Here is a 230,686-nt window from a genome sequence, read left to right on the forward strand (position 1 = left end):
TCCTGGTCGATATCAACCCCATGAATAGTGACCTTACCGGACGTTTTATTGACCAGCGAGCAGACGATACCCAGCGTAGTGGATTTGCCGGCCCCGTTAGGTCCCAATAAAGCAAAAAAATCCCCTTGAGGGACTTCGAGATCGATACCTTTCAAGGCATGAAAATTATTGCCATAGACCTTGCTGAGGTTCTGGATAGATAAGGCTGGTTCCACCATCAAGCGCTCCGTGCACGACGAGGGCGCTAATATGAGGAAGAGCGCGCCCCGAATTCAATCCGTTGGCCATGATCAAGCAAGCCGATGGATTATGAAAACGCGAAAATGACGCCTAGTATAGGCTACGTCATTAAACGGCGACAGAATACAGATTGGAGCGGGAAACGAGGCTCGAACTCGCGACCTCCACCTTGGCAAGGTGGCGCTCTACCAACTGAGCTATTCCCGCGCGAACATCGAAGATATAAAAGAAGTGGCGTCCCATAGGGGGTTCGAACCCCTGTTACCGCCGTGAAAGGGCGGTGTCCTAGGCCACTAGACGAATGGGACGCATGGAGCGGGAAACGAGGCTCGAACTCGCGACCTCCACCTTGGCAAGGTGGCGCTCTACCAACTGAGCTATTCCCGCTCAACAAACGAAACCGAAAAAGTGGCGTCCCATAGGGGGTTCGAACCCCTGTTACCGCCGTGAAAGGGCGGTGTCCTAGACCACTAGACGAATGGGACGCATTGGAGCGGGAAACGAGGCTCGAACTCGCGACCTCCACCTTGGCAAGGTGGCGCTCTACCAACTGAGCTATTCCCGCCCGATTCGGACTTGATAAAACGAGGTGGCGTCCCATAGGGGGTTCGAACCCCTGTTACCGCCGTGAAAGGGCGGTGTCCTAGGCCACTAGACGAATGGGACACATCGGACTCGTCTTAACGAAGTGGCGCGAATCTTACCGATGCTTAGAAAACGTGTCAAGTGTTCAAAAACACTACGCTATCTTTATGCTCATCACGCCATTATCAAAGGATCGCCCCTTCCCCCTTCAATAATCATTATGATGCCCTCATATTATAATGACAGGCCAAAGCCAAACGACGATGGAGCAAGCCATGACCAAGGTCACCAAAACCGATGCACAATGGCGCGAGCAGCTGACTGACGAAGAGTATTACGTCACGCGTCAGAAAGGCACCGAGCGCCCTTTTACCGGCGACTATCAAGTGGAACCCGTGCAAGGCATCTACCATTGTGTCTGCTGTGGCGCCCCGCTATTTGAAAATGAGCATAAGTTCGAGGCCCATTGCGGCTGGCCAAGCTTTGACCGCCCGTTAGCTGATGCTGCCGTCGAGGAACATCTTGATACTACCCATGGCATGCGGCGTATCGAGGTAACCTGCCGGCGCTGTGACGCCCATCTTGGGCATGTCTTTCCCGATGGTCCCAAGGAAACAACGGGCCAGCGCTATTGCATCAATTCTGTCGCTATCACGTTTCACCAGGGCGAGTAACAGCTTAAACCGTGAGTAATCGCTATGGGCGGCCATCCTTCTGCTAGAATGGCCGCCTTTTATTTCATCTCAGCTTTATCACGGCCTGGAGAAAACAATGCTCGGCTGGTATCCCGGACACATGAACAAGGCACGCCGCCAGATCAAGGAGGCGCTGCCGGAAATTGATGTGGTAATTGAAGTACTCGACGCTCGCCTGCCCTACTCCAGCGCCAATCCCATGCTCAGTGAACTGATCCAGCACAAGCCGGTGCTCAAGATCCTGTCTAGAGCCGATCTGGCCGATCCGGCCATGACCCAGGTCTGGAGCGATTATTTTGACGCACAGGACAACACGCGCGCCCTGCCGGTAGTCACCACGGAGACGCGCCAACTCAAGCGCATCCCGGCGATCTGCCGCGAGATGGCCGGTCACGTCCGCGCTGATCGCGACGTCCGCGTCATGGTGATGGGCATTCCCAACGTGGGCAAATCGACGCTGATCAACGGCCTCGCTGGCAGGAAGATCGCCAAGGTCGGTAACGAGCCCGCCGTGACCAAACGTCAGCAGAAAATCCGCATCAACGGCCAAGTGGCATTGACCGACACGCCCGGCGTGCTGTGGCCCAAGATTGAAGATCAGGCCAGCGCCTATCGGCTTGCTGCCAGCGGTGCCATTCGTGACACAGCACTGGATTATCTCGATGTTGCGGTCGTTACCGCAGCAGAGCTGGCCCGGCGTTATCCTGACCTACTGATGGCACGTTACAAGCTCAAAAAAGTCGACCCTGAAGACGCCACGGCGATTGTTGCTGAGATTGCCTCAAAGCGCGGCGGCCTGCGCGCGGGAGGCGAAATTGATCTGCATCGCGGCGCCGAGGTGTTATTGCATGAACTACGCAGCGGTACGCTAGGCTCTGTCACGCTCGAAACGCCTGATGACATCATCCCACTCGAGGTGCTGCGCGCCGAGCGAGAGCGCGAACGCATGGAGCAGAACGGAGAACAGCCGTTACATAACGATAACGACACCTCACCTTCACACGAATGATGCTTGCTTGCACGCCGCAGCGCGGTATGCTGAGCAAGCGCTTACGCGCTCGGCTCAGCCATTTACGCCTGCGGATCAGGAAAGCATGAATACGCCTATCAAGAAGTCCCATAAGCTCGATCAAGTCTGTTACGACATTCGTGGCCCCGTCCTTGAGCATGCCAAGCGCCTGGAAGATGAAGGGCATCGTATTCTTAAATTGAATATCGGCAACCCCGCCCCATTCGGTTTTGAAGCACCGGAAGAAATTCTGCAGGACGTGATGCGCAATCTGCCCACCGCTCAGGGCTATTGCGATTCGAAGGGGCTTTACTCGGCGCGCAAGGCGATCATGCAGGAATGCCAACGCAAAGACATCAAGGGTGTCGGCGTCGAAGATATCTATATTGGCAACGGCGTTTCCGAGCTGATCGTCATGGCAATGCAGGCCTTGCTCAACGACGGCGATGAAATGCTTATCCCCGCGCCCGACTATCCACTCTGGACCGCCGCGGCAAATCTCGCTGGCGGTCATCCAGTGCATTATCTCTGTGATGAAGAAGCCGATTGGGCACCCAACATTGATGACATCCGTGCCAAGATTACGGCCCGCACCAAAGGCATCGTGTTGATCAATCCCAATAACCCGACCGGCGCCGTCTACCCTCCCGAGGTGGTCAAGCAGATTCTACAGGTCGCCCGCGAGCACGGCCTGATCGTGTTTTCCGATGAGATTTACGACAAGATTCTGTACGACGGCACTGAGCACGTCTCAACCGGCGCACTCGCTGATGACGTGTTTGTCATCACCATGAATGGCCTATCAAAAAGCTATCGCTGCGCGGGCTTTCGCAGCGGCTGGATGATTCTGTCCGGCGAGCGTCGCCACGCCAGTGACTTCATTCAGGGTCTGGACATGCTCGCCTCGATGCGCCTGTGCGCCAATGTTCCTGCTCAACATGCGATCCAGACTGCTCTTGGAGGGTATCAGTCAATTAATGACCTGATCCTGCCCGGCGGCCGTCTATTGGCACAGCGTGACATCGCTTGGGAAAAGCTCAACGCCATTCCCGGCGTCTCATGCGTCAAGCCCAAGGGCGCACTCTACATGTTTCCGCGCCTCGATCCTGACGTCTATGCGATCGAGGATGACCAGAAGCTGGTGCTCGATCTGCTGCTTGAAGAAAAGATCTTGCTGGTACAAGGCACCGCTTTCAATTGGCATGAGCCCAACCATCTGCGCATCGTCATTCTGCCCTGGGCGGATCAGCTCGACGATGCCATCTCGCGTCTCGCACGCTTTCTGGCCCGGCGCCGCTAGCCGCTCGATACGGCGCCAAGCCTAAACCAGCCTTAATAACATGTTGAAACTTGGCGCCAACAGACATATCTAACGAAACAGCATTTCTTTCTAGGGAGAACCCTCACCATGATGAGGATTTTACTGTTTCTCGCCACTAACCTGGCTGTCGTTCTGGTAGCAAGCGTCACGCTACGCTTATTGGGCGTAGAGGGCTATCTGACGGCAAATGGGCTGAATATGACCAGCCTTCTGATCTTCTGTTTCGTCTTCGGTATGGCCGGCTCACTGGTATCGCTGTTTCTATCGAAGCCGATGGCTAAAATGAGCACGCGTGCGCAAATCATCAAGCAGCCTGGCAACTCAACTGAACAGTGGCTGCTCGATACTGTACGCGACCTGTCTCGTGATGCTGGCATCAAGATGCCTGAAGTAGGTATCTTTCCTGCACAGCAATCCAACGCTTTCGCAACAGGCTGGAACAAGAATGATGCATTGGTGTGCGTGTCAGCAGGGCTAATGAACAATATGCGCCCCGAAGAAGTACGTGCCGTTCTCGCCCATGAAGTCGGCCACGTCGCTAATGGCGATATGGTCACGCTGTCTTTGATTCAAGGCGTACTGAACACCTTTGTGATGTTCTTCGCCCGCATTGCCGCTCAAGTCATCGACAGCTTTCTACGGCGTGACGATGAAGGTGGCGGTCTCGGCTTCTTTGGTTATTTCGCCGTTGTCATCGTACTTGAAATCGTCTTTGGGCTGGCCGCCTCGGTCATCGTCGCCTGGTTCTCACGCTGGCGTGAATATCGCGCCGATGCGGCAGGGGCACATCTGGCCGGCAGCGGCTCGATGATCAACGCACTTTCGCGCCTCAAAGCCGAGCACAGCATGCCTGATCAGATGCCCGAGTCATTGACAGCGTTTGCGATCACCACAGGTCAGACGCGCAAGCTGATGGAGAGATTGTTTGCCAGCCATCCGCCGCTGGACGATCGTATTCGTGCGCTAAAGGAAGCCGCTTATCGCCAGTAAAGCGATGACTCACTTTTCAGATTGGCTTATCTGCGCCCGCATATGCGGGCGTTTTTTCATCTTACGCGAAGGCGCTGCGACAATAAGATATGTGCGCTACAACCTGTCCTGTCGGTCAGCCATTACTTATTGGCAAGTTTGATGTTAAAGCCAAAACTCTCCAACGTCTCCCGCAATTCCCCGGCATTACGCTTGAGCTCCAGACGTAACGTCGAAAACTCACGGCGTGTCGGATACTCGGCACGATAGGCATCGAATCCCTGTGCCATCCCCAGCCGACGCTGATAGCGATCAAAGCCCAAAACATCGCGGCGCACGTCATAACAGGCCCGTACGCAGGTAGACAACGCCTCAAGCGGCGGCGCCCAACCGCTCAGCACGAGACGCCGAAGCCAAGGCTCCGGCTTGAGCTGGCCCAGCTTGCAGCGTATCGGCAAACCAAAATGGCGGCAGACCGCTTGATAGACCATCTCCGTGCCACGCATCTTACCATCGAGACTGTAACCAGCGATGTGTGGCGTGGCGATATCCACCAACGCGTACAGCGCTTGGTCAATCGCTGGCTCGTTTTCCCATACATCCAGCACTACACGCAGGTCATGCTTGCGCTCCAGCCGTTCACGCAACGCCGTATTATCAACGCATGCGCCACGCCCAGCACTGATGAGAATCTGCCCAGCACGCAGGGTCTGGATACGCTCACGGTCGAGTAAATGGTAGGTCGCATGCTCACCCTGCCGAATCAGCGGCGTATGCATGCAGATCACATCGGCACGCTCAATCAGGGCATCAAGCGACAGAAAATCCTTTCGCCCTTCAGCCTCGGCACGCGGTGGATCGCAGATCAAGCAGTTGATATCGAGATCAATTAATCGCTCATGCAAACGCTTGCCGACATTGCCGGCGCCAACGATACCGACTGTCTTGTCACGCAGACGACAGCCTTCTTCCTCGGTCAGTAGCAGTAGGCTAGACAGGACGTAGTCGACAACGGAATCGGCATTGCAGCCAGGCGCATTAGCAAAGCCGATGTTATTGGCACGTAGCCAATCGACATCAACATGATCAGTACCGATGGTCGCCGTACCGACAAAACGGACCTTGGAACCCTCCAGCAGCGCCTGATCCACTCGCGTAATCGAACGTGCCAGCACAATATCGACATCGCGCACGTGCGCTGCATTTATCTCCCGGCCGGGGACACGTACTATCTCGCCATAGTTACCAAAGAATTCCTCAGCGAGCGGAATGTTCTTATCCGCTAAAATGCGCATCGTTTACCTCATTTCGCTCGTTTCTATGCATACGGAGTGTACGCTCATGATGACGCTCAACTTCGTATCGTTATGCTAGACAATACAGGTGTTTGTAAGCACCGGCGGGGAGGTTACAATCCGGCCTCGCCGCAGCGTGTAATCAAGTTATCTTAGGTTCACGCCTTGGACGCGACAAGCATTGACCTGCCATTAGTTTCGGAGAAGGCCGTGATCATCCGTTGGGAAAGCGACCACGACTACGTGCTGGTGCACGTACATCAGGACATGTTCGGCGATTGGATCGTCAGCCGAGCCTGGGGCCAGATAGGCACCCAATTCGGCGGCCTTAAGCACATGCTTGCCGAAGATTTTTCTCAGGCCATGACCTGGGTCGAGGATATCGATCATATCCAGATTTCGCGCGGCTTTACGAAAGTGCTATCGACCTCAATCGACACTCCGGAGGCCAAGGAAGCGATGCGCCAGCTCTCATTACTGGAACAGAGCTGACGCATGGCCTTAACGGCTCGCCTTCAGGAATGGCGGATCAGGAACACATGGTGAATGTCAGGACGGCGCTGAAAATCCGGATCAAGCATACGTTTGGATATATCTTCCACCATAAACCGTTCACGCAGCGATTCATCCAGCACGAAACGGCGCTGATTGTTTGAGAAAACCAGCGTACCGCCCGGTGCCAGGCGCGCCATCGCCAACTGAACAAGACGGATGTGATCGCGTTGAATATCGAGCGTATCTTCCATCTTTTTTGAGTTCGAAAAGGTAGGTGGGTCCAGGAAGATTAGATCGAAGTACCCATCAGCCTCTTCCAGCCAACGCATGCAGTCGGCGCGTACCAGGCGATGTTGGCGCTCATCAAGTCCGTTGAGGCGAAAATTGTCGCGTCCCCAGTCAAGGTAGGTGTTCGACATATCGACACTGATACTCTCCTTCGCGCCGCCGATAGCCGCATGTAGCGTTGCGGTTGCGGTATAGCAGAACAGGTTGAGAAACCGCGTACCGCTCGCCATTTGCCCTAGCTTCTGGCGCACTGGACGATGATCGAGAAACAATCCCGTATCAAGGTAATCGCGCAGATTGACCCATAGCCGCACATTGCCTTCACGCACCTCGAAGCGCTCATTTGAAGTCGACTGCCGGGTATATTGCGCCTTGCCGCTCTGGCGCTCGCGCCGCTTCAGATAGACATTACCGGGCTCAATGTTCAGCACCTCGGGAATTACCGCCAGGGCATCCAGCAAACGGCGCTCGGCACTCTTGGCATCGACTGAACGTGGCGCGACGTACTCCTGCACATGAACGCATGAGTCGTAGACATCAACCGCCAGCGCATATTCCGGCATATCAGCGTCATAAAGGCGGTAGCACTGAATCTGCTCCCGCTTGAGCCACTTGGCGAGCTTCTTACGGTTTTTTTCAAGACGATTGGCAAACATCTGCGCACCTTGCGAGCGCGCACGGGAGGGTGCCGGTTGTCTGGCCTCCCCCTCTCCTTTTCCTTCGACCCTCTTGTCCTCTTCGCCCCGGCCAGCACGTGAAAAGATATCGATCAAGAACAGCTTGCAATCCAGAGCACCGTTCTTGAAGGCATACTGTTTTTCGGCCTTCAGTCCAGTACGGTGACCCAACTCAGGATTGGCCGTAAACAGGGCCAGACGCCAGCCGGCGAATGCCTGACGTAGCCGCTCGCCCAGCGCCGCATAGAGAGGCACCAGCGTGGGCATATCGCCGAGACGCTCACCATAGGGAGGGTTGGTAATCACTAGTCCCTGCTCAGCACCCGGTGGCTTCTCTAACGTTGCCACATCGGCCTGAGTAAAACGTACCAGCGACTCGACCCCCGCACGGCGGGCGTTATACCGCGCCGCCTCCAATGCGCCAGGATCCAGATCCTGTCCAATCAGCACTAACTGACAACGTCTCTTACCCAGGCTCGCACGTGCCTCGGCTTCCCTATGCAGCTCCTGCCAGAGTACGTCGTCATGGCGTGCCCAGGCGTGGAAACCAAAGCGGGAGCGTGCCACATTGGGAGCGATGTCAGCGGCCATCAACGCTGCCTCAATCACCAATGTCCCCGAGCCGCATAGCGGATCGATCAAGGCATTTCCTTCCTTGGCTCGCCCAGGCCAGTCGGCACGCACCAGCAGTGCCGCCGCCAGATTCTCCTTCAGCGGTGCCTTGGCTCCATCAAGGCGGTAACCCCGCATATGCAGGCTGTCGCCGGACAGATCGAGCCCCAACGTCAATTTTTCACGGTAAAGATGCGCATAAAGCCGTAAGTCGGCATTTTTGGGATCAACGTTCGGGCGCCCTTTGCCCTGCGCGATCATTCGCTCAACGACGCCATCCTTGATCAGTTGCGCGCCAAAGCGGGTATGCCGGACGCTATCGCTCTGCCCGTGGAAATCAACTTTGAAACTTGCGCCCGGGGCTATTTCATTTTCCCAGGCGACCTGAGCCGTGGCGTGGCGTACATCATCGGTCGAGACAATCTGCTCAACGCTTGCAAGGCGCAAAATGACGCGGTTGGCGAGCCGCGACCACAGGCAGCATCGATAAAGCGTATCAAGTGCCCCCTGTGCATATACGCCGGCTACGGTCGTGCCTTCAACAGCCGCGCCGAGGACAGTAAGTTCCTCGGCGAGCAGCTGCTCCAGGCCTTTGGGACAAGTGACGAAAACGGACAGTTGGGATGATGCGTCGGAAACGGTCATAACGATCCAAACGGCGTGCAAGACGTAGTGAAATGTCTACAGCCTGTCATATTCCTGAAAAGATTAAGTAGTAGCGAGCTTATGCCAAATGAGTTTTCGACAGACGGCTTCATGTAGGTAAAGATAAAAGTGTAGCTACGAATCATTGGTGTACTCCACCATCCGCGGAGTTCTCGAACTCGTCTTCATGGCGATCATGAATGAACGAGCGGCATAACGATTATGCGAGAGGTCATCCATCCGATGAAGCGACAAAAACGAGACCGTTTTCAAAGGGCTTATGTTAATGGATATAAAGCTGGCGTTAGCGGACGATCCCGAGATATGTGTCCCAGCCAGGAAGTTAACCTTCGTGAGTACTGGATGAGCGGGTGGCGCGAAGGGCGTGGTGATCAATGGTCCGGCATGACCGGCATCTCCGGGATCCACAAGAACCCTTTGTTAATCTGAACGCGTCCTTGTTTACTGTATTTAATGTCAAGGCCTGCCACTGCGCAGGCCTTGCTTTTATCCATCCCTTGAACTCAGCACCCGCGCACAATCTGCAATCAGCTGGGGACCATGATAGATAAGCCCTGAATAGAGCTGGACGAGATCGGCGCCAGCCTTACGTTTCTCCTCAGCATGCTCTGCCTTCATTACCCCCCCCACGCCAATGATCGGCATCGCTGGCAGGCATTCGCGCAGCGTCATAATGACCTGACTGGCCGAATCCCGTACGGGCGCGCCTGATAGCCCTCCAGCCTCATCACAGTGATTCAAGCCCTTGACGGCGTCCCGGTTGATTGTCGTATTGGTGGCAATCACCGCATCGATGGCGTTCTTTTGCAGACTACCCGCAACAGATTCGATTTCTTGTGGCGTCATGTCCGGCGCAATCTTGACGGCCAGCGGTACGTGTCTGCCATGGCGAGCATCCAAGCGTAGCGTTTCTTCTTTTAAAGCGCCGAGCAGTGCATCGAGATGTTCACCAAACTGAAGGTTACGCAGCCCTGGCGTATTGGGCGAGGAGATGTTGACTGTGACGTAATGCGCCACTTCATGTACCGCTTTAAGACATACCAGATAATCATCTACCGCGCGTTCGACCGATGTCGTCAGGTTCTTGCCAATATTGACGCCAATGATACCTTTAAATTGACTCTTGCGGACATTGGCAACCAAGTGTTCGACACCGGCATTGTTAAACCCCATCCGGTTGATCAGCGCCTCACGCTCCGGCAGACGAAATAACCGCGGACCGGGATTACCGGGCTGCGCCTTGGGCGTCACCGTACCTACTTCGACGAAGCCGAACCCCAGCGCACCTAGCGCATCGAGATGATCGGCATTCTTATCAAGCCCGGCAGCCAAGCCAATACGATTGGGAAACCGTAGTCCCATCAGATCGACAGGCGCCTCGACGCGCTCACTGACCAGCATCCGGCTCATTTTCAGCTGATGCATCAGATCAAGCGCAGCAAGTGTTACCCCATGAGCGGTTTCCGGGTCGAGACGAAAGAGCAGCGGGCGGATAGACGCGTACATGGGCATTCCGAAAAGAAAATGACGGGGCCGCGAGTATAGCGATACTCGACGTACCCCGTCATCCCATGTACTGCTTTGACCGTAAGGGTCAGCGGTTATTGCCGTGCGTGCGCCTTAGTTCAGCTGTTCGACGCGTAGCGTAAAGCTATTGACGCCCGACTGAGCAGAGCCGTATTTCTGGCCCCGGACATAAACCGTATAGCGGCCTGGGGCAAGCTGCTGCTCGATAGCAAAATCGCCTTTCAAGCCTTGCCCCGCATCACGGGCAATCACACCGCCTTTCGCATCGCGAATTTCCGCAGCCAGACGATAGGATCCGGCATCGGCACCAAAGGTTGAACTCTTGACGCTGACCTTACCGGCCTGAACCACATCAAAGGTCAGCACTTCACCGTTTTCACGAATGGGAATTTCCTTGACGATACTCGATTGCGCCGGCGTCTCGACTTCAGGGCGTGCTTCATCGGTTACGCGCTGATGATCAGGGTTTACTGCGCTGCCGGCAGCGGCCTGTTCCAACGCTTGCCCGCTCGGGCCGGGCTTGGGCGGCGCACTGGCAGGAGACGTTGTGACGCTGGCGCTGCGCTGGGAGCTGCCGATGCCCGGAGTAGTCGCTGAAACACTAGTGTCTTTATTGCTGGTTAAAGCAGCGCTACCTTCCGGCGCCAAGCGCTGAACGCGATTGGCATCGGCCAGACCGCTATTGCCGGGATGATCAGCGTTATCCACGCTCACCGTGATCGTGCGGTTGCCTTCCCGTACAGGACTATGGTTCTGCCCAGTGATCACGACACTGTATTTGCCCGGTGCCAACTCATGTTCAATTTGAGCGCCACCACTCTGCTGATCACCTGATGCACGGGCCAACGTATGGCCCTGTGCATCCTTGAGCACCGCATCGAGCGTATAGGCACCGGACTCGCCGCGAAAGCCACGAGCGGAAATCAAGTAATCACCGGGCTTATCGACCTCGAAGTCATGGCTCACCGGCTCACGACCTAAATACATGCTGCGGCTCAGGCCATCGGATTCACGATCAATGTAATCGGAAACATCGACCTGATCGGCGGCCTGCTCCGCGCGCTTGAGCGCCGCGCTCTTGTCAGCCATGGCGTCCTGACTCAGAACCAGAATGCCCAGACCCAGGCCTAGTGCCAACTGAAACGTTTTACTTTTCATGATGCTTCTCTATCAACGATCCTAAAAAAAGCGCGTGACATCTCGATGCGTCATTGCATCAGTGAGGCCGAGTGGCGCCAACTCTCTGATTCTGCTTATCGTTCACCTTCAAAAATAACGTCATCACCGATGCGGATATACTGCCCGACGCCCGTTTCAACGATCGCGTTTTCACCAAAAAAGGCGCCAGCATCAGCAATATGCGTCATTTGGGCCAGGGTTCTCAATGGCTCCTTGGGCTCAGGCATGACTCCGGTGTATTGGTCGACGGTTGTGATCTTGCAGCGTTTGCACGGCTTGCATAATCGCAGCGCATAGTTGCTCTTTTGATGACGCAGCAGCCCATGACGATGTTCAGCAAACGCAGGCGCCCCCTCGATTACCACATTAGGCCGAAAACGATTGATCGGCACGTTCGTGACCTGCGTGTCTGACTCATCATGCAAGCGCTCATTAAGCGCCTCAAGTGAAGACGCTGAGCCTATCAGGAAGGGGTAACCATCGGCGAACCCTGTATAGGCGATCGTATCGCCCAGTACTTCGGGCTCGACCCGACGGGTGTTGTTCTCAGGCACGCACTTCAGCCGCAATGACTCACCCTTGTGTTTACCCAGCACAGCAGTTAACCAGGCAGCCGCCTCGTCACCCATATCGACACCTGAACAAGTCTTGCCAAAAATAATGACCGGATCGGGATTACCTTGCGGATATCCAAGCGAGAGCCGTAACGTTTGCCCATCAGCACTGGTCAGCACAAGGCTATCCTCTGTCAGCGCGGTAGCAATCGTTGCCATCGCCGGGCACTGACGCTGAGTGAGAAACTGGCCACTTGCGGTGGTCACCATCCAGCGGCGGTCGAAAGCAAGCCCCTCGGCGGTAATAAGCGCTTCGCTGGCGGCGATACCGCGCAGCGATTTGACCGGATAAATAGTGATTTCGCTCACTTTTCCCATTAAACCGGTCACCTCTTGATTATTGTCGTTCATGTACGTTCCAACAGGTCAATAAGCACGGACCTTACCATAGAAAAGGCACCGCTTAAGCAGCGGTGCCGAATTCCTGTATCAGTGATACCAGTAACGCTCATCATGCCGATGACATCTGTCGAGCTAATTGCTTATCCTTCCGAACTGGCCATAGCCAGTTCATCAAGCACACGTACTGCCACGGTAAATAGCGCAAAGCTTACCTGCGTATTGTGCTGTACTTCGTTAAGCAGCTGACACCAGCGCGCTACGCCATTGCGGTTCAGTTCAAACCAGTGGGCAACACGTTCATCACTATCCAGCGGCGCGCTTTCAATCTTGAGGATACTGGCAGTTAACGCCAGCTGCTGACGTTCGAAATCATCACGTAGCGCTTCACGTGCGAGCGACTGCCAGCTGTCGTGAGCCTCCAGTTGATTGAACTGCTTGGCCAGCCACGGCAGTTGCAAGCGTTCCCCAACGCTATAGTAGGTATCCGCCACACGCTCCATCTTTTCGCTCGAAGCCCGCGCCGTCTCGATGATGCCCAATCCGGCATACAGACTATCAGCCGCGGCAATCTGGCTGGCCAACGCTTCCGGCACACCCGCGTCACGATAGGCATCGCATTTTTCCTGCCAGCGTTCGTACTCTGCACCGCGCAAACGCTCGGCTATATTCTCGCTCAGCTGACTGATACGCGGAGCAAAATATTCGATAGTGCTCCCCACATCTTCCTGATGGCGCTGACGTAGGAAATAGCGTGTCGCACGGCGTACCAGCCGGACCAGTCCAAGCATCATGTCATACTGCATACCGCTGGCAACCTGATAGTCGAGCGCCTCGATCTGCTGCCAGAGCGCAGGTAAATTAAAACTGTCGCGTGCGATGACATAGGCACGCACAACCTCTCCTCCCGTGGCACCGGAAATGTCCATCAGCCGGCGCAAAAAGGGAATGCCCATGTGATCGATCAGATCGCTGGCGATCTGAGTAGAGACGATCTGATGCTTTAAGCGATGCTGATACAGCTCGTCGGGAAAACGCTCGACCAGTTGGCGCGGAAATGCGCGTTCAAGATGGCGTTGAATATACGCTTCATCAGGAATATCTGAATCAGCCAGCAGGTTCTTCAGGTCGATCTTGGCGTAGGAGATCAGCACCGACAGCTCCGGATGCGTCAGTCCCTTTTTGCTTTCGGCCCGCTCAGCCAGCACCTCATCACTGGGCAGCGCTTCAAGCTCACGGTCCAACGTTCCTACTGCTTCGAGATCAAGAATAAAGCGACGATAAGGGCCGATATTATCCTGCGAAAGCATCCGTGATAGTGATAACGCCTGGGTCTGACGATAGTTGTCATCGACCACCAGCTCGGCGACCTCATCGGTCATTTCAGCCAGAAACTGATTACGCTGCTTTCCGGTCATGTCGCCTCGCGCCACGATATCGTCAAGCAGGATCTTGAGGTTGACCTCATGATCCGAGCAATTCACACCGCCTGCGTTATCAATGAAGTCGGTGTTGAGGCGAACGCCAGTGTTTGCCGCCTCGCGGCGCCCAAGTTGAGTGACACCGAGATTGCCACCCTCCCCGATCACCTTGCAGCGCAGCTCCTTTCCATCGACACGCAAGACGTCATTTGCCTTGTCACCGACCTCACCATGCGACTCGCTACTCGCCTTGACGTAAGTACCAATGCCGCCGTTCCAGATCAGGTCGACATCGCTTTTCAAAAGCGCATTGATCAATTCGACAGGTGCCATACGCTCCTGGGCAAATCCAAAGCGTTCTTTCATTTCCGACGTGATCACAATCGACTTGGCATCACGCGAGAAGACGCCACCGCCTTGGGATATCTTGCTGGCATCATAATCTTCCCAGCTTGAGCGCGGCATATCGAAAAGGCGCTGGCGCTCGGCAAACGATACCGCTGCATCGGGATTGGGATCGATAAAAATGTTGCGATGATTGAATGCTGCAACCAGCTGGATTTTTTCAGACAACAGCATGCCGTTACCGAATACATCACCCGCCATGTCGCCGATGCCCAATACGGTAAATTCCTGCTGCTGAGTATCAACGTCCAGTTCACGGAAATGACGTTTGACCGCCTCCCAGGCGCCACGAGCGGTTATTGCCATGGCTTTGTGGTCGTAGCCGTGCTGCCCGCCGGACGCAAAAGCATCCCCCAGCCAGAATCCATATTCCTGCGATAGTGCATTGGCAATGTCGGAAAAGGTCGCCGTCCCCTTGTCGGCAGCGACGACCAAATAGGGGTCGTCATCATCGTGACGTACCACGCGCTCAGGTGTGACGACCTGCTTTTCAACCAGATTATCGCTGATGTCCAGCATGCCGCGGATCAACGTCTGGTAACAGGCAATACCTTCGCGCTGAATGGCATCGCGATCACCGTCGGGTAACCGCTTACAGATGAAGCCGCCCTTGGCACCGCTAGGTACGATGACGGCGTTCTTGACCTGCTGCGCCTTGACCAGCCCCAGTATTTCAGTACGGAAATCCTCGAAGCGGTCCGACCAGCGCATTCCGCCCCGTGCTGTCTTGCTGCTGCGTAAATGAACACCTTCCATACGCGGCGAGTAAACAAAAATCTCATAAAGTGGACGCGGCTTGGGCATATCCGCAATTTTACGCGGCTCCAACTTCAAAGAGATGTAGTCCTTCGGTTCACCGCGTGCATCGGGTTGGAAGAAGTTGGTCCGCAGCGTGGCCTCGATCAGCTCCACATAACGACGCATGAGACGATCGTCGTTCAGGCTCGACACCTCATCAAGCATCGCGTTGATGTTCTCACGGCAGTCCGTGTACGCCTGTTCATCATGAGTGACGTCCGGGTCGAAACGCATCTTGAACAATGCCACCAACTCACGCGTGATGGCGGGATAAGCCGTCAAGGTCGTGGCGATGTACAATTGGGAAAGACCAAAACGGATTTGTTTCAAATACCGTGCGTAGGCACGCAACATCGCCACTTCACGCCAATCAAGCCCCGCAGTAATGATCAGACGATTGAACGGGTCGCTCTCCGCCTCGCCGCTCCATATCCGCGTAAAGGCATCGATGAAGGTCTCACGCATGCTATGTAGATCAATGCCGTTACCGGAGGGCCTTTCCAGATCGAAATCATGAATCCAGTAGTTCCCGTCATTACGTTCAATGTCGTAGGGACGCTCACTCAGCACGCGCAGCCCAAGGTTCTCAAGCAGCGGCAGCACGTCCGAGAGCGGTACGGGCCGGTCATGATGGTAAAGCTTGAGACGAATATCTTGCGCCTCGCTATCTGCCGTCCGATAGAGACTCAACGCAATCGGTGCACCCTGATCAAGTTCATGCAAGTAACCGATATCGTAGACGGCAGCACGCGGTGAAAAATCGTCACGATAACCGGCAGGAAACGCATCGCGATACAGTGTCATCAAGCGATTGGCCGATTCCTCGCCTACGCCCTCTACCAGGGCCGAATGCAATTCATCTTTCCAACTACGGGCAATCTCGATGACCCGCTGTTCGATCTTGCGCTCGTCCCTGTCTACGGGAGTATCGCCATTGAAGCGCAAGATCAGCTGAATGCGTGCCAGGACGGACTCAGACAGGTAGGTATTGAAATCACCGAACGAGGCATCGAGCACATCACAAAGATAATTCTGAATGCGTACACGAAGATCGGTAGAGAATACGTCTCGCGGCACGAAGATCAGACAGGAATAGAACTTGCCAAAGCGATCCTCACGAATGAATACCCGGACACGGCGACGTTCACGAATACTGAGAATACCGAGTGCCGTACGGCAGAGCTCATCAGCGGACATCTGAAACAGATCATCGCGAGGAAAGACCTCAAGTATCTGCAGAAGTTGCTTACCGTTATGTCCCCTCGGGTCGACACCGGAGCTCTCCATGACCGCTTGCACCTTGCGACGCAGCACAGGAATCGAACGCGGCGGATCATTGTAGACAGACAACGTATACAGACCGAGGAAACGCCGTTCACCAATCACCCGGCCCTGATCATCAAAGCGCTCGACAGTAATGTAGTCAGGATAGGCAGGCCTGTGGATACGGGCGTGATACGCACTTTTAGCAAACGAAATCAGCTCCGGTATCAAGACATATTCACCGGCATCTTCACTATCTGAATCCCGGTTGGGTTCTTGGTGATAACGCGGCTTATCGAGTTTAAGTACTCCCAACTCGCTGCCTTCACGCTTACTCAAACGCGTCTGGCTTCCCTGCTCGGACACAATGGACTCTTCGTAGCCCAGGAAGGTGAAGCGATCATCTAGCATCCACTCCAGAAAAGCGCATGCCTCATCGGCATCACGCGCATCGATGTCAGCCGGCCGCCGGCTACGCATCTCCTCGATTGCAGCATGCACTTGCTGTTGCATCGCGTCGAAGTCGCTCACCGCAACACGTACTTCTTCAAGAATCTCCGTCAGACTCGTGGCGAGATCATCAAGCATGGCACGATCAGTGTGCCGATCGATCTCGATGAAGATGATCGATTCCTGATCAGACGGTGCGTCACTATCCTTGACACCAGAGACCCGTGTCATGCGCTGCTGCTCACGCTCAACAGCAAGAACGGCATTATGAATGGCATGGACAGTAATGCCTCGCCGATTCAGCTCGATGCGCACCGAGTCGACCAGAAACGCCATATTGTCGTTGAGTACTTCAATGATGGTATGGGTTGATTGCCAGCCATGTTCTTCAAAGTCGGGATTAAATACCCGCACCTTGGCAGCATTCGGCTCACGCTCCTGAAGAAATGCCCATGTTGTCAGGGTGGCACCAAATACATCATCGAATCGTCGCTCGGCGAGGTCCTCGAAGGAGGCGCCAGCATAATAATGATGAGCAAACGTGGCGACGGCTCTCGCCTTGTCGTCACTAAAGCGTGCGGTTAGCTGTTCTTCAAGCTGAGCCAGAAATTCCGTCTTGGATTCTGTCGCGATTCGCTGCATCGATTACCTCTGCTGGGCTCGTTCGGCGTCTCATTCAAAAGAATATGTGCATTCAAAAGAACACGGCCGAACATGAATGAGCGCAGCCTTGGGCTGCGCCGCTTTGTCACCCAGCGTAACGCCAAAATCTCCATGCCTCCTATTGTCTTAACGTATCGACATGAGGCATAAGCATTCGGCATCACCCTGGGCGCGCAAGCGATAAAGCCAGTCTAGGTATATTAGCTACGGGAGAGCAAATCAGTTATTTCGAGCCTGCAGGAAAACGCCACATTCGCAGTGGTCGGTATAAGGAAACTGATCGAACAACGCAAAGCGAACTATGCGGTGGGTACGGGATAACAGATCGAGATTCGCCGCCAAGGTATCGGGATTGCACGAGATATAAACGATATTGGCGTATTTGGCGATTTCCTCGCAGCTTTTAGCATCAAGCCCAGCGCGTGGAGGATCAACCAGCACCGTCGAGAAATCGTAACCATCCAATTCAAGCGCACTCACCCGGCGCCCTGCACTTTCTCCCGCCAGCGCAGCAGAAAACTCCTCGCTCGACATGCGCGCAATCACGGCGTTATCGATGTTGTTCTCTGCCAGGTTGACTTGAGCTGACGCAACAGAGGTACGTGAAATCTCGGTAGCCAGCACACGAGGGAAATGTTCGGCCAGGGCGATAGTGAAATTACCGTTGCCGCAGTAAAGTTCAACCATATCCCCACCCTCGGCCTTGATGACGCCTCGTGACTCAGGACGTACAACATCCCGTGCCCAGCGCAACATATGCTGCGCCACCTCGGCATTGGGCTGTGTAAAGCTATTTTCCACCTGCTGATAGATGAAACTATGACCGTCAACGTCAAGGCGCTCAAAAACATGATCGCGCTCAAGCACGATGCGCTGTTTACGGGCGCGTCCGATAATTGATGCCCCCAACCGTGCCTGCAGCTCTAGTGCTTGCTGCTGCCAGGCCTCGTCCAGCTGACGGTGATAAATAAGCGAAATCAGCGCCTCTCCGCTCAGGGTAGTCAAAAACTCGACCTGAAAGAGCTTGCGCCGTAGCACGGTGTTGTCACGTATCTCATCAATCAATCGTTGCATTAGTTCATTAATACGGCGACTTGCCACCGGATACTGATCAACGCGAACATTCCGCTTCTGTTTAGGATCATTGGCATCGGCTTCAAACATGACGTAATACACATCATCTCCGTCATGCCAGAGCCTAAACTCAGCACGCATGCGGTAATGACTGACAGGCGATGCGAACACTTCTAACCGGGGCGGTTCAAAGCGAGCGAATTGAGCACTGATGCGCTCACGCTTGGCATCAAGCTGAGCTTGATACTGATCGGGATCAACAACGGGTAAACTCACGAAAGACCTCTATAAAATACGATGGCCACCTTCGGCCTATGCCGATCAGGACAGATTGAGCAATAGCCATCCAAAGGCAAGCTAGTGTAAGGATTCCGGCATGACACTCAAGTCTTCAAGCATCAGCGGCTCAGGGGCGGCGAAGCCGAAGTGCGCCAGGGCATGCGCGAGCCCATCCTGGCCTGGAGCTGTTGCCATGCTCATACCCACACCGCGGGTCTTGGCCGGGCAAGAAATGACCGAAGCTACTCGCCGGGCAATAGCGGCTCCGGAGTCTATCCATACCAGCTCACGTGGCGCGAGAGCCGCTAAAGGCTCTCGCAGCAGCGGGAAATGAGTGCAGCCCAGCACCACCGTATCGAGAGCCTCGATATCAAATAGCGGCTGCACGGCATGGCGCAGCTTATCGGTTGATAAGGTGCGACCAGCAAGGTAACGCTCGGCCTCCGCGACCAAGCCATCGGCAGCGACACGTATGACTCGACACTCACTTGCGTACTCTTCGATGAGGCGATCCGTGTAGGGCCTTCTGACAGTAGCCGATGTTGCAAGTAGCCCTATCACTTTGCTTGCGCTCATTTGAGCGGCAGGTTTGATGGCTGGCACCGTGCCGACGACAGGAATGGTAAGACGCGAACGCAGAGCCTCAAGCGCCAGCGTACTCGCCGTATTGCACGCTACCACCAGAACGCTTGCCCGTGAACGTTCGACAGCACAACAACATACCGCCACGATACGCTCAATCAACCACTCATCGGGCTTGGTACCATAGGGCAATGCGGCGTTATCACACACATATACAAGTGCAGCATCACCCAGACAGGCGCGTATCTCTCCGACCACCGATAGCCCACCCACCCCCGAGTCGAAAATCAGTATGGCACCTTCATGCATGGCATTGCCTATTTCATATTTCAGCTATGTTGACCTAGCATGAATTCTATCAGCGGCGCATGGCCTGCGCCCACTGAAGCAGGCATTCAGATGTCACATGACAGACTGGAGCAGATTAAAGGTGGACTGGGCACGCTAGCATAAGCATTGAGACAACTAGCTTTCTAAGCTAGAAGCGGCTGGGCCAAGTACCGTAAAATTGGTCTGTTTTATCCAACATTGTGTTATTCGCCAGGCCATCTGGCTTGAACGTATTTTTCTTTTACGTCTAGAAAGGGAACTTCAATGAAACGACGTACGATATACGCATTGGGTGTGTTCATTTTGGCCGCCCTGCTGATGATTCTTCTTGCCTTCAGCTTAGGCAATGCGCCAAAGAAGAATGCCATCGCTTTTCAATATCCTGCCATTGAGCATTACGGAGGCATTGCCGAGCGTCACGATACTCAGGAAGTCCCGGTAGCGAGCCAGGATTACAGGGTTATTTTCGATGTCGTCAGCGGCACCAACGATCCACGCGCCATCAATGGAGGACTGGATAAGGTTGCCCGCGCTATCAATGTCTTTGCTGCGTCAGGCGTACCGCTCCAGAGACTGCATCTGGTTGCCATCATTCATGCCAAGGCTACACCGAGCCTGCTCAATGATGATACTTATCAAGCCTGGTATGATGTCAAAAACCCCAACACCGCCCTGATAAAAGCGTTAACTGATGCTGGTGTGAAGGTTGTTGTCTGCGGACAGTCCTTGAACCACTTGCAGATAAAGGATGAAGAAGTGAATCCACAGGTGATTCTGGCACCATCTGCACTCACCACATTAGCTATTTATGGCAATCGCGGTTACGCCTACGAGCAGCTCTGATACAAAGGTCAGGGAAATAAAAAACGGTGCCTGCATGACAGGCACCGTTTTTGTTTGACTCTTTTCTCTAACTTTCTTTAACCGGCACTTCCGTTATTTGGTTCATGAACTGACAGCGCTATACAGCTCGCTTAATGAACCTCATCATCCCCACTCATGCAGCCGATGCCGGCACGGCTTTGAATTCCTGATACAGCTGAGGATATTCTTCTTTCAGCCTCGCCAACTGCTGCTCTGCATTGGGCGGCAACGCCTTGCGAAGAGTCACATAGTCATGTTCATCAAACTCGGACTCGATTAAAGGAAATAGCTCTTCCCGCTCGCTGCGTAGATAGCTTCGATGTGCATCCAGATATTCTTTCATATCATCAGCAAAAAGATCCATCGGGATAATCGCATCCATAAGGACCATATCAAGATTATCACTGAGCCGATCGAGCCGTGCTTTAACGTTCTTGTAGTCATCAGCCAGCCGACACACTAATGAACTGGACATATCATCTCGAGCAGACAAGCGATCTCCACAAAGCGTTTCAAGAGGAATGATGTAATCCTCCATATAGCCGAGGATGTAGTCGACCACTTCTCGAATCAGCCGAAAATCAGGACGCTCTCCATTGACCAGCGTTTTCTGCTTGAGCATAAGCACATGCAGAAGACGAGCCATATTGGCATGTTCTTGACGGAGCTGGGTCAGCGTTAGCATGGCGGCTCTCCTAGTGCGAAGCGTGACACGACTGTGAGTCAACGCAGTCAGTTTAAGGCAGAGTATGCTATTTGCACGGGCCGCGAACTATATCTTTAGTCGTGGTGCAACATGATGCCACACGCTTTGAACAACTACATCGTGTCATTCATCCAACGACGAATTTCCCGTCGATCACGATGAGAACTGAGCTGAACCGTATTTACGGTTTTTGGAACGAGAACATATTCATCATTGTCGCTCTTCTCAATATTGAAACAACGACGTGCACCGATCGGTTGGTCTTCAGGCCCGAAGAGGCCAATCAGGCGCAGCTCAAATGATTTGAATGTCATCTCGCCTTGCGGCAAGGATTGAGAGCCGACATCAATGCCGTGGTGGAGGGCCACGCCTTTCATCAACTGACGATAAGAACCGATCTGAATGTACTGGCCTTGGCTTAGCGGTCCCTGACGAGTGACCTGCCGCAGCTCCGGCGCGTCCTGCTTATCTTCCTTACTTTTCTGATTCTCATCGGTATAATCGGTCACATCATAGACATACGTGCCATCGGACGTTTCTATAACACCGACGATTGCCTCAAGAAAAATGGGCTCCTGGCTCATATTGCTGACAATGCACAATGAATCCATGCCTCTGCCACGGCCACGGTTAATGATCAACTTGGCATGACGCTGGCGACGGAAGTTATTGAGCAGCAGTTGCAGATATATCCCCCATATCAGCAACATACCCAGATTAAGAAATGTATTAAGCAACTGCGCATTCTGACTAAGCCAGTTCCACACATCATCCTCCTTGATATCGACTTTCAGAGCTGTTCAGTTCCCGCCTCAGCCCTAGAGGCGCTTGTTTTTACTGGCCGCATCCAGGCTGGCCAGCCAATCGAGCTTCTCTGCAATGCGCTTCTCCAAACCACGCTCGACAGGTTTATAGTAGCGGGTGCCAGCGAGCTCTGCCGGAAAGTATTCTTCCCCGGCGGCATAGGCATTGGCCTCGTCATGGGCATAGCGATATTCCGCCCCGTGCCCCATCGATTTCATCAATGATGTCGGCGCATTGCGCAAGTGGACCGGCACATCCAGCCCGGGTGTTGATTTAACATGCGCCACCGCAGCATTGTAAGCCTTGTAGGCCGCATTGCTTTTCGGCGCGCTGGCAATGTAAAGAATGGCTTGAGCGACCGCCAGCTCGCCTTCCGGTGAGCCGAGACGCTCCTGAACGTTCCAGGCGTCCAGGGACAAGCTTAACGCTCGCGGGTCAGCATTGCCGATCTCCTCACTGGCCATGCGCACTACGCGTCGCGCAATGTAGAGGGGATCGGCCCCACCTTCCAACATACGACAGAACCAGTACAGCGCGGCATCCGGCGCACTACCGCGCACTGATTTATGCAAGGCGGAAATCTGATCGTAGAACAGGTCGCCACCGCGATCGAGGCGGCGCGTACTTTCTCCCAGTACATCTTCCAGTACTGCCTCACTGATCCGCACCGTACCGGTTGAAGCATCCGCCTCGCCCATATCTGCAGCGATTTCAAGCAAGTTAAGTGCTCGTCGCGCATCGCCATCCGCAGCAAGGGCGAGCAAATCGCGTATCTCATCAGGCACATCAAGCGCCATATCGCCCAGCCCTTCGGGAACAGACAGCGCGCGATCGATAACGGTACGCAGCTCTTCAGATGTCAGTGCCTTGAGCACGTGCACTCGTGCGCGTGAAAGCAGGGCATTGTTCAACTCAAACGAAGGATTTTCCGTGGTCGCCCCGACAAAGGTGAAAACGCCCTCTTCAACCCACGGCAGAAAAGCATCCTGCTGCGCCTTGTTGAAACGGTGCACTTCGTCGACGAACAACAGGGTGCGTTTACCATGCTGGCGTCGCTGTTGAGCCTGCTCGGCAGCGATACGAATATCCTTCACACCTGAAGAGACGGCGGACAAGGTCGCAAAATGCGCCTGGGTGTGTTCAGCGATAAGCCGAGCCAGCGTTGTCTTTCCAACGCCGGGCGGCCCCCACAGGATCATCGAGTAGAGCTGATCTCGCTCAAGCGCTTGACGAAGCGGCTTTCCCGCTGCCAATAGATGCGACTGCCCAATATAATCATCTAAACGCTTGGGACGTAGCCGTGCCGCGAGCGGCTGCCCGGGCGGCACGGCATCAGCAAACAGATCGCTCACTGGCCCTCACGAATGACATCTGCGCCCGTAGGAATATGAAAGTTGAAACGGTCGTTGTTGATGGAGGGATTATTTTTGACGTTACGGAAATTGATAGCGGTACGCTGCCCGGTGCTATCTGACAGTTCAAGCCCGGCCAGTTGCTCGCTATTGAAGGTCATTTCGAGCTCTTCGAACAGCGTGTCAGGTGACTTGGGCGACAGTGTAAAAATTTCCGTTGTCCCTTGCTGACGGCGACTAACGCCATAATTGGCGGTAAGTTCACTGGCCTGCCCCGACAGCAACAACGCCGGTGTATGTGTAACGCGCTGGTCCAGCGGGCGGATGCTGACCTGCTCAAGATCAGGGTCATACAGGAAAACCTGCTGCCCATCGGAGACGACTGTTTGACGGTAAGGCGCACTCACTTCCCAGCGGAATTTACCTGGGCGTGACAGCCACATGTGGCCCTTGGCATTTTGCAGGCTACCCGAATTGACACTATCAACGACCCGCTGGTCGAAATCCGCCGAATAGGTTTTAAGCGGTTCCAGCAGTTGTGTCAGCCGTTCCGCCGCCCCCGTTTCTGTCTCCGCCCGCGCCACGCTGGATATGAGCAACGCCGTCAATAGTACAAAAACCGCCTTTATCATTCGCATCAACACCACTCCTTGTCTTGAATCTTTGCCTTGAACCTTTACAAGAACGGCGCCCGAACCTGACATCCGGGCGCCGCTTTCGATCGACTTCAGGCCTCAATACTCGTCCGTTTTCGACACCCAAACGCTACATTAGTGCCCTGCTGGTGGCCCCGCCAGCACCTCTCGGCTGCCGTTGGTCCCCATCGATGAGACTACACCGGCGGATTCCATCGCTTCCACGAGTCGGGCGGCGCGGTTATAGCCGATCTTGAAACGGCGCTGTACTGCCGAAATCGAGGCACGGCGCGATTCAGTCACATAGGCAACCGCCTCATCATAGAGCGCATCCTGTTCGGCATCATCGCCTTCAGCACCCTCAGCCTCAAGGCCAGTCAGAGCATCAGCAGACACACCGCCGGATAAGATTTCATCGATGTACTCAGGCTCCCCGCGTCGCTTCCAATCATCGACAACGCGATGTACTTCATCATCATCAACGAACGCACCATGCACGCGCATCGGTAAGCCCGCACCCGCCGGCAGGTACAACATGTCACCATGCCCAAGCAGATTCTCAGCACCGCCCTGGTCGAGGATAGTGCGGGAATCAACCTTGGACGATACCTGGAATGCCATACGCGTTGGGATATTGGCCTTGATCAAGCCAGTCACTACATCGACGGAGGGCCGCTGTGTCGCCAGAATTAAATGGATCCCTGCCGCACGTGCTTTTTGCGCCAGACGAGCAATAAGCTCTTCGACTTTCTTGCCGACGATCATGAACATATCGGCAAATTCATCAATGACCACGACAATGTAAGGCAACTTCTCGAGTACCGGTGGGGGTTGATGCATCTCCCAGGGCTGCGGCTCCCATAATGGGTCAGCAACCTGCGCGCCTGCACTCTCGGCCTCATCGAGTCTGGCATTGAAGCCTGCAATGTTGCGCACGCCCATCGCCGCCATCAATTTATAGCGCCGCTCCATTTCTGCCACACACCAGCGCAGCGCATTGGCTGCTTCCTTCATATCGGTGACTACCGGCGCCAGCAGATGGGGAATACCGTCATAAACGGACAGTTCCAGCATTTTCGGGTCGACCATGATCATGCGTACTTCATCCGGCGTGGCCTTCAGAAGCATTGAAATCAGCATGGCATTGACGCCCACCGACTTACCCGAACCGGTAGTACCAGCGACTAGCAGATGTGGCATCTTGTTGAGATTAGCCACCACCGGATTACCGCCGATGTCCTGCCCCAAGGCTACCGTTACTGGAGACTCGGCATCACGAAACACATCAGAATCGAAGACTTCTCTGATACGGATCATCGCCCGATTGGGGTTGGGAATTTCGATACCTACTGTTGGCCGCCCAGGGATGATCTCAACCACGCGCACACTCTTGACCAGCAATGAACGTGCCAGATCCTTGGACAGATTACTGATTTTTGACACCTTCACCCCAGGAGCCGGGCGAATCTCGAAGCGCGTGATCACAGGCCCGGGCCAAGTGTCGACGACCTCCGCCTTGACGCCATACTCGCGTAGCCGTACTTCAAGCAATTCGGCCATCTGCTCAAGCTGTTCCGGCGTATACGTTGGCTCGTACTTGTCAGCCGGCGTCAACAGCTGGATGGAAGGCAGCCTACCAATCGGCTCAGGCAGCGTATCGGGATTTGGACGTTGATTCTGCAAATGCTCAACGGTCCATAACGTCGGCCCGGTATATTCCTCTTCCCTCGGTTCTTCCGGCTCATCAACATAAGCCTGTGTGTCTGGGATACGAGGAGAAGAGGGTTCGCTTTCTTCGCTATAGTCTCCTGACTGAGGGGCAGCGGGTATTGCCTGGGGCGCTCGAACGCCAACCTCCTCATAACGAGTACCATTTTCTTCCTGCTGATACGCTGTCGGCTCGATAGCGGGCGCATCCGTGGCGATATCGGCCTCCTCCACTGCATAGCTAAAAGAAGGCTCAACGCTTACAGCATCAGCATGGGACTCTTCAGAGCGCCGTGCAGTAATAGCCATGGTGCTCATGGTGCTCTCTGCATCTTCCGCATCATGCTGATAATGCATGGCAGGGGCAGGCACACGGTCATGTGGCTCATCATCACGAGCACTGAACCGACTTGCAACTAAATGCTCAGGCTCAGTGCTGGAGCGCTGCTCATAAAAACGATGCTGCTCATGTAAATCTTCATCGCGCGCTGTGCTTAACCGCTGAGATGCAGGAAGCTCAGTAGCAGATGCTGCTGGTGCTCCATGGGTAGCAACTGCGACCGAACCAGGCTTTTGTGCAAAAGACTCCTCATCGCGAGCACTTAAAGGGACCGATGTCTGAGCAGGCGCATCATCGTCAGGTAACACAGGCTCCGGAATTATCTCGGGAATACGGCGGCGCGTCACATCGGCGAGTGGTTCACGACGCGGACGAATAATAGCGTCACTAGACTCGTCATGCGTATCAGAATGCGGCCCCGTATTTGGCGATGAAGACGCAGGCGGAACAACAGAAGATGCAGGAGTATCAGGCTCTCTCGGCACCGATGGTTCATGACGTACCTCCTCCTCACTCCTTGCCTCATCCGACAAGAAAGGTGAGGTAGTCGATACTGCCGGCTGAGACAGCGTATCTTCCCGGCTTGCCGCCGGACTAGCCTTAATGTCATGCGTGGATGGCGTTTGTAACGGTGCTTCCCAGGGAATCGCCGTGCTGTGAGGATCAGCGGTAGCCGCTGGGCTGTAATTCTCCTGCCGTACGCTCGCGGGTTCCTTGACCTGCGCTGCATTCTGCTGCCAATCGATAGAAGGCTCACGGCGAGGTTCAACGGTTTCTACATCATTTAGGGCATGTTGAGGTGAAGGTGCTACGTTGGTTTCTTTCGGCTCACCTTCATTCAGGTCGGGTTTACGCCAACGTACGGGCACCAGACGCTGCCAAAATGGCGCTTTACCATGAGTTGCCTGAGCTTGATCGACCTCCTCCTCGTCCTCCCATGCCTCATCAGTAAACGACTCATCGGCGAACTCATTATAACGTTCCTCTTGCTCGGCCAGCTCGGCGAGTCGCTCTTTATGAGCTTCACGACGAGCCGCTGCCCGTTCGCGGGCATTGCCCAGCCGGTCCATGCACCAGCGCCAGGCTTTCACTGCCGCCTTGCCAACTTCATCATTGATAGCCAGCCATGACATACCCGTAAATAATGGCAAGCCGCAAAGGAAACAGGCCAGTGCGATCAGCGTAGTGCCTCGAGTCCCCACCAGCGCACCTAGTGCGCTGGAGACCCCTTCTCCAATGATGCCTCCAGCACCATATGGCAGGTCACTATCAGGACGATAGAAATGAATGGAGCCCAATGTACACGTTGCGAGTAGCACCAGCAGCAACCCGCCGCCTCTAACGGCGAGTGCTGTCGGGTCCCATACTACATGCGCCTCACGGGCGCGCATCAACCACCAGGCACCAAAGCCCAACATGCCGGGCCACCACAGTGCACTGGCACCGAACAGCGAATAAAGCACATCGGAAAGCCACGCCCCGAACGGTCCCATCCAGTTGGATATCTGCTGTTCAGGCCCACTATGCGACCAGCTGGGATCGCCCGGCGTATAGCTGAAGAAAGCCAACAGCAGAAATACACATACGGCGAGCATGACAATTGCCACGCCTTCTTTCGTAGCCCCTTGCAAGTGTGCACTCATACGACGTGCCTGGCTCTTGGCACGTGTCGCGGCACGATTGCGTGCATGTTGCTTCTTGCTGGCGCTCGCTTGCTGCCTTTTTTTGGTGCTCAAAGGCCGTCCCCCTTGCCGACAACCGGCGATTCATGTTCCGCGATTAGGCGAATATCATACCTAGCCTATCGAGCGCGGCACAGGCCTTGGCAAGTTAAAGAACATAGAATCCAGTAATTACATGCACTCTGCCGCCTCCCTCAGCAAGTATTACCGTCCAACTCAAGTCATTGCCTGCCCTTGACTCAGTCGGAACACCTCAACAGTCTCTCGCAACGTCTGTGCCTGCTCGTTCAGACTGGCAGTTGTAGCTGCCGATTCCTCAACGAGTGCGGCATTGTGCTGAGTGGTTTCATCAAGTTGAGAAACAGCAATATTAATCTGCTCAATTCCCAGTAACTGCTCATGAGAAGCCGCGCTGATCTCGGCAACCACTGTGACGATGCTACTGATGCGGGTAACGATGTCGCGCATTTGCTGTCCAGCCTCGTCGGCACGGCTGTTACCCACACCGATTTCCTCGACCGCATGAGTAATTAACGCCTGGATTTCTCGGGCTGCTTTGGCACTGCGCTCGGCAAGCATCCGCACTTCACTGGCAACCACGGCGAAGCCGCTGCCATGTTCACCAGCACGCGCCGCTTCGACTGAGGCATTGAGTGCCAGGATGTTGGTCTGGAATGCGATCGAATCGATAATGCCAACAATGTCGGAAATTCGTTTTGCCGTATTTTTCATTCCGCTCATTGCCTCAACAGTGAGCTCCACTGATTGCCCAGCGCTACCGACATCGTTTGATACTGCGCGCACCAGATTATCGCTTTCCTGGGTCCGCTCATTGTTCTGGCGCACAGTCGCACTAAGCTGCTCTATGCTGGCAGCCGTTTGCTCAAGACTGGCCGCCTGAGACTCGGTGCGCCGCGACAAATCTGCGTTCCCAACGGCGATTTCATGGGAACCATGGGATACGGCATCGATCGACTGCCTGACCTGCGTGACAATTTCCGTCAATCCATCACTGATACCGTTCATGGCATTGGTCAGCTGACCAATTTCATCCTGGCTGGTATGCGTTATCCGGTTTGCAAGGTCACCCTTGGCCAGGCCCTGTGCGTACGTCACCACTTTGTGTAGAGGCTTCGTCACCATTTTGTGGACGAAAAAGAACAAAATGGCAGCCGTGAGAAGCGCCAATCCCAGCGCCAGCAGCATGAAAGTATTGCGTGCATTTGAGATTTTCTGATTAATCTCGTCATCCATCGCTGTGCCTGCGATGATCCATTCCCAATCGGGGTAGGCCTCGAAATATGTCGTGCGCGCCGCATCGTCACTCACATCCGCTAACGAGTAGCTTACTCGGCCCGAAGGCTGATCAAACATTGGTTTGAGAACATGTTCATTAGCATCGTTTGTCAGTTCGAGAATCGAGCTGCCTTCATTCGGGCTTCCTGCAAGCACCTTCCCATAGCCATCACCCGGCTTTGCATCAACGATCATGTAATAACCACGCTCGCCCACCTTGAGCGCGCGGATGCGCTCCTTGAGTTCGGCGATCTCTTCTGTAATATCCACACCGATGAATACCGCGCCGATGATACGGCCGGCATTGTCCTTAACAGGTTCATAGCGCGTGATATAAGGAACACCAAACAGCGTGGCGAGCCCCGAGTAGACCTGTCCATTGATCAAGCGATCATAGCTTTTTGATTTCCGGTCAAGCAGCGTCCCGACTGCGCGTTGCCCTTGATCATTTTTCAGTGACGTCGTGACGCGAATAAAATCTTCTCCGCTGCGGGCAAAAATTGTTACTGGTTCCCGGGCCTGCGCAGTAAAACGATCAACTATGTCGAAATTAAGGTTCAGTGGTTCCCCACCGGTACTCAGCATGGGGACTTGTCGCCCACTAATGTCGACAAATTCATCTTCAGATAGGCTGAACGTGCCCGGCAGCGTCGTCTTGAAAATCGACAAAAAACGCTCCGTCTGCTGCTGCAGGTTCTTGTCAAACAGTTGGATCATATCGATGACCGAATGTTCTTGCGCCTCGATGTCAACTGCAGCCTGCTGCTTGAGCATCTTTGCACTGGAATGAGACAACCCCCAACTGAGGGCAGCAAAACCAATGAGTTCAAATAGCACAATTAAAGCGACAAGCTTTGCTCCAATACCTGCTGAGCGGCACCTATCTAGAAAACTTTGCATGGTAGTTTCCTGCTGAAACCGTAATTTGATGACTTAAGCTATGGAAGGTGTAACTTTTGTAATAATAGGTTACGGCTGATACAAAAGGAACTTTAAATTCATCAACCACTACATCTTATGGCTATATGGATGTGCCTAGCTCGCTTATGATGATGTTGATGTCCAGTTGAAGATGAATACTTGCATGCTCACATGGTTGCCTGCCTCTCCAGTCAATTTTCCGCCTATTGAACAGGCGCTAGAAGAGCCTGACGGTTTACTGGCAGCTGGCGGAGCGTTGACTCCCGAATGGCTACTGGCTGCTTATGCTCGCGGCATCTTTCCTTGGTATGGTGAAGAGCAGCCCATCCTCTGGTGGAGCCCCGACCCTCGTCTGGTGTTATTCCCTCACGAGTTGAAACGCAGTCGCAGCCTTGCCAAGCGACTGCGCAACGGCGGCTTCACGGTGTCTTTTGATCAGCTGTTTTCCGAAGTGATGCAGCAATGCGGAGATATTCGAGCGGACAAGGAAGGAACGTGGATATCAGAGGAAATGAAGGAAGCCTATACCCGCCTACATACATTGGGATATGCCCACTCCGTAGAAGTGTGGCAAAACAATCAGTTGGTGGGCGGTCTCTATGGTATTGCTTTAGGACGCATCTTCTTCGGCGAGTCCATGTTTTCTCATGTCAATGATGCATCAAAGGTGGCGCTCGTCTATCTTGTTGAGCATTTAATCTCCCACAACTTTGTTTTAATCGATTGCCAAGTCCGTACCCCTCATTTGACAAGACTCGGTGCACGTGAAATCGAAAGACAAGAGTTCATGCGCTACCTTGATCAGTATGCTGTCATCGATTTAAGTCCGACCCATTGGGCCAATGACCAATAGCGCACGGTGCAGCATAATCTTATTTCATCACTGGTCAACTCTGAAAAGGCAAGCCCGTGAGCGATCATCCATTGACACCGTCGGCACGGGATCTCCGTTTTTTCCTTACTGTGCCGCATGTATGTAGTTATCTGAAAGATCGAGAAGCCACTACGCTGTTTCTCGATCCTCATGAATTGCCAAGCGATGAGGTTTATAGCGCTCTGACGCTGCTAGGATTTCGGCGCAGTGGAGGCCACTTGTACCGACCACATTGCGGTGACTGCCGAGCCTGTATTTCGGTGCGTATACCGGTTGAGGATTTCAAGCCTAACCGCACACAACGCCGCATCCTGAGGCGTAACAGTGATCTTGAGGTCATCGAAAAACCAGCTGTTTTCGATGAGGAGCACTATGCGCTCTACTCACGTTATATCAACCAGCGCCATCGTAACGGTGATATGTACCCTCCTTCTCAGGAACAGTACCAGGCATTCTTGACCTCCAATGAAGGATACACGCGCCTGATCGAGTTTCGTCTTGAAGGTGAGCTTATTATTGTGGCGGCCGTTGACACGCTTTCACACGGGTTATCCGCTATTTATACTTTTTTCGACCCTGACGAGCGCTGGCAAACACGTTCGCTAGGGAGCTATGCCATACTTTGGCAAATTGAGCATGCGCGTATTCATGATCTACCTTATGTTTACCTCGGATACTGGATACGCACCTGCCAGAAAATGCGCTATAAGCAAAATTTTCAACCCCTAGAGTATCTAGATGGTCGATTATGGCGGCGCGCTATGCCTGAGCACGCTTGAAAGGCAGCTGAATTTTGCCTTGATGTGTTACATCGGGCACAATACAGGGCTAATTTAACGATCAATGCCATTTTATTGCCTAATGGATGGCGATTGATCGTATAATGTTTGTCGCTTTTTATTAACCGAGTAAGGGCTTGCTTATATGGCACGAGAAGATCATATCGAGATGGAAGGTGTCATTATCGACACACTTCCCAATACTATGTTCCGCGTTGAGCTGGAAAATGGCCATGTTGTCACCGCTCATATCTCCGGCAAGATGCGCAAGAACTACATTCGTATTCTGACGGGTGACAAGGTTAAGGTAGAACTTACGCCTTACGACCTTTCGAAAGGCCGCATTGTTTACCGCTCACGCTAATAGATCAGCCTTGATAGTACAGCTATTCCCTCCTCCCATCGCAATTTCGCGATGCGCTGGCAGTTCATGCCGATCAGTTATTGACGTGTTTACCTGACGAAAAAACGCCCCGTCCGAAGACAGGGCGCGTTAATGTACACATTGGCAGGAGACAGGCTTAAGCCAGCTCTGTCTCCGTTGCCAAGTGCAGTTCATTTCCTTCAACTGTCACATGAACCAGTCCACCATGGTCAGCCAAGTCACCGAACAGAATCATCTCAGCAAGTGGCTTTTTAAGCTTTTCCTGTATTAAGCGAGCCATGGGCCGCGCACCCATGTCAGGATCATAACCATGATCTGCCAACCATTGGCGCGCATCATCATCGACGTCCAACTGGACACGTTTTTCATCAAGCTGCGCCTGCAGCTCGACAAGAAACTTGTCGACCACGTTACGCACTACTGACATGTCCAAACTACGGAACTGAATAATGCTATCGAGACGATTACGGAACTCAGGCGAGAATGTCCGGCGAATAACTTCCATCGCATCGCTGGAATGATCCTGCGTCTGGAACCCGATCGAGCGACGCGATGCCTGTTCAGCTCCCGCATTTGACGTCATGATAATAATCACGTTACGGAAGTCAGCCTCACGACCGTTGTTATCCGTTAACTTGCCATGGTCCATAACTTGCAGCAGCAGGTTAAACACTTCCGGATGCGCCTTTTCGATCTCATCAAGCAACAGCACACAATGTGGCTGCTTGGTAATCGCTTCTGTCAACAAGCCGCCTTGATCGTATCCGACGTAACCGGGAGGCGCACCGATCAAACGCGACACCGTATGCCGCTCCATATACTCGGACATATCAAAGCGTACCAGTTCTATGCCCATTAGCTGGGATAACTGACGCGCCACCTCGGTTTTACCTACCCCAGTCGGCCCGGCAAACAGGAAACTACCCACTGGCTTATCGGGCGAGTTGAGTCCAGCACGTGATAGCTTGATCGCTGCTGACAGGCTTTCAATCGCCTCACCCTGACCGAATACCAGCATTTTCAGATCGCGCTCAAGGTTGGCCAGAAGCTTACGATCTGAACTGGAAACACTCTTTGGCGGGATGCGTGCAATAGACGCCACAATCGCTTCGATCTGACCTACGTCAATAGTACCGACTCGTGCCTCAACCGGCAGAAGACGCTGATGCGCACCAGCTTCATCAATTACATCAATAGCCTTGTCAGGCAGATGACGATCGTTGATATAGCGATCAGCCAACCTTACTGCAGATTCCATCGCTGCATCGGTATATTTAAGCTGATGGTGTTCTTCGAAACGACCGCGCAGACCTTTAAGGATGCGAATCGTATCGTCTACGGAAGGTTCCATGACATCAACTTTCTGGAAACGACGCGCCAAGGCACGATCCTTCTCGAAAATGCCACGGAATTCCTGGAATGTAGTCGAACCGATACAGCGCAATTCACCCGATGACAGCAGCGGCTTAAGCAAGTTAGATGCATCCATCACACCACCGGATGCAGCTCCAGCACCAATAACGGTATGAATTTCATCAATAAACAAGACCGAATTAGGCTCTTTCTTGAGCTCAGCAAGCAGTGACTTCAACCGCTTCTCAAAATCACCCCGATATTTGGTGCCTGCCAACAAAGCCCCCATATCGAGCGAGTACACCACAGCATCAGCAATGACGTCGGGCACGTCCTCTTCGACGATCCGCTTGGCCAAACCTTCAGCAATCGCCGTCTTGCCTACACCGGCCTCACCGACCAGCAGCGGATTGTTCTTGCGTCGACGCGCCAGAATCTGCACGACCCGCTCAAGCTCGTGATCACGGCCGATAAGCGGATCGATCTTGCCCATCCTCGCCTGTTCATTGAGGTTGGTCGCATAGCCTGTCAACGGATGAGAACCACCCTCACTGATGCTTTCTTCCGTTTCTTCAGATTCCTGATTACCGCTCGGTGCTTGGCCATGGCCAGCCACCTTGGATATACCATGAGCGATATAATTGACAGCATCTACCCGAGCAACGTTTTGTTGCTTGAGGAAATAGACCGCCTGGCTTTCCTGCTCGGAAAAGATCGCGACCAGCACATTAGCGCCGGTAACTTCACTCTTTCCAGAAGATTGCACATGAAATACTGCGCGTTGCAGCACGCGCTGGAAACCGAGCGTAGGCTGAGTTTCACGATCATCCTGCTCTTCAGGAATCAAAGGCGTGGTTGAATTGATAAAATCCTGCAAGTCCGTGCGCAGCTTATCCAGATTAGCACCACAAGCGCGCAGCACATCGGCGGCGGAAGCGTTATCCAACAAAGCCAACAGGAGATGTTCCACGGTCATGAATTCGTGGCGCTTTGAACGCGCCACGGTGAATGCCGTGTTCAGGGTCAGTTCAAGTTCTTTACTCAACATGGCAGTCCCCTCGTAGCCGCCTCGGGCAGATCAGTCCGCCCGATCGATATCGCACAGCAGCGGATGCTGGCATTCACGAGCATATTGATTAACCTGATGACATTTAGTTTCCGCAATATCGCGAGTGAAAATGCCACAGGTCGCCTTCCCCTGCGTATGGACGGCCAGCATTATCTGAACCGCCTTTTCCTGATCCATGACGAAGAAGGTTTGCAGCACTTCAACAACAAACTCCATTGGAGTGTAATCATCGTTATGCAGCACCACTTTATATAATGGCGGTTGGGCCAGCTCAGGGTCGCTGGTCTGCTCCATTACATCGCCATGACCTTCCTTTTCCGGTTCTGAAGGACGTGTCATTCCTGTCCGGATCAGCCCTCCATTAACATGAAAAGCTTCGCTATCTACTTTGAACATAAGTTGCTGGGCCAATGAACACAAGCAAGAAGTGACTTGGACGCTCGTTTCAAACACATCATCATACTGCGAAGCATCATTACCTATGACCTTAAAATGGTGCCTGAGACCATCACTTGCAACCTCTTTCAAGCGAAAAACTCCGAATAATCACCATACGCGTCTACTTCAAGCATAAGATTGAATATCCACCAATTACCATGTCATACATTATATTAGTTTAACGCTACCAAAGAATGGCGCTGACGAGGCAAGCCAGAGTAGGCTTAATCCACATGCCCCGTGCAAGAGAACCAATGAGCACTCTCTATCTCCTGAACAAACCTTTTCACATGCTGTCCCAATTTACCGACACCCAGGGACGAGCGACGCTAGCCGATATCATCGACATCCCCGATATCTACCCTGCAGGTCGGCTTGATTATGATAGTGAAGGGCTTTTACTTCTGACTGATGACGGCGCGCTTGCGCATCACATTTCTAGTCCCGATCATAAACAGCCCAAGACATATTGGGTTCAGGTAGAAGGCGAGCCTAATGAGGAAGCGCTCAAGGCACTGCGCGGTGGTATTACTTTAAACGATGGGCCAACCAAGCAAGCCAAAGTACGCCGGATTTCTCCTCCGCACCTACCTGAACGGCAGCCGCCTGTTCGATATCGCGCCACCGTTCCTACCAGCTGGCTGGAACTGACCATTACTGAAGGGCGTAACCGCCAGGTCAGGCGGATGACGGCGCATATTGGGCACCCTACCTTGCGCCTGATACGTGCTGCCATTGGATCATGGCAGCTTGCAGGCCTCGCTCCGGGAGAATGGCGCAAGGAGACGCTGCACATGCCGCAGCGCCCAGCATCTCCCACTTCTCTTCACTCACGCAAGCGAACAACCAAATGAACCGTTGGACACCCCATGCTACCGTAGCCTCGGTAGTAGCACGAGACGGCCATTATCTGATGGTTGAAGAAGACAAAGGCGGAGCACATACCGTTTTCAATCAGCCGGCGGGCCATCTGGAGGCAGGTGAAACACTGGAGCATGCTGCGCTTCGTGAAACGCTTGAAGAAAGCGCTTGGCAGGTTCACTTGACCGGCTACCTAGGGCTTTATATCAATACGGCATCTACAGGCATTACCTATCACAGCCACACGTTTCTTGCAGAGCCTGTGCGGGAAATCAACACACCACTCGATGAAGGCATCGTTGCTGCCCACTGGCTAACGCTTGATGACATCAAGATGCTGGAAACTCAACAGCGCTTGCGTAGCCCTCTCGTCATGGCACGTCTGCTTGATGCCAATGCAGGGCAATGCTTTCCGCTTAGCATTATTCGTGAACAAACCCATCCTCTGCAGACTTAAGAGACGTTGACGCTTCGGGTATAATCACTACCCATTCGTAAAATGCCAATGAGATCATTGATGACTTCCCATACCGGTACGCATGCCGACACCGCTGCCGACAATATCCGGGGCAAGGTTATTGTCGGCATGTCCGGAGGTGTCGACTCTTCAGTTTCCGCCCTGCTATTGCGTGAGCAGGGTTATCATGTCGAAGGCCTGTTCATGAAGAACTGGGACGAGGACGACGGCACAGAATATTGCACGGCCAAGGAAGACCTGGCGGATGCTCAAGCCGTGTGCGATAAACTCGGCATCACGCTGCATACCGCCAATTTCGCGGCAGAATACTGGGACAATGTGTTCGAGCACTTTCTGGCCGAATACAAGGCCGGACGTACACCCAATCCAGACATCCTGTGTAACAAGGAGATCAAGTTCAAGGTCTTCCTGGAATATGCCGAGATGCTTGGCGCCGAGCTTATCGCGACCGGACATTATGTGCGTCGTGGTGAGCGGGACGGCCATGCACGTCTGCTCAAGGGTCTCGATCCCAACAAGGATCAGAGCTACTTCCTGCACGCTGTCGGCGAACAGGCTATCGCCAAGACATTATTTCCGATCGGTGAACTGGAAAAGCCCGAAGTGCGCGCCATCGCCGAGCGACACGGCCTTATCACTGCCAAGAAAAAAGACTCCACCGGCATCTGTTTTATCGGCGAGCGGCGCTTTAGTGATTTCCTTAAGCAATACCTGCCCGCGCAGCCCGGCAAGATCGAGACGCCTGAAGGCGATGTGATCGGCGAGCACATGGGGCTGATGTATTATACCCTCGGCCAGCGTCAGGGGCTGGGCATCGGCGGGATCAATGGTTATCCCGAAGAGCCTTGGTATGTCGCAGGGAAAGATCTTGAACGCAATGTGTTGATCGCCGTTCAGGGCAAGCATCATCCGCTGCTCTATACCGACACACTCACTACCGAGGTGGTCGACTGGGTTGCTGGTGAAGCACCCGCGCGTGAATTTAGAGCCGCTGCCAAGGTACGCTATCGTCAGAATGAGCAGCCCTGTCAGGTACGTATCAATGCCGATGGCGGCGTCAGCGTCACGTTCGACACGCCACAACGTGCCGTCACGCCAGGGCAATCCCTGGTGCTCTATGACAAAGACATCTGTCTAGGCGGTGGCGTCATCACGCACGCTTGGCAACATGCGGAGCATGCGGCATGAATCAGCAACAGCGACAGGCCCTGGCTCTGGCAGGCGTCTTTCAGGCCGCAGCCGTTGTTGACGAGCTGGCACGCACCGGCCATCACGACGAACGTGCCTGGCGCACCCTGATCCTCGCTACCATCGATACTAACCCGGCCACGTTCGAATCGATTTACGGTGATAATCACAACAACTTGCGCTTGGGTATCGATACGTTACAGGGCGTATTAACCCGCACGCCAAATTCGCCCAACGTCATGCGCTATGGTTTTTCACTGATTTTATTGATGCAGAAACTGCAAAAGCAGCCGCAGATGATGGATACATTGGGTGAGCGGCTTAATCGTATCAATGCCCAGGCCGAGCATTTTGGTCATACCCATGAGAACGTCATCGCCAGCCTCGGCGAACTCTATCAGGATACGTTATCGACATTTAGTTACCGTATCGTCGTCCAGGGTGATCCCAGCCTGCTGCAGAGTCGCATGATGCCTGAGCGCGTGCGCGCCATTCTGATGGCAGGGGTGCGCTTTGCATTACTCTGGCATCAGCAAGGTGGACGCCGCTGGAAGCTGATCATGGGTCGCGGCGCACTTAGACAGGCCCTCAAAGACATCGACCGCTACTGACCCGTTACCTTTTCATTGCCACCGCGCCCCGACGCCTAACCTCTGGACACGAGCATGCAACTTTCTTCTTTGACCGCCCTCTCCCCTGTTGATGGCCGCTATGGCGATAAAACCGCCGTGCTGCGTGAACACTTCAGTGAATACGGTTTGATTCGCGCCCGCGCTACCGTCGAGATCCGTTGGCTCGAGTGCCTCGCCGCGCATCCCGAGCTCAAGGAAGTTCCTGAGTTCTCTGACGGCGCCAAGCATTTTCTTGATGCACTGATTGCCAACTTCTCACTGGCGGATGCCGAGCGGGTCAAGGAGATCGAGCGCACCACCAATCACGACGTCAAGGCGATCGAGTATTTCCTCAAGGAGCGTCTGGCCGAACACGACGAACTCAATGCAAGCAGCGAATTCGTCCACTTTGCCTGCACCAGCGAGGATATTAATAACCTCTCGCATGCCTTGATGCTACGCAGTGGCCTCGACAGCGTACTGCTACCGATAATGCGCGACATCGTAAGCGCAGTAGAAAAGCTTGCTCACCTGCATGCCGACCAGCCAATGCTGTCGCGCACTCATGGCCAAACCGCCAGTCCGACCACGCTGGGCAAGGAGATGGCCAACGTCGCCTATCGTCTGCGTCGCCAACTCAAGCAGATCGAGTCAGTCGAAATATTCGGCAAGATCAACGGCGCTGTAGGCAACTACAATGCCCACTTGGCAGCCTATCCTGAGATCGACTGGGCCGCGAACGCGCACACTTTTGTCGAGTCGCTGGGGCTAAGCTTCAATCCCTATACCACCCAGATCGAGCCACACGACTACATCGCCGAATTCTTCGATGCGGTGTGCCGCTTCAATACTATTCTGATCGACTTCGACCGCGATGTGTGGGGCTATATCTCGCTGGGCTATTTCAAGCAGCGCACGGTGGAGGGCGAAATCGGTTCATCGACCATGCCGCACAAGGTCAACCCGATCGACTTCGAGAACTCCGAAGGCAATCTTGGACTGGCCAATGCCGTGCTCGGTCATCTCGCCCAGAAGTTGCCGATCTCGCGCTGGCAGCGAGACCTGACGGACTCCACTGTCCTACGTAATCTCGGCGTTGGCCTGGCCCATGGCCTGATCGCTTATCAGGCGACACTCAAGGGAATCGGCAAGCTTGAAGCCAACCCGATGCGCCTCAATGACGATCTAGATCACAGCTGGGAAGTGCTCGCCGAGCCGATTCAAACGGTGATGCGCCGCTATGGCATCGAGAAGCCTTACGAAAAGCTCAAGGAATTGACCCGTGGCAAGCAGATCGATCAGGCGGGTTTTGCCACTTTTATCGACACCCTTGAGCTACCGGAAACGGTCAAGCAGGAGCTCAAGATGCTGACGCCTGCAACCTATACCGGCAACGCTGCGGAACAAGCCAAGGCGCTCTAGGCAGACATCGCATTACTCACTATTTCTCCGGCGCCTGATGTTAAATACATTGGGCGCCGGCATTTGTTTAGAAGCCTATTTTGGAGATATCGCATGTCAACACCATTGACCCTCTTGGGTGGCCTGAGTGCCGAGCAGTTTCTTGCCGACTATTGGCAAAAACGCCCTCTGCTGATTCGTGGTGCTTTTCCTGATTTCGAATCACCGCTATCACCTGATGAACTGGCTGGCCTGGCCTGCGAGGAAAACGTCGAGGCGCGCTTAGTCGAAGAGCATGGTTCCAAGGGCCCCTGGCAGCTCAGTCACGGTCCTTTCGATGATGATACCTTCTCAAGGCTAGGCGATCGCGACTGGACGTTACTGGTCCAAGCAGTCGACCACTATGTTCCCGACGTCGCTGAGTTACTTGAACACTTCGACTTTATCCCTAGCTGGCGTCTCGACGATATCATGGTGAGCTACGCACCTCCGGGTGGCAATGTCGGCCCTCATGTCGATAATTACGATGTATTTCTGCTCCAGGCCAGTGGTCAGCGTCGCTGGCAAGTCGGTGGACTGATTGATGAAGATGCCCCGATCATTTCGGGAATAGATCTGCGTATTCTGGAAAGCTTTGAAGTCGACGCCGAGCAGGACTGGGTACTTGAGCCCGGCGACATGCTTTATTTACCTCCGCGCATCGCCCACCACGGTGTCAGTCAGAGCGATGATTGCATGACCTTCTCGGTCGGCTTTCGCGCCCCTTCCGCCGATGAGATCGTGACGTCATTTGCTGACTACATGGGTGAGCAACTGTCGGAGACGCTTCGCTACAACGATGCTGATCTCAAGTCAGGTGATCATGCCGGCAAACTCGAAGCTGCCGCCATCGAGCGGGTCCGTGCGCTGCTGCTCAAGACACTAGACGACCGTGCGCAGCTCGCCCAGTGGTTCGGACGTTACATGACTCAAGCTAAGTATCCTGACCAGTTAGTTGAAGCAGAAGAACCGGTCCATGCCGATGAAGTCGAAGCCGCGCTCAAGGACGGCATCGTACTCGAACGCACCCTCGGCTCACGCTTTGCTTTCCATGAAGATGAGCATGGCGTCACGCTGTTCGTCGATGGTGATGGCGTAAGCTGCGAAGCACGTCTTGCCCGCCATCTGGCGTCCACCGCACCAATCGACGAATCCGTGCTGCGCTTTCTCGATGCCAGCGTACTGCTCGCCGCGCTGCTTACCCGTGGCAGTCTGTCATGGCCCGGAGACGATGAAGAGTGAGCGTCGCTATTGAAAGCGGTGATTGGGCAACGCTCGGAGAGGACTGCACTGCGATTCGCTATAGCGTCTTCATCGAGGAGCAGCAGGTGCCGGTGGAAGAAGAGTTGGACGCGCGCGATGGCGATTGTCTGCACTTCCTCTTACGTGTCGACGGCGAGCCCGTTGGCACTGCACGCCTTCTACCTGATGGGCATATCGGCCGCGTTGCCATTCTTGCCGCCTATCGTGGTAAAGGCTTGGGGCGCGAACTGATGCAGACCATTATTGAAAAGGCGCGAGATCGCGGCCATGACTCGGTCGCACTTGCCGCCCAGACCCACGCGCTCGACTTCTATGCACGGCTTGGATTCATTGCGCATGGCCCCGAGTTTCTTGATGCAGGCATTCCCCACCGGGACATGACGCTCAACTTCAAGGGGTAAACTATATTCTGGCGTTTACGCCCAGTAGCGGCAAAACGATGTTGTTTAATTCGTCTAAACTGAAGTTCATATTGGATTGTCTAATTAGGAAACATTGTTCGCGAGCGCTATTTTAAAGCATACGCCAACGTTTGGTTCCACTTAAGCGTGTGCAACGATGGAGACAGTACTTATGAAACGTTATTTAGCAGTAGCAGCGTTAGGCCTTCTCACGCTCGGTGGTTGTGCCAACAGTGATATCTATTCTGGCAATACCTACACAGGCGATCAGGCCAAGACAGCACGCAGCGTAAGCTATGGCACTGTCACAGGCGTACGCCCAGTCACTATCCAGGCGGGTAACGCCAACGATACTGGGCTTGGCTCCATCGGTGGCGCCGTAATTGGTGGCCTGTTAGGCAATCAGTTCGGCGGCGGTTCAGGCCGTGTACTGACGACAGCGGCTGGTGCTTTGGGCGGCACGGTCGCAGGTACCAAGATTGAGCAGAACGCCAACCAGGTCGACGCCTATGAAATCCAGGTTCAGCGTGACGACGGTCAAAACGTAGTGGTTGTGCAGAAAGCGGACACACCTTACCAAGTCGGTCAGCGCGTACGTTTGATCGGCTCCGGTAACGACTTGAGTGTCGCGCCCCAGTAACCGCATCAGCGCAACATGGATAAAAAAACCGTGCGTCGTGAGACGTACGGTTTTTTAATTATTTATAATTAATATAACGCAATTTAATTAGCGCCCTATCAAATGAACGGGACGATACGCTACATTAAGGCGTATTACACATAAAAATCTTTACCTCGATAAGGATGTCACCATGGTACGTCGTGCACTGCTCTTTGCTGCTTGCGCCATCGGCTCTTCCCCTGTTCTGGCCGATGGTATCTTGTCCCTCAAGGTGGAAAATGATCTTTTGGCCGTCGGCGATCAAGATGGCCACTATACCAACGGCATCGAAGGCGCCTGGACCTTCGAACCTGGCGCCGATCACTGGACACGTCGCCTGTCCAACAGCATTCCCCTGTGGTCGCACGGCGAAGTCGATGCCGTGACCTACCGTGTCGGCCATCAAATGTATACGCCGACCAATATCAAGCGTAGTGACCTGATCGAGGATGACCGTCCTTATGCCGGTTATCTTTACGGCGGTATATCTCTGTTTCAGGACAATGCAAGCCGTTGGTTAAGAACTACAGATGCGCTCCATCTCGATATAGGGATCGTAGGCCCTGCAGCGGGAGCCAAACACTTGCAGAAAGTGGCACACAACATCTCCGGTAGTGACGACCCCGAGGGTTGGCATAATCAGCTACATAACGAGCCAACGGTCTCTCTCGGCTGGAGCCGCGCTTGGTGGCTACGCAACTCACTCGGTGGCCTTGAGCTGGAATACGGACCCAATGTCGGTTTCAATCTCGGCAATCTTTACGACTACGCATCGAGCGGCATAGGCCTGCGCTTCGGCCACGATCTCGAACATCACTACGGCATCCCCGGGGTAGCGCCGTCACAGAGCGGCCGAAGCTACTTTACTCCAAATGCTGCTGACTTCGGCTGGTTCGGCTTCGTTAATCTCGAAGGCCGCTACATGGCACATAATCTTTTTCTCGACGGTAACACTTTCGAGGATAGCCATGATGTTGACCGCCGCGAGTGGGTTGGCGATGCCCAGGCCGGGGTTGCCTTCAACTGGAACCGCTGGAGCCTGGCCTTCACCCATGTGTGGCGCACCCACGAGTTCGAGGAACAGGATAGATCTGACCGTTTCGGCTCGCTGGTACTATCGACGTGGCTATAACTCTGAGCCAAGCATTATAAGAAAACCCTGCCGCTTGGCAGGTTTTTTTTACATCATAGCGTGAGGAATATCTCACTCTCCGCCCGGAGAGGTGTTACTCATCGTCGAAATGCTTTTCCATACGCACCGTTACATAGGCAGCAAGCCCGCAGGAAAAAGCGACCGCTGCTATCCAGAAGAGATACCACATGACATTCTCCTCGCGCTTACGATTTCAATAAAGGACATGATTGTTGCTGGAAATGTGCTCAAGGGTGATGCGCCGCCACATCTTGATATAGCACCACAGGGTGTAACTCAGGATCACAGGCACCATGACTAGCGCGACCCAGAACATGATTGTCAGTGTCATCGCACTCGACGTTGCGTCCCACAGCGTCAGGCTCGCCGCCGGCTGCAGGCTGGAAGGCATGATGAAGGGGAACATCGCCAACCCAGCGGTTGCAATCACTCCTGCCATCGACAGTGAGCTGGCAACGAAGGCTAAACCGCCCCGCTTCATACCGGCCAGTGCGAAGGCCACCAAAGCGCCTGCGATGCCCAGCAAGGGCGCGATCCACTCAAGCGGATTGTCGTATTTCGCCAGCCAGCTCGCATGGGTCACACTCTTGTTAAGTAAGTTCATTGCCCCACTGGTATCTCCGATTTCGGTCACGACATAGCCCATTCCGGACTGACCGACCCAGGCGCCAGCGATCATGAACAGCACCACCAGCGCTATCGCCCCGCCCTGCAGGGCAACGCGTGAACGCTCGGCGACGACACGGTCGGCGCGCGCCATCAACCAGGCACCGCCATGCATCACGATCATCGCCACCGAGATCAGCCCGCACAGAATCGCGAAAGGATTGAGCAGTTCGAAGAAGGTGCCGGCGTAGCTCGCCCGCATCATCGAATCGACCTCAAACGGCACGCCCTGAAGCAGATTGCCGAAGGCGACGCCAAACACCAGCGTCGGAACGAAGCTGCCGAACCAGATCAGGCGGTCCCACCACGTACGCCACTGCGGCGACTCGATCTTGGAGCGGTAGTCGAAGCCGACCGGGCGGAAGAACAGCGCCAGCAGCACGAGCAGCATGGCAAAATAGAAGCCCGAGAAAGCAGTAGCATACACTGGAGGCCAAGCAGCGAAAATAGCGCCGCCTGCGGTGACTAACCAAACCTGATTGCCGTCCCAATGCGGCGCAATGGTATTGATAACTACACGCCGCTCAGCATCATTGCGGCCGACGAAAGGCATCAGGATCGCAGCCCCCATGTCCATACCATCGGCGATCGCGAAGCCAATCAGTAATACCCCAACCAGAAGCCACCAGATCAGCTTCAACATTTCGTAATCAATCATGATTCTGCCCTCTTATGCGAGCTTCGTGGTGGTAGTCACAGGCGCGGGAGAAGCATCATCTGCCTCGAGTCGCTGGTTCTCCAGGTGATAGCGGCCGGTATGCAAGCTTGACGGACCAAGCCGTGCAAAGCGGAACATCAGCCACATCTCGACGACCAGCAGCGCTGAATAGACGGTGATGAAGCCCACCAGGCTGATCCACAGATCACGCGCCGTCAGCGATGAGGTGGCCATGAAGGTCGGCAGGATTTCACCAATCGCCCAGGGCTGACGACCGAATTCGGCGACAAACCAGCCGGACTCTATGGCGAGCCAAGGCAATGGAATCGCGCACAGGCACGCCCGCAGCAGCCAGGTGTACTGGGTGTAGCGGCGCGTGTAGCAGATCCACAGTGCAGCAATCAGCAGCACGAACATGGCAATACCGCACGCCACCATCAGGCGGAAGGCAAAGAACAGAGGCATGACCGAAGGAATGCTGTCGATCGCCGCCTGATGGATCTGCTCGGGCGTGGACCGGGCAGGGTCGGCGACATAACGGTGCATCAACATGCCGTAACCCAGATCCTGCTTATGCTGCTCGAACACGGCGCGCGCCTCGGGCGTGTCGTTGCCGCTGCGGATCGCCGTGAGCGCGGTTACCGCCTGGATACCATTGACGATGCGCTGCTCGTGCTGAGCGACAATGTCCTTGAGGCCAGTGACCTGCTCGGTGGTTGAACGAGTGGCAATCAGCCCCAGCACATAGGGAATCTTGATTGCAAAGTCGGTCTGCTGCGTTTCCTGATTGGGAATACCAAACAGCGTGAAGGACGCTGGAGCCTCTTGTGTCTCCCATTCGGCTTCGATCGCAGCAAGTTTGTACTTCTGCACATCGCCCATCTCGTAGCCGGACTCGTCGCCAAGCAGCATCACACCGAGCACAGCACACATGCCGAACACAGACGCGACGGTAAATGAGCGCTTGGCAAAGGCCACGTCGCGCTTCTTGAGCAGATAGAAAGCGCTGATGCCGAGTACAAACAGCGCGCCAGCCACATAGCCGCCCATCACCGTATGGACGAACTTGACCTGCGCCACCGGATTGAACAATACCAGAGCGAAATCCTGCATCTCCATGCGCATGGTATCGATGTTGAACTCGGCACCGAGCGGGTTCTGCATCCATCCGTTGGCGATCAGTATCCACAGCGCGGAGAAGTTCGAGCCGAACGCGACCAGCCAGGTCACGGTCAGATGCTGATACTTGCTCAGACGATCCCAGCCAAAGAAGAACAGGCCGACAAAGGTGGATTCAAGGAAAAAGGCAACCAGCCCCTCAATGGCCAACGGCGCACCGAAGATGTCACCTACATAGTGGGAGTAATAGGCCCAGTTAGTGCCGAACTGAAATTCCATCGTCAGGCCGGTGGTGACCCCGAGAGCGAAATTGATGCCAAACAGCTTGCCCCAGAATTTCACCATGTCCTGATAGATCTGTTTTCCGGTCACGACATAGACGGTTTCCATTATCGCCAGCAGGAATGCCAATCCCAATGTGAGCGGAACGAAGAGAAAGTGATACAGCGCGGTCAACGCGAACTGCCAGCGCGACAGTTCTACCAAACTTTCCGAGATCATGTGCTTGCCCTGTTCTTTGAAAAGGACGCTTACGATGTTCCCTATGTCGCTTTTTTGTTGGTGACCTGCTGCGACGAAAGAGACCCCCATAAAAACCCCATGGCTTTTATGGTTTTTGATTGTATGCCTCGCGCCGCTCAACGAAAGTGGACATGTTGTCGCATGTATCTGAAAGATTCATACTGTAACCATCCGCATACCAGCCGATAGTATTAAATCACCTCTATTTATTAAGCATTGAACACTGCCATGAAAGACACGATTGCACCCGAAACAAGAACACTGTTCGAAAATGCCGGACTGACGAGTTTTGACGTCATTTGGAATAAGGAAATTCCTGCGGTCGATGCTCCTAATCTGGAGCGAGGCGGACATTCTGAAGTCGGCCTTCTTGAGCTGGATACATTGGAAGGTACAAAGCGCTTTTACGTTAAACGTCAAATCAACCATCTAGGCAGGAGTTTCGCCCGGCCTCTTGGCGAACCGACGTTTGCGCGCGAGTTGCGTAATATCAAACGCTTCGCCCACAAAGGCATCCCCGCGCTGAGTGCCGCCTGGTATGGCGAGCGGCGCAGCAGCGATGGCTGGCGCGCCATCCTGGTTACGCCCGAGCTGGCCGGCTACGAGGATCTCGTCGGGCTACATGCACGCTGGGAAAATCTTGATGAGGATTCACGTCTGGCTATCGTGGCAAGCAGCGCGCAGCTGGTGGGTAAACTTCACCATGCAGGCTGGATGCATGGCAGTCTCTATGCCAAGCATGTCTTTCTGAAGCAGGACGGAGAGCAGCACTGGCAGGCACAGTTCATCGACTTGGAGAAGTGCCGCCCGCTCCTCACCCGTCGTGACCGGCTGCGCGACCTAGAAATCCTGATGCGCCGCTTACCCAAGTGGGATAGCACCACCCTACGTCATTTCTTTGTCCACTATCTCGGCGGCGACACTAGCGATGCGAGAATCAATAGCTGGCAGCAGGCGCTGGAAAAACGTCAGGCCAAGAAAAAAACTCAAAACATTAAAATCTACTAAAGTTAGTGAATAACTCTAAGCATTGTAATTTCATCAATGGATTCGATTACAAAAACCAATAAAAAACCATGTGACAAATCAAACAGTGTTTCCTATAGTTGTTTCAAGCGTTAGGAAACAGCGTTCCCTAATCGAAAAAAAAGTGATGACAAAGGGCGCTTCGCCCATTGCAAGGAGATATTCATGAAACTGACAAAAGTACTTTCCGCTACTCTGCTCGCTGGTACTGCTGCATTCGCCGCTCAGTCTGCTCTGGCATATGGTCAAGGCGATGTCTTTGTTCGCGGTGATGTTACAAAAAACACCGCTACTGGCACTGGCAATATCGACGATACTCATAGCTGGAGCGGCGCTGTGGGCTATATGCCAATGGATCAGGTGGGCGTTGAACTGAGCACTGGTGGCCGTGAGCGTTATGATATCGACGATAACGGTTCGTTCAAGGCGCGTCCTTACAACTTGGTAGCGCAGTACTACCCACTGGGCGGCACTGATGCCAAGGTTCAGCCTTATGTTGGTGGTGGTGTGAATTACACCAAGTTCTCAAGCCAGCGCCTCAACGATGGTGCCAAACTTGACAGCGATACCTGGAGCTGGGTGGGTCAGGTCGGTGTCGATCTGAATGTTACTCAGAACTGGGCGATCAACGGCTTCGCGCAGTACACCGATCTCGACAGTGACGTGAACAACAGCGGTCGCAACAACATCAATATCAACCCATTGACCATCGGCGGTGGTGTGAGCTTCCGTTTCTAAATAGCATTTTGCTAGAAGCAGTAAGCAGAAGCCGGCCCTAGGGCCGGCTTCTTTCATTTGCGTCGGAAAAAAGTCACATAAGCACTGTGCGACAACACGCCACACCCCAACAATGCCCGCACTAAGCGTGTGGTTATAACTGCGACGAATTACCACATTTCAGCGTAGCGAAACGCTCGTTAGCTTGATCGCCAGGACATCGGACACGGTCCATTTAGCATGTCCGTTTCGATTATTTAAAAAAATGAAACGGACGGGTCATCAAGGAGAACGAAATGAGCATGTCGAAATACGCAATCGCTGCGTTACTGGCCACGTGCAGTCTGTCTACCACCCATGCTTGGGCTTACGGTCAGGGCGATCTCTATACCCGTGTGGGCGTGGCCAAGGTCGAGCCTACCGGCGGTGGCGGCCAGCTGGCAGGTGGCGAGGTCGATGTTGATAGCGAAACCGGCACAGCGTTCACGCTGGGCTATCGTTTTCTCGACCAATGGGGGGTCGAATTGCTCGCCGCGCCGCAGCGTTTCAAGCATGACATCCATCTCAGCAATGGCGTAGACGCCTCCACCAAGCATCTGCCGCCAACGTTCACCCTGCAGTACTACCCATTGGGAGGTAGCGCAGCCCAGGTTCAGCCCTATATTGGTGCCGGTGTCAATTACACACGATTCTCCGGTGAGGAGGTCGATGCCGCCGGCCTGAGTCTGGATATGGACGATTCCTGGGGCTGGGCCGCCCAGGCCGGCGTTGACCTGCTGATCAATGACCACTGGGCCGCCAATCTCGGCGTGTGGTATCTCGATATCAACTCGAAAGCGACCGTTAAAAGCGGTAGCGCGGCCGTGGATAGCGAGCATGTCGATATCAACCCTATCATCGTCATGGGTGGGATCAGCTACCGCTTCTGATACGTTGTCGTGACGTCATAACACGCGCGCGGCTCGCTTATGGACCGCGCGCTTTGCATTTCTCGCTCGTACACTCTGCATTTCCTTTCAGCCTATCGCCGTCATAGGCGATTGCCTTTTGTCAGCCCGGACATGATTGGCGATAATCTCGCCTGTCCCACTTCGACGTTAACGCCGCTCGACGGTCGTCATTCATTTCCGCTGAACACGAGATAGTTCCTTGTCCAGATTGTCCTTCACAGATGTACTGGCGCTGGGTTTCATGACCTTCGCGCTGTTTCTAGGCGCCGGCAATATTATTTTCCCACCTCAAGTCGGTCAAAGTGCCGGCGTGGCCTACTGGCCTGCAGCACTAGGATTTTTAGCCACCGGTGTAGGCTTACCAGTACTGGGTATTGTTGCAGTTGCAGTAATAGGTGGTGGGCTGGATAAAATGGTGTCGCCACTGCCTAAAATCGCCGCGGCGCTGTTCGGCTTGGCGATCTACCTGAGCATTGGTCCGATGTTTGCCCTGCCAAGAACCGCTACCGTCGCCTTCGAAATTGGCGTGGTGCCGTTCATCTCGCTGTCCCATAACGTGGGGCTGATGCTTTTCACCGCGTTATTCTTCACCGTGGCAGTGATTCTTGCGCTCATTCCCGGCCGCCTGGTCGACGTGATCGGCAAATGGATCACGCCCGCTCTGATTGCTCTGTTGATGATCATTGCCGTCGCCACCGTGATCGATCCCCAAGGACCACTGGGGCCGACCAAGTCGGACTGGCAGAATGCTCCGTTCAGCCGCGGCTTCCAGCAAGGCTACCTGACCATGGATACTCTCGCCTCGATGGTATTCGGCATCCTGATTGTCACCGCCGTCAAGGCCCGAGGAATCAGTGACAAGGCGGCGCTAACCCGCTATACCCTCTATGCCGGGCTGATCGCTGGCCTCTGCCTGGCATGCGTCTATCTGCCGTTGACCTACATGGGGGCCACCAGTCACAGCGTGGCGCCAGAGGCAGGCGAAGGCCAGTTGATCCGCCAGTATGTCCATGCGCTGTTTGGTACGACCGGACCGCTGCTGCTCGGGGTGATCATCGTGCTGGCGTGCCTGACCACCGCCGTGGGTCTATTGACCTCGTGCGGAGAGTATTTCCATCGCCTGATTCCGAAGCTGCCCTATCGCGGCACGGTAATAGCCCTCGGCGTCATCAGCGCGGTGATCGCCAATCAGGGGCTCACTGCGCTGATTCAGGTCTCGGTACCGGTTCTGGTTGCGCTCTACCCGCTCGCCATCGTGCTAATTGCGCTGTCGTTTCTGCGCCGCTTCATGCGCGCACCTCGCCCGGTATTCTGCTGGGCCATGGGATTAACGCTGCTGGTCAGCCTGCTCGATGGTCTATCAGCGACCGGAATCGCCGCGCTCTCCGTTCCGGCGACAGCAATCAAGATCCGGCTGCCGCTGGGCATGCAGGATGCCGGCTGGATAGTGCCGGCACTCATCGGCCTGATCATCGGCTGGCTGACCCAGCCGCGTGATACAGCCGGCGACAGGAGCCGGTCATAGACGCTGCTATCGCTAAGCCAAACGCGTCAGCCCCAGCATCGACAGAGTCTCGTCACTGAGCGCCTCGACGCTGGGCTGAGCCTGCAACTTTGCGTGATAGGATTCACTGAGAAACGCTCGGCCGGCAAGCAGATGGTGCATGTATTCCTGCGCTGGCCTGAGCCTCTCTCCGGTCCGGGCCGCCGAGGCGATATACACCCAGGCTTCGATCGGCCCTTCCCTGCTCTCAATCACCATCAACTGGCGATCGTACTCGACTGGGTAACCCTCAAAAGGGTCCATCAATGAAATCTGCGCATCTTCGACCAGTTCGTAAAGCACACCCTCAACATGATGCCCCGCAGCAGGGCGTACATTGGCATGCGATAATCCAGCCACGCGTGAAGCCTTATCGAAGGTCAGTTCCCAATGTTCAAGCCGTCCTGCAAGCGCTCGTCGTGTGCCACCGACACGTGCCTGCATACGTGCCTCGTTCATGTTGCTACCGTAGGCGAAGTAATACCCCATCTTCATTCAGCTCCTTCCGCCCTCGTTCATCACACGGTCAAGCTTCTGGAGCGCCCCGACCACGCTCTGGCGTGCTCCTAAGCTATAATCTTGCATATAAACTTCCGCAGCTGGGGCGATCTGAGAGTTTGTAGGTAACGTTGCCTTGGCATCGATCAATGACCAGAGCCGCGGCACCAGCAGAAAGCGCAACCATTGCGGCAATGTCATGGTATCGATGCAGAAGGGTTGGGTACTTTCAAACGCCTTGGCTTCGGGCTGGACTATTGTCCATAAATCGGCAGCTTGCAGCGCCGCTTCCAAATTAGAAAGTGCCTCACGAAGCTCCTGATGCTGGGTCATATGCTCTCCATTGAAATGTAATTTTATCGTGCGCGATTCATACACAGATTGGTTGCATGAAGGTGTGAATAACTCTGGGACAACATCGTCGAGCCCTTTATTGATGGGCCGCGAGAAAGATTGCACAAATTTTCACCAGTGCACGTTTGAGACTGGCAAGCCGTGGCTCGACACGTTACATTGCCCGCCCGCCGTTCGAACAACGTCACTCAAGATTCTAGCGACGAGTCATGCAAGCGATTAATACACTGTACGAATTTTTTCAACGCGCTGCGATCACGCCCCGCCTCTATCATATGGGCCGACGCGTTGTACCTTGCTCACTCGAACATCTGCATGAGTTCGAACAAGGCCATATTGCCTGGGAATCTCCCTGGCGGCTCGAGGCCCGTCTCGCGATAATTTTTTCACCTCGCGCTGACAGTGATGATCCTGCCGTCTGGTTCCTTGCCCTTCCACTTGACGAGCAAGGTTTTCTTTCACCGGCGCTGCGAGATGCGTTTCTTCAACGTTTGCTGGAAACCTTGGGGCGTAGTGCGCTAGCCCCTACTATTGCCGACACCGCGCAGGTCGACAATCTCATGCAAGACAATCCGCTTGCCTTTACACCGGAGCCGACCTTTCGCGCCATGTTCACCGCCCGAGCCAGCCATGATATGAACAGGCCGGCCAGCACGCACTGGGAACTTGCCGATAGTTACTTCACCGGCCAGCAGCAACTCGACCATTGGCCAGCATTGAGTTGGCAAGGGATAGCCGATTTCGTGGTCCGTCGCCAGGCACAACACGACGTCGATATTGCTTTACGGTTGCCTGAGTTACCTGCAGAAGCCCTCGTGGCACTCTGCTACTGCCTTGAACACGTCCCGCCCATGATCGATGGCTTAATTGACGCGCTGCGCCAACGCGGCGAGCAGGCCAGGGCTGAGCATGACACAAAAGTATTCTATGCTTGTCTACGAGCGGCGATAAGCAGTGCCAACGCACGCGCCAGTGACTGGATGGATGACTTGCTTATGCAAGCGACACATGCCGATAGCGAACTGCTGGCAGCATGTGCAGCACGTGGCTGGCACCACCTTGAGCATGGCGAGCGTCTTCCCCGCTTTCTTGATCTTGCAGCCCAGGGGTCGGATACACAATTTTCCGCCCTGGCACGAGACCTCGCGATGGTGCCACGCCTGCGTATTCCCGTATTGATGACGCTGCGCCAAGCAGCACCCGATTCCACTATTGGCCGACGCCTCAAAGCATTAACCAGAAGCTGAATATATGACTGCATTGCCTTATGAACCACGCGCCATTATCGGACGGCGTGAGATGGTCACCTTACCCGAACTCGACCTGACGCTGGTCTGCAAGATAGATACTGGCGCCCATACTTCGGCTCTGCACGCCGAAGATATCGAGATCGTCGAATCAGACGATCAGTGCTGGGTTTCATTCACCACTTGGACAGGCGATGAAAAGGAAGAAAATGCAAGGCGTTTTACTCTACCCATACATGACCGACGTAAAGTTCGCAGCTCCAACGGGGTCAGTGAATGGCGTTATGTCATTCAAACACCGATGCAGCTTGGCCCACTCAGTTACAATATTGAGCTAACTCTCGTCGACCGCAACGAGATGCGCCACCCCATGTTGTTGGGACGGCGTGCAATGCGGCGCTTGCTTGTTGCACCAGGTACCTCTTTTCTCCACGGCGCGCCCTGATTCCGTAAGGATTGGCTATGCATATCGCTTTACTCTCGCGTAACAGCACCCTGTATTCCACGCGCCGGCTTGTCGAGGCGGCGGAACAGCGCGGTCATACTATACGTATCATCGATACGCTGCGCTGCTATATGAACATTACTTCTCATCGGCCCTCCATTCATTATAAGGGCGAAGAGTTAGAGACATTCGACGCCGTAATCCCGCGTATCGGTGCATCAGTCACGTTTTATGGCTGTGCCGTGCTACGTCAGTTCGAGATGATGGGCACTTACGTTTTAAATGATTCGGTCGGCATTACACGTTCACGTGACAAGCTTCGTTCCCTGCAGCTACTGTCACGCAAGGGACTGGGCCTGCCCGTCACAGGTTTTGCCCACTCGCCGGATGATATTCCCGATCTGATCAAAATGGTCAAGGGCGCCCCACTGGTCATCAAACTGCTTGAAGGGACTCAAGGCATTGGCGTCGTATTGGCCGAGACCAATCAGGCGGCTGAAAGCGTGATTCAGGCGTTCATGGGCATGAAAGCCAACATCATGGTGCAGGAATATATCAAGGAAGCTAAAGGCGCTGATCTTCGCTGCTTCGTTGTCGGCGACAAAATTGTCGCCTCGATGAAACGCCAAGCGGCAGAAGGCGAGTTTCGCTCCAATCTTCATCGCGGCGGCAGCGCCACGAGTATCCGTATTACTCCGGAAGAACGTTCAACGGCCATTCGTGCGGCCAAGGCCATGGGGCTGCGTGTCGCCGGGGTTGATCTGCTGCGCTCCAATCATGGTCCAGTCATTATGGAAGTTAACTCATCACCTGGTCTTCAAGGCATTGAAACTTCTACGGGAAAAGACGTTGCCGGACTGATCATCGAGCATCTGGAAAAGCATGCTGCGCCTGTAAACAAGGTACCGCCACGTCCCAAAGGGTGATATTTCCAGGTACGCTAAATTTATTCTGAACTGGCAAAATGGCGCTTGCGCCTTCACAATCAGCGTCACCGGAGGTGACCGCTCATGTTTCTCGACAATCGCCAAGCGGCGATAGACAGCCTGCTCGAGGCGCTAGCCGACAGCCTCGACTATTTCCAGGATAATCTGACTCGTTTAAACGAGCCGGTGCTTGATGTGCTGCGCAAGCATTTCGATGAACGCCGTGAGTACCTCAGCGAATTACAAAAATTGACGCGCAAACATTTGAACCTGTTACCGCGTGACGCGGATGTCGAGCGTGATGATTATCTTTGGTTGTGGAGCCGTCTAAAGAGCTTTGTTGGGAATGACAGTCAAGTACTGATTAATGAGCTCCTCGAACAGGAACGTGTGCTGATGCAGGCGCTTTCGACTGCCTTCACCCACCCCCTGCCCGAAGAGATGGAGCCTGTCATGGAAAGTCTGTGGCGCAATTGCCGCACGCTTATTCGCGAACTCTATCGATTGCAAGGACAGAAGCGCCCTCGTATTCGTCATCGCCGCGGATAACATGGAAAGACACTGATAATGAGTGGATTGCCGCGAAAAAAGCCGCTTGGTCAGGCGGCTTTTTTATTCAGGCAATATAACTTTGGGACCGAGAAAGTGAGGTTGACGCCCCCAGATATAAAGATCACCTACCATCCCCACGGTCGCCAACCACTCCCGCACATGCAGATTGAAATCAAGACGTGCCCGGCTGGGCTGTGCAGCACATCCGCTGGCGTTTAGCCCCACCTCATCGGCGATGAACAAGGCGCGTGGTAAATGCCATTGCTGAGTGATCAATACGACTCGATGAAGCCCGAAGACCTTCTTGGCGCGTACTAGCGTATCGAACGTACTGAACCCGGCATAGTCGAGCGTCATGCGCTCTGTAGCGACATTGCGTTTTTTCAGATCACGCCACATGTAGACAGGTTCGTTGTAGTAACGAGTATGATTATCGCCGGAGAGAAGCAGGTGCTGGATACGATGGAGCCGCAGTAAATGCGCAGCAGTATCCAATCTCGCATTGTAATACGGGTTGGCCCCACCTCCGCGTAATCCATAGGAGGTGCCAAACACGATACCAATGGAGGCTGGCTCGCATAGCATTACATCGCTCTGGATACGATCACGTGTGGCTCCCCACACCCATGTATTGATCACAACCACAGCAATAAAAATACTGCAAACAAGACCCAACACGCTGTAAGCAAGCGTCTTGAGAAAGCGGAACATGCCGTCTCCTACCCAGAGAAAATACTCACCGGCATCATGATCACGTTATCGTGACCTTACCTAGCGCTACACAGATGAAAAGCTTATATGAAAGGCTTCCATGAGTTCGCGCTAGCTTAACGAGAGGGCTAGCGAACAACAAGCCATCCTTAGAACATGCCCAGTTCAAGACGCGCTTCTTCGCTCATCATTTCGCGCGACCATGGAGGACTGAAAACGATCTCGATATGCACTTTCTTGACCTGGGGAGCGCCGAGAATCTTGTGGCGAGCATCTTCTGCAATAACATCGCCCATGCCACATCCCGGTGCGGTCAATGTCATACGGATGTTGACCATCTTCTCGCCGGATAGCAGCGTATCGATGCGACATCCGTACACCAGCCCCAACTCCACGATATTGACCGGGATCTCCGGATCAAAACAGGTGCGAAGCTGCTCCCAGACAAAAGCCTCCAACTCTTCATCAGAGGCATGTTCATCAAGTGTCGGTCGTGCAGCAGCCTCAAGACCAAACGCATCGAGATTATGCCCTTCAATCAGATATAGCCGTCCTTCAACCGCTATACTGACCGAGCTTCCCATCGCCTGCATAACTTGGGCAACAGTATCCTCGTTTAAGGTCACCGTTTTGCCGAAGGGAATTGAAATCGCTTCGACGTCACGCTGCAAGGGAAGCTGCTGTCCCTTGTAAAGGGATTCGAGCTGACTCATCGTCTCTCCATCAAGCTACACATTGCATCGTCCATCACGTATCAACGTAGTCTTTAATCTCAGCGCACCATAACCAGCACACGGTTTAAGGCATCGACAAATTGATCGACTTCTTCAAGTGTATTGTAAACGCCAAACGATGCACGGCAGGTCGCATCAACGCCGAAGCTATGCAGCAGCGGTTGGGCACAATGATTACCGGTACGGATCGCCACCCCAAATTGATCGATCAGCAGGCCAATATCCTGTGCATGGGCACCATCGACCAAAAATGAAATGACACCCGATTTCTCAGGAGCTTGACCAATGATCCTCATTCCATCAATCGCCAGCATGCGCTCAGTGGCATGCTCAAGCAGGCGATGCTCCCAGTCATTGACCAGCTCGAAATGAAGCCCTGTCAGCCAACGAATCGCTCGTTCCAGTGCGATCACTTCAGCGATAGCAGGTGTACCAGCTTCGAACTTGTGCGGCAGCTCGGCATAAGTCGTGCCTTGATCAAAACTTACCGTCTTGATCATCTCTCCCCCGCCCTGCCACGGCGGCATCGCCTCAAGCAGCTCCGCCTTGCCGTATAAGACACCAACACCCGTCGGACCGTACATCTTATGGCCGGAGAACGCATAAAAATCGGCATCGAGATCGGCAACATCGACACGCTGGTGCGGCACCGCCTGGGCACCATCCACAAGGATCAAGGCACCTTTGTCATGCGCAATCCTCGCCAATTGCTTGATGGGATTAATCGTACCCAAGGCATTTGACACATGCGCCACCGCAACCAGTCGTGTGCGCTCGGTAAACATGTGCTCATAAGCATCGAGATCAAGCACGCCACGCTCATCGACCGGAATGACTTTAAGCGTGACACCTAATTCATTGGCCAACATTTGCCAGGGCACAATGTTAGAATGATGCTCCATATAAGAGATCATCACTTCATCGCCCGCCTTGAGCTGACTCCGGCCCCAGCTATGCACCACCAGGTTAATGGCCTCCGTCGTCCCCCGCGTAAAGATCACTTCACGGATGCTCTCGGCATTAATGAACTCGCGCACGGTATCGCGCGCGTGTTCATAAGCCCCAGTGGCCTCCTCGGATAGCGTATGCAAACCACGGTGGATGTTGGCGTTGTAACGATGATAATAATCGTCGAGCGTATCGATCACAGCCTGCGGTGTCTGGCTTGTCGCGGCGCTGTCGAGATAGATCAACGGCTTACCGTCGTGCACCTGACGGGCAAGAATAGGAAACTCCTTGCGCACCTGTTCGACATCGAGGATGAGATCGTTCGCGACGGTCATTACTCGGACACCTCCACCAGACCTTCAAGGTTGAAACGTTCAGGCAGCTTGCCAGCCACAGCACGCTCGACACGCTCAGCGACTTCCGGCAACCGCGTTGCCTCCATCACCTCATTGGCAAAGGCCAGTGTCAGCAGGCCACGGGCTGTCTGCTCGTCAATACCGCGGGCACGCAGGGCGAATACCGCGTTCTCGTCGAGTTGGCCGGTAGTGGCGCCATGCGAGCACTGCACGTCATCGGCATAAATCTCAAGCTCTGGCTTGGTGTCGATCTCGGCACGATCCGATAACAACAGGTTGGCGTTGCTCTGATAACCGCGCACTTGCTGTGCATCACGCTTGATATAAACCCGGCCGTTGAAAACGCCTCGTGCGCGTCCTCCCAGAATGCCCTTGTAGTTCTCGTTAGAGAACGTCCGAGGCGAGTTGTGATTGACCTGGGTATGGTTATCGACGTGCTGGCGCTCCTGCCCGAAGAACAATCCCCATAGTGCAGTCTCAGCATTTTCACCATTGAGATCGCAAACAAGATCATTACGTACCAGAGCGCCGCCCAGATTCAGATTGTGTGAAGCGAAATTGCTTTCACGGCTCTGATCAACATGCAGACTAGAGACATGGAACTCGCTCTGTGCTGCTTCCTGCAACTTGTAATGCGTCAGGTTTGCGCCGCGATCGAGGAACACTTCGCTGATCACGTTGGTAAAATTAGCCGCATCCTGCTCGCCGACATAATGCTCGACGACCATCGCTTCGCTATTGGCGCCAGCCGATATCAATACCCGTGGATGACTCATTACTGGCGATCCACTGCGAGAGAAGAACAGCAGATAAATCGGCTTTTCAATCACCTTGCCTGCATCTAGACGAATCACCGCGCCTTCATGAGCGAACGCTGTGTTGAGTGCCGCAAAGGGGGAAAAATCCACGTTGGCAAGCCGACCCAACTGACCACCCACCGCCTCATGATTATCGATCAGCGCCTTTGAAAGCGGCTCGACACTGATGCCGTCGGGCAAAGCGCCTATGTCAGAAAGCGTCTCGGACAATAGGCCATCGACAAATACCAGACGATGAGCATCAAAGTTCAGACGCAACGCATCAAAACGCTCAGCGCTGAGCTCCGCGTCCTTTGGCAGCGCAAATTCGCCGTTGGCAATGCGGCTGACATCGGTGTATTTCCACGCTTCGTGACGACGGGTCGGAAAACCCAGCGCTTCAAAACGTGCAGCACCTGCCTGCCGGCGAGCGGCAATCCAGCTAGGCTCGTCGACAGCGGAAGAGACATACTCAGTCAACCGATTGAGAAAGGTATCGGGTGCACTCATGCAGCAGATTCCTCCAGAATCCATTCATAACCACGAGCCTCAAGCTCATGGGCTAAAGACTTGTCACCGGACTTGACGATACGGCCATCGACCAGTACATGAACATGATCGGGCGTAATGTAGTCCAGCAGGCGCTGGTAGTGCGTTACCAGCAGAATCGAACGCTGGCTATTACGCAGCGAGTTGATACCTTCGGCCACCACTTTCATCGCATCGATATCGAGACCCGAGTCGATCTCATCGAGCAGCGCCAGCTTGGGCTGCAGAATCAACATCTGCAGGATCTCGTTACGCTTCTTCTCGCCGCCGGAGAACCCTTCGTTGACAGCACGCTGCAGGAAACTGGGGTCCATCTTCATGAACGCAATCTGTTCCTTGACCAGCTTCATGAACTCCGGCGCAGGTATATCACCCTCACCACGCGCTTCGCGCTGAGCATTGAGTGCGGCCTTGAGTAGATAGATGTTCTTGACGCCGGGAATCTCGACCGGATACTGAAAGCCCATCAGAAGGCCCGCCTGAGCGCGTTCTTCAACTTCCAGCTCAAGTAGATCCTTGCCATCGAAAGTGATGGTTCCTTCACTTACTTCGTAACCGTCACGCCCGGCCAATACCGCAGACAAGGTAGACTTGCCGGCGCCATTGGGCCCCATGATGGCATGCACTTCGCCCGGATTGATGGTCAGGTTCACGCCTTTAAGGATTTCGTTACCTTCTACCGTAGCGTGCAGATTCTTGATCTCGAGCATGATTCTTCGACCTTAAATGCTTGGCGAAGCCGAACGTAGGCTCCGCAGAATTCATCTTGAACTTGCTCGCGTAAAGGCGAGCAAGGTTATATCCATTGTCATGAACAGTGGCTTATAGCCGTACCAATCAGCCCACCGAGCCTTCGAGCGTCACGCTCAGCAACGCCTCGGCCTCGACGGCAAACTCCATCGGCAGCTCCTGGAAGACATCCTTGCAGAAACCATTGACGATCATATTGACTGCGTCTTCTTCGTCTATACCGCGCTGACGGCAATAGAACAGCTGATCATCACCGATCTTGGATGTCGTCGCTTCGTGCTCAACCATCGCACTCGAGTTGCTGATTTCCTGGTATGGGAACGTGTGCGCTCCGCAACGATCGCCGATCAACAAGGAATCACACTGCGTGAAATTACGCGCATTCTTGGCACGCGGCATAATCTTGACCAGTCCACGGTAGGCCTGATCACTTTTGCCTGCCGCAATCCCTTTGGCGACGATTGTCGACTTGGTATCCTTGCCGATGTGAATCATCTTGGTGCCGGTATCGGCTTGCTGACGACCATTGGTTACAGCAACGGAGTAGAACTCGCCGACACTGCCATCACCACGTAACAAGCAGGAAGGATACTTCCAGGTAATCGCCGACCCGGTTTCCACCTGAGTCCAGGTGATTTTAGAACGGTCGCCACGGCAGTCACCGCGCTTGGTCACGAAGTTATAGATACCGCCCTTGCCATCTTCATCCCCCGGATACCAGTTCTGCACCGTGGAATACTTGATATAGGCATCCTCAAGCGCCACCAACTCGACTACAGCGGCGTGCAGCTGGTTCTCATCACGCATGGGCGCGGTGCAGCCTTCGAGATACGATACCTGTGCCTGTTTTTCACAGATAATTAACGTACGCTCGAACTGACCGGTATTGGCAGCGTTGATACGGAAATAGGTCGATAGCTCCATTGGGCATTCGACACCTTCCGGCACATAGACGAATGACCCATCGGTGAACACCGCTGAATTCAGCGCAGCGAAGTAGTTATCGCCCTTGGGTACGACTGTACCCAGATATTTTTTGACCAGCTCCGGATGCTCACGGATCGCTTCAGAAATAGAGCAGAAAATCACGCCCGCTTCGTGCAGCTTATCCTTGAAGGTTGTGGTAACCGAAACTGAATCGAATACCGCATCAACGGCAACGCCTGCCAGTGCAGCACGCTCGTGCAAGGGAATGCCTAGTTTCTCGTAAGTTTCGAGCAACTTGGGATCGACTTCATCCAAGCTTTTCGGTGCATCATCTTTTGATTTGGGTGCACTGAAATAGGAAATAGCCTGATAATCTATCGGCGGATAATTCAGATGCGCCCAATCAGGCGAGGTCATTTTCAGCCATTGATGATAGGCATCCAGACGCCACTCCAGCATCCACTGCGGCTCACCTTTCTTCTGCGAAATAAACGCAATAACATCTTCATCCAAACCGGGCGGTACAGTTTCACTTTCAATGTCAGTCACGAAGCCTTGCTTATATTCGCGACGGACGAGCTGTTCCATTTCTTCAGTTGCCATGGTGCTCTCCCCCTCATCGGGTACAATTCAAATCGGTCAGCCTTCAGCTACGTTCACAAGCGATACGCTCTGAATAGGCAGTTGCATAGGCAATTTAATCGGTGTTGTCTGCGCCAAGTGCGCCAGCGTCACGCTATCCAGCAGTTGGCGTATGGCGATCGATACTCTCTGCCAATTATCCGCAACACCACAGGTTGCGGCGAGATCACAGTCGCCTGTCGCGTGACTGCACTCTGTCATAGCTACTGGGCCATCAATCGCTGCGATAATATCGCTGACGGTAATTTGCGAAGCTGGGCGGGACAATTGGTACCCGCCCTGCACGCCACGGCGCGACTGCAACAAACCAGCGCGCAGCAGCATTTTTAGCGTCTTGCTCACTGTTGGCCGAGGCAACCCCACGTCATCGGCAAGCTCAGCGGCCGCATGCGATTCATTGGGATGACGGGCGATTTGGGCCATAACCACAGCGGCGTAATCACTTAATTTCGATAGTTTCAACATGCCTGGTTCACCCCCTGCATGATTAAGGACTATTTTAGTCCTAATTGCACGAAGAGTGAAGCTAGCCGGCGTTTATCAGCTTGATAGTTAATTTTTTTGACACGTTCGGCGAAGATCGATTTATTAATATAAATTATTGTCATTTGCATTTCGCACGTTGCGAACATACGTGCGTTCGGCAATAGCTGCCAAGAAAGGCCAGCAAACCAACAAAGATACCAAACAGAGGGACAAGATACGAAAAAGCCGGCACAAGGCCGGCTTTTATTATGCTTGAGCATCAACCCTCTATTATGCTTGAGCATCAACCCTCGAAAGGATTGCGCAGCACGATAGTTTCGTTGCGGTCGGGACCAGTAGAGATGATATCGATTGAGACACCAATCTCTGCCTCCAGGAAAGAAATATAGGAACGCGCATTGGCAGGGAGGTCTTCAACGTGCCTGATGCCGAGCGTCGATTCAGTCCATCCAGGTAGGTCGTGATAAACCGGTTCGATTGCCTCATAACCTTCTGAATCGACCGGGTTATCGATCAGGTCGCCATCCTTGGTGCGATAACCGACGCAGACGCGAATATTCTCAAGCCCATCAAGCACGTCCAACTTAGTCAGGCACAACCCAGAGACAGAATTTATCTGCACCGCATGGCGCAACGCTACAGCATCGAACCAGCCACAGCGGCGGGCACGCCCGGTAGTTGCACCAAATTCATGGCCACGCTCAGCCAAATGTTGTCCGAACCGGTCAAATAGCTCTGTGGGGAAAGGTCCAGAGCCTACTCGTGTCGTGTAAGCCTTGGTGATACCCAACACATAATCCAGATAGAGTGGACCAACACCAGAGCCGGTCGCAGTGCCGCCTGCCGTAGTATTGGAGCTTGTCACGAATGGGTAGGTCCCGTGGTCAATATCAAGCAATGACCCTTGGGCGCCTTCAAACATGATGTGATGACCAGCCTTGCGGATATCATGCACCAGCGTGACGGTATCACACACCATAGGACGCAGCTCTTCGGCTATCGCCATGGTCTGATCCAGTACCCGCTGAAAATCAACCGGCGCTTCACCATGGTAGTGCTGCAAAACGAAGTTATGATAATCCAGCACTTCGCCAAGCTTGCTGGCAAAACGCTCGCGATAAAGCATATCCCCAAGACGCAGGCCGCGACGTGCTGCTTTATCTTCATAGGCAGGCCCGATACCGCGCCCGGTAGTACCAATTTTGGCGACGCCCCGCGCCTTTTCCCGTGCAACATCAAGCTGAACATGGTACGGCAGGATAAGCGGGCAGGCCGGCGAAAGACGCAAGCGTTCCCGTACCGGCACGCCTTGTGCCTCAAGCTCGCGGATCTCGTTAATCAGTGCCTCAGGAGAGAGCACGACACCGTTACCAATGATGCACGTCACGTCATTGCGCAAGATGCCCGAAGGGATGAGATGGAGGACCGTCTTCTTGCCATCGATAACCAACGTATGGCCGGCGTTATGCCCCCCCTGGAAACGCACCACCGCCGCGGCGGACTCCGTTAACAGATCGACGACCTTGCCCTTGCCTTCATCGCCCCACTGCGTGCCAAGTACTACGACATTTTTGCCCATTGCATTCGTCTCAAGCTGTAGCTCTGTAAACATTGAAGAGGTGGCAACTCAACGGCAGCTATTGCACACCCAGCGCGACTACCTGCCACTGCCCTGCTACCTCAACCAGTTCCCTATCGCAGCGGTGAGCTGCGGCATTGGTAGATTGTCCAGGCAACGCCTGGACAACACGTTCTCCAGCCGCCCTGAGTTCGCCGACTCTCATGCGAAGCGCAACATCCTCACGAGCCGGAGCCCAGATACCATCACATGGGGGCTCCTGTTCAGCAAGCGAAGCCAGCATCTTTAAATCCATCGAGCAGCCAGTCGCAGGCCGTGGACGACCGAACGCCCGGCCGGTGTCATCGTAACGACCGCCCTTGGCCAAGGCCTGACCATAACCTGGTACATAAGCAGCAAAAACCATCCCCGTGTGGTATTGATAGCCTCGCAGTTCAGCAAGATCAAAATACAACGAAACGTGGGGAAATATCTCACTGATACTGCCCTGAATAGCAAGCAGCTGACTCAGCGCATCGGCTACTGAAGCTGGTGCGGCAGCAAATACCTCTCGGGCACGTGCCAATACATCATGCCCTCCATGCAAGCGGGGAAGATGACAAAGCATGGCAGCCAATGCAGAATCGCTGACGAATTGCGCTACCAGTGCATCTACATCGCTCAGGTTTTTTCGCTCTACTGCTTCGAACAGCGCAAGCTCGTCATTCTCATCAAGCCCCGCTTCCTCAGCCAGCGCACGGTAGATGCCGATATGCCCAAGCGCCAGATGGATGTCTTCAGCCCCGGCAACGGTCAGGCTCGACAAGGCAAGACGCAGAATTTCAATATCCGCTTCAAGTCCTGCGTGACCAAACAGTTCAAGCCCAACCTGTACCGGGCTGCGCCCCCCTTGATACTCATCTGCCTGAGCGCGCAGCACATGGGCGCAATAGCAGAGCCTTACCGGCCCATCTCGGCGCAGAGAGTGGGCATCCATACGTGCCACCTGCGGCGTGACATCGGCACTGGCGCCCATCATGCGGCCGGTCAACTGATCAGTAAGCTTGAAAGTCTGAAGTTCTAAATCGGTACCGGTGCCTGTTAACAGCGAGTCAAGAAACTCTACCGGCGGCGGTACTACCAGGTCATACCCCCAGCAATCATAGAGATCAAGCAGCGCCCGGCGCAGCGATTCCATACGCAGCGCCTGCGGGGGCAGCACTTCATCCATGCCATCGGGGAGCAGCCAGCGGTCAGCAATCGTCATTAGGCCTGTCCTGCCAGAGAATAAAGACGTGCAACGTCAAAAACGATACGGATAGCAATCTACGCTTCACGATGAACGTATCAGCCAGATCGCGCCCGTACCGATAAGCATGAGCACAAGGCCCAGCATACGTAACTGTCGATTGGGCAATGTTGATATCCCAAGAACTGTGCGCTTATAGGCGGCTGGGCTTGCGAAAGGTAACAGCCCTTCGATTATCACCACCAGACACAGCGCAATCCATAGTTCCTGAAGCACAGGCACATCGCCTTATCTCAACGTGAAACTTATCGTAAGCCATGTGAAAAGCGTCTGGTACCAGCCTTGTGCATAGTGCAAAAGGGAAATCACAGCCACAAAAAAACCGGGCCACGCCCGGTTTCAAGAGTCTATCATGTTTTGCCAATTCATGTACCCCGCGAGGCACAATCACCTTTCACGGGGTATCAGCCTTATTGTGCCGTATCTAGGCTCGGTTGATGGAAGTAACGGAAAAACTCGCTGTCCGGACTCAACACCATCAAATCGCTCTTATCGTTGAAACTGTCGCGATAAGCCTCAAGGCTACGATAGAAACGGAAGAACTCTTCATCCTGCTGATATGCCTGCGCATAGATAGCTGTAGCAGCGGCATCCCCTTCACCACGTAGCGTCTGGGACTGCTGATGGGCACGAGCCAGAATAACTTGACGTTGGCGGTCAGCATTAGCACGAATTCTCTCAGCTTGTTCCTGCCCCTGAGCACGATACTCACGCGCTTCACGATGGCGCTCGGTGCGCATGCGTTCATAAACCGCCTGCGAAACTTCACTGGGCAGCTCGATGCGCTTGATGCGGATATCGAGGATGGTGACACCTAATTCTTCACGCATCGCTTCATCAAGACGCTTTCTTGGATCATTGATCATTTCATCACGCTGTTCGCTGATGATCTGAGTCAGTTCAAGACGTCCAAAAGCATTACGCAACGCTTCATCCACGCGAGGAGCAATCAAGCGCTCGGCCATTTGACGATCACCCGTGGTCGCCTCATAAAAGCGCCGCGGGTCGACAATTTTCCACTTAACGAAAGAATCAACGATAACCGCCTTCTTTTCTCGCGTCAGATAACGGCTGGCATTGGCATCAACGGTAAGAACCCGTGCATCAAAGGTACGCACCGTGTTGTAGACCGGTACTTTGAAGTGCAGGCCCGGCTGAATGTTATCTTCCACTACGGCACCGAAGCGCAGCTTGATGGCCTTTTCCGTCTCATCGACAATATAAAGGCTGCTGCTGGCAATCCAGGCCACTATGGCAAGAAGCGCAATAATGACCAAGGCACGATTATTGATCATTGACGGCCCTCCCGTTGAATGGCACCGCTACCGTTCTGACGAATATGTTCCACTACTCGTTGAGACAGTGCCTCAAGCTGGTCGGTGTCCACATTCTGACTGTCATCATTATTGAGTGCAGGACGCGTCTGTCGACCCTGGCCCAGCTTGTCTAACGGTAAGTACATTACGGAGTTGCCTTGATCCACATCGATCAATGCCTTGCTGGTCTTACTGAAGACGTCACTCATCGTTTCCAGATAGAGACGTTCACGTGTCACAGCAGGTGCCTTTTCGTACTCACGCATCAGATCGGTAAAGCGGCTAGCATCACCTTGAGCTTCAGCCACAATTGATTCCTTGTACCCCTTGGCTTCCTCAATGACACGCTGTGCCTCACCTTGAGCTCGGGGCAAAATGGAATTCTCGTAGGCCAGCGCCTCGTTGATGGAACGCTGACGATCCTCACGCGCCTTGATGACATCATCAAAGGCTTCCTGCACCTGATCAGGCGCAGAAGTACCCTCAACGTTAACTGCCTGCAGTTGAATGCCGATACCGTATGCATCGAGATAAGACTGTAGCCGCTGGTTAACGTTGGTTGACAACAGCTCGCGTCCCGACGTCAGAATTTCATTCATATCGGTGCCGCCCACTTCGTGACGAAGAGCTGAGTCGAGGGCATTCTCGAGGCTCATTTCCGGTGACTGAACGTGCAGCACGAAATCACGCGGATTGGACACCAGATACTGCACCGACATCCTGACCTGAACGATATTTTCGTCTTGGGTCAACATTGACGCCGACTGAGTCAAGGAACGCACCTGTGTCACGTTAACCGTACGGATGTCATCCACAATCGGCGCATTCCAATGCAAGCCAGGATTTACCGTATTCAGATATTTGCCGAAACGCAGTACGACACCACGCTCCGATTGGTCAACGAGATAAAAGCCTGATGCGAACCAGACCGCGATGGCAACAATGACAAGCACCCCGGGCAGCATGAACGTACTGCGTCCACCCCCATTCCCGTTGTTGTTGCCATCGTCATTGCCACCACTGCGACGCTTGCTGAATAAGCCGTTTAGTTTGTTCTGCAGCTTTTTCAACGTTTCATCCAGATCAGGAGGGCCATTGGGTTTATTACCCCCTCCACCATTGTTACCCCCGTTGCCGCGACCACCGCCGCCCCAAGGATCCTTCTGGTTGTTGCCACCTGGCTCATTCCAAGCCATACGTTGTCTCCACTAGACAGTAATTGCGAGCGTTACGCCCCAGCCGCTCAGAATTCTTCCTTGAAGTCTTCGGGAGGCAGATAATCTCGGGGATTTTCACCAGCTCTGGCAAGCAATTGCAAGAAATCTCGACGCGGTAGCCGAATAGAGATAACCGTCTTGCCCTGTTCGTCGTAACTCTCCTCACGAACGGCATCGAGCTCGTGCAATTGGGCGCGCAACCATCCTTGTGAAGGCGCAAGCGTCAAAGAGAGATCGAGGACGTCTACGGCCAAACGCTCGGAAAGCGCTTGTTCAAGCAGGTCAAACCCACTCTCATCGCGGGCCGAGAGCCAGACCGTGTCCGGATGGCCATGATCGTCACGCTCAAGCCGTGGAGACATGCCCAGCAGGTCAATCTTGTTCATGACCAGCAGTCTAGGCACCTCACTGGCCCCAATCTCGGTTAGTACCGCATTGACCTGAGCGATGTGGCTGTCCCTCTCGGGATCACCCGCATCAATAACATGGATAAGCAGGCTCGCCTCGGCAGCCTCTTCCAGCGTGGCACGAAAAGCTTCGACAAGTTTATGCGGCAAATGTCGTATGAACCCTACGGTGTCAGCCATGACAATCGGGCCAACATCTGGAATGTCCAAGCGCCTGAGCGTCGGGTCCAATGTCGCGAATAACTGATTGGCTGCGTACACATCGGACGAGGTCAACGCATTAAAAAGCGTCGACTTGCCCGCGTTGGTATAACCTACCAAAGACACGGCAGGAATTTCGGCCCTGCTACGGGCGCGACGGCTCTGATTGCGCTGACTACGCACCTTGTCAAGACGCTTGTGAATAGCCTTGACCCGCGCACGCAATAAGCGGCGGTCAGTTTCAAGCTGGGTTTCACCCGGACCACGCAACCCGACCCCACCTTTCTGGCGCTCAAGGTGCGTCCAGCCGCGAACCAGGCGTGTCGACATATACTCGAGCTGCGCCAGTTCAACCTGCAATTTCCCCTCATGCGTGCGGGCACGCTGAGCAAAGATATCGAGAATCAGACCGGTACGATCAAGCACACGACACTGCAGCTCTCGCTCCAGATTTCGCTCTTGAGAAGGCGTTAGGGTGTGATTGAAAATGACAAGTTCGGCGTGGTGAGCTTGAAGCGCATCGCGCAGCTCCTCAACCTTACCCTCGCCGATGAACGTTCGTGAGTGTGGCGTACGCCGACTCCCCTGAATCAGGGTAGCCGGCGCGGCCCCAGCAGAACGGACTAGCTCCAGGAACTCGGAAGAATCTTCAGGTTCCTTGGCGTCCTGGACATCAATATGCACCAGGACGGCAACTTCTCCACTATCGGGACGTTCGAAGAACAATCAGCGCCTCACAATCAAGCGTCCGGACCGGCAGGAGCATTGGGATCCTGAGCCGGCAAACGGACATTACGGGAAGGCACAACCGTGGAAATGGCGTGCTTATAGACCATCTGGCTAACGGTATTACGCAGCAGTATCACGAACTGATCGAAAGACTCGATCTGTCCCTGCAATTTGATGCCGTTGACCAGAAAGATAGAAACCGGAATCCGCTCTTTGCGCAGGATATTCAAGTACGGATCTTGAAGGGACTGTCCTTTGGACATGTTGCTCTCCCAAATATATTTCGTTTATTTGATGTGGTTATCGATTTTTTTCGCAACAATGTGCGCGAGAACGGCCCACGTTTTGACGCTTTGACGTCGCGGTTCGTGACCGAGCATCTTACGCTAAGTGCTGCCTGCACGCACGATTTTCAATACCTTGTCGAGCATATCTTCCTGCGTCGAATCGACCCAATGAACCCCCTGCCAGCTGCGCAGCCACGTAAGCTGCCGCTTGGCAAGCTGACGAGTGGCAATGATGCCGCGCATCTGCATCTGGTCAAGGTCATAATGACCCTCAAGATGCTCCCATACTTGACGATAGCCTACGCTTTTCATCGAAGGGAGTGCTAAATGTAGATCATTCCGTGCGCGCAATGCTTTGACTTCGCTTAAAAAGCCTAGTTCAAGCATTTGAATAAAACGATGTTCAATGCGTTTGTGCAGTACGGCACGATCACTGGGCGCAAGAGCAATCGACACAACGTTCCAAGGAAAGATGCTACGCGATTGCCTTTGCCAATGTTCAGACAGCGGCTGCCCAGTGAGGCGATAGACTTCCAATGCCCGCATCAAGCGCTGCGGGTCATTGACATGAATACGCGCCGCCGAAGTCGGATCAACCGCTGACAACTCGGCGTGAAGCGCCTGCAGCCCCTCACGTTCACGCTGCGCTTCAAGTTCCGCACGCACTCCTGCGTCAGCCTCCGGCAGTTCTGCTGCGCCTTCAAACAGCAACTTGAAATAGAGCATCGTGCCACCGACCAATACCGGTACTTTACCTGCCGCGCTGATGCGAGACATCTCGGCCAGCGCATCGCGGCGAAAGTCGGCGGCCGAATAAGGCTCAGCAGGATCGCGGATATCGATCAGACGATGCGGTGCGCGCGCGAGCTCAGCGGGCGAAGGCTTGGCCGTACCGATATCCATGCCACGATAGACCATTGCCGAATCGACGCTGATCAACTCAGCATTCATCTGTTCATGCAGTGCTATCGCACAGTCGGTCTTGCCCGATGCAGTGGGTCCCATCAGAAACACGGCGGTAGGCAAACGGCCCTTCGTTTGGATGTGCTGCATTTCTTCTGCTTGCGGCACTGGCTACTGCCCTCGTAGAAAAAGTTTATCGAGATCATTCATGGAGAGCTCGATCCACGTCGGGCGACCATGGTTACATTGCCCGCTACGCTCGGTGCGTTCCATATCACGCAGCAATGCATTCATTTCCATTATCGTCAGCTTACGGTTAGCGCGCACGCTACCGTGACAAGCCATGGTCGAGAGTATTTCATTGATATGGGCGGTGACTCGGTCCGACTGCCCGTAGCGCTCAAGATCAGCCAGCATGTCACGAATTAGCGGTTCGACGTCAGCCCGAGCCAGCAGAGCCGGCAATTGTCGTACCAATAGCGTCTCGGGCCCGGCCACATCCAGCTCGACGCCCAACTGTGCAAAGGCGTCACGTTCACGCTCAGCACGCTCAACTTCAGCTTCACTTACAGCAAGTGAGACCGGCACAAGCAGCGGCTGAGCATCCAACCGGCCCTGATGCACCTGCTGCTTCATGCGCTCATAGGTAATCCGCTCGTGGGCAGCATGCATATCGACGATGACCATACCGCGCGTGGTCTGTGAGAGGATATAAACGCCATGCAATTGAGCAATGGCATATCCCAGTGGCGGCGCCTCACCTGGCACCTGATCAGGTAGCGGCACTCCTCCGGACGTCATCACAGGTGCCTCTTGATCAGGTGTACTTACCCGCTGATCATGTGCCTCCTGTGGATTGAGTAGCGCAGATTCATGATCCGGGTGAAGCGCCCGGTAACCGGCCATGAACTCATGCACGCGATCGGCTGCGGGACGTTCGCCGCCACTGTCACGACGCCCATACCCGAAAGCAGAAGAACCGCTATCTGAGCTGCTCCCTTCACGTAATGCCATTGGCTGCTGCTGCCAGCTAGGCTGGCTTGACGTCTGCGAAGAGGCTTCCTGCGTTGAGATATCGCGTTCCCCCTCGCTGTCCCGCGCGTTGTTAGGGCGCACTTCTGCAAGTGCCTTGTGCAGGCTCGAAAACAGGAAATCATGCACCAGACGCGCATCACGAAAGCGGACTTCATGCTTGGTAGGATGAACATTGACGTCAACGACTAGCGGGTCGAGCTCCAGATAAAGCACAAACACCGGATGTCTACCGTGGAACAGCACATCTCGATAAGCCTGACGTACCGCATGCGCGACAAGCTTGTCCCTGATCACGCGGCCATTAACAAAGAAATATTGCTGATCGGCTTGCGCCCGAGTATGTGTCGGTAGCCCCACCCAGCCCCACAGCCGTAACCCCGTAGCAGACATATCGATATGCAGCGCATTGCTGAGAAAGCTTTGCCCCAGCAACTTCGCCAGACGCTGCTCCCTCGCCACGCGCTCTTCACCGGCACGTAACTGATGCACGACTTTCTGGTTATGCCGTAGCACCCAGCTGATATCGAAGCGGGACAAGGCCAACCGGCGAAAGCCTTCTTCGATGTGGTTAAGCTCGGTCTTTTCGGTACGCAGAAACTTGCGCCGCGCTGGCGTGTTAAAAAAGAGATCGCGTACCGTGACCGTTGTGCCACGGGGATGCGGCGCAGGCGAAATACGTGACGCCATCTCGCGCCCTTCGGCTACCACGCGCCACCCGGCACTAGGTTCATCTTCAGTATTGGAAAACAATTCAAGCCGTGAGACTGAGCTTACGGCGGCCAAGGCTTCACCACGAAAGCCCAGACTCGCCACGCCTTCAAGATCATCAAGCGTCCCGATCTTGCTGGTAGCATGACGCGCCAGTGCCAGCGGCAGGTCATCACCGGCAATCCCGCTACCATCATCGCGTACGCGGATCAACTTTGCGCCACCGGCTTCCAGCTCGATCTCGATGCGCCGACTGCCCGCATCGATGGCATTCTCAACCAACTCCTTAATGACCGATGCCGGCCGCTCAACGACTTCACCTGCGGCAATCTGGTTGGCCAATCGCGGTGAGAGAACCTGGATGCGTCGCATCTCGTCCATATCACCTCCTTCAAGAGTTCGTTTACGGCTACGTATTCAGGAATGCTAGGGCCATCAAGGAATAACCAGCACCTGACCCACACGGACTACATCGCTGTCGAGATTGTTGGCTTTGCGCAGCGCCGACAACGACACGCCGTTATTAAGTGCAATGACAGACAACGTATCACCAGAGCGGACACGATACTCATCGGCGCCGCCTCCACGCGCCTGATCACGTTGCCAGGCCAGCAGACTGGTCGGCGGTGGGCTCTGCAGGAAGTGCTGGCGAATCCCCTGGTAGACAGCGTTAGCCAGCTTTTCCTGATGGGAGGCCGTTTTTAACAGGCGCTCCTCAGTTGGATTCGAAATGAACCCCGTCTCGACCAGCAGCGATGGAATATCCGGTGATTTGAGCACCACAAACCCTGCCTGCTCGACCTTGGAACGGTGGAGCGTATTGAAGCGTGAGACATATCCCAGCACATCGCTGCCAGCCGACAGTGAATCATTGACGGTGGCCGTCATGCTCAGGTCAAGCAATACGCCGCGCAGCATTTCATCCTTGTCATCGAGGCTAAGATCACCATCCACGCCCCCAATCAAGTCCGCATTGTTTTCGCTTTGCGCCAGCCAACGTGCCGTCTCTGACGTCGCACCGTGCTGTGACAGGGCATAAACGGATGTTCCACGTGGGCTGCCAGAGCGCACGGCATCCGCATGAATGGAGACGAAGAAATCGGCGTGGTGACGACGAGCGATTCGGGTCCGCTCACGCAGCGGGATGAATCGGTCATCGCTACGCGTCAGATATGCCTTGAAGCCCGGCGCAGCATCAAACTTGGCTTTCAGACGCTTGCCTATTTGCAATACGACATCTTTCTCGCGTGTCCGGCCAGGTCCCGTTGCCCCAGGATCTTTACCCCCATGACCCGGATCGATCACGACGATGATATCGCGCTTGGGATGCGCCTTGGCCAGTTGTCGTGATGCCGGCGTCGTCTCCTGCTCAATAGCCTCGCGTACTTTGGGATCGTCCTTGGGATTGCTACCGGCCAGCTTGGCCCGGGCCTCTTTCTCCTGAGCCTGGATCATCGCCTCGATAGGGTCGCCACCGCCATCTTTTGCCGCTGTGCTGCTCTTATCTTTAGCTGCACCCGATGACCTACCGCCGCCAGTATGCTTGAGATCGATTACAAGACGATGCCCGCTATCGCCACTGGGTGGTAACGTGAAATCAGAAGGCGTCACAGGTCGTGCCAGATCAAGCACAATACGAAGATCGTTTCCTTGCCTGATCCCGGAGCGCACTGCCTTTACCGTACTGTCACCATCTGCCGCATGGGACAGATTGGTTTTCAAGTGCGTATCGTCAAGATCGACTACGAGCCGAGATGGATTATCAAGTGTAAAGACATTGGAGTGAACGCTGGCATCGAGATCGAATACCAGGCGCGTGTTGTCTTCAGCACTCCATATCCGCAGACCACTGAGTTCGGCACTTTGCGCAGGCATGGCTACGCTCAGCAACGCCACCAAACCGAATAACCATAAAAGAACAGGGAACTTCATCAGGAATCTGCTTCCTCGTTACACCAAAGACGACTCAATCTGATCAGCGTGGCTTCACCGTGTTTACTGAAAGCTTCAAGCTCTGCCTGACGCCCTTCCTCTATCACGGACAGCGTAACGATGACATCGGCCACCGGTAGCCACCCTTCACCACGGCTGGGCCACTCAATCAGATTAAGCGCAGTGCCGTCGAGGAGTTCACGGGCACCGATGAATTCAAGCTCTTCGGGATCGGCCAATCGATAAAGGTCGAAATGATGGACTTGATACGCGCCGAAATCATAGGGCTCGACCAACGTATAGGTAGGGCTTTTAACAGCACCGGTATAGCCGAACGCCTTGAGCACGCCACGTGAGAGCGTAGTCTTTCCGGCCCCCAGATCACCTTCTAGAAATACGCAGCCATGCCACTCAAGCGCACGCCCTAATACTTCACCGAAAGCGACCTGAGCCGCTTCATCTTTTAGAACCATCTTCATCGTGGGCATCGATATTAACGTTAGGGATTGGCCAATCTTCGCGCGTAGCATGCCAGATCAGTGGCAAGCAGGCCACGTTCTCCACCTTCCGCTGCCGCCATGTCAGCCGCCATACCATGCAGCAGCACGCCGCTGGCGCTCGCTTCAAGCAGATCGAGCCCCTGAACAATCAATGACGCAATGATCCCGCCGAGCACATCGCCCATCCCGCCTGACGCCATACCTGGATTGCCATAGGGATTCACAAATACCTGCGCAGCCGCTTGCCCTCCGACTACCAACGTGCCGGCGCCTTTGAGCACAACCACGCCGCCTCTGCGATGCTGCAACTCAAGTGCTGCTTCACGACGATCGGCCTGAATATCCTTGACTGAGCAGTTGAGCAGTCTTGCCGCCTCGCCCGGATGAGGCGTAAGTACCCAGTCATCCCGACGCAAGCTGGTGTAATTGCTGGCCAGCAAATTCAAGCCATCAGCATCGACTACCCGTGGCCCTTCAGCTGTCAGCACAGCATCAAGCAACCCCTCGCCCCATGCCCCCTGGCCGAGGCCTGGCCCAATCGCTACGCCATCAGCCATCTCCAGCAGCTCTTCAAGATCAAGTGCGTTACGCACAGCCTTGACCATCATCTCCGGGCATCGGGCCAGCGCGGGCGGAATATGCACAGGATCGGTAGCAAGACTCACCAACCCAGCCCCCACCCTCGCAGCAGTCTCGGCTGTCATAATGGTTGACCCGCCAAACCCGGGACGTCCGCCGACTACCAATAAGTGGCCGCAGTGCCCTTTGTGTGTGGTCGGCTTGCGACGCGGTAGACTTTGCTTAAGCCGCTCGGGTTGAAGCAACGTTCCCGCTGAAGCGACACGTTCACGTACGCGGGCATCGACACCCAGCGCTGCAAAATGCAGCGTGCCGGTATAGTCAGGTGCCTGCCCAGTCAGCAACCCAAACTTGCGCCCGATAAAGGTAATGGTGTGTTGCGCCTCGACGGCCTGGCCGAGTACTACCCCGGTATCGGCATCAAGGCCGGAGGGCAGATCGAGTGCCAACACCGGAAGAACGCTGCCATTGATCGCATTGATTGCCTCATCATAGGGCGGCTGAACATCACCGGAAATGCCGGTACCCAGCAGCGCATCGATAATGATCTCGCCCTCGAAGCGGTTGAACTCGCTCCACGCGAGTGGCACTAACTGTTCGTCACGCGCCATCGCTACCGCCTGGCTGGCCTCGCCCTTGAGCGCAGCGGGTTCTCGTAACGCTATAAGTTGAACCTCCAACCCGGCACGCGCCGCCAACGCCGCAACGACATAGCCATCACCGGCATTATTGCCGCTGCCACATACAACACTGATGCCTCTTACTTCGGGCCACAAGCGCTTGATCAATTCAAAGGCAGCCCCGCCAGCATGGCGCATCAGCTCAAAGCCCGAGATGCCCGCATCTATCGTACTGTGATCCAACTCGCGAACTTGATGAGCGAAATAAAGCGTGTTCTCGCCTGAATTCGACATCCGTGTACTCCTCTCAAAGCGATATATAATTAAATCAAGACATCGTGGCGACCGTAGAGTTCGCTGTGACGATAGTGTAGGGTGTGCCTCCCCTCAAAATATCCTGATTCATTCTCTGTCGACCCATTATCGAGGCACTGCCTCTCATAGCCATGGATTCTTCCGATTCCGTTACGCACAAGAATGTGACTTCTCATCGCACCTCACCCGACCTTGCAGCCTTGGCACAACGTATCAAAACGTGGGGGCGCGAGCTTGGTTTTCAGCATGTGGGGATCGCTGATACGGATCTATCGGTGCACGAACCGCATCTGCAGACGTGGCTCGAAGCGGGTCACCATGGCGCAATGGATTACATGCATAAGCATGGCACCAAACGCACCCGCCCGGCTGAACTAGTGCCTAATACACTACGTATTATCAGCGTGCGTATCGATTATCTGCCGCCTGAAGTCGAGACCACCAAGGTGCTGTCCCAGCCGCAACGCGCCTACATTTCTCGCTATGCGTTGGGGCGCGATTACCACAAGCTGATCCGCAAGCGTCTGACGACGCTCGCCAAATGGATCGAGGCTGATATCGGTGGATTCGGGTTTCGGGCCTTCGTCGATTCGGCCCCGGTCATGGAACGTGCCATTGCTCAGAAAGCGGGTCTAGGCTGGTTTGGCAAGAATTCGATGTTACTGCATCCCAAAGCCGGTTCACTGTTCTTTCTTGGAGAGCTATATACCGACCTGCCACTGCCGGTTGACGAGCCTTTCACCAGTGAACACTGCGGCAAATGCAACAACTGTCAGACCTATTGTCCGACTGGCGCGATCGTCGATGACAAGGTCGTCGATGCACGACGCTGCATCTCCTACCTGACCATCGAATTGCACGGCGCTATTCCCGAGCAGTATCGCAAGGCGATGGGCAATCGCATCTACGGCTGTGATGACTGCCAGCTGGTGTGTCCCTTCACGCGCTTTACTCGGGCAAGTGCAGAAGAAGATTTTGCACCGCGTCACGATCTTGACCGGGCCGATCTTCTGACGCTGTTTGCCTGGAGCGAGCCTGAATTTCTAACCCGCACTGAAGGCAGCGCGATCAGACGCATCGGTTACGAACGCTGGTTGCGCAATCTTGCCGTGGGGCTCGGCAATGCGCCTTACTCTTCGGCGATCGTTGCTGCACTTGAGGCCCGTCTCGCTTTCCCCTCCGATCTGGTACGCGAGCACGTTCGCTGGGCATTAGCTGAGCAAAAACGCAAGGCCGAGACTGTGATCGTCTCGGCCTGATCGGCATCGCTTGTAGACACTCTTCTGACAGAGACTATTAAAGTGCCAGCAAGTGCTCACGATAATAGCTAAGCTCCGCTATCGACTCGCGAATGTCATCGAGCGCGAGGTGGGTACCCTGCTTGGTCAGACCATTCAAAATGTTAGGCTTCCAGCGCTTTGCCAACTCCTTGAGCGTTGAGACATCAAGGTTGCGGTAGTGAAAATACGCTTCAAGCTCAGGCATCTCACGCTGCATAAAGCGTCTATCCTGATGCACGCTGTTGCCGCACATTGGTGAGCTGCCCTTGGCAACGTGCAAGGCGAGAAATTCAAGCGTGGCTCGCTCGGCATTTCGGGTATCGCTTGTGCTATTACGTACCCGCTCAGTCAGCCCTGATGCGCCATGAGTTCGCGTATTCCACTCGTCCATCCCTGCAAGCAGCGTATCGGGCTGGTGGATAGCCATCACAGGCCCTTCGGCAATCACATTTAGCTGGTCATCGGTGACGATGGTCGCAATTTCAATGATGCGCTCGCGCTCGGGATCAAGCCCGGTCATTTCAAGGTCGATCCAGATCAGGCGATTCTTGCTGGGATCGGTCATGGACTCTCCTACTAGTATTGAGACAATGCGAGGACATCGCTAGCGGCATGTGACAAGGATGAAACATACTGCATTCAAAGCGTACAATCGCGCAGGCTACTACAGCAACGCGGGCATCACCATAAACCATCCCGAACACCGTCGCCTTATAGCGACCGCCCCTTCAGTAACGGAATTGCATGAGCACACGAAAATTGTCCCGTCAGCAGCGCTGGCGAGTCGAGAAGGTACAGGCCGAGCGCAACGCACGGGCAAGCCGGCGAGATGAAAATGACCGTGGCAAGCTTGAGGCAGGCGAATATGGCCCTGAGCAGCCGGGGCGCGTGATCGCCCACTTTGGTCGCACGCTCGATATCGAAGCCAATGATGGCAGTGTGCACCGCTGTCATAGGCGCGCCAATCTCGATAGCCTCGTGACCGGCGACCGGGTCAGTTGGCGTGAAGCAAATGACGGCACCGGCGTTGTGGTGGCTCGCGGCGAGCGTGACTCCACGCTTGAACGCCCTGATCATCGCGGCCAATTGAAACCGGTTGCGGCTAATATTGATCGCATCTTGATCGTTTTTGCCGCCGAACCTGTTCCGCATCCCAATCTGATCGACCGTTATCTGATCGCCGCAGAAACTACCGAGATACAGCCGGCGCTGGTACTGAACAAGGTGGATTTACTACCGCCACATGGCGGCGAGCTGCGCGAACTCCTGGCCCGCTATCAAGGGTTGGGTTATGAGGTCATCAATGCGACAGTACGTGAAGATGGTGGCCTCGAAGAGCTGCGCCAAAATCTCGCCGAGAGAACCTCCGTTTTCGTCGGCCAGTCTGGCGTTGGCAAATCATCGCTGATCAATGCCCTACTGCCAGACGAAGAACTCAAAGTAGGCGCGCTCTCCGAGGACACGCGCAAGGGGACCCACACCACCACTACCGCCAAGCTTTATCACTTCCCTGCTGGAGGCGATCTGATCGACTCGCCAGGCATACGTGAATTCGGCTTGATGCACCTCGATGAACGTCAGGTTGCCGAAGGGTTCATCGAGTTTCGCCCCCATCTTGGCCACTGCCGTTTTCGGGATTGCCGTCACGTTCACGAACCTGGCTGCGCCATTCTCAAGGCGGTTGAACAAGGTGAAATTTCAGCCACGCGTTTTGACAGTTTCCGCCGCATCATCGCCAGCTTGAGCACATAAGCGATGTCGATACGTCGCTCATGTGAATTATGAGCGACTATCACATGCCCCCTTCTGCATAGTCTCACAATCGCTTGTGCGCATAACCGATTGAAAGCGTAATAAATGTGGAAAGACTATCCAGCCAATAGTGAAACTTTATTCCTTATCTTTTTGAATTTACCGCCATCGCTGCCTATGGTGATTAGGTGCCTTATCGAATGGCGCACCCTACAGGGAGGGCCCGGAGCTTTACGAGGAGACGTATCACGGCAGGCTTATCTTGTTTTGGCGACGCCAGAGTAGCGACACCTCGAAAGTTTCCGGAATGTTTAAGCCACGTAGGGCTTTCTAAGCTTCTACCGAAACTAAACGAAAAGGATTAACCATGTTTCATCATTCCTCAAAACTTCAATATCAAGTCAAAGTAGACAAGCCCGATCCGCAGTTTGCCAATCAACTACAGCAGGCCATTGGCGGGATCGAAGGCGAAATCCGCGTAGCCATGCAGTACTTCTTCCAGGCGATGGGTACGCGCGGCGATGACCGTATTCGCGATCTACTGATGTCAACGGCAACTGAAGAACTTTCGCACATCGAAATTCTGGCTCACGCAGTAGCGCTGAACCTCGAAGGTGCCCCGGTTACCATTCAAGAAGCAGCCGCCAAGGATTCCGTTGTGCATGCCATTCTCGGCGGGATGAATCCGCGTCACGTGCTGTCTTCAGGTATGGCTGCCATGCCGGTTAACGCCAATGGCGTACCGTTTGACATGAGCCATATCTACGCTTCCGGTAACGTAGCCGCCGACATGCTGGCCAACGTCACCGCTGAATCGACTGGTCGTGTACTCGCTTCACGCCTGTACAATATGACTGAAGACAAGGGCATGAAGGACATGCTTTCTTTCCTTATTGCCCGTGACACCATGCACCAGCAACAGTGGTTGGCCGTCATTGAAGAGCTCGGTGGTCTACCTGCATCGCTGCCGATTCCGAATTCCACTCCCGAAGCGCATGAGAACATGGAACACTCCTATTATGTTCTCAATACCTCGCTGGACAAGGAACTTCCTGAAGGTCGTTGGTCTAGTGGTCCGTCTTTCGACGGTCGCGGTGAGTTTACCGTCAAGCAGAAGCCAGAGCCTCAGGGTCAAGCACCTACGCTTGGAAAAGCTCCAGCCAAATCAGGCGCTCAGAAAGAACAGATGTAATCTGTTTCACTTTCTGCTTGAAGCAAAAGCCGGCGATGTTTCGCCGGCTTTTTTATGTCTGTGTTTCCTGTCTTTCCAATGATGAAAAACGCCACTTAATGCGGCGTTTTTATCACTATCACCGACGTTTTTACTCTTGAAAAAGCAACAATATCGATAATGCAAAAAGTACCCACATCGCGGGCTTTATTTCACGTGACTTACCCACGCCCAGCTTGACCAGCACAAAGGCCAGGAAACCAAACACCACGCCGTGAGTAATCGAATACGTCAAGGGAATCAGGATCATTGCCAGAAATGCTGGAATGGCATCGTCGAGCTCGTACCAGTTGATCGAGCGAATCGGGTCGAGCATGAATACACCGACCATGATTAGCGCTGGCGCTGTAGCAATCGCTGGCACCAGTGATAACAGCGGCGAGAGGAACAGAAACGGCAAGAACAGCAGCGCGGCGATAACCGCCACCAGACCGGTACGTCCGCCCTGACTGATCCCTGCCGCCGACTCGACATAAGCATTGGCCGGGCTAGTACCCAGCGGTGCCGAGATCAAAGCAGAGAAGGCATCAATCACCATCGACTGGCGGATATTGCGCGGCTCACCGTTATCATCAAGCAAATTACCGGCCTGACAAACGCCCATGAAGGTCGACAGGGCATCGAAGAAGATGGTGAACAGAATCACAAAAATAAAGGGCGCGTAGGCAAGATGCAACGCACCCATGATATCGACCTTCATGATGCCGCTGAAATCAGGCCAAGCGAAAATCCCCGTGAAATTAACCAGCGTTGGCATAGCCATGTCCGGTGGAAAATAAGCACTGCCATCGCCCCACAGTCGCCCAATTGGAATAGACATCAGCGTGGTGATGACGATACCGAGAATCAGTGCACCCTGTACGCGCTTGGCCACCAGTACAGCAGTGACCGCCAGCCCAATAAGGAAGGTAACAATCGGCGCGCTCATCGGGGCAAGAGAAACGACCGTGACAGGGTTCGAGACGACGAGCTTGGCGTTGACCAATCCGATAATGGTGATAAACAGCCCGATGCCACAGGCAATGGCGTAACGCAGCTGTGCTGGAATGGCATCGATCACGTACTGGCGCACATTGAATGCGGCGAGTATCGCAAACAATACTCCCGCCCAGAACACACATCCCAGCGCGGTTTGCCAGGGAGTGCCGGCACCGATCACCATCGTGTAAGTAAATAGCGCATTGATGCCCATACCCGGGGCGACCAAGATTGGGTTACGGGCATAAAGCCCCATCATCAGGCTGCCAAAAAAGCTGATTAGAACGGTTGCCGTCAGAGCGCTGGAAAAGGGAATTCCAGCGGCACTGAGAATCGCCGGATTGACTACGATGATATACATCGCCGCAAGAAAGGTGGCGATACCCGCCAACACTTCGCGGCGCACGTTGCTGCCCTGCGTTCTTATATTAAACACTCGCTCGAGCACGATGGTTGTCTCCGACTGGACTCATGGAAGGCGCAGTATACAGAATCACATGTTGTTACCGTACTTTCGTTACAGCTTTTCCGCTCCATCAGGCGGGTTTGCCGTGCTCCGCAGCATGGCCTAAGGTTGCTTGGGCCTTATCGTTATGAGTAGAAGCTCTGTATGCAGCACATGAACGACGCCTTTGATTTCGTGGCATAAGGCAAAGTGTGTCATGCTGAAGCCAAGCCATAAGGGAGTCTGCCATGAGTACCGAAAGCAATATTTTGCCTTTGATTATCGAACCCTCCGAACTTTCCCAACAGTTAAGTGATGCCTCGCTGCTGATCATTGACGTACCTGCCAAAGCCGAAAGTTACACGGAAGGCCATGTCCCCGGTGCGATCTATCTCGATTATCGCCGTCTACTGGCCGGCACCGCTCCCGTAGCCAATGACGTACCCGAAGAACAAGCACTGTCCCAGCTCTTCTCTGAGCTAGGACTGACTCGCGATACGCATGTTATCGCCTATGATGACGAAGGCGGCGGCTGGGCTGGTCGCCTGCTATGGACACTCGAACTGATCGGTCATACCCGTTACTCCTATCTCAACGGCGGCATCCACGCCTGGCGCGCCGAGCAATTGCCGCTCTCCACCGAGCCGCATACGCCAACGCCCAGCAGCTACCACGCCGAGTACTTGCATCCCGAAGTCCTCATCACGCGCGAAGAGTTGGCCGAGCGCCTTGGTGACAAGTCGCTAGTCGTCTGGGATGCACGGGGCCCACAGGAGTATCGCGGTGAGAAAGGCAGCAACAAGCACCTGGGCCATATTCCCGGCGCCGTCAACTTTGAATGGACAGACGCCATGGATCGCGAGCGCCAGTTGCGCCTGCGCGACTACGCTGAGCTGGTGACCGAACTTGAGGCCAAGGGCATCACTCCCGACCATGAAGTCGCCACGCATTGCCAGAGCCATCACCGTAGCGGTTTCACCTGGCTGGTCGGCAAGGCGCTGGGATTTGACAGGATGCGTGCCTATCCAGGTTCATGGCAGGAATGGGGTAATCGTGACGATACGCCGATTGAACGCTAAGTAACGCTATACGCTCGGCTTGGCGCCACATCGCAAGGTGGTTCTTGAGCCGGTGTCTCCCCTGCGCTAAGGTGCGGCCACTTTCTCTCAGTTTCAGGATTGCCCTATCGTGAATCGCGATCAGCTTTTTGCCTGGATACAGTATCCGATTCCTCACCACCTGCTTTCCCGGCTGGTCGGACGTATAGCCGACTGCCAACTGCCGTGGGTCAAGGATATATTCATCAAGCGATTCATTCGCGCCTACGACATCGACATGAGTGAGGCGCTGCACTCCGACCCGCACGCATACTCCTCCTTCAACGAGTTCTTCACACGCCCGCTCAAGGAAGGCGCTCGTCCAATCGGGGAAGGTATCGTTTCCCCTGCCGATGGCGTGCTGTCGCAGTACGGCGAAATCAAAGACGACACCCTGATCCAAGCCAAGGGCCACCACTATTCCCTGACCGCACTGCTTGGCGGCGACGAAGCTCTGTCTGCACCGTTCCGCGACGGCCGCTTCGGCACCGTCTACCTCTCGCCAAGTAATTATCACCGTGTCCACATGCCATGCGCCGGCACGCTCAGGCAGACCGTCTACGTGCCGGGCCGGCTGTTCTCGGTCAACAGTGCCACCACCCATCATGTGCCGAGCCTGTTTGCCCGCAACGAGCGGCTAGTCTGCATCTTCGATACCGAATATGGGCCAATGGCGCTGGTATTGATCGGGGCAATGATCGTCGCCGCGATTGAAACCGTCTGGGCCGGCCAGATCACGCCACTTTCTGCCGTACCGCAGAACAACTATTTTGATCGCACCGTCACCCTCGATAAAGGTGAAGAAATCGGTCGCTTCAAGCTGGGTTCATCGGTAGTGATGTGCTTTCCCAACACCGTCGACTTCGATGAGCCGCTATCACCCGAGATGAAGGGCCGCAAGGTACTGCTCGGTCAGAAACTCGCCGCGCCGATCGCCTACGTCTAATATTTACACATACGAAGTCCCCGGCGCCACGCCGGGGCTTTGCACCTCAAGCACTCAAGACAGTACGCGATTCACTTACTTCAGGGGCGCCGTTCGGCACATCATGCGTCAGCAGTTGCGACTAGAAAATGCCACGACCTCCTCGAGGCAAGACTTATCCAACGCCAGCATGATCAGACGGTCAACACCCAGCGCGACACCGCTGCAAGGCGGCATACCCGCCTCAAGCGCGGCCACTAGATGGTGATCTGCTTCGACCTGGGGTTTATTCAACGCCATTCTTGCCTTGTTATCGGCGTCGAAGCGCGCCTTCTGTTCCTCAGCTTCGAGCAATTCATCATAGCCATTGGCCAACTCGATACCGTTCAGATAAATCTCGAAGCGAGCAGCAACGAGACTACCATCCTCATCATGCTTGCACTTGGCCAGTGATGCCTGGGAGGCAGGATAATCAATAACAATATCAATGCCCCGCCGACCAAGCATCGGCTCAATCACCAGGCTCATCAGCAAGTCGAGGCAATCATCGCGCGTCCACTCTTTGGTTTCGATGTTACCGATACGGAACGCCTCGTCACGTAGCCTATCGATCGATGCGGTAAAAGGATCAAGCCCCAGCGCGTCACGAAACAGATCACGGTAGCGTACCCAACGGGTCGGTCCCGGATCATTTGCCAGCACATGGCGAATCAGCGTATCGACTTCCTCACTCAACTGCGTGAGCGTCCACCCTGGGCGATACCACTCGAGCATGGTGAATTCGATATTATGACGCTGACCGACTTCGCCATCGCGGAACACGCGGGCAAGCTGAAAAATCGGCCCACTGCCCGCCGCCAACAGCCGCTTCATATGAAATTCTGGCGAGGTCTGCAGCCACAGTCGCTCCTGCCCGCTCGGGGTGGTGGCCATCAATGAGAGTGAATCGAGATGAACATCCGTGCTTCCTCCGCGTCCGAGCACTGGCGTTTCGACTTCGAGCAAGCCACGCTCGCTAAAAAAGGCACGAATAGTGCGCAATTTTTCAGCACGCGCCTTGATTATTTCAATGGCGGCGCTGGGGCACCAGCTATCGTTCTGCATGGAATTCATCACTATCAGCGGATAACAAAACGCCGAGCAAAAGCCCGGCGTTTGTCAAGCGTCACTCTATCACGCGCGGCCAACGTAATCGCCGCTGCGCGTATCGACCTTGAGTACCTCACCTTCGTTGATGAACAGAGGTACACGAACCACCGCACCAGTAGAAAGCTTGGCCGGTTTGGAACCCCCGTTGGCGGTATCTCCCTTCAGGCCCGGGTCGGTCTCGACGACTTCGAGTTCAATGAAATTAGGCGGCGATACCGAAATCGGGTTATCGTTCCACAGCGTAATAATGTAGCTGACCTGTTCCTTGAGCCACTTCTCATTATCGCCGATAGCTTTCTTGTCAGCAGCATACTGTTCAAAGGAACCATCGACCTTCATGAAGTACCACATCTCGCCATCGTTATAGAGGTACTCCATGTCGATATCCATGACGTCAGCGCCTTCCAGCGTTTCGCCGGACTTGAACGTGCGCTCCCAGACGCGGCCGGTCATCAGGTTGCGCAGGCGTACACGGTTGAACGCCTGCCCCTTGCCCGGTTTGACGAATTCGTTCTCGACGATGTTACAAGGATCACCGTCGAGCATCACTTTCAGACCAGCCTTGAATTCGTTGGTAGAATAGTTCGCCATAATGCCTCACTTGTGGATCGATGCCCTGATGGCATCGAACGTGACTATTTCAAAGCGCCATATCAGCGCCTGCTGAAGATTTCTTAATAAAAGTGTGCCGATGATAACCCGAACCTCGATCAGTGTGCAGGCCGTTACTACTGCCACCTGGCCCGAACAGCTTCGCGACGCCATTCGTGATCCGCAGCTTCTGCTCAAGACGCTCGGTCTTGACAGCTCACTACTACCAGGTGCTACCCAGGGCCATGCCCTGTTTTCCATCCGGGTTCCGCATGCCTATCTCGCCCGCATCCGCCATGGTGATCCTGACGATCCCCTACTACGCCAGGTGTTGCCGATTGGCGCAGAAACAGATGCCATCGAGGGCTTCGTCACTGATCCTCTCGCAGAGGCAGAACATACGCCGCGTCCCGGTCTGATCCACAAATACCATAACCGCGTGCTATTGATTGGCAGCGGCGCCTGCGCGATTAACTGTCGTTACTGCTTCCGGCGTCATTTTCCTTATGGCGATAACCTGCCATCCAAGGCCCAGTGGCAAGACATTCTCGACTATATACGCAGCGATTCAAACATTATCGAAGCCATTCTGTCCGGCGGTGACCCACTGGCCTCAAGCGACAAACGGCTGGCTTGGCTCGCCGATGAGCTAGCATCGATTACGCATCTTAAACGGTTGCGTGTCCATACCCGCTTGCCCGTAGTAATCCCTGAGCGCGTCGACAGCCACCTTCTCGCCTGGCTTTCGCGTTCGCGGCTGCAGAAGATCATGGTCTTGCATATCAATCATGCCAATGAAATCGACGAAGCCGTGCGCACTGCCTGCCAGCGACTCAAGGAGGCTGGCGTCACGCTATTCAATCAGAGTGTAATTCTGCGAGGTGTCAATGATTCAGTCCCAGCGCTTGCGGCACTGTCAGAGGCATTGTTCGAGGCGGGAATACTACCCTACTATCTTCACGCCTTCGACCCGGTGGCGGGTGCGGCGCATTTTGATGTTGGTGACGATGAGGCAATTGCACTGGTGGATGCGCTGCGTGCTGAACTACCAGGCTTTCTGATGCCACGGCTGGTACGTGAAATACCTGGGGAAAACTCCAAGACGCCTTTGTTCTGAATATGCCGCTTTCCGTAACTGATCATATCCTCATGGACGATCCAAGCGATTGTTAATGAACAAACTGGTCTATCCAGGAAATCAGTGGGTAGCCCTCAGGAAGGCGCTTCATCCATACCGCGCAGCCAGAGCGACACTAATTCCTGAGGGGCGCATTGCTCTGGCACGCTGAGCTCTATATCCGGACGTTCCTCATCGCGGCGCTTACGCACTTCAATGCGGAAGTAGCGCTGATCACCTTTACCTACCGAATCATGACTAGCGGCCTGTTCGGCGCGCGCCAGTATGTCACAAACGAAACGGCGCTGATTGCTGCTGCAGCGCTGAAAATCAATCGCTCGCGGTCTGGCGAGGGTAGGCATATAAGCCACCCCACCCTCGCGAGATAGTTTTACCAATGCATCGACGTCGAGTTCGTCGAATCGACTCATATAGCTACTCCGACACCTCGCCAACCGGCCAGCACGGCCTCATACTCGCTGCCACGCCCATAAAGACGCTCGGCATGAGTCTGGGTCAAGCGTGCAAACGTTTGAAAGTCGGCATCATTGGGTAATTGGCGATCGGTCAATGTTGCGTACCAGATACGCCCCGCCTTTTCCCAAGCATAACCGCCAATCGCTGTGGCGACGAGATAAAACGCCCGGTTGGGTATCCCTGAATTGAGATGGACACCGCCGTTATCCTCGCGCGTCTCGATATAGTTATCCATATGCCCGGGCTGTGGATCCTTGCCCAGCACGGGGTCGTCATAAGCCGTGCCTGGCTCGGCCATTGAGCGCAGCCCAATACCATTAACACGTTCGGTCAGAAGCTCCTCGCCTATAATCCAGTTAGCCTGCTCGGCAGTCTGTTGATGGTGATACTGCTTGACCAGTGAGCCGAACACATCTGAAATTGACTCGTTCAACGCACCAGGCTGGTTGTAATACACCAGATTGGCCTCACTCTCGGTCACCCCATGGGTAAGCTCATGACCGATGATATCGAGAGAAATAGTAAAGCGGTTGAATATTTCGCCATCACCATCGCCGAATACCATCTGTTGGCTGTTCCAAAAAGCATTTTCGTAATCGTGTCCGTAATGTACCGTTCCTACCAGTGGCAGCCCTTGGTTATCAATCGAATTACGCTCGAAAATATCCTTGAAGAAGTTCCAGGTTGCGCCCAGGTATTCGTACGCTTCATCAACGGCAATGTCACCACTCGCCGCGCTGTTTTCCTGACGAATCAACACTCCCGGCAGCTCCATAGTATTTTTTGCATCATAAATGAAGCGTTGAATCTCATTAAGCTGACTGCGGCGGTGCAATGCCGTGACCTCAATAGCCTTGCTGGTACGTAAGCTCTGATCGAGGCTCTGCGTAGTCAAGGCACTATGACGTAAACGATCGCCACCATGCTCGATCAATCGCTCAAGGATATGCGGCGGCATGACGCCATAATGACGCGTATCAGGAAAAACAGCTTTCATGTCGATGCTCCACTATTGAAAAGTCTAACGTGGCAAGCCCACTCCCCAAGGTTAGTAAATCAGGCCTAATACTTCGCCTATTAACACGTGTCGGATGTCGTCAGACACTTGAGAACCTAACTATCAGGGAGATAGCACGCGCTTGGTAGCCCGTGAAGCGTATCGTTAAAAATGAGAGTAAGCTGAGGGCAAACTTGTTTTCATGAGGTTTAACCGTGCCCAATATTGTTATTGACTACTCCAAGACACTCGACGCTCGAATTAATATTGAAAGCCTGCTTGATGCGCTACATGAAAGTGCTCTGGCCACCGGTATCTTTCAACGCTCAGCCATCAAAGTATATGCTCGGCCTTTTACCTATGCGCGCACAGCGGGTGAAAAAGCGGAATTCCTGCAGGTGTGTGTTCATATGTTTGAAGGACGCAGCACAGAACAGAAGGCGGCCCTCAGCGATGCTCTGTTCGCCGCTTTGGATAAAGCCTGCCCTACAGATATCGAGATAGCAGTAGAAATCACTGATATCGAAAAAGCCAGTTATCGCAAGCGTACGCTGTAAGCCGACAGACGCTGCCAAGGGCGGCAGTCAAATACACCGAAGGTAAAGAAGCCTGCCATCAACGGCTTCTTTACTCCACCACGGTGAAATACTTGAGCGGTGGGAAAGTCATGGCCCATCGATCGAGCTGCACCTTCGCGCCAAGGCTAGGAACAAGATGACGCGGTTAGGAGAAAACGTACTCACCGTCGTAATCAAACAGTTTCGAAGGCCATAGAAGCGTTGCACTTTCTGCATTCTGACGCGCAGCTTCACGTTCAATCTCCCGAACGAAATACCACAATTTACGTTCGAACTCTTTAGACGCTGGCACAAATTTAATCCCGATCAGCGCTGTTTCGCCCTGCTCAGCATCGTGCATATGGCTAATCTTGCCGGCTTCATGGAAATTATCCCCATTAGGAAACAAAGCCTGCACGCGACGAATATTCTGTCCGATGTGTAAAGTGCCGGCATCCTGTTTCGACACTTCCACCAAACATCCCCCAAGCGACAAATTCTTTAACTTACCCTTTACCGGCGCAGCGTTATCAACGACGAACAGAGATAACCTGGTACTAGTGCACATGCTTTCCGTCAGCTGGGCGCGAAACACGCCTCGCTTGCGCGTAACGACAAGACGAGTAGGCATACAGCATCTAAACTCAATACTCTCACCTCGCCGCTCCACTTCCTTGGCTGCCAGCATATCGAAGCTAAGTGTTCCTGACGCCTCCTTGGCATGAAGAGTAAAGGAAGCATTCGCCGTCAGTCTTTCCATTACATCCGAAAGATTCGCAACATCAAGCATTAAAAAATGCTTATCACGATCAATAGACGTAAGCGATACGGGGTAGTGAACTGGTGTATCGTCAAATTTGACAGTGATATCGCAGATACTGTCCATCAGGGCACGAAGTGTAGAAGCGACATGATTAGGATCAATGATTTCGATCGTACGTGATTTGGAGTTAGGCATATTAGGTTCAAGTTCAATGTAATTGTGCATGCGGGCGTGGCCGAAACATCAGACATTCTATCGGCGCTGTTGAGTGCACCTTGAAACATGCACAACAATAAACCTACATCAGGCTACATCACCTACGGACACCTTTATCGCGATGCTGTCAGCAAAAAACCCGGCAGAAGCCGGGTTTTTAAGAGAAGTCTTTTTGTAATGCTTAACTGTCGGATTCAGAGTGAACCAGATCACTATAGCGATAGCCAAGCAGATACAAGACCGCGTCGAGCCCCAGCGTAGATATCGAATGTCGCGCCTGCTCACGCACCAATGGCTTGGCTCGAAAAGCGATTCCCAACCCGGCTTCCGCCAGCATTTTCAGGTCATTAGCGCCATCACCCACGGCAATCGTCTGCTCCATGCGAATACCTTCACGCGCAGCAATTTCCTTGAGCAAGAATGCCTTGCGTTCAGCATCCAGTATCGGCTCCTGCACCTCACCGGTCACCTTGCCATTTTCGATAACCAGTTCATTGGCATGCACTTCATCGAAACCAAGCCGTTGCTGCAGGTAACGGGCAAAATAAGTAAAACCACCAGACAAGATTGCGGTGCGATAGCCCAAGCGCTTGAGCTGCTTGAGCAGTACTTCGGCACCATCCATCAGCGGGAGCTCTTCAGCGATCTGCTGCAGTACAGATTCATCCAGCCCTTTCAGTTTGCTCATCCTTTCGCGGAAACTCTGCTGGAAATCAAGCTCACCACGCATTGCCCGTTCGGTGACTTCTGCTACCTCATCACCAACGCCGTGACGCCGCGCCAGCTCATCAATCACTTCAGCCTTGATCAGCGTAGAATCCATATCAAAGCAGACCAGACGGCGGTGACGACGCCAGATATTATCCTCTTGCAGGGCGATATCGACACCATGCTCAGCGCCTATCGTCAGGGCGTTGCGTCGCAGGCCCTCGAGATCGACCGGACTAGCCAGCATGTCGCCTCGCAACCAGCACTCGATGCAAGCACCTCCTTCTGGCACTTCGCCATCAAGCCCTTCTCGTCCTGACAGCCGATGGATCAGCTCAATCGTCAATCCGTATGACGACGTCAGCCGCCCTACCTCGGTGAGTACACTTGCAGGCAGGCGTGGCGCAAGCAAGGTCAAGATAAGGCGTGGATAGCCTGTCGCTGCGCTCCAGCGCGCATACTCCTTGTCACCCACTTCAATAAACTGAACATCCAAACCCGCCAAAGCCCTGAATGTTTCCAGTGCTGTCGTAAGCTGCTGACGGTTTTCCCCATCGAACGCAACCAAGGCTTCGAGCGTCACGCAATCAAACGTGACGCTTTGATTGATATCGAGCAAGCGAGTGCCTGCCTGTGCAAGCGCTTGGCCTAACTCAGCCAGCTGGCCAGGATGCGCCGTGCCAGTAGCACGAACCAAAAGGCGTTGGGTCATGTCGTTTCCGTTAACGGCATTCAAAATAGTGATCAGGTGATGTCATTGCTCGGATGAGGAGCGACGTTAATCACGTACCTCAACTTCCAGCCGGTTTACTTTCTGGAAGCCACGCGGCAATTTGCTCCCCCGACGCCCGCATTCGCCTAGATAATAATCGATATCATTAGGCTTCAGCGTCGTTTTTCGCTTACCCGCGTGAATGATCAAAGACGCGCCTGCAGGGAGAATCACTAAATCATGCACGAACTCCTCACGTGCAGCAGACCGAGCGCCTGGAATATCAATCATCTTGATACCTTTACCTTTATTCATCTCCGGTAGCGCAGACGGAGCAAATACCAGCAGGCGCCCTTCATTAGTCACCAACGCTATACGCGCAGCCTCATCAGTGATGAGCGGCTGAGGGGGTAGTACATTGCATCCCTTGGGCACGCTTAATACTGCCTTGCCCGACTTGCTGCGCCCGATCATGTCTTCAAGTTTGGCGATAAAGCCATAACCCGCATCGCTGGCCAACAGATAGCGTGTCTCGGGGGGTGCCAGCATGACGCCCATCATCTGTGAGCCAGCCGGTGGATTAACCCGCCCAGACACGGGTTCTCCCTGGCTGCGCGCCGAAGGTAGTTGATGCGCCGGTAGCGTATAGGTACGCCCGCTATCATCAAGCAGCACAAGCGGTTGGTTGGATTTACCCCGCGCCGCAAAGGCAAATTTATCCCCAGCTTTGTAGGATAGACTCAGCGGATCAATATCATGGCCCTTGGCACTACGAATCCAGCCCTTCTCGGATAGCACGACGGTAATCGGATCGGCGCCCATCAGCTCGACTTCTGACAGCGCTTTGGCCTCTTCACGTTCAACCAACGGGCTACGCCGTTCATCACCGTAGGTTTCGGCGTCCTCGCGCAGCTCCTTCTCGATCAGATCGGTCATTGCCTTTTCGCTGCCGAGAAGCTTGTTGAGCCGCTTACGCTCCTTTTCGAGCTCCTTCTGCTCGGACTTGAGCTTCATTTCCTCAAGTCGAGCCAAGTGCCTTAGACGCAACTCGAGGATTGCCTCAGCCTGACGCTCCGTTAGCCCGAATGAAGCGATTAGCGACGCCTTGGGCTCGTCCTCCTCGCGGATGATGCGAATCACCTCATCAATATTCAGATAGGCGATCAGCAACCCTTCAAGCAGATGGAGACGATCCTCGACCTTGCCGAGCCGGTACTCCAGACGACGACGCACCGTAGCACGGCGGAAATCAAGCCACTGCCCCAGAAGAACGTCCAGTGACATCACCTGCGGCCGACCATCCAGGCCAATCAGGTTCATATTGACGCGGGTATTTTTCTCAAGATCGGTGGTCGCGAACAGGTGCGCCATCAGCGACGACACATCGACGCGGTTCGAACGAGGTACGATAACTAGCCGCGTCGGCTGTTCGTGGCTGGACTCATCGCGCAGATCAGCGACCATCGGCAATTTCTTAGCCTGCATCTGAGCGGCAATCTGCTCGAGAATCTTGGCACCGGAAACCTGATACGGCAGTGCAGTGATGACGATATCGCTATCTTCGAGCTCATAACGTGCACGCATCTTCACCGAGCCACGCCCGCTGACATAAAGCTTCAGCAGCTCATCCTTGGAGGAGATGATTTCCGCCGCAGTGGGGAAATCCGGCGCTGGCAGATATTCACATAGTTCAGCGACGCTTGCCTCAGGATGGCGCAGGCGATGAATAGTCGCCTCTACCACTTCGCGCACGTTATGCGGCGGAATATCGGTAGCCATACCCACTGCAATGCCCGAGCCGCCATTGAGCAGTACATGAGGGAGGCGTGCCGGCAGCACCGCCGGCTCGTTGATGGTACCGTCGAAATTTGGTGTCCAGTCAACGGTACCCTGACCTAACTCGGTCAGAAGAATCTCGGAGAAACGCGAAAGGCGCGCTTCGGTATAGCGCATCGCTGCAAATGACTTGGGATCGTCAGGGCTACCCCAGTTACCCTGCCCATCGACAAGCGGATAGCGATAGCTGAATGGCTGCGCCATCAGCACCATCGCTTCATAACAGGCACTGTCACCATGAGGATGGAACTTGCCGAGTACATCGCCGACGGTACGCGCCGACTTCTTGTACTTGGCATTGGCATTTAGCGAAAGCTCCCGCATCGCATAGACAATACGACGCTGCACCGGCTTCATGCCGTCGCCAATGTTGGGCAACGCTCGATCGAGAATGACGTACATCGAATAATCGAGATAGGCTTTCTCGGTATAGCTGCGCAGCGCCAGGCGCTCGACATCGCCTTCCTGCACGTGAATATCCATGACCATACTTAAATTTCTACCTCTGCCCTGTTGCCGTAACGCTCAAGCCAGACACGGCGATCGGATGAACGCTTCTTGGCAAGAAGCATATCCAGCAACTCATTCGTTTCATCGCCCAACTCCCGCGTCAGCTGCACCAAGCGACGCGTATCCGGCGCCATGGTCGTTTCACGAAGCTGTATCGGGCTCATCTCACCTAGCCCCTTGAAGCGCTGGACGTTGGGTGTACCGCGCTTGCTTGCCAGCTTCTTGAGTACTGCCGCCTTCTCACTTTCATCAAGGGCATAGTGCACTTCCTTGCCAAGATCGATGCGATAGAGCGGAGGCATGGCCACGAATACATGACCGGCATCAACCAGCGAGGGGAAGTGGCGCACGAACAGCGCGCACAGCAACGTGGCGATGTGCAACCCATCGGAGTCAGCATCGGCGAGAATACATATCTTGTGATAACGCAGCTTGCTGAGATCATCACTCCCCGGGTCCATCCCCAACGCTACGGCAATATCATGGACCTCCTGAGAGTTGAGCACGTCATGAGGCTCAACTTCCCAAGTGTTGAGAATTTTGCCACGCAGCGGCAGGATCGCCTGTGTCTCACGGTTACGCGCCTGCTTGGCACTACCGCCGGCCGAATCGCCCTCAACAAGAAAGAGCTCACTCCTCGCGGGGTCCTGTCCTGAACAGTCCGCTAGCTTTCCGGGCAGCGCCGGACCTTGAGTGACTTTTTTGCGCGCCACCTTCTTGGAAGAACGCAAGCGCTTCTGCGCGGCATTGATGACCAGCTCAGCCAGCTTTTCGGCCTGATCAGTATGTTCATTGAGCCATAACGAGAAGGCATCTTTCACCACGGTCGAAACAAAACCCGCCACCGCCCGTGAAGAGAGACGCTCCTTGGTCTGTCCGGCGAACTGAGGATCATGCATCTTGACCGACAGCACGAAGGAAATGCGCTCCCATAGATCATCGCCGGTCAGTTTGACATTCTTAGGCAACAGGTTGCGGTAGTCACAGAAGTCCTTGAGCGCGTCCAAAAGCCCCGAGCGAAGCCCATTGACATGCGTACCGCCCAGCGTGGTCGGGATCAGGTTGACGTAGGATTCCATGACCGGCTCACCACCTTCCGGTAACCATTGGATCGCCCAGTCAACCGCCTGCTCGCTATCTTCAAAGCTGCCGGTATAGGGTTGCGCAGGCAGCACCTCAAAGCCGTCTAAGGCCTGGGCAAGATAATCACGCAGGCCATCCTCGTACTGCCAGACGCTCTCGGCATTATCAGCCTCGAACAGGCTTACTTTGAGCCCGGGGCACAGCACGGCCTTGGCACGTAGTAGGTGCTTGAGACGCGTCAGCGATATCTTGGGGCTGTCGAAGTATGCTTCTTCAGGCCAGAAGCGGACTACCGTACCGGTGGCCTTCTTGGCGCAATCACCGATAACAGCTAACTCTTCGATCTTTTCGCCGCGCGCGAAAGCAATGCCATAGCGCTTGCCTTGACGACACACCTCGACTTCAAGGCGGTCGGAAAGTGCATTGACGACCGAGACACCGACCCCGTGTAACCCGCCCGAGAACCGATAGTTTGAATTGGAAAACTTGCCACCCGCATGTAGCTTGGTGAGGATTAACTCAATGCCGGATACGCCATGCTCGGGATGCATGTCGATAGGCATGCCGCGACCGTTATCGGTCACCTCAATGGCACCATCACTTCTCAATCGAACGGTAATTTCACTGGCATGACCCGCCAGCGCTTCATCCACGCTATTGTCTACCACCTCCTGAACAAGGTGGTTAGGTCGCGTGGTATCGGTATACATGCCGGGGCGCTTGCGCACCGGCTCGAGGCCCGACAGGACCTCGATGGAACTGGCACTGTATTGGCTCATGAAAGATTTTCAGTCATTGATTATCGCAGGTCCAACAAGCGCCCTCGGGCAGCGTCAACCCACCATGGGCCAACACCGCCGGAACGAATGCCGGATATTGACTAAGACCGTGATCGTCACCGGGGCTGATCAAAAAGCGGCTGCCTCGGTACAACGCGAACGCATCGCGACAATCGAGCGTTTCATCCTGAGTGCTCAGCAAAACTAGATAGCGCTCCGGCATACGGGGCACGTGACACTCAAGACATTTGAGATCGTCTTCGAAATGAGCCTCGATGACGAATTGCTCACCGGTAAAAGGATTCTCGTGCGCACTGCCGACCATCTCCGCCGCGATACGCGATGGGCGCACTGCCGGATTGATCAACGCTATGGCCGCGACATCGTAGCGCTCAGCCAGACACGTTGCCAGGAAGCCACCCATCGAGCTGCCGACGATTAGCGTTCTGCCGGTAAGCTCAGTCAATGCCTGCTCAGCCGTCTGCAACGCCTCACGAGGGCAATGGCCAAGAAACGGCGCGCTGAAACATGGCTGCGGCAATGCCTGCTCACAGGCCCGACGCGTCATCATGGCTTTATGCGATGTGGGATGGCTATTAAATCCGTGCAGGAACAGCACGTTATCGACAGCCTCGATTCGATCGTTCATGACGCCAGCATAACGCAAAACCTGTATGAATAAACAGTGCTTTTACGCCGTAAGCATAAAAGCACTTAACGTGTGTTCCTATCCCATCAATGTGAAGACAGGTTCCATACCGCTTCTATCAAATGCCGACTTGAATCGTCCATGTTCTCATGCCCAGCATGATTTCTCAGGATCGAATCAGTCTCGTTGGCGATCTGCTTGCCCAGTTCCACACCCCACTGGTCAAAGGAATCTATGTTCCATATCGTCCCCTGCACAAAAACCTTGTGCTCATATAACGCGACCAACGCGCCGAGGGTCTCTGGATCAAGACGTTCGAACAAGAGTGTCGAAGAAGGCTGATTACCCTGGTAACGCTTGTAGATCGGGGCTTCGTTTTCGGAAGAGACTGCATCATCTCCCAACATCAATACTCGTGACTGAGCAAAGCAGTTCGCCAATGCCAGTCGATGCTGCGTCTTCAGATTATTGCGCAGTCCCTCCTCTTCCACGTTGCTGTACCGATCGATTGGTGCCAGGAAATCGCACGCTACCGATTGTGTACCTTGGTGCAGCAGTTGATAGAACGCATGCTGGCCGTTGGGACCGATCTCACCCCACAGCACAGGACAAGTGGAATAATCGACCTTTTCACCTTCATTAGTGACCGATTTGCCGTTGGATTCCATTTCCAACTGCTGAAAATAACCCGGTAAATGCTTGAGTCGACCATCGTAAGGCAGTACGGCATGGGAACGAATATCGAGGAAATTGACGTTCCAGATGCCCAGCAGGGCAAACAGAACCGGAAGATTATCCTCTACAGGTGCGCTTCGGAAATGTTCATCCATCCTGTGGGCACCATCCAATAAACGACGGAATCCCTCCATACCGATACGCAGAGCGATCGGCAGACCAATGGCGCTCCACAGGGAATAGCGGCCACCGACCCAATCCCAGAACAGCAATTGATGCTCGGGATCGATGCCCCACTCCGTCATCTTCTCAGGCTTGGTAGACACCCCGATGAAATGCTGACGTTTGATCAGCGTATCGTCATCGCCCAGAATAGATTTCAGCCAGTCGACAGCCGTCTGAGCATTAGCCGCTGTATCAATAGTGCCAAACGACTTGGATGAATAGATGAACAACGTCGTTTCGGGATTGAGCTGAGGCAGTACCTCGGCCAGTTGGGAGCCGTCGATGGTCGAGGCAAAATGGAGGTTGATTTCATGCACATCGTCTGCGGCGAATTCATCCAGCGCTGTGGTGATCATCAACGGGCCTAGATCCGACCCACCCACGCCCAGATTGACCACATCAGTTACCGCCTTGCCCGTCGCGCCGCGCCACTGCCCCGCATGCAGCTTGGTGACAAGCGTTTCCATTCGGGCCAGCGACTTATGCACCGCAGCGACAATATCCTCCCCCTCAACATGCAGGGTAGCGTCCTTGGGTAGACGCAGCGCGGTATGCAACGCGGGGCGGTCCTCGGTATGGTTGACGCGCTCACCCGATAAAAGCCGCTCAATAGCTTTAGGCACGCCCGCTTCGCGCGCCAGATCAAGCAGCTTATCAAACGTTTCTGACTTGATACGCTGTTTGGAAAAATCGAGCGTAATTCCCGCCGCACTGCGCGAAAATTGCTCAAAGCGCGGTCCATCCTGAAACAACTGCTTCAGGTGTACGTCATGCATATCCTTATACAGATGAGTTTCTAGGGCCTGCCAGGCGCTTGTTTCACGAATCGACATCGGTTGTGCTCTCCTTACACGTGCAGCGGGAAAATGCGAAGCGTAAACTACATCGCAATAAAGGCCAGGCGCCGCATTCGATCACGTTGACGGGTGATGATTGATGCGACACGACAGCCTCAGGCTGCCGCCAGATCCCGGTCCCTGTTGCTTTCCGACCAGAAATTCATGGCTCGGCGTGCGTGCCAAAAACACTGCACCCGAGCCGCTAAACAGTTCAACATTATCCAATCACGAGTTAATAGTACCGGACAATGACTGACGCATCTTACCGTGACGCACTGTTTTCGACACCCCTGGACCGCGTTTCGAGTTTTTCATTCGATGAACAGGTGGTGCGCTGCTTTCCTGACATGATCCGACGTTCGGTACCCGGCTACGGTCAGATCATCGGCATGATCGGCGTGATCGCCAAGCGCTATCTGCGTACTGGCGCCCATGTTTATGACCTGGGTTGTTCGCTGGGGGCGTCAACGCTCTCGCTCTGCCAGCAAGTTGCTCCTGACACCTGTACCATCGAGGCGGTCGATCTTTCACCCGCCATGGTCGAGCGCGCACGTGACGTGCTCAGCCAGGAATATCCAGAACATGCCATTACCGTGATAGAAGGTGACATTCGCACCCTTGCATATCGACCGGCGGGCATGATCATCGTCAATTTCACGCTGCAATTTCTTGACCCCGCAGAGCGTGACGATGTCATTGCGCGCCTTTTCGACACACTTGAACCCGGAGGCGTACTGATCCTGTCAGAGAAAGTCGTCTTCGATGATACGCAAGCAGAAGACGTTCTTTATGCCCTTCATCATGATTTCAAACGTGCCAACGGCTATTCCGATCTTGAAATCAGTCAGAAACGCAGCGCACTCGAAGACGTCATGATCCCTGATAGCTTATCAGTCCATCATGACAGACTGGCACGCGTTGGCTTCAAACGCCATTACACGTGGTTTCAGTATCTCAACTTCGCGTCGATGATCGCTTTCAAGGAGTGATAACGACGATATCTGCCGGCGCGCCGCAAAGATTACGTATAATGCGCCTTGCCGCCTATTAATCGTTCGCCCTTCGCTTTAAAAGGAATATCCCTCGATGGCCTTTGATGTCCGCCACCGCGCGCTTTATCACGCGTTCATAGAGCAAGGCTTCGACACTTGGCTTGCTCATTTGCCACAGCAACTTGCCAAGGGATTGGACCGCAAACGGCATGGCGATTTAGCGATGTGGGAGAAGGCCGTAGCCAAACTACCAACATTGCCTAAAGAACGTCACATCCAGCTTGATACAGATACTGTCACTGTCAATGTTGCCCTATCGTCCAGCGCCCGGGAACAGAGCGAAAACCTGCTGCGAGCGCTGATACCCTGGCGTAAAGGGCCCTATCAATTGGGTAATATTGTCATTGACACCGAGTGGCGTTCGGACTGGAAATGGCAGCGCATCGCGCCGCACCTTAGTGACTTAAACGGCCGGCGCGTGCTTGATGTGGGCGGTGGCAATGGTTATCACGGCTGGCGGATGGCAGGCGCTGGCGCTCATTTCGTGCTGGTGATTGATCCCTCGCCGCGCTTTTACTGCCAGTTTCATGCGGTGCGCCATTTTATCGGCGACACAGACGGCAACCGTGTCCATTTTCTACCGGTCGGTATTGAGGATGTCCCGGAAAAGCTCGAAGCGTTTGATACGGTATTCTCGATGGGCGTGCTCTATCATCGCCGCTCGCCCTTGGATCATCTTCTTCAGCTACGCGACACGCTGCGCCCGGGAGGTGAGTTGGTACTTGAAACGTTGGTCGTTCAGGGCGATGAACATACCGTGCTGGTGCCCGGAGAACGCTACGCTCAAATGCCCAACGTCTACTTTTTGCCCTCAGCCAAGGCACTGGCGCACTGGCTGACAAGAACAGGCTTTCGAGATGTGCGCATCGTCGATGAAGCGGACACCTCGCTTACAGAGCAACGCAGCACTGAATGGATGGCCTTTCATTCGCTACGTGACTTTCTCGATCCGCATGATCACAGCCGCACGGTCGAAGGCCATCCCGCACCACGCCGGGCCGTGATTATCGCTACGCGTGCTTGATGGCTCATTACCTCACTTGAGTCCAAGGCGTGTCGCCAGACGATGCAGATTGGCCGGATCAAGATCGAGCTGGCGGGCGGCCTCGGCCCATTTGCCACTGCTCGCCTCAAGCGCTGCGCTGATATAGTGACGTTGAAATGCATCGACTTCATCACGCAACGATAGCTTGCGCGGCACATCCATCAGTGGCGATGGTGGCATGTCAGGCGCCATCTCGCTTGCGGCCTGTTCCGGCAAATCGAGATGCTGGGCATGGATAACGGTCATGTCACCGCTCGTCGCGCGCGCTTTTAAAGCCGAGCGCCCCAGCACATGTTCAAGCTCACGCACATTGCCCGGCCAAGCATAACGTCGTAACACGGCTTCTGCTTCATGGCTCAAACGCAATCCACGAAGTCCCAGGCGGACACGGTTTTCTTCGAGAAATGTACCCGCCAACAACAACACATCATTGTCACGCTCACGCAGCGGCGGGACGCGCAGGGGATATGCGCTTAAACGATGATAGAGATCGGCGCGAAAACGGCCTTCCGCAACTTCATGTTCAAGGTCGCGATTGGTTGCGGCAACGACGCGGACATCGACTTGGCGCACCCGCTCACTGCCCAGCGGCTGAATCTCACCTTCCTGCAGGACTCGCAACAGTTTAGGCTGCAACGCAGCTGGCATTTCACCGATTTCATCAAGAAACAGCGTACCGCCATCCGCCATGGCGAAGTGCCCGCGACGATCGCGCATCGCTCCCGAGAAAGCACCCTTGACGTGGCCGAACAGCTCACTTTCGATCAACGTTTCAGACAATGCCGCACAATTCACCTTGACCAGCGGCCCACTCCGCCGACGCGACCGGTCATGCAACTGACGAGCGACACGCTCCTTGCCGACACCTGTCTCACCTGTCACCAGTACATTAAGATCAGTAGACGTAACGAGGGCAATCTCTTCATTCAGTCGCCTCATCGCCTGACTTTGCCCCGTCAGGGCCTGGGTTCGCTCCAGCACGGGCCGGGTATCAAGCGCTTCGTTCAAACGGGCCTGTGTCGACGAGAGCTGCTCAGCCAGGCGCAGGCAGGTGCCGAGCAAACGAGCCATCGCCAACAATTCTTGTTGATCAATACTGTCAAACTGACCGGGGGTTAACGCATCGAGGGTCAGCATACCGATCAAGTGATCGTTATCACGCAGTGCCACGCCGATGCAGTCATGCACAAGCTGTTCTCCCGCCTCCTCTGCCTCACTGGTAACCTCACCCAGCAAACCATCGAAGGGGTCGGGCATCGGATCATGCGGTGAAAAGCGGCACACTTGAGGATGTTCGGCGATAACCGCCAGACGCGGATGCTGGTCGAGCGCAAAATGGCGCCCCAGCACGTCAACCGGTAAGCCGTGTATCGCCACAGGCGATAGCTCGTTACCTTCAGCGACCAGCAACGTTGCAGCGTCACAGGGGTAACGCTCAAGCATGGCAGACAGTAGTGGCTGCCAAGGCACCGGGTCCTGCGCACGCATGGCGCTAATCAGCCGCTGCAGCTCAGCATAGACATTGGTCATCAGATGCCCCCGTCGACTAACGAGAAAGCCCGGTAGGATACCGGGCTTTTGCTGACTACAAAACTGTCACACGATTAGTGCTTGTTGAATAAATCACGCACATCGCATGCTTGCCAATGCGGGAAGTACTTGCGCACCAAGCCATTAAGCTCGATTTCAAAAGCTTCCCAATCCACTGTAGCCGCGCCTCCATTGCTTTCTAATGCGCTACGCACCATGCCCGCGCCGACGGTAATATTGGTCAGGCGGTCAATGATGATAAAACTGCCGGTGCCGGGGCTACGCTTGTAGGTGTCAACCGCCATGGACTGCGTCAGCTCGACAGCACAGCGACCGATATCGTTTAACCCCAGCTGCTCGGCCGCGTAGTGTTCCAGCGTATTAACATCGATACCGTACTCGATGTTGGATATCTGACCGGTCAGATCGCGTGTAGCGAGCTTGAAGTCATATTGACGTCCTGGCACGAGCGGCTTTTCGGTCATCCACACCACATCGGCCACCAGCGCATGGGACATCGGTAATTCGTCGTCCGCCGCGACCAGCCAGTCTCCACGTGAGATATCGATCTCGTCTTTCAGCGTGACGGTAATCGCCTGGCCGGGGTAAGCCGCCTCCAGATCGCCGTCCCAGGTCACGAGTCGTTCAACCGTGGATGTTTTACCCGACGGCAACACCTTGATCTGCTGGCCGGGTTTCAGCACACCGGCCTGCAGCGTGCCGGCATAGCCGCGAAAATCGAGATTGGGACGATTGACGTACTGCACCGGAAAACGCAGATCGGTCAGGTTCTTGTCGCGTTCGATCTCGACGGTTTCAAGCAGATCAAGCAGCGGCTGGCCCTGGTACCACGGCGTGTGGTCACTCTTGTTAACGACGTTGTCGCCATCAAGCGCTGACATCGGCACGAAGTGAATATCATCGGCATCGAGCTTTTCGGCAAACTCAAGATACTCACGCTTGATTTCTTCGTAACGCTGCTCGGAGAAGTCGACCAGATCCATCTTGTTAACGGCAATCACCAAATGGCGAATGCCAAGCAGATCACAGATAAAACTGTGACGACGCGTCTGTACCTGCACACCGTAACGGGCATCAATCAGAATGACCGCAAGGCTCGCCGTGGACGCGCCAGTGGCCATGTTGCGGGTGTACTGCTCGTGCCCGGGCGTATCGGCAATGATGAATTTGCGCTTGTCTGTCGAGAAGAAGCGATAGGCCACATCAATGGTGATGCCCTGCTCGCGTTCGGACTGCAACCCATCCACGAGAAGCGCCAGATCGACCTTGTCACCGGTGGTGCCACGCGTCTTGCTATCCCGAGTGATCGCCGCCAGCTGATCTTCGAAGATCATCTTGGAATCATGCAGCAAACGGCCAATCAGTGTTGACTTACCATCATCAACGCTGCCGCAGGTAATGAAACGTAGAAGATCCTTGGCCTCGTGCTCCTTGAGGTAGGCCTGGATATCTTCTTCGATTAATGAAGATGAATGACTCATGTCACGGAACCTTTGCAAACCTGTTAACGAGAAAGAGGAACGTATTCCCGGGCGTTTGATGTTCAACACGCCCGATGATGACCGCGCCGGTCTAGAAATAGCCTTCTCGTTTCTTGCGCTCCATTGAGCCCGACTGGTCGTGGTCAATGGCACGCCCGGAGCGTTCTGAAGTACGCGTCAGCAACATTTCCTGAATGATCTCGGGCAGCGTATCGGCTTTTGATTCCACCGCGCCGGTCAAGGGATAACATCCGAGTGTCCGGAAGCGTACCCACTTCTGCTCGGGCACTTCACCGTCTTCAAGCGGAAGACGATCATCATCCACCATGATCTGCATCCCGTCACGCTCGACTACCGGACGCTGTGCAGCATAGTAAAGCGGCACGATGGGGATCGATTCGAGATAGATGTACTGCCAGATATCGAGTTCGGTCCAGTTCGACAGCGGAAAGACACGAATCGATTCGCCCTGGTTGACCTTGCTGTTGTAGAGACTCCACAGCTCAGGGCGCTGGTTCTTAGGGTCCCAGCGGTGATGACGATCACGGAAGGAGTAGACACGCTCCTTGGCACGACTCGCCTCCTCATCGCGCCGCGCACCGCCGAAGGCCGCATCAAACTTGTGCTTCGACAATGCCTGCTTGAGGGCCTGCGTCTTCATGATATCGGTATATTTGGAACTGCCGTGATCGAACGGATTGATCCCCGCCTCACGCCCTTCCTCGTTGATATGCTCGATCAGTTCCATGCCTGCCTCGGCGGCCATGCGATCACGGAACTCGATCATTTCATGGAATTTCCATGTAGTATTGACGTGCATCAGCGGAAACGGCGGTGTGCCGGGATAGAACGCCTTGCGCGCCAAGTGCAACATGACCGAGGAGTCCTTGCCGATCGAATACAGCATGACCGGATTGCGGAACTCTGCCGCCACTTCGCGGATAATATGGATCGACTCGGCTTCGAGCTGCTTCAAATGAGTCTGTCGCTCAGGGGAAAGCATTGCGATCGGCAACCTCTCATAACGATAGGACACACCGCTACCGGGCAATGTGTCCTTAATTTGGATCGGTAAAGTCGTCGTTTGAATACCACGCTATGACTAATACGGTAGCGATGGGCACTCATAACGTCAAAGAATTAACTTATATTCCTTTAGGCCACATGGTTATATGTCGACACGTTCAACCCATGTAGTTAGTCGCACTCCGTGAAGCTCAATTACGCGAAATCCGGGGCGTGACGCCTCATCAAGCGCAAAATCATCACTCTTGGGCAAAAACTGATCTGCAGTCGCCGGTGCGGCATATACCTGAACGTCGCCTTCACATGAGGAAAAAGCATGATGTACATGACCAAAGAGAACAGCCTTAACCTGCGCATACGGCACAAGTGTCTGCCAAAAAGCTTCTCGATCATTTAAGCCGATACTATCCATCCACGCCGAGCCTACTGAAACCGGAGGATGGTGCAACGCAATCAGTGCCGGACGGGCATCTTCCTCAAGCAAAGCAGCCAGACGTTGCAGCTGGTCCTGCCCCAACTCCCCACCCGCCTGGCCACATAAACGCGAATCAAGCAGCAGCAATTGCCAGTTGCCCAGATCGACTACTTCATTGATATCACGTATTTCACGCATAAAATCCGGCGCATCGTGATTGCCAGGAATCCAGTACCAAGGACAGCCAAGCTGAGAAAAAAGCCTGCTAGCAGACTGATAGGACGCTGGCGATTCATCATCGCTCACATCGCCGGTCACTATGACCACGTCTGGACTTAACTGTTCGACGCGTGCCAACACCGCTTCGAGCTGGGCACGCGCTGGCCCAACACGATAAAGCGCGTCGGGGTCCGCCTTCAGGTGACAGTCAGTAATCTGGATCAGGCGCATTCAGGTTCCACATATTGATATGGGGACTATAAGAGATCAGGCATCGACGGTATAGCCATGAGCCAACGTATGGTCGAGCCATTCTCCCAGGAAGCGGTTCAACTGCAGTTTCTCGTCGGGCTGATGCATGCGCGCATTGGGATAACGGTAACGGCCCTTGAAATGACGCTCACGCTGGAAATCCGTGACTTCTGCCATACGCACATCATGATACATATGAACGAGCATGCGAGGTGTGTCGATGATGCCATCAAGCACACCACTTTGAGAGACACGAAGTATGGTGGTATACGGCGCACGCTCAAGCACATCAAGATGCAGCGCGCCAAAACGCTGTTCACGCCCCGTCAGCGGAATCTCAAGTTTTTCTCCAGCCTTGGCATCGCCTAGCAAGCGCAACAGACGCAGGAAATTAGCGGTACTTTCCTCCTGAAGGGTCTTAAGATCAGTGACGTATGCTGTTTTCACCACAGGTCAGCTCCTTGCACGCAGACTCGCCCGCTCACGGGCAAGCCAATATAAACAGATTAATGCCATCGCATTGTCAAGATGTCCCGCCTCAAGAAGTTCCCAGGCTTTTGCGAAAGGTAGCACATGCACGAGAATGTCCTCGTGCTCGGTTTCAAGGCCGTGAACCCCACCGAGATCGGCACTATCAATCAATGCACAGTACAACTGGACGCGCTCGCTGGAAGCGCCCGGGCTAGGATAATACGCTGGCATCTCGATCAGCTCAGCCACCTCGCAGCCCGCTTCTTCCTGGGCCTCCCGACGCGCTACTTCTTCAGGGGACTCGTCGGTATCGATCAATCCCGCGACCGGCTCAATCAGCCAAGGGCTTCGCTCACGCCCCACCACACCGGCACGAAACTGTTCCACCATCACCACGGCATCACATTTGGGGTCGTAAAGCAGCACACCCACGGCATCGGGACGTACATGAACCTCCCGCGCAATAGTCTCACTCCAACCACCATTGAATTGACGATGACGCAGATGCCTGCGCTCATAGTCGAAAAAGCCTTCATGAAGCTTTTCCGTCTCGACCCGTTCTACATCTTCTTTGCCAAAATGAGGCGCTGGCGTCTTGCTCGTGTTCGTCATTGCCGCTCTCCTTGTCAGTATTCCTGGGCCTCGTGCCCTTCTCGAGACGCAAAAAATGATGCCCAGCGATAGGTTATGCGTATTTATAACGCACAGTACATACTCAAGATGAGCATCACCAATGCTGAAACGAAGGGGAAAACACGAGAGAAACAGGTCTGAACGGTTGAAACGAAACGGTTGCCTGCAACGCTAGATGGCGACGAAACAGGCATTTTTCAAGCCTTTTTAGCGCACAGACCTCGCATGCAGACACTAATCATCCCGTCGCTCATCGCATCTAACATAACCATTGTCCAGCACATATCTTGTCATGTTCTTGGCATTGGCTACCTTAAAGAGACCGGGAGGTTCAACACCTTACGGCAGAATCAGAGTATAGCGTTATGTCCACCAGTCTACTCAAAGGAGATCCAACATGGTTCCAGAACAGTATGCGGCCTGTATAGAAGCCTGTAATAATTGTGCAGATTTCTGTGATACGTGCACTTCTTCCTGCCTTGGTGAGTCAAATGTTGCGCACATGGCAGACTGTATCCGTCTCAACATCGACTGCAGCCAAATCTGTAGATTAGCGGCTTCTTATATGGCGCGTGATAGCCAGAATGCCAAGCAGCTTTGTGCATTGTGCGCCGATATCTGCCAGCAGTGTGGCGATGAGTGTAGCCAGCATGAGGCAGAGCATTGCCAAAAATGCGCCGAGGCGTGTCATCGTTGTGCCGAGGCGTGCCGCCGCATGGTAGCCTGAGTAGCTATTAAGCTATCGATGGCACGTCGCACCCATGCGGCGTGTCAGTATATTTAGTCCTTGGCAGATATGTCGGCGCTATCTTATCTTGATCCCCCCTTCCTTAGCTCAGCGACTAATGCATGAAAGGACGTCACATGACGCGCTGGCGCGATCCTGCCAAAGATCCGCGTCAAGAGAAGAAAACTGACCTGATCACCGGCGAAGGCTACGCACGCATGCAGGGCATTCATGATCACCTGCGGCGCGTTCGACGTCCCGAGCTATCTCAGAAAGTTGCCGAGGCAGCGGCGCAGGGCGATCGCAGCGAGAACGCTGACTACACCTATAACAAAAAGGAGCTTAACCGCACTATTGCGCGGATCGCTTATCTTGCCAAACGCCTTGATGCCTTGACCGTGGTCGACCGTTTACCTGATGACCAGACTCGTGTGCGTTTCGGTGCCTGGGTCACGATTGAAGATGACGAAGGCGAGGAACTAACTGTACGAATCGTAGGTCCCGATGAAACGGACAACCGCAAACACTGGATCAGCATTGACGCCCCGCTCGCCCGTGCCCTCCTAGGCAAGGCACTTGACGACGATATCGTCGTCGCCGCGCCGGGTGGCGAAACGCACTACATTGTTACGAATATCGCCTATCGCGCCGCCAGCCCATCAGCCTGATATTCAGTCCCTGACCCATCACCATCGTGATCTATCCCTATCGGCCAACCTTGCGTAAAAGGGTAACGGCAAGCCAGACTAGTTTATTCAACTTAGCCGCATCAAGGGGCATTACATGGATGTCGAGCTGCTGGAAATTCGTGAGCACATGGGGCGTTTCGCTCCCTTCGATGCACTCCCCGATGAATTATTGGATGAGGTCGCCAGTCAGGTTGAAATCGCCTATTTTCAGGCAGGCACTGATATTCATCACTACGGTGAAGATATTAACGACCTCCATTATATCCGTAGTGGTGCTGTGGAGATTTTTCGCCGTAATGGCACCCTCTACAACCGGCTAAGTGAAGGCGATGTCTTTGGCCAGTTCGGCCTGCTGCGCAATCAACGGGTAAGCTTTCCTGCTAAGGCGATCGAAGATACGCTGATCTACTTCATTCCCTACCCCGTATTCACTCGGCTCTGTGAAGAGGACGACAACTTCGCCGACTTTGTCGAACTGGAAAGACCCCGCCTCGAAGCTACGGTTGAGCAGCATCACAAGAATAACGACATGATGATTACCCGGGTGCGCAAGCTTATTACACGCCGCCCGGTAATGATCGAAGCGTCAGCTTCGGTACAGCAGGCGGCACAGCGCATGAGCGAGGAAAACGTCAGTTCGGTACTGGTCTTCAGCGCCTCTGCCGGTGTTCCTCAACGCACATTTATTGATGATGATGGCCAACAATGGAGCTTGGTAGGTATTCTTACCGATCCCGATTTCCGTACTCGCGTGCTCGCTGAAGGACTCTCAGCAGACGTTTCGGTCAGTGAAATACTCAGCGAACGTTTGATAACAGTTCAATCTGATGAGTCGGTCCACGAGGCCATGCTGTGCATGTTGCGCAATAATATCCACCATCTACCGGTTCTGCATCGCCGCCGTCCCGTGGGCGTATTGCACCTTTCGGATATTATCCGTTACGAAACTCACAGCAGCCTTTATCTGGTCAGCAATATCTTCAACCAGGCGAACGTCAAGGGTCTGGCTAAACTCAGCGCCAACGTTCGTGAAGCCTTCGTACGTATGGTAAAAGAAGGCGCCAATTCACAAATGGTCGGCAGTGCAATGGCTACCATTGGCCGCAGTTTTACCCGCCGATTGCTGGAACTTGCCGAAGAAGAGCTTGGACCGCCTCCAGTGCCGTACTGCTTCATGGCACTCGGTTCAATGGCGCGCAATGAGCAGTCTCTGGTCACCGACCAGGACAATGCCTTAGTGCTGGATGACCGCTTTGACCCCGAGCAGCACGATGCCTATTTTGCCGAATTGGCGAAAAGGGTCAGCGATGGGCTCGATGCCTGTGGTTATAGCTATTGTAAAGGCGACATCATGGCCACCAATTCGCGCTGGCGCCAGCCGCTTGCGGTGTGGAAACGCTACTTCAGCGAATGGATAGACGACCCCAGCCCAGAGCGACTGCTTCATAGCTCAATTTTCTTCGACTTAGATGGCGTATACGGGGAAGAGTCTTATGTAGAACATCTACAGGACCTGGTCGCGGAAAAAGCCTCGCAAAGCCCGCTGTTTCTGGCGGCCATGGCCCGTAATGCCCTAAGTCGCACACCACCTCTCGGGTTTTTCCGCACCTTTGTGATGGAGAAGGATGGCAAGCATAACAATTCGATCAACTTAAAGCGTCGGGGCACCGCACCGATGATTGATCTTATTCGGGTACATGCGCTTGCCTGTGGCTCTCGTGCTCAAAACTCTTTCGAGCGCCTCGATGACATCGCCAAGACTCAGCTATTGCCGAAAGGCAACGACGACAGAATTCGCTATGCGCTTGAATTCATTGCCATGGTGCGCATTCGTCATCAGGCGCTTGATGTCGAGCAGGAGAACACACCGGATAACAATATCGAACCGGAGAATGTATCAAATACCGAGCGGCACAATCTCAAGGAGGCTTTTCACGTGCTAAGCAACGCGCAGAAATTTCTGGGCTTCCGCTATCCCATGCCTAGACAGCGTTAATTGCCCTCCATGTCGTTCTATTCTCATACTCGCAAGAAACAGCCTAACTGGTCCGACTATTTGGCGCAGCGAGCTAACGCTGCCAAGGGCCCTTGTCTTGAACGCTTTTTTGCGCAAAGCGCCTTACCTCTGGACATGCCCATCGGTGAGGCGCCACTGGTAGCGTTAGACATGGAAACCACCGGGCTAGACGTTAATCGCCACGCTATCGTCAGTGTCGGTCTGGTGCCCTTCTCTCTACGTCGCATTTCACTGGCTCAGCGACGTTACTGGGTGGTGCGCCCATCGCGTACGTTAAGCGAAGAATCGATCAAATTTCACCGCATTACCCATTCTAAAATTGCTGAGGCGCCGGATTTAGACACAATTCTGGACGAGATGCTTGCCACCATGACCGGCCGCCTGGCCGTGGTTCACTATCGACATATAGAGCGACCTTTTCTGGATTCAGCGGTCAAGGCTCGCCGTGGCGAGAGTCTCCTTTTTCCTGTCATCGACACGATGTCACTCGAAGCACGCCGCCACCGTCAGTCGATGTGGGCACGGTTTCGACGCTGGATAGGACGTCCCCCCGCTTCGATACGCCTGCATGACAGCCGAGCCCGCTACGGGCTACCTGCCTACCAGGGTCACCACGCGCTGATTGATGCCTTGGCTACCGCGGAACTTCTGCAAGCGCAAGTCGCCCGCCATTATTCGCTAGATACCCCTGTAAGCGACTTCCTGAGTTGATTTCTTCATTCGCATAATGCAAAAGGCGGCCCGCAGGCCGCCTTTCTTCGCTTGATGCACATGTGAAGTGCGATCCAATCACGTCGCTTTGGGCTCGCTCCGCAGCCCTTGGATAATGGCATAGCACGCAGCCAGCAATACCACGGTAAAGGGCAGGCCCGTGGAAATGACGGCTGCCTGCAGCGCAGTCAGACCACCGCCTAGCAGCAAGGCAATAGCGATAACGCCCTCAATGCTAGCCCAGAAAATACGCTGGGGATTGGGCGCATCCACTTTACCGCCAGCAGTGATGGAATCAATCACCAGCGAGCCAGAGTCGGACGAGGTAATGAAGAACACCATTACCAAGACGATACCAATGAATGAGGTGATGGAGCTCAGCGGCAGCTGATCCAGCATGACAAACAGCTGCAGTTCGAGAGCAGCGTCCCTGACCCCCTCAAAACCGCTACTGAGATACTGATTGATAGCAGTGCCCCCAAAGGCAGTCATCCAGAGCACCGAGACCAATGAAGGTACCAGCAGAACGGCAATGAGAAATTCACGCACCGTACGGCCACGGCTGACACGAGCAATGAACATGCCGACAAAAGGTGACCAACTGATCCACCACGCCCAGTAAAAGGCGGTCCAGCCCTGGCTGAAGTTGGCATCTTCACGTCCAAACGGATTGGCCAAGGCCGGCAAATGCACTACGTAGGAGGCTAGGTTTTCAAAGAAACCGGTCGCGATCATCATCGTTGGGCCCACGATAATCACGAACAACAGCAGCAGGAAAGCCAAGGCCATATTGAGCTGAGACAAGCGCTGTACGCCCTTATCCACACCTGCCACGACTGACATCAGCGCCACAAGCGTGATCCCGATGATCAGAAATACCATGGTAACGTCATTGTTCGGAATGCCGAACAGATAGCTAAGCCCTGCTGATGCCTGCGATGCACCTAACCCGAGCGATGTCGCCAAACCGAAAAGAGTGGCAAAAACCGCAAGGATATCAACAATGTGCCCTGGCCACCCCCAGATACGCTCACCCAATATCGGGTAAAAGATCGAGCGCATGGTCAGCGGCAGTCCCTTGTTAAAAGAGAAAATCGCCAGCGAAAGCGCGACTACCGCATAAATCGCCCAGGGATGCAGGCCCCAATGGAAGATGGTAGCAGCCATGCCTAGCGAAACGGCACCTTGCTCATCACCCGCGGCGGCACCCAGTGGTGCCCAATCGGTACGCATACCGTTGTCACCCATTTCGATGCCACCCAAGGAAGTACCGAAATGCGTCAAGGGCTCGGAAACGCCATAAAACATCAAGCCGATGCCCATGCCTGCAGCAAACAACATGGCAAACCAGCCTGCGTAGCTGTAATCCGGCTTGGCATCAGCGCCACCAATGCGCACGCGCCCCAGCGGGGTAAAAATCAACACGATGGCAACAATCACGAAAATATTGGCTGCCAACAAAAAGAACCAGGATAAATTCCCCGTCAACCAGCTTTTCAAACCATTGAACAACGGTTCAACCTGGTCTTGTAACGCAAGCGTAACGACAACAAAGAACACGATCATCAACGCTGAAACCGTGAAAACTTTGCCGTGTAGATCGAAGTCCACACCGAACTTTCGGGAGGCAACGTTATCCTGACCGATGACATAATCGGTATCAATAAGATTTGCCGGCCCTTCCGGCGCGGGAATTCCCTCGGACGTCTTCTGCTGATCCGATGCGGGTTCTTGGTCTTGATTAGGTTGTTTTGCCACGAAGCACCCTCCGTCTGTGAATGGCGGATTTCAAAAGTGTACCAGAAAAGCAGAGGTCCCCGATGACGGATGCCTACCTTCATGTCATAGGCAAGCAAGACGGGTCGCTAGTTAAAAGTAGATGTCCACAAGCCCAGACGACAGCAGAGCACGGAGGATCTAGCTCCGAGCATTGATAGACATATCCTTAAAAACTCTGTCTTCCAGTAATCCTTCCCCTTCTGTTGTTATTCTTCCTGCGTACAAATAAGCGAGCCTCAACATCATGCCCATTTCACCATTACGGCAGAGTTCAGCTTGGTGAATGAGCACCATGTTCTGACTGTGTTACGGGCCGGAGAAAGCCCTGAACTACGTTAAACCACATGTTGAAGGGCATCGGCTCGCCCAAAAGACATGACTAGTGTAGTCAATAACAAGCGGACATTTCGAAAAAAGCCCGCTTGATCACAATCAACAGTGTGGCTTGCCGCTTGATGCACCTAACCGTTTGTGGCCCGATAAACCTTGAAGCGTCGGTTATCGGCCAATACCTCAACCTGAGTAAAATGCGTTTTCAATATCTGCGCATAAGGCAGAAAAGCGTTGGCTACCAGATAGAAACACCCCCCTTCTTCAATATGCTCAGGCGCCTGCTCAATCAATCGTCGGGTAGGATCATAATCAACCGAACGTTCCTGATGAAATGGCGGATTGGTGACGATAGCGGTAAATCGGCCTGACACATTTTCCAGCATATCGCTGGCGATCACTTCGCCCGATGCCCCGTTCGCTGCCAGGGTGCGGCGTGTCGCTTCCAGCGCGAAATGATTGACATCAGTTGCTGTAACCGCTGCACCGCGTGTCGCAAGCCAAGCGCTGATAATGCCATCACCGCAACCAACATCGAGCACATGGCCTGATAACGTTGGCAAATGTTCAAGTAACAGCCGCGTGCCTTCATCCAACTTGCCATGACCGAACACTCCCGGATGGCTGTGAAGTGTCAGATCAAGCGCCTCAAACCTCAACCAACCGTCCTCAGTATCGCTTTCCGCGTGGCAAGAGGCATGTGTCGAGGTCGCAAATAGCGAACAACGACGCGCGTTATCCACACGCTCACCCGATAACCCAAGCGCTTCAAGCACCTTAGGGACACGCTTGATTCCGCCTTGATGCTCGCCAACAATATGAAGCGGCGTGGTGACCTTCAGCGTGGTGCAAAGCGTTCTCACCCACCACACGCCTAAAGCATGGGATTTGGGCCAGAACAGTAAGGCGCCTTGTACATTGCCTGGCGCCTCAAGCCCCTCGATCACGTCATGACCGGCTTTTCGATACGCTGCGGCGATAGCATGATCTGTACACCACACGCGGCGGGGCGGAGCATGAAGCAAGCTATCGTCCAGCACGGGCGTTACCAGCAGCCAGTCTCGATAGCGATCAACGGGCTGGCGTTCCAGTAACTGACCTACGGGAGTAAAAGAAGTCATCAACGTTCCGGCTTGTAAACACTGTAATGAAGATAGCGGCCAAGTCGCCAATATGGCTCGGTGCGGCAATAACGCAGCTCAAGCTCAGTAAGACGCTCAAGATCTTCCTCGCTGGGATGGCGCTCACGCAAGTAGTCATGGAAGACACGAATCCCCGTTACGGCACGCACTTCAAGCCCGGCGCTGCTTAACCACTGCATCACATCGTCATGCACCAGCGGGGATATGGGCGTGAGGCGCTTGCGCTTGCCTGTGCCTGCCAGACGATCCACAAGCACACGTTCAAGGTTGCCCTTAACGATATTGGAAAAGCGCATCGCGTCGTGATTGAACACCATCAGAGATAGCCAGCCTCCCGGCGCGAGCCGATCTGACAGTAACGGAATAGCCTCGGCGGGACGCACCATCCATTCAAGCACGGCGTGACAGAACACTAGCGGCCATTGCCCCGATACGTACTGATCCAACTGCTGCAGAGCACAATGATGAAAAACGGCGTTACGGCTATTTACCAGCTCTCGAGCCCGCTCAAGCATTTCAAGCGACGGCTCGGCTAGCGTTACAGGATGCCCCCGTTGTGCGGCCCAATGCGCCATTTGCCCAAGCCCCGCTCCTACATCAAGCACTGGCTGTCCAGTAAGAGGCAGTTGTGATTGTAGGGTGTGCTGGAGCAATTGAAGCCGCAAACGCCCACGTGACGCGCCATAAAGGCTACGTGCAAACTTATCGGCCATGCCATCAAAATGACGATCGCGTGGTATTGAATCAGTCACTCGCGCTCCTCGACCAGGCCTACATTATCGGATCGGCATTCTAGCGGGCTCAAGGCAGAGACTCCAACGCCTTTATCTTGTACGTTCAAAGGCTTATAATCCTGTGATCGGTCAGCCCCCATAGCTCAGCTGGATAGAGCGTCCCCCTCCTAAGGGGAAGGTCGCACGTTCGAATCGTGCTGGGGGCACCATCAACTTCTTTGCCAATCCTTCCTTCTTGCTCAAGATTGATCAACTCCCGCTGTGCTCAGGCTGGCTCAGATAATAAGTTCCTATTGCTCTCACCGACTATTATCGCCCATACGTCAGGACAAACGGCTATGAGGCGCTTCTGTTTAAAGCGCCGCTATAAGCCAAATTGAGCAATAGCGTCTTAAGGTAGTAGCCGCGACATACTTTCTGATCCTGGTTTCAGACTTTTATATTCTCACTTCACATATTATCGATTTCATTATCTATACTGAAACTCACCCATTCAGGAAAGGGAGCTTCATTGTGAAAAATACATTAGGATTAATGGGTATAGGTACACTGGCTTTGGTATTGGCAGGTTGCCCTGATAGCGCACCGACCGATGCCGATGAAAAAGATCAGCAGGCGAACTCGGGCCTAGCCGATCAGTGCAAGTCTGCGGCGCAGCAAAGTCCGGACGGTGAGGCGATTGGCACGCATAATACCTTGAGCAATAACGTCAATGAACGCACGCCAGGTGAACCGTTTGACTTGAAGGTTAGTCTCCAAGGACAAGGTAACGCGTTTATCCAGCTTAACTGCACCGTCGACGCAGAAGGTAAAGTGAGTTATCAGGGTTTCGAGAAATCGGAAACACAAGCGGGGCAATAGATTACGCTTGATTAACCACGGAAAAAAACGCGACAAGCCTGGCGGCATTTATAAGATTGGCCGCCAGGCTTGTTTTTTATTGACGCTTTATCAAGCGTTAACTGGCTGAGCAGTAGAGTTAGTGTCTGGTCCATCGAAAACGCCAGTCTGCCGCTCAAGTGTCAGCTCGATACGTACCGTAATACCCTCAATAATATCGATCAATTCATCATCTAACTGGCCCGCTCCACGCAGATATTTCAACAGATGCTCACTGGCTAATCTGAAAGCGTCATCATGCTCGCCCCATGCGCTCTTTTGATAACCATCTGCCAGTTCAGTCTGCCAGCGGCGTAGTAATGCGAGCATCCGAGGCGACTCATCGCTGCCTCTGATATGACGCTGCACACGCAGTGAGACGTGCCCCAGGTTTAGCCCCGTCAGCCCCGCCTCAAGCAAATGGTTCGGAGTATCCGGCGACGTGCTGTCAGCCCGAGATAAGCGCAATAAACGATCGGTCATTCGCCCGTTGAACCACTCAACCGCACCATCGTTATAGCGATCCCTTAATTCTTTCAGATCATCGGCAACTCCGGCGATCATGCGCCGCCGCATGACGGCTCTACCCGGGCCTTCAAATAATAGAAAGAATGTTCTGACCAACAATAATGCGATAAGCACACTCACCACACGATTAAAAAAACTGCTGGCATCAAATGTCATGACATTACTTGGCATTGTCAGCACGATATAGACGACGCAAAAGCCCAAACTATAAAGTCGCGTGGCCATACTAGGCACACCAAGCAAGGCAACGAAGAGAGGCGCACCAAACACCATGATCAGCATCTCGAACGAGCCAGTAACAGGTGCCAGCAATGCGTAGCCAAATACCATCGAGGCAACAATGCCCAGCAAAGCGCCCTTCAATACCGACTTAATCAACATGGCCGGCGCTGGAAACACCGCGAACATCATGCTGAAAATGACCGGCAGGATCATGGCAACAACCATTGTGCTTGCGCCCGTCGCGATCCAGATAAGAGATGCCGTCGCAAACACCATCCCGGAACGCGCACCGGTAAATATTCCTTGTAAATAGTCACGATGCACAGAAAGGCGAACCGCTTTTAGCCGCCTCCGTTCGACATTGGCAATCGCCTGTTTGGCCTCAAGGATGATAATCGCACGCGCCAAAAGCTCGGAGATACCTTGGGCAGCACGACGCTGCAACGGTGTATCGAGGTTCAACGTTTCCTGCGGCTTTTGAAAATGATAGCGCTGGCGTACCAGCATCGCTTTCGCGGCATCGATCGACTCAGCCTGTCGAGCAGCGCTAAAGGTCTTGCGAATATCCTCCAAGGCAGCGAGAAAGGTGGGGTTCAAAAGCTCGGGATATTCACGAATAAAACGACCGTAGACTTGCATATCCGCCAGCAACGTCAATGTCCGCTGTGCCAACAAGTAAGCCGCTCGGGCACGCCCCGGGCCACTGGGCCCTTCATAAATCGCAGCGCTACTATCATTGTTTAGCGTAAGCGTTGCTTGCAATGTCTCGACAATAGTTTGATGCAAGGTCGCTTTATCAACAGCTCGGTCGAATTGCAGTTCAATACAATGAAAGGCTTTATCGACCACATTATTGGCGTGGCCGATAATTAATGTCCTGACACGAGAGGGCCAGATCAACATGCTGACAACCGTAGCGCAGGTCGCGCCAAGCACTATCTCACTCATGCGGGCAACCGCAATATCAAATACTCCTTGACTACTGTTATTGCTCAACAAGGTAATGCCCACAACCAGAATGGCCGTGACCGCTGTCATTGCAAAGCCATAGGTAAGGTTGAAATTACGTGTCAGCGAAGCACAAGTCGCATTGAGTGATACCCAGAATGTCAGGCACATTATTGCCAGCCCAGGGGACTGGAAGAAGAACGACATGATCGTGACACCCACGCAACCGCCAATCAGTGTCCCGCCAATTTGGCAGAGCGCCTTTTCGATTACCATGCCACTTTCAGGGCGAAGCTGTAGAAACACAGCAGAAATCAAGGCCCAATAAGGACGATCGAGATTGGCGTACATCGCCAGATAAAGTGAAATAGCCATCGATAAAAACCCTTTGATCGCATACTGCACGGCGGGCGTCGATGGCGTCAGATAGACACTGAGCTTGGGACCAAGCGTCATGATAAGCTTCTTATCGCAGCGCGGATATCAATGGACATTATTCGCCGGCAGGGCATCCGACTCGTCCCGCCCTATTCCGTTAGGCGCATCGCCTGCGGGCAAGACGTTCGAATCGTCTCGGTCCTTCGCCTGAACTCTGACAGTAGCCGTCATTCCCGCACTGAGATAAACGTCGTCAGGCACCTTGTCCAAGGCGATATCCACAGGAATGCGTTGTGCCAATCGCACCCATGTAAAGGTTGGCTGAACTTGGGGCAGCAATTGATTGTCAGGCGACGTATTGGCATTTGAAATGCCGCGACCAATATTGGTCACATGCCCTTCAAGCCTTTTCTTACCACTCATCAACCAGACATCCACCTTGTCACCGATATCGATGGCAGGAATCTTGGTTTCCTCGAAATAGCCAGTGACATAGAAAGAGCCCGCCTGAACGAGTGACATGGCCGCATTGCCACGACTGACGTAATTGCCCTGACGTAGCTGCAGATTAATGATCGAACCATCTGCGGGCGCTCTGACCTCACTGCGCTCCAGATCGATGCGTGCGCTCTCAAGCTGAGCCTCGGCCTGCTGATAGTTTGCCTTGGCGATCTCGGCGTTGATGCGAGCTGTCGCCAGATCCTCCGCACTTATCGCGTTGGCAGGCAAGCTCTTGCGCCGTTGGTACTCCTGCAGGTTTTGCTTCCAAGTGTACTTGCGGCTTAGTGCCGTAGCCTCGGCCTGCGCGTAGGCTGCCTTGAAGCGCGCATCATTGATGCCAAACAACAAATCGCCTTTCTGGACCGTATCGTTGTCATGTACGGCCAGTTCGGAAACCCAGCCGGACACATCGGGCGCAATAGTGGTGATATCAGCGCGGACACGACCATCCCGGGTCCAGGGCGTATACATATAATAATTCCAAAGCCAGATACCCGCAGCGACTGCAATCGCAACCATCACCAAGGTAATCAGAAGTCTCGTTGTTGTACGCATCCAGGATTCGCTTATTCCATTATTTTCATCAAGAAGACCACCAACGCCAGTATGCAGACGAACAGCGCGACATCGAACCAGGCCTCCTGCCAGATTAGCCGTCCTACAGGCGTCTTATACAAAAGCGTACGCACAATAGCCGCAAGCACAAAGCTAATAAGCGCGCAGAGCAGCAACGGGCTGAAATAAACGCCTCCCCATGCTAGTTCACGTAGGGGCATTGATTACCTTTCCTTTCTTAAGAGTGGCATTCCCATCAAGAGAGCCTATCCCGTACAAAACAAGCATGAGACTCGTTAGCAACATTATTGTTCAATTTATAATAGTACGCTCTGTTGCGCTGATGGTCTGACAGGATCAAATAGTAGGAAACACAACGAAAACTACAATGCCTAAAAAGAAAAAAGCCGGCGCGAGGCCGGCTTTCTATCGATCAGTTAGATCGTATTGAGGGCAACTTAGAAGCTGTAAGCTGCACCAAAGGCTACGCCGTCACCGATGTGGTCTTCACGGTCATAAGTAGCCGCTTCGATGTAAGTGTACATCTGGCTGCTCAGGTTGTAGGTCGCGCCGAGGATGAATTCATTATAAGACTCATCATTCGTATCAGCAGCATTGTAGTGACGCGGATCGATAGTCGCTACAGCATTACTTTCAGCATCAACATAGACGTAGGAACCGTAGAGGTCGCCCATGCCGTAATTCCAACGTGCGCCCAAGCCATAACGATCAACGTCGGCATCACTGTTCCAGTCGGCATCCAGACGGTTCCAGTTTACAGAAACGCGCAGAGTATCAGAGAGCTCATAAGCGGCATTCACGCCGTAGAGGGAACCATAATCGCGATCACCGCCGGTCGCGATAAAATTATCACCAACGGTTGTGCCCGGCTCGAACTGGAAGTTCTTGAGATTATCGTAAACCGCTGCAAGCGTGAGAGCGCCAGTAGTGTAGCGCAGGCCACCGAACAAGGAAGCACTGTTGTTATCGTCGACATAGAAGCGACCAGCACGAGACGCAGTAAGGTCATTGTCAACCGGTGAGCCACTGACTTCAGAATCGGCATCGCCCTTATATTGGGTACCAACGACGAATTGGAAGCCGCCCAAGATCGGGGAAGTATAGGCGATTTTATCACCTTCGTACTCGCTACCAGCAATATCCGCAGCGGCATCGGTGTTATCGAAGTATTCATTGTTAGAAATCGGATCGGCAATCCAATCATCAAACAGTGAGTCCCAAGAACCTACGCGCAGATCACCGAAATTACCGGTCAGCCCCATATATGACTGGTCGCCTCTGGACAGGCCTGAGCCGCCCGAGTTGCCGGCATCGTAAGACTGGTAATAGCCCTTTTGCTCGTCGGCGTTGAATTCGAATTCAGCGCGGAAATAGCCGGTCAGGTTGGGGCTGATAGTATGTTCGCCCTTAACGCCAAGAGTCGATCCGTTGTCGAACAGATCACTTTGGCTTTCATGCGAATTATCCGCATCATTTTCGTAAGCTTCAATGCTACGAATTGAAAGCTGAATGTTACCGTAAAGGTCGAGTTTGGAACCGTCTTGGTTGTAGACGGTAGCTGCTTGTGCACCAGTGGCAACGATACCCAGCGCACCAGCAATCGCAGTCGCTAAAAGCGTCTTTTTCATCGTGATAGTCCTTAACTAGCTTACTGTTCGATTGTCTGCCGAAGCAGATGGCTTTCCGCTTATCCGCGGCTTAACCTCGTTATTGTTCATTGCTCGCCCGGCTACCTTATACTGGCCTCAAGCGGAACGCAATAAGAAAAAACACCGTTTTTAATCTCTTTCTATGGGTTATCAGCCTGTCGATATAAGACCGTTTTAAATGACTAAAAAATCATGACAACAAGATGACAACTTGTTGAAATTTAAAGTTGAATACAAAAAAAGACGCTTATTAAAAGCGTCTTTTGATGTTTACAAAAACTTGTTATTTCCATTCCATACGCATTTTAAACTTTAGTCGTAGATACAGAGTTCAATGACCGTGCTTGGATGTAAGCGCCGACAATTTATCAGCCATACGCTGTGAAGCCTTTTGTGCTTCACGCTCGCGCTGACGCTCTTGTAGTATGCTCAACTGTTCACGGGCATGCTGAGCATCCTGCTCGGTAACAGCTTCTGTGTTCTGGCCATCGAGGTCTACTCGCAAGGCACCGGCTCGCACCGATTTCAAGTAGCGCGGCAAATTGACGTAACCTGCCAATGCCCTTTTGATAAGCTTATCGGGCCACTGCTCGCGCCTGGCAAGCTGCTCGTGAATGCCGATCTGAAGCGGGCGCGTATGCCCTTTGAAGAAGGTTTTGGGATAACGTCGATACCATTGTTTCAACAATGCCTGCGGTGACGGCGCGCTCCCCTCTTGTAGTGACGGCTCTGGTGCTGATTCAGTGCCTGTGTGCAAGGAAGTATCAGGTGATCGATTATTGGAACTCACTTCTATATCATCGCTATTCAGTGCTCTCGCCTCGTTGCTATCGCTGCTAACCACATCGATTTCATCATCTTGCTGACGGCTGTTATTACTTTTTGCATCTTCGCTATCAAGATTATCGTGTTTACTCTCTGTCTCGACGGGCAATTCCTTTTCATCCACTGGCAGCGTTTGCGTTTGACCATAGCGTCCAGCAAGAGGCTCAAACGCCTCAAGACGCGCCTTCAACGCGCGGTTTTCCGCTTCAAGAGCACGCATCTGCAAGCGAGTCTCTTCGAGCTGCGCCCAGGCCCGCTCGGCTTGTTGCTCCAATGCACCAATCAGCGTATCGAGACGATCTGTCACCGCGCCTCTCCCTTTGGATTTATAGGAAAGTCGTCAATATGTGCCAGGCCAATAGTACTGTAAACCATCTTGCGCGCTCCCTTCCCTGATACGCTCAAATGTGGATCACACCCGCTCGTAGCAAACAAAATCGTAAGCCGGCCCATGCTCGGAGGGTTTTCCCGCCGTACGTTCGGTTTCTCTCCAGACGTCATGATCGAACTCGGGAAAGAACACATCCCCTTCCACCGTGATATCGACTTCTGTTAGATATAGCCGGGATGCATAATCAAACGCCTGAGCATAGATCTGACCGCCGCCCATGACCATGATCTCCTCGCTGGCCTCGATCATCGCATGTTGATCGGCCAATTCGAAGGCACTTTCCAGATCGTGGCATACCCTTACACCATCATGCCCAAAGCCTTGATCACGCGTCACGACAATATTCAAACGATTGGGCAGCGGTTTACCAATGGAATCGAAGGTTGTTCTTCCCATGATCAATGGCTTGCCCTGCGTCATCGTCTTGAAGAATTTCAAGTCTTCTGGCAGATACCAAGGCAGCTTATTGCCCACGCCGATGACACGATTTTTCGACATGGCCGCAATCATTGCGACGGGTACGACAAGTTCATTCATACGGCTACCGGCGCTTTAATGGGGGGATGGGGATCATAATCAACGATTTCGATATCCTCGAAGCGGAAATCGAATACGCGCTTCACTTCCGGGTTGAGCACCAAGCGAGGCTTAGCGCGCGGCTCCCGCGAAAGCTGCAATTCCGTCTGTTCAAGATGGTTGAGATACAGGTGCGCGTCGCCGAGCGTATGCACGAACTCCCCCGGTGCCAGACCACACTCTTGCGCCACCATATGCACCAGCAATGCATAACTGGCAATGTTGAACGGCACACCAAGGAAAATATCCGCACTGCGTTGATAAAGCTGGCAAGACAATCGACCATCGGCGACATAGAACTGGAACAGCGCATGACAGGGCGGTAGCGCCATTTCATCAACTAGGGCCGGATTCCAGGCCGACACAATCAAACGACGTGAATCGGGATTGCGCTTGATCTGCTCAATCACATTAGATATCTGGTCGACATGCCCACCCTCCGGACGTGGCCAGCTGCGCCACTGATAGCCGTAGACAGGGCCGAGGTCCCCTTGTTCATCTGCCCACTCATCCCAGATCGAGACACCGTTCTCTTTCAAGTAGGCAATATTGGTCTCACCTTTCAAGAACCACAGAAGCTCATGAATGATAGAGCGCAAATGTAATTTTTTGGTAGTAACGAGGGGAAACCCTTCGGCCAGATCAAACCGCATCTGATGGCCAAACACGCTGAGAGTACCAGTGCCGGTACGGTCGTCTTTACGAGTGCCGGTCTCAAGGACACGGCGCATTAAGTCGAGATAAGGCTGCATAAACTAGATTATTGGGCGCTTTGCGCATTGGATGGTGCCGCGACTGGACTATCGACATGTTGTCGACGCGACCAGCCAATGAGAACGACACCTATAAGGATCATTGGCAAGCTCAACAGCTGCCCCATAGTCAACCAGTCAAAGGCAATGAAGCCCAGCTGCGGATCAGGACGACGCACGAATTCGACCGAGAAACGAAAGATGCCGTAGAGCACCAGAAAGAGCCCGGAGATCATGCCACGTCGCCGGGGCTTACGCGAAACCCACCACAGCACAATGAACAGTACCACGCCTTCAAGCAGAAACTCATAAATTGCCGAAGGATGACGCGGCTCGGGGCCGTATTTTGGATAATCCATCGCCCAAGGTAAATTAGAAACGCGACCGGGCAATTCCTGGTTGATGAAGTTACCCAGCCGTCCGGCGCCCAGCCCAATCGGCACCAGCGGTGCGACGAAATCAGTCAGTTGCAAGAAGGCCAGCTTGTGTTTACGGGCAAAGAGCAGCGCTGCAATCAGCACGCCGATCAGGCCACCGTGGAAACTCATGCCGCCTTCCCAGACGCGAAATATCCATAGCGGATCACGCGCAAATTCGGCCCAGCCGTAGAAGAGCGCATAGCCGAGCCGCCCGCCGAGCACCACGCCAAGTGCACCGTAGAAGATCATGTCACCGACCTGGTCCTTGTCCAGACCAAGACGTTCGGCACGTAAGCGCGCAAGCGCCCAGGCGCCAACGAAGCCGATCACGTACATCAATCCGTACCAATGAATCTGGATCGGGCCAATGGACACCAACACGGGATCAAAGTGGGGGTAACGCAGCATGCAAAGTCCTTAACTGAACCAAACTTTCTAAACTAATGAACGTTGGGAAACGATGGCTATCGAGATTATTCCAGTAAAAATTTCAGCGCGACGATGATCATCAGGCCAGCAAAGGTTCGCTTCAACCAGATATCAGGCAACGCATGCGCCACTCGGGCACCCACCCTGGCCAGCGGCACACTCATCAGTACGATACCAAGAAAAGCCGGCCAGTAAATGTACCCGGTCGACCATTGAGGCAAATCACTGCTGTTCCAGCCGACCGCTATTGCTGTTAACGCACTGATAACGGCGATAGGAATACCGCACGCCGAAGACGTGCCTACCGCCTGCTTCATTTCAACGCCACGCCACTCGAGAAACGGCACGGTCAGCGTGCCACCACCTATCCCGAACAATGCTGACAGCGTTCCGATTACGCCTCCAGCCGCTAGCATCGGCCCACGCCCAGGCAGTTGCTGCTGTTGGCGTGGCCTGGGATTGAATACCATTTTTACCGCGACCAGCAGAAAGAATATCCCGAGCAAAATCGACATTACGGCTCCGGACAGCAGACCGCCAATGAACACCCCTAACACTGCACCGCATACGAGACCCGGCAGCAATAACTTCCAGCAGTCCAGACGTACACTGCCTCGGATATAATGTGCCCGCGCCGAGGATAATGATGTGATCGTGATAGTCGCCAGTGAGGTGCCGATGGCCAAATGAATCGCCACATTATCGGCGACGCCCTGCAAACCAAAGGCGATAACGAGCAGTGGAACAATAACAACACCGCCGCCAAGACCAAACAGCCCAGCGATAAAGCCTGCCAGCGCACCAATCAACAGGTACAGCCCGAGTGCCAACACTGCCGCCTCCTTGCCCATCGCAGCGAAGCGTTAAAGTGTACGCCCCCCGCTGCTTAGTGTCTTGCCCAGATAGTAGGCAAGCATGTAAAACAGCGTTCAGTCGTCATGAGATAAACAGCAATGAAAGGCAGCTCAATCACGTGGCGGCAGGAGATGAGCAATCCCCCACTCATCGAAGCGGTTAAACAGATGAACATGGATGTTAGCCGTAGTCGATAACGCCAGCGTCTCGCGCACCAGCGTCTGGGCCGCGGGCAGCGTCACACGTCGAATCGCCGCACGGACACGCGGCAGGTTGGGTGCATTCATCGACAAAATGTCGTAGCCCATGCCCACTAACAACAATGCTCCGGCGGGATCTCCAGCCAGCTCCCCGCAAACCGAGATAGGCATACCGAGCCGTTGCGAATCCCTGGCAAGCTGATGCATCGCATTGAGTACAGCAGGATGGCAGGCGTCATAGAGGCTGGCTACACGCGCATTGCTGCGATCGACGGCGAGCAGGTATTGGGTCAGGTCGTTGCTGCCCACAGAGAAGAAATCAACACGCTCAGCCAGGGCATCAAGCTGATAAAGCGTTGCCGGTACCTCAATCATCACGCCAATCAGCGGTCGTTTGACATCGTGCCCATCTTCACGCAGCTCGGTGATGGCGCGGTCGAGCAGTCTGAGCGTGGTATCGACCTCTTCAACACTGGCGATCATCGGCAGTAACACACGCAAATTATCTAGCCCTGTGGCAGCTCGCAACATGGCACGCAGCTGAACGATCAGTACCTCAGGATGATCGAGGGTGACACGAATACCACGCCAGCCAAGGAAAGGGTTGTCCTCATGGATAGGGAAATAAGGCAGGTCCTTGTCTCCCCCGATGTCGAGCGTACGCATTACTACAGGCAGCGGCGCGAAACTTTCGAGTTGCTCACGATAAAGCCGTGACTGCTCCTGCTCACTGGGGAAGCGCTGGTGCATCATGAAGGGTACTTCAGTGCGGTAAAGGCCAACGCCATCGACACGCGCCCTAAGCGAGTCGCCAAGCTCCATCGCCAGGCCCGTATTGACCATCAAGCGTACCCGGTGACCATCCTGCGTTTCACTGGGCAAATATTGTTCATGCTCGAGAATCTCCACCAATGCCTTCTCTTCGTCGATAAGGCTTTGATAGCGATGCTCAAGTTCATTATTGGGCCTTACGATTAACCGGCCACGATGACCATCGACGATCATTCGCGTACCCGTCAGTCGCGTCAGGGGCAGCTCGCCCATGCCAAGAACGGCAGGTATTCCCATTGCGCGAGCAAGTATTGCCACATGTGACGTTCCAGAGCCGCGCACAGCGACTAAAGCGACTAACTTTTCACGGGGGATCTCCCCTAGCTGAGCGGCGCTGATTTCATCACCGACCAAGATCGTCTGCTCTGGGTAAACCGCCGGTGTAGCAGCACTTTCCTGCTGCAGATGCCCCAGCACGCGTCGTCCCAGATCGCGCACATCAGCAGCACGCTCGCGTAAATAGTTATCATCGACACGTTCAAGGTACTGCACATGCCGACGCACAACCTGAGCCAGAGCGGCCGGCGCCCACAACCCCTCCCGAATGCGCTTTTCCACTTCCTGGCCTAGCGCCGCATCACCCAGCATCTGCTGGTAAACATCGAACAGTGCCTGCTCCTGAACGGAAATACGACTCGACAGACGCTCAGCCGCATGGCGAATGTCATTGCGAACATGCTCAATGGCGTCATATAGCCGAGCCACTTCCGCTTCGACATCCCCGGCATCGCGTTCGGGGACCGCATCAAGATTGGCTGGCGGGACGACCACAAACGCCTCACCGACGGCCATTCCAGGAGACGCCGCCACCCCCGTCAGTAGCGTCTGACTATTAGGGTCACTCAACCGGGCCAGCGTGCCGGTCGATATCGCATGGATCAACACCCCGGCAAGCTGAGCTGCCATGGTAATCAGGAAAGCTTCCTCGCCCTCATCAAAGCGGCGTTTGTCACGCTGCTGCACCACCAGTACGCCTAGTACCTTGCGCTGATTGATGATGGGCACACCCATGAAACTGGAGTAACGTTCCTCCCCCGTTTCAGCAAAATAACGAAAATGTGAATGCGACGTTGCATCCTCAAGGTTGAGGAGCTCCTCCCGCTGACCTACCAATCCCACCAGTCCTTCTCCAGGGCGCATGGCGACATGCCCGATGGCACTGGCATTCAAACCGATCGTATCCATCAGCACGAAACAGTTACGCTCGGTATCCAACAGGTAAACAGAGCACACATCTGTCTGCATCGCCTTGCGTATGCGACGGACGATGGTCGCTAACGCAGCGTCCAGACTACGTGCACCATTAACCTCCTGAATAATGCGGCGAAGTACCTCGAGCATGGGTAGTCTTATCATCCTTGTCATAATTCGGCTGAGCGGTGCTCCGCTCAGCCGTCGGGGCCCATCAAGTGCTGTAGTCGGGGGGCCAACTCACGCAGAGCACGGCGATAGACCTCACGCTTGAATGGCACTACCTGTCCCAAGGGGTACCAGTAGCTCACCCAGCGCCAGCCATCAAATTCGGGCTTAGGCGTGGTATCAACGCAAATCTGCGTGTCATGGCAGCGAATACGCAGCAGAAACCATTTCTGTTTCTGGCCAATGCATAGCGGTCTCGAATGGGTTCGGATCATCCGGCGCGGTAAGCGATAACGCAGCCAACCTCGTGTACAGGCCAGAATATCCACATCTTCGGCACATAATCCGATTTCTTCTTCGAGTTCACGATACAAGGCCTCTTGCGGCGTCTCGTTGGATTTAATACCTCCTTGCGGGAACTGCCATGCATTCTGCCCCACCCGACGCGCCCAAAGCACCTGACCGCCACTGTTGGCAATAATAATGCCAACGTTCGGCCGGAAGCCATCAGGGTCGATCACGGGTATCATCCTTTGAAAAATAACTTTAAGTCATTCTTCCACAAAGCGAGAAAGCGCATCAATACGCGCTTGGCGGTATTAAAGGCAAAATATCTTTGTAATAATCTCCAGCACTTGCAGCCGATCGGTAAAGCGGCCTTGAGCCGACTCATCCAGACTGGCTCCGCCGACTCTATTTGCTTGGAGATTCACCTTGCGCCTGGCTATTTTCGATTTGGATAATACGCTGCTCAACGGTGACAGCGATCATGCCTGGGGCGAGTTTCTCGTCGAACAGGGCGCTGTCGATGTCGAAAGCTATCGCGCAGCCAATGAACGTTACTATCGAGAGTATGCCGATGGCACGCTCGATATCGCCGAATACTTGAGCTTTGCTTTAAAGCCCTTGGCCGATAATACGCCCGAGCAGCTCAGAGCCTGGCATCAACAGTTCATGGCCAGCAAAATCGAGCCGATGATTCTGCCGGCTGGCGAGGAACTCCTTGCTCAACATCGCGCCCAAGGCGATTATCTCCTCATCATCACGGCAACTAACCGCTTCGTTACCGGTCCGATCGCCGAGCGCTTGGGCGTGGATGATCTCATCGCTATCGAGCCCGAGGTCATTGATGGTTACTATACCGGCCGTGTCTGCGGCACGCCCAGCTTTCGCGAGGGCAAGATTCAATGTCTGGAACAATGGCTCGATGCTCATGATGTCACCCTGGATGGTGCCTATTTCTACAGCGACTCGCAAAATGATCTGCCATTGCTAAATCGTGTAGACAACCCTGTTGCCGTCGACCCTGACGATACGCTCAAGGAAATCGCAACAACACGCGGCTGGCGCATCCTTAGCTTGCGTAAATAGATGAGTACGATTGCTAGAAGTTGATTCAAGAATTCATCAAAGATAAAGGCTAAGGGCTAGCAGCTATCAGGTCAGGTCTGCTTCGATGACTTGGTTGCAAACACAGAAATACGCAGTGAGATGATCACAACGCTGAACCGGGGTTGTATCCTTAGCGAGGATCGGTCAGATTAAAAAATTGACAGTTACTTTCAGTGCTTACGGAGACAGCGCCCATATGCGCAAAGGTATTATCGCCCGTGGCCGAGTAAAATCGATATAGTGCGGAATTCATTTGCCTCGTTACTTACGAACGTTATCTTCATGGCCTCGCATAAGGACACATATGTATAAAAACACTGAAGCCAGACGGTACGTGGAAAGCGACAACGTCGCATGTCGGCATTCATACAGTGATGTATGAAACGTGGGCTAAAGCGGCCTCAAGCGGCGAATTAATTTATCTGCCCTTAGGCGCATGCCGTCTATGAGATTTGCCCATCTCGCTTGCAGCAAACATCGATTTCGTCGGCTTGCAATGCTGTTCGCCTGAATGACCGACGTACATTCTTTGATTACGTTAATGGTTGACAAACACTATGGATGAGGCAGTAGACATCGTACTAGTAGGGGCGGGTGTGATGAGCGCAACGCTTGCGACACTCCTCAATGAGTTGGAGCCGGAAGCACGTATCGAAATTATTGAGCGTCTCGACACGCCCGCCAGCGAAAGCTCTTTTGCCTGGAACAATGCTGGCACTGGTCATGCTGGTTTATGTGAGCTGAACTACACGCCTCAGGCCGACGATGGTTCAGTCACTATCGACAAGGCTGTCCAGATCAACACCATGTTCGAGGAAACCAAGCAGTTCTGGAGCTACTTGGTAGAACATGGCGAGCTTGGCGACCCATCCCGCTTTGTTCATCCAGTCCCGCATATGAGCTTCGTCCGTGGCGAGAAGGATGTGCAGTTCCTTCGCGCGCGTTTCGATGCCATGCAGCAGCATCCCTGCTTCGATGCCATGCAATATACCGAGGATAATGAAGTCATTGCCCGGTGGGCGCCGTTACTCATGGTAGACCGCCAACCGAACGAAGCATTCGCAGCGACATGGACCGATGCCGGAACCGATGTCGATTTTGGCGCCCTGACACGTCAGATGCTGGAACGCCTTGAAGCACTGCCGGATGAGCAGGTCCGTGTCAGCACCGGGCAAACGATCAATGATCTTGAGCGCAACAGTGATGGTAGCTGGACCTTAAAAATTGATGTCAAGGGCGGCCATCAGCGTACTCTGCGTTCACGCTTTGTGTTCCTCGGCGCAGGTGGTGCTTCGCTGCATCTGCTGCAAAAAAGCGGCATCCCCGAATCCAAGGGCTATGCAGGCTTCCCGGTCAGTGGTCAATGGCTACGTTGCGACAAGCCAGAAATTGTGTCTCAACATCATGCCAAGGTTTACAGTAAGGCGGGCATTGGCGCTCCGCCGATGTCGATACCCCATCTCGATACCCGTAATGTTGATGGTACCCCGTCCCTGCTGTTTGGCCCTTTTGCGGGATTTACAACCAAATTCCTCAAAACCGGCTCTATTTTTGACCTGATGCGCTCGGTACGCTCTTCAAACCTTGGCCCAATGATGGCGGTGGCACGCGATAATTTTAGTTTGGTGAAATATCTACTTGAGCAGGTACGCCTATCGCATGAGCAGCGTGTCGAGGAGCTTCAAGCGTTCTACCCCGCAGCCAAAGGGGAAGACTGGCGCCTTGAAGTAGCTGGTCAGCGCGTTCAGATTATCAAGCAAGACCCTAAGAAAGGAGGCGTGCTGCAATTCGGTACAGAAATCGTTGCCGCAGGTGATGGTTCTCTAGCGGCTTTGCTGGGCGCATCGCCAGGTGCATCAACCGCAACCTCCATCATGCTCGGCCTGATAGAACGCTGTTTCCCGGAAAAGTTTGCTTCCACTGCCTGGCAGACACGCTTGCAGCAAATCGTACCTGCTCGTGCCAAGGCCATGGCACAGGATGGGGCGCTGCTCAGGGATGTACGCAACCGAACCAGCCTGACACTCAAGCTCACTGACTCTACTGCCGCCTGAGCGCAGTAGGGCTGAAGACATTACGTAATTCAGCCGTCATTCAAATAAAAAAGCACCGACCTAGTCGGTGCTTTTTACCCAAGTGACACTCACTTCAAACGCGTCTGCTTGACGGCTTGAAACCACTGGGCTCAGCTTGACTGAGCAGGCATGCGTTCCTGTGCAGGCGCATGTGCCGCATGAAGACGTGCTATCAATACGTCTTCGATAGCAAAACGCTCCGTCAGCCCCTTGCGCAGCCTTTCCAGCCAGGCCGGAAGATTTGCAGAATTTTCCTGACAGAGCACGGGATTGGCATAGTCACCATCGAATGCCAATACCATCTGAGTCGACGGATCCAGATTGGCGACAAGCTGATTGCCAGCTTCAAGAGCCTCAAAATCGTTGAACGCCTTCGCCTCTTCACAAAGCTGCGGATAAAGCTCGAAGTGTCCAGCGCTGATATAGTCCATCAACTGCTCACTGAACCGGTCAATCAAGCGCTTATCAACTGGTTCAATCTCACCGTTGCATGCTTCGAGCAATTCCATATAGGCCAATAGTACGTCATGGCGCTGTTTAAGCCAGCGGTCAACGAGGACATGAACGCCTCCCCACTGTTCCTGCGCGGTAGAGCATTGTTGCAGCATGATTCCCTTCCTCCTGCGACGATGCTGGCACCGATCAGGCGGCGCGCAGCGAGCGGACAATGAGTCCGATAGGTATAAAACTAAGTACTATAAAGCCCATCAGGGTCCACATCGGTAACGAAAGCCCTAACCACATACCATGAATTTCTGCACACTCACCGGAACCTGAGAGTACTTGCGACATCACATTCCATAGCGGCAGAACTTCCAGCATATAGTCGAGCCCTGGACCACAGCTAGGCACCTGATCGGGGGGAAGATGCTGTAACCAGACATGACGCCCGGCGACGATGGCACCGCCCAGACTACCTAGCAGTGCCAGCACTCCATAGACACCCCCTCCCCCACGCTTGGGATTATGAAGCGCTCCTATAACAAATACTATTAAAGCGGTTAACACCGCCACACGTTGAAAAATGCAAAGTGGGCAAGGCTCCAGCTCAAAAACATACTGCAAGATGAGCGCTACCGCCATCATCATCAAGCAAAAGGCCGCGCCTGCCAGGCACCAGGCGCGGCAGGACAGGCGCTCCGACGTATCATTCATTCTGCAAGCTCTCTTTTCGTCACCGTGATGCACGTAAATGCTTAGCTCTTCTTGAATACACGAGGCTCACGAGCCTGAGTAAAATAATGCTCAAGAAACGATGCGAAAGACTCGGTATCGTCATTCTCCCTATCACGCTGCTGCTGATGAGACGTTTCCGTGAGCTGCGTAAACAAGGCATCACGCGCACGATCCATTGGGGTATCACGGAAGTAATTCGCCTGCTCTCTCGCCTTCGCTAGCGTCCAATCAATGAAATCGATACCGCTGCTTTCCATCTGCTCAAACATCATGCCCGCTGGCGTCAGCGACGGATCATCAATACGTGGCGCTATTGCAGCAAGCGCCTCGGTATGCGGGTTTTCCTTGTCATCAGCATCGAGCAAAGCTGCGACATCTTGCATTGATGCGAATATCTCCCGCATTTGAGACGCCATGGAGCGTTCACCCTGCATGGTGGGAAGCATCAGCCCCGGCTCACGGCCACGGCTCACCACACGCGCCCGGCTTTCGTCGAGAAGATCACACTCAGTATCGGAAATCCATGGGCTGGGCGACAGCAAACACCAGACCAGAAACGTATCCAGGAAATAAATCTGCGTTTCATCGATACCTAGAGGCAAAAACGGATTCAGATCAAGGCAACGCACCTCGATATACTCCACGCCGCGCGATTCAAGCGCCTGAGTCGGCGTTTCGTCATGGCGCGCCACTCGCTTGGGACGAATATCGCTGTAATACTCGTTTTCGATCTGCAAGATGTTGGCATTGAGCTGACGCCACTGACCATCGGCTTCGACACCAATGTCCGCATAGGCCGGCCAAGGCGTAGAAATAGCATGACGCAACGTACCGACGTAGTTTTCAAGTGAGTTGAAACAGATCTTGAGTTGCGCCTGTACCTTGTTCTGATACCCAAGGTCACTCATACGCAGTGACGAGGCATAGGGTGATAGCAGCGTACGCTTGGCATGGCGTTTCAACCCGACATTACGTCCTTCAAGGAAACTTTCATCCACGGCCGGCGATGCGCCGAACAAGTACATCAAAAACCAGCTGTTGCGCCTGAAGTTACGGATTAGTTCAAAATAGCGCCGTGAACGAAACGCATCCAACGACACCCCATCCTGTCCTTCAAGCTGCTGTAGATGAAGCCACAGCGCCTCAGGCAATGAAAAATTATAATGAATGCCCGCGATTGACTGCATAATCCGACCATAACGAACATCGAGTCCCTTACGATAAACCTGCTTCATGGTGCCAATATTGGAATGGCCATAATCGGCAATCGGAACGCTGTCATTACCATTCAGCCCTGCAGGCATGCTGACAGGCCAGATCAACTCATCGCCAAGATAGCGGTAGCTGAAGCGATGAAGGTCGCCTAAAAACGCCAGCGCGTCACGCGGACGACTGTAAACCGGCGAGATGTACTCAAGCAGCGCTTCTGAGTAGTCCGTGGTGATATGCGGATGAGTCAACTTCGACCCCAGCGTCTCAGGATGCGGCGTCTGTGCAATACGCCCCTGAGTATCGACACGCAGTCCTTCTTTTTCGATGCCACGATGAATACGACCGAATAGTCCCTGACGGGCCGGCCCCTTGAGCCCATCGATACGGTAGGCGAGTTGCTCAGACAAGGGTAAACACCTTCTCTCACGGGGAGAAGCGCGCTTCTCCAAATGGTTTCGACACAAGCGATACTCGTGCCGTTAATAACATAACGGAGCCGAAAGATACGGCCCCGTAAATTAATTCATCATTATGGTGGCATGTTGTTAGCTTGCAAGCATTTTGCCCCAGGCCAACGATGGTCAGCGCTTCTTCGCACCGGCCTTCAGCAATGCTTCGCCCAGAGAACCCAGCGCCCCGCCACCCTCGGTACGCTTGCTTGATGCTGCCGGACGTGGAGATGAGTTGCGCTTGGGTGGCGTACGCTCATGCGAACTGCGTGCATTGCCACCTTCGCCAGGCTCATCGGAAAGCCGCATACTCAACCCAATGCGCTTACGCTCCAGATCGACATCCATCACCTTGACACGCACAATGTCGCCTGCCTTGACGACCTCGCGCGGATCAGAAACGAACTTATCGGATAATGCCGAAATGTGTACCAGCCCATCCTGATGTACGCCGATGTCAACAAATGCCCCGAAGTGCGTAACATTGGTGACAGCGCCTTCAAGCACCATGCCGGGACGCAAGTCCTTCATTTCTTCAACGCCTTCCTGAAACTCAGCAAAACGAAACTCAGGACGTGGATCACGACCGGGCTTAATCAATTCTCCCAGAATATCGGTTACTGTTGGTAAGCCGAAACGCTCATCAACGTAATCGCTGGCCTTGATTGTTTTAAGAAAGCCACTATCGCCAATTAATCCTTTGACCTCACGTGCATTCGAATGCGCGATGCGCTCGACCACCGGATAGGCTTCGGGATGTACAGCAGAAGCATCGAGCGGATTATCCCCCTCCATAATGCGCAAGAAACCGGCGCATTGCTCAAAGGTCTTCGGGCCGAGACGACTCACGTCGAGCACCTGACGACGGTTACGAAAAGCACCATTGGCATCGCGCCATGCCACTATATTATCGGCAAGTGTCGCATTGAGACCCGATACACGGGCAAGTAGCGCCGTCGAAGCGGTATTTAAATCAACGCCTACAGCATTGACACAATCCTCGACCACGGCACCCAGCGTACGCGCCAGCGTCAACTGCGACACGTCATGCTGATATTGGCCCACACCGATTGATTTGGGATCGATCTTGACCAGCTCGGCCAGCGGGTCCTGCAAGCGACGCGCAATCGACACCGCACCACGAATGGTGACATCAAGGTCAGGGAATTCTTTGGCCGCAAATTCAGAGGCCGAGTAGACTGAAGCGCCTGCCTCATTGACCATTATCTTGCTGATTTTTTGATCGTTGACGAGCTTGACGACTTCAGCGGCCAGCTTGTCGGTTTCACGGCTGGCGGTGCCGTTGCCAATAGCAATTAACTCAACGCTATGCTTTTTACACAACGCGACTAGTGTCGCTAATGCCTCATCCCATCGCTTTTGCGGCACATGAGGATAGATGGTGGCCTGATCAACAAACTTGCCGGTAGCATCAATGACGGCGACCTTCACCCCGGTCCGCAGCCCCGGATCGAGACCCAGAGTTGGCCTGGCGCCTGCCGGAGCTGCCAGCAGCAGATCCTTGAGGTTGTCGGCAAATACGTTGATTGCTGTCACCTCGGCCTGCTCACGCAGCCGGCCAAGCAGCTCGGTTTCAAGGTGGGTATAAAGTTTCACGCGCCATGTCCAGCGCACGACTTCTTTCAGCCAGCGATCAGCAGGCCGCCCCTCATCTTTGATACCAAAGGTGCGCGCCACCTCGACTTCCGCCGGATGAATGGGAGCATCCTCTTCTTCAGGCAAGACAATGGATAGCCCCAGCACCCCTTCGTTGCGCGCGCGAAACATGGCCAACGCGCGGTGCGACGGTGTTTTCGATAACGTCTCGCGATGATCGAAGTAATCAGAGAACTTGGCGCCATCGCTCTCCTTGCCGGCGAGCACCTTGGCATGCAGCTCACCTTCCTGCCACAGCCTATCGCGCAGTCGCCCTACCAGCTCGGCGTTTTCGGCAAAGCGTTCCATCAGAATCTGCTTGGCACCATCAAGCGCAACTTTGGCATCGGCAACGTCCTTGGCGCTGTCGACATAGTCTGCTGCGGTTGTTTCCGGACCGAGCGTCGGGTCGTTCAACAGCGCATCAGCGAGTGGCTCAAGACCGGCCTCACGGGCAATCTGCGCCTTGGTGCGGCGCTTCTTGCGATAAGGAAGGTAAAGATCTTCGAGGCGTTGTTTGGTATCGGCAGCAAGCAGTTGAGCCTTCAGCGTGGCATCGAGCTTGCCCTGCTCGTCGATCGCAGCAATGACTGAGCTCCGACGTTCTTCCAACTCACGCAGATAGCGCAAACGCTCCTCGAGAGAGCGTAATTGGCCATCATCAAGCCCACCCGTTAACTCCTTGCGGTAACGAGAAATGAACGGCACGGTTGACCCCTCATCGAGCAGCGTGACGGCCGCAACGACCTGTTGGGGACGAACATTGAGTTCTTCAGCGATACGTGCGGCAAGCGCAGATTGATTAGCGTCCATGTCACCTTGGCAGTCGGTCTAAAACGTGACGCCAAAGTATCATAAAGTGCTAGGTCACGCCGAGACTGAATCCAGTCAAAGCGTGCAAAACAAATGAAAGAAGGAAGGCCTTGGCCTTCCTTCATGAACCACTATCTTGTCAACAGTGAGCCACACATGCTCGCTTAAACAAGCTGAGGACCCGCCTTGACGATAGCCTCATCAACACCGGTAAACTTCTGGAAATTATCGACGAACTTGGCGATCAGCTCACGTGCCTGCTCGTCATAACCCGCTTTATCCGCCCATGTTTCGCGCGGATTGAGGATAGTCGAATCTACTCCGGAAACACGACACGGCACAGTTAGGTTGATACCGGACAAATGCTGCGTTTCGGCATCCTTGAGTTCGCCACTCTGAATAGCATTGATAATCGCACGCGTCGTCGGAATGCTGAAGCGACTGCCGCCGTGCCCATAGGCACCCCCGCTCCACCCCGTATTGACGAGATAGACCCTTGAGCCAAATGCCTCGACACGCTTGATCAAAAGTTCAGCGTATTCGTGAGCGGGGCGCGGAAAGAATGGCGCACCGAAGCACGTCGAGAACGTGGCTTCCAGACTTTCAGAGGAGCCGATTTCTGTTGAACCGACCTTGGCGGTATAGCCTGACAGAAAGTGATAGGCTGCGGCTTCTTTAGAGAGGATCGAGACCGGCGGTAATACGCCACTCATATCACATGTCAGAAAGATAATGGCGTTAGGCTCACCGGCGCGATTTTCTAGCGTCCGCTTTTCAACGAACTCCAGCGGGTATGCCGCGCGGCCATTCTGACTCAGCGATACATCCGTGTAGTCAGGTTCGCGGTCATCATGTAGTACGACGTTTTCAAGCACCGTGCCGAAGCGAATCGCCCGATAGATGATGGGCTCGTTCTTCTCGGTCAGATCGATGGTCTTGGCATAGCATCCACCTTCGAGATTGAAGACGGTGCCTTCGCCCCAACCGTGCTCATCGTCACCGATCAGATAGCGCTCAGGATCAGCGGACAGCGTGGTCTTACCCGTACCAGAGAGCCCGAAAAATAGCGTGGTTTCACCGTTCTCACCGACGTTGGCACTGCAGTGCATCGGCAGTACGTCTTTTTCCGGTAGTAGAAAGTTCTGAACCGAGAACATCGCTTTCTTCATCTCGCCGGCATAACGCATGCCAGCGATCAATACACGACGCCGAGCAAAGTTAATGATAACGGTACCGTCTGAGTTAGTACCGTCACGAGCGGGCTCGCAAGCAAAATGCGGGGCGTTGAGAATCAACCATTCGCTCTTGCTCTTAGGATTGTACTGCTCAGGACGAACGAAGAGCGTGTGTGCGAAGAGACTGTGCCAGGCGGTTTCGGTAGTGACCCGTATCGGCAGATAATGCTCGGGATCGGAGCCGACATGAAGTTCACTGACGAAGTTCGTATCCTTGGTCAGATAATCCTCGACGCGTTCCCACAAGGCATCAAACTTATCGGCATCGAAGGGACGATTGACCTTGCCCCAATCGATAAGATCGCGGGTGGACGCTTCATCGACGATGAAACGGTCCAGCGGTGACCGCCCGGTTCGCTCTCCTGTCTCGACTACCAGGGCCCCGTTCGCGGCCAGGCTCCCCTCGTCACGAGTAATGGCAAGTTCAATCAACTCGGCAGCGCTCAAGTTGAGATGGGCCTGGCCAGAATGCGAACGTGCTGCGCTGTCTTGATTCATGGTCATTATGCGTGTCCTCGGCGTTACGCCGCTCTCTCGTTAGCTTTGGTTATGTTCTCAACGCTCTTTTTACAAGCGCTTCCACGCTATTGACAAGCCATGCGAGTAGTCGCCCCGAGCGAAGGAGCGACATTATGACAAAAGTAGCAAGGCGGGGAAACTTACCTCTTGCCAGGCGCCGGATATAGCATATACCTCCTCAGCAGACCCACCCATGCAGGCTATAGTGGGTCTGTGGTGAAGAGAGGCACACATCAGCATCAATGCAGCGTGGGAGAAGGCGCATCGGGGGTATCAATCAACGCCTCGACCTCAGCGGCAGAAAACACATAGCGTGTATTACAGAAATGGCATTGTGTATCGATTTCGCCCTGCTCAGAGACAATCTCATGCAATTCCTGAGCGCCGATACGGTGCAACGCCTGGGCAAAACGTTCACGAGAGCAGGTGCAACCAAAGGCAAGCGGCGCCGGCTCGAAAACCCGTGCTGTCTCTTCATGAAAGAGGCGAAACAGCGTCTCCTTCGGAGCAAGTGTCAACAGCTCATCATTGCTTAGCGTCTCAGCAAGCATATTGATGCGATTCCAGGCATCCGGATCGAGATTACTGGCATCATCTGGCAGTTTCTGGACCAGCAGGCCACCGGCACGCTCCCCATTGGATGCAAGCCACAGACGTGTCGGTAGCTGCTCGGAACGCTCGAAATATGCTTCAAGACAACCGGCCAGTGTCTCCGCTTCAAGCGCAACGATCCCTTGATAACGTTGGCCATCGCTAGGATCGAGCGTTATTACGATATGACCATCGCCCATGAGCTCAGGCAGCGTTGCCTTATCATCAGGGAGAGCCGCATGCTCATCGAAGCGCGCGATCGCTCGCAATCGCTGCGCCTCTTCACCTGTGCCGGGGTTGGATTCCGCCATCAGTAGCGAGACCGGGCCATTGCCGCGGATTTCAAGGCTTAACACACCGTCAAGCTTGACGGTAGCGGTTAAAAGCGCCACCGCAGCAAGCAGCTCGCCAAGTTGACGGCTGACGACATCAGGATAGTTATGGCGAACCAGTACGTCCTTGTACGACTCATGCAATACAGTGAGTTCGCCGCGCACGTTGGTGTCGTCGAAAAGAAAACGTTGTATGTGATCCATGAACTTCTCGGAGGTAAGGGTACCTGAGGATAAAAGCCGCTATCGTCACGAGGGCAATAGCGATATTGGCATCAGTCGTCCAGCACCTGACGTTGGAAACGGTGAATGTCACGACGCCCTTTCTTGTCGGGGCGATTCTTGGGCGCCATCATTGACTGGTTGGCCAGTTTGCGGTTCTCAGCCTCGCGATCACGCCGCACAACGCTTTGCTCGGTCTCACGATAAAGCGCACGCGCCTCAGGCGCACCGCGTCGCTGATCGGAAACATCGACAATTTCAATTTCAAGCGTGTCCCAGCCCTGTGGTACCTTGAGCATGGCACCCACCTCGACATTCTTGCTGGTTTTGACACGTTCGCCGTTGTAATGAACCTTCCCGCCTTCGATGGCTTTTTTCGCCAAGCCACGCGTCTTGAAAAAACGCGCCGCCCACAGCCATTTATCGATGCGAACCTGCTCACTCATGGTTATCTCCCCTATGTTCACTTCCCTATCAGGGATATCTAATAACTAATATTGTGGCGAGAAGGGATATTCGCAAGGTATTCAGCCGGCAGGATCGAGGCGAATGTTCTCAAGGATTCAAAGCCGGCCAGTTCACGTTCGGGCTGGCTACTGTCAGGCTGAAGGATGCCCAGCAAATGACGGATACCATAATTGCGCGCGCTTTCGAGCACTGCGATATTGTCATCAATAAACAAGGTGCGCTGTGGATCAAAGGGCTCGATTTCGGCCAGTGCTTGCCAGAACTCGGCTGACTCCTTGGCATAGCCGACATCCTCGGATGAGACGACCGCATCGAGATACTTATCGAGGCCTGTCAACGACAGCTTGAGCGCCACGCCAGCACGGTCGGCATTAGTCGCCAGCACCACACGCACCGGCGCCTGCTTGAGCCAGGCCAGGAATTCGGGTGCATCGCTGCGAAAACGAATCAGATGCTGCACCTCGCGTTTCAGCTCCAGCACATCAATGCCAAGCTCACGGCTCCAATAGCGCAGGCTGTACCAGTCGAGGGTGCCGCGCTCACCCAGAATACGCTCGACAAGTATCTGCTGCGCCTGTTCATCAAGCTTATGCAGTTCACGGTAACGTCTGGGGAGATGTTCAAGCCAGAAATGACTATCGAAATGAAGATCCAGCAGAGTGCCGTCCATATCAAGCAGGACGGTATCAATGGCATGCCAGTCAATCATGAAAGTAAACACGGGAAAAGAATGGACTTGGCAGTATAGGCGTTACCCGTCATTCGTGCCTATAGCACTCAGCCACCACTGACCCACAAGGAGATCCTTATCGCCAGAAAAGCTACCGATGGCCATACTTGAATGATCAAGAAAAAGGAGCGAACCATGGCACAGGATAGCAAACCATTAATTACGGCAAGAGAAGAGAAGGCACGCAGTCGATTGTTCCGCGTCGAAGCTCTCGACCTGACATTTTCCAATGGCAGTACCCGTACTTTCGAACGCCTGTGCAGTACAGGTAATGGCGCCGTCATGATCGTCGCCATGCCCGATCCTGACCATGTTCTACTCATTCGGGAATATGCTGCCGGTTTCGAGGACTACGTACTCACGCTACCCAAAGGTGCTGTCGACCCGGGTGAGGACATCATCACGGCCGCCAACCGAGAACTGAAGGAAGAATGCGGCTTCGGTGCCCATAACATCGTGCCATTGACCGAGCTTAGCGTAGCACCGAACTACATGAGTCACCGTATCAGCGTGGTACTGGCAACTGGTTTATATGAAGAACGCTTGGCAGGCGATGAGCCGGAGCCTATCGTCACGGAACGCTACCGTATGGATGAGCTGGCATCATTGCTGTCCCGTGAGGACTTTCATGAAGGGCGTGCCATTGCAGCACTTTTCATTGCCCGAGAACGCATGCGCGATGAAACCATGCCGTTAATTTGGTAGAGCTGGACAAACAAATACCGCCGAACAAGTCGGCGGTATTTATCGGTTCGCTAATAATGCCTAACGAACAAAAGAGCGACAGGAATAAATTACTGCTTGTTATCCCCGGGGCTATCGCCTTGCTCAGTAGGGCCTCCCGGCGAGACTTTTTCTTCCATTTGAGCAGAATGTCCCTGCCGACCAGTATCAGTTACTGCAGCAGCTGAACCTGTTTCGTCAGGACCTGAGCCATTGGGGTTACTTCCCGATGAACTATTTTGACCCTGTAGTTTCTGACTATCGCTCTTGGTGCCCATATATTCCTGTCCATGTCCGGAAGGATTATTCGCTGGCACTTCACTGTTACGCTGTGATTTCTGCTGAGTAGCACTATCAGTGGCATTACCCTGATTCTTTGAAGAGCTACCATTTTTGTTCAACGGCTGGCTATCCGCCTTGCTCCCCATATATTCCTGACCATCACCGGTCGGGTTATTGGTCGGTACCTGACTGTTGCGTTGTGACTCCTGTTGTACAGCGCTGTTGGCATTGTTACCGCTCGCTTCATTACCTGCTGCCATAGTCTGCATGGCCGGAAGCGTAAATGCCGCACAAAACGCCGTTGCAATCAGTTTCTTCATGGTTCCTTCCTCCTGTCACGTCCAGTGGCCGAGGCCGAATACCCAATCGCCTCTATAAGCGAGGGCTTTAAATAGTTCATCCAGAATATTACCTTTCTTCCTGAAAAAGCGCTTATTCTGAACATTACCTTCCTTGGATATTCCACACCCACTCTAGTTAGCGCAAGATTAAAATTGCTACATCAGCAGTGCATTCACTATTGCACTTACCGTTTAGCCTTGTTTTTTACCTTAGAACACATAACGCATATCGTCAAAGTTATGTACAACCTTCTTTTTGCTGCTATTCAGCCTGTATTAAGAAGCTAGCGTGGCTAATGGAGACATTAACGGCATATCCCAACAAGCGGTTATACTGACAACTATCGGGACATGCGTTGGGACTTAATGTGAAGAGTTAGTACTTTCATTGGGCTTATCGCCGTGAACCGACAAGTCACCTCCCTGAGCTTGGGAGTTTCCTTCACCGGGCGCTCCTTGATGTGAAGAATTTACGGTCCCTTGACGCTTCTCACCACTGCCCCGAGGCCCTGTACTCGTATCGGTATTCTCCGAGGAATAATTGCTTTTGCTTGCAACACCATCGGCTTCCATCCCGGAGCTACTTACTTCAGCTGCACGTTCTTTGACGGCTTCCCGAACATCTTCGTCATCACTCATGTTGGTGATTCCATGATCAGGTACCCCTATCGTACTGTTATTTTCCTGATTAGATCCTGCTGCTGAAGCCTGCATCGAAAATACCAACAGTGCTGTAGCAAAAATTGCTGAAGAATACTTCATCATCTCTTTATCTCCTGTTAAAGGCTGAACTGAACCACGTTATTGTAAACATGGTCCGGCGTGCTTATTTCTTTTATTCAATTAAGCAGTTCTGATGCTTGAGTGAAAACAGTTATTTCTTTTGGATTAATAACGCCATAACGTCTTATTTCTCAGACAAACTTACTTCAAAAACATTTTGTTGCGCTACCAACATGAGTCCCTGATCGTTATAAAAGTTTTGTACATCTTCACTGGTATCATTACTAAGCGTACGGAACACGTCGATGCCCTGCTGCTGACTCCAAGCCATCGCCTCCTTTATCAGCTGCCTATCACCACCGTGATGACGCCAACGCGTCTTGACGATCAAGGCACTGACCTCCACTGACGTCGGCACAGCGATACCCATCACGACGTGGGCATGTAACCAACCAACAGGCTCATCGCTTTCTTCGGTATCGGTCGCCACCAGCACGAGATGCTCCGGCTCCTCCAGCAAAATACCCAGTTGCTGCTCCAGCTCGCCGTGGGTCGTATAGATATCCAGCTCGGCCGCGAGCTGCGCCATAACAGGCGCGTCAGACAGCTGGGCCTTTCGTATTCTTATTTCCTTCACATCGATTTTACTCCTCTGGCCAGGTCATCCTTGGATTAACAAGGTTACCGTTACAGGTTAGCCCATCATGACCAATCAAGAGAGCATGCCGATGACCTTAGAAAACAAGGTTTAATCACCAGACGATAAAATTTGTCACCTGTCGATATCTGGCACATTCAAGTGTAGCGATGAACCGATAACGGCAGGAGACAAGACGACAGCAGCCATATTGACGCCCTGCCCCGCTGTTAAACGGCCTTGCCTGGCAACGCTGCTGGATTAGCCGTTTTTGCATCACTTGTTCGAAATGGACATGCAAAGCCTACATAAGGCATAGCGGCCAGCCATTCCTTCGCCCTCACTGTGAACCCAAGTTCACTTTGCACGTATAAAAAAGCCCGCCGGAATACGGCGGGCTTTTAAGCTCGAAACAGGCGAGAAACTCAACGCTCCTCGAGCTTGTCGAGATCACGGACCGCGCCGCGATCAGCAGAAGTCGCCAGCATGGCATAGGCCTTTAACGCCGCCGACACCTTTCGCTCGCGCTTGATGGTGGGTTTCCAGGCATCACGGCCCTTGGCTTCCATCGCCTCACGACGCTTTGCCAGCTCCTCACTCGAAAGCTTGACGTCGATCGTGCGGTGAGGAATGTCGATGCGGATCAGATCGCCGCTTTGCACCAGACCGATCGCGCCGCCGGCAGCCGCCTCAGGCGAGACGTGACCGATCGACAATCCCGAGGTACCGCCGGAAAAACGCCCGTCGGTCATCAGTGCACACGCCTTGCCGAGCCCTTTTGACTTGAGATACGAGGTCGGATAGAGCATTTCCTGCATGCCCGGCCCACCCTTCGGCCCTTCGTAAAGGATGACGACAACCTCGCCTTCCTTCACCTGGCAGGCAAGGATATGTTCAACAGCCTGATCCTGTGACTCGACCACATGGGCCGGGCCCTCGAAGATCAGAATCGAATCGTCGACGCCGGCCGTCTTCACCACGCAGCCGTTCTCGGCAATGTTGCCGTAGAGTACTGCCAGCCCGCCTTCACGCGAGAAGGCGTGTTCGAGGTCACGGATGCAGCCATTGGCACGATCGCCGTCCAGACTCGGCCAGCGCGCTGCCTGAGAGAATGCCTCCTGCGAACGCACGCCACCGGGGCCGGCCTTGAAGAACTCGACCACTTCCGGTGAAGGGTTGCGCATGATATCCCACTCATCGAGAGCAGCCTTGAGCGTATCGCCATAGACGGTCGGCAGTGAGGTGTTGAGCACGCCGGCGCGGTCAAGCTCGCCGAGAATGCCCATGATGCCGCCAGCTCGATGGCAATCTTCGATATGGTATTTCTGCGTATTGGGCGCCAGTTTGCACAGCTGTGGCACCTCACGTGACAGCCGGTCGATGTCAGCCATGGTGAAGTCGACTTCAGCTTCCTGTGCGGCAGCCAGCAGATGCAGGATGGTATTGGTCGAGCCGCCCATAGCGATATCGAGCGTCATCGCATTTCTGAAGGCATCCTTGCAACCGATTGCACGCGGCAACAGGTGAGCTTCGTCGCCTTCATAGTAGCGCTTGGCCAGCTCGACGATGCGGTGACCAGCGGTCTCGAACAGGCGGCGACGGTCGGCATGGGTCGCCAGCACTGTGCCGTTGCCCGGCAGCGCCAGCCCCAGCGCCTCGGTCAGACAGTTCATCGAATTGGCGGTGAACATGCCGGAGCAGCTGCCGCAGGTCGGGCAGGCGCTACGCTCGATTTCGGCGATCTCGTCGTCGCTGTACTTATCATCGGCGGCAGAGATCATGGCATCGATTAGATCGATGCCATGGTCAAGCAGCTTGGTCTTGCCCGCTTCCATCGGCCCGCCGGAAACGAAGATAGTCGGAATATTGAGGCGCATCGCGGCCATCAGCATCCCGGGGGTGATCTTGTCGCAGTTGGAAATACACACTAGCGCATCGGCGCAGTGCGCATTGACCATGTACTCGACGCTGTCGGCGATGATGTCGCGCGATGGCAGCGAATAAAGCATCCCGTCGTGGCCCATGGCGATACCGTCATCGACCGCGATGGTATTGAATTCCTTGGCGACGCCGCCGGCCTTCTCGATTTCGCGGGCGACCAGCTGACCCATGTCCTTTAGGTGGACGTGGCCCGGCACGAACTGGGTGAAGGAATTGGCAACAGCGATGATCGGTTTCTGGAAGTCATCATCCTGCATACCGGTGGCGCGCCACAGTGCGCGTGCGCCGGCCATATTTCGACCCGACGTCGTCGTCCGGGAGCGATACTGGGGCATGGAAATCCTCATTTTCTATTTGGATAAGCGACTAGCGTCTAGTCAACGGCTCTGACGGCCGCTGGGTGTCCAGGTGAGGATTTCATTTTGTCATGGAGATATCGCCTTGACCAGCATCAACTATTGGTCTACCAACGCTGGAACAGCTCTCCTCTTGTAACGCCTCGCCCTTAACGGGAAAGGGCGACATTTGCCAATGCCGCCCTCTCTCTTAGCGCTGCTGACGGTGTCGAAAGTCCGCCATGAAGCTGGCCAGTTTTTCCACTGCCTCCAGCGTCACGGCATTATAGAGCGAGGCACGCAGGCCGCCGATGGCACGATGCCCCTTTAAGCCAGAAAACCCGGCCGCCTCCGCTTCAGCGATAAAACGCTGTTCCAATGCCGTATTGGACAGGTTGAAGGCCACGTTCATCAATGAACGATCCGCGACGGCCGCCCGCCCTTGATAAAAGCTCTCGCTGCTATCCAGTACGTCATAAAGCAGCGCCGCCTTGGTACGGTTGAGTGCATCCATGGCATTGAGCCCGCCGATTTCCTGCATCAGCCAGCGTGTCACCAGCAGCACCACATAAATGGCAAATACCGGTGGCGTGTTGAAGTTGGAATGGGCGCGAGCATGGCTACGGTAATCCAGAAAGCCGGGCAGATCTTCTGGGGCATTTTTGATCAGCTCATCCCGTACCACTACCACGGTAACGCCGGCGGGGCCGACGTTCTTTTGCGCGTGAGCATAAATCAATCCAAAGCGGTTCGCTTCAATCGGTCGCGAGAGGAAATCCGAGGACATGTCACAGACGCGCACCACCTCATCGGATCCCAACATGCGGTGAAACTGCAAGCCCTCCACCGTCTCATTGGAGACATAGTGCAAGTAAGGCGCTGTAGTCGCGAATTGCAGCTCTTCATCCACAGGCAAACGTCTAAAGCCATTATCCTGACCGCTCCACACGACTCGAATAGGCCCCTGACGGCGCGCTTCGGGCAGCACCTTGGCACTCCAGTACCCGGTATCCAGATAATCCGCAGGCGCGCCACCCGGCAGCAACAGGCTCATCGGTACCATCGTGTACTGCTGAGTCGCACCGCCCTGTAGCAGCAGCACGTGATAATCATCGCCCAGGCCGAGCAGGCTGCGGATGTTGTTCTCCAACTCTGTTACCACGGCAGCGAACCAGTCCGAGCGATGGCTGATACCCAGCACCGACAAGCCAACCTCCGGCACCTCAATAATGGCTTGCTGCACCTCGCGCAGTACGCTTTCGGGCAACGCGCCGGGACCACCGGAAAAATTCAAGCCATTGCGTGGATTCATACTTCAACACCTCCGGTTTTCTGCGCCTGAGCACCGCCCTCGGCCCGGCGTAACAGATAGCTGCGCAGTGCGCTTTTGACCTTGGCCATATGTACCTGCTTGTGGGGAAACAGTTCGATCGAATCCATGGCATGTACCGCCATGGCATGACCAATTTCAAATACCAGCAGCTCACCATCGCGAGTTTCGGCACAATCGATGCAGAGATAATCCAGGCCGCTGCGCTCAGCAATCGCATTCAAGGCGTGACGATGGCGCAGCGCGAAGGCGTCGAACCTTTCCATCCAAGCACCCTCCTCGGCGCGCTTGGCAGCGTCCTCGTACATGCCGGCATTGAGGTAATGAATCATCCAATGACTGGAAATCCCCATGTGGCTGGCGAAAGGCTCTCCATCGACCAGAACGACCCGATACTTGCGAAACAGACCGTCACCGTCACTGTAATCGATGAACGCAGAAACGAAAAAATCCTCACCGCTCAGCCGCGTCAGGTAATCCGCCAGCTCATCGGTATCGGCCACCCGCTCCAATCCATGCCCGCCATGCGACCCCAGCGGACGCACAATGACGGGAAAATCGATGTCATGACAAATATCCGCCAGCGTTTTCTCTCCACTTATGACACGCTGTAACTCAGTACGGCTGGTAGGAAACGTGGGCGGAATCAATAGCCCCTCTACGCCCTGCAGCAGTTGGCTGGCTCGCTCACGATCTGTATTGGCAACTCCCTGCGGCCGGTTGATAACGGGCTTGGGCCAATCCGCTAACAAAGGCTCCAAGGCGGTTAATAACGGCCGATTCTCATCAGATTCGCTCATCGCTACCATCACGAGATTGTGTTCCGGCAGCGCCGTTGCCAAGGGATCTCCTTCCTCACTGACGTAATACATCAGCAAGTCGATATCGCAGTCTTCAAGCAGGCAGTCCAGCGGCATGTTGGTCGCCAGATCGCCCGGCGCCATTAGCAACAAGGCACGTAGCCGAGCGGGTTGATGTGCTGCTGCCAAATGGAATGTACGCTGTCGGGTCAAGGCGTGCGCCTGAATGCCCAGACCAAGCTCATGATGCCCCAGGCATAGCATGAGCGTGGCTAGATTCATCCATAGGTTGGCATCCTCGGGGCAAGCTTCGGCACGAGGTAGCTGTTCCTGTGCGATAGGACGCAGATCCTCGCCATTAATGCTCATCCGCAGGAAAGGTGCCAAACCTACAAACGGGGCTGGCGCTGACATGTCTATAGAGGACACAGGTGACTTACCTTGAACGTAAGTGAGTAAAAACCGTCGCCACAGGCGCGAAAAAGCAGACTGCTGATTCGCCATCACCCCGTGAAGCAGTACCAAGATAATGCACGATCTTACTTGGTTATCTCCGGTTCAAACGTGTCGAAATAACCCCAAGGCACGCCTCTATTCTTACTTTTGTACTCCTTCTGTCGTTAGTGAATGCCCTGCTCGGCCAGCAGTAGATAGTCGACCGCCGGGAATGCTCTGGTTGTGCTACGTAATGATGAAGCACTACTAAAGGCGTCGCATGACGCAAGCTCGATGATGGTATGCAACTGATCGGCCCATACCTGCTTTAGCGCCTAAGCCGGTACTTGAGCCGTAATAAACGCAAACGGCACCGATCGATGATCGGTGCCGTCGTCTGTATATCAATTTCCCTGAGAAGATCAATTTCCCTGAGAAGATCAATTTCCCTGAGAAGTTAGCCGAATACTACTTTGGCAACATCCTTGTAGACCTTGGCAAAGTGCACCGTGACGCCCTCCTTGAGATAGTCCGGCAGCTCATCGAAATCTCGCTTGTTGGCCTCGGGCAGTACCAGTTCGAAAATGTCGCTTCTGCGCGCCGCGATCACCTTTTCACGAATGCCGCCCACCGGCAACACCTGCCCGGTCAGCGTGATCTCGCCGGTCATCGCCAAGGGTCGTGCAATCTTCTGGTTACGCGCCAACGACAACAGCGCAGTAGTCATCGTCACCCCGGCTGATGGGCCATCCTTGGGCGTAGCCCCTTCTGGCACATGCAAGTGAATGAAGGCTTCATCGAAATGCCCCGTCTTGACACCAAACTCCTTGAGATGGCCGATGGTATAGCTATAGGCAATATTGGCCGACTCCTGCATCACATCACCGAGCTTGCCGGTCAATTTGAGCCCCCGCTGCAGGCTATGCACCTGGGTTGCCTCGATCGGCAGCGTTGCGCCACCCATTGACGTCCAGGCCAGGCCGGTCACCACACCAACGCCACTCAGTACTTTTTCCTTGCGGAAAATCGGCGCGCCAAGGAATTCTTCAAGATTCTTGACCGAGACCTTGACGCTTTCCTGCTCGCCCTCAAGCAGCTTGACCGCCGCCTTGCGCACGATGCGGTGCAGCTGCTTTTCGAGCTGACGCACGCCCGATTCACGCGCGTAGCCTTCGATCACCTGGCGCAGCGCTGTATCGGTCAAATTGATACGTTTCTTGGGAATATTGTCGCGCTCAAGCAACCGCGGCCAGAGATGATGCTTGGCAATCGCCATTTTTTCCTCAGCGATATAGCCCGACAGACGGATCGTCTCCATGCGGTCGAGCAGCGGTCCCGGAATGGTATCAAGTTGGTTGGCCGTACATACGAACAGTACTTTCGACAGATCAAGACGCACGTCAAGATAATGATCGAGAAAATCGACGTTCTGCTCAGGATCGAGCACTTCAAGCAGCGCCGAGGCCGGATCCCCCTGGAATGACTGGCCGAGCTTGTCGATCTCATCAAGCATGATCACCGGATTCTCAACCTCGACCTCGCGCATCGCCTGGACCAGCTTGCCCGGCATGGCACCGACATAGGTGCGCCGGTGGCCCTTGATCTCGGCTTCATCGCGCATCCCGCCCACCGAGAAGCGATAGAACTTGCGGCCCAACGTTTCAGCAATCGAGCGTCCCACCGACGTCTTGCCGACCCCGGGCGGACCAACCAGCAGCACGATCGAGCCACCAACATCGCCCTTGAAAGTACCCTCAGCGAGAAACTCGATGATGCGATCCTTAACGTCCTGTAGACCATCATGATCACGGTCGAGCACTTTCCGCGCATGGGCTAGATCAAGCTTGTCCTTGGAAGTGATCCCCCACGGCAGTGAGGTCAACCAGTCGAGATAGTTACGCGTAGTGCCGTATTCCGGTGATCCGGTTTCGAGCACCGATAACTTGGCCAGCTCATCATCGATCCGCGACTTGGCACGCTCGGGCACGGTTAGGCCCTCTAAGCGCTTTTTGAATGTATCGACATCATTTTCGCGATCATCCTTGGAGATGCCCAGCTCCTTCTGGATGATCTTTAGCTGTTCACGCAGGAAAAACTCGCGTTGACGCTCCTGCATCTGTGCGTTGACCTGCTGAGAAATCTCGCTTTGCAACTGGGCGACTTCGATTTCCTTGCGCAGCAGTGGCAACACGCCTTGCATACGCTCCAGCACAGGCAAGGTTTCAAGCACCGCCTGTAGCTCCGGGCCCTTGGCTGAGGTAATTGCGGCAGCGAAATCGGTCAGTGGCCCCGGCTCGTTGGGACTGAAGCGATTGAGATAATGCTTCAGCTCTTCGCCGTAAAGCGGATTGATCGGCAAAAGCTCCTTGATGCCGTTGATTACCGCCATCGCATAGGCACGCGTCTCGTCATTGTCCTTATCGACCGGCTCGTGAGGATAGCTGACCTCAACCAGGTAGGGTGGCTTACGCGATAACCAGCGCGTCACCTTGAAACGACGCAGGCCTTGAGCAATAAACTGGATCTGCTCCTTGTCACCTTCTGCGCGGTGGACCTTGACTGCCGTACCAATCGTCGGAAACTGATCCTCAGAGAGCGGGTCGTCATTCACGTCACCTACAAAGGCAAGCCCAACGGTATGATGCGGTGTATTCGCTACCCGCTCCATGGTCTCGTTCCAGCGCGGGCGATTAATTACCAGCGGCTGCACCTGAGCAGGAAAGAAAGGACGGTTATTTATCGGCAGAAGATAGATACGCTCAGGCAGATAATCACGCGTCGGCACGACGGCATGGCCGGTAATCTGCTGATCATCTTGGTCTTGCTGACCGGCATCGAGATCGGAAAGAACATCGGCCTGATCGTCACGTTCAGTCATTCTGTCACCTTGATCTAGTGGGCCTGTAAGCCATTTGCCTAAGCTATGCGGGCACATAGGCTGATTATCAAGAGTTTAGAGATGAATGGTTGTCTTGAGGGATGGCCGAAGCAGTCACCCGCCCGGCTTAAACATGCAGGATAAGGCAAAACCGAACATGCTGTCCGCCCTTGTAAAGGGGCGACAGCATGTTGCAGCGCGGTCAATCGAGATTGTACCAGGGCTGCTGATTGATACTGAGCGTGCTGTCATCAAAGGTAATGTTAAGGGTGCTCTGATCGGGCGCGACCCCTGCAATCAATGCCAACAGTGGCGGCGTATTGGATAGGGTGAAATCGCCATGCAAGCGGTTATAGAAACTCTGCTGCCCCTGCTTTTCACGCAGATCATCAATATGCATCTGGTCTATATGAGTGCCATCGAGGACCATGCTGCCTTCAAGCTGCATCGTTTGTTCGAGCATCGGGCTTTCAAGTTGTAGCTGGTCGATGGTCAAGCGCGGCGACTGTTTGAACATCGCAAAGAAAGACTCCTCAAGAGGCGCGATCATATCCAGCCAGTCCTCTTGGGAATCCGGCGTCGCTTGTGGCGCTTGAGCGGCAAAGCGATCCTGTAGACCATTGAAGAATCGGGAAGCCGCTTCACCATTAATGCGATCGAGGCTGGCCGACATCGTTGCACTGCCTAGCCGCTGCTGAGAAACACTCGCCCCGCCAATCATTAGATGCATCAGGTAGCGTAACTCCTTGCTCTCCAGACTCGTCTGCCCAGTGTAATGAATATCGGTAAGGGCGATCGGCAGCGCATTACGTCGATGGATGCTGAGACTGGCAAGGTTGAGTTCATCGCGCTGACCGAAATCATGCTCCTGACTACTGTAATGCGTAGAAAAAGAAAGCGGCCCCAGCATGATCTTGTCATCGGTATTTTGATAGGCAAATGCCTCAAGCGTGCCATTCAAAGTCATATCACCGGGCTGACCACTAAAATGAAGAAGGCCACCGTGCAGTGTCACAGTGTGGTCAGGATTATCAAGATCTATAGCGGGCAACGTAAGCGTCAGATCTCCTGTCCCCTCAAGGTTGGCAATCTTGGCATCTAAGTCAATCGACTTGCCAGGGGAGAGATAATCGTTGAACAGGTACTTCCCCTGCGGGTCGGTCTGTATATCGATGCTGCCGTCAAAGTCAGTAGACAAAATACCGTGCCTGGCGCGAAAAGGCAGCTCAATCTGTACGGGGCGTTGATCGATGGCAACATTATTCAACCCAATTAATAGCGTGCCCTCGGTATGGAAAAACCCTCGTGAAATGCCCCGTTGTTCTACCGTCAGGTCAGACGACGCGTTGAGCTGTGCGACGGTGCGTGCCATTTGTTCAGCAAACACATGCCGGCTATAGGCCACTCCGCCTAAATACCCCGCACCCAAGATGACCATCACAACAACGAACATGACGACAAGCTTCTTCTTCATACCCTTCCCCTGATCATGCAAACAAACGCATCCGCTGCGCTGCTGTTCTTTATGTCGCGTATTACTGCTTATCCATCCTTTTTGACTGCACTATCTCGTTATCATCAGCGGGTCCGGAGCGCCAGAAAAACATTTTAATACTTGATTTAAAGCGTCTCAGCCTATAGGCCATGCCATTCAGTGCAGCCAGAACCAGAGATGCATGGTGCTCCAGGCATAAATACCGGCAAGGATATCATCAAGCATAATCCCAAGGCCGCCCGCGACGCGCCGGTCAACGGTACGTACCGGCCAAGGTTTGATAACGTCGAAGATACGGAAGACGATGAATCCCCACAGGGCAGCCTGCCAGGAAAAAGGAACGGCTGCCATGGTCAGCCAATACCCAACGAACTCATCCCAGACAATACCCGAATGATCATGCACGCCCATGTCACGTGAGGTCTTGCCACACACCCAGAACCCTAACAGGGTCGCCACACCGACGACCGCCATGTACATGCCAAGCGAGAGATGAGACATCAACCAGTAAAAAGGAATGGCGGCCAGCGTACCGAAGGTCCCCGGCGCAAAGGGCGCTGCACCACTGCCCAAGCCAAACGCTAGAAAGTGTGTCGGATTGCGCCATACGCTGGCAGGAGCACGGTTCATCGCGACTCTCCATAAAAGTGCTGCCAGCCGTGCTGTATCGTGTCGATGCCATGAACTCCTGGGGCCTGGCACATCCGCCCGATGACACTCAGCGTCAGTCCACATGCGGCCAGCTTTGCTCGGGCTGCGCTGAGACTGGACTCAGGCAGGGTAAACAGGAGCTCATAGTCATCACCGCCATTAAGAGCGGCATCGAATGCCTGGTCACCCAGCACTTTTTCAAGCCCTGAAGCCACTGGGATATGAGCAGCTTCAAGCCGAGCGCCGAGACCGGAAGCCTGGCATAGATGAGCCAGGTCACCCAGCAAACCATCGGAAATATCGAGTCCGGCACTGGCTAGACCACGCAGAGCGCGTCCAGCCTCCAGGCGTGGCCATGGCTTTAGATAAGCGTGAAGATGCGCATCGTTCATATCACGTACACCGTTACGCCAGGCGATCAACCCCGCATGGGCGCCGCCCAGCGGCCCCGTCACCGCAATCATGTCATCGACCCTGGCACCAGTGCGGGTAATGGCCTCATTGGCAGGCACCTCGCCATGCACGGTAATCGTCATTGCCAACTGGCCGCGAGTAATATCGCCCCCGACCAGCGTGATACCGCAGGCATCTGCCAGAGTATGCATACCGCGTGCAAAGGCTTCCAGCCAATCAGGATCAATATCCGGCAAGGTTAAGGCCAGCACATACCAACGTGGCGTCGCCCCCATTGCTGCCAGGTCGCTAAGATTAACCGCCAGTGCGCGATGCCCAATGGCCGCGGGCGGTGCATCTTCAGGAAAATGAACGCCCGCCACTGAAGTATCAACGCTGACGGCCAACTGATGCCCTGGGGTGGGTATCAGCAGCGCACAGTCATCGCCCTGTGCAAGGGCGACACCGGCACGCTCATCCGCCATGCCATATCCATCGTCACGACGCTGGCCGTGACGAGAATGGATGAAGTAGCGCTTGATAAGATCGAATTCGCCGAGCATGTCAGCCAGACATCAGCGCCTGCGAGCGCTGACCTCGGCACTGCGCAAGCGGTTGGCCAGCTTGTCGAGAATGCCGTTGATGTATTTGTGTCCATCGGTGGCGCCGAAGGATTTAGCCAGTTCAACGCCTTCGTTGATTACCACGCGATAAGGTACCTCCATGCGCTTGGCAAGCTCATAGGCGCCCAGGCGCAGGATAGCCAGCTCAATCTGATCGAGCTCGGTCAGCTTGCGATCCAGCAATGGCGTGATGTAGTCATCAAGCTCGCCACGATAGCGCGGCACATTGTGCAGTAGTTCATGAAACAGGGCGAGATCGGCCATTTGCATGACCTTGACCCAATTCTCATGATCGGCCAGATCATCATCAGCGGTTTGACTACGGAATTCGGCCTCCAACTGGGTCAACGGCTTGCCTGTCATCTGCCACTGATAAAGCCCTTGCACGGCAAGCTCGCGCGCGGCATGGCGAGCCAGCTGCGACTTGGACGGCGCACGCCGAGGTGCATTCACGACTCACCTCCTCCGAATTGACGCAACAGTGACACCATTTCCATCGCCGCCATCGCTGCCTCTGTACCCTTGTTGCCCGCCTTGGTGCCGGCACGCTCGATTGCCTGCTCGATGGTGTTGACCGTCAACACGCCATTGGCAATCGGCGTATCGAATTCGAGTTGCAGGCTCGCCATGGCACTGTTGCACTGGCCAGCAACATATTCGAAATGCGGCGTACCGCCGCGGATGACAGCACCGAGCGCAATAACCGCATCGGGCTTGAGCACTTTAAGGGCGCGCTTGATCGCAAGCGGCAACTCCCAGGCGCCTGGAACATGGATCAGATCAATGTTTTCTTCATCCACACCATGGCGAACCAGACTATCGATTGCGCCCTCGACGAGCGAATCCACGACATGATGATTGAAACGGCCTACGACGATGACATAGCGACCGTCCACTTCGGTATAGCGGCCTTCCACTTGAGCAATCGGTTGCATAACCTCAACTTCCTCTACGCCTGGACGCGGATGCAACGCATCCAGGCCAATGACAGACAAAAGGGGCTCATTCTAGCGGTTGTTCAGCCTCAGCGATATCTCCGCCGAGCTGTTCAACCACTTCCAGATCGAAACCGGATAACGCCGAGAACCTCCACGGTGAACTCAGCAGACGCATCTTGCCGACACCAAGATTGCGCAGAATCTGAGCGCCGGTGCCAACCGTCAGGTAGCTGCCAGCGCCATCGGTCGCCGGGTTGCGCGCAGAGCGCGTACGCTCGAAAAAGGTGTCGAGCTGATCCTTTAGATCTCGAGCGGGGCGGCCGTCATCAAGCAATACCAACACACCCGAATCTGCAGCAGCAATTTCTCGGATGGCATCTTGAGCAGTCCAGCTGTGGCTGCCTTCCTTTTTAAGCGTCAGCAAATCGCGCAGCGGGTCGGCAATATGCACACGCACCGTGGTAGGCACATCGGCACGGAACGATCCCTTGGTCAGGGCGAGATGATGTGCGCCTTGAATACGATCATAAAAGCAATGCAGCGTGAAGGCGCCGTAGGCCGTTTCAACAGCCTGCGTCTCGACGCGCTCGACAGTATGTTCATTATGAATGCGGTAATGAATCAGGTCGGCAATGGTGCCGATCTTGATATCGTGCTGTTCAGCAAATCGTTCGAGTTCCTCTCGACGCGCCATGCTTCCATCTTCATTCATGATCTCACAGATCACGCCTGCCGGCTCGAATCCCGCCATTGCCGCCAGATCGCACGCCGCCTCGGTATGCCCGGCACGGCGCAATACACCGCCGGGCTCAGCCATCAATGGAAAGATGTGGCCAGGCTGAACGATATCGCGAGCGCTTGCTCCGCGGGCAGCCGCAGCACGTACGGTACGCGCCCGATCAGCGGCGGAAATTCCTGTACTGACCCCCGTGGCTGCCTCGATCGATACGGTGAACTTGGTACCGAACCCCGACCCATTGGCATGCACCATCAACGGCAGGCCGAGCTGTTCGCAGCGCTCTCGTGTCATCGGCAAGCAGATCAATCCGCAGGCATAACGGGCCATGAAATTGATATGCGCGGCTTCCACACACTCAGCAGCCATGATGATGTCGCCTTCATTCTCGCGATCCTCATCATCCATGAGAATCACCATCTTGCCCTGCCGGATATCTTCGACCAGGTCTTGGATCGGGGATAGCGCCATGGGTGCTCTTAATCCTTGCAAGTTATGCATTATCAAGTTCGCTCTACAGGCCCCTACCCACAGGTAGGGCCATGCCATGTCAGCGAACACCAGACCGCTGAAAACGACCTTCAATCAGCCAACGGGCGCCCAGATTACTCCTACGTAACGACAGGTGCTACCTGATCGCGCTCGCATTGAGCCTTCTTCAGCTTATATAGGACGGGCAATGATCCGCCAGTCTTTACCCACTGCACGGATATCATCAATGTCCAGACGCCGCTGCTGTGTCATAGACGTCATACCCGATAATGCAAATAGCGGCCGTGCCTGTCCGCCAAGTAACGCCGGGGCCATGAACAGATGCATTTCGTCGATAAGTTCAGCATCAAGCATCGCGCCAGCCAATGTAGCGCCAGTCTCAAGCAGCACCTCGTTACACCCTTCGTGCTGTGCGAGATGGCTCATCAGTGCGGCGAGATCGACCCGCTCGCCCGTCTCATCTGGCAACTCAATCACCTCAGCGCCAGCATTCAACAGACGTTCTCTACGCTCGTTATTCCCCTGCTGCGCCGTCGCGATCAATGTGCGGCCTGGCTGCGTCAGACAATTCGCCGCCAGCGGCATACGCAGGCGCGAGTCGACCACGACGCGCAGCGGCTGACGCATGGCTATAGTCTCGGCATCGGCACATCCGAGTTGCTCGGCACGTACCGTCAATCGGCTATCATCATAGAGAATCGAGTCTATGCCGGTCATAACGGCGCTTGAACGTGCTCGCAGCCGCTGTACCTCGCGGCGCGCCTCAGCGCCCGTGATCCATTGCGACTCACCACTTGCCATGGCCGTACGCCCATCGAGACTCATTGCCATCTTGAGCCTGACATAAGGGCGACCGCGAGCCATACGTGAAATAAAGCCGGGATTGAGTTGGCGCGCTTCATGCTCCAGCAAGCCATACTCGACCGCCACGCCAGCCTCTTCAAGAATCGCGAATCCACGACCGGCCACCAGCGGATTGGGGTCTTTCATTGCCGCGACAACCCGCACGATACCGGCTTCGGCCAGTGCCAGGGCGCAAGGACCGGTACGACCGTAATGCGCGCACGGCTCAAGCGTGACATAAGCCGTTGCCCCACGTGCTTGCTCGCCTGCCGCATTCAACGCGTGGATTTCAGCATGCGGCTCACCGGTGCGTAAGTGATACCCTTCCCCCACAATGTGGGCATCCTTGACGATGACACAACCCACTCGGGGATTGGGATCAGTGGTAAAAAGACCTCGCCGTGCCAGTTCAAGCGCACGCGCCATGTAGCGCTCCGGAACGGAACTAATCATAGGCTCTCTCCTGTGGTGAACGATCTGTCTGAAAAAGCCTGCACGTCCCTATCTTTGGCTCGAGCCTAGCGCTTGTCGCTCTCATCCGTGGGTGAAAATTTTGGCTCCTGAGCAAGCCTGTCGATCTCGGCACGGAATTCATCGAGATCCTGAAAACGACGATAGACCGAGGCAAAACGGATATAGGCGACCTGATCGAGACGCTTCAATTGCTGCATGACCGCCTCCCCGATCTGGCGAGCATTGACTTCACGTTCACCCTTGGCCCGCAAGTGTTGGCGAATACGTTCAATGGCGGCTTCTATACTTTCCGCACTGACGGGGCGCTTTTCAAGCGCACGCAGCATTCCGGCACGCAGCTTCTGCGCATCAAACGTCTCACGTGAGCCATCGGCCTTGATGACACGAGGCATGACCAGTTCGGCTGTTTCGTAGGTGGTAAAGCGTTCACCGCATGTGAGGCATTGGCGTCGTCTGCGCACCTGATCGCCTTCGGCAACCAGTCTGGAATCGGTCACCTTGGTTTCATAAGTACCACAAAAAGGACAGTGCATCGGGCGTTATCCGACGTAAACAATCGTGATGCATGCGGCGTAACGTCACGCCACACGCCCCTACAAATCACAGCATAATGTCAAAACATTGTAACCGCTCCGTCAGGTGGCGGAAATGCGCTTGTCGTAGCCCGTGGTGGCGTTTAGCCTTCAAACCACTTAAAGACATCATGCTGCGTAAGCAGTGCATCGTAGCCTAACGAGTACTGCCTATACTTTGCTTGCATGAACAAGTGAGGGGTGTGACCGCTTTCGATTTATCAACAGAGGAAATCAACTCATGGATCTTTTATCTTGGATTGTAACGGGTATGGTCGTCGGCGCCCTGGTCAATCTCATCATGCCGGCCCGTATAGCGGTGGGCTATCTGGGCTCAATAGGCATCAGCACGCTAGGTGCGGTCATCATCACGTTTGCGATATCCGTAGCCAAACTTATCCCTGAGGGGGAATTTAGCCTGGCAGGGGTCGCAGTTGCTGTGGCCGGAGCGCTTGTGGCGCAAGTACTGCTTATCGCGTTTCGTCTGATTGCCCGCACCTAGTGGCTTCCAGGCTTTCTGGACACTGAAGCAACTAAGGCCTGCTCATTCAACATGCTCTGCTGCGCATGCGCAGCAGAGCATGTTCGTTTCATCCTCTTTATAACGCTCTGTTATTACCTACCCGCACGCCGTCGCATTGTCCGCATTGATTGACGCTCACTCGTATTGTTCTGATTAGAACTAACACAATGAAACTACTTGCCCTTGCTTGCCAGGCCTTCTAGATTACATAGAGTAAGCATTAGAAAATTGCTTACTTAAAGGAAGCAGGCTTACAAGGAGAACGTTATGGGTATTATCACGTGGATCATCTTCGGTTTGATCGCTGGCGCCATCGCCAAACTTATCATGCCCGGCAAGGATCCTGGCGGGTTCATCGTTACGATTATTATCGGTATTCTTGGCGCGGTAGTCGGTGGTTGGATAGGAACTGCGCTTGGCCTTGGTGATGTATCAGGCTTCAACTTCGGCAGTTTCATAATTGCGGTGCTTGGGGCAATTATTCTGTTGATACTTTATCGCGTAATACGTCGCTAAACTATTTAATACCTTTCTGTATTGAGTAAAGCCGCCTTAAAGGCGGCTTTATTTCTTTTCATATGCTTTGATCGCTTAGCCAATGTAAGTAGCCATACGCCATGACACGCATGGCTTATATCTTCAGCTCGAATGCCAAGTCTGTGTAATGCATCAAAACGAGCTATAGTGGATACATATTCAATAAAATAAGCGAGATTACGATATGCCTGATCAAGCACCCATGCCCAGAACAGCTCGAGTCAATGTTGTCGTTTACAAGAGTAACGATGATGAAGTACACCGCTATGAGGTACGTGGTGTAGACCCTGAAAAAGATATCCTGCTCGGTGAATACGATACAGAAGATGAAGCAAAAAAAGCGGTAGACCAATATGAAGGCGGTGACCCCGTATAATGTCTATCCTCTCACCTATTGTATGACTCAGATGCTTCTACTCGTTTACGGTCCCTTTCATCTGGAACCTCCCACTTGATAGGAAATTACCTTGGGTTACCGTAAACGAGTCTCCTTTTTCAGCTAATTTACATATCCGTTTATCAAGAAGACTGTGTCTTTTGCTGGCTGCGGCTTTTGAGCAAGCTAGCCACTGTGGTAATCACCAGCACACCGACAATGATCGACAATGACAGCGGCGTCGAGATATGCGGCACCCACTCGATTGGCTGGCCATTATTCAAAAACGGCAGTGTGTTCTCGGCCATGGCGTGGAATACCAGCTTGACGCCGATAAAAGCAAGAATGATTGATAGCCCAATGCCGAGATACACCAGACGGTCGAGCAACCCACCAAGCAGGAAGTAAAGCTGCAGCAGCCCGAGCAGTGCGAAGGCGTTGGTAGTGAAGACGATGTAAGGTTCCTGAGTCAGCCCATAGATCGCTGGAATGGAGTCGAGCGCAAACAACAAGTCAGTTACGCCGAGCGCAATCACGACGATAAACATCGGCGTTACCACACGCTTGCCATCAACCTTGGCGAGCAAATTCTGACTATGGTATTCCTCGGTGACCGGCAAGTGGCGCTGAGCGAACTTGACCAGTGCGTTGGGCTCGTAGTCTTCTTTCTCATCTTTGCCATGCGACATGCTCTCAATGGCAAGCTTGAACGCCGTATACAATAAAAACAGGCCGAAAATATAGAATACCCAACTGAACTGGTTGATAGCAGCCGCGCCGACAGCAATAAAAATGCCGCGCATGATCAGCGCCATAACGATCCCGATCAGCAGTGCCTTTTGCTGAAATTCACGCGGTACGGCAAACTTCGCCATGAGAATGACGAAAACAAACAGGTTATCGACCGAAAGACTCTTCTCGGTGATGAAGCCAGCGAAATACTCGATGCCGTGCTGATGTCCCCATACCATCCATAACCCGGCACCAAAGACGCAAGCCAGCGAAATGAAAAAGACTGACCACCACGCGGCTTCCTTTATCGTCGGCGCATGGGGTTTACGTACGTGTGCATAGAAATCGAAGATGAAAAGCGCGGCGATACCAGCGATCGTCGTCGCCCATATCCATAGGGGAACATGCATTTTATTGCCTCCGGCAACCTTGGGCCATTCGAGAAAAAGGCACACTCGACCCGAGCGCTTATTTACTCGCCACAAGCCCGTTAATATTTACCGGAGGTCTCTTCCGCTTGGCGGCGACGGCTCAACGCCGTGTCATGCTCACCAAGCCAACGGTCCCGGGGGCTCGATCATGCTCGAATTAACCCCGTGCTGACGACACCGCTGTAGTCATGCACCACTCATAGCAAGTAGTGCATTGAAAATCCTTGGGAATACTCCCCTCCTGCTCGGCCGTAAGTCTCGTTGAGCACTTAATAAGTTGCAACTGTTATTTCGACTGTCTCTACAGCGCCTATTGGCAGCGAGCGTTTTTTTCGATCAATATAGGTAAAGATACCGATATAACTATGACTACTGCATGCCGGCGCGCTTACGCATGACTGTCTTTTTGACTTCGGCTAAAGGAAATCTCGATGGATCACTCGAACGTTCCGGTAAGAGCACTCAGCGAAGACGAGTTTATCGCCAGAGCCCGTTCCCACCTTCAATTTGTCTATAACGAACGCGCCGAGGAAATTCTCCGCCGTCTGCTTACCGTTATTTCGCGCAACACGGAAAGCATCCCGTCACCGGCTCGACCGCTGTGGACCGAACGCAGTCAGTTCCTGATTACCTATGGCGACAGCATTCTCGATAATCAAAAAGATGTCATGCCGCTCGACTCGCTCGAACGCTTTCTGACCGAGCGCCTCAATAACATCTTCAGCACTGTCCATATCCTGCCGTTTTTTCCGTGGAGTTCAGACGATGGCTTTGCCGTGGTGCATTACCGTGAAGTTAACCCTGATCTAGGCGACTGGGCGCACATACGGCGCATCGCCGATCAGCATAACCTGATGGCGGACCTGGTCATTAACCACGTCTCGCGTGAATCCTTATGGTTTACCGACTATCTTGCCGGGTCCCAGCCAGGGCGTGATTACTTCATCGAGATGCCATCTGACACCGATGTTTCCCAAGTGACACGCCCGCGCAATACACCGCTGCTAGTGCCGGTCCACACGCGTCGGGGCAAACGCTACGTCTGGGCGACCTTCTCGGACGATCAGATTGATCTCAATTACAACAATCCCGATGTTCTGCTTGAAATGATCGGCGTGCTCTTGCACTACCTGTCACAAGGCGCCCGTTTGATCCGCCTCGATGCTATTGCTTATTTATGGAAGGAACTTGGCACAACCTGTATCCACCTGCCGCAGACTCATGAAATAGTCAAACTGATCCGCGCGGTCATGGAGTACGTGGCGCCCGGGGCGCTATTGATCACCGAAACCAACGTACCGCACAAGGAAAACCTGAGCTACTTCGGCGCAGGGGATGAAGCACACCTCGTTTACCAGTTCACATTGCCGCCCCTGCTGGTGCATACGCTGACGTCCGGCGATGCTGGGGCACTGACCGAGTGGGCATCAACGCTGCCGCCACTGCCGAAAAACTGTACTTTCTTCAACTTTACCGCCAGCCATGACGGCATTGGTGTGCGTGCGCTCGAAGGTCTTTTGCCCGAGCATGAAATCAAGCAGATGCTCGACTTGATGCAGCGTTTCGGCGGCTATGTCAGCATGAAGACTGACGCCGATGGCAAGGATTCGCCATACGAAATTAACATCACCTACTTTGATGCCATGAAAGGCACGCGCAAGGGCGCCGACCCATGGCAGATTGCGCGCTTTCTGTGCAGTCAGACCATCATGATGGGGTTGAAAGGCATTCCGGCCGTGTATATCCACAGCTTGACGGGGACGGTCAACGATTACGATAACGTTTCACGCTCAGGGCATCTGCGCGCCATCAATCGCAAACGTTGGCAACGGGAAGAAATCGACCATCAGCTCGCAGCGATTACACCGACGCGCTTTGTGTTCAAGGCAATGACAATCACACTACACAAACGACGCAAGGAACCCTGTTTTCATCCCGAGGCGGAACAGAAGATTCTTGACTTTGGTCCGGGCCTGTTTGCCTTCATGCGTGGCCCGCTAGCCGATGGCCGCCGCCTGCTGGCGATTCACAACGTTACTGACCAGCCCCAGCTCATCCAGTTGCCAGAAGGTTACTCTCGCGAGCGGTGGCATGATCTGTTGGGCACTTTCGAACCGGACGATGAGACGCCGATCCTCAAGCCTTATTACAGCGCCTGGTTAGTCAGCGAAGGCAGCAAAGAAGCCTGAAGCTAAAAACAATGATACACGGCATTTAAAAAAAGCCCTTACCGTACGATACGGCAAGGGCTTTTTTCATGCCTGATTACACTTCAGCGCTGGCTTGTGGTTCAGACATCGCCCGCGTTATCTCTTTCCACCGCATCATGCATTCGTTCGAGCAGATCGGGGAAAGCAGCCTGCACCCTGCTCCAGCTGGCAATGAAAGGCTTGTCGCGTGGCTTGTCGAGGAACGTGTGACCGGCATCGATCAAGCTCTGGGCAAACAGCTCGACAGCCTGCTCTTCACTGTGGCGGTCCACTTTCAAACCGTTCATGGTCGCATCGTTGTAGTAACTTTCGATCAGATCGAGCGCCGTACGATAATAGGTTGCCTTGATGGTCCGGAAAGACTCGGTGTTGATCTGCACACCTAAAGTGGCGAGTTTTCGATACAGGGCCTTGGCAATATCAGTACTCATGCGGTGCAAGCCACCCGACGGGTCATCCTCGGACAACGGTTGATGCTTGTGATCGTAGTTATCGGCGATATCGACCTGACACAGGCGCTTTGTCGAATAGTTACGATGCACCTCCGACAGGACTCCGATTTCCAGCCCCCAGTCGCTGGGGATACGAATATCGTTGAGTACATCAGCACGCATCGAAAACTCACCCGAAAGTGGATAGCGGTAGCTGTCGAGATAGTTCAGATAGTCCAGCGGACCATAAATCTTCTGCAGTGCGCGCAGCAAAGGCGTCACCATCAAACGCCCGACGCGGCCGTTAAGCTTGCCATCGGCGATACGTGCGTAATAGCCCTTACAGAACTCATAGTTGAACTGCGGATTAGCGACCGGATACAGCAGCTTGGCAAGCATGCTGCGATCATAAGTGACAATATCGCAGTCATGCAGCGCGATGGCTTCGGTGCGCCCCGAGGCGAGACTGTAACCGGAGCAGAACCAGACATTACGCCCCTTGCCCTGTTCTTCAGGTGACAGCCCTTCAGCGGCAAGCTCCTCATCGAGCGCCTTGAGTCGCGGGCCATCGTTCCAGAGAATGCGGTGATGCTGCGGCAAGCGTGAAAAGAAATCGCGCGCATGCATGAACTGGTCCCTGTCGGCACGATCCAGCCCGATAATGATTTCCGTGAGGTAAGGCACCTCAGCGAGAATATCGACGATGCGCGTCAATGCCGGCCCTTCCAGCTCGGAATAAAGCGACGGCAGAATCAGGCCCATTGGCCGCCGCCGTGAGAACCCCTTTAGTTCCCGCTCAAGCTCATCAATCGGCCGGTTAGCCAGATTATGAAATGTGGTAATGATGCCGTTCTGGTAGAAATCGCTCATACTCGTCCTCCGTGACCGTCGCCCAACCAGTAGGCCATTCCTTCTGCCCAGCCGGCAGGACCATATGCGCGGGTGCGATAGGTCTTACCCTCGTCAGCGACGGCAATTTCCAAGTTATGATGACCGCGAATAACCACCGCAGCATCGACAACGTCCAACATTGGCACATCATTGGGACCATCGCCCAAACCTATCGTCTTGGCCGTGATACCGAATTTTTCTGCATAACGCTGGGTTAGCCAGGCCATTGCCCGCCCCTTGCTGCTGCGCTCGCTCATTACATGATAGAACCGACCGCCGCGCGTCAGCGAAAGTCCTGCACCGACCAACAACAGCTCGAAACGTTCCAGCGCCTCATCACTGTCGTGCCATAACATGGGTTCAGACGCCTCGCGCAAATGGGCCAGATGAGCGCTTTCAAGATCAAGCCCGGTACATTCGGCAACCTCTTCATCACTAAAATCACCGAAGCCGCTGAACATGAATTCCTGGGTCTCGCGGATCGCCTCTAGCACCTCACGAATACGATGATACGATGCGCCTAGCACGACATCGGCCATGCCATGCTCACCTATCGACTCATCATTCACCCACTCGGCAGGTAGATGGATCGAAGCGCCATTCTCAGCAATAAAAGGTCCTTGCAGCCCGATAGTGTCACGCAACACCATAATCTCGGCTGCGGTCTTGCTTGTATTGATGATGACTGGCGCCCCCGCAGCCTTGAGTCGCGCCAGCCAAGGCAAGGCCGGTGTCCAATCATAGGTTTCATGATCGAGCAGCGAACCATCGAGGTCGGTGAACACCAACAATGAATCGGATAAGGTCAGCATTCAATTCCTCGATTATTGACATCACAGTGAGGGATAAAAGCATCAGGCCTCGCCTCAAAAGTAACGCGCCAAATGCAAATACTGCACCTTAAACTAGAATGGCTCGTTGTTCACCGACCAATTTCCTCAATGGCAACCTTCCTCACAGCTTAGTGGGTATTTCTCTTGTGCTGGAGGGCCAGAGCACGCACACCTTCAAGCGTTGCGGCATCGCTACCACAGAACTGCACGCTGATCCCCGCGGCTTCAAGCGCCACGCGATAGGGTTGCTGCAGTCGTTCCGCGCCGATCAAATGCAGGCTTGCCAGTTCAGGATACCGTTTTTGCATGGCCCTCACCTCCTCACCGATCAATACGCCGGATAAGAAGCTGCCTACTTGTTCAGCGGCAAGTCCCGCATAAAGGTGACGACTACGCGCCTCGAATAGCGCATGCAGCACGCCTCCATCGCCCATGACACGTTCACAGCCCAATCGAAAAGTGGCTTCATTGAAATCTGCTTCCTCTCGTGCCGGCTCTCCCGGCAGAGTATGAAAGCGTACGGCATGATAAAGTTCCCCGGTCATGGCGGTGACAAAATGCTTAAGCTGGCCCTGCTCGACTCGCGCCCACTTGCTATGAGTTCCCGGTACGCAACAAACACCGCTCTCATTGCCTGCCTGTGCCAGTGCACCAAATATCTGCACTTCCTCACCGCGCATCACGTCAACCAAGCCGGTATCGTCATGATCATGTTTACTGTCAGGCGCCACGATCTTCACGCCCGGTACCAGCCAAGCGTTATCGAGCCCTGGCGCAGCAACGACATGCTCAGCCAGCGTGGCAAGATCGACTGGCAACTCAAGCTGGGGCGCCTCATGCCAGCCGCGTTTGGCGCCAACCATGCCCGCCAGATAAACCGGCACCCGGCCTCCGTCGCGCCAATCGTCGACCTGCTTGCGGCAATAATGCGGGAATTCAGCACTTTCAAGCGCACGAATACCGCTCTCGGCGCGCCGGCTATCAAGACATTCCCCACTGGCGGCATCGACCAGGAAAGCGCGAAAATTGCTCGTTCCCCAGTCGATGATAATCAACTGATCACTCATTGCCTGCTCGCTCACCAGTTGCTCGTTCACTGATCAAATTCGTGATATAGCCCTTCGATCTGGCTCATCTGCTCTTCAAGCCGCACCCACTCATTAACCAGCTCACGAGCGGTCTCACCTACCTCACGCGCCGCCTTGCCCGGGGTATAGAGATTGCTGCCAAAGCCAAACCCATTGACACCGGCAACATGCCATTCGGCCATGACATGATGATTGATACCGCCTACCGCCATGATCGGTTGCCCGACCGGAAGTACCGATTTGAGATCCTTGAGATAACCAGGCCCCAGCCGTCCAGCGGGAAACAGCTTCAAGCCTCGCGCGCCGTGTTTGATAGCAGCAAAAGCCTCGCTAGCCGTAGCCACGCCGATCAGTGAACCCAGCCCATGCCGCGCGGCCGCCGAAACAACATCGATATCAGTATTCGGGGTAACCATGAGCGTCGCGCCACAGGCCGCCAGCCGATCAACGTCATCAACTGTGAGTACTGTACCCGCGCCAACGGCGACATCAGCCGGCGCACGTTCAACTAAGCGCTCGATACTCTCCCATGGCGTGGGGGAGTTGAGCGGCACTTCTATCAGCCGGATGCCGGCCTCGATCAGCTCATCAGCCACAGCATCTATTTCACGCGTCTCGATACCGCGCAGTATCGCCACCAGCGGCCGTTCACGCAGAGCATTGTCGAATGCAGTCAAATCCATGAAAGAACTCCTTTGCTTAAGTCGGTGAATGCGCTCATGCGTGCTTACCATTCAGCGATGCTGCCATCCTCATGCGTCCACATCGGATTGCGCCAGCGGTGGCCCACCTTGGCGCGTTCCTCGACAAACGCCTCATCAATTTCAACACCGAGCCCCGGACCATGAGGAATCTCAAGATAGCCATCGCGGATGGTCAACGCCGATTTATCGACCAGGTAGTCGAGCACATCGTTATCCTTATTGTAGTGAATGCCCATGCTCTGCTCCTGGATAAACGCATTGTGCGACACGGCATCAACATGCAGCGAAGCAGCCAGCGTCAGCGGACCGAGCGGACAGTGCGGCGCCAGGGCAACGTCGTAGCATGACGCCAATGAGGCGATCTTGAGTCCTTCGCTGATGCCGCCGCAGTGCGACAGGTCGGGTTGGATAATATCGACCATACCGTCAGCGAGCAGGTCGCGGAACTGATAGCGGGTATGCAACCGCTCACCAGTGGCGATCGGATAACCCAGCCCACCGGCAATATGCTTGAGACTCGGCAAATGCTCAGGCAGCACCGGCTCCTCGACAAACATCGGATGGAACGGCTCGAGTTCACGCAGCAGCATCTTGGCCATCGGACGATGGACGCGGCCGTGGAAATCAACGGCGATACCGAAATCGGGGCCGCCCGCCTCGCGTGCCTCAGCCACCCGCGCCACCGCTTCATCGATCTTCGAGTGGGAATCAACGATCGCCATCTCACTGGTACCATTCATCTTAAAGGCGGTAAAGCCCTGCGCCTTGAGCGTTCTGACGCCATTACCGATGTCGTTGGGACGATCGCCACCGGTCCAGGCGTACATGCGCATCTTGTCGCGTACCGCGCCGCCGATCAGTTGATGAACTGGCACGCCGAGATCACGTCCCTTGAGGTCCCATAGCGCCTGGTCGATACCGGCAATCGCGCTCATCAGGATCGGCCCGCCACGGTAGAAGCCGGCGCGGTACATCATGTTCCACAAATGCTCGATGCGGTGCGGGTCCTGGCCGATCAAATAATCGGAAAGCTCATGCACCGCCGCTTCGACCGTCGCCGCACGCCCTTCGATGACCGGCTCTCCCCAGCCATAGACACCGGCATCGGTCTCAATCTTCAGAAACAGCCAGCGCGGCGGTACCTGCCAAGTCTTCAATTTGGTGATCTTCATGATGTCTCCTAGTTAAAAGGGTCAGTACTACAGGGTAATACCCCGTCGTATATTCACTTATCCATGAGACTGGCAGGCACGCTACTCTGCGCCACGCCCAGGTCCTGCGCGGTGCGCTCAAGCACCGCCCGCGCAGCAGCATAAGCCTCTGCTTCCTGCCGCAGACGAATCGCCTCCATTACCCGGCGATGGCGTTCCAGACTGTCCTTCAGCGCACCGGCGCTGTGATTGGTGGTCTCAACGATCAGCATGATCGAGGGACGCAGCATGTGCGCGAGCTGTGCCCAAACCAGATTGTGGGTGGCTTCGAAGATGGCAGTATGAAAGGCCAGATCGTAATCATCATGGCTTTTGCCCTGCCAGCGTCGGTCAGGCGCATCAAGCGTATGTGTCATACCCTCAAAGGCCTCTTCAATGGCGAGCAGATCGCGACCGTTCGCCTCACGAGCGGCAAGCATGGCGACGAAAGGCTCCACCGCCATCCGAAAGGCAAAAATATCGTTTTGAAAGGCAGGATTGGGTGAGGCATGGCGGATCATCCAATCGGTCACGCGTGGATCAAGCAATTTCCAGTTAGACAGCGGCTGAACGCGGGTGCCATGGCCGGCAAGGCGCGACACGATACCGGTTTCCACCAGGGTCTGAATGGCACTGCGTGCCGTTGCCCGGCTGACGCCATGCTGCGCACAAAGATCGAGCTCACGCGGCAACAACTCACCGGGGGGATAACGTCCCTCGAATATGGCCTGCGCCAACGCTTCCAATAGTTCATCCCGGCCCGTTAATGATGATGTAACTGTATCTTGCATGCACACTCCAAAAGTCGATCTTTACCTTCGCTTATGTCCGACATTTACACAAGCTCAGAGTTAATAGACTTTGGTCGACTGATGCACCATTCATACGGCAGGAAAAAGCTATTCGGCATACGTTAAGTAAGCATGTGGCCTGCGCTGCAGTACGCCAGCCTCAACCAAGTGAGAATAGTCATGAATAACAACGCAATAGATACGCCAACCACGCCCTTATCCGCTCCCCGGCCACACAAGGAATTGTCCAGACGTCGCTTCCTGATCGCTGGCACCGCAGCGCTAGGCGCTGTTGCCCTCCCGGGCGTCGGGCAGGCTGAGCCTCGATACGATGATTTCAACGCGCCCCGAGGCTACCCCGACCCCGCCTGGCAGATCGACCAGTCCGGCTTCGAGGAACTCATGATTGGCAATACCCCATTGGAACGTCACTATACTGAAGGGTTGTGGCTCGAAGGCCCGGCCTGGAATGCAGTAGGACGCTATGCGGTATTCAGTGACATTCCTCGTCAACGCCAGATGCGTTGGGATGAAGTCAGCGGCCAGGTCAGCGTATTACGCGAGAAGGTAGGCTATTCCAACGGCAATACCTTTGATGATCATGGCCGTCAGGTGAGCTGTGAGCATTTCCCATCAAGGGTGGTGCGCTATGAGTGGGACGGCAGCATCACGACGCTAGCCAGCCACGTCGATGGCAAACCCTTGAATGCTCCTAATGATCTGGTGGCCCTGCCTGGCGGCGGTATCATCTTTACCGATCCCGGCTATGGAGCACGAGTCGATTACGAGGGGCGCGCCCGCACAATGGAGCTGCCTACGCGCATCTATTACATTGACGACTCGCTTCAGGCACCCATTGTGCTCGATGAATCATTGGCACGCCCCAACGGGGTTGCGCTATCGGCAGACCATAAACGGCTGTTCGCCTGCGATACCGAGAGTACCGACGATTACACCTCACAGATTCATGTCTGGGACGTTGCCGATAACGGCAAGCAGCTCAGCAACAAGCAGATCTTTTATACCAACAAGGACGCAACGCATGATGGCATCGTCTGCGACATGCATGGCAACCTGTGGGCCAGCAGCGCAGGCAAAAGTAAAGGCGCCAATGGCGTGGTGGTGTTCGATCCGAACGGTCAGCGACTGGGATCGATCGTGCTGCCCGAGCAGTGCTCTAACGTCTGCTTCGTTGGCGAAAATCGTCACCGCCTGCTGATGACGGCCAGCCGCTCGATCTACACCCTCTACACCGCCACACGTGGCACCGTCTGATAGAACACATATATAAAGCGATGGTGTTGGCGTCTGTTGGGCCTCGGGAGGAAATTATTCACTGCCGGGGCTCAACCTGTCTCAATTCCCTGTGGCAACGCGTATCATGACGCCTTCCATATCCGTTGATAGGTTCGCGCATGGTTTTGTCCGAAGAGCAACGCCACATTATCGAGGCCATCCTCAAGGCGCTCGACAGCGAAGGCAACGAGCGCGTGCGAGGCTTGTTCCGCATTCCGGCTGTGGCAGGCGCCGGCAAGACCGTCACCATCACCGAACTGGCGCGAGCGCTGGGCGACAGACGCATCGTGTTCATGTGCTTCAGTCGTAACATCATTCAGCGTGCCCAAGGCGCGCTACCTGCCAATGTGCTGGTACGTACCCTGCACGCCTTGGCCCATGACTTTCTCAAGCATAGCTATAGCCGCAAGATAGATAATAGCGGCATTCATCATCGCCTTGCGTTAAGCACCGTCACTGAGCAGCTCGGCATCGGCTACCGCGATGCCCGCCTGGTACGTCTTACACTGGAACGCTTTCATCTGAGCGGTCAGAGCTATCTATGGGAAGATCATCTCCCTGAACTGCCGGAAGACAAACAGGCATGGCAGGCAGGCGAACAAAAACGCATCGTTGACGCCACGCTTGAACTCTGGCAGCGCCAACGTGATGCCTATGACAGCGCCGTACCGCTCACTTTCGATGCGATGATCAAGCTTTGGGCACTAGCGGAGCCAGTCTACGTCAATGCGCGAGCTGATGCGGAAACAGAGCCCAGCGGCAAGAGCCAGCGCATCACCCAGTTTGGCGATTCCGATATTCTTATTCTTGAAGAAGCGCAGGATGCACCAGAGGTAGTACTCGACTTCCTTGCCCGCCAGCCACAATTGCTGGTGTTTATCGGTGATCCGAATCAGGAAATCAGAAGTGTCATCGCTCCTGCTCAAGGGCTGGACCATCCCCTGCTACGCAACGCCATCAATCTTGAGCTTCGTCACTCCTATCGCTTCGGCGCCTCCGTTGCTGCCGCTCTCAGCGCTATTCTCACCGCACGTGACGGCCGAGTTACCCAACGCATTGAAGGCCTGGGAACGTCACGACTTGAAGACAGCGGGCGTTTCTCGCTGGAACAGCAAGGACTGCATTACACCTTGATTGCACGCACGCTTACGGGAGTGCTCAGTGAGGCGGTCTCACTCAAGCTGGCCGGCAAACAGTTAGCCTGGATTGATGGTATCTATGCCTACAATATTGCCCTGCTTCGCGACTTGGCCTGGCTTGACCAATGCGCACGCAGCAATTTATCCCTGGAGAGTGACAACCACCCCTTTCATCAGATACGAAAGCATATTCGCGCCAAGTATAACTGCCTGGACGATGCGCAACGTGATTTCGAACGTAACGGCGATAATGAAAGCCTTCAATTGATTGCTTTAGTCAAAGCTCATCGCAACATCGACTTGCCTCGCCTGATCAACCAACTGACGTGGGAAGAACGCGAGCGGCAAAATGCCATGATGCAGCATAGCGACCAAGCCCCACCGCGGCGAGATGTAACGCTGACAACCGTCAGCCGTGCCAAGGGGCTTGAGTTTGAACGGGTCGTTCTTGCCAACGATTTCGAGCTCGACGTAGCCACTGATGCCACGTGCTCGTCAGCGCATCGTCAATTAGAACTCAATATGCTTTATACCGCAGCCTCGCGGGCAAAATATCTCTTGGTCATGAACGAGGCACTACGCCGCATTGTCGAGGCTGAGAAAGGTACGATGCTGCCCGAAGCAGAAATTACGCTGGACTATCAGCCACCCATTACCTCAGTTCATCCTTACTTCGGCGCTCACATCGATACGCTAATGGAAATGAACCCGAAACTGCGCAATCAACGCCACAGCAGCAGGGAAGAAACTGCCCCTAAGACTCATGCGACGCTTTCAGGTCAAACCCAGTTGAAGAACAGGATGCTGCAAGATGCCAAGGCACTGGGGGATATTCGCCCTGGGAAAGGTGGGGTAAGAGCAATGCTAGGCATGCGAATAAAGCGAAGAAGTGACGCATGAAGGCATGCCAGCAACATGGCATGATTTTAATTTATCAGACAGAAACAAAAAACAGCACCTAAAACGCAAAAACACCAAGGCCCGCATAAGCGGGCCTTGGTGCTCGAAACCTTACGGTTCGAAAGCTCGTAGCTAACTAGATGTTAGACGGGCTTGATGTTTGCAGCCTGAAGGCCTTTTTTGCCCTGAGTCACGTCAAACGAAACTGTTTGACCTTCCTGCAGAGATTTGAAACCGTCAGCTTGAATTTCAGAGAAATGAGCGAAGAGATCATCGCCACCGTCAGCAGGAGAAATGAAGCCAAAACCTTTGCTGTCGTTAAACCACTTAACTGTGCCAGTTGCCATTTTCGATATCCTTACACGCTAAAAAGCGCTTTATACGTTTGCCGGGTGTTACCCGAGATACAGTGGGTAAAACAAGGAAATATGCACCAGGCTACCGAATAAATCGATCACAACTGACGATATACAACTTGCTAACCAACTGCGTGCATCTTGCCACGTTTACTCGCCTGCGTCAACTCGATTCAAGTCTCAGATGCTAGTAGTTACTTGAATGCCCATAGGCGAGCAGCAAAATAAGACACCAATGGCACCAAGAGTGTAGTAATGGTCAAAGCCACATAATCGGGAAGATCGGTTACGCTTAACAGAATGGCCAACAAGCCATTATTAAGCGCAAAACCAGCAAAGGCAATGACGAAAAACTTGATCACGTTGCCTTCACTCTTGAATGTGAAGTGACGATGACCTAAATAGGAAAACGAGAACGCTACCAGGAAGGCAATAAGGTTGACGACTAAGGGTGACCACGACTGGAAGAAATAAAGCAGCGTCCAAGCGACGCCCAGATGAACAAACGTCGCCCCGCCACCCACCAGCCCGAACCTGACCAGCTTGCCGACTTCCTGCTTAATCGACTCTGCCATTACGATGCTGACTCCTGCGCCTGTTCAGACATGTGCTTTGCGCCGACGGGAGAAGAACCGGGCATTTTGCTATCGTGCTCAACAAGATAGAGCGGCCGCCGCTTGGACTCGATGAACAGCCGGCCAATATATTCCCCCAACACGCCAATCGAGATCAGCTGCATCGCCCCCAGAAACAACACCGCAGACATCAACGAAGCATAACCCGGCATTTCAACGCCAAATATTATTGTTTTAAGAATGATAATCAGCATGTAAAGCAGGCTGACCACCGCCACTATACCGCCCACATAGGTCCAGACCCGTAACGGAATGGTAGAGAAGCCTGTAAAACCATCGAGAGCAAAGTTCCATAGTTTCCAGTAGTTGAACTTCGTCGTGCCGTGCTGACGCGCGGGGCGAGCATATGGCACCCCAACCGAGCGGTAGCCTGGCCAGGAGAACAACCCCTTCATAAAGCGATTACGCTCAGGCAAACGCTTCAGCGCCTCAACGACCCGTCTATCGAGGAGACGGAAATCACCGGCATTGCTCGGGATAGGCGTATGGGAAATGCTGTTGAACAGACGATAGAACATGCCTGCCGAAGCGCGTTTACGCTTGGTGTCCTCATCACGGGAACTGCGTACGCCATAAACCGTGTCGTAGCCCTCCCGCCACAACCGCACGAACTCGATAATCAGTTCAGGCGGATCTTGAAGGTCGACATCCATCGGGACGACGGCATCACCTGTTGCATAATCAAGCCCCGCCGACATCGCCGGTTCCTTGCCGAAGTTGCGCGACAGCTTCAAATAGCGAACTCGGGAATCGCGCTCAGCAGCTTCCTCCAGCTTTGCGATGGTTCTGTCGGTTGACCCATCATCGACAAATAGAATTTCGAGCGCAAAGGACTGATTGAAAAGTGTATCGGTAATGGCCTCAAGGAACGGGTCGATCGCATCTTCTTCGTCCTTCACGGGTACCACTAGCGAGATCAGCTCGTTCATATTCATTCCCTTGAATTGACATACGTTCGGAATTTAGCCGTCAAGCAGCAAGTAATTATTCTAGCCAGGCGCTATGCGAAATTTATGCTCTTCGGTATTTGAGCAATCAACTTATTAGGTTCAGCGATTAACTACCCTACCCTACAGAACAAAGCCACATTGAATCTATGCAGAGTCTGGCGTTTAAAAGATATAAAAAATCACAAACCTGAACATTAAAGCTATTACCAACTACTGATTTAAAAATAAAAAAGCCCGAGACAAATTACTTCTCTCAGACTTTTAAAAAAGCTTTCAATAAAAATATAATATTCAATATGCATTCTTACCTAACAAACCTTTAAATATGGTTAAGAAAATTATCTTAAAATCAAGCCATACTGACCAGTTTTCGATATACCAAAGATCATACTCAATACGCTTTTTTAAGTCTGTATCGCCACGCCATCCATTAACCTGTGCCCATCCCGTAATGCCTGCATTCACCATATGCTTTTGCATGTAACCAGGAATTTCATCCTTGAAATGTTCAACAAAGATGGTGCGCTCAGGACGAGGCCCAACGATTGACATTTCACCTTTAAGTACATTAATGAATTGAGGCAACTCATCCAAGCTTGTACGACGTAACCACTTCCCTATGGAAGTTGTCTTTTTGAACTTGGCCTGCCCCCAAGAGATACCATCTTTCTCACTATCAACTGGCATCGTACGAAACTTCAGCATTTGGAAGGGTTTTCCATTCCAGCTCATACGCTCCTGACGATAGAAAACCGGTCCACGTGACGAAACTTTCACCATCAGTGCGATACAAATCAGCAAAGGAAAAGTTAATAATAGTATAAATATGGAAATAAATTTGTCTTCTATAAGCTTAATAAAATGAGATGGCCCACTCATCGGGCTACAACTCATATCCAATAAATACAGTCCACCCACTGTAGATATATCGTGATTAAGAAGACGCAAACCTTGCATATCAGGCATATAACGTATGTTTACCATGGAATGCCGTAAACAATATAACACCTCTTCAGCAGCTGCTCCCCTCGAAAGAGGTAAGCATATCCAGACTTCATCTGTTTGAAGATTATTGTCTAAAGTGCTATCAAAGGGCCTACAGTCTGATATAGATATTTCGCCACATTGAGAAGCGTCCATCAACCGAACGCGCACGATATCAAACCCGACCGATGGTACTGTTCGCATACGCGCTATAGCGGTTTGACAAGACTCCAGATCCCCCACTAAAGCTACACTTTTACGATTCTTACCTCGCCGACGTAAGCGGTTAAGTATGGGATAAGCAACCGTGCGAATACCCACACTTAGTACGAAAGAGTAAAGCAACCAATATACCAACCACAAGCGTGAAAAACGTGCGCCAGTTTTTGAAAAATAAAGATAGGTAAAGATAATTGCAGCCAATATTGCAAAACTGTGAGCAATACGCACTACTAATTCAACTCTTACAGCTCCCCGCCATGACCGGTAAACACCACTGCCTGAAAAAATAATCATCCCGAGTAGCGTGCCAAAGAGCATCATCCATTGATAACGCTCGACCATGTCATAGACAGAGTCAAAGCGCATCAAATAAGCTATGAACCCACCAATAATAATTGCAGAGGCATCAGCAAGACGCGCAGCCAAATGTGAATATGGCGTAAAGCCAGAAATCGTTTTAATCGGTATAGCCATAGTATGTATGGTATCACTCAGCGCATCTTTTCAATAAACACATATCATTTACTAAATAGTGTTAACTATTAAAAACAAGATAATAAAGACAGTGATGCCTAACTCTCCTATTCCAGAACGCTTAAAGCGCAATCTTACGATCACAGACTCGCTTTATTTGGTCTTCAGAGTGAGATACCAGCAATACCGTTTGATCAGAATGAAGTTTCTTCATCATTTCTGCCTCAGCTTTCTTGCGAAAATGCTGGTCGCCTACGCTTAGCACTTCATCTAGCAGTAATACATCTGGCGTCATGTACATCGCGACTGCAAAACCCAGCCGTGAGCGCATACCGGTAGAATACGTCTTAACGGGCTGATCCATAAAATCGCCCAACTCGGCAAACTCACGAATATCCTCAAGGCGAGCCTCGATCTGCGCACGCCGATAACCTAACAGCATGCCACCCAAAATAGCATTATCAACTCCGGAAAGTTCCGACTCAAATCCAGCACCCAATGCCAGCAGTGAAACTGTAACGCCGTGATTAGTAATAGAGCCACTATCAGGTTTGATAATACCTGCGATCAGCTTGAGCAGGGTTGACTTTCCAGCCCCATTACGACCTACAACCCCCAGGGTCTCGCCACGGTAAATCTCCAAGTTCAAGTCTTTTAATGCCTGGTAGTACTGTGACTTCTGGAACAAACCGCCACGTTGCTTATAACGAACCCCTACGTTCTGCAGCGAAATGATAGCCTCACCTTTTTGCTTAATAATTGGAGAAGCAGGCGACACATCTAATTGTATGGCACTCATTACACTACCACCCGTGGTAAAATACCCTCTACACGCTTATAGAACCAAAGCAACAGAACGCCAGCCAGCAAGCAACCCAGCAGAACCCACCCCATACCACTCCAATCCGGCCATTGATGATCCATCAGTACTCTCCGGTATTGATAAAGGATATTGGCCATAGGATTGGCAAAGAAGAGTGAGTGCCACTGTTCGGGAATGGTATCGGGACTATAGAATACTCCGCTACAAAATAAGATGAACTGAATACCTGTTGGAATAAGATTACTCAAATCACGCACGAATGGCACGAGCATAGCGACAAAACAGCTGGCTATTGCCATTAGAAAGAACTGCAAGAGAACAATGGGAATAAAAGCCAACCAGTAGATGTTGGGAGGCAGCCCATACAAAGTTAAAAAGCCAAGCAACAAGGCAAAAACAGGCAATTGTTTACCAGTATTTTGTAGCACACCAACCAAAGGAAAAAACAGTGGCGAGATACGCACTTGATGCATCAATCCCTGACCTGCAACAATCGAGTTGGAGGATTGCTGTACAGTTTTTGCAAACCACTGGAAGGGCACAAGACCAGTCAGCAGAAAGACAATAAAATCTCCTCCTCCTCCACGATGTAGTAGTAGCCCAAACACTAAATAAAATACTGCCATATAGAGCATTGGGTCGATAATCCACCACAAATAGCGCAGATGGTTTTGATTAGCTTCCGATTTAAGATTCAACCGCGCTTTGGTCCAGACCAGATCGATAAATGCCAACCAATGCCTGCGTGTGGGGGGGGATATTTTATTATCAAGTATCTGCAGATCTTCTTCCGGCTTTTCAAAGCTCTCCAGCCACTCTTGTCCATACTCACGGGCGAGAAGTAGCTGGCGAGCCTTGCGATCATCACCAAGTTGCGAAGCGGCTTCCGCTGCACGGTTATAACCCGCCGGATGCTGAGGAAACCGCTGGCGAACTTCTGACCATCGCTCCAGGGCCACTGACCACTGCTGCTGCCTCATGGCAATATTCGCGTACTGCACCCAAGGAGTCACATCGGCAGAATATTTTTTACGTGCTTCAGAATTATAAGCCAGCGCAACCGTATCATCGCTTTGATCGAGCGCATGATCAGCAGACTTCAGCAATACAGGTAGCTGGTTAGGGAAGCGCTGTCTTGCCAGCTCAAGCAACTGCCCTGCACGTACCGGCCGGTCTCTTGCCTGCTCAAGTGTAGCCAGTTCCAGTAATGCATAGGGATTATCCGGAAAGCGTTCTACAGCAGTTTCCAAAAAGAACTGAGACGTCTCCCATTGTTCGAGATGCCGACAACAGGCGCCAGCCTGTATCCACACCGCAGGTAATTCGGGATAGGCTTGTCGCAGTACCGCCCAGCGCTCAGCAGCAAGTGCCCATTGCTGCTGAGCCATAGCCGCGAGTGCCCATTGAACGACTTTTTCAGAAGGCGGTAACGCTGCCTCCTGAGATAATTCAGAAATATTATCTTGGCTCATGAAGTCTTCAATTAATGTGATGCTTTCAATATGGCCGACGACTGATTATCACGGCTCACCTATTGCTCATGATATGAATATACTTGAAACCAACTATGTCCAGAAACGACGATTCATACTGAGCAGACGTTTGATTGCCGTAGGAATAAATCTCTCTTTATGACTTGCTTTATAAGCCAACAATTTTCCCGCATTGCGCAGTAATGCATTAGGCCAAAGATAAAAATGGCGCAAGCCTAAGTAGGCTAGTTCCGAACGCACAAAGCGAAGCCCTTCCCCACCTGCGGCACCAAAATTCTCATTGATCCAGCTCTCACGATGATAAAACACACCAATATCGAAATAGCGTCGCCATTCTTCAATGAGTGAATAGTTATGCGAATGACGACAGCATGCTTCAGCTATATAAGCTACTTTCCAGCCGGATAACAGCATGCTGGCCGCTACAAAGACATCCTCGCCCAGAATTACATACGTGGGAAATCCTCCAACCTCTTGCAGTGCTTCACTACGATAGGCAGCAAAAGAGTTGGACATGAATGCCGTCTTGATTCCCAGCTCGGGAACATCTTGTAACGCCTTAACCCGTGACTTAGCCGGATAATTGAACAAACGTGCATGACGCGCTAAAAGAGAGGCATTTTCATGAGGCAACTGCCGGCCACAGACTGCACCAACGGTAGAATCTTTAAAAGGATCAATAAGCTCTGCAAGCGCTTGATCGTTATCCAGATAGGCATCCTGCGTCATGAATATGTAGATGTCATAGTCAGGGAAGCGGTCCACCATCATTTGACGCGTGCCGCCATGGTTGAATTGTTCTTGTGGAATGCTGAGTACTTTATACCCTCTAGCTTCGACAAGCTCCCGAGTACCATCCGTTGAGCTTGAATCCACTATAAGCGGAGTCACGCTTAACGATTGAAGCGCCAGCGAATCTAAAAGCCTCTTAAGTTCAGAAGCACCATTACGGGTAGGAATGATACAAGCAACGCGAGAGGAAGATGCTTTAGCATCAGCAAGCATGGTAGGCAACTGTTGTCATGATGGGTCATCCATTACCGAGGCTATCTAGTTTCAGCCAGTCCATCCTGCTTACCCAGCAGTCTATTAAGCGTTAGCCGAATTTTACAAAAAACAAGAGCAGTAGCCGAAACAGAAGGATCCAGAGCCTTGGCTTGCCGATAGATCGCCCAGAAAGAATGTATATACCCCCGGGTTCCGATCAACTTGGAGAAGTAGTATTTGAATCCGATCCGCTTTGAGCCAACACTATTATTCTCATGTTGGCGATACTTAACCAGAGCTTCCGGCACCAAGCCGATCACCCCTCCACTTTGCAATACCTTACATCCAACCCACCAGTCATGCATGATAGCTTCGGCAGGGATAGGCAGCGAAACTTCCAATGCCCGCCGATTAATCATGACGGTACAACCGGTGATGTTATTCTGCACCATCAGTTCACGAAGCTCGACAGTATGACGCGGCAGGCGTTGATAGTCGAACATGGAAGAAGCAATAGGATTTAATGACTCGTCCACCACCTCAAGATCCGAGTGGACTAGCACCGGTTTATCCGGATGGAGCGCTTCCAACTCCTGCATTTTGCGCAGAGTTACTTCTATTTTATATTTTAGCCAAACATCATCCTGATCACAGAACATTATATAAGGAGCATTAGTTAGGCTGAGCAAATAAGCAAAATTATTTTTTGCGCCATGTAAGCTTGATCTATTTATAAATAGATCAAGCTTACCATTAAATTCGCATTCAAAATCCCTAACAATTTTTAATGAACTATCACTTGAGCCATCATCAGAAACCATTACTCTCCATTCTTGCCATGACTGGTCAAGAATAGATCCTATTTGATGGCTAATAAAATCTTCTCCATTATGTAAAGCTAAAACTATGTCTATCATTCGAATCGATTCTATTAACCAAAAACAATTTGATTTGAAATTCTCTGACCTGTTTTAAGCACATAGCATTCTACTACATCACCCTCTTTTTTATCCAAATCAACGTTAAACCCAACGTATCCATGCCTAGGAGGATTAAGCTCAATTAATTCACCACATGGTTTTCCCGCCTTTACACATGCAACTTCGCTACCATTTATTAAAACTTGAATTTCGACCTCATTATCGCTATTTTCAAACCATGCCCATCCTCGGAGATATTGAGAATTAACTTCAGTAATTGCACCATGAACATAGGGTAAGCCTCGAGACTGCAAACTATCCCTTATTTTGTGATCATTTAAACAAAATTCATAAAGCTCAATATCCTTAGAGTTTAATATCTTAAGTTCTGCCAACTGAAATTCGTCAAAATCATACGTATCATTAACACGTTCTTTCCCCATATTAGCTTCCATATAAGGTATGCTAATCGCATACTTTCTATTTATTAATGAAATATCTTTATCATAGCTTTCTGTGATTCCTATAAATCCAATTGCTTGGATTGGAATATTTTTTAACATTTTGCTTTGCTTGTTAACGAAATCATCCTTTTTATAAAATTCTTCAAACTTTCCGTTGTACCCATGTAATCTTACGAAGTGCTTGTACTCCGACAATACTCTTTGAAGCGGATCACGAACAAAGGTTATGCTATTATTTAATTCCATACCATGGATATATTTATCTAAGTCTACATGCCCACATAAAAGAGCAATGTCATTCTTCTCAATTATTTTGTAAAAACCATTTTTATCCTTATTTTCATATATGCACTTTCTAACATAACTTGAAGTTTCCGGAGCCTGTTCAGTATAATCATAACAAACCTTGTCTTTACCAAAATAGCTTTCAGCTCCTAGCCTAAAGCTAGTGCCAGCTGTTTTGGGTATATGAATAAAAAGAAGGGTACTCATAAACAACCTTATAAAGTGAATTGCTGCGCTTAAAATATATTAGAGAAACAGCCTGCATCTAAATAGCAAAAGAGTCTTAATATACTAAAATTACTCATCTTTCTTTTGACTAACATGTAAATCAATCAGTAATTCACACTGAGTATAAATTCATAAACGCTAAAATATTTGAAAGATTCAACGTTTACATCATTTTATCTTCTCATAGTCACGAACTCATCCATTAGATTAAGATTGCCATTCCTGTATTAAATTATACAAATTACACTCCGACTTGCCAATTAAACAAGCAAGAAAAATTCAAACTGAATGGATAACAACAGAATCATCAATGGTTAAATTAATATTATCCCTACATCAAACAACATCCAAGATCATTCCCACACAAAAAACAACAATAAATAGCAACAGCAAACAATTTGAGTTGTATATTATGCAATACGCTAAATTAGTGTTAAAAAATATCCAACGATCATCTTTTACTTAAAGGTAATTAAACATAAGCCGTCTCGACAATGGTAATTGTATATAGCTATTTTTAACGACTATCATACAGAGAGCCTTATCATTTATTGTATTTAAATATATTAAAAGCATAAAATTAGCAAGGATTTATTTAAATTATAAGTTTATCAAACAGCAGGAGAATCCTGTCCACATGTAACCAGCTAACCTGCACTTATTTTGCTCGCTATTTATAAAAAGCATAATATTATGCTATATTTTAGCCTACCCATTTTCATTCAGTTATTTGGCCAATCTCATGTCATTTCTTAATCATCCCATACCACAGAAAGCTATAAACTTAATCATGGTACTCTCTTTGATCTTTGCAATCGCTATCCCATTTTTTTTCTACGTGAAAACTAATCGCTTAGAAAATCAATCTGTACCTAATTTTGATGCATCAAGTAGTGAGTTCAAATATCACATTGATGAATGTCAAGTAAAATCCGACCATCTCTTAGTAAAAGGGTGGGCTTTAATTGTTGGAGAAAGGGTAAACACCCCTACCGACATTTTTGTCAAAAGTACCCAAGATAACTATTTAAAATTAAGATCACGTACTGTCCCCCGACCTGATGTTAGTACCCATTTCAGCATTAATCATGCGGTTAATAAGTTAGGATTTAACGCATCCTCAGGAATAATTCCAGATGATATTAATCATCCTATAGAAATCTTGATAATCAAAAACGATTCTAATGGAAAAACTTATGGTGGTGTTTATGAGTGCAAATAACTCAAATCGTTTTAGCCAAATAACAATTTACTTTGTTATATTAATATTTACATTTATAGTGATATTTAAGGGATTATCACTACAAAACATAGCAGATGATGTATACTTTTCAGAAGCTCTAAAAAATAATAACCTGCTTAGCTTTTTGATGCTTAGATATAATGCATGGAGCGGTAGAACCTTAATTGAAGCTATCATGGTCAGTACTATAAACTTTCATTTATTCTGGAAACTAGCTATTCCAGCATCCTTATTGATCATGTGTCACTATGTATGGAAATTGACTTTATCAAAGCATACTTCCATGTACATAGGTACAATAACTGTTGTTTTCTTCATGCTTTTAATGAGCGGCAGTGTCGCGAAAGATGGAGAGTGGTGGGTAACCGGGTTCTATAATTACTTGCTTCCAGTTTCGCTAGGCTTTTTTAGTTTCAGTACTGTAATTCACAAAGGGCGGTCTTCTACTCTCGTACGCTCTTTTGCAGTTATTGCTGCTATTGTTTGTTGTCAACAAGAACAAGCTGCCATTGCGCTTATCGGTGGATTGAGTATTGTTGCCGTTTACAGAAAAAGCCAAGGCCAGCCTATCGGCTTTGAACTAATCATACTGATATTAAGCATAATCAGTGCCTGCTTTCTATTCTTCGCTCCTGGTAACTATCATCGCCTTCAAGTTGAAAGCAGGTGGCTTCCTGAGTTCCCTTACATGGGGCTCGAGGAAAAGCTTATGCTTGGGCTTGATCGGCTTAACAGTCATGTACATGATGCTGGCAATAGAATAATACTTCTAGCCACCGTGCTTACAGCAATTGTAACGTTCAATACTAATAGAGCATGGTCACTGAAGCCATTAGCATTGGTTATCTTAGGTATTTTTGCATTTAATGTGCTGCTAAACCAAGAGCATCTTGGCCACTTCTCGGATAAGCTTGGCTTTGCTGGTTTTATTAGCCCTAATAACTGGTATCACTATAAAGTATTTTTTTCTTATACTCTCACCATCTTACTTTATCTGGTATTGGCTTGTTGTGCCTTATACATATCCAATAATTTCAAGGACATACTGAAATCATTAGGCCCACTTTCTCTTTCTGTTATCTTAGTAATGGCTGTTTCGTTGTCGCCGACGGTTTATGCTTCAGGCGCGCGCATTTTATACTTACCTGATGTATTATTAATAATATATTCGTGTTTTTTATTGGCAAAATTATTAGATCAATTACGTAATCCAGACACAGCATTAACATCGCCCAATTAAAAACCGTAAAAGCCCAGCAACACTGCTGGGCTTTTTTATTTATTGGAACAACCCAATTAATTCAGTTTTTACTATCCCATTGCTTATTTATTTTACTTTTCTATATAAAGCCATATCTTACACTCTAGGTGGCCAAGAAAGGCTAAAATCCTCCTTGTTTAACGTAAGGTTTAAGCTATACGCAGGGTCGACATAATGATCGGTCCCCCATCTGCTTTTCATATAGTCTATCTCAGAATTAAAGCGAGCTTGCTTTTCAGGCGTGTCTTCATAGCCACGTGAAACTGACTCGTGATGATAAAGCTCGGCATATGGCGTCCAGACATTCCTATAACCTGCTTCAAGCAGCTTGAGACAGAAATCTACATCATTAAAGGCAATCTTTAATTCTGTTTCATTAAGCCCACCGACTTCTTTAAACGCTTTCTTACTCACCACTAGGCAGGCTGCAGTCACCGCCGAGAAAGAGTTTATAACTTTTGCTCGTCCAAAATAGCCAGAATGAAAATCAGGAAAATCCTTATGAGCGTGGCAAGCAACTCCCCCCATACCAACAACAACACCAGCATGCTGAACAGTATTATTAGGATAAAGGAGGCGAGCCCCCACGGCCCCTACTTGGGGCTGACAAGCCAAACTGACCATTTCAGATAGCCAATCGGGGCTGATAACTTCTATATCATTATTAATTAACCCAATAAACTCTCCTGCCGCCTCTTCTACAGCAGCATTATTTAACGCTGAGTAATTAAAAGGACGTTCGTCCCTTATTACTCGGATTCTCTCTTTTTTTGCAAGCTTTGCAAAAAAAGCAAGAGCATCAGGGTCATCAGAGTTATTATCAATAATAATTATTTCATAATTAGAATAAGTTGTTTTTTTAGTAATGCTCTCTACGCATTGTTTGACAAAGTTAAGGGCATTGCGCGTAGGAATAATTAAACTTACCAAAGGCAATGGGTCAGGCAGATCATAATGAGCACGATACCCGATGTTTATATGCTCGACTCTGCCCGCAATGTTTTGCCGTGAAAAGTGTTCATTAAGGGCACGCTCACCCGCATCAACAGCATAGGGCTTCGCTTCAGTTGTTCCAGAAGTGCTTCCTGAATGCACTCTCCAATGGTAAAGCACATGAGGAATATGATGAATCTGCTCTGTTTTTATTTTTTCTATGAAACGAAGCGCCAAATCATAGTCCTGAGCCCCTTCGAACCCCTTTCTGAAACCACCTATCTCATCAACAATAGGCTTATAGTACACACCTAAATGGCTAATCATATTATGAGAATAGAAAAGGTCTCTATTCCAATCACACTTGAAGTACGGTATTTTCCTCTCGCCATTTTCATCGATTTTATCTTCATCCGAATATATTAACTTCACATCCGGATTACTAATAATAGTCCTAGCCACATGAAACAGTGCATGTTCAGGCAATATATCATCATGATCTAATAGCGCTACCCAATCTCCTGTTACAATTTCAAGTGCAGTATTAGAACTCTCAGATATATGACCATTTTGTTTTCTGTACGCTACTTTTATTCGTTGGTCTTCTTTCGAGTATTCATCAAGAACTTTTCTCACATTAGAGTCAGTAGAAGCATCATCTGCTATACACAGCTCCCAATTAGGATAGAGTTGTTTCTGCACAGACTCTATGGCCTCAGCCAACCATTCCGGGTTGGGATTATAGGTAGGCATAACGACTGATATTAATGGCAAGCTTTCCCAGGCAGATATCGTCTGCTTTATGTTTATACGCTTGTTTTCATCAATTGTGTCGTAGCGCCTGATCCACTCAGCATAGTCATTACGATCTACTTCCCCGGAACCTGCTGCAGGAAGAATGATAGAGCCTGATTTAACAGCATAAATGCCTCTCCGGATACCATTCAATCCTTCCGTACGATAAAGCTTATATGCTCTTTTGAAAGTAGGCCCTAACCCGCCTCCCATTTGAACAGACCGCTTTAGAAACTGTATCAGATGATGTTCTTTAACTTGACGTGAGATGAATCTCGCAGGTGCAGTGATCTTCCAACTTTCAGAGTTAATTAATGAATCTAACGTTGCATTCGCGACACTTAAACTTTGCCGATGCTCTGCTAGCTGCTGATTTAAACTTTCTATATTTTTATGATGGCTTTCAGATTCATCGACTTTTATTGCAAGTTCATGACGTTGTTCACTCAGCTCTTTCTGCTGATATTCAAGTTTAGCCTGATAGTCCGAGATCAGTTGCCTTTGTTTTAATATTATATCATTCTGTTCTTCAATATCTTTTTGCTGCTTTTGCATTGTACCCTTCAGCTTCTCTAATTCAATAACTGGGTGTTCGCAAGATGACCAATAATTATTGTTTTGATCAGGGGCCTCTGCATGTAATCCTTTTAGAGGTAAATTACTGCTTTCAACTATCGCCTCTTCACCTACAATAATACGTCTGCCCAAACAATTCTTCTCGGCCTTCCTCTTTTTTATAACGCATAGTGAATCAATAAATTCAATACTATGGATATTTTTTAGCGGGAAGTTATCAAATGAAATTCCGTAAATCTTTTCAAAAGATGTAATTATATCTGACTGTCTAGACTCCACTCCCCAATGATCACAGTTAACAATATCTATTAACTGCTTAAAAAAGGAAACGGAAGAACAAGGGGCATATAGCCCCCCCTCGTAATCCTGCCAATAACTACAGTGCAAATCCTCGACAATGTAGACACCATCATCATTTAGTATATTAAAATAATGCATAAAACTACTAATAATGCTCGATGAAGTGTGTGACCCATCGTCAATAATCACATCGAATCGAGAGCAAAGTTTAGTTATTTTTTCTAGGGTAGTTACAGTACCAGCATCACCGATAAAAACCGTAACACGAGGATCTTTATATTCGAGTTTTGAACAGACAGGATTAATATCGCAGCCAACAAGATGATTCGCTTTGGAAAAATAACTAGCCCAAATCTCTAGAGACCCACCGTTTTGCACACCTATTTCCAGCAGATTAATATCTTCCTGCCGGTAGGGGCTTAACAGTCTATCATATTCATTTAAATACAAGCTCCACTTATCAGATACTTTGCCTTCATGGAACTCATATAATTGCCATAATGTTTTCATAAGACTGAGCCAGTGTGTATTATTAACCAAAACTTCGCATTAATGCCCAAGCCTGCTTTGGATTGATTCGCTCAATCAGCCATTGAACACTTCAGCCTTTTCAAATGGCAATGCCATATTGTCTTTTTCAGAAAGAATAGGTTGCTCAACAATATCAAATGGCCATTTCACAGCCAGTGATGAGTCATCCCAACGGATACTCCTTTCATACTCAGGCGCATAAAAATTAGTGGTTTTGTAAAGGAATTCTGCGCAGTCTGATAACACAATGAAACCATGGGCAAACCCTTCAGGCACCCAGAGTTGATGTTTGTTCTCGGCACTTAGATGTGCACCGACCCATTGGCCAAAAGTCGGTGACGAGCGGCGAATATCAACTGCCACATCGAATACCTCCCCTGCAACTACACGTACCAGTTTACCTTGCGCCATAGGTGGCAGCTGATAATGGAGCCCTCGTAGAACCCCTTTACTGGAACGGGAATGATTATCCTGAACAAAACTGACTTCATATCCTACAGCATCATTGAATTGACGCTGGTTAAAGCTTTCGAAGAAGAAACCGCGGTCATCGCCGAAGACTTTAGGTTCAAACAGGATGACATCAGGAATCGTCAGTGGTGTTGCTTTCATCGTTAAAATTCCTCCACGAGGCGTTTGAGGTATTGCCCATACCCCGTCTTGGCAAGCACATCAGCTTGTGCCAATAGCGCCTCCTTACTGATCCAGCCGTTATGCCAGGAAATTTCTTCCAGGCAAGCAATCTTCAGGCCTTGGCGATGCTCTATGGTTTGCACGTACTGGCTGGCTTCCAGAAGGCTGTCGTGCGTGCCGGTATCCAGCCAGGCAAAACCTCTTCCTAATCGCTCTACACGCAAATCGCCGCGCTCAAGGTAAGCGTTGTTTACACTGGTGATTTCCAGTTCGCCACGGCTTGAGGGCTTGATCTGCTTGGCAATCTCGATCACATCATTGTCATAAAAATATAGGCCCGTTACCGCATAGGAGGACTTCGGTTTTTGAGGCTTCTCTTCGATGGAAACAGCCTTGTTCTGCTCATCGAAATCCACGACGCCAAAACGTTCCGGGTCCTTGACCCAATACCCGAACACGGTAGCCCCGCTTTCCTGGCTGGTGGCGCGGTTGAGCTGATCTGAAAAGTGCTGGCCATAAAAGATATTGTCGCCAAGTACCAGGCACACCGAGTCATTACCGATAAACTTTTCTCCGATGATAAAGGCCTGGGCCAAACCATCGGGGCTGGGCTGAACGGCATACTCAAAACGCACGCCAAACCGTTCACCATTACCCAGTAGCTTTTCGTATTGGGGAAGGTCTTCTGGCGTGGAAATAACCAGAATTTCGCGAATGCCTGCCAGCATTAACACCGAGATCGGGTAATAAATCATCGGCTTGTCATAGACAGGCAGCAGCTGCTTTGAGACGCCACGAGTAATCGGATGCAGACGGGTGCCGGACCCTCCCGCGAGGATGATGCCCTTTCTTGCCATCGTATTGGTCCTTGTTGGTGCTTGGTCTCTGCACGTCGAGCACGGTTGATGCTTATCGCCGCGCGTCAAGATATTCCGTGAGCGCTAACGCAAGCTGAGAGCGCCAATCCGGTAGCGTCACGCCAAGTGCCCGCTCAAGCTTGTTGAGAGAAAGTCTAGAATTAAGGGGGCGCTTGGCAGGTGTAGGATATTCGCTCGTAGGGATGCCGGTGACAGCTTCTGGCGTAATAGCCAATGTCTCGCCTGCCTCAAGCGCATGATGAAAAATGGCTTGAGAAAAGCCATGCCAACTGGTCGTTTCACGTGGTGCTAAATGATAAACGCCGGTATCGATACCCTGGCGCAGCGCATACTCGGTTACTTGCGCGATGAGCCTGGCAGGAGTCGGTGCTCCGACCTGATCCGCGACAACATTGAGCGCCTCACGTTCGCGCCCTAGCCGCAGCATGGTTTTCATGAAATTATTGCCGTGTGCGCTATAGACCCAACTGGTACGAAAGATCAAATAACGGCAGCCACTAGCGGCCACAGCTTCATCCCCTTCCAGCTTCGTACGGCCATAAACGCTTAGTGGCCCCGTGCCACTCGTCTCCTCCCAAGGGGCGTTGCCTGCACCAGGATAAACATAGTCACTGGAGTAATGGACTAATGTCGCTTGGTGCTTGTGGCAATAATCAGCCAATTGAGCGGGAAGCGCGGCATTCAAGCGATGGGCCAGTTCAGGCTCGCTTTCCGCCTTGTCTACTGCTGTATAGGCTGCAGCATTAACAATCAGCTCCGGCTGATGTTGCCCAAGCCACGTATTTACAGCTTCCTCATTTGCCAAGTCCAATTGCGCACGATCAGGTGCCAAGATGTTACCTAGTAAGCACAGCTGCCGTTGCAACTCGAAACCAACCTGCCCAGAACCGCCCGTTACAAGGATTTTCATAAGCTTGTTCTCTCCCCCATACCGAGACGTTCACCTTGGTAACTGCCGTCTAGTACCCGCTTCCACCAACTTTCATTGGCTAAATACCACTCTACCGTTTTACGAAGCCCCGTTTCGAATGTTTCACGTGGCCGCCAGCCTAACTCGCGCTCGATCTTGCCAGCATCTATGGCGTAGCGCAGATCGTGTCCGGGCCGGTCAACAACGAAGGTGATCTGGTCACGGTAATGGCTTTCACCTTCCTGCTTGGGCGCTAACGTTTGAAGCAGATCGCAGAGCGTTTCGACGACCTCAAGGTTGGTCTTTTCATTGTGCCCACCAATATTGTAGGTCTCACCCACTTGACCTTCCGTCGCAACCTTAACCAGCGCACGGGCATGGTCTTCTACATAGAGCCAATCGCGGATTTGCTGGCCATTACCATAAACAGGCAGTGGCTTGCCCGCCAACCCATTAAGGATCATCAGCGGGATCAGCTTTTCGGGAAAGTGATAAGGCCCATAATTGTTGGAGCAGTTGGTCACCAGCGTCGGCAGCCCAAAAGTCCGCTGCCAGGCGCGCACTAAATGATCAGAGCCAGCTTTGCTTGCTGAATAAGGCGAACTCGGCGCATAGGGCGTCATTTCCGTGAACAATCCCTCCGGCCCCTCCAGATCACCGTACACTTCATCGGTTGAGATATGATGAAACCGGAATCCCTGCGCTTTTTCAGGTGCCGACTGTTGAAGGGCCTGCCAGTAACGACGTGCCACCTCCAATAGCACCGAAGTGCCGACCACATTCGTCTGGATAAATTCAGCTGGGCCATCAATGGAGCGGTCCACATGGCTTTCCGCTGCCAAGTGCATAACCACATCGGGTTGATGCGTATCAAAGACTGCTTGCATGGCAGAGGCATCACAAATATCCGCTTGTACAAAATCGTAGCGCGCGTGCCCCTCAACCTCAGCCAACGACTCTAAATTGCCAGCATAAGTCAATTTATCAACGTTGATCACACGATGATCTGTGTTAGCAATCAATTCGCGCACTACGGCGGAGCCAATAAATCCCGCACCGCCGGTTACAAGGAAAGCCTTGCTCATTCCATAATCCTTTGTTGATAACTAAGTACTTAGTTTAACTAAGTGGACCGCTCCATTTCCCCATAGCTTAAATAAGTTTGAGAAGACGGCTGATGATCTCTGTCGGGCTCATTGTATCGGTATTAACCCTCAGCTCGACCTCTGCAGGAGCTTCATATGGGCTGTTGATACCGGTAAAGTCCTTGATCTGGCCAGCTCTTGCCTTTTTATAGAGCCCCTTAGGATCACGCTGTTCGCAAACGCCTAGCGGAGTATCGACATGTACTTCGATGAAGTTTCCTTCATCAAAAAGTGCGCGGGCGGCATCCCGTTCGGACTGGAAGGGCGAGATAAATGCCGTGATAACAATAATTCCGGCATCGGTAAACAGTTTGGCAACTTCTCCGATACGACGAATATTCTCGTTACGATCTGCTTCGCTCATGCCAAGATCCTTGCATAAGCCATGACGAATATTATCGCCGTCCAGCAGCATCGTATGACACCCGAGGCGATTCAGCTCCGCTTCTAAAGCATTAGCTAGTGTCGACTTGCCAGAACCAGAAAGCCCCGTAAACCAGATGCACTTGCCCGCATGCCCCTTGATTTGGGCGCGCATGGCGGGCGTGACGCTGGATCGGTTCCAGATGACCTCGGCCAGACTATCATTGGCGCGATGCTCATAAGGTACGCTCGGCGAGAATCCAGCAGTCTGTTCACCGGATAGGTGCTCGTCATATACGGCAGTCTTGAGTGCATCGATCCAGATCGGATCACGCTCGCCGCAGACGATGAAATAGGGATTGAGCACGCTTTCCTTGCGATTGCAGGTCAGCGGTTCAAGCGTATTGACGTCGAGCACCTCGCCCCCGGCAGCGGTGACGACCGCTTGAGCTGCCGCAGTATCCCACTCGCTGGTCGGTGCCAGCCGCGGATAAAGATCGGCTACGCCTTCCGCCACGAGACAAAGCTTGATTGAGCTGCCCATAGAAGTGCTTTCATAAGTGGGGAGCTTGGAACAGAACGTTTCAAACATGCCAGAGCTATGTGAACGGCTTCCCACTACATACCAAGGCTGCGTATCAGGCTGCGGCAGCTTGCGTACATGGATGCGTCTTTCACCTTCGGCTGAACGCTTGAAGGCGCCCTGCCCCTTCATACCCCACCAGGTCGTTCCTAATACAGGCGCATGCACGATGCCGAAAACGGGTTCACCATCTTCTACAAGTGCCACGTTTAATGTGAATTCGCCATTTTTCTTGACGAATTCCTTGGTGCCATCAAGCGGATCAATTATCCATAGGCGCTGCCAGGTACGGCGAGTCGCGAAGTGAATGTCACTGGCTTCCTCGGAGAGCACTGGAACTTCAGGCGTTATCTGTCCTAGTAGTGCAACCAGGACATGATGAGCAGCAAGATCAGCTTCTGTCAGCGGGCTGTTGTCATCCTTGTACTCGACGGCAAAATCGCGCTCGTAAATAGTCAGCACTTCGCGACCGGCGTCAATTACGCCATCGAGCAAAAGTGCAACCTGCTGAGGGGACAACGTCCAGTTTTGGCTCATCGTCAAACCTTGTCGTTAGTTGTATCAACTCGCTAGAAGCCAGTTTTCAGGAGGATAAGGCACGCTACCGCCCGAGGATTGAACGGACGCATTCCCCATGCCCAACATTAACCGTTTGATATAAAGGTCAATTTATTCAACAAAAAACAGAGTTGTAATTATGACAACTCTGTATTCATGTCTTGAAGAAAGTGATTCTACGCAAAGCGGGAGGAGCATCACACCATGGTTTGTAAATTTATATCTACACGGTAGCACTACCAAGACACACGCATCATGTTTCACAACTGCATGCTTACGTATCAAATAGTAATTGAAGTATTTACATTCATATCTCAACTTAATTCTTGAAAGTCACCTCTGCTGAGTATTTCTTTCTTTTATTATTTTTTATAAGTTTCTCAACGCTAAAGAACTTTCTAAACTTTTCTTTTATTGCAACTTGGCTAAAAATATCGTAACGCCATGCAGACTCGTTGAATAACGTTATATAAACGGATTTATAAGGATGGAGCGTAGAATAAAACCAGGGCTTGCTCTTGGCTAAGAAATGAATAACACCAGGATTTTTGATGGCTTCTTCGTAATCGTCATATGAATAACCTGAATTGGTAATTTTCTTTTTTTCATACTTTGCCCAAGTCGCGGGCTGTATATTCCAGCGCAGCGGAAGACGCTTCCATTGTTTCTCAAAAATGAGATTCAAGGCATCCTGATCGGGGAATTGCAATTCACTGCCTTTTTTTTCAAAAAGGGAAAACAGTTGGCTTTCGTAATCATCTTCTCGCCACTGCTTGAGATCGATAAGTAACGTGCCCGAGTTGAAGTATTCATTTTGAGGAAGGTTCAACGATTTTGGCGGGACTCCTAAGTTTTCCACCGCTCCGATGACTGCTCCAGATAGAGAGGTTCGCCACAGTTCGGCAAGATCGGCTGCAACCAACATGTCGCTATCCAGGTAGATAACTCTATCAATACTTCCCGGCAGCAGCGTGGCTAGGGACAATCTATAATAAGCGGCCAAACCATACCTTTTCACCGGCAAGTCATTGTAATTTCCATTATCCGGTACTACCCATAACAAAGTCCCTGCATACTTATTTACAATGCTACCTATTATTTCTTTATTTTTATCTTTTATCCCCCCATCAATAATAAAGAAGCAAAATTGCTCAGGGTTCTCCGCCTTTTGCAAGGCAGATAGAATAACCATTCCCATCCAGCGCGCGTAATTGTCGTCGCAAGCCAAGACAATATTAATATTACCGGGATTAGATGAATTCATGACATTAAAAATGGAATCTCAAGTTGTCTCAATTGTAAATCAGCACTTATAACGATAGAATTAAAAAAATTACCTCACCTGATATGATCATGCCCCAACGAATTTTACTTATCGTTAGAAGACTAAATATTGGCGGCATTGAACGCGTTACTGTCAACCTTGCCAATACGCTACATCGCCTCGGCCATGAAGTACATATTCTGACCTTGAAGAAAGGAGTCGAGCTGGCTCCGATGGAAGGCGTTATCGTTCATGAAAAGGACGTCGACAAGCAAGTACGCCGCTCGATAGCCGGTGCCAGCTATGAGCTTGCTACGCGAGCCTTCTTGAAACCCCTGCTTAAAGGCTCAGGTTTTTTCTGGCGCGGTATCTACGGACATCGCATCCTGAAGCGCTTCATTACTGATATTGAACAGCAGTACGGCACTATCGATCGTATTATCGCTCGCGGGCAAGGGGCCTTCGAAGCGATATGGCCCTATCAAGATCCACGCTTTTGGCAGGTCTGTGTTGCCCCCGTAGGCAACGAGACCGGAAAGCTCAGAGGCTTCTGGCTGCGCAAGCTGTATGAGGGCAAGCGCGTCGTCTGCAACACCAATGGGGTCAGAATTCGCCTGGAAGAAGAACTTGCCCGTCATGATATTCGTATCGATGCCTGTGAAGTCATCATGAATCCCTGCGATATCGATGCCATCCGGGCTGCTGCGGATGAGCCGGTTGATCTTCCCGCTCGCCCTTTTGTCGTGCATGTGGCGAGACTTTCTGAAGTAAAGCGACAGGAATTCCTCATTCGCGCCTATCTCGAAGCCGATATCGAAGAGGATCTGGTTATCGTTGGCGATGGCCCGATGCGTTCCCACCTTGAACAGCTTGTCGATTCCTTGGGCGTGCGTGACCGAGTGCACCTGATCGGCAGTCGGGTCAATCCCTATCCCTGGATGAAGCATGCCCGCCTGTTCGTCTTAAGTTCACGCAGTGAAGGGCTCGGTATTGTGCTGGCTGAAAGCATGATTTGTGGCACGCCCTGCGCCGCTGTCAATGCACCAGGAGGCGTGGCCGATGTGCTGATCAATGATCAGGCACGGTTATTAGCGGAAAATAACGTCTCCAGCCTGGCGGAAAAGATTCGCGAAGGGCTTGTCCGTCCGCCGGTCCTTGACGCAGAACTGATTGAGCGCTTTCGCGACACTCACATCGCCTCACAGTTTCTTGCCTTGGCCACTCATTAACTCCACATAAAAAAAGCCATGCCCAAAGAGGCATGGCTTTTTCTTTCTGTCTACACCCGATCAGGCATAGACCGGCAGACGCTTGCACACCTCACTGACCTTGGCCTTCACCTCGGCTTCGGCCTGGCTGCTGTCGCCGTTAGCCAGTGCATCAAGAATGTCACAGATCCAGCCAGCCAGTTCCTTGCACTCGGTCTCAGTGAAACCACGCGTGGTCACTGCCGGCGTACCGATGCGCAGTCCTGAAGTAACAAACGGGCTCTGCGGGTCGTTGGGCACGGCGTTCTTGTTGACTGTGATATGAGCACGGCCAAGCGCCGCATCCGCATCCTTCCCGGTAATGTCCTGCTTGATCAACGAAAGCAGAAACAGGTGATCTTCAGTACCGCCGGAGACGATGTCAAAACCACGTTCAATGAATACGCCCGCCATTACCTGAGCGTTCTTGATCACCTGTTGCTGGTAACGGGTGAACTCAGGGTCGAGCGCTTCCTTGAAGCAGACCGCCTTGGCGGCAATGACATGCATCAGCGGGCCACCTTGCCCACCGGGGAACACGGCGGAATTCAGCTTTTTATAGACATCGGCATCGCCACAGGCTGATAGGATCAAACCACCACGCGGGCCACGCAGCGTCTTGTGCGTAGTAGTAGTGACGACATGAGCGTGCTGCATCGGGCTCGGATAGAGACCAGCGGCGATAAGCCCTGCAATGTGCGCCATGTCGACAAAGAAGTAAGCTCCCACTTCATCGGCGATGTCACGGAAACGTGCCCAGTCAATGACCTGCGAATAGGCAGAGAATCCGGCAATGATCATCTTCGGCTGATGCTCACGAGCCAGGCGTGCAACCTCGTCGTAGTCGATCAAGCCTTCGTCGTTCAAACCGTACTGCACAGCGTTGTAATGCTTACCCGAGAAACTCGGCTTGGCACCATGGGTCAGGTGGCCGCCGGCGTCGAGACTCATGCCAAGAATAGTGTCGCCTGGTTTGACCAGTGCCTGAAATACCGCGCTATTAGCTTGGGAGCCTGAATGCGGCTGAACGTTGGCATAATCGCAGCCGAACAGCTCACAGGCGCGATCGATCGCGAGCTGCTCGACCTTGTCGACGAATTCACAACCGCCGTAGTAACGCTTGCCCGGATAACCTTCGGCGTACTTGTTGGTCAGCTGCGAACCCTGGGCCTGCATCACACGCGGACTGGTATAGTTTTCAGAGGCGATCAGCTCAATGTGTGCTTCCTGACGCGCAACCTCTTCTTCCATTGCGCGCCACAGCGTGTCATCGAAACCAGCAATGGACATGTCACGGCTGAACATGTGGAATTCCTCGACGTTAAGACCGTTAATCGCGAGCGTAACCTTCATTATCGCGCCAGGCTCGCGGTTTAAATTCAGGTCGTCATCATACAGGAGGGCCGCTTGGCTTTCACTTGAAAGGACATCATGCAAAGGCTTAAAAGCGCTCACGTTAAAAATGCCAGTACATGAATAAAATGGTAAAACTCTTCTCGCGTATTCACTATTGGATTACGTAGGTGACATTACATTTCTTTATCTTGAAGAGCAGGAAAACTCTCCAGTGCCTTTACCGCTTTCGTACTCGTCTCGGTTTTCCAGCCCCACTCAGGCGCGCTTACACATTATAGGTCTGGTCTCTGTACTGGCTTATGCAGGCTTCTGGATCATCAATCTTGATATTTCGCGCTCGTTCGAGCCGCTGTTGATGCTGGCCTACCTTATTGCCCTGGCTTTGCATCCCCAGCGCAAAGCAGCCATCAAGGATCCACTCTGGTGGTTATTGGGGTTATGGATTTTATTGCAGTTTTTCACCCTGCCCTTTGCCTTCGAGCGTTTCCCTGATTACGCCAAGGAGCAGATTAACGATGTGCGCGGCTACACCAAACTGTTTCTCATTTTGCCGGTAGCCTGGGTACTGGCCGCACGCCATCGCTATGGCATGTGGATGCTGGCTGTATTGTTTATTGGCATGCTAATCGGCTCGCTATGGCATGGTGAGGGATTGCGGCTGATGCACATCATCGAGCAGGGCCAACGTCCTACGCTAGGTTTTCATAATTGGGAGCATGCGGGCGTTAGCTGTGGTGTGGTACTGATTGCGCTGACCTGTTTTGCAGGCCGTTTTATGGCATGGACTGCCTCACGTAGGAACAAGGCTTTGGCATGGCTAGCCCGGCTGGGCTATGTGATGCTATTTGCGCTAGCAGCGTTTGGTGAGCTTATCGTACAGACCCGCGCAAGTTGGCTTGGTCTGGTTGTGGCTTTCATAATGGGCATTGCTGGCTTGCTTATTTTACTGCGCAAGCAAAATGCATATCGGCATCCTGCCATACGCCGCAATGTACTGGCCGGATTGGTAGCCTTCGTTGCGCTAGCGTCGATAGCCGGGACGTTATACGGTGAAAAAATTTCAAACCGTGTTTTCGCCGAACATCACATCATGGAGGAAATACTCGAAGGCAATCTTCACAACGTGCCGTACTCCAGCATCGGCTTTCGCATTCATGTCTGGAATCATGCATTGGAGTGGATTAGCGAACGGCCGCTGACAGGCTGGGGGCCTCAGAGTCACAAGCCGCTGATTATCAGTAGCGGCATGCCTGAGCGCATCGTCATTGGACAGAATCTCACCCACACCCACAACAGTTATCTTGAACTGCTCGTTGCTTATGGGTTTCTCGGGCTAGCTATCTATGTGGCAGTCGCCGTAGAGGTCGCCCGCAGCGCCTGGCAGAGCTGGCGTCGCGGTGACATGCCAACCGACGTGATGGCCTTCGCTTCGCTGTTTTTTATATTCTGGTTGATCGTTAATCTTTTCGAGAGCTATTTCATGTATCGCACCGGAGTATATTTTCATGCGCTGATTGGTGGGCTTGTCTACAGCTATGGAATACGACGGCGCATGTATCCATCTGTTGTTCAAGTACCAACCTGATTTTCGCGTTACGCTACATAGCTTCATTGTTCAGCCGCCTTTCAGGCGGCTTTTTGTTTGCCTCAGCTTTTATCGGTACGAGTACGCTGCACTATTTGTACCTGCTCAATGGAACTTCAGATCACTGCTGCTTTCCATAGAAGAGCCGACAAAATAATGACGACGGATCAGCAAACACAAGACAGGAGTCATGAGGTAATGAATAACGATAAAGCTCATCGAGAGCCACGCATCAACAGCACTAACGGCCATTCAAACCATCAAAATGATCATTTAAAGCTACGCGAAGCCTTCAGGATGCATGAACAGCAATGGCGCATGGCATTGGAAGATGACTTAAATGATGAGCCATTATCATCCGGCTGGAAGCATCGCTGCCGAGGTCCCTTGGCAGTCTGTGCGATTCTCGCTACCGCCTCGGCATTGATTCTTGGTCCGAGCACCTCAGTTGGCCAGCACATCCATCATGAAATCTCCCACACCCTCGCACAATTCACGATGCCGCAGAGCAGCGACCATGCGCCATCAGCGCCATCGCCGATCTATCAGTCCAGTACGCCCGAATCGGCCTCGTAAACAGATTTTTCATGTCGTGGCAGATCAGGCAACTGAGGCAGCACTCCTGTGCAGCCGCCTAGCCAAAAACAACAGCTCCATTACCGCAAACAGTACCAACAGATAGCCGATCATCTCTGTGCCCTCCTCGGCGGCATTCTTGATTGAGCGGCTATAGTCCTGCTCCAGTACCGCCATCCAGAATGCACTTCTGCCATATAAACGTGCGAAGACGTACACCACTAGAAAGCCCGCCAAAAACAGCCCGTAAGACGCTGTAGTGCTGTAATACTTTAATTCCCTCATTAATCGACGACGTTTCTTCCAGGTGTAAATCAACGTCGGCACAGCAAGCAGCGCCACCAGAATCTTCCAGCAGCCATCGAAGAGATAGTCATCCAGAAAAGCGTCCTGCTCGCGGATCAACGAGGCCAACAGGAAACTTGCCATGATCAGCGTGCCGGTACGAAACAGACTGAAACGGGCACGGATATATAGAAGCAGCAACGGCGAGACAAATAGAATGAACGTCTGCGTCAGTTCGGTAATCGAAAGTTCGGTGAATTTAATCGCATCGCCGTCGAGTTGAGCGTCCCACATCATCAACTGAGCGGCCAGAGCCGTCAGCGCAATATATATTACTAGCCGTAAAAAGAAGGAAGCGTCCTGCTTTTTTTGTAAGGCCGCAGGTAAAGGAACGTTGGGGGAAGGCATAGGAAATGAACCATGATTGGTAAGCGTGTTAACGACTATCTTAACATTTCCTTAACCTTTGCGGGATGTGCAACGATGAGATAAAGGTACAGGGTAACCTGTCACCGTACTGACAGCGCTCTCCTCCCGCGTCAATGAGATGAAGGCATATCCGCTGAGGTCAAAGCAGTATTGACCTCAGCGGATACGTTATCCATAAACCTTTTACTCAGGTGCGGCTCTATTCTTCGCCTAATAGATTCAAGCTGGTCATTGGGGCTTGCTTACGCAGCGGTCGCGACAGTAAATGGCCGATCATACCGATCAGCAACGCTCCGCCGAGTGGCAGTACAATCCACAATAGCCAGTGCAGTCGCGGATCGAGATCAAGCCAGCCGGCATAGAGTATTGCTGCCGCGCCATCTGCCAGAAGCGCTGCAAGTACGCCACTCGAAAAGCCGAGCAAACAGAATTCGCTCATCTGTACGCGCGCGAGTCGCTTGTCTCCCGCCCCAAATACACGCAGTAATGCGCCCTCATGCGCTCTGGCCGGGCGCGATGCCGTCAACGCAGCATAAAGCACTGAAATACCGGCCAACAGCACAAAAACCAGCACCAACTCGATGGCGCGAGCCACTTGCCCCAGCAGATCACGTACCTGGCTCAGGATCGCATCGATATCCAGCAGAGAGACCGCCGGAAAGCGTTTAACCAGCGAGCCGAGTTGACGCTGATCGTTGCCAGGCAGGTAAAAGGCAGTGATGAAACTGTGGCTATAGCGTTCCAGCACACCCGGTGGGAAGATCACGAAGAAATTAGGCTGGAAGCTCTCCCAATCCACTTTTCTCACGCTGGCGATCTGCCCAGTGAGTTCATCGCCACCAATATCAAAGGTCAAACGGTCACCGATACCGAGGCCAAGGCGCTCGGCAAAGCGGTCGGCCACTGACAACGGCACCGGTGCCTGCGTGGCGGAATCTCGCCCGAACCACTCGCCCTCTTCCAGCGTGTTGCTCTGCGGCATCTCGGCCCGCCAAGTCAGGTTGATTTCCCGCTGCAAGTTGCCGTCATTGCGGGCATCTACGGGCACCTCGTCACGCGGGTGTTGACCATTGATCGCGACGATGCGGCCGCGCACCATCGGGAACACATCGCTGCGCTGATCGGTAATGCCATCAAGGGCACGGATAAAATCGTCGCGCTCGCTCGGCTGAATATTGATGGCAAACTGGTTGGGAGCATCGGGTGGCAGGCGCTCCTGCCACGACGAGATCAGATCGCCCCGCACCAGTGCAATCAACCCCATTGCCGCAAACGTCACCGCAAAAGCAATGATCTGCCCTAGGCTTGCCTGTCGCCGTCGCGCCAGTTGGCGTGCGCCCAGCCGCCAGGTCAACGGCAACCAGCGGGCAACGCGTAAAAGCCCAGCCAGCCAGATACGTGCGACATACCATAGCACCGCAAGCGCGATCAGCCCGCCGACCAGTAAACCCGCCGAGAGTTTGAAATCACCGCTGTAGAGCCACAGTAGTGCACCAAAAATCAGGCTGGCCATGGCGACCACGACCCACGCCGCCGCAGGCAGCGGATCGAGTTCACGGCGCAGCACTTTCAATGCACTAACACGCTTAAGCCGAATCAAGGTCGGGCCAGCAAAACCGATCAGTACCGCAAGTGCCGTCAGCACTCCCAGCAAGAGCGGTAACAGTCCTGGCGGCGGTAGTTCAAGGGGCAGAAACTGCACCAGTAGTTTCAGCAACGCCCATTGGCCAATCAAGCCGATAACGGCGCCGATGGCCGCTGCAGCCAGTGCCAGCCAGGCAAGCTGGAAGACAAATAGTTGTGTCAGTTGACGCTGAGTCGAGCCGAAGCAGCGCATCAGTGCCGCAGTATTGAGATGACGATCAACATAGCGCCGGGTTGCCATCGCGACAGCAACACCCGCCAGCAGGACGGCAGCCAACCCTGAGAGACTGAGATACTGCTGTGAGCGCTCCAGTGCCCGCCCCAAGCGCGGACTGTCTTCACGCACATCCATGACGCGAATACCGCGATTTTTCCAATTCTCAAGCTGAGCATCGAGTGCGTTGATCGCAGCAGGCGGCCCCTTGGCCAACAAGCGATAAGTGACCCGGGAACCGGGCTGTACTAAGCCGGTGTTCTCCAGATCAGACCGATTCAGGATGATGCGTGGGTTGAAGCTGGCAAACCCTACGTTCTGCTCAGGCTCTTCAACAATCCAGGCCCCAACGGTGAAACGCGCCTGCCCAAGCTTTAGTACATCGCCCAGTTGAAGATTGAGTACCTGTCCCAGGCGAGGCTCTATCCAGACCGTATTGGCCGGAGGAATGCCGCTCGCCGCTACGTGACCTTGCCCGCGATCAAGAGTTACCGCGCCGTACAGCGGATAGCCCGGCTCGACCGCCTTGAGACTGCCAAGCTGGAAGGCATCCCCATGACTAGCCATCGACACGGTATTGACCTGTTCAATGACCTTAAGGCCTGTTCCCGTTAATCGGTCACGGATCTCTGCCTCGAAAGGCGATCCTTTCACCAGTACCAGATCGCCACCGAGCAGCTGCCCCGCCTGACGTTCAAGCGCACGATCAATGCGATCAAGAAAGAAACCGATCATGGTCGTCGCCGCGACCGCCAGTGCCAACGCCACAAACAGCGCGCGAACATCGGCAGCGCGCAGATCACGCTTCACACCTACCAGCGACAAACGCAGCATTGTCATAGGCCCGCCTCCGTCGGCTGACGTTCATGCAGGCGGCCATGTTCAAGCGTCAGTTGACGGTCACAGCGATTGGCCAGGGTCAGATCATGAGTAACCAGCACCAACGTCGTGCCCGAAGCGCGGTTGAGGCCAAACAGCAAGTCAGCGATGCGCTGGCCCGTATCACGGTCGAGATTTCCGGTCGGCTCGTCGGCAAAGACCAGATCCGGCTCGGTGACAAAGGCACGCGCAATCGCCACGCGCTGCTGCTCACCGCCCGAGAGCTGCTTGGGCAGATGGTGCATGCGCTCCACCAGCCCGACCCGCTCAAGCCACTCCCGCCCACGTGAACTATTCATGCCCGAATCGGTCAACTCCTGGGGCAGCAAAACGTTCTCAAGTGCAGTCAGTGTCGGTAGAAGCTGGAAATTCTGAAATACGAACCCTACTCTTCCGGCACGCAGCCGGGCACGGCCATCCTCATCAAGCGCCGCCAGGGACTGCCCGAACATCTCAAGCTCACCGCCGCTGGGCGTATCGAGCCCAGCCAAGAGGCTCAATAGCGTTGACTTGCCGGCTCCTGAGCTGCCGAGTATCGCAACGCTCTCTCCAGCGACCACATCAAGTGAAAGACCTTCTAGAATGGTCAGTATCCGTTCACCACTGGTGACTTCCTTATTGAGATTACGCGCCATGAGCACCGATGCCGTGGCAGCCGCTTTTGTATTATCCGCAGCCTGAGAGGTAGTAGACATAATGCACAGAATTCCTTTGACGTTTCGAAGCAGTGTCATTGCACGCGTGCTCATGCTCGTATCAGGCCTATTGCTGGCCGGTATGGCACGAGCAGATACGGTGTTAGTGCTCGGTGACAGTCTGAGCGCCGCCCATGGCATCGATCGCGATGCAGGCTGGGTCCATCTGCTGCAGCAGCGTCTTGGCGATGAACATCGCGTCGTCAATGCCAGTATCAGCGGCGACACCACCTCCGGTGGTCTGGAGCGCCTTCCTGATGCGCTTGAGAAGTTTAACCCCGATGTCGTCCTGCTTGAGCTGGGTGGCAACGACGGGCTGCGTGGCCTACCGCCAGAGCAGATGAAGAACAATCTCGCCCGCATGATCGAAATGAGTCAGGACGCCGGTGCTCGCGTCGCGCTGCTCGGCATCATGATTCCCCCCAACTATGGCGAGAGCTATGCCAACGCGATCCGCGATGTTTATCCGCAGCTCGCCAAACAGTACGACATCCCCTATGTACCTTTTATCCTAGAAGGTGTTGCGCTACATGACGACCTGATGCAGCGCGATCAGATCCATCCTAACGCCAAGGGCCAGCCGATCATGCTGGATAACATCTGGCCGGTAGTGACGGACGTACTGAACGATAACGCTTGATCGAACGTAGAACTCTGTGATGCAAGCCGCTCATTCGAGCGGCTTTTAATTGGCGAACAGGTGCTAACGCACGGACTAATGCTCTGCCACAGCATCATCCTGCGGCGCCTTCTGCAACTGCTGCATTCCTAAACCGCCAAGAATCAGCACCAGCCCAAGCAGCGTTGACGACAGGATTGGCTCGCCAATCACAACATGAAGCAGCAGCAGCGAGATCGGCGGTGACAAGAAGATCAGATTCGATACCTTTGCCGTACGCGAGACGGTATGTACCGCCAGTTGCCACAGCACGAAGGCTATTCCCATCTCGCACAAGCCCACATAGACACCCGCGCCAAGGCTTGCCCAACCGTGCCATTGCAGGCCGGTCTGCCAGAGCATCAACCCCCATAGCACGGGTAGCCCAACGGTAAAGTTCTGCCACTGCGCGACAAGCGGTGCACGCTCATCACGGCGATTGAACAGCCAATACAGCGCCCACAGCAACGTACTGAACAGCGCCAGCCCCACGCCCACCGGGTCGGCAAAGTTCACATTGAACACGTCACCCCGGGTCGCGATTACCCATACCCCGGCATAGCTGATCAGGCCTGCCGCCAGATCAACCAGCGTCAGGCGCTGTTTGAGAATCGGCACGGCAAGCAAGGCCATGGTTAGCGCCCACGTATAGTTGATCGCCATAGCCTCCTGCCCCGGCAAACGATCATAGGCGGCAAACAACATCAGGTAATAAGCGACGGGATTCATCATCCCCGCCCAGAGCGCCTGGTGCCAGCCATGGCGCAGCGCTGTAGGCATCTCGCCCTTGCGCATTACCAGCATGCTAATAAATGCCCAGGACACTAACGCCGCAATACTCATCAGCTCGATCGGTCGCATGGTTGCAAGCGACCATTTGAATGCCGTCGCCACGGTTGACCACAGTCCCACCGCTCCCACGCCATAAAGCATTGCACGCTGATCCCGAGTCACTGCTTATGCTCCTTGCCTGTCGTATAAACGAAACGCATCATGGCGTTCACAATGTTGCGACGCTAGCAGGATACAACGGCCTGTGCGATACGTTTGACTGCCGCGCCTGCCGTCATTTACGCCCTGCAGAACGCGCTCAGCACATCAATATCATCATTCAGAACAGGAACACGGCATGTCGCAGCCTCAGACCTCTTTTGTCGCCGCCTACCGGCTTGATGGACAAGGTGGAGGGGAAGCCCTCGATAACCAGGCACTACAGGAGCGTTGGCAACATGACGATGGGCAGCTGTGGATGCACCTCGACTTCAGCTTCGATGACGTCAACACCTATTTACACGATATTGCTGCCCTGCATGAAGATGTTATTGAAGCGCTGGTTGAGGAAGACACTCGTCCTCGTGTCGCCCGTTTTTCCGGAGGGTTGGTCACGACCCTGCGCGGCGTCAATCTCAACCCCGGCTCGGCGCCTGAGGATATGCTCTCGCTGCGGGTATGGATCACACCCAACCGCTTGATCACCCTGCGTCGGCGGCCTTTGCAGTCGGTGCTGCGCGTGCGTGAGTATCTTCATGCGGGCGAAGGTGCACGCAATGTCGCTGAACTGCTCGCCGGCATGGCCGATGCGATTATCGACCGAGTCGGTGATCTCAGTCACCGGATCGATACCCAGCTCGGCGAACTCGAAGAAAATCAGCTCAACGACATCGATATTGATGGTGATGACCTGACGCGGGTGAGAAGACCGCTGATCACGCTACGTCGTTTCATGGAGCCGCAGAGCCACTGCCTGAGCAAGCTTGCCGAAGACACCAGCGGTCTGGATGAAACCGCACGGCTGTGGCTGCGTGAATCGGCCAACCTGCTCTATCGTTACGTCGAGGATTTCAATGCCATGCAGGAGCGCGCGCTGATTCTGCAGGAGCAGATATGGAACGAACATAACGAACGCCTCAATGAGCGCATGTACCTGATGGCGATCATGACGGCGATATTCCTGCCGCTGACCTTTCTGACCGGCCTGCTTGGCATCAACGTCGGCGGCATTCCCGGCGCGGAGAGCCCGCTGGGATTCGTCAGCGTCGTGTTCCTAAGCTTGCTCGTCGGCGCCGGCGTCATGGCCGTACTGAAGCGCTGGCACTGGTGGTAAGCCGTATCGCCATCACTTGCTGTTCGGACTAACGATCGATATGGCCCAGGTCACGCTCCGGGTCGAGGCGGTCGCGCACACGCCGCTTTAGCTCCTTGATATCGGGGAAACCACCGTCGCGCTTACGTTCCCAGATCACTTCATCATCGGCGATCACATCGAAGTGACCACCATGACTTGGGGCAAGCGCGACCTGCTCAAGATCCTCACCGAAGGTTTGCAACAGCTCCTGGGCGTACCAGCCAGCACGTAATAGCCAATGGCACTGGGTACAATAATGAATGGTAATACGCATCAACGTTTCTCCATGTGTAGTGATAGTGGATCTTTCGCCTTGGCCGCCCTTGACGCCTCATTACATAACCGCAGAAGGACCTGCCGTGCCTGATGACAATAAGGAACTGTCTCTGAACCATGCCTACGAATGGCTGACCGGAGATAGCGATGGGCGTACTTGCAAGGATATCCCTGAAGACGCCTGCCATGAACAACCCGGTAATTTTTTACGCCAACTGCTCGCGTCACTGGGCAATAAGCTGGCGGATGAAATGGCCAGTGCGCGTCTGATTCTGCCTTGGCTAATGGGCGCGATCGGTGCACCAGTATGGATGATCGGCCTGCTGGTGCCACTGCGAGAAGCCGGCGCGCTGTTGCCACAGTTGATAGTAGCCGGGCTGATCCGTCCACTGCCCAGGCGCAAATATGTTTGGGCGCTAGGCAGTCTGATGCAATGCTTATGTGCAGCCTTGCTCGCGCTGCTGGCCGTGTTCGGACAGGGCGGTTGGGGCGGCGCACTGGTGCTGGCGACGTTGGCCCTGCTCTCCTTGGCACGAGGCGTAGCATCGATCGCTACCAAGGATGTACTCGGTAAGACCATCGACAAGCAGCATCGTGGCGCCCTGCTCGGTTGGAGCGGTAGCCTGGCCGGGGCCGCCACACTCATTGCCGGTGCCGTTTTGGTGCTTTTCGATGATCGCCCCAGCCAGCTTGCCCTGGCGGCCTTGCTCGCTATCGCAGCGCTAGGCTGGGGAGTCAATGCGCTATTCTCAGCGCTAATTCGTGAAGTACCCGGAGCAACCGAAGGCGGTGAAAATGCCTGGAGAACCCTTGTACGCGGTGGGCATAAACTTCAAGAGGATCGCGATTTCCGTCGCTTCAACCTGTGTCGCGCGCTGCTGCTGTCAAGCGCCCTGGCACTTCCCTATATCGCCCTGCTTGGTCAGGGTAAAAGCGGCTCTAATCTCAAGGGACTGGGCATTTTGATCATTCTATCCGGGCTTGCCAGTATGATTGCCAGCCCTATCTGGGGCAGGCTCGCCGACCGCTCCAGCAAGAATGTGATGCGCGATGCCGGGCTTGGCGCAGCCATCTGCTGTGCACTGACAGCGCTGTGCGCCTGGCTGCCTTTTGCCTGGACCGCCACCATTTGGCCTTATGCGGTGCTCTATGCCCTACTAGTAATCGCTCATGCCGGAATCCGACTGGGGCGCAAGACCTATGTCATCGATCTTGCCAGCCAACAGGAACGCGCACTCTATGTAGCACTATCCAATACGCTGACTGGCGGTTTGCTGCTGATGCTAGGCGCAGCAGCAGGGGCGCTTGCTCATTGGCTGGGCAGTGCTGCAGTCTTGACCATTCTCGCTGTCACCATGCTTTGTGCCGCAGGGCTTGCCCATCGCTTGCACGAGGTCGAACAATAGTAGACATTTCATACTCATACGGGCACGTCAGGATAATAAGCTTATTCATGGACGTGCCTTCTAACGAATCATTTCACAGGACGGCGATTGATGACGACTCCCCCACCCATGATTAGCCCCGAACTGCTTGAACGTGTCGTAAACGCCTCCGTTGACGGTATTGTGGTGGCTGAACGTGAAGGTAACGAAGACATTCTGATTTATGTCAATCAGGGATTTGAGCACCTGACCGGCTACAGTGCTGAAGATATTCTCTACCGTGATTGCCGCTTTTTGCAAAACGGTGACAATCAGCAGCCGGGACTCGACCGCTTGCGCAAGGCATTGGCAGCCGGCGAAACATGCAAGGAAGTTATCCGCAATTATCGCAAGGATGGCAGCATGTTCTGGAACGAGCTGTCTATCACTCCGGTTCACAACGATGAAGATCATTTGCTTTACTTCATCGGGATACAAAAGGATGTGACCGATCTGGTCGAGGCTCAGCAGGAGTTGGAAAAGCTTAAGTCCCGCCTTGAGAATGACTAATTAACAAAGACTATCAAGGCTATTCAGGTAAATTTCATCATTGTCAATGCTTTTTTCTTGCCTCTCTTTGAAAAGAACGTTATACAGCGAGCTTACACGCATTATCGTTTTTTCATGGGAGGCGACGCTATGAGCACCGAGCTATATCTCGATGACAGTGACGACTTCGAGGCCATGAACGATGGCAATTACGGCGAATCAAAATCCCGTAATATCAAGGACACCCTCGGCGCACGCCGACGTGTGGAAGCACTTCTCGAAGAGCGTCGGTTACAACAAAATATCGAAGACGATTGGGACTTCGATGACAATGAAGAAGAGTAATTTTCATCTTCTTGATCAATGAAACCAAAACGGACGCTCAGGCGTCCGTTTTCATTGCTATTGCCATCCCGGCAACACGATAAGACCGACGCCGGCAAGCGAACAAGGGCATACACTGGTGTTAGCTGCGTTGTATCACTATCATCGTATCACTTGAACGGGCATGCTAGTCACACAGTCAGGTGTCGCTGAAGGAGCCAGAGACGCGGCACATGCATGATAGAATTCATCCCTTTTCACCCTCTCAACCACTAACCGGATTCCCATGGCGCAATACGTTTACACCATGAATCGGGTGGGTAAGACCGTCCCGCCTAAACGCGAAATTCTCAAGGATATTTCACTCTCCTTTTTCCCAGGCGCCAAGATCGGCGTATTGGGCTTGAACGGTGCCGGTAAATCTTCACTGATTCGCATCATGGCCGGTGTCGATCAGGAGTATCACGGCGAAGCGCGGCCAATGCCGAATATCAATGTCGGCTATCTACCGCAGGAGCCGCAGCTCGACGACGAAAAGACTGTCCGCGAGATTGTCGAGGAAGCCGTCTCCGAAATTACCGAAGCCCAGCAGAAGCTTGACGCTGTCTACGCGGCCTATGCAGAGCCGGATGCCGACTTCGATGCACTCGCCGCCGAACAGGCGCGCCTTGAAAACCTGATCGAGGCCAGCGATGCCCATAACCTGGAACGCAAGCTGGAAGTTGCTGCCGATGCGCTGCGCCTCCCGCCCTGGGAGGCCAAGGTCGGTAATCTCTCCGGTGGCGAGCGCCGCCGCGTGGCGCTGTGCCGGCTACTGCTTTCCAACCCTGACATGCTGCTGCTCGATGAGCCCACCAACCACTTGGATGCGGAATCGGTCGCGTGGCTTGAGCGCTTTCTGGTCGAATACACCGGCACCGTAGTCGCCGTTACCCACGACCGTTACTTCCTCGACAACGCTGCGGGCTGGATTCTCGAACTCGACCGGGGCCGCGGCATTCCTTTTGAAGGCAACTACTCCGCCTGGCTTGAAGGCAAGGAAAAGCGCCTTGAGCAGGAAGCCAAACAGGAGGCTTCCCGTCAGAGGGCCATCAAGCAGGAACTCGAATGGGTTCGACAGAATCCTAAGGGGCGTCAGGCCAAGAGCAAGGCGCGTTTGTCCCGCTTCGAGGAAATGCAATCCGGCGACTTCCAGAAGCGCAACGAGACCAACGAGATCTACATTCCGCCCGGTCAGCGTCTCGGGGACAAGGTGATCGAGCTTCATAACGTCACCAAGCGCTTTGAAGACAAGGTCCTGTTCGAGAACCTGTCATTCTCCGTCCCCAAGGGGGCGATTGTCGGTATCGTCGGCGGTAACGGCGCGGGGAAATCGACGCTTTTCAAGCTGATTACCGGCAAGGAACAGCCCGATAGCGGTGAAGTGGTGATCGGTGAGACTGTCGATATCGCTTATGTCGAGCAGCTACGCGACCATCTGGATGATAACCAGACTGTGTGGCAGGCCGTTTCCGACGGGCACGATACCCTCAACATCAATGGCTACGAAGTGTCTTCGCGAGCCTATGTTGGCCGGTTTAACTTCAAGGGCAACGACCAGCAGAAGTTTCTCAGGGATCTATCCGGTGGCGAACGTGGGCGTCTGCAACTCGCCCAGACACTCAAGCAGGGCGCTAATGTGCTGCTGCTTGACGAGCCTTCCAATGACCTGGATATCGAGACGCTGCGCGCACTTGAAGAAGCCTTGCTGGCCTTCCCCGGCTGCGCTCTGGTGATATCGCACGACCGCTGGTTCCTTGATCGCGTCGCCACGCATATTCTCGCCTATGAAGGTGATTCCGAAGTGGTGTTCTTCGAAGGTAACTACACGGATTACGAAGAAGATCACCGCAAGCGGATGGGTAGCGATACCCCCAAGCGCACCAAGTACAAGCGTATCGACGCCTAAGTGATCGATACTGGCAACGCTTGAATAAAAACGCCCCTCTCAGCGGGGCGTTTTTTCTTACTGTATTTCATGCTCAGTAAGGCGACGGCTCGCCTTCCGGACGCGTCTTGAAGCGCCGATGTAACCATAAATACTGCTCGGGATGCTTGCGGATCGCCTGTTCAATGAAACCGTTGATCCGCGCGGCATCGGCCACCTCATCACCAGAGGGAAAATCCTCGAAGGCCGGAAGGTACTCAAGCGTATACGTGCGGTTGTCCGGATTGCGGTGGAACATCAAGGGCATCACAGGCGCGCCGGTCATCTTGGCAATCTTCGCCGTCAACTTGATCGATGCCGCATCGATGCCGAAAAACGGTGCGAACACGCTCGCTTCGCGACCGAAATCCTGATCCGGCGAATACCATACCGCATTCCCAGACTTGATCCGGCGCACCACACCACGCAGATCATGACGATCAATGGCCGCGCCGAAAATATGCCGTCGTGCCTTGGTCATGAAGTCTTCAAAAACGGGATTGTCATGCGGACGGTAGACCACATCGGCCGGAAAGAATAGCGAATGCAGCGCCCCGCCGAGATCGAGCGTCGAGAAGTGGATACCGATAATCAGTGCGCCCTTGCCTTGAGCCATGGCGCGCTCCATGTGCTCAGCCCCCTTGAATGTCACGCGGTCACGCATGTGCTCGGGGTTTCTGCACCAGCCGGTGGCGGTTTCGAGAATACCGATACCGTTGGCATGAAACGTCTTGCGCACCAACCGATAGTGCTCGTCCTCATTGAGTTCGGGAAAGCACAGTCTCAGATTGGTCTCGGTGATATGGCGACGACGCTTGGCGATACGCCATACCATCTCGCCTATTGCTCGTCCGACCCATAGCTTGAGCCGCCAGGGGAGCCAGGCTCCCAGACGCATCAGGGTGATAGCGAGCCAGGTAGGCCAGTAACGTGGATGGGCAAAGTTGCCGGGATAAGGGGCTTTTTTCTTGGCCATGGTCTCATAATCGATTAATGCGACAGTCAATGAAACGGCGGTCATTCTAGACCGCCGCGAAGCATACGTCACATCGCAGCCATTACTGCGGGTCGTGGTGCCCGTCGTAATAACGTCTGGGCACCCTCGGTAAAATGCCGGTCAGCAAGGTATAGCTGATGGTATCGCAGTAAACGGCAACCTCATTGACGTCAAGAGTCGTACCGTTAGGTCCGTTTCCCCATAGCGTCACCGTCGAGCCGATATCCGCCTGAGGCAGGTCGGTCAGATCAACCGTCATCATATCCATCGAGACCTTGCCAGCCACCTTGGCGCGTAAACCATCGACCAGGACCGGCGTACCGTCGACAGCATGACGATCATAGCCGTCGCCGTAACCACAGGCGACCACACCGATACGCGAAGGACGCGAGGTAACAAAGCGTCCACCGTAACCGATACGCTCCCCACTGGCGACCTCACGGACGGCGATGATTTCGCTTTGCAGCGTCATTACCGGCCGAAGACGCCGGCTCATGTCATTGTTACCTTCCAGCGGATCGGCGCCATACAACATGATCCCCGGACGATTCCACTGCCCGTGCGCCTCCGGCCATACTAGCGTAGCCGGTGAATTGGCCAAACAGACCGGAGCATCAAGACGCTCGCGCACTGCCATGACACTTGCTAGCTGCCGCTTGAAATAGGCGCTATCCAACATATCCGCTGTGGCAAAGTGCGTCATCAGATGAAGTTCACCGACGCCAGAGTGCGCTTGCAGTCGCTGCCATACGGCGTCAATGCCTTGCTCTTCGAAACCCAACCGATGCATGCCCGAGTCGAGCTTGACCCAGACCGGAACGGGCGGATCAAGATGACGCGCACATAGCGCCTCTACCTGCCAATGGGAATGCACCGCTGTCCATAGTCCTTCTCGAGAGATCACCTCAAGTTCAGAGGCATCGAAGAAACCTTCGAGCAGGACGATCGGCTGGGTAATGCCGCCTTCACGCAGCACCATCGCCTCTTCAATCGAAGCGACCGCAAAGGCCGGTGCCACATCGGCAAGCGCCTGGGCACAAGCCAGTGCCCCATGGCCGTAGGCATTCGCCTTCACAACTGCGAGCGTTTGGCTCAACGGCGCACACGCGCAGGCGAGACGATAATTATGACGCAAGGCATCAAGATCGATCATGACGTGCAACGGCCGCGCCATCGTGTTCCTCCTGGAGGGATGAAACATTTATTATTTGGGATGCAGCTCCGCAATGCACGGCTAAGATGATGAAAACTATCTAAAAAGCAAAGTAATACGCTGTAATTACCGCAAGGAATGGAGAAACCGCCACCGCTCACTCATTTACAACGAAAATGCCCGGCAAGACCGGGCATCACGTCCATACGCATCCACACATCACAACAACGTTTAAACGTACTCAACCGCCATTGGCAAGGCCGGCCATCGGATTGGAGCGGTTGTTGTACTGGCCATTACCGAGCTCGATATCACCTGTATCTTGCTTAATATCCAGGCTAACCGGTTTATCTGCGCGTAACCACTTGTTGAGCGCATCGAGACTGTCAGTATCGAGTATGCCAGCTTGTTGACGCAGCGCGAGCAGGTTAAGCACGTAGTCGTAACGCGCCCCGGCATAGTTGTAGATTGCCGTATAGAGGTTTTCCTGCGCATCAAGCACATCGACAATGGTACGTGTTCCCACCTCGTAGCCATTGCGTGTCGCCTCAAGAGAGCTGCGGTTCGATTCGATGGCGCGTTTGTAGGCTGCGACAGAAAGCACGTTACTGGCAACTTGGGAGAAGTAGGACCTTACTTGCTGCGAAGCGTCACGCAACTGATCCTCGGCCTGGAACTGAGCCTGTTCAAGCAGATAGGTATTCTGACGTACCTGTGCACTGGTAGAGCCACCGGTATAGATGGGCAGGGAAAGTTGCACACCGATGGATGCCTCTTCGCCATGACCACGCAGGTAGTCTACACTGCTGCGACTATAATCGTAGGCTGCCACGGCATCCAGCGTCGGGTAATGACCGGCACGTGCCACATCAACATTGGCGCGGGCAATATCGATACCTGCCCGTGCAGCCTGCAATGCCAGATTCTGAGAGTTCGCCATTTCCACCCAGGCACTGCGGGAGCTTGGCTGCGGGTGCTCGATAGGCAGGTCGTCGGCAAGCCCGTCGATGCTGGCATAACGCTTGCCCGTCAAGCGTTCGAGGGCTTCAAAGTTGACCTCAAGCGTGCTTTCCTGAGCGATGCGTTCGGCACGGACCTGATCATAGCTGGCCTCGGCTTCCTGCACGTCAGTAGAGGCAATCACACCGACATTGAACTGCTCTTGTGTCTGTTCACGCTGACGGCCGATAGCGCGTTCCTCGGCGCGTAGCGCATCGAGCTGATCGCGAGCCCGTAGTACTTCGAAGTAGGCATTGGCAACATCGTAGAGCACCTGTTGGCGATCTTCGGCGAGTGTCAGCGCTTCCTGCGCCGCACTGCGCTTGGCCGCCTCCAGGTTATACCAGTTGGTCGCATCAAACAGCGCCTGGGTAGCCTGCACGCTAACAGCAGTAGAGGTGTAATGGTCATCATCCGTACCTGCATTGGTACTTGCGGCAGCTGTAGTATCTGTAGCACTGGCGGCACTAGCAGTACTAGTGCTACTCGACTGGGACTCGACCACGTCGTAGTGCGTCATACTACCGCTCGCCGTGATCTGCGGTAATAAAGCCCCGCGGGCGATGTCTATCCCTTCTTTGGTACTACTGTATCCGGCTTGCGAGGCTGCAAGGCTTGCGTTATTGGCCAGCGCATCACGCGCGATCGTGAGCAGATCGGCTGCTTGGGCCTGGCTGGCCATCGAGATGGCAAACACCAGTGGCAGCACTCTGAACTTCGACATCGGAACTTTCCTGTTAAGGGACAGCACGGCCGTCCACGGGTTGAACGTCAGCAGAGAATAAACGCTCGAATGCGTGGCGTGGAATCGCAAGCTGCGGGCTTTCTTACGTCCTGCACGGATCATTTCAAAACGTCCCTGCGATGCATTGAGATTAATGCATGATAAGACGGTTTACATACAAGATCGAATGTTTATAAGCGTAATTCTATCGCGAACGCCAGCAAAAAATAAGTCGGCTTCTATAACCAGATAGGCGGAGTCTGCTTGTGGCAGGCTCCGCCTATCTTTATCTGCTACTCAAACGTGCAGCAGCTGTCCATGCGTCTTACTCGAAAATGGCATCAAGCGATAGCCCTTGCTTTTCGAGCATGCGACGCAGTTTCTTGAGCGCCTCGACCTGAATCTGACGTACACGTTCGCGTGTCAGACCGATCTCTTCACCGACTTCCTCAAGCGTTGCAGCTTCATGACCCCGCAGGCCGAAGCGTCTTACGACAACTTCCATCTGCTTTTCGGTCAGTTCCGCCAGCCATTCGTCTACATGTGCCTTGACGTCAAAGTCGACCAGATTTGACTCCGGCCCCGCTTCGGTATCATCGGCAAGCGTATCGACCAACGGCTTGTCACTTTCACCACCGAGAGGATAGTCAACGGAAGAAACCCGTTCATTCAGTCCCAACATCTTCTTGACCGTTTCTACCGGTTTATCAAGATGCTCAGCGATTTCTTCGGCGGTCGCTTCATGGTCAAGCTTTTGAGTCAGCTCGCGTGCAGCGCGCAGATAAACGTTGAGTTCCTTGACCACGTGAATCGGCAGTCGGATGGTACGGGTCTGATTCATCAACGCCCGCTCGATGGTCTGGCGAATCCACCAAGTGGCGTATGTGGAGAACCGGAAACCGCGCTCAGGATCGAATTTTTCGACAGCACGGATAAGGCCTAGGTTACCTTCCTCGATCAGATCGAGTAGAGACAGGCCCCGGTTGAGATAGCGTCGAGAGATTTTCACTACCAGACGCAGGTTGGATTCAATCATCCGTTGACGACCAGCGGGATCTCCCTTCTGGGCCAAACGACCGAAGTGAACTTCCTCCTCAGGCGTTAAAAGCGGCGAAAAACCGATCTCGTTAAGATAGATTTGAGTGGCATCGAGACTTTGATGGTATTGCCGTTCCTCGCGATTCAGCGCTTTCTCAAACGCGTCCTTATCCTCCTTGTCATCGTCGAGTTCCAGCTCAACTTCATTTTCTTCGATATCGACGTCCTGCAAGTCCTGTTCAACTACGCTCATATCGATTTTCCCCTTATCGTCCGAAGCTTTCCATGCCCAGAAGCGGGTCGCTCGAGTTATTTTGTACTACATTAGTTCTATGGAATGCTTTTTCATCGCTGCCCACCTCGAAGGAGCAGACAGCGTCCATGGATCTCAGCGATCCGGTAAGAACTTCAACGGATCCTTCGGCTGGCCATCCTGGCGTATTTCGAAGTGCAGCTTGACCTGATCAGCTTCGCTACTGCCCATGGTAGCGATAACCTGACCGGTCTCCACCACATCGTTTTCCTTGACGCGTAACGTGTCATTATGTGCATAAGCACTGAGGAAATGGTCGTTGTGTTTAAGAATGATCAGATTGCCATAACCACGAACACCACTGCCGGCATAAACCACTATGCCCGGTCCCGCTGCTTTTACAGATTGCCCCTTTTGACCCGCGATATCAATGCCAGCGGTTAAATTCGTTTTATCTGCAAAAGTACCGACAATGTCACCCATTACCGGCCACTGCCAGTTGACGTTACTCACCGGCGTATAGGTCCGTTTTGTCGATGGCGCCACTGGCTGTTCGCCGGCCACGCTGGTGCCTGTTTCTTGCTGGGACGAGGGTTGACTGGCAGATGACGAGCCCGCTTGATCGCTCTTCTGCGATGGAGATGATGAGCTCGGTGCTGAGGCCACAGCACCAGCAGCGCCACCACTTACGGTCATTGCCGATTTGGCAGCCGTATTGCTGACATTCGGGCTAGTGCTGGGAGTGGCCTGCGGGCTGGATCCGGCGCTCTGATCAGACAAGAGCCAGGAATCATCAGTATCATCACTGCTGCCCTGCTGAGTGGTATCCCCCAAGGCAATGGTACGTACACCTGAGCTTTGATCCACTGGCCCGGTCGGGGCGGTAGTACCGTTGTCAAGACGCAGCGACTGACCAGGTTGAATATTGTACGGCGGCGCCAGATTGTTCAATTCTGCCAACTGGCGAAAGTCGATGTTCTGCTGCCAGGCGATGCTATAAATCGTGTCTCCACGCTTGACGGTGTAAAGCCCTTTCGGCGCGCTTTGATTAAACGATGCATCTTCGATGACCGGTGCGCTGGTGTTGGACACACAACCCGTCAGGGTGACGGCCAGCGTCAGTGGAAGCCACAGGATCGTGGTCTTAGCCATTGTCGCGATTCTCCTTGGATTCAGGCATTTGTGTTGCAGAAGACGAACGCTCACCGACCAGCATGACAAGCGCGAAACCCACCACCATCAAGGCGATGGCCAGCCACAGTTGTGCAGGCTCACCTGTGACTGAGCTGTAATCACTTGGCATCAGAAAACGATAGTCCAGCGGCACGATATCGCCATTCTCACCCAGCCGATAGCGCGTCAGCTCACGCCAAGGCCATAACGTTGGCAAGGAACCGAGAATAAAACCAATCAACAGCTGCAGCGTCGCGGCGTGGTGATGCTTGAACAGCCAGGACAGCAAACGGGAAAACGTAAAAAGCCCCACCAGACATCCTGCCGCAAACTGGGTCAGCGTCAAGACTTCAAACCCCTTGATCGCCCCCATGACCGTGCCGTAAAGCCCCATTACCAGCAAAAGAAAACTTCCCGACACCCCCGGCAGTAACATCGCGCTGATAGCAATGGCGCCACCAAGGAACAGCACCCAGCCGCTACTACCGCCACTAGGCAGCAAATGCGGCAACTGCGAGGCCAGAAGCACCCCAGCCAACAGCGGCAGCACATGCCAGAGCCGCCACCCATCCAGACGCTGCGCGACAACAATTGCCGATGCCAGTACCAGCCCAAAGAAAAAAGCGTTCAACAATAATGGATAAGCATCCATCAGGTAGGTAACAAAATGCGCCACCGTGATCAGACTGGTCAGAATGCCCAGCATCAAGGGTACTAAAAAGCCAAGATTGAGGTGCTCGTAAAGCCTCGTCCAGCCGCCATCCCGCCAGGCGGTAAAGGCACTGGGGCCGAAGCGCTTGATGGTATGAATCAATTCTTCATAGATACCGGTAACAAAGGCAATAGTGCCGCCGGAAACACCAGGCACGGCGTCTGCCGCCCCCATCCCTGCGCCCTTGAGAAATAGTGAGAGCATTCGCTTCACCGGGTAACTCCTTTTACTAGTGGCACGAATCTGACTGCCTCGAGCCGTCGTTGTTGAAAACCTTCTTTCAGGCGGCGTATCCGGGTCAGCCACTGGTTACCCTGTTCATCCTGCAACGGCGCAATCATGACGCCACCTACGGGTAATTGTGTGATCAGCGCCTGAGGAAGCGCAGGTGCGCAAGCCGTCAGCAATATCACGTCAAACGGTGCCTTATCGGCCCAACCAGCGCTGCCATCGCCATAGTGAAGCTGGATATTATCGCCGCCAAGCCCTCTCAAGCGCTGTGCCGCAGCGTGATGAAACGACTTTATGCGCTCAATGCTGTAAACCCTCGGGACAAGCCTTGAAAGCACCAGCGTTTGATACCCCGAGCCCGTCCCGACTTCCAGCACGCATTTGGGTGCGTGCTCAAGGACACGCTCAGTCATCCGTGCGACGGTGAAAGGCCGCGATAGGGTCTGCCCATAGCCAATCGGTAATGCCGTATCTTCGTAGGCACGATGGCCAAACGCCTCGTCCAGAAATAAATGACGAGGTGCCTGGGCCATGATGTTCAACACGCACTCATTGGTGATCCCGCTATCGCGTAATCGCGCAACTAGCCGATTACGCGTACGTTGCGAGGTCATCCCGATACCGGTCAGATCATGTGGAGTGAGACAGCGCATCAAGCCAACCCTGAACATCATCAAGCGCGTTATGGCGCGTCAGATCGGTTTGCAGCGGTGTAATCGATACAAAGCCAGCCTCGATCGCCGCAAAATCCGTATCCTCCCCTGTATCGGCATTCGGCCCCGAAGGTGCGATCCAGTAGCGCGTGCGTCCGCGTGGGTCCTCGATCGCCAACGGTTGTGCCCCGGGCGCTCGATGGCCCAGCCGCGTAACCCGAAAGCCCTTGATCTGCTCCCAAGGTAAATCGGGCACATTCACGTTCAACAAGCTACGCGGGGGTAGATCAAGTTCTGCGGCGGCACCGGCAAGACTAGCCGCAACCCGCCCGGCCGTTTCAAAATAACGATGCCCTGCTAGAGAAATGGCAATGGCAGGCATCCCTAACGAGCGCCCCTCCATCGCCGCCGCCACGGTGCCGGAATAGAGCACGTCGTCGCCCAGGTTGCCGCCATGATTGATACCGGAAATCACCATATCCGGCTTCTCATCCCAGATGTCACTAACCCCAAGGTAAACACAATCTGCTGGCGTGCCATCAACACTGTAAAACCCGTTATCCATCGCCATTAATGACAAAGGCTTGGATAGGGTCAGAGAGTTACTGGCCCCGCTTCGATCACGGTCGGGGGCGATCACCCTGATGCTTGCATGCGATGAAAGCGCATCATGAAGCGCTTTCAAACCCGGCGCATGCACGCCGTCATCATTGGAAAGAAGCAGTTTGCGCATAGTTTCGTCCCTGGTTATAACGTTGGATGGTCGATCAGCTCACGCAGCACCGCCGTAGCGAAGGCGCCTCGTCCAAGCGTAAAGGTCAGCCACGCACCGTCATCGTCGCAATCGAGCTGCGGCTCAGCGAGTCTGATACGTAACGCTCGACGCTCCTGCCTCAGCCCGGCGCTTTCAAGCCCCACAGCAATATCGTGATGTAACGCGGCAACGGCTTGCTCAAGTTCCGCTATTTCATTCTGGCTATCCAATGTTCCCACGCCCCACAACGCACCAGTGGGATGAATATCAAGCTGTGCCACGCGTGAACGCAGCGCCTCATCGATGCCTTCCGGCATGAAGCGACTCATGGTGCCTTCAAGATTGAACACATCGCCTTCACACGCCTCATTCCAGCTGCCGCAACGGATACGCACCGCCAATATTTCGTTGAACAGAAAGCTGCGCGCTGCTGAAAGCATCAAGCCTTGCTTATCATCACGCTTGCGCCAGCCGCGTGCGAACAACTGGCGGGCGCGAACGATGTTAGCACCGCCCCAGCCAAAGCGCTGCGGGCCAAAATAATTGGGTACGCCCTGCTCAACCAGCTGCTGCCAACGCCGCGTGAGCGCATCACGCCGCGCTGCATCGAACGCGTCCAGCGCGATACGCAGCCGAAAACGATTACCGCGATGCACGCCACGCTTCAGTTTGCGCGGATGGCGATCACTCTTCAGCAATAGCGCGCCAGCATCCGCCACACGCGCTTCCAGATCGTCCGGTGTCGCCTTGCCCGGCAACCACAGTGATACCCACTGCCGGGTAACAGCGCTGCGGTCCTTAAGGCCACTGAAACCGACATCACGCAGCGCGATCTCAAAGTTACGTGCCAGCCGCTTGGTCAGTTCAACCGTGTTCAACTCACGCTTTTCAAGCCACAGCCACAGATGCTCGCCTTCGCCTTCCGGCTTAAAGTCGAGCACCTCCTCGACCATGAACGCCTCTGGCGTTTGGCGATAAAGGCCTGCGCCTACCGGCTCACCGTAGGCCCGTGGCCAGTTGAATGAAGACGCGTCGTTACTCATTGAGCAATCAGCAAGACAACCGCCTCGGCAGCGATGCCTTCCTTACGCCCGGTGAAGCCAAGACCCTCACTGGTCGTTGCCTTTACATTGACCTGCCCCACATCCACGCCAAGATCATTGGCAATCGTTTCGCGCATCGCCGTGATATGAGGGGCAAGCTTCGGTGCCTGTGCAATAACCGTGGCGTCGACATTAGCGATGCGATAGCCCGCATCGACCACGAGCGTGACAACATGGCGCAACAAGGCGCGACTATCTGCCCCTTTCCAGGCCTCATCGGTATCCGGGAAATGGTGCCCAATATCACCAAGCGCACAGGCGCCCAGCAAGGCATCACTGATCGTATGCAGCAGCACATCCCCGTCGGAGTGGGCAACGAAACCGTAATCGAAGGGGATACGTACCCCGCCGATCATCAAATGATCACCGGGACCAAAACGATGAACATCAAAGCCGTGCCCGATCCGCAGCGGCTGAAGGGAAGTCGTAGTGTCAGAAAGCGTCATGTATTGTCTCGCTGCGCAGTGATAATCCAGCGCGCCAGCGCCAAATCTTCAGGATGGGTAATCTTGAGGTTATCGCGGCGACCAGGGACCAATTTCGGCGCCAGGCCAAATGCCTCGACCGCGGAAGCCTCGTCGGTAATCGTCTGTCCCGATTGGCGGGCGGTGTGTAGGGCTTCGTACAGTAGACCATAGCGAAAGGCCTGCGGCGTCAAGGCATGCCATAACCCTTCGCGTGACTCAGTGTGGCCCACTCGATGTGAGCGGTCCTGACGCTTCATCGTGTCCGCTGCTGGCGTGGCCAGCAAGCCTCCAACCTCATCGCCAATCACGCTGGCATGAAGGGTGTGCAGATCATCGACATGTACGCAGGGTCTCGCCACATCATGCACCAGTACCCAATCGTCAGCGTGGGCGCGCCCTTGCAACGCCATCAGTGCATTTAGCACCGAATCAGCGCGCTCATCACCACCGTTGATGCGCTGCCAGTGATCGAACGGCACAAAGCGCTCCTCGAACCAGACATCTTTTTCATCGAGGCACAATATCAACCGTGCCTGCGGCCAGGCACTATGTAGCTTGGCCAGGGTATGCACGATAACGGGCTGGCCATCGAGGTCGAGATACTGCTTGGGCCTCTCGGCACGCATCCGCGTACCTTTCCCAGCCGCAGGAACAACGAGCCATAGCGTGTCATCATTAGAGTCACGTAAGCCTGTCTCGCGGGGCATCATGGCTGCGCTTCCTTGGTGGCATCCACGGTGACGCCGGGTACCCAGAAGAACTGCTCATCGTTACGCACCATGCCAATATCATTACGAGCACGCTCTTCAATGGCATCGAGTCCGTTTTTCAAGTCGACGACTTCGGCTGCCAACCGATCGTTGCGTGCCTTGAGCTCAGCATTTTCATCTGCCAGCGCATCCGCGCGGGCATGGGTACGATGCAGTTCCAACAGGCCGCCTTCATCCAGCCAGAGGTGATACTGCAGCAAACCAAGCATGCCAAGCAGTATGATGAACAGCCATTTCAACATGGGGTGAACCTATTCGGTATCGGGCAGTCCCGTACGTTATTACGCTATTGCTTGCCCACATGGGCAACAGGAATCGAGTGCGCGATTATGCCATCATCAAGGATAGCGCGCAGGCCGTACCGCGTTTTTTCAGTGCTGTATCCACCAGAAAGCCCATGCAGGGAGGCATGATGTATAAATTATCGTTTTTTGTACCGGTTGAAGATGCCGAAAAAGTTAAAGAAGCCATCTTTGCCACCGGGGCCGGTAGCCAGGGTGATTATGAAGCCTGTTGTTATCAAATGTTGGGCCATGGCCAATTTCGCCCACGTGAGGGCGCCCACCCGCATATTGGCAAGGTAGGCGAACTCACCCAGGTAGAAGAGTTGAAAATCGAAATGGTGTGCAGCGATGAGATCATTCATTCAGCAGTCAACGCATTGAAGGAAGCTCACCCTTACGAAGAGCCCGCCTACGAGGTCTATAAACTCGAACAGTTTTAACTTGGGCATTGCGTTATACCGCCGGAGGCTCATCAGCACCCTGGCGTTTACGGATATCGCTGATATGCAAAGGGAAGTGATCGTTCTTGCGGTCGGCGAAGAAGTGCTTGAGCGTCCGTTCAATCGTCGAGAAGGCCAGCGCATCCCACGGGATATCCTCCTCACGAAATAACGCCACCTCCAGACTCTCGATACCCGCTGTAAACTCGCCCTTGAGTTCACCGCGAAAAATCATGTAAACCTGATCAATATGCGGCAGATTGATCAGTGTATAGAGAGTGACATTGTCCACTTCGGCGCCAGCTTCCTCGCGGGTTTCACGCAGTGCTGCCTCGACGGTCGTCTCAGCGTTTTCCATAAAACCGGCTGGCAGTGTCCAGTACCCGTAACGCGGCGCTATCGCCCGTTTACACAACAGCACGCGATCACCGCTTACTGGCAGCGTCCCGGCCACAATCTTGGGGTTCTGATAATGAATGGTACCGCAGCTTTCACACAAATAACGGGGACGATCATCGCCTTCGGGAATCGCGAGGCGCACCGGGGCACCGCAGTGGCTACAGAAATTCATGGGGCACTATCCTCGTTCGACCGCCAAAGCGGCTTCGATGCGTAATTAAGGCGGACGCCCGATCCTCGAACCAAGCCCTAACGACGTGATTTCATTCAGAGAATCGCTTGATGTCAGAGCCATCCATGTTAGAGAAACTACGCGAGCGGCTGCAAGCCTATGCGCCACGGCATTTATCAGGAGACTATCCGCGCGCAGCGGTACTGATGGCCATCATCGACCGTCCCACGCCCAGCCTTTTGTTGACCCTGCGCGCCGTTCATCTCTCGACCCATGCCGGTCAGGTGGCCTTCCCCGGGGGTAAGTTCGATCCTGAAGATCAGAATCTTCAGACGTGTGCGCTGCGTGAAGCGCATGAAGAGATCGCCTTGCCGCCTGACTCAGTCAAGATTATTGGTCAACTAAGCGACCGGCTATCCCTGCACGGCATGGCCGTGACGCCCTTCGTCGGTATCATTCCCGACGGACTGCGACTGACGCCTAACCCCGGCGAGTTGGATGAGGTATTCGAGGTTCCCCTAACGTATCTATTCGACGACCGCCGCCATCATACCGATGTTATCGTCACCGACTTGCAGACCAAGCTCTATGTACCGAGCTATGATATCGGCGGCCGCATATTGTGGGGGCTGTCGGCCATGATGGTCGTTGAGCTGCTCGCCGTAGGATTTGCGCTCGATATCAGCCTTGAGCATCCGCCTAAGGGGAGCGAGCTTCGCCATCCATCTTCACGTCAACGTATCACCGCTTCCAAGAGTAAACGTTCATGAGTATTGGCCTACCCCATCAACGCGAGCGTTTTTACAACGCCGCCGCTATCGACACATTGCTCGACGGCCTCGTCGAGCACGGGTTTGCGATCACCGAACATTTTCTTGATGCCGAGCTTGTCGACGCGTTGCGTGAGGAACTGTTCAGTCTCGAGCGCAATGCTGCGCTCGATAATGCCGGGATCGGGCGTGGCAATGAACATCAGCTGCGCCGGGATATCCGCGGCGACGCGATCCGCTGGCTCGATCAGGAAAGTCTTGCTCAGCGCCGTTATCTGGCGGTCATGGATGACGTGCGCGAGGCGATCAATCGTGGCCTCTATATGGGGCTATTCGAGTTCGAGGCGCATTTCGCTCATTACCCTCCCGGCACCTTTTATAAAAAGCATCTCGACAGCTTCCGTGGCCGAGCCAATCGCGTCATCTCAAGCGTGCTTTATCTCAACCGCGACTGGCCGGCTGATGGCGGCGGGGAAATGGCGCTTTACGCGTCGGACGACGACAGTTGTGAGCTGGGGCGCGTCATTCCCGAAGCAGGAACATTCGTGTGCTTTCTCTCCGACACCATTCCCCATGAAGTGTTACCGACCCGCCTGCCCAGAGCCAGCATTGCCGGCTGGTTCCGGCGCAACGCCTCGCTCGGTGGCGTAGTCGACCCTGACCACTAAGCGCACTTCTGTCATGCTCGAATCGGCCAATCTCGCGACAATAGAGGCATTTATTTTCTGCTCATGGTACGGCTAAGCTTGTCGGCCGGTTTGAAATGAGTGCCGTCATGCCTCTGCAAGTGCGCATGAGCGAGCAATCGACCCATGGATCGTCTACGCAAGGAGCTTTCATGACTACCGCCTATTCCGACTCGCTACCCCCGCATAGCTGGCTGGCGCGGCCGGGGCATCTACGCTGGCTAACGCAGCAAGGCGACGCCTTGGTCGCCTTCGGCAAGGCCGCTCGCCGCCCCGAAGGTGGTTTCGGCTGGCTTGACAATACCGGCCAGCAAACGCCGGACGTGCGTCCGCAGACATTGGTGACAGCCCGCATGACGCATACGTTTGCTCTGGCTGCCCTGCAGGGTATTCCCGGTGCTGGCGCATTGGCTGATCACGGCGTAACGGCGCTCAAGGAAATGTTCGTCGATAACGAACACGGCGGCTGGTTTGCTGAATTGCCAGGTGCCGAGTCCTCCTCGACCAAGGAAGCCTACCTGCACGCATTCGTTGCACTGGCGGCTTCCTCGGCCACAGCCGCTGGCCGGCCGGGAGCGCAGGCACTACTTGACCAGGCCGCGGATATCATCGAAACCCGTTTCTGGTCGGAAACCGAAGGACGCGTGGTCGAGAGCTACAACCGTGACTGGAGCGAAAGTGAAGCCTACCGTGGTGCCAACAGCAACATGCACTCGGTTGAGGCTTTCTTGGCGTTGGCCGATGTCCTCAAGGCACCTGTGTGGCGCGAACGTGCCCTCAGCATTGCTCAACATTTGATTCATGAGGCCGCCGCTAGCGCCGATTTCCTTGTGGTCGAGCATTTCGACACCAGCTGGCAGCAGGTACGCGATTACAACAAGGAAACGCCGGCCGATCAATTCCGTCCCTACGGGCTTACTCCCGGTCATGCGCTGGAGTGGTCACGCCTGCTGCTCAACTTAGAAGCTGGTCTGCTCCTCGCCGGCCAAGAAGCGCCGGATTGGCTGCTTGAAGATGCCAAGGCGTTGTTTGATGCCGCAACCCAGGTGGGTTGGAGCGTCGATGGCGCGCCCGGCTTCGTCTATACCGTCGACTGGTCGCACCAGCCGGTGGTGCGCAATCGCATGCACTGGGTGGCGGGGGAAGCAGTTGCCGCTGCCGCGGCACTCGTCGTACGCACTCAGGAAGAGCGTTTTGAAGCATGCTATCGCCGCTGGTGGGACTACATCGACACTTACCTGATCGATCATGTCCACGGCAGTTGGCATCATGAACTCGATGAACACAACACACCTTCGGAAAGCGTGTGGTCCGGCAAGCCTGATATCTATCACGCCTATCAGGCGACACTTTTTCCTATGCTACCGCTGGCACCGACAGCAGCTACCGCCCTGGCCGAGGCGTACTGATCTCCTGAGCATTCAAGTAACAAGGGTCGGCATACGCCGACCCTTTCTGTTGTTGCTGCCTGCTCTCACGCTATTTTTACCACGTCGCTGTCATGAGCGCGGCGGCGACGCAGGGGGATTGTCATCCTTGCTTTCGGCATGATCGCTAACACTGTTGGCTTCGCTACTCATACCCTCCCCGCTCGGGCCGTTTTCTGCGTGGTCGGCTGCGGCCGTCAGTGCCGATTCACGCCGCTCGGCTTCCAACGCATCCGCCTGTGCATGCTCCTCAACGCCTTCTACCATTTCATTGGTCACCTCCAGCTCAGCCCCTACCACTGACTGCACTGGGTGCGCAGAAAAAGGCGCCACTGGCTGAGGCGCTGGCTTGACGCTACGCCGCCAGGCAAAGAACAGCCCCATCACCAGCGATACGGCAGCGAAGCCGTAAAACAGCCCTGCATCACCGACGAGGCTCATTACTGAGGTCAGTATCGGTGCGCTGATCGTGCAGCCGACCGCATTGATCAGCAACAACCCCTGACTCATGCCTACCAGTGCCCCGGGCGGTGCGCGGTCGGCAGAATGGCTGATCGAGACTGGATAGAATGAAAAGGCCGCCCCGCCGTAAAGAAACAGTGTCACCGCCAGCGTCCAGAAATTGTAAGCCGCCAGCGGAATCAGCAACGCCAGTACTACCAGCACCGCACCGAGCAGGATCAGCACGATCTGGCGATCGTGACGATCCGACCAGCGGCCGATCGGGTACTGCAGCGCCATACCGCCAACAATGACAATCGCCATCAACTGACCGATGCCTTCAATGTCATAATTAATCTGCTGCAGATAGAGCGGTAGCAGACTATAGAGTGCCGCCACCAGCAATCCCGAGCCGAAACTGCCCATCACCCCGGTCGGCGTCATCTTCGCCAGCCGCAGTGGCGAAAGCGGCTCGGCGTGCTCGATCAAAGGAGAAACGCGCGGAATAATCGCCAGTGGCAATACCGACAACGAAGCCAGCATGCCGATCAGCACATAGGGCGTCACATCGGCACTTAAATCGAACAACCCTAGCAGCAACTGCCCCAGCGCTAGCGCGGCATATAGCGAAATCATGTAAAACGCCAACACTCGCCCACGCACGGCGCGATCACCACTGGTCAAAAGCCAGCTTTCGATTACCAGATAAACCCCTACTGTCGCCCAGCCCCCCAACAAGCGCAGGAAAAACCACCAGTAAGCATCGAGCCATAGCGCCTGCCCCAACGCCGCCGCCGCCACAATCGAGGCGAAACAGGAATAGGAGCGGATATGTCCGATGCGCAGCAGGAGGCGGTCATTCAACAGTGCACCGACAGCCAGGCCAATATAGTAGGCCGATGACACCCATCCCACCGTATCTACCGAGGCACCTGCCGCATTCAGGCGCAGTGTCACCAGTGTAGAGAGAAACCCGTTGCCGAGTGCCAGAATGAAAAGACCCAACAGCGGAGGAAAGACTAAGGCCAAAAGTTGGCGAGCCATGAACAACCTCAGGATCAAAATTGCAGTCACAGGGTGCAGAGAACGAAGCGGCGGCGAATATACGTTGGCGTCAGAGGAAAGCCAACTGCCATTTTGCTTATGTGCTTAAGCTAGCAATTTTTAGTCGTATTGCCAGCTCACGGCGTTGAAATGATAACCCTTGGAAGTGGTGTCGCTGAAACGTCTCAAACAGTGCCGATCAGCCTATTGGGCTTTCGTGAACTGACCTGCGAAGCAGGCTCCGTTATACTCGACGCTTCGCAATTCGAACCTGATCCTATGACGCTGACTGATACCTTTAAAGCCCGCGCCATCGCCACGCTCTGGCGGATGCTCTCCTGGCGTACGCCTGCCTCACTGTGGCGGTTTTCCGGTCGCATCGAACCGCTCTATAGCCTGATCGCCGCACGTGAGCGGCGCGTCACTCGTATCAACCTGCGCCAAGCCTACCCCGGCCTTGCCAGGGCAGATAACAAACAGCTCATGCACGATAGTCTGCACCACAGTGTGGCGACCATCATGGAGTTGGGATTTGCTTGGATGGGAGACCCAGCCCGGGTGCGCGACTCAATTCATCAGGTCTACGGACGCGAGCTGCTCGATGAGGCCCGTGCCGAAGGACGGGGCGTCGTTGTGCTTGCGCCCCACTTCGGCAATTGGGAAATTCTCAATTTCTGGCTATCGAGCCATTTCCCGTTTACCGCTATGTACGAGCCGCCCAAGATCACCCCGCTCGACCCGATTACCCGCCAAGGCCGTGAACGGATGGGGGCCGAACTGGTACCGACTAACTCTCGTGGTGTCGCGGCCTTGCTCAAGGCACTCAAGCGCAGTGAAGCGATTGGTATCCTGCCGGACCAGGTGCCCTCATGGGGAAGCGGGGTCTTTGCCGATTTTTTTGGTCGGCCAGCCTATACCGCCACGCTGTTGCCTAAACTGGTGGCACGCACCAATGCGCGTGTTGTGACTGGCGTGGCTAAACGGTTGCCCGACGGCGCAGGCTTCGACATTCACTTTCTCGCCGCTGACGAACGCGTCTATGCTAGAGACGAAACGACCTCAGCCACCGGCGTCAATGCCTGCGTTGAAGCCGTCATCGCGCTCGATCCGGCCCAGTATCAATGGGAGTACAAGCGATATCGTCGCACGCTCGGTGAAGACGAGAATCTGCCCGGCTGGAGGGAAAACCGGCTCTACAGCAGCAAACATCGCTAGCCGAGCAGAAAAGAAACCTTAGTCGCGGAAGTTATTGAACTGCAGCGGTAGATCCGGCCCCTGGTCACTCTTGAGCAGAGCAATCGCCTGCTGCAAGTCATCGCGCTTCTTGCCGGTAACTCGCACTTTATCGCCCTGGATCTGGCTCTGAACCTTGAGCTTGGCATCCTTGAGCTGTTTGACGATTGCCTTGCAGTCGGTCTGCTCAAGCCCTTGCTTGAGCACTACATCCTGGCGTGCCTTGACGCCGGTCAGTACCGGCTCCTTTTCTTCCATGCAGCGCGCATCAATGCCGCGTGAAATCAACTTGGCACTCAATACGTCCATCATCTGCCTGAGCTGAAAATCGACTTCGGCCTCAAGCGAGACGGTTTCCCCATTCAGAGTAAAGCTGGCATCAACGCCTTTAAAATCAAAACGAGTTTGAATTTCACGATTGGCCTGATCAACCGCGTTGGTCGCTTCGTGCTTATCAAACTCGGAAACAATATCAAATGACGGCATAACCCTGTTCCTGTAATCAATTGGCAAACGGTAAAGGTAAAAGCAATCTGCGCTGATTCTAACGTGTCTCGGCATGCATTAAGTCTATTTCCCCACTTACGATTTTAGATCCATCCTTTTTTATTACCCTCGCTAAACATAACGTATGGTATTGCACATGAGAGCGCTATCTGCCCGCGAGGGTTCAGCAAAGCGGCACAGCGGTTATTTCAACCCAGTGTATATTTGCTTTCCTTAATAAAAATACATTTTACAGCCAAAGCGGATATGTATGCCTTCTCAGCTCACACCATCCAATCGCATCGCATGGATCGATGCCGCAAAAGGCACCTGCATATTATTAGTGGTGCTCTACCACACTAATTTGTTCATTATTTTGCCTAGTGAGCTAAGCAGCACACTGCCAAGTACGCTCTGGAACATGGTCATCACTGCCATGAAACCTCTGCGTATGCCACTGTTCTTTCTGATTTCAGGTTTTTTGGTCTATTCGTCCATATTCTCTAAATCATGGCGACAGGTATTCCGCTCACGAATAGGCACCTTGCTATGGCTTTACGCGTTGTGGCTAATTGCTCACTGGGGATTTGAACTATTTTTGATGGAGTATGGTAAACCAGAAGCTATTTACCATGGACACCCGACACCAGAAAGTATAACTGGTTTAATTTGGAACGCTCTGCAAGGCGCTACTGGCATCTGGTATCTTTATGCGTTGGTAATTTACTTTGTCATATGTAAAACCTTTAAACGCTGGGCAATTTTGACATTAGCTATTCTGGCACTGGCTCAGTGTTTTAATGGACAGCTAAGTGAGAAACCTTATGTACAGAGTCTGATCGAAAACGGCATATTCTTCGCGCTAGGGTGTTACGGTCGTAATTTCATCACTTATCATTTCAGTTCTTTTAATACAAAGCGCTTTCTCTTTTCTTCATTACTTACAGCAATTCTAATAGCGATAGTAATGAAATATGACCTATTCTATGTTCCAGGAATAAAATTAATACTGGCATGTAGTATGGTCGTCGCAGCAATTGATTTCTTTGCATTATTAACAAAAATTTTCAGCTTGAATATCCTGCAAAATCTTGGCCGTCTTACGCTGCCTATTTACGTTATGCACATGTTTTTTATTCTAATCCTTGCTCAGTATATCGTTCCTAACAAATTTGAAGAAGATACAGCATTCATCATAAGCCTGCTGGCCCCAGCGATAATCACTCTACTTATTTCCGGACTCTGTCTCGCCCTGTATACCATACTCAACAAACGACAGGGACAGATACTGTTCAATTTTCCGTCCCGTGCTTTTTTATTGTGCGCCAAGTCGCCATCAGCCTAAAACAATTAAAGCACTGGGTTTTAACATTATTATGGTTGAATAATTAACTCTCCACTCAACAGTAATTAGTATGCCGAAACTCATACGAGCAGCGGCATACTTCTTCTGCTTATTGTTTGTATTTAGAGCCTACCTTAGAACCTAAGGTAAAAGAGATCTATCCGCCGTAGTTCAGCAAAGTGGCACAGCGATTATTTTAATGCTGTGTATATTTATATTTACAAAAAAACACTTTTACATCTCAAGCGGATACATATGCCCTCTCAACTCACCCCCTCCAATCGCATCGCATGGATTGATGCCGCAAAAGGCGCCTGCATCTTATTGGTAGTGCTCTTTCATATAAATTTATTCATTCTTCAACCTAGTGCATTAAGCGATACGCTACCGAGCACAATTTGGAATATGGCTATTACAGCCATGACACCATTGAGAATGCCATTGTTTTTTATGATATCTGGCTTGTTGGCTTATTCGTCTGTCTTTTCCCGTTCATGGCAACAAGTATTCCAGTCACGAGTAGGCACTATGCTTTGGCTCTATATTCTATGGACGGTTGCACATTGGGGGCTTGATCTGTTCATGATCAGTCATGGAAGGCTGGACGCTATCCCCGAAGGTCAGCCAATCGCTGACAATGTTATTGGCCTGCTATGGAACGCTTTGCAGGGGGCCACAGGGATCTGGTATTTATATGCGTTAGCGCTTTACTTTGTGATTTGTAAGCTGTTTCGTCACTGGATACTACCTACCTTGATCACCCTTGCACTGATCGAATGCTTCGCAGGACTAGTAAACGATAAATGGTACCTGCAAAGCATGAGCGAAAACGCTGTTTTCTTTGCCTTTGGCTGTTACGGTCGCAACCTCCTTATTCGGCACTTCAGCGCTTTCAATGCCAAACGATTCATTATTCTTTTATTCGTCGCAGCACTACCTATGCCATTAGTCGCCCAATATGATCTTCTGGAACAGCCAGGTATCAAATTAACAATGGCATTTGCTCTCGTATTTTCAGCGATCGATTTCTTTTTATTGTTAAGCCGGTGGTCCAATCTAAAAGTGCTGGGTTTTATAGGCCGTCGTACACTACCTATCTACGTCATGCACATGTTTTTTGTGATGCTGATTGCACAATATATTGTCGTACCGCATGAGTTTGAAGGAACCAACACATTTATCATAAGCTTGCTTGCCCCACTGGTACTTACTCTACTTATTGTCGGGCTATGTCTCGCCCTCTATGCCGTACTCAATAGGCGACAGGGAAAACTATTATTTAGCTTTCCATCGCTCGTCTCTCTATGGCCTGCCAAGCCAAAGGCCCCTATTGCCTGATAAAAATTTTGTTCGATACTGCCTCATTTATGGTTTATTCAGCCTGCCATAATTATCAGCCGGCGCTTCTACAAGCGCTGGCACTTTTATTCCTCTGAGCTCTTAATTCCTCTGTACGCTGTTCATCACCATCGTCTTCGATTTCACTAAAGTGTTATCGATACAAGAGGTTTTCACGGTAGGCTAACGCAACACTGATTTATTACCATTAGACAAAGCGACCCCGACCATGCGCGCCATTATTTCTCGCCTGCTGGCCCCTACCCTGATCGCGGCGACAATGTCCGCCCCTATTGCTTACGCCGCACCTAGTGGCAAGACGGAATGTATCGCCCCAGCCCAGCCCGGCGGTGGTTGGGATTTCACCTGCCGCAGCGTGGCACGCACTCTGCAAGAAGAAAATTTGATTCCCGCCGGCATGCAAACGGTCAACTTACCGGGAGCCAGCGGTGGCGTCGCCTTCAGCCACGTGCTGTCCAAGCGTCGGGGCGATGAGGATGTGATTATTGCCGCTTCGACGGCCACCACAACCCAACTGGCCCAGCGCCGTTACGGTAAAGGCGATTCCGATCAGGTGCGTTGGGTTGCATCGCTTGGCGCCGACTATGGTGTCATTGCCGTCGCCAAGGATTCGCCCTGGCATTCGCTCAGCGAGTTAATGGCCGCACTCAAGGATGATCCACGCGCCGCCAGCTTCGCCGGTGGTGATGTCGCAGGCGGGCTTGATCATATCAAGGTACTGATGGCTGCTCAGAAGGCGGGGGCTGACAAACTGCGCGAGATCAAGTATCTGGCCTTCGATTCAGGATCGGTCGCGATTACTCAATTACTGGGTCATCACATCGATGTCTTTACCGGCGATCTTTCCGAGGCGCTCGGCTTCGTACAGAGCGGCGATCTGCGCCTGCTCGCCGTACTGTCAGAACAGCGCCTACCCGGTGAACTCGCGGATATCCCTACTGCCCGCGAACAGGGCATCGATGTGGTAGCCCCGAACTGGCGAGGCTTCTATATCCCTGGCGGCACGTCGAATGAAAGCTATGCCTATTGGGTCAAGACGCTGGATAGCCTCTATGCCAGCGATGCGTGGCAGAAGGTCATGGCTGACAGCGGCCTGCTGCCCTTTCACAAGTCCGGTGATGAGATGACTGAGTTCGTCAATCAACAGATTCATGATATCCGCACCGTCTCTGACGGCCTCGGCCTCTCTCGATAGCCCTGCGTGGGCCAGCACGAGCACTACTGGCAGGATTGGCTCGGGCTGGCCACACTAAGAGTGTATGCGCTAACGACTAACGACAGAGGTGCTCATGACGTCACCGGAAACGATCACCTATGTCCGCGACGATGAGAACCCCACCATCGCGCGGGTGATTTATATCCTTTATCTGGTCAGCCTCGCCGCAGGCATCACTGCAGTAGTCGGATTGGTCATGGCTTATATCTACAAACGTCGCGCCTCTCCGTGGCTAGCCGAGCATTATCGCTTTCAGATTCGTACCTTCTGGATCGGAGCGCTCTATCTTGTCGCTGCCTTCTTCCTGAGTTTCATTGTGGTCGGCTTTATCGTGATGGGAGCGGTTTATATCTGGACTATCGTGCGCTGCGTACGCGGCTGGATCGATCTTGAGCGCGGCCGCGCCCCCGAGCCGGTGGAGAACTGGTGGTGGTAACCCCATGACCGCCACGCTGCTCACCATTGATGGGCTGACCAAAAGTTACCCGACCCCACAAGGGCCGTTACGCGTGCTTGACCGTGTTGACCTGCGCCTTGCGGCTGGCGAGAGCCTGGCACTGATGGGCGAGTCGGGCAGCGGCAAATCCACGCTGATGCACCTGATTGCAGGTCTCGACGGCTTCGATGAAGGCACGCTCAGGCTCGACGGTATCGACCTCTCCGCGCTTACGGATGCTACCGCCGCACGCCTGCGTCGAGAGCGGATCGGGTTGATCTTTCAACAATTTCATTTAGTGCCAAGTCTTGATGTTGCCGCCAACCTGGCGCTTCAAGCACGCCTTGCCGGGCGCTTCGATGGCGCCTGGTGTGCACGTTTGATCGAACGGCTGGGGCTTTCCGGTCTCGAGCGACGATTTCCCGAACAGCTCTCCGGTGGCCAGCAGCAGCGTCTGGCGATTGGCCGCGCACTGGCAGCGCGTCCAGCGCTGGTACTTGCCGATGAACCGACCGGTAACCTCGACGAGGAAGCGGCCGATGCAGTACTTAAGCTTCTCCTTGAACTGATCGATGAGCACGGCTGCGCGTTGATGATGATTACCCATAGCCCAGCCGTGGCTGCGCCGTTGGCACGTCACTACCGGCTAAGGCGCGGTCAGCTATTCGATGTCACTCATGCCCCGGCACTGACGTGAAGATGACATCATGATAATGAAGGCTAATAGTCATGAAGGGGATTGATGCGTGGCGAGCACTGCTGGGCGCCCTGCTCGGTCACTATCGCCGCCACCCTGGCCAACTTGCCATGGCGCTGCTCGGTGTGATCGTTGCCGGTGCGCTCTACAGCGGCGTACAAACCATCAATGCCCAGGCGCGTGACAGCTACGCCCGTGTCGAGGCGTTATTCGGTTCTGGCGATATCGACACGATTCGCCCCATTGATCGCCCACCAACCCAAGCTGATTTCGCCCGCCTACGCCGTGCCGGGGTGCCGGTCACGCCGCTAGTTGAAGGTAATATCACGCTCGCCTCCGGCCAGCATCTGCATCTGCTTGGCATCGATGCGCTGTCCTTGCCCCCCGATATCGGCAGCGTCGCCCATGGCGCAACGCAGCGGCAAGGTGAATCCTTGACGGCCTTCTTGCGTCCGCCCTACCGCCTCGATGTTGCTGCAGATACCGTCCGCGCCCTCGGCGCGGAGGCCGGTCAGCGCCTGACGCTGGTAAATGACAGGGAACTCCCACCGATCGCCATACAGCGTGAGCTCGCCCCAGAGGTGGCAGTGACCGATATCGCCGCGGCAAGCGCACTGCTTGGACGCGGCACGCAGCTCGATGCGTTGCTGCTGCCTCACGCAGCGCCGCTGCTTGCAACAGTGGCGGAGGATTACCAGCGCAGTCCGCGGAGGGC

At 53.5% G+C, this 230,686-nt stretch carries 211 protein-coding genes and 7 tRNA genes (2 of these 218 only partly in view); 73 read left to right on the plus strand and 145 right to left on the minus strand.

Annotation, left to right across the window (positions count from 1 at the left end):
- The 7 genes from C3Z11_RS14080 to C3Z11_RS14110 form a co-directional block, all read right to left on the minus strand.
- Positions 1–218, minus strand: partial view of an ABC transporter ATP-binding protein gene (locus tag C3Z11_RS14080; RefSeq protein ID WP_106478599.1) — the 5' end (the start) only. The gene continues 742 nt to the left of window position 1, outside the view; 218 of the gene's 960 nt are visible here — the first part of the coding sequence; the start codon lies at positions 216–218; its stop codon lies off the left edge, out of view.
- Positions 219–371: 153 nt separating this feature from the next.
- A tRNA-Gly gene (locus C3Z11_RS14085) sits at positions 372–447 on the minus strand.
- Positions 448–472: 25 nt separating this feature from the next.
- Positions 473–548: transfer RNA gene (locus tag C3Z11_RS14090), tRNA-Glu, on the minus strand.
- Positions 549–551: 3 nt separating this feature from the next.
- A tRNA-Gly gene (locus C3Z11_RS14095) sits at positions 552–627 on the minus strand.
- Between the two features lie 22 nt (positions 628–649).
- A tRNA-Glu gene (locus C3Z11_RS14100) sits at positions 650–725 on the minus strand.
- A 4-nt stretch (positions 726–729) separates the two neighbouring features.
- A tRNA-Gly gene (locus C3Z11_RS14105) sits at positions 730–805 on the minus strand.
- 25 nt (positions 806–830) lie between these two features.
- A tRNA-Glu gene (locus C3Z11_RS14110) sits at positions 831–906 on the minus strand.
- Positions 907–1,100: 194 nt separating this feature from the next.
- Between C3Z11_RS14110 and msrB the strand changes: the two genes are divergently transcribed.
- The 4 genes from msrB to htpX all read left to right on the plus strand — a co-directional run bounded on the left by msrB (position 1,101) and on the right by htpX (position 4,840).
- Positions 1,101–1,499 (plus strand): peptide-methionine (R)-S-oxide reductase MsrB, encoded by a 399-nt coding sequence (msrB, locus tag C3Z11_RS14115; protein WP_106478600.1) that lies wholly within the window; start codon positions 1,101–1,103, stop codon positions 1,497–1,499.
- Between the two features lie 97 nt (positions 1,500–1,596).
- The gene (gene ylqF, locus C3Z11_RS14120; RefSeq protein WP_106478601.1) at positions 1,597–2,529 is read left to right on the plus strand and encodes a ribosome biogenesis GTPase YlqF; all 933 of its coding nucleotides are present in this window, start codon (positions 1,597–1,599) and stop codon (positions 2,527–2,529) included.
- A gap of 85 nt (positions 2,530–2,614) precedes the next feature.
- Positions 2,615–3,829, plus strand: a complete 1,215-nt coding sequence (locus C3Z11_RS14125) for a pyridoxal phosphate-dependent aminotransferase (protein WP_106479051.1) — start codon at positions 2,615–2,617, stop codon at positions 3,827–3,829.
- Between the two features lie 108 nt (positions 3,830–3,937).
- Positions 3,938–4,840, plus strand: a complete 903-nt coding sequence (htpX, locus tag C3Z11_RS14130) for a protease HtpX (protein WP_106478602.1) — start codon at positions 3,938–3,940, stop codon at positions 4,838–4,840.
- Positions 4,841–4,962: 122 nt separating this feature from the next.
- On the opposite strand, the gene pdxB is transcribed toward htpX, so the two are convergent.
- A complete protein-coding gene (gene pdxB, locus C3Z11_RS14135; RefSeq protein WP_106478603.1) occupies positions 4,963–6,114 on the minus strand; it encodes a 4-phosphoerythronate dehydrogenase PdxB in 1,152 nt (383 codons plus the stop codon).
- A gap of 210 nt (positions 6,115–6,324) precedes the next feature.
- Here pdxB and C3Z11_RS14140 point away from each other — a divergent pair, with 210 nt between their 5' ends.
- The gene (locus tag C3Z11_RS14140) at positions 6,325–6,606 is read left to right on the plus strand and encodes a hypothetical protein (protein ID WP_106478604.1); all 282 of its coding nucleotides are present in this window, start codon (positions 6,325–6,327) and stop codon (positions 6,604–6,606) included.
- Positions 6,607–6,629: 23 nt separating this feature from the next.
- Here the strand turns inward: C3Z11_RS14140 and rlmKL are convergent, their stop codons facing one another.
- Positions 6,630–8,831 carry a bifunctional 23S rRNA (guanine(2069)-N(7))-methyltransferase RlmK/23S rRNA (guanine(2445)-N(2))-methyltransferase RlmL gene (gene rlmKL / locus C3Z11_RS14145; protein ID WP_106478605.1) on the minus strand — a complete coding sequence of 734 codons (2,202 nt, stop codon included), beginning with the start codon at positions 8,829–8,831 and terminating at the stop codon, positions 6,630–6,632.
- Positions 8,832–9,074: 243 nt separating this feature from the next.
- On the opposite strand from rlmKL, the gene rmf reads away from it, so the two are divergent.
- The gene (gene rmf, locus C3Z11_RS14150; protein ID WP_106479052.1) at positions 9,075–9,281 is read left to right on the plus strand and encodes a ribosome modulation factor; all 207 of its coding nucleotides are present in this window, start codon (positions 9,075–9,077) and stop codon (positions 9,279–9,281) included.
- A gap of 57 nt (positions 9,282–9,338) precedes the next feature.
- Here the strand turns inward: rmf and C3Z11_RS14155 are convergent, their stop codons facing one another.
- The 6 genes from C3Z11_RS14155 to murI all read right to left on the minus strand — a co-directional run bounded on the left by C3Z11_RS14155 (position 9,339) and on the right by murI (position 19,755).
- Positions 9,339–10,358: a quinone-dependent dihydroorotate dehydrogenase gene (locus C3Z11_RS14155; RefSeq protein ID WP_106478606.1), complete on the minus strand. Its 1,020-nt coding sequence runs from the start codon at positions 10,356–10,358 to the stop codon at positions 9,339–9,341.
- A gap of 114 nt (positions 10,359–10,472) precedes the next feature.
- Positions 10,473–11,537 carry a hypothetical protein gene (locus tag C3Z11_RS14160; RefSeq protein WP_106478607.1) on the minus strand — a complete coding sequence of 355 codons (1,065 nt, stop codon included), beginning with the start codon at positions 11,535–11,537 and terminating at the stop codon, positions 10,473–10,475.
- A gap of 95 nt (positions 11,538–11,632) precedes the next feature.
- Positions 11,633–12,523: an MOSC domain-containing protein gene (locus C3Z11_RS14165; RefSeq protein WP_106478608.1), complete on the minus strand. Its 891-nt coding sequence runs from the start codon at positions 12,521–12,523 to the stop codon at positions 11,633–11,635.
- A gap of 131 nt (positions 12,524–12,654) precedes the next feature.
- Complete coding sequence (locus C3Z11_RS14170) at positions 12,655–17,490, minus strand: NAD-glutamate dehydrogenase (RefSeq protein ID WP_106478609.1); 4,836 nt, start codon at positions 17,488–17,490, stop codon at positions 12,655–12,657.
- Positions 17,491–17,730: 240 nt separating this feature from the next.
- Positions 17,731–18,861, minus strand: coding sequence for a tRNA (uridine(54)-C5)-methyltransferase TrmA (gene trmA, locus C3Z11_RS14175; RefSeq protein WP_106478610.1), 1,131 nt, complete (start codon positions 18,859–18,861; stop codon positions 17,731–17,733).
- Positions 18,862–18,942: 81 nt separating this feature from the next.
- The gene (gene murI, locus C3Z11_RS14180; RefSeq protein ID WP_106478611.1) at positions 18,943–19,755 is read right to left on the minus strand and encodes a glutamate racemase; all 813 of its coding nucleotides are present in this window, start codon (positions 19,753–19,755) and stop codon (positions 18,943–18,945) included.
- A gap of 285 nt (positions 19,756–20,040) precedes the next feature.
- Here murI and C3Z11_RS14185 point away from each other — a divergent pair, with 285 nt between their 5' ends.
- Positions 20,041–20,619 (plus strand): DsrE family protein, encoded by a 579-nt coding sequence (locus C3Z11_RS14185; protein ID WP_106478612.1) that lies wholly within the window; start codon positions 20,041–20,043, stop codon positions 20,617–20,619.
- Positions 20,620–20,773: 154 nt separating this feature from the next.
- On the opposite strand, the gene C3Z11_RS14190 is transcribed toward C3Z11_RS14185, so the two are convergent.
- From C3Z11_RS14190 to C3Z11_RS14215, 6 genes are all read right to left on the minus strand, one after another.
- Entirely contained in the window at positions 20,774–21,325 is a 552-nt protein-coding gene (locus tag C3Z11_RS14190; protein ID WP_106478613.1) for a hemerythrin domain-containing protein, read from the minus strand.
- A 134-nt stretch (positions 21,326–21,459) separates the two neighbouring features.
- Positions 21,460–22,113, minus strand: coding sequence for a hypothetical protein (locus C3Z11_RS14195; protein WP_106478614.1), 654 nt, complete (start codon positions 22,111–22,113; stop codon positions 21,460–21,462).
- 51 nt (positions 22,114–22,164) lie between these two features.
- The gene (locus C3Z11_RS14200; RefSeq protein WP_106478615.1) at positions 22,165–23,502 is read right to left on the minus strand and encodes a replication-associated recombination protein A; all 1,338 of its coding nucleotides are present in this window, start codon (positions 23,500–23,502) and stop codon (positions 22,165–22,167) included.
- The gene (gene lolA / locus C3Z11_RS14205) at positions 23,499–24,140 is read right to left on the minus strand and encodes an outer membrane lipoprotein chaperone LolA (RefSeq protein ID WP_106478616.1); all 642 of its coding nucleotides are present in this window, start codon (positions 24,138–24,140) and stop codon (positions 23,499–23,501) included. Before lolA ends, C3Z11_RS14200 begins: the two co-directional genes overlap by 4 nt.
- A gap of 132 nt (positions 24,141–24,272) precedes the next feature.
- Positions 24,273–27,920 (minus strand): DNA translocase FtsK 4TM domain-containing protein, encoded by a 3,648-nt coding sequence (locus tag C3Z11_RS14210; protein WP_449577921.1) that lies wholly within the window; start codon positions 27,918–27,920, stop codon positions 24,273–24,275.
- Positions 27,921–28,082: 162 nt separating this feature from the next.
- The gene (locus C3Z11_RS14215) at positions 28,083–30,062 is read right to left on the minus strand and encodes a methyl-accepting chemotaxis protein (protein ID WP_106478617.1); all 1,980 of its coding nucleotides are present in this window, start codon (positions 30,060–30,062) and stop codon (positions 28,083–28,085) included.
- 184 nt (positions 30,063–30,246) lie between these two features.
- Here C3Z11_RS14215 and aat point away from each other — a divergent pair, with 184 nt between their 5' ends.
- The 3 genes from aat to infA all read left to right on the plus strand — a co-directional run bounded on the left by aat (position 30,247) and on the right by infA (position 32,100).
- Positions 30,247–30,936, plus strand: coding sequence for a leucyl/phenylalanyl-tRNA--protein transferase (gene aat / locus C3Z11_RS14220; RefSeq protein ID WP_106478618.1), 690 nt, complete (start codon positions 30,247–30,249; stop codon positions 30,934–30,936).
- Between the two features lie 56 nt (positions 30,937–30,992).
- The gene (locus C3Z11_RS14225) at positions 30,993–31,736 is read left to right on the plus strand and encodes an arginyltransferase (protein WP_106478619.1); all 744 of its coding nucleotides are present in this window, start codon (positions 30,993–30,995) and stop codon (positions 31,734–31,736) included.
- 145 nt (positions 31,737–31,881) lie between these two features.
- Positions 31,882–32,100: a translation initiation factor IF-1 gene (infA, locus tag C3Z11_RS14230; RefSeq protein ID WP_026352028.1), complete on the plus strand. Its 219-nt coding sequence runs from the start codon at positions 31,882–31,884 to the stop codon at positions 32,098–32,100.
- Between the two features lie 157 nt (positions 32,101–32,257).
- Here the strand turns inward: infA and clpA are convergent, their stop codons facing one another.
- A complete protein-coding gene (gene clpA / locus C3Z11_RS14235; RefSeq protein ID WP_106478620.1) occupies positions 32,258–34,522 on the minus strand; it encodes an ATP-dependent Clp protease ATP-binding subunit ClpA in 2,265 nt (754 codons plus the stop codon).
- 30 nt (positions 34,523–34,552) lie between these two features.
- Complete coding sequence (clpS, locus tag C3Z11_RS14240; protein ID WP_394810220.1) at positions 34,553–34,882, minus strand: ATP-dependent Clp protease adapter ClpS; 330 nt, start codon at positions 34,880–34,882, stop codon at positions 34,553–34,555.
- Between the two features lie 353 nt (positions 34,883–35,235).
- On the opposite strand from clpS, the gene C3Z11_RS14245 reads away from it, so the two are divergent.
- The 9 genes from C3Z11_RS14245 (at position 35,236) to C3Z11_RS14285 (ending at position 43,016) form a co-directional block, all read left to right on the plus strand.
- Positions 35,236–35,835 carry a pseudouridine synthase gene (locus tag C3Z11_RS14245; protein ID WP_106478621.1) on the plus strand — a complete coding sequence of 200 codons (600 nt, stop codon included), beginning with the start codon at positions 35,236–35,238 and terminating at the stop codon, positions 35,833–35,835.
- Positions 35,832–36,299 (plus strand): NUDIX domain-containing protein, encoded by a 468-nt coding sequence (locus tag C3Z11_RS14250; RefSeq protein ID WP_106478622.1) that lies wholly within the window; start codon positions 35,832–35,834, stop codon positions 36,297–36,299. The genes C3Z11_RS14245 and C3Z11_RS14250 overlap by 4 nt, the downstream gene beginning before the upstream one ends.
- A gap of 60 nt (positions 36,300–36,359) precedes the next feature.
- On the plus strand, positions 36,360–37,508 hold the full coding sequence (mnmA, locus tag C3Z11_RS14255) for a tRNA 2-thiouridine(34) synthase MnmA (protein ID WP_158701052.1): 1,149 nt from the start codon (positions 36,360–36,362) through the stop codon (positions 37,506–37,508).
- Positions 37,505–38,119, plus strand: coding sequence for a high frequency lysogenization protein HflD (hflD, locus tag C3Z11_RS14260; RefSeq protein WP_106478623.1), 615 nt, complete (start codon positions 37,505–37,507; stop codon positions 38,117–38,119). The genes mnmA and hflD overlap by 4 nt, the downstream gene beginning before the upstream one ends.
- A gap of 54 nt (positions 38,120–38,173) precedes the next feature.
- Positions 38,174–39,541 (plus strand): adenylosuccinate lyase, encoded by a 1,368-nt coding sequence (gene purB / locus C3Z11_RS14265; RefSeq protein WP_106478624.1) that lies wholly within the window; start codon positions 38,174–38,176, stop codon positions 39,539–39,541.
- A 93-nt stretch (positions 39,542–39,634) separates the two neighbouring features.
- Positions 39,635–40,801: a cupin domain-containing protein gene (locus tag C3Z11_RS14270; RefSeq protein WP_106478625.1), complete on the plus strand. Its 1,167-nt coding sequence runs from the start codon at positions 39,635–39,637 to the stop codon at positions 40,799–40,801.
- On the plus strand, positions 40,798–41,223 hold the full coding sequence (locus C3Z11_RS14275; protein ID WP_106478626.1) for a GNAT family N-acetyltransferase: 426 nt from the start codon (positions 40,798–40,800) through the stop codon (positions 41,221–41,223). Before C3Z11_RS14270 ends, C3Z11_RS14275 begins: the two co-directional genes overlap by 4 nt.
- A gap of 172 nt (positions 41,224–41,395) precedes the next feature.
- Positions 41,396–41,863, plus strand: coding sequence for an outer membrane lipoprotein (locus C3Z11_RS14280; protein WP_106478627.1), 468 nt, complete (start codon positions 41,396–41,398; stop codon positions 41,861–41,863).
- A gap of 172 nt (positions 41,864–42,035) precedes the next feature.
- Positions 42,036–43,016 (plus strand): lipid A deacylase LpxR family protein, encoded by a 981-nt coding sequence (locus C3Z11_RS14285; RefSeq protein WP_106478628.1) that lies wholly within the window; start codon positions 42,036–42,038, stop codon positions 43,014–43,016.
- A gap of 214 nt (positions 43,017–43,230) precedes the next feature.
- Here C3Z11_RS14285 and cydB read toward each other — a convergent pair whose 3' ends face one another.
- On the minus strand, positions 43,231–44,361 hold the full coding sequence (gene cydB / locus C3Z11_RS14290; RefSeq protein WP_106478629.1) for a cytochrome d ubiquinol oxidase subunit II: 1,131 nt from the start codon (positions 44,359–44,361) through the stop codon (positions 43,231–43,233).
- A 12-nt stretch (positions 44,362–44,373) separates the two neighbouring features.
- A complete protein-coding gene (locus C3Z11_RS14295) occupies positions 44,374–45,981 on the minus strand; it encodes a cytochrome ubiquinol oxidase subunit I (RefSeq protein ID WP_106478630.1) in 1,608 nt (535 codons plus the stop codon).
- Positions 45,982–46,230: 249 nt separating this feature from the next.
- Between C3Z11_RS14295 and C3Z11_RS14300 the strand changes: the two genes are divergently transcribed.
- The 4 genes from C3Z11_RS14300 (at position 46,231) to brnQ (ending at position 50,220) form a co-directional block, all read left to right on the plus strand.
- Entirely contained in the window at positions 46,231–47,010 is a 780-nt protein-coding gene (locus C3Z11_RS14300) for a lipopolysaccharide kinase InaA family protein (RefSeq protein ID WP_106478631.1), read from the plus strand.
- A 183-nt stretch (positions 47,011–47,193) separates the two neighbouring features.
- The gene (locus tag C3Z11_RS14305) at positions 47,194–47,766 is read left to right on the plus strand and encodes an OmpW/AlkL family protein (protein ID WP_106478632.1); all 573 of its coding nucleotides are present in this window, start codon (positions 47,194–47,196) and stop codon (positions 47,764–47,766) included.
- A gap of 281 nt (positions 47,767–48,047) precedes the next feature.
- Positions 48,048–48,674 (plus strand): OmpW/AlkL family protein, encoded by a 627-nt coding sequence (locus C3Z11_RS14310; protein ID WP_106479056.1) that lies wholly within the window; start codon positions 48,048–48,050, stop codon positions 48,672–48,674.
- 220 nt (positions 48,675–48,894) lie between these two features.
- On the plus strand, positions 48,895–50,220 hold the full coding sequence (gene brnQ, locus C3Z11_RS14315) for a branched-chain amino acid transport system II carrier protein (RefSeq protein WP_106478633.1): 1,326 nt from the start codon (positions 48,895–48,897) through the stop codon (positions 50,218–50,220).
- A 12-nt stretch (positions 50,221–50,232) separates the two neighbouring features.
- Here the strand turns inward: brnQ and C3Z11_RS14320 are convergent, their stop codons facing one another.
- Both C3Z11_RS14320 and C3Z11_RS14325 read right to left on the minus strand, forming a co-directional pair.
- Complete coding sequence (locus C3Z11_RS14320; RefSeq protein WP_106479057.1) at positions 50,233–50,727, minus strand: gamma-glutamylcyclotransferase family protein; 495 nt, start codon at positions 50,725–50,727, stop codon at positions 50,233–50,235.
- Between the two features lie 6 nt (positions 50,728–50,733).
- Positions 50,734–51,069 carry a YqcC family protein gene (locus tag C3Z11_RS14325; RefSeq protein ID WP_106478634.1) on the minus strand — a complete coding sequence of 112 codons (336 nt, stop codon included), beginning with the start codon at positions 51,067–51,069 and terminating at the stop codon, positions 50,734–50,736.
- Positions 51,070–51,299: 230 nt separating this feature from the next.
- On the opposite strand from C3Z11_RS14325, the gene C3Z11_RS14330 reads away from it, so the two are divergent.
- The 4 genes from C3Z11_RS14330 (at position 51,300) to C3Z11_RS14345 (ending at position 54,257) form a co-directional block, all read left to right on the plus strand.
- On the plus strand, positions 51,300–52,337 hold the full coding sequence (locus C3Z11_RS14330) for a DUF3549 family protein (protein ID WP_106478635.1): 1,038 nt from the start codon (positions 51,300–51,302) through the stop codon (positions 52,335–52,337).
- 4 nt (positions 52,338–52,341) lie between these two features.
- The gene (locus C3Z11_RS14335; protein WP_106478636.1) at positions 52,342–52,782 is read left to right on the plus strand and encodes an ATP-dependent zinc protease family protein; all 441 of its coding nucleotides are present in this window, start codon (positions 52,342–52,344) and stop codon (positions 52,780–52,782) included.
- A gap of 17 nt (positions 52,783–52,799) precedes the next feature.
- Positions 52,800–53,708 (plus strand): 30S ribosomal protein S6--L-glutamate ligase, encoded by a 909-nt coding sequence (gene rimK / locus C3Z11_RS14340; protein WP_106478637.1) that lies wholly within the window; start codon positions 52,800–52,802, stop codon positions 53,706–53,708.
- A gap of 84 nt (positions 53,709–53,792) precedes the next feature.
- Positions 53,793–54,257, plus strand: a complete 465-nt coding sequence (locus tag C3Z11_RS14345; protein WP_106478638.1) for a hypothetical protein — start codon at positions 53,793–53,795, stop codon at positions 54,255–54,257.
- A 63-nt stretch (positions 54,258–54,320) separates the two neighbouring features.
- Here C3Z11_RS14345 and C3Z11_RS14350 read toward each other — a convergent pair whose 3' ends face one another.
- The 19 genes from C3Z11_RS14350 to C3Z11_RS14440 form a co-directional block, all read right to left on the minus strand.
- Positions 54,321–54,971: a SanA/YdcF family protein gene (locus tag C3Z11_RS14350; protein ID WP_106478639.1), complete on the minus strand. Its 651-nt coding sequence runs from the start codon at positions 54,969–54,971 to the stop codon at positions 54,321–54,323.
- Positions 54,972–55,120: 149 nt separating this feature from the next.
- Positions 55,121–55,684, minus strand: coding sequence for a putative Fe-S cluster assembly protein SufT (gene sufT, locus C3Z11_RS14355; RefSeq protein WP_106478640.1), 564 nt, complete (start codon positions 55,682–55,684; stop codon positions 55,121–55,123).
- 59 nt (positions 55,685–55,743) lie between these two features.
- Entirely contained in the window at positions 55,744–56,988 is a 1,245-nt protein-coding gene (locus C3Z11_RS14360) for an aminotransferase class V-fold PLP-dependent enzyme (protein ID WP_106478641.1), read from the minus strand.
- Positions 56,988–58,316, minus strand: a complete 1,329-nt coding sequence (sufD, locus tag C3Z11_RS14365; protein ID WP_106478642.1) for a Fe-S cluster assembly protein SufD — start codon at positions 58,314–58,316, stop codon at positions 56,988–56,990. Before sufD ends, C3Z11_RS14360 begins: the two co-directional genes overlap by 1 nt.
- Positions 58,313–59,065 carry a Fe-S cluster assembly ATPase SufC gene (gene sufC, locus C3Z11_RS14370; RefSeq protein ID WP_106478643.1) on the minus strand — a complete coding sequence of 251 codons (753 nt, stop codon included), beginning with the start codon at positions 59,063–59,065 and terminating at the stop codon, positions 58,313–58,315. Before sufC ends, sufD begins: the two co-directional genes overlap by 4 nt.
- Positions 59,066–59,192: 127 nt before the next feature.
- A complete protein-coding gene (gene sufB / locus C3Z11_RS14375) occupies positions 59,193–60,635 on the minus strand; it encodes a Fe-S cluster assembly protein SufB (protein ID WP_106478644.1) in 1,443 nt (480 codons plus the stop codon).
- A gap of 36 nt (positions 60,636–60,671) precedes the next feature.
- Positions 60,672–61,139: an SUF system Fe-S cluster assembly regulator gene (locus C3Z11_RS14380; protein WP_106478645.1), complete on the minus strand. Its 468-nt coding sequence runs from the start codon at positions 61,137–61,139 to the stop codon at positions 60,672–60,674.
- A 304-nt stretch (positions 61,140–61,443) separates the two neighbouring features.
- On the minus strand, positions 61,444–62,739 hold the full coding sequence (locus C3Z11_RS14385) for an adenylosuccinate synthase (RefSeq protein WP_106478646.1): 1,296 nt from the start codon (positions 62,737–62,739) through the stop codon (positions 61,444–61,446).
- A gap of 58 nt (positions 62,740–62,797) precedes the next feature.
- Entirely contained in the window at positions 62,798–63,985 is a 1,188-nt protein-coding gene (locus C3Z11_RS14390; protein ID WP_106478647.1) for an ATP phosphoribosyltransferase regulatory subunit, read from the minus strand.
- A gap of 66 nt (positions 63,986–64,051) precedes the next feature.
- Positions 64,052–64,249, minus strand: coding sequence for a DUF2065 domain-containing protein (locus C3Z11_RS17320; RefSeq protein WP_394810216.1), 198 nt, complete (start codon positions 64,247–64,249; stop codon positions 64,052–64,054).
- A gap of 188 nt (positions 64,250–64,437) precedes the next feature.
- On the minus strand, positions 64,438–65,322 hold the full coding sequence (gene hflC, locus C3Z11_RS14400; RefSeq protein WP_106478649.1) for a protease modulator HflC: 885 nt from the start codon (positions 65,320–65,322) through the stop codon (positions 64,438–64,440).
- Positions 65,319–66,539: an FtsH protease activity modulator HflK gene (gene hflK, locus C3Z11_RS14405; protein WP_106478650.1), complete on the minus strand. Its 1,221-nt coding sequence runs from the start codon at positions 66,537–66,539 to the stop codon at positions 65,319–65,321. The genes hflC and hflK overlap by 4 nt, the downstream gene beginning before the upstream one ends.
- Positions 66,540–66,586: 47 nt before the next feature.
- A complete protein-coding gene (gene hflX / locus C3Z11_RS14410; protein ID WP_106478651.1) occupies positions 66,587–67,894 on the minus strand; it encodes a ribosome rescue GTPase HflX in 1,308 nt (435 codons plus the stop codon).
- 14 nt (positions 67,895–67,908) lie between these two features.
- A complete protein-coding gene (hfq, locus tag C3Z11_RS14415) occupies positions 67,909–68,160 on the minus strand; it encodes an RNA chaperone Hfq (protein ID WP_106478652.1) in 252 nt (83 codons plus the stop codon).
- A gap of 123 nt (positions 68,161–68,283) precedes the next feature.
- Positions 68,284–69,237: a tRNA (adenosine(37)-N6)-dimethylallyltransferase MiaA gene (gene miaA / locus C3Z11_RS14420; protein WP_106478653.1), complete on the minus strand. Its 954-nt coding sequence runs from the start codon at positions 69,235–69,237 to the stop codon at positions 68,284–68,286.
- A gap of 21 nt (positions 69,238–69,258) precedes the next feature.
- Complete coding sequence (gene mutL, locus C3Z11_RS14425) at positions 69,259–71,211, minus strand: DNA mismatch repair endonuclease MutL (RefSeq protein ID WP_106478654.1); 1,953 nt, start codon at positions 71,209–71,211, stop codon at positions 69,259–69,261.
- 54 nt (positions 71,212–71,265) lie between these two features.
- Positions 71,266–72,762 carry an N-acetylmuramoyl-L-alanine amidase gene (locus C3Z11_RS14430; protein ID WP_106478655.1) on the minus strand — a complete coding sequence of 499 codons (1,497 nt, stop codon included), beginning with the start codon at positions 72,760–72,762 and terminating at the stop codon, positions 71,266–71,268.
- Complete coding sequence (tsaE, locus tag C3Z11_RS14435; RefSeq protein WP_106478656.1) at positions 72,762–73,241, minus strand: tRNA (adenosine(37)-N6)-threonylcarbamoyltransferase complex ATPase subunit type 1 TsaE; 480 nt, start codon at positions 73,239–73,241, stop codon at positions 72,762–72,764. The genes C3Z11_RS14430 and tsaE overlap by 1 nt, the downstream gene beginning before the upstream one ends.
- Before the next feature lie 20 nt (positions 73,242–73,261).
- Positions 73,262–74,755 carry an NAD(P)H-hydrate dehydratase gene (locus tag C3Z11_RS14440; protein ID WP_106478657.1) on the minus strand — a complete coding sequence of 498 codons (1,494 nt, stop codon included), beginning with the start codon at positions 74,753–74,755 and terminating at the stop codon, positions 73,262–73,264.
- Between the two features lie 152 nt (positions 74,756–74,907).
- Here C3Z11_RS14440 and queG point away from each other — a divergent pair, with 152 nt between their 5' ends.
- Entirely contained in the window at positions 74,908–76,035 is a 1,128-nt protein-coding gene (gene queG, locus C3Z11_RS14445) for a tRNA epoxyqueuosine(34) reductase QueG (protein ID WP_106478658.1), read from the plus strand.
- A 37-nt stretch (positions 76,036–76,072) separates the two neighbouring features.
- On the opposite strand, the gene orn is transcribed toward queG, so the two are convergent.
- The gene (gene orn, locus C3Z11_RS14450; RefSeq protein ID WP_106478659.1) at positions 76,073–76,621 is read right to left on the minus strand and encodes an oligoribonuclease; all 549 of its coding nucleotides are present in this window, start codon (positions 76,619–76,621) and stop codon (positions 76,073–76,075) included.
- Positions 76,622–76,800: 179 nt separating this feature from the next.
- On the opposite strand from orn, the gene rsgA reads away from it, so the two are divergent.
- Together rsgA and C3Z11_RS14460 are read left to right on the plus strand one after the other, a co-directional pair.
- Entirely contained in the window at positions 76,801–77,808 is a 1,008-nt protein-coding gene (gene rsgA / locus C3Z11_RS14455) for a small ribosomal subunit biogenesis GTPase RsgA (RefSeq protein WP_106478660.1), read from the plus strand.
- A 367-nt stretch (positions 77,809–78,175) separates the two neighbouring features.
- A complete protein-coding gene (locus C3Z11_RS14460) occupies positions 78,176–79,000 on the plus strand; it encodes a manganese catalase family protein (protein ID WP_106478661.1) in 825 nt (274 codons plus the stop codon).
- Positions 79,001–79,130: 130 nt separating this feature from the next.
- Here C3Z11_RS14460 and C3Z11_RS14465 read toward each other — a convergent pair whose 3' ends face one another.
- Positions 79,131–80,465, minus strand: coding sequence for an NCS2 family permease (locus C3Z11_RS14465; RefSeq protein WP_106478662.1), 1,335 nt, complete (start codon positions 80,463–80,465; stop codon positions 79,131–79,133).
- Between the two features lie 245 nt (positions 80,466–80,710).
- On the opposite strand from C3Z11_RS14465, the gene C3Z11_RS14470 reads away from it, so the two are divergent.
- Together C3Z11_RS14470 and asd are read left to right on the plus strand one after the other, a co-directional pair.
- Positions 80,711–81,541: a sulfurtransferase gene (locus C3Z11_RS14470; RefSeq protein ID WP_106478663.1), complete on the plus strand. Its 831-nt coding sequence runs from the start codon at positions 80,711–80,713 to the stop codon at positions 81,539–81,541.
- 109 nt (positions 81,542–81,650) lie between these two features.
- Positions 81,651–82,505: an archaetidylserine decarboxylase gene (asd, locus tag C3Z11_RS14475; protein ID WP_106478664.1), complete on the plus strand. Its 855-nt coding sequence runs from the start codon at positions 81,651–81,653 to the stop codon at positions 82,503–82,505.
- 108 nt (positions 82,506–82,613) lie between these two features.
- Here asd and epmA read toward each other — a convergent pair whose 3' ends face one another.
- Complete coding sequence (epmA, locus tag C3Z11_RS14480) at positions 82,614–83,588, minus strand: EF-P lysine aminoacylase EpmA (RefSeq protein WP_106478665.1); 975 nt, start codon at positions 83,586–83,588, stop codon at positions 82,614–82,616.
- 69 nt (positions 83,589–83,657) lie between these two features.
- Positions 83,658–84,224 carry an elongation factor P gene (gene efp, locus C3Z11_RS14485; protein ID WP_106478666.1) on the minus strand — a complete coding sequence of 189 codons (567 nt, stop codon included), beginning with the start codon at positions 84,222–84,224 and terminating at the stop codon, positions 83,658–83,660.
- A 100-nt stretch (positions 84,225–84,324) separates the two neighbouring features.
- Between efp and epmB the strand changes: the two genes are divergently transcribed.
- Positions 84,325–85,341, plus strand: a complete 1,017-nt coding sequence (epmB, locus tag C3Z11_RS14490) for an EF-P beta-lysylation protein EpmB (RefSeq protein WP_106478667.1) — start codon at positions 84,325–84,327, stop codon at positions 85,339–85,341.
- Between the two features lie 95 nt (positions 85,342–85,436).
- Here epmB and C3Z11_RS14495 read toward each other — a convergent pair whose 3' ends face one another.
- Together C3Z11_RS14495 and C3Z11_RS14500 are read right to left on the minus strand one after the other, a co-directional pair.
- On the minus strand, positions 85,437–85,772 hold the full coding sequence (locus C3Z11_RS14495) for a protealysin inhibitor emfourin (protein WP_106478668.1): 336 nt from the start codon (positions 85,770–85,772) through the stop codon (positions 85,437–85,439).
- Complete coding sequence (locus C3Z11_RS14500) at positions 85,769–86,815, minus strand: M4 family metallopeptidase (protein ID WP_106478669.1); 1,047 nt, start codon at positions 86,813–86,815, stop codon at positions 85,769–85,771. Before C3Z11_RS14500 ends, C3Z11_RS14495 begins: the two co-directional genes overlap by 4 nt.
- Before the next feature lie 215 nt (positions 86,816–87,030).
- On the opposite strand from C3Z11_RS14500, the gene C3Z11_RS14505 reads away from it, so the two are divergent.
- Positions 87,031–87,372, plus strand: coding sequence for a 5-carboxymethyl-2-hydroxymuconate Delta-isomerase (locus C3Z11_RS14505; protein ID WP_106478670.1), 342 nt, complete (start codon positions 87,031–87,033; stop codon positions 87,370–87,372).
- A 166-nt stretch (positions 87,373–87,538) separates the two neighbouring features.
- Here C3Z11_RS14505 and C3Z11_RS14510 read toward each other — a convergent pair whose 3' ends face one another.
- From C3Z11_RS14510 to pgi, 6 genes are all read right to left on the minus strand, one after another.
- The gene (locus C3Z11_RS14510) at positions 87,539–88,330 is read right to left on the minus strand and encodes a flagellar brake protein (RefSeq protein ID WP_158701053.1); all 792 of its coding nucleotides are present in this window, start codon (positions 88,328–88,330) and stop codon (positions 87,539–87,541) included.
- A 202-nt stretch (positions 88,331–88,532) separates the two neighbouring features.
- Complete coding sequence (gene serB, locus C3Z11_RS14515; protein WP_106478672.1) at positions 88,533–89,771, minus strand: phosphoserine phosphatase SerB; 1,239 nt, start codon at positions 89,769–89,771, stop codon at positions 88,533–88,535.
- Between the two features lie 66 nt (positions 89,772–89,837).
- The gene (gene parC / locus C3Z11_RS14520; RefSeq protein ID WP_106478673.1) at positions 89,838–92,096 is read right to left on the minus strand and encodes a DNA topoisomerase IV subunit A; all 2,259 of its coding nucleotides are present in this window, start codon (positions 92,094–92,096) and stop codon (positions 89,838–89,840) included.
- Positions 92,097–92,098: 2 nt separating this feature from the next.
- Complete coding sequence (gene parE, locus C3Z11_RS14525; protein WP_106478674.1) at positions 92,099–93,979, minus strand: DNA topoisomerase IV subunit B; 1,881 nt, start codon at positions 93,977–93,979, stop codon at positions 92,099–92,101.
- A gap of 13 nt (positions 93,980–93,992) precedes the next feature.
- Positions 93,993–94,628 carry a YqiA/YcfP family alpha/beta fold hydrolase gene (locus C3Z11_RS14530; protein ID WP_106478675.1) on the minus strand — a complete coding sequence of 212 codons (636 nt, stop codon included), beginning with the start codon at positions 94,626–94,628 and terminating at the stop codon, positions 93,993–93,995.
- A gap of 86 nt (positions 94,629–94,714) precedes the next feature.
- Positions 94,715–96,361, minus strand: a complete 1,647-nt coding sequence (pgi, locus tag C3Z11_RS14535) for a glucose-6-phosphate isomerase (protein WP_106478676.1) — start codon at positions 96,359–96,361, stop codon at positions 94,715–94,717.
- A gap of 254 nt (positions 96,362–96,615) precedes the next feature.
- On the opposite strand from pgi, the gene cmoA reads away from it, so the two are divergent.
- Together cmoA and cmoB are read left to right on the plus strand one after the other, a co-directional pair.
- Positions 96,616–97,356: a carboxy-S-adenosyl-L-methionine synthase CmoA gene (gene cmoA / locus C3Z11_RS14540; protein WP_106478677.1), complete on the plus strand. Its 741-nt coding sequence runs from the start codon at positions 96,616–96,618 to the stop codon at positions 97,354–97,356.
- A gap of 97 nt (positions 97,357–97,453) precedes the next feature.
- Positions 97,454–98,443: a tRNA 5-methoxyuridine(34)/uridine 5-oxyacetic acid(34) synthase CmoB gene (cmoB, locus tag C3Z11_RS14545; protein WP_106478678.1), complete on the plus strand. Its 990-nt coding sequence runs from the start codon at positions 97,454–97,456 to the stop codon at positions 98,441–98,443.
- Positions 98,444–98,455: 12 nt separating this feature from the next.
- Here the strand turns inward: cmoB and norR are convergent, their stop codons facing one another.
- From norR to C3Z11_RS14575, 6 genes are all read right to left on the minus strand, one after another.
- Positions 98,456–99,994 (minus strand): nitric oxide reductase transcriptional regulator NorR, encoded by a 1,539-nt coding sequence (gene norR / locus C3Z11_RS14550; RefSeq protein WP_106478679.1) that lies wholly within the window; start codon positions 99,992–99,994, stop codon positions 98,456–98,458.
- 74 nt (positions 99,995–100,068) lie between these two features.
- Positions 100,069–101,496: a sulfate adenylyltransferase subunit CysN gene (cysN, locus tag C3Z11_RS14555; protein ID WP_106478680.1), complete on the minus strand. Its 1,428-nt coding sequence runs from the start codon at positions 101,494–101,496 to the stop codon at positions 100,069–100,071.
- A 91-nt stretch (positions 101,497–101,587) separates the two neighbouring features.
- Positions 101,588–102,499 carry a sulfate adenylyltransferase subunit CysD gene (gene cysD / locus C3Z11_RS14560; protein ID WP_106478681.1) on the minus strand — a complete coding sequence of 304 codons (912 nt, stop codon included), beginning with the start codon at positions 102,497–102,499 and terminating at the stop codon, positions 101,588–101,590.
- A 165-nt stretch (positions 102,500–102,664) separates the two neighbouring features.
- A complete protein-coding gene (locus C3Z11_RS14565; protein ID WP_106478682.1) occupies positions 102,665–103,387 on the minus strand; it encodes a phosphodiesterase in 723 nt (240 codons plus the stop codon).
- A gap of 36 nt (positions 103,388–103,423) precedes the next feature.
- The gene (locus C3Z11_RS14570) at positions 103,424–103,858 is read right to left on the minus strand and encodes a DUF1249 domain-containing protein (RefSeq protein WP_106478683.1); all 435 of its coding nucleotides are present in this window, start codon (positions 103,856–103,858) and stop codon (positions 103,424–103,426) included.
- A 3-nt stretch (positions 103,859–103,861) separates the two neighbouring features.
- Positions 103,862–104,491 carry an NUDIX domain-containing protein gene (locus C3Z11_RS14575; protein ID WP_106478684.1) on the minus strand — a complete coding sequence of 210 codons (630 nt, stop codon included), beginning with the start codon at positions 104,489–104,491 and terminating at the stop codon, positions 103,862–103,864.
- Positions 104,492–105,077: 586 nt separating this feature from the next.
- Between C3Z11_RS14575 and C3Z11_RS17205 the strand changes: the two genes are divergently transcribed.
- From C3Z11_RS17205 to C3Z11_RS14595, 4 genes are all read left to right on the plus strand, one after another.
- On the plus strand, positions 105,078–105,239 hold the full coding sequence (locus tag C3Z11_RS17205) for a four-helix bundle copper-binding protein (RefSeq protein ID WP_317450680.1): 162 nt from the start codon (positions 105,078–105,080) through the stop codon (positions 105,237–105,239).
- Between the two features lie 122 nt (positions 105,240–105,361).
- A complete protein-coding gene (gene greB / locus C3Z11_RS14585) occupies positions 105,362–105,907 on the plus strand; it encodes a transcription elongation factor GreB (protein WP_106478686.1) in 546 nt (181 codons plus the stop codon).
- 115 nt (positions 105,908–106,022) lie between these two features.
- On the plus strand, positions 106,023–107,924 hold the full coding sequence (locus tag C3Z11_RS14590; protein ID WP_106478687.1) for a DUF294 nucleotidyltransferase-like domain-containing protein: 1,902 nt from the start codon (positions 106,023–106,025) through the stop codon (positions 107,922–107,924).
- 9 nt (positions 107,925–107,933) lie between these two features.
- Positions 107,934–108,656, plus strand: coding sequence for a 3'-5' exonuclease (locus tag C3Z11_RS14595; RefSeq protein WP_106478688.1), 723 nt, complete (start codon positions 107,934–107,936; stop codon positions 108,654–108,656).
- Positions 108,657–108,734: 78 nt separating this feature from the next.
- Here C3Z11_RS14595 and C3Z11_RS14600 read toward each other — a convergent pair whose 3' ends face one another.
- The 3 genes from C3Z11_RS14600 to C3Z11_RS14610 all read right to left on the minus strand — a co-directional run bounded on the left by C3Z11_RS14600 (position 108,735) and on the right by C3Z11_RS14610 (position 112,659).
- Positions 108,735–110,414: a BCCT family transporter gene (locus tag C3Z11_RS14600; protein ID WP_106478689.1), complete on the minus strand. Its 1,680-nt coding sequence runs from the start codon at positions 110,412–110,414 to the stop codon at positions 108,735–108,737.
- Between the two features lie 482 nt (positions 110,415–110,896).
- Positions 110,897–111,886 (minus strand): class I SAM-dependent methyltransferase, encoded by a 990-nt coding sequence (locus tag C3Z11_RS14605; protein ID WP_106478690.1) that lies wholly within the window; start codon positions 111,884–111,886, stop codon positions 110,897–110,899.
- Complete coding sequence (locus tag C3Z11_RS14610; protein ID WP_317450681.1) at positions 111,886–112,659, minus strand: methyltransferase domain-containing protein; 774 nt, start codon at positions 112,657–112,659, stop codon at positions 111,886–111,888. Before C3Z11_RS14610 ends, C3Z11_RS14605 begins: the two co-directional genes overlap by 1 nt.
- Positions 112,660–112,773: 114 nt before the next feature.
- Here C3Z11_RS14610 and C3Z11_RS14615 point away from each other — a divergent pair.
- Both C3Z11_RS14615 and C3Z11_RS14620 read left to right on the plus strand, forming a co-directional pair.
- Positions 112,774–112,850 (plus strand) — tRNA-Arg (locus C3Z11_RS14615).
- A gap of 304 nt (positions 112,851–113,154) precedes the next feature.
- Positions 113,155–113,502 (plus strand): hypothetical protein, encoded by a 348-nt coding sequence (locus C3Z11_RS14620; protein ID WP_158701054.1) that lies wholly within the window; start codon positions 113,155–113,157, stop codon positions 113,500–113,502.
- A gap of 90 nt (positions 113,503–113,592) precedes the next feature.
- On the opposite strand, the gene C3Z11_RS14625 is transcribed toward C3Z11_RS14620, so the two are convergent.
- The 11 genes from C3Z11_RS14625 to C3Z11_RS14675 form a co-directional block, all read right to left on the minus strand.
- A complete protein-coding gene (locus C3Z11_RS14625) occupies positions 113,593–115,674 on the minus strand; it encodes an FUSC family protein (RefSeq protein ID WP_106478692.1) in 2,082 nt (693 codons plus the stop codon).
- 27 nt (positions 115,675–115,701) lie between these two features.
- Complete coding sequence (locus C3Z11_RS14630; protein WP_106478693.1) at positions 115,702–116,652, minus strand: efflux RND transporter periplasmic adaptor subunit; 951 nt, start codon at positions 116,650–116,652, stop codon at positions 115,702–115,704.
- Positions 116,653–116,663: 11 nt separating this feature from the next.
- Positions 116,664–116,873 carry a DUF1656 domain-containing protein gene (locus tag C3Z11_RS14635; protein ID WP_106478694.1) on the minus strand — a complete coding sequence of 70 codons (210 nt, stop codon included), beginning with the start codon at positions 116,871–116,873 and terminating at the stop codon, positions 116,664–116,666.
- 237 nt (positions 116,874–117,110) lie between these two features.
- Entirely contained in the window at positions 117,111–118,301 is a 1,191-nt protein-coding gene (locus C3Z11_RS14640; protein WP_106478695.1) for a porin, read from the minus strand.
- A 352-nt stretch (positions 118,302–118,653) separates the two neighbouring features.
- Positions 118,654–119,454 carry a ProQ/FINO family protein gene (locus C3Z11_RS17160; protein WP_262927420.1) on the minus strand — a complete coding sequence of 267 codons (801 nt, stop codon included), beginning with the start codon at positions 119,452–119,454 and terminating at the stop codon, positions 118,654–118,656.
- Positions 119,455–119,559: 105 nt separating this feature from the next.
- Positions 119,560–120,075 (minus strand): dihydrofolate reductase, encoded by a 516-nt coding sequence (locus C3Z11_RS14650; protein WP_106478696.1) that lies wholly within the window; start codon positions 120,073–120,075, stop codon positions 119,560–119,562.
- Positions 120,072–120,866 carry a thymidylate synthase gene (locus tag C3Z11_RS14655; protein WP_106478697.1) on the minus strand — a complete coding sequence of 265 codons (795 nt, stop codon included), beginning with the start codon at positions 120,864–120,866 and terminating at the stop codon, positions 120,072–120,074. The genes C3Z11_RS14650 and C3Z11_RS14655 overlap by 4 nt, the downstream gene beginning before the upstream one ends.
- A gap of 8 nt (positions 120,867–120,874) precedes the next feature.
- Positions 120,875–121,693: a prolipoprotein diacylglyceryl transferase gene (lgt, locus tag C3Z11_RS14660; protein WP_106478698.1), complete on the minus strand. Its 819-nt coding sequence runs from the start codon at positions 121,691–121,693 to the stop codon at positions 120,875–120,877.
- A gap of 65 nt (positions 121,694–121,758) precedes the next feature.
- On the minus strand, positions 121,759–122,547 hold the full coding sequence (locus C3Z11_RS14665; RefSeq protein WP_317450682.1) for a sulfite exporter TauE/SafE family protein: 789 nt from the start codon (positions 122,545–122,547) through the stop codon (positions 121,759–121,761).
- A gap of 132 nt (positions 122,548–122,679) precedes the next feature.
- Positions 122,680–124,941 (minus strand): phosphoenolpyruvate--protein phosphotransferase, encoded by a 2,262-nt coding sequence (ptsP, locus tag C3Z11_RS14670; protein ID WP_106478700.1) that lies wholly within the window; start codon positions 124,939–124,941, stop codon positions 122,680–122,682.
- A 47-nt stretch (positions 124,942–124,988) separates the two neighbouring features.
- The gene (locus C3Z11_RS14675; protein WP_262927421.1) at positions 124,989–125,480 is read right to left on the minus strand and encodes an RNA pyrophosphohydrolase; all 492 of its coding nucleotides are present in this window, start codon (positions 125,478–125,480) and stop codon (positions 124,989–124,991) included.
- A 193-nt stretch (positions 125,481–125,673) separates the two neighbouring features.
- Between C3Z11_RS14675 and C3Z11_RS14680 the strand changes: the two genes are divergently transcribed.
- Together C3Z11_RS14680 and mqo are read left to right on the plus strand one after the other, a co-directional pair.
- A complete protein-coding gene (locus C3Z11_RS14680; protein WP_106478702.1) occupies positions 125,674–126,330 on the plus strand; it encodes a histidinol-phosphatase in 657 nt (218 codons plus the stop codon).
- A 578-nt stretch (positions 126,331–126,908) separates the two neighbouring features.
- A complete protein-coding gene (gene mqo, locus C3Z11_RS14685) occupies positions 126,909–128,405 on the plus strand; it encodes a malate dehydrogenase (quinone) (protein WP_106478703.1) in 1,497 nt (498 codons plus the stop codon).
- Positions 128,406–128,536: 131 nt separating this feature from the next.
- Here the strand turns inward: mqo and rsd are convergent, their stop codons facing one another.
- The 8 genes from rsd to yrfG form a co-directional block, all read right to left on the minus strand.
- Positions 128,537–129,034 (minus strand): sigma D regulator, encoded by a 498-nt coding sequence (rsd, locus tag C3Z11_RS14690; RefSeq protein WP_106478704.1) that lies wholly within the window; start codon positions 129,032–129,034, stop codon positions 128,537–128,539.
- 34 nt (positions 129,035–129,068) lie between these two features.
- Positions 129,069–129,581, minus strand: a complete 513-nt coding sequence (locus C3Z11_RS14695; RefSeq protein WP_106478705.1) for a disulfide bond formation protein B — start codon at positions 129,579–129,581, stop codon at positions 129,069–129,071.
- A gap of 41 nt (positions 129,582–129,622) precedes the next feature.
- A complete protein-coding gene (gene gshA, locus C3Z11_RS14700) occupies positions 129,623–131,221 on the minus strand; it encodes a glutamate--cysteine ligase (protein WP_106478706.1) in 1,599 nt (532 codons plus the stop codon).
- A 174-nt stretch (positions 131,222–131,395) separates the two neighbouring features.
- A complete protein-coding gene (locus C3Z11_RS14705; RefSeq protein ID WP_106478707.1) occupies positions 131,396–133,732 on the minus strand; it encodes a Tex family protein in 2,337 nt (778 codons plus the stop codon).
- Between the two features lie 164 nt (positions 133,733–133,896).
- Positions 133,897–135,465, minus strand: coding sequence for a phosphoenolpyruvate carboxykinase (locus tag C3Z11_RS14710; protein ID WP_394810221.1), 1,569 nt, complete (start codon positions 135,463–135,465; stop codon positions 133,897–133,899).
- Between the two features lie 260 nt (positions 135,466–135,725).
- A complete protein-coding gene (hslO, locus tag C3Z11_RS14715; RefSeq protein WP_106478709.1) occupies positions 135,726–136,613 on the minus strand; it encodes an Hsp33 family molecular chaperone HslO in 888 nt (295 codons plus the stop codon).
- A gap of 71 nt (positions 136,614–136,684) precedes the next feature.
- Positions 136,685–137,077, minus strand: a complete 393-nt coding sequence (locus C3Z11_RS14720) for an RNA-binding S4 domain-containing protein (RefSeq protein WP_106478710.1) — start codon at positions 137,075–137,077, stop codon at positions 136,685–136,687.
- 38 nt (positions 137,078–137,115) lie between these two features.
- Complete coding sequence (gene yrfG, locus C3Z11_RS14725; RefSeq protein ID WP_106478711.1) at positions 137,116–137,808, minus strand: GMP/IMP nucleotidase; 693 nt, start codon at positions 137,806–137,808, stop codon at positions 137,116–137,118.
- Between the two features lie 156 nt (positions 137,809–137,964).
- On the opposite strand from yrfG, the gene nudE reads away from it, so the two are divergent.
- Complete coding sequence (nudE, locus tag C3Z11_RS14730; protein ID WP_262927422.1) at positions 137,965–138,534, plus strand: ADP compounds hydrolase NudE; 570 nt, start codon at positions 137,965–137,967, stop codon at positions 138,532–138,534.
- An 89-nt stretch (positions 138,535–138,623) separates the two neighbouring features.
- Here the strand turns inward: nudE and C3Z11_RS14735 are convergent, their stop codons facing one another.
- From C3Z11_RS14735 to nrdR, 15 genes are all read right to left on the minus strand, one after another.
- Positions 138,624–139,154 (minus strand): hypothetical protein, encoded by a 531-nt coding sequence (locus C3Z11_RS14735; protein ID WP_106478713.1) that lies wholly within the window; start codon positions 139,152–139,154, stop codon positions 138,624–138,626.
- A 384-nt stretch (positions 139,155–139,538) separates the two neighbouring features.
- Complete coding sequence (locus C3Z11_RS14740; protein ID WP_106478714.1) at positions 139,539–139,940, minus strand: hypothetical protein; 402 nt, start codon at positions 139,938–139,940, stop codon at positions 139,539–139,541.
- A gap of 142 nt (positions 139,941–140,082) precedes the next feature.
- On the minus strand, positions 140,083–140,487 hold the full coding sequence (locus tag C3Z11_RS14745; RefSeq protein ID WP_106478715.1) for a GNAT family N-acetyltransferase: 405 nt from the start codon (positions 140,485–140,487) through the stop codon (positions 140,083–140,085).
- 473 nt (positions 140,488–140,960) lie between these two features.
- Positions 140,961–142,811 (minus strand): dihydroxy-acid dehydratase, encoded by a 1,851-nt coding sequence (gene ilvD / locus C3Z11_RS14750; protein ID WP_106478716.1) that lies wholly within the window; start codon positions 142,809–142,811, stop codon positions 140,961–140,963.
- Between the two features lie 211 nt (positions 142,812–143,022).
- Entirely contained in the window at positions 143,023–144,123 is a 1,101-nt protein-coding gene (locus C3Z11_RS14755; protein ID WP_106478717.1) for a phosphoserine transaminase, read from the minus strand.
- Complete coding sequence (locus C3Z11_RS14760) at positions 144,120–145,370, minus strand: ATP-grasp domain-containing protein (RefSeq protein WP_262927423.1); 1,251 nt, start codon at positions 145,368–145,370, stop codon at positions 144,120–144,122. The genes C3Z11_RS14755 and C3Z11_RS14760 overlap by 4 nt, the downstream gene beginning before the upstream one ends.
- 463 nt (positions 145,371–145,833) lie before the next feature.
- Positions 145,834–148,254 (minus strand): endopeptidase La, encoded by a 2,421-nt coding sequence (lon, locus tag C3Z11_RS14765; RefSeq protein WP_106478719.1) that lies wholly within the window; start codon positions 148,252–148,254, stop codon positions 145,834–145,836.
- A gap of 202 nt (positions 148,255–148,456) precedes the next feature.
- Positions 148,457–149,728: a DUF945 family protein gene (locus C3Z11_RS14770; RefSeq protein ID WP_106478720.1), complete on the minus strand. Its 1,272-nt coding sequence runs from the start codon at positions 149,726–149,728 to the stop codon at positions 148,457–148,459.
- A 177-nt stretch (positions 149,729–149,905) separates the two neighbouring features.
- A complete protein-coding gene (locus C3Z11_RS14775; RefSeq protein ID WP_106478721.1) occupies positions 149,906–150,379 on the minus strand; it encodes a phosphatidylglycerophosphatase A family protein in 474 nt (157 codons plus the stop codon).
- Positions 150,376–151,356, minus strand: coding sequence for a thiamine-phosphate kinase (gene thiL / locus C3Z11_RS14780; RefSeq protein WP_106478722.1), 981 nt, complete (start codon positions 151,354–151,356; stop codon positions 150,376–150,378). The genes C3Z11_RS14775 and thiL overlap by 4 nt, the downstream gene beginning before the upstream one ends.
- A gap of 12 nt (positions 151,357–151,368) precedes the next feature.
- Positions 151,369–151,869: a transcription antitermination factor NusB gene (gene nusB, locus C3Z11_RS14785; protein WP_106478723.1), complete on the minus strand. Its 501-nt coding sequence runs from the start codon at positions 151,867–151,869 to the stop codon at positions 151,369–151,371.
- Complete coding sequence (gene ribH, locus C3Z11_RS14790; protein WP_106479060.1) at positions 151,866–152,351, minus strand: 6,7-dimethyl-8-ribityllumazine synthase; 486 nt, start codon at positions 152,349–152,351, stop codon at positions 151,866–151,868. Before ribH ends, nusB begins: the two co-directional genes overlap by 4 nt.
- 67 nt (positions 152,352–152,418) lie before the next feature.
- Positions 152,419–153,561 (minus strand): bifunctional 3,4-dihydroxy-2-butanone-4-phosphate synthase/GTP cyclohydrolase II, encoded by a 1,143-nt coding sequence (gene ribBA / locus C3Z11_RS14795; protein WP_106478724.1) that lies wholly within the window; start codon positions 153,559–153,561, stop codon positions 152,419–152,421.
- Positions 153,562–153,753: 192 nt separating this feature from the next.
- Entirely contained in the window at positions 153,754–154,878 is a 1,125-nt protein-coding gene (gene ribD / locus C3Z11_RS14800; RefSeq protein ID WP_106478725.1) for a bifunctional diaminohydroxyphosphoribosylaminopyrimidine deaminase/5-amino-6-(5-phosphoribosylamino)uracil reductase RibD, read from the minus strand.
- Positions 154,879–154,943: 65 nt separating this feature from the next.
- Positions 154,944–155,432, minus strand: coding sequence for a transcriptional regulator NrdR (nrdR, locus tag C3Z11_RS14805; protein ID WP_106478726.1), 489 nt, complete (start codon positions 155,430–155,432; stop codon positions 154,944–154,946).
- 280 nt (positions 155,433–155,712) lie between these two features.
- On the opposite strand from nrdR, the gene C3Z11_RS14810 reads away from it, so the two are divergent.
- The 3 genes from C3Z11_RS14810 to C3Z11_RS14820 all read left to right on the plus strand — a co-directional run bounded on the left by C3Z11_RS14810 (position 155,713) and on the right by C3Z11_RS14820 (position 156,907).
- Positions 155,713–155,973, plus strand: a complete 261-nt coding sequence (locus C3Z11_RS14810) for a hypothetical protein (RefSeq protein WP_106478727.1) — start codon at positions 155,713–155,715, stop codon at positions 155,971–155,973.
- 288 nt (positions 155,974–156,261) lie between these two features.
- Entirely contained in the window at positions 156,262–156,510 is a 249-nt protein-coding gene (locus tag C3Z11_RS14815; RefSeq protein WP_106478728.1) for a GlsB/YeaQ/YmgE family stress response membrane protein, read from the plus strand.
- A gap of 205 nt (positions 156,511–156,715) precedes the next feature.
- Positions 156,716–156,907 carry a hypothetical protein gene (locus C3Z11_RS14820; RefSeq protein WP_106478729.1) on the plus strand — a complete coding sequence of 64 codons (192 nt, stop codon included), beginning with the start codon at positions 156,716–156,718 and terminating at the stop codon, positions 156,905–156,907.
- Between the two features lie 143 nt (positions 156,908–157,050).
- Here C3Z11_RS14820 and C3Z11_RS14825 read toward each other — a convergent pair whose 3' ends face one another.
- The gene (locus C3Z11_RS14825) at positions 157,051–158,049 is read right to left on the minus strand and encodes a TerC family protein (protein ID WP_106478730.1); all 999 of its coding nucleotides are present in this window, start codon (positions 158,047–158,049) and stop codon (positions 157,051–157,053) included.
- A 452-nt stretch (positions 158,050–158,501) separates the two neighbouring features.
- On the opposite strand from C3Z11_RS14825, the gene C3Z11_RS14830 reads away from it, so the two are divergent.
- Complete coding sequence (locus C3Z11_RS14830; protein ID WP_106478731.1) at positions 158,502–160,259, plus strand: sugar phosphorylase; 1,758 nt, start codon at positions 158,502–158,504, stop codon at positions 160,257–160,259.
- 101 nt (positions 160,260–160,360) lie between these two features.
- Here the strand turns inward: C3Z11_RS14830 and C3Z11_RS14835 are convergent, their stop codons facing one another.
- The 6 genes from C3Z11_RS14835 to C3Z11_RS14860 form a co-directional block, all read right to left on the minus strand.
- Positions 160,361–161,581 carry a glycosyltransferase family protein gene (locus C3Z11_RS14835; RefSeq protein WP_106478732.1) on the minus strand — a complete coding sequence of 407 codons (1,221 nt, stop codon included), beginning with the start codon at positions 161,579–161,581 and terminating at the stop codon, positions 160,361–160,363.
- Positions 161,578–162,414, minus strand: coding sequence for a mannosyl-3-phosphoglycerate phosphatase-related protein (locus C3Z11_RS14840; RefSeq protein WP_106478733.1), 837 nt, complete (start codon positions 162,412–162,414; stop codon positions 161,578–161,580). Before C3Z11_RS14840 ends, C3Z11_RS14835 begins: the two co-directional genes overlap by 4 nt.
- A 149-nt stretch (positions 162,415–162,563) precedes the next feature.
- Positions 162,564–163,532: a 2-dehydro-3-deoxygalactonokinase gene (locus C3Z11_RS14845; RefSeq protein ID WP_262927424.1), complete on the minus strand. Its 969-nt coding sequence runs from the start codon at positions 163,530–163,532 to the stop codon at positions 162,564–162,566.
- Positions 163,529–164,206, minus strand: coding sequence for a 2-dehydro-3-deoxy-6-phosphogalactonate aldolase (locus C3Z11_RS14850; RefSeq protein WP_106478734.1), 678 nt, complete (start codon positions 164,204–164,206; stop codon positions 163,529–163,531). The genes C3Z11_RS14845 and C3Z11_RS14850 overlap by 4 nt, the downstream gene beginning before the upstream one ends.
- A gap of 44 nt (positions 164,207–164,250) precedes the next feature.
- Complete coding sequence (gene dgoD / locus C3Z11_RS14855; protein ID WP_106478735.1) at positions 164,251–165,399, minus strand: galactonate dehydratase; 1,149 nt, start codon at positions 165,397–165,399, stop codon at positions 164,251–164,253.
- Positions 165,400–165,452: 53 nt separating this feature from the next.
- The gene (locus C3Z11_RS14860) at positions 165,453–166,208 is read right to left on the minus strand and encodes a FadR/GntR family transcriptional regulator (protein ID WP_106478736.1); all 756 of its coding nucleotides are present in this window, start codon (positions 166,206–166,208) and stop codon (positions 165,453–165,455) included.
- Positions 166,209–166,388: 180 nt separating this feature from the next.
- Here C3Z11_RS14860 and C3Z11_RS14865 point away from each other — a divergent pair, with 180 nt between their 5' ends.
- On the plus strand, positions 166,389–167,483 hold the full coding sequence (locus C3Z11_RS14865) for an SMP-30/gluconolactonase/LRE family protein (RefSeq protein WP_106479062.1): 1,095 nt from the start codon (positions 166,389–166,391) through the stop codon (positions 167,481–167,483).
- A 140-nt stretch (positions 167,484–167,623) separates the two neighbouring features.
- A complete protein-coding gene (locus C3Z11_RS14870) occupies positions 167,624–169,543 on the plus strand; it encodes an ATP-binding domain-containing protein (RefSeq protein ID WP_106478737.1) in 1,920 nt (639 codons plus the stop codon).
- Between the two features lie 143 nt (positions 169,544–169,686).
- Here C3Z11_RS14870 and C3Z11_RS14875 read toward each other — a convergent pair whose 3' ends face one another.
- The 9 genes from C3Z11_RS14875 to C3Z11_RS14915 form a co-directional block, all read right to left on the minus strand.
- Complete coding sequence (locus tag C3Z11_RS14875; RefSeq protein ID WP_106478738.1) at positions 169,687–169,890, minus strand: cold-shock protein; 204 nt, start codon at positions 169,888–169,890, stop codon at positions 169,687–169,689.
- A gap of 203 nt (positions 169,891–170,093) precedes the next feature.
- The gene (locus C3Z11_RS14880) at positions 170,094–170,474 is read right to left on the minus strand and encodes a GtrA family protein (protein WP_106478739.1); all 381 of its coding nucleotides are present in this window, start codon (positions 170,472–170,474) and stop codon (positions 170,094–170,096) included.
- Complete coding sequence (locus tag C3Z11_RS14885) at positions 170,474–171,463, minus strand: glycosyltransferase family 2 protein (RefSeq protein ID WP_262927425.1); 990 nt, start codon at positions 171,461–171,463, stop codon at positions 170,474–170,476. Before C3Z11_RS14885 ends, C3Z11_RS14880 begins: the two co-directional genes overlap by 1 nt.
- Before the next feature lie 312 nt (positions 171,464–171,775).
- Positions 171,776–173,164, minus strand: coding sequence for an undecaprenyl-phosphate glucose phosphotransferase (locus C3Z11_RS14890; protein WP_106478741.1), 1,389 nt, complete (start codon positions 173,162–173,164; stop codon positions 171,776–171,778).
- Between the two features lie 121 nt (positions 173,165–173,285).
- Complete coding sequence (locus C3Z11_RS14895; protein ID WP_106478742.1) at positions 173,286–173,963, minus strand: ABC transporter ATP-binding protein; 678 nt, start codon at positions 173,961–173,963, stop codon at positions 173,286–173,288.
- On the minus strand, positions 173,963–175,459 hold the full coding sequence (locus C3Z11_RS14900) for an ABC transporter permease (protein WP_262927426.1): 1,497 nt from the start codon (positions 175,457–175,459) through the stop codon (positions 173,963–173,965). The genes C3Z11_RS14895 and C3Z11_RS14900 overlap by 1 nt, the downstream gene beginning before the upstream one ends.
- 93 nt (positions 175,460–175,552) lie before the next feature.
- Positions 175,553–176,485, minus strand: a complete 933-nt coding sequence (locus C3Z11_RS14905) for a glycosyltransferase (protein WP_106478743.1) — start codon at positions 176,483–176,485, stop codon at positions 175,553–175,555.
- Between the two features lie 41 nt (positions 176,486–176,526).
- A complete protein-coding gene (locus C3Z11_RS14910; RefSeq protein ID WP_106478744.1) occupies positions 176,527–177,384 on the minus strand; it encodes a glycosyltransferase in 858 nt (285 codons plus the stop codon).
- A 14-nt stretch (positions 177,385–177,398) separates the two neighbouring features.
- Positions 177,399–178,343, minus strand: coding sequence for a sulfotransferase family protein (locus C3Z11_RS14915; RefSeq protein WP_106478745.1), 945 nt, complete (start codon positions 178,341–178,343; stop codon positions 177,399–177,401).
- Positions 178,344–179,106: 763 nt separating this feature from the next.
- Between C3Z11_RS14915 and C3Z11_RS16925 the strand changes: the two genes are divergently transcribed.
- Positions 179,107–179,586, plus strand: a complete 480-nt coding sequence (locus tag C3Z11_RS16925; protein ID WP_158701055.1) for a hypothetical protein — start codon at positions 179,107–179,109, stop codon at positions 179,584–179,586.
- Positions 179,549–180,847: a hypothetical protein gene (locus tag C3Z11_RS14920; RefSeq protein WP_158701056.1), complete on the plus strand. Its 1,299-nt coding sequence runs from the start codon at positions 179,549–179,551 to the stop codon at positions 180,845–180,847. The genes C3Z11_RS16925 and C3Z11_RS14920 overlap by 38 nt, the downstream gene beginning before the upstream one ends.
- Before the next feature lie 117 nt (positions 180,848–180,964).
- Here C3Z11_RS14920 and C3Z11_RS16930 read toward each other — a convergent pair whose 3' ends face one another.
- The 7 genes from C3Z11_RS16930 to C3Z11_RS14960 form a co-directional block, all read right to left on the minus strand.
- Positions 180,965–183,982 carry a glycosyltransferase gene (locus C3Z11_RS16930; protein WP_158701057.1) on the minus strand — a complete coding sequence of 1,006 codons (3,018 nt, stop codon included), beginning with the start codon at positions 183,980–183,982 and terminating at the stop codon, positions 180,965–180,967.
- Positions 183,983–184,057: 75 nt separating this feature from the next.
- Complete coding sequence (rfbC, locus tag C3Z11_RS14930) at positions 184,058–184,615, minus strand: dTDP-4-dehydrorhamnose 3,5-epimerase (protein WP_106478747.1); 558 nt, start codon at positions 184,613–184,615, stop codon at positions 184,058–184,060.
- Positions 184,616–184,617: 2 nt separating this feature from the next.
- Positions 184,618–185,493, minus strand: coding sequence for a glucose-1-phosphate thymidylyltransferase RfbA (rfbA, locus tag C3Z11_RS14935; RefSeq protein ID WP_106478748.1), 876 nt, complete (start codon positions 185,491–185,493; stop codon positions 184,618–184,620).
- Positions 185,494–185,545: 52 nt separating this feature from the next.
- Positions 185,546–186,424 (minus strand): dTDP-4-dehydrorhamnose reductase, encoded by an 879-nt coding sequence (gene rfbD, locus C3Z11_RS14940; protein ID WP_106478749.1) that lies wholly within the window; start codon positions 186,422–186,424, stop codon positions 185,546–185,548.
- Positions 186,421–187,509 carry a dTDP-glucose 4,6-dehydratase gene (rfbB, locus tag C3Z11_RS14945; protein ID WP_106478750.1) on the minus strand — a complete coding sequence of 363 codons (1,089 nt, stop codon included), beginning with the start codon at positions 187,507–187,509 and terminating at the stop codon, positions 186,421–186,423. The genes rfbD and rfbB overlap by 4 nt, the downstream gene beginning before the upstream one ends.
- 67 nt (positions 187,510–187,576) lie before the next feature.
- Complete coding sequence (gene cysQ / locus C3Z11_RS17370; RefSeq protein WP_317450683.1) at positions 187,577–189,052, minus strand: 3'(2'),5'-bisphosphate nucleotidase CysQ; 1,476 nt, start codon at positions 189,050–189,052, stop codon at positions 187,577–187,579.
- Positions 189,053–189,392: 340 nt separating this feature from the next.
- Complete coding sequence (locus tag C3Z11_RS14960) at positions 189,393–190,337, minus strand: glycosyltransferase family 8 protein (RefSeq protein WP_106478751.1); 945 nt, start codon at positions 190,335–190,337, stop codon at positions 189,393–189,395.
- A gap of 89 nt (positions 190,338–190,426) precedes the next feature.
- On the opposite strand from C3Z11_RS14960, the gene C3Z11_RS14965 reads away from it, so the two are divergent.
- The gene (locus tag C3Z11_RS14965) at positions 190,427–191,566 is read left to right on the plus strand and encodes a glycosyltransferase (RefSeq protein WP_158701059.1); all 1,140 of its coding nucleotides are present in this window, start codon (positions 190,427–190,429) and stop codon (positions 191,564–191,566) included.
- 60 nt (positions 191,567–191,626) lie between these two features.
- On the opposite strand, the gene glyA is transcribed toward C3Z11_RS14965, so the two are convergent.
- Positions 191,627–192,889 carry a serine hydroxymethyltransferase gene (gene glyA / locus C3Z11_RS14970; RefSeq protein WP_106479066.1) on the minus strand — a complete coding sequence of 421 codons (1,263 nt, stop codon included), beginning with the start codon at positions 192,887–192,889 and terminating at the stop codon, positions 191,627–191,629.
- 262 nt (positions 192,890–193,151) lie between these two features.
- Between glyA and C3Z11_RS14975 the strand changes: the two genes are divergently transcribed.
- Both C3Z11_RS14975 and C3Z11_RS14980 read left to right on the plus strand, forming a co-directional pair.
- The gene (locus C3Z11_RS14975; RefSeq protein WP_106478753.1) at positions 193,152–194,525 is read left to right on the plus strand and encodes an O-antigen ligase family protein; all 1,374 of its coding nucleotides are present in this window, start codon (positions 193,152–193,154) and stop codon (positions 194,523–194,525) included.
- A gap of 198 nt (positions 194,526–194,723) precedes the next feature.
- On the plus strand, positions 194,724–195,101 hold the full coding sequence (locus C3Z11_RS14980; protein ID WP_106478754.1) for a hypothetical protein: 378 nt from the start codon (positions 194,724–194,726) through the stop codon (positions 195,099–195,101).
- A 24-nt stretch (positions 195,102–195,125) separates the two neighbouring features.
- Here C3Z11_RS14980 and C3Z11_RS14985 read toward each other — a convergent pair whose 3' ends face one another.
- From C3Z11_RS14985 to C3Z11_RS14995, 3 genes are all read right to left on the minus strand, one after another.
- Positions 195,126–195,794: a hypothetical protein gene (locus tag C3Z11_RS14985; protein WP_106478755.1), complete on the minus strand. Its 669-nt coding sequence runs from the start codon at positions 195,792–195,794 to the stop codon at positions 195,126–195,128.
- 220 nt (positions 195,795–196,014) lie between these two features.
- Positions 196,015–198,513, minus strand: a complete 2,499-nt coding sequence (locus C3Z11_RS14990) for an ABC transporter permease (RefSeq protein WP_106478756.1) — start codon at positions 198,511–198,513, stop codon at positions 196,015–196,017.
- Positions 198,510–199,247: an ABC transporter ATP-binding protein gene (locus tag C3Z11_RS14995; RefSeq protein ID WP_106478757.1), complete on the minus strand. Its 738-nt coding sequence runs from the start codon at positions 199,245–199,247 to the stop codon at positions 198,510–198,512. Before C3Z11_RS14995 ends, C3Z11_RS14990 begins: the two co-directional genes overlap by 4 nt.
- A 52-nt stretch (positions 199,248–199,299) precedes the next feature.
- Here C3Z11_RS14995 and C3Z11_RS15000 point away from each other — a divergent pair, with 52 nt between their 5' ends.
- Entirely contained in the window at positions 199,300–199,887 is a 588-nt protein-coding gene (locus C3Z11_RS15000; protein ID WP_262927427.1) for an arylesterase, read from the plus strand.
- A gap of 75 nt (positions 199,888–199,962) precedes the next feature.
- Here the strand turns inward: C3Z11_RS15000 and C3Z11_RS15005 are convergent, their stop codons facing one another.
- Positions 199,963–200,838: a DMT family transporter gene (locus C3Z11_RS15005; protein ID WP_394810223.1), complete on the minus strand. Its 876-nt coding sequence runs from the start codon at positions 200,836–200,838 to the stop codon at positions 199,963–199,965.
- Positions 200,839–201,034: 196 nt separating this feature from the next.
- Here C3Z11_RS15005 and C3Z11_RS15010 point away from each other — a divergent pair, with 196 nt between their 5' ends.
- Positions 201,035–202,009: a zinc transporter ZntB gene (locus tag C3Z11_RS15010; RefSeq protein ID WP_106478760.1), complete on the plus strand. Its 975-nt coding sequence runs from the start codon at positions 201,035–201,037 to the stop codon at positions 202,007–202,009.
- A 28-nt stretch (positions 202,010–202,037) separates the two neighbouring features.
- Here the strand turns inward: C3Z11_RS15010 and C3Z11_RS15015 are convergent, their stop codons facing one another.
- A complete protein-coding gene (locus tag C3Z11_RS15015; protein WP_106478761.1) occupies positions 202,038–202,307 on the minus strand; it encodes a SelT/SelW/SelH family protein in 270 nt (89 codons plus the stop codon).
- An 82-nt stretch (positions 202,308–202,389) separates the two neighbouring features.
- Between C3Z11_RS15015 and C3Z11_RS15020 the strand changes: the two genes are divergently transcribed.
- From C3Z11_RS15020 to ettA, 4 genes are all read left to right on the plus strand, one after another.
- On the plus strand, positions 202,390–203,712 hold the full coding sequence (locus C3Z11_RS15020; protein ID WP_262927428.1) for an MFS transporter: 1,323 nt from the start codon (positions 202,390–202,392) through the stop codon (positions 203,710–203,712).
- 90 nt (positions 203,713–203,802) lie between these two features.
- The gene (locus tag C3Z11_RS15025) at positions 203,803–204,240 is read left to right on the plus strand and encodes a PAS domain-containing protein (protein WP_262927429.1); all 438 of its coding nucleotides are present in this window, start codon (positions 203,803–203,805) and stop codon (positions 204,238–204,240) included.
- Positions 204,241–204,369: 129 nt separating this feature from the next.
- Positions 204,370–204,564, plus strand: a complete 195-nt coding sequence (locus C3Z11_RS15030; protein WP_262927430.1) for a PA3496 family putative envelope integrity protein — start codon at positions 204,370–204,372, stop codon at positions 204,562–204,564.
- A gap of 265 nt (positions 204,565–204,829) precedes the next feature.
- The gene (gene ettA, locus C3Z11_RS15035; protein ID WP_106478764.1) at positions 204,830–206,491 is read left to right on the plus strand and encodes an energy-dependent translational throttle protein EttA; all 1,662 of its coding nucleotides are present in this window, start codon (positions 204,830–204,832) and stop codon (positions 206,489–206,491) included.
- Positions 206,492–206,564: 73 nt separating this feature from the next.
- On the opposite strand, the gene lpxL is transcribed toward ettA, so the two are convergent.
- The 12 genes from lpxL to C3Z11_RS15095 all read right to left on the minus strand — a co-directional run bounded on the left by lpxL (position 206,565) and on the right by C3Z11_RS15095 (position 217,778).
- Positions 206,565–207,485, minus strand: a complete 921-nt coding sequence (gene lpxL / locus C3Z11_RS15040; protein WP_106479068.1) for an LpxL/LpxP family Kdo(2)-lipid IV(A) lauroyl/palmitoleoyl acyltransferase — start codon at positions 207,483–207,485, stop codon at positions 206,565–206,567.
- Positions 207,486–207,567: 82 nt separating this feature from the next.
- Positions 207,568–208,680 carry an alanine racemase gene (gene alr / locus C3Z11_RS15045; RefSeq protein WP_106478765.1) on the minus strand — a complete coding sequence of 371 codons (1,113 nt, stop codon included), beginning with the start codon at positions 208,678–208,680 and terminating at the stop codon, positions 207,568–207,570.
- Between the two features lie 220 nt (positions 208,681–208,900).
- Positions 208,901–210,382: a TolC family outer membrane protein gene (locus C3Z11_RS15050; protein WP_106478766.1), complete on the minus strand. Its 1,482-nt coding sequence runs from the start codon at positions 210,380–210,382 to the stop codon at positions 208,901–208,903.
- A gap of 325 nt (positions 210,383–210,707) precedes the next feature.
- Positions 210,708–211,673 carry an RNA polymerase sigma factor RpoS gene (gene rpoS / locus C3Z11_RS15055; protein WP_106478767.1) on the minus strand — a complete coding sequence of 322 codons (966 nt, stop codon included), beginning with the start codon at positions 211,671–211,673 and terminating at the stop codon, positions 210,708–210,710.
- A 135-nt stretch (positions 211,674–211,808) separates the two neighbouring features.
- Positions 211,809–212,825, minus strand: a complete 1,017-nt coding sequence (locus C3Z11_RS15060) for a peptidoglycan DD-metalloendopeptidase family protein (RefSeq protein ID WP_106478768.1) — start codon at positions 212,823–212,825, stop codon at positions 211,809–211,811.
- The gene (locus tag C3Z11_RS15065; RefSeq protein ID WP_106478769.1) at positions 212,818–213,771 is read right to left on the minus strand and encodes a DUF368 domain-containing protein; all 954 of its coding nucleotides are present in this window, start codon (positions 213,769–213,771) and stop codon (positions 212,818–212,820) included. Before C3Z11_RS15065 ends, C3Z11_RS15060 begins: the two co-directional genes overlap by 8 nt.
- Complete coding sequence (locus tag C3Z11_RS15070) at positions 213,768–214,442, minus strand: protein-L-isoaspartate(D-aspartate) O-methyltransferase (RefSeq protein ID WP_106478770.1); 675 nt, start codon at positions 214,440–214,442, stop codon at positions 213,768–213,770. The genes C3Z11_RS15065 and C3Z11_RS15070 overlap by 4 nt, the downstream gene beginning before the upstream one ends.
- Positions 214,420–215,175, minus strand: coding sequence for a 5'/3'-nucleotidase SurE (gene surE / locus C3Z11_RS15075; RefSeq protein ID WP_106478771.1), 756 nt, complete (start codon positions 215,173–215,175; stop codon positions 214,420–214,422). The genes C3Z11_RS15070 and surE overlap by 23 nt, the downstream gene beginning before the upstream one ends.
- Positions 215,176–215,189: 14 nt before the next feature.
- Complete coding sequence (truD, locus tag C3Z11_RS15080; protein WP_106478772.1) at positions 215,190–216,239, minus strand: tRNA pseudouridine(13) synthase TruD; 1,050 nt, start codon at positions 216,237–216,239, stop codon at positions 215,190–215,192.
- Positions 216,236–216,709: a 2-C-methyl-D-erythritol 2,4-cyclodiphosphate synthase gene (ispF, locus tag C3Z11_RS15085; RefSeq protein ID WP_106479069.1), complete on the minus strand. Its 474-nt coding sequence runs from the start codon at positions 216,707–216,709 to the stop codon at positions 216,236–216,238. Before ispF ends, truD begins: the two co-directional genes overlap by 4 nt.
- Positions 216,710–216,741: 32 nt before the next feature.
- Entirely contained in the window at positions 216,742–217,476 is a 735-nt protein-coding gene (gene ispD / locus C3Z11_RS15090) for a 2-C-methyl-D-erythritol 4-phosphate cytidylyltransferase (RefSeq protein ID WP_262927432.1), read from the minus strand.
- Positions 217,473–217,778, minus strand: a complete 306-nt coding sequence (locus tag C3Z11_RS15095; RefSeq protein WP_106478773.1) for an FtsB family cell division protein — start codon at positions 217,776–217,778, stop codon at positions 217,473–217,475. Before C3Z11_RS15095 ends, ispD begins: the two co-directional genes overlap by 4 nt.
- Positions 217,779–217,948: 170 nt before the next feature.
- On the opposite strand from C3Z11_RS15095, the gene C3Z11_RS15100 reads away from it, so the two are divergent.
- Complete coding sequence (locus C3Z11_RS15100) at positions 217,949–218,260, plus strand: NGG1p interacting factor NIF3 (protein ID WP_106479071.1); 312 nt, start codon at positions 217,949–217,951, stop codon at positions 218,258–218,260.
- Between the two features lie 13 nt (positions 218,261–218,273).
- On the opposite strand, the gene C3Z11_RS15105 is transcribed toward C3Z11_RS15100, so the two are convergent.
- Positions 218,274–218,831 carry an NUDIX hydrolase gene (locus tag C3Z11_RS15105; RefSeq protein WP_106478774.1) on the minus strand — a complete coding sequence of 186 codons (558 nt, stop codon included), beginning with the start codon at positions 218,829–218,831 and terminating at the stop codon, positions 218,274–218,276.
- 125 nt (positions 218,832–218,956) lie between these two features.
- On the opposite strand from C3Z11_RS15105, the gene C3Z11_RS15110 reads away from it, so the two are divergent.
- From C3Z11_RS15110 to C3Z11_RS15120, 3 genes are all read left to right on the plus strand, one after another.
- Positions 218,957–219,601 carry a CoA pyrophosphatase gene (locus C3Z11_RS15110; RefSeq protein ID WP_106478775.1) on the plus strand — a complete coding sequence of 215 codons (645 nt, stop codon included), beginning with the start codon at positions 218,957–218,959 and terminating at the stop codon, positions 219,599–219,601.
- Entirely contained in the window at positions 219,598–220,269 is a 672-nt protein-coding gene (locus C3Z11_RS15115; RefSeq protein ID WP_106478776.1) for a 2OG-Fe(II) oxygenase, read from the plus strand. Before C3Z11_RS15110 ends, C3Z11_RS15115 begins: the two co-directional genes overlap by 4 nt.
- 170 nt (positions 220,270–220,439) lie before the next feature.
- Complete coding sequence (locus C3Z11_RS15120) at positions 220,440–221,696, plus strand: D-mannose isomerase (protein WP_106478777.1); 1,257 nt, start codon at positions 220,440–220,442, stop codon at positions 221,694–221,696.
- A gap of 90 nt (positions 221,697–221,786) precedes the next feature.
- Here C3Z11_RS15120 and C3Z11_RS15125 read toward each other — a convergent pair whose 3' ends face one another.
- A complete protein-coding gene (locus C3Z11_RS15125; protein ID WP_106478778.1) occupies positions 221,787–223,199 on the minus strand; it encodes an MFS transporter in 1,413 nt (470 codons plus the stop codon).
- A gap of 279 nt (positions 223,200–223,478) precedes the next feature.
- Here C3Z11_RS15125 and C3Z11_RS15130 point away from each other — a divergent pair, with 279 nt between their 5' ends.
- Positions 223,479–224,414, plus strand: coding sequence for a lysophospholipid acyltransferase family protein (locus C3Z11_RS15130; protein ID WP_106479072.1), 936 nt, complete (start codon positions 223,479–223,481; stop codon positions 224,412–224,414).
- Positions 224,415–224,432: 18 nt separating this feature from the next.
- Here C3Z11_RS15130 and C3Z11_RS15135 read toward each other — a convergent pair whose 3' ends face one another.
- On the minus strand, positions 224,433–224,918 hold the full coding sequence (locus tag C3Z11_RS15135) for a YajQ family cyclic di-GMP-binding protein (protein ID WP_106478779.1): 486 nt from the start codon (positions 224,916–224,918) through the stop codon (positions 224,433–224,435).
- A 271-nt stretch (positions 224,919–225,189) separates the two neighbouring features.
- On the opposite strand from C3Z11_RS15135, the gene C3Z11_RS15140 reads away from it, so the two are divergent.
- The 6 genes from C3Z11_RS15140 to C3Z11_RS15165 form a co-directional block, all read left to right on the plus strand.
- Positions 225,190–226,263, plus strand: a complete 1,074-nt coding sequence (locus C3Z11_RS15140; protein WP_106478780.1) for an acyltransferase family protein — start codon at positions 225,190–225,192, stop codon at positions 226,261–226,263.
- Positions 226,264–226,518: 255 nt separating this feature from the next.
- On the plus strand, positions 226,519–227,601 hold the full coding sequence (locus C3Z11_RS15145) for an acyltransferase family protein (RefSeq protein WP_106478781.1): 1,083 nt from the start codon (positions 226,519–226,521) through the stop codon (positions 227,599–227,601).
- Between the two features lie 229 nt (positions 227,602–227,830).
- A complete protein-coding gene (locus C3Z11_RS15150) occupies positions 227,831–228,817 on the plus strand; it encodes a Bug family tripartite tricarboxylate transporter substrate binding protein (RefSeq protein ID WP_106478782.1) in 987 nt (328 codons plus the stop codon).
- Between the two features lie 94 nt (positions 228,818–228,911).
- The gene (locus C3Z11_RS15155) at positions 228,912–229,274 is read left to right on the plus strand and encodes a DUF4870 family protein (protein WP_106478783.1); all 363 of its coding nucleotides are present in this window, start codon (positions 228,912–228,914) and stop codon (positions 229,272–229,274) included.
- Positions 229,275–229,278: 4 nt separating this feature from the next.
- Complete coding sequence (locus C3Z11_RS15160; RefSeq protein ID WP_262927433.1) at positions 229,279–229,971, plus strand: ABC transporter ATP-binding protein; 693 nt, start codon at positions 229,279–229,281, stop codon at positions 229,969–229,971.
- 32 nt (positions 229,972–230,003) lie between these two features.
- Positions 230,004–230,686, plus strand: partial view of an FtsX-like permease family protein gene (locus tag C3Z11_RS15165; protein WP_106478784.1) — the beginning only. It continues 1,816 nt past the right edge of the window; 683 of the gene's 2,499 nt are visible here — the first part of the coding sequence; it begins with the start codon at positions 230,004–230,006; the stop codon falls past the right edge of the window.

The sequence above is a fragment of the Phytohalomonas tamaricis genome, from assembly GCF_003012345.1.
Lineage (GTDB): Bacteria > Pseudomonadota > Gammaproteobacteria > Pseudomonadales > Halomonadaceae > Phytohalomonas > Phytohalomonas tamaricis.

What these genes read in the sequence shown, in the direction of transcription:
- cysQ (WP_317450683.1), bottom strand. Translation starts at nt 189,052, where the DNA reads ATGAGCCAAAACTGGACGTTGTCCCCTCAGCAGGTTGCACTTTTGCTC.
- C3Z11_RS14850 (WP_106478734.1), bottom strand. Translation starts at nt 164,206, where the DNA reads ATGGATTTGACTGCATTCGACAATGCTCTGCGTGAACGGCCGCTGGTG.
- hflK (WP_106478650.1), bottom strand. Translation starts at nt 66,539, where the DNA reads ATGGCTTGGAATGAGCCAGGTGGCAACAACCAGAAGGATCCTTGGGGC.
- htpX (WP_106478602.1), top strand. Translation starts at nt 3,938, where the DNA reads ATGATGAGGATTTTACTGTTTCTCGCCACTAACCTGGCTGTCGTTCTG.
- rsgA (WP_106478660.1), top strand. Translation starts at nt 76,801, where the DNA reads ATGAGCACACGAAAATTGTCCCGTCAGCAGCGCTGGCGAGTCGAGAAG.
- ylqF (WP_106478601.1), top strand. Translation starts at nt 1,597, where the DNA reads ATGCTCGGCTGGTATCCCGGACACATGAACAAGGCACGCCGCCAGATC.
- C3Z11_RS15030 (WP_262927430.1), top strand. Translation starts at nt 204,370, where the DNA reads ATGAGCACCGAGCTATATCTCGATGACAGTGACGACTTCGAGGCCATG.
- ilvD (WP_106478716.1), bottom strand. Translation starts at nt 142,811, where the DNA reads ATGCCCCAGTATCGCTCCCGGACGACGACGTCGGGTCGAAATATGGCC.
- parE (WP_106478674.1), bottom strand. Translation starts at nt 93,979, where the DNA reads ATGAGCCAATACAGTGCCAGTTCCATCGAGGTCCTGTCGGGCCTCGAG.
- rlmKL (WP_106478605.1), bottom strand. Translation starts at nt 8,831, where the DNA reads ATGACCGTTTCCGACGCATCATCCCAACTGTCCGTTTTCGTCACTTGT.
- yrfG (WP_106478711.1), bottom strand. Translation starts at nt 137,808, where the DNA reads ATGATTGACTGGCATGCCATTGATACCGTCCTGCTTGATATGGACGGC.
- C3Z11_RS15050 (WP_106478766.1), bottom strand. Translation starts at nt 210,382, where the DNA reads ATGTCGAAGTTCAGAGTGCTGCCACTGGTGTTTGCCATCTCGATGGCC.
- C3Z11_RS15135 (WP_106478779.1), bottom strand. Translation starts at nt 224,918, where the DNA reads ATGCCGTCATTTGATATTGTTTCCGAGTTTGATAAGCACGAAGCGACC.
- C3Z11_RS14990 (WP_106478756.1), bottom strand. Translation starts at nt 198,513, where the DNA reads ATGACAATGCTGCGTTTGTCGCTGGTAGGTGTGAAGCGTGATCTGCGC.
- C3Z11_RS14710 (WP_394810221.1), bottom strand. Translation starts at nt 135,465, where the DNA reads ATGAATCAAGACAGCGCAGCACGTTCGCATTCTGGCCAGGCCCATCTC.
- C3Z11_RS14380 (WP_106478645.1), bottom strand. Translation starts at nt 61,139, where the DNA reads ATGTTGAAACTATCGAAATTAAGTGATTACGCCGCTGTGGTTATGGCC.
- cydB (WP_106478629.1), bottom strand. Translation starts at nt 44,361, where the DNA reads ATGATTGATTACGAAATGTTGAAGCTGATCTGGTGGCTTCTGGTTGGG.
- miaA (WP_106478653.1), bottom strand. Translation starts at nt 69,237, where the DNA reads ATGCAGCACATCCAAACGAAGGGCCGTTTGCCTACCGCCGTGTTTCTG.
- C3Z11_RS14530 (WP_106478675.1), bottom strand. Translation starts at nt 94,628, where the DNA reads ATGAACGATCGAATCGAGGCTGTCGATAACGTGCTGTTCCTGCACGGA.
- mutL (WP_106478654.1), bottom strand. Translation starts at nt 71,211, where the DNA reads ATGGACGAGATGCGACGCATCCAGGTTCTCTCACCGCGATTGGCCAAC.
- C3Z11_RS14870 (WP_106478737.1), top strand. Translation starts at nt 167,624, where the DNA reads ATGGTTTTGTCCGAAGAGCAACGCCACATTATCGAGGCCATCCTCAAG.
- cysN (WP_106478680.1), bottom strand. Translation starts at nt 101,496, where the DNA reads ATGAGTCATTCATCTTCATTAATCGAAGAAGATATCCAGGCCTACCTC.
- ribBA (WP_106478724.1), bottom strand. Translation starts at nt 153,561, where the DNA reads ATGGCGCTATCCCCGATCCAAGACCTGGTCGAAGATATCCGGCAGGGC.
- C3Z11_RS14980 (WP_106478754.1), top strand. Translation starts at nt 194,724, where the DNA reads ATGAATAACGATAAAGCTCATCGAGAGCCACGCATCAACAGCACTAAC.
- C3Z11_RS14575 (WP_106478684.1), bottom strand. Translation starts at nt 104,491, where the DNA reads ATGACGAACACGAGCAAGACGCCAGCGCCTCATTTTGGCAAAGAAGAT.
- C3Z11_RS14160 (WP_106478607.1), bottom strand. Translation starts at nt 11,537, where the DNA reads ATGAAAAGTAAAACGTTTCAGTTGGCACTAGGCCTGGGTCTGGGCATT.
- infA (WP_026352028.1), top strand. Translation starts at nt 31,882, where the DNA reads ATGGCACGAGAAGATCATATCGAGATGGAAGGTGTCATTATCGACACA.
- C3Z11_RS14565 (WP_106478682.1), bottom strand. Translation starts at nt 103,387, where the DNA reads ATGCGCCTGATCCAGATTACTGACTGTCACCTGAAGGCGGACCCCGAC.
- C3Z11_RS14625 (WP_106478692.1), bottom strand. Translation starts at nt 115,674, where the DNA reads ATGACGCTTGGTCCCAAGCTCAGTGTCTATCTGACGCCATCGACGCCC.
- sufT (WP_106478640.1), bottom strand. Translation starts at nt 55,684, where the DNA reads ATGAGTCAGCTCGAATCCCTTTACAAGGGACAGCAGCTTCCCTTGCAG.
- C3Z11_RS14965 (WP_158701059.1), top strand. Translation starts at nt 190,427, where the DNA reads ATGCCCCAACGAATTTTACTTATCGTTAGAAGACTAAATATTGGCGGC.
- C3Z11_RS17205 (WP_317450680.1), top strand. Translation starts at nt 105,078, where the DNA reads ATGGCGCGTGATAGCCAGAATGCCAAGCAGCTTTGTGCATTGTGCGCC.
- C3Z11_RS14885 (WP_262927425.1), bottom strand. Translation starts at nt 171,463, where the DNA reads ATGAACGAGCTGATCTCGCTAGTGGTACCCGTGAAGGACGAAGAAGAT.
- C3Z11_RS14595 (WP_106478688.1), top strand. Translation starts at nt 107,934, where the DNA reads ATGTCGTTCTATTCTCATACTCGCAAGAAACAGCCTAACTGGTCCGAC.
- rfbD (WP_106478749.1), bottom strand. Translation starts at nt 186,424, where the DNA reads ATGAAAATCCTTGTAACGGGCGGTTCTGGGCAGGTTGGTTTCGAGTTG.
- C3Z11_RS15095 (WP_106478773.1), bottom strand. Translation starts at nt 217,778, where the DNA reads ATGTTGAAATGGCTGTTCATCATACTGCTTGGCATGCTTGGTTTGCTG.
- clpS (WP_394810220.1), bottom strand. Translation starts at nt 34,882, where the DNA reads ATGACACGTCCTTCAGAACCGGAAAAGGAAGGTCATGGCGATGTAATG.
- cysD (WP_106478681.1), bottom strand. Translation starts at nt 102,499, where the DNA reads ATGCTTTCCCCTGAGCGACAGACTCATTTGAAGCAGCTCGAAGCCGAG.
- C3Z11_RS14895 (WP_106478742.1), bottom strand. Translation starts at nt 173,963, where the DNA reads ATGAGTGCCATACAATTAGATGTGTCGCCTGCTTCTCCAATTATTAAG.
- C3Z11_RS14810 (WP_106478727.1), top strand. Translation starts at nt 155,713, where the DNA reads ATGGATCTTTTATCTTGGATTGTAACGGGTATGGTCGTCGGCGCCCTG.
- ptsP (WP_106478700.1), bottom strand. Translation starts at nt 124,941, where the DNA reads ATGCTCGAGGTACTTCGCCGCATTATTCAGGAGGTTAATGGTGCACGT.
- C3Z11_RS14630 (WP_106478693.1), bottom strand. Translation starts at nt 116,652, where the DNA reads ATGCGTACAACAACGAGACTTCTGATTACCTTGGTGATGGTTGCGATT.
- murI (WP_106478611.1), bottom strand. Translation starts at nt 19,755, where the DNA reads ATGCATGAAGGTGCCATACTGATTTTCGACTCGGGGGTGGGTGGGCTA.
- C3Z11_RS14650 (WP_106478696.1), bottom strand. Translation starts at nt 120,075, where the DNA reads ATGAATGAACTTGTCGTACCCGTCGCAATGATTGCGGCCATGTCGAAA.
- cmoB (WP_106478678.1), top strand. Translation starts at nt 97,454, where the DNA reads ATGGCCTTTGATGTCCGCCACCGCGCGCTTTATCACGCGTTCATAGAG.
- hslO (WP_106478709.1), bottom strand. Translation starts at nt 136,613, where the DNA reads ATGGATCACATACAACGTTTTCTTTTCGACGACACCAACGTGCGCGGC.
- C3Z11_RS14655 (WP_106478697.1), bottom strand. Translation starts at nt 120,866, where the DNA reads ATGCAGCCTTATCTCGACTTAATGCGCCGTGTCCTTGAGACCGGCACT.
- C3Z11_RS14350 (WP_106478639.1), bottom strand. Translation starts at nt 54,971, where the DNA reads ATGTTCCGCTTTCTCAAGACGCTTGCTTACAGCGTGTTGGGTCTTGTT.
- C3Z11_RS14330 (WP_106478635.1), top strand. Translation starts at nt 51,300, where the DNA reads ATGCAAGCGATTAATACACTGTACGAATTTTTTCAACGCGCTGCGATC.
- C3Z11_RS14460 (WP_106478661.1), top strand. Translation starts at nt 78,176, where the DNA reads ATGTTTCATCATTCCTCAAAACTTCAATATCAAGTCAAAGTAGACAAG.
- C3Z11_RS15000 (WP_262927427.1), top strand. Translation starts at nt 199,300, where the DNA reads ATGCTCGTATCAGGCCTATTGCTGGCCGGTATGGCACGAGCAGATACG.
- mnmA (WP_158701052.1), top strand. Translation starts at nt 36,360, where the DNA reads ATGACTTCCCATACCGGTACGCATGCCGACACCGCTGCCGACAATATC.
- pdxB (WP_106478603.1), bottom strand. Translation starts at nt 6,114, where the DNA reads ATGCGCATTTTAGCGGATAAGAACATTCCGCTCGCTGAGGAATTCTTT.
- C3Z11_RS14835 (WP_106478732.1), bottom strand. Translation starts at nt 161,581, where the DNA reads ATGAGCGATTTCTACCAGAACGGCATCATTACCACATTTCATAATCTG.
- ribD (WP_106478725.1), bottom strand. Translation starts at nt 154,878, where the DNA reads ATGATTAGTTCCGTTCCGGAGCGCTACATGGCGCGTGCGCTTGAACTG.
- C3Z11_RS14705 (WP_106478707.1), bottom strand. Translation starts at nt 133,732, where the DNA reads ATGGACGCTAATCAATCTGCGCTTGCCGCACGTATCGCTGAAGAACTC.
- C3Z11_RS14735 (WP_106478713.1), bottom strand. Translation starts at nt 139,154, where the DNA reads ATGAAGAAACTGATTGCAACGGCGTTTTGTGCGGCATTTACGCTTCCG.
- alr (WP_106478765.1), bottom strand. Translation starts at nt 208,680, where the DNA reads ATGGCGCGGCCGTTGCACGTCATGATCGATCTTGATGCCTTGCGTCAT.
- hflC (WP_106478649.1), bottom strand. Translation starts at nt 65,322, where the DNA reads ATGATCAATAATCGTGCCTTGGTCATTATTGCGCTTCTTGCCATAGTG.
- C3Z11_RS15150 (WP_106478782.1), top strand. Translation starts at nt 227,831, where the DNA reads ATGCGCGCCATTATTTCTCGCCTGCTGGCCCCTACCCTGATCGCGGCG.
- C3Z11_RS15125 (WP_106478778.1), bottom strand. Translation starts at nt 223,199, where the DNA reads ATGGCTCGCCAACTTTTGGCCTTAGTCTTTCCTCCGCTGTTGGGTCTT.
- C3Z11_RS14860 (WP_106478736.1), bottom strand. Translation starts at nt 166,208, where the DNA reads ATGCAAGATACAGTTACATCATCATTAACGGGCCGGGATGAACTATTG.
- C3Z11_RS14875 (WP_106478738.1), bottom strand. Translation starts at nt 169,890, where the DNA reads ATGGCAACTGGCACAGTTAAGTGGTTTAACGACAGCAAAGGTTTTGGC.
- C3Z11_RS14995 (WP_106478757.1), bottom strand. Translation starts at nt 199,247, where the DNA reads ATGTCTACTACCTCTCAGGCTGCGGATAATACAAAAGCGGCTGCCACG.
- C3Z11_RS14245 (WP_106478621.1), top strand. Translation starts at nt 35,236, where the DNA reads ATGAGCACTCTCTATCTCCTGAACAAACCTTTTCACATGCTGTCCCAA.
- glyA (WP_106479066.1), bottom strand. Translation starts at nt 192,889, where the DNA reads ATGTTCAGCCGTGACATGTCCATTGCTGGTTTCGATGACACGCTGTGG.
- C3Z11_RS14915 (WP_106478745.1), bottom strand. Translation starts at nt 178,343, where the DNA reads ATGAGTACCCTTCTTTTTATTCATATACCCAAAACAGCTGGCACTAGC.
- C3Z11_RS14775 (WP_106478721.1), bottom strand. Translation starts at nt 150,379, where the DNA reads ATGAACCGTGCTCCTGCCAGCGTATGGCGCAATCCGACACACTTTCTA.
- C3Z11_RS14635 (WP_106478694.1), bottom strand. Translation starts at nt 116,873, where the DNA reads ATGCCCCTACGTGAACTAGCATGGGGAGGCGTTTATTTCAGCCCGTTG.
- nudE (WP_262927422.1), top strand. Translation starts at nt 137,965, where the DNA reads ATGGCACAGGATAGCAAACCATTAATTACGGCAAGAGAAGAGAAGGCA.
- C3Z11_RS14905 (WP_106478743.1), bottom strand. Translation starts at nt 176,485, where the DNA reads ATGCTTGCTGATGCTAAAGCATCTTCCTCTCGCGTTGCTTGTATCATT.
- C3Z11_RS14215 (WP_106478617.1), bottom strand. Translation starts at nt 30,062, where the DNA reads ATGCAAAGTTTTCTAGATAGGTGCCGCTCAGCAGGTATTGGAGCAAAG.
- rpoS (WP_106478767.1), bottom strand. Translation starts at nt 211,673, where the DNA reads ATGAGCGTAGTTGAACAGGACTTGCAGGACGTCGATATCGAAGAAAAT.
- C3Z11_RS14320 (WP_106479057.1), bottom strand. Translation starts at nt 50,727, where the DNA reads ATGGGGTATTACTTCGCCTACGGTAGCAACATGAACGAGGCACGTATG.
- C3Z11_RS15100 (WP_106479071.1), top strand. Translation starts at nt 217,949, where the DNA reads ATGTATAAATTATCGTTTTTTGTACCGGTTGAAGATGCCGAAAAAGTT.
- C3Z11_RS16930 (WP_158701057.1), bottom strand. Translation starts at nt 183,982, where the DNA reads ATGAAAACATTATGGCAATTATATGAGTTCCATGAAGGCAAAGTATCT.
- serB (WP_106478672.1), bottom strand. Translation starts at nt 89,771, where the DNA reads ATGACCCAACGCCTTTTGGTTCGTGCTACTGGCACGGCGCATCCTGGC.
- nrdR (WP_106478726.1), bottom strand. Translation starts at nt 155,432, where the DNA reads ATGCACTGTCCTTTTTGTGGTACTTATGAAACCAAGGTGACCGATTCC.
- hflD (WP_106478623.1), top strand. Translation starts at nt 37,505, where the DNA reads ATGAATCAGCAACAGCGACAGGCCCTGGCTCTGGCAGGCGTCTTTCAG.
- ettA (WP_106478764.1), top strand. Translation starts at nt 204,830, where the DNA reads ATGGCGCAATACGTTTACACCATGAATCGGGTGGGTAAGACCGTCCCG.
- C3Z11_RS14310 (WP_106479056.1), top strand. Translation starts at nt 48,048, where the DNA reads ATGTCGAAATACGCAATCGCTGCGTTACTGGCCACGTGCAGTCTGTCT.
- C3Z11_RS14830 (WP_106478731.1), top strand. Translation starts at nt 158,502, where the DNA reads ATGGATCACTCGAACGTTCCGGTAAGAGCACTCAGCGAAGACGAGTTT.
- C3Z11_RS14385 (WP_106478646.1), bottom strand. Translation starts at nt 62,739, where the DNA reads ATGGGCAAAAATGTCGTAGTACTTGGCACGCAGTGGGGCGATGAAGGC.
- C3Z11_RS14360 (WP_106478641.1), bottom strand. Translation starts at nt 56,988, where the DNA reads ATGACCGTCGCGAACGATCTCATCCTCGATGTCGAACAGGTGCGCAAG.
- sufB (WP_106478644.1), bottom strand. Translation starts at nt 60,635, where the DNA reads ATGGCAACTGAAGAAATGGAACAGCTCGTCCGTCGCGAATATAAGCAA.
- C3Z11_RS14500 (WP_106478669.1), bottom strand. Translation starts at nt 86,815, where the DNA reads ATGAAAGCTGTTTTTCCTGATACGCGTCATTATGGCGTCATGCCGCCG.
- C3Z11_RS14335 (WP_106478636.1), top strand. Translation starts at nt 52,342, where the DNA reads ATGACTGCATTGCCTTATGAACCACGCGCCATTATCGGACGGCGTGAG.
- C3Z11_RS14640 (WP_106478695.1), bottom strand. Translation starts at nt 118,301, where the DNA reads ATGAAAAAGACGCTTTTAGCGACTGCGATTGCTGGTGCGCTGGGTATC.
- surE (WP_106478771.1), bottom strand. Translation starts at nt 215,175, where the DNA reads ATGCGCAAACTGCTTCTTTCCAATGATGACGGCGTGCATGCGCCGGGT.
- C3Z11_RS15105 (WP_106478774.1), bottom strand. Translation starts at nt 218,831, where the DNA reads ATGAATTTCTGTAGCCACTGCGGTGCCCCGGTGCGCCTCGCGATTCCC.
- C3Z11_RS14165 (WP_106478608.1), bottom strand. Translation starts at nt 12,523, where the DNA reads ATGAACGACAATAATCAAGAGGTGACCGGTTTAATGGGAAAAGTGAGC.
- msrB (WP_106478600.1), top strand. Translation starts at nt 1,101, where the DNA reads ATGACCAAGGTCACCAAAACCGATGCACAATGGCGCGAGCAGCTGACT.
- C3Z11_RS14285 (WP_106478628.1), top strand. Translation starts at nt 42,036, where the DNA reads ATGGTACGTCGTGCACTGCTCTTTGCTGCTTGCGCCATCGGCTCTTCC.
- C3Z11_RS15140 (WP_106478780.1), top strand. Translation starts at nt 225,190, where the DNA reads ATGCCTTCTCAGCTCACACCATCCAATCGCATCGCATGGATCGATGCC.
- rsd (WP_106478704.1), bottom strand. Translation starts at nt 129,034, where the DNA reads ATGCTGCAACAATGCTCTACCGCGCAGGAACAGTGGGGAGGCGTTCAT.
- lon (WP_106478719.1), bottom strand. Translation starts at nt 148,254, where the DNA reads ATGACTGAACGTGACGATCAGGCCGATGTTCTTTCCGATCTCGATGCC.
- hfq (WP_106478652.1), bottom strand. Translation starts at nt 68,160, where the DNA reads ATGTCCAAAGGACAGTCCCTTCAAGATCCGTACTTGAATATCCTGCGC.
- C3Z11_RS14300 (WP_106478631.1), top strand. Translation starts at nt 46,231, where the DNA reads ATGAAAGACACGATTGCACCCGAAACAAGAACACTGTTCGAAAATGCC.
- parC (WP_106478673.1), bottom strand. Translation starts at nt 92,096, where the DNA reads ATGGTCATGGATATTCACGTGCAGGAAGGCGATGTCGAGCGCCTGGCG.
- C3Z11_RS14840 (WP_106478733.1), bottom strand. Translation starts at nt 162,414, where the DNA reads ATGCTGACCTTATCCGATTCATTGTTGGTGTTCACCGACCTCGATGGT.
- lolA (WP_106478616.1), bottom strand. Translation starts at nt 24,140, where the DNA reads ATGCGAATGATAAAGGCGGTTTTTGTACTATTGACGGCGTTGCTCATA.
- C3Z11_RS14270 (WP_106478625.1), top strand. Translation starts at nt 39,635, where the DNA reads ATGTCAACACCATTGACCCTCTTGGGTGGCCTGAGTGCCGAGCAGTTT.
- C3Z11_RS14920 (WP_158701056.1), top strand. Translation starts at nt 179,549, where the DNA reads ATGGAAAAACTTATGGTGGTGTTTATGAGTGCAAATAACTCAAATCGT.
- C3Z11_RS14325 (WP_106478634.1), bottom strand. Translation starts at nt 51,069, where the DNA reads ATGACCCAGCATCAGGAGCTTCGTGAGGCACTTTCTAATTTGGAAGCG.
- C3Z11_RS14815 (WP_106478728.1), top strand. Translation starts at nt 156,262, where the DNA reads ATGGGTATTATCACGTGGATCATCTTCGGTTTGATCGCTGGCGCCATC.
- purB (WP_106478624.1), top strand. Translation starts at nt 38,174, where the DNA reads ATGCAACTTTCTTCTTTGACCGCCCTCTCCCCTGTTGATGGCCGCTAT.
- C3Z11_RS15070 (WP_106478770.1), bottom strand. Translation starts at nt 214,442, where the DNA reads ATGCGCTGTCTCACTCCACATGATCTGACCGGTATCGGGATGACCTCG.
- C3Z11_RS14890 (WP_106478741.1), bottom strand. Translation starts at nt 173,164, where the DNA reads ATGGCTATACCGATTAAAACGATTTCTGGCTTTACGCCATATTCACAT.
- C3Z11_RS15120 (WP_106478777.1), top strand. Translation starts at nt 220,440, where the DNA reads ATGACTACCGCCTATTCCGACTCGCTACCCCCGCATAGCTGGCTGGCG.
- lgt (WP_106478698.1), bottom strand. Translation starts at nt 121,693, where the DNA reads ATGCTGCGTTACCCCCACTTTGATCCCGTGTTGGTGTCCATTGGCCCG.
- epmA (WP_106478665.1), bottom strand. Translation starts at nt 83,588, where the DNA reads ATGCAGAACGATAGCTGGTGCCCCAGCGCCGCCATTGAAATAATCAAG.
- norR (WP_106478679.1), bottom strand. Translation starts at nt 99,994, where the DNA reads ATGACCAATGTCTATGCTGAGCTGCAGCGGCTGATTAGCGCCATGCGT.
- C3Z11_RS15060 (WP_106478768.1), bottom strand. Translation starts at nt 212,825, where the DNA reads ATGGCTAAGACCACGATCCTGTGGCTTCCACTGACGCTGGCCGTCACC.
- C3Z11_RS15005 (WP_394810223.1), bottom strand. Translation starts at nt 200,838, where the DNA reads ATGCTTTATGGCGTGGGAGCGGTGGGACTGTGGTCAACCGTGGCGACG.
- C3Z11_RS15130 (WP_106479072.1), top strand. Translation starts at nt 223,479, where the DNA reads ATGACGCTGACTGATACCTTTAAAGCCCGCGCCATCGCCACGCTCTGG.
- rmf (WP_106479052.1), top strand. Translation starts at nt 9,075, where the DNA reads ATGAAGCGACAAAAACGAGACCGTTTTCAAAGGGCTTATGTTAATGGA.
- C3Z11_RS14280 (WP_106478627.1), top strand. Translation starts at nt 41,396, where the DNA reads ATGAAACGTTATTTAGCAGTAGCAGCGTTAGGCCTTCTCACGCTCGGT.
- C3Z11_RS14125 (WP_106479051.1), top strand. Translation starts at nt 2,615, where the DNA reads ATGAATACGCCTATCAAGAAGTCCCATAAGCTCGATCAAGTCTGTTAC.
- C3Z11_RS15010 (WP_106478760.1), top strand. Translation starts at nt 201,035, where the DNA reads ATGTCGCAGCCTCAGACCTCTTTTGTCGCCGCCTACCGGCTTGATGGA.
- C3Z11_RS14430 (WP_106478655.1), bottom strand. Translation starts at nt 72,762, where the DNA reads ATGAAGTTCCCTGTTCTTTTATGGTTATTCGGTTTGGTGGCGTTGCTG.
- ispD (WP_262927432.1), bottom strand. Translation starts at nt 217,476, where the DNA reads ATGATGCCCCGCGAGACAGGCTTACGTGACTCTAATGATGACACGCTA.
- C3Z11_RS14755 (WP_106478717.1), bottom strand. Translation starts at nt 144,123, where the DNA reads ATGAATCCACGCAATGGCTTGAATTTTTCCGGTGGTCCCGGCGCGTTG.
- C3Z11_RS15160 (WP_262927433.1), top strand. Translation starts at nt 229,279, where the DNA reads ATGACCGCCACGCTGCTCACCATTGATGGGCTGACCAAAAGTTACCCG.
- epmB (WP_106478667.1), top strand. Translation starts at nt 84,325, where the DNA reads ATGATAACCCGAACCTCGATCAGTGTGCAGGCCGTTACTACTGCCACC.
- dgoD (WP_106478735.1), bottom strand. Translation starts at nt 165,399, where the DNA reads ATGAAGATCACCAAATTGAAGACTTGGCAGGTACCGCCGCGCTGGCTG.
- C3Z11_RS14900 (WP_262927426.1), bottom strand. Translation starts at nt 175,459, where the DNA reads ATGAGCCAAGATAATATTTCTGAATTATCTCAGGAGGCAGCGTTACCG.
- C3Z11_RS14865 (WP_106479062.1), top strand. Translation starts at nt 166,389, where the DNA reads ATGAATAACAACGCAATAGATACGCCAACCACGCCCTTATCCGCTCCC.
- C3Z11_RS14910 (WP_106478744.1), bottom strand. Translation starts at nt 177,384, where the DNA reads ATGATAGACATAGTTTTAGCTTTACATAATGGAGAAGATTTTATTAGC.
- rfbA (WP_106478748.1), bottom strand. Translation starts at nt 185,493, where the DNA reads ATGGCAAGAAAGGGCATCATCCTCGCGGGAGGGTCCGGCACCCGTCTG.
- C3Z11_RS14510 (WP_158701053.1), bottom strand. Translation starts at nt 88,330, where the DNA reads ATGCCTAACTCCAAATCACGTACGATCGAAATCATTGATCCTAATCAT.
- cmoA (WP_106478677.1), top strand. Translation starts at nt 96,616, where the DNA reads ATGACTGACGCATCTTACCGTGACGCACTGTTTTCGACACCCCTGGAC.
- truD (WP_106478772.1), bottom strand. Translation starts at nt 216,239, where the DNA reads ATGAGTAACGACGCGTCTTCATTCAACTGGCCACGGGCCTACGGTGAG.
- C3Z11_RS14720 (WP_106478710.1), bottom strand. Translation starts at nt 137,077, where the DNA reads ATGAGTGAGCAGGTTCGCATCGATAAATGGCTGTGGGCGGCGCGTTTT.
- clpA (WP_106478620.1), bottom strand. Translation starts at nt 34,522, where the DNA reads ATGTTGAGTAAAGAACTTGAACTGACCCTGAACACGGCATTCACCGTG.
- mqo (WP_106478703.1), top strand. Translation starts at nt 126,909, where the DNA reads ATGGATGAGGCAGTAGACATCGTACTAGTAGGGGCGGGTGTGATGAGC.
- C3Z11_RS14745 (WP_106478715.1), bottom strand. Translation starts at nt 140,487, where the DNA reads ATGGCGCAGCTCGCGGCCGAGCTGGATATCTATACGACCCACGGCGAG.
- C3Z11_RS14155 (WP_106478606.1), bottom strand. Translation starts at nt 10,358, where the DNA reads ATGTACGCGTCTATCCGCCCGCTGCTCTTTCGTCTCGACCCGGAAACC.
- C3Z11_RS15145 (WP_106478781.1), top strand. Translation starts at nt 226,519, where the DNA reads ATGCCCTCTCAACTCACCCCCTCCAATCGCATCGCATGGATTGATGCC.
- ribH (WP_106479060.1), bottom strand. Translation starts at nt 152,351, where the DNA reads ATGCAACCGATTGCTCAAGTGGAAGGCCGCTATACCGAAGTGGACGGT.
- C3Z11_RS14985 (WP_106478755.1), bottom strand. Translation starts at nt 195,794, where the DNA reads ATGCCTTCCCCCAACGTTCCTTTACCTGCGGCCTTACAAAAAAAGCAG.
- C3Z11_RS14170 (WP_106478609.1), bottom strand. Translation starts at nt 17,490, where the DNA reads ATGCAGCGAATCGCGACAGAATCCAAGACGGAATTTCTGGCTCAGCTT.
- C3Z11_RS14880 (WP_106478739.1), bottom strand. Translation starts at nt 170,474, where the DNA reads ATGGCAGAGTCGATTAAGCAGGAAGTCGGCAAGCTGGTCAGGTTCGGG.
- C3Z11_RS15115 (WP_106478776.1), top strand. Translation starts at nt 219,598, where the DNA reads ATGAGTATTGGCCTACCCCATCAACGCGAGCGTTTTTACAACGCCGCC.
- C3Z11_RS14345 (WP_106478638.1), top strand. Translation starts at nt 53,793, where the DNA reads ATGTTTCTCGACAATCGCCAAGCGGCGATAGACAGCCTGCTCGAGGCG.
- C3Z11_RS14250 (WP_106478622.1), top strand. Translation starts at nt 35,832, where the DNA reads ATGAACCGTTGGACACCCCATGCTACCGTAGCCTCGGTAGTAGCACGA.
- orn (WP_106478659.1), bottom strand. Translation starts at nt 76,621, where the DNA reads ATGACCGATCCCAGCAAGAATCGCCTGATCTGGATCGACCTTGAAATG.
- C3Z11_RS14440 (WP_106478657.1), bottom strand. Translation starts at nt 74,755, where the DNA reads ATGTCGAATTCAGGCGAGAACACGCTTTATTTCGCTCATCAAGTTCGC.
- pgi (WP_106478676.1), bottom strand. Translation starts at nt 96,361, where the DNA reads ATGTCGATTCGTGAAACAAGCGCCTGGCAGGCCCTAGAAACTCATCTG.
- C3Z11_RS14305 (WP_106478632.1), top strand. Translation starts at nt 47,194, where the DNA reads ATGAAACTGACAAAAGTACTTTCCGCTACTCTGCTCGCTGGTACTGCT.
- sufD (WP_106478642.1), bottom strand. Translation starts at nt 58,316, where the DNA reads ATGAGTGCACCCGATACCTTTCTCAATCGGTTGACTGAGTATGTCTCT.
- lpxL (WP_106479068.1), bottom strand. Translation starts at nt 207,485, where the DNA reads ATGGCCAAGAAAAAAGCCCCTTATCCCGGCAACTTTGCCCATCCACGT.
- C3Z11_RS14605 (WP_106478690.1), bottom strand. Translation starts at nt 111,886, where the DNA reads ATGACTTCTTTTACTCCCGTAGGTCAGTTACTGGAACGCCAGCCCGTT.
- rfbC (WP_106478747.1), bottom strand. Translation starts at nt 184,615, where the DNA reads ATGAAAGCAACACCACTGACGATTCCTGATGTCATCCTGTTTGAACCT.
- thiL (WP_106478722.1), bottom strand. Translation starts at nt 151,356, where the DNA reads ATGCTCGGCGAATTCGATCTTATCAAGCGCTACTTCATCCATTCTCGT.
- C3Z11_RS15155 (WP_106478783.1), top strand. Translation starts at nt 228,912, where the DNA reads ATGACGTCACCGGAAACGATCACCTATGTCCGCGACGATGAGAACCCC.
- rimK (WP_106478637.1), top strand. Translation starts at nt 52,800, where the DNA reads ATGCATATCGCTTTACTCTCGCGTAACAGCACCCTGTATTCCACGCGC.
- C3Z11_RS14390 (WP_106478647.1), bottom strand. Translation starts at nt 63,985, where the DNA reads ATGACGATTGCTGACCGCTGGCTGCTCCCCGATGGCATGGATGAAGTG.
- C3Z11_RS16925 (WP_158701055.1), top strand. Translation starts at nt 179,107, where the DNA reads ATGTCATTTCTTAATCATCCCATACCACAGAAAGCTATAAACTTAATC.
- C3Z11_RS15110 (WP_106478775.1), top strand. Translation starts at nt 218,957, where the DNA reads ATGTTAGAGAAACTACGCGAGCGGCTGCAAGCCTATGCGCCACGGCAT.
- C3Z11_RS14495 (WP_106478668.1), bottom strand. Translation starts at nt 85,772, where the DNA reads ATGAGTCGATTCGACGAACTCGACGTCGATGCATTGGTAAAACTATCT.
- efp (WP_106478666.1), bottom strand. Translation starts at nt 84,224, where the DNA reads ATGGCGAACTATTCTACCAACGAATTCAAGGCTGGTCTGAAAGTGATG.
- C3Z11_RS14470 (WP_106478663.1), top strand. Translation starts at nt 80,711, where the DNA reads ATGAGTACCGAAAGCAATATTTTGCCTTTGATTATCGAACCCTCCGAA.
- C3Z11_RS14740 (WP_106478714.1), bottom strand. Translation starts at nt 139,940, where the DNA reads ATGATGAAGTATTCTTCAGCAATTTTTGCTACAGCACTGTTGGTATTT.
- sufC (WP_106478643.1), bottom strand. Translation starts at nt 59,065, where the DNA reads ATGCTCGAGATCAAGAATCTGCACGCTACGGTAGAAGGTAACGAAATC.
- C3Z11_RS14590 (WP_106478687.1), top strand. Translation starts at nt 106,023, where the DNA reads ATGGATGTCGAGCTGCTGGAAATTCGTGAGCACATGGGGCGTTTCGCT.
- C3Z11_RS14295 (WP_106478630.1), bottom strand. Translation starts at nt 45,981, where the DNA reads ATGATCTCGGAAAGTTTGGTAGAACTGTCGCGCTGGCAGTTCGCGTTG.
- rfbB (WP_106478750.1), bottom strand. Translation starts at nt 187,509, where the DNA reads ATGAGCAAGGCTTTCCTTGTAACCGGCGGTGCGGGATTTATTGGCTCC.
- C3Z11_RS14185 (WP_106478612.1), top strand. Translation starts at nt 20,041, where the DNA reads ATGAAACGACGTACGATATACGCATTGGGTGTGTTCATTTTGGCCGCC.
- C3Z11_RS14190 (WP_106478613.1), bottom strand. Translation starts at nt 21,325, where the DNA reads ATGCTAACGCTGACCCAGCTCCGTCAAGAACATGCCAATATGGCTCGT.
- tsaE (WP_106478656.1), bottom strand. Translation starts at nt 73,241, where the DNA reads ATGAAGATGGTTCTAAAAGATGAAGCGGCTCAGGTCGCTTTCGGTGAA.
- C3Z11_RS14695 (WP_106478705.1), bottom strand. Translation starts at nt 129,581, where the DNA reads ATGAATGATACGTCGGAGCGCCTGTCCTGCCGCGCCTGGTGCCTGGCA.
- greB (WP_106478686.1), top strand. Translation starts at nt 105,362, where the DNA reads ATGAAAGGACGTCACATGACGCGCTGGCGCGATCCTGCCAAAGATCCG.
- aat (WP_106478618.1), top strand. Translation starts at nt 30,247, where the DNA reads ATGCTCACATGGTTGCCTGCCTCTCCAGTCAATTTTCCGCCTATTGAA.
- C3Z11_RS14770 (WP_106478720.1), bottom strand. Translation starts at nt 149,728, where the DNA reads ATGAAGAAGAAGCTTGTCGTCATGTTCGTTGTTGTGATGGTCATCTTG.
- C3Z11_RS14820 (WP_106478729.1), top strand. Translation starts at nt 156,716, where the DNA reads ATGCCTGATCAAGCACCCATGCCCAGAACAGCTCGAGTCAATGTTGTC.
- C3Z11_RS15025 (WP_262927429.1), top strand. Translation starts at nt 203,803, where the DNA reads ATGACGACTCCCCCACCCATGATTAGCCCCGAACTGCTTGAACGTGTC.
- queG (WP_106478658.1), top strand. Translation starts at nt 74,908, where the DNA reads ATGGATTCTTCCGATTCCGTTACGCACAAGAATGTGACTTCTCATCGC.
- C3Z11_RS14825 (WP_106478730.1), bottom strand. Translation starts at nt 158,049, where the DNA reads ATGCATGTTCCCCTATGGATATGGGCGACGACGATCGCTGGTATCGCC.
- C3Z11_RS14960 (WP_106478751.1), bottom strand. Translation starts at nt 190,337, where the DNA reads ATGAATTCATCTAATCCCGGTAATATTAATATTGTCTTGGCTTGCGAC.